This window comes from Empedobacter sp. UBA7248 (assembly GCF_002472945.1).
Lineage (GTDB): Bacteria > Bacteroidota > Bacteroidia > Flavobacteriales > Weeksellaceae > Empedobacter > Empedobacter falsenii_C.
This window is the reverse complement of record NZ_DKSU01000016.1, coordinates 1-197958: the sequence shown is the minus strand read 5'-3', so window position 1 is coordinate 197958 and position 197958 is coordinate 1. Positions and strand designations below refer to the sequence as shown.

The following is a 197958-nucleotide window of genomic DNA, read 5'->3' as shown; positions in this document are numbered from 1 at the left end:
TACACCCCGATTCGGTCATTCAAAAAAAATGCGGAGAGACAGGGACTCGAACCCTGGCATCGGTTTCCCGATGACAGATTAGCAATCTGCTCCATTACCGCTCTGGCACCTCTCCTGGTTTTTAATAAAACGTGTGATCCAGTCAGGATTCGAACCTGAGACCTACTGCTTAGAAGGCAGTTGCTCTATCCAGCTGAGCTACTGGACCGATCCAAAAATTCATTGAATTTTGTCGGGGTGGCAGGANNCGGGCTACGCTACACCCCGATAGATTTCATTATCGTGGGTGCAAATGTAAGGTGATTTTTGAAAATTAACCAAATATTTTTAAGAATATTTTTCGGAAACTTTCATATATGTTTCTAAATCTTTATCTCCTCTTCCTGAAAGGTTCAGAATCACAATGTCTTGCGGTTTAAAATTAATTTTTTCTAAAGCAGCTAAAGCGTGAGAAGATTCTAATGCAGGAATGATTCCTTCCTCTTTTGTCAACATAAAAGCAGCTTCCAAGGCTTCATCATCTGTTGCATTTAAGAATTCAGCACGTCCAGTTTTGAACAAATGCGCATGTAAAGGACCAACGCCAGGATAATCTAATCCAGCCGAAATTGAATAAGGTTCAACAATTTGTCCATCTTTATCTTGCATCAATAATGTTCGGCTTCCATGAATAATTCCTTCCGTTCCTTTGATCGTTGTAGCAGCAGTTTCTCCAGATTCTATGCCCAAACCTGCCGCTTCAACCGCGATTAATTTGACAGAATCATCATCTAAGAAATGATAAAAAGCTCCTGCAGCATTACTTCCGCCACCAACACAAGCAATCACGTAATCAGGATTTTCTTTCCCATATTTCTCTTTCATTTGCGCTTTAATTTCTTCCGAAATAATCGCTTGGAATTTTGTTACCATTGCTGGATAAGGGTGAGGCCCAACTACAGAACCAATGATGTAAAAAGTTTCAGGATTATTAATCCAATAACGAATTGCTTCATTTGTTGCATCTTTCAAAGTTTTACTACCTGATGTTGCTGGAATAACTTCTGCGCCTAACATTTTCATTCGCGCAACATTTGGTGCTTGACGAACAATATCAATTTCTCCCATAAAAACGATACATTCTAATCCCATCAACGCACAAACTGTAGCAGTTGCAACTCCATGTTGTCCAGCTCCTGTTTCGGCAATAATTTTGGTTTTACCCATTCGTTTTGCTAAAAGTGCCTGACCAATCGCATTATTGATTTTATGCGCTCCTGTATGATTCAAATCTTCTCGTTTTAAAAGAATATTGGCGTTATATTTTTTGGAAAGATTTGGTGCAAAATATAATGGACTTGGTCGACCAACGTAATCTTTTAACAACAAATTAAATTCATCTTTGAACTCTTTTGTATCTGCATATAGGGCTAAAGCTTCAGATAATTCTTCACAATTATGATGTAATAATTCTGGAATAAATGCTCCTCCAAATTCACCATAAAAACCTCTTTCGTCAACTTCGTATTTCATTTTGTTTCTTTTTTAATTTTGTTCAATTCGTCCATCAATTGTATTGATAAACTGTTTTACTTCGTCAATTTTTTTAATTCCTGGTACTGACTCAAAACCACTATTGATATCAAATCCAATACATCTCGGATGTTGAAAATTTTTCAAGATAAATGCATCTTCCAATGTTATTCCGCCACTTAATAAAAAGGGTGTTGATAACTGATAGTTTGTTAACAATTGCCACTCAAATTTCTTTCCTGTTCCGCCATAATCACTTGATTTTGTATCGAAAACAAAACTATCAACAACTTGTTGATAAGTGGTTAATTGTTGAAAATCTTCAATCGATTTTATACCAACGGCTTTCCAAATTTTAAAGTCCAAAAAGTTTTCATCAGTTAGTAATCGTTGATGTTTTTGGTTGATTAATTCTTTACAAAAATCTGCTGTTTCATCTCCATGTAATTGGACAACATCTAATTTATATAGTTCAACTTTTTCAAGAATTTTTTCGATGGATTCATTCACGAAAACGCCAACTTTTTCAGCATTTGGAAAAACTTCAAAAATAGATTCATCTTCTACAAATCGTTTTGATTTTGGATAGAAAATAAAGCCAACATAATCAGGTTCGACTGCTGCAATTTCTTTGAAATTTTCGACGTTATTATTTCCGCAAACTTTTACTTGAAAACGTTTCATTTCGATTCTTTTACAAATTGTTCAAAAGCTTTAGTTGGATTTTCAGCTTTCATAAAATTTTCACCAATCAAAAATGCTTGAAACCCAGCTTGTCTTAGTTCTTTCACTGTTTTAGGATCAGAAATTCCGCTTTCTGCAACTTTGATTAAATCGGTTGGTAATTGTTTCAAAATTTGTTTTGATTTTTCAATGTCAACTTCAAAATTTTTCAAATTACGGTTGTTAATTCCAATCAAATCGATGAATTCATTTACTTTTTCCAATTGATCTTCCGAATGTAATTCTAACAAAACTTCCAAACCAATTTCTTTTGCTGTTTTCGCTAAATGATACACTTCATCTTTTGTCAAACATTCTGCAATCAATAACATTAAATCCGCACCAATCGCTTTCGTTTCGTACACTTGAAATTCATCTACAATAAAATCTTTGCGCAAAACTGGAATATTCAAAACTTCTTTTGCTTGTAGTAAATCATCAAAACTTCCGCCAAAAAAATGTTCATCTGTCAAAACAGAAACTACAGAAGCACCAAATTTTTCGTAACCCGAAACGACTTTTTTTACGTTTGCATCTTTATTGATAAAACCTTTCGATGGTGATTTACGTTTAAATTCTGCAATAATTCCAGATTTTGATTCATCTAAAATTGAAGCTTTCGCAGATATTACAGGAAGTAAAAAATTTTCTGAATTCCTAAAGCTTTCGATTGATTGAGTTTTTTGTTTTTCTAAAATTTCAATACGTTTTTGTGCAACAATTTCGTCTAATATCGTTTTCATGGTTTCATTAATTTTTGGAATACATTTAATGCTTTTTTACTATCTAAACTTTCGTTTGCAATCGCTACACATTCTATTAAATCTTTGGTTGGATAAATTGTTTTAAGCGCTAAAGCAGCATTTGCTAACACAACTTCTTTTTGTGCTTGAGTTGAATTTCCTTCTAAAACACTCAAAAATATTTTAGAATTTTCTTCGATTGATTTTCCGCCTTTTATCTCATCTGGTTGAAGAATACTTAAACCAAAATCTTTACTTTCTAAAACAAATTCACCTGAATTATTGTACACTTTTGTAGGCGAAGTCAACGAAATTTCGTCATAACCAGTCAGTGCGGTTGAAATCGAATAGTGTACACCCGAATTTTGCATCACATAATGATATAATCGCGCAGTTTTGACATCGTATGTTCCCAAATTTTGGAATTCTGGTTGAACTGGATTCACCAAAGGTCCCATTAAATTGAAAAATGTTTTTACTGCCAAACCTTTTCTAATCGGAGCAACTTTCGCCAAAGCAGGATGGAAAAGAGGCGCATGTAAAAATGTAATTCCGACCTCTTCAAATTCACGCTTTAATTTATCTTGATTAACAGAAAATTCGTAACCAAAATTATCCAACATATTCGAAGAACCACTCACAGATGACGCTCCATAATTTCCTTGTTTGATAATTTTCTCGCCAGCTCCAGCCAAAACAAAACAGCTCAATGTCGAAATATTAAAGGTGTCTTTTCCATCGCCACCCGTACCGACAACATCAATCGCTTGTTTTGGTAAATCTACTTTGATACATAAATCTAACAAAGCTCGGCGATAACCTTTTAATTCCTCCAACGTAATATTTCGCATATTAAAAATGGTTACAAAAGAAGCTAATTCGACTGCCGAATATTTTTCTTCCGAAATTTCTACCATAATTTGATACGCTTCATCTTCGCTCAAGGTATAATTTTCGAATAATAAATTTAATAATTTTTTCATCGTTTTATGCTTCTAACCAATTCTTAATCATCTCATCTCCAAGTGGCGTCAAAATAGATTCTGGATGAAATTGAACACCGCGAACATCATAGGTTTTATGACGCAAAGCCATGATTTCTCCTTTTGGACCAACTGCTGTAATTTCTAATTCTTCAGGAAAATCTTCGTTAGAAACTACCCAAGAATGGTAACGTCCAACTTCTAATTTTTTTGGTAAATTATGGAATAACACTTCGTCTTTTATCACTTCAATTGTTGATTCTACTCCATGAAAAACTTCTTGCGTATTTAATAATTTTCCTCCAAAAACCTCTCCAATTGCTTGTTGACCTAAACAAACGCCAAAAATTGATTTTGTTGCAGCATATTTTTCGATGATTGGTTTCAATAAATTGGCTTCATCAGGGATTCCTGGACCTGGAGAAAGTAATATTTTATCATAATTATTTACTTCTTCCAAAGCGATTCCATCATTGCGAACAACGGTAATATCATTGGCGAATTTCTTTAATGAATGCACTAAATTATAAGTGAACGAATCGTAATTATCGATAACTAAAATTTTCATAGTTTATAGGTTTTGAGCGATTTCTATTGAGCGACGAAGCGCTCCTAATTTATGATTGACTTCTTGTAATTCATTTTCTTCGACCGATTTGGAAACAACTCCAGCGCCAGCCTGAAAATATAAGGTATTTTGTTTGCTGACGAACGTACGAATCGCAATCGCCATATTGATATCTCCGTTAAAACCTAAATATCCAATTCCACCACCATAAACGCCACGATTTTGATTTTCGTAACCGTCTAACAATTCCATTGCTTTGAATTTTGGTGCACCAGAAAGTGTTCCAGCAGGAAAAGAATCGGCAAAAACTTTCATTGTATTAACGCTAGGATCCAATTGCGCAGTCACTTTCGAAACCATGTGAATCACATGCGAGAAATACTGAATTTCTTTGTATTGCGCGACTTTTACATCAGCAGAATTTCGACTCAAATCATTTCGAGCCAAATCGACTAACATCACATGTTCTTCGTTTTCTTTTGGATCAGCAATTAATTTTTCCGTTAATTCTTTATCCAAAGTTGGACTTCCTGTTCTACGAACTGTTCCTGCAATTGGATGAATTTCTGCATGATTATTATTAATAATAATTTGCGCTTCTGGCGAAGAACCGAAGATTTTATAATTCCCATAATCAAAATAAAACAAATAAGGCGAAGGATTTACCGAACGTAAAATGCGGTAAACATTGAATTCATCACCCGAAAATTTTTGTTTGAATTGACGAGAAGGAACAATCTGAAAAACATCTCCACGGAAACAAGATTGTTTACATTTTGTCACCATTTCTTTGAATTCATCATCTGTTAAATTCGATTGAATTTCAGATTCGACATTAAATGGATATTCAACAATTGATTTGTTATGAACAACACTTTTAATTTCAGAAAATTTAGAAATTGTTTCTTCATTTTGATATTCGATAAATTGAATTTCGTTATGAAAATGATTGAACACCACAATATTTTGATAGAATGAATACGAAAATTCTGGAATCGTTGCTTCATTTCCTTTTGCCGAAAATTTTACTGTTTCGAAATGCGGAATTGCATCCCAAGCAATATATCCAAATAAACCATTTACAAGTAAATCTTCTCCATTTTCAATAGCAAATTTAGAAGTAAATTCTTTGAATTTTTCTGTCAATTCTTGACCATTCAATGCATATTCTTTTGTTTCTCCATTTGCATACGTTTCATTTACCATTCCGTTTGTAACCTTAAAAGTTGCGATCGGATTAAGGCAAATAAAAGAGTTAGCATCTGTCTTCGAATGATAGTCAGAACTCTCTAATAATAAGGCGTTCGGATAAATATCTCGAAGTTTCAAATAAAGCTGAACAGGAGTCGTTAAATCCGCTAAAACAGTTTCTTTCTGTATGTTAAAAGTTAAATTCATTTGTTAAATATTTAGGTTTCGAGCACAAAAAAAGGCTTGTCGGTTACGACAAGCCTTTTCTACATATAACTGCATAGAGGTCTTACGAACCAACGTTTTGTTGTCCGATATTCCACCACCAGTTATTTGTAAATAATGTTTTCATTGTGACAAATTTAGAAAGGATTTTGAAATCAACAAATTATTTTTTGATAAATTTTTTAGTTGAGTGAACAATTGATATTTTTGAGTGAATAATAAAAACACAAACAAAATGGAATATAATTATAACAATCTGATTGTTGAAGTAGAAAATAATATTGCGTTAGTTACTTTAAATCGTCCGCAAGCGTTAAATGCGTTGAATAAAGATTTATTAGATGATATTTCAAACTTTTTTACTGATGCGGATTCTGATCCCGCTATTCGAGTAATTATTTTGACTGGTTCTGGTGAAAAATCTTTCGTTGCTGGAGCGGATATCAAAGAGTTTGCAAGTTTTGATGGTCGTCAAGGTGAGCAATTAGCTGCAAAAGGACAAGAAAATGTTTTTGATAAAATTGAAAACTCTAAGAAACCTGTAATCGCTGCAGTGAATGGTTTCGCTTTAGGAGGAGGTTTAGAATTAGCGATGGCGTCTCATTTTCGTATTGCGTCAACCAATGCAAAATTAGGATTACCAGAGGTTACATTAGGTTTGATTCCTGGTTACGGAGGAACGCAACGTTTGCCAAAATTAATTGGAAAAGGTCGTGCAATGCAGGCAATTATGACAGCAGATATGTTTACAGCTGAACGTGCATATGAGATTGGTTTAGTGAACGAAGTCGTGGAACAAGCTGAATTAATCAACCGTGCGAAAGAAATTGCGACTAAGATCTCTAGAAATTCTTCTGTAGCGATTCGTCATGCGATTAGAGCAATTAATGCGTCGGATAAAGACAATGGTTTTGAGATTGAAATTGAAAGTTTCGGAAATTTATTTGATGAAGAAGATTTCAAAGAAGGAACAACTGCTTTTGTTGAGAAAAGAAAACCTAATTTTAAGTAAATTTTAATTTAAAATAGTTCATATAAAAGCTTCAAGATTACTTGAAGCTTTTTAATTTTACATTATGAAAAAAATAGTTGTTGGATTCATTTTGATGATGAGTTCTGTTGTGTTTTCACAAGAAATTTATCAAGTTATAGCACAAGAAGGATTGACTGTTAGAACAAGTCCGAATGGAAAACGAATTGGTAAAATTCCATATGGTTATCCTGTTAAAATTTCAGAAAAAGGTGAAGCGTTTGCAATCAAAGATAATGGGAAAGCAAAAAGTGGAAATTGGGTAAAATTAGATGTTAGTACTTCTAAATTAATTCTGGATGAAGGTGTTAGTGACTCTTCTGTTCAAGGCGATTTGTATGCATTTAGTGGTTATTTGATTACGCAACAAAATTTTGTCAATCAATTCGAAACAGAAATTTCTACACACCCAGCTTTTAGCGAATTTTATTTGGCTACAGCTTATAAATGTTTCGCAATTAAAGGCGATTTTTTTGGAGATGGCGTGGTGGATTATTTATATAGAATGATTGATACAAAAGGAAATGTACGTTTATTTATAGTAAATAATCTAAAAAAAGGAAGTCAAATTTATGGTTTGGGAGGAGCAAAAGATCCGTTCAAAATTACAAATTATGATTTCGGAACGTTGATGATGATTCCAAAAGGAACGCCACTTTATTCCAATTATAAAGATGGAGTGAAACGAAATTTAAATGGAGTTTCTAAAAATGAAATCGTAACTTTAGATCATGATGCGATTTATGTGCATCAAGATAATGCGAAAGAAGGCGGATTTATTTACCGAAAAGATGGTAAATGGAATTGGTTGAATCAAAAATAAAATTAAAATAATTATGCAAAATATAGAAGGTAAAGTAGCTTATATAACGGGCGGAACAAAAGGAATTGGATTAGGAATTGCAAAATCATTGGTAGAAAACGGTTTGAAAGTAGCAATTTCTGGACGAAATATTGATGATGTTGAAAAGGCACGTCATTATTTAGGAAATCAAAATGTATTGGCTATTCAGTCGGATGTGAGACATTTCGAAGATGAACAAAATGCAATTGAGCAAATTATTTCTGCGTTTGGACGTTTGGATATTGTCATTGCAAATGCTGGTTTAGGGAAGTTTGCTCCAGTTGATAAACTTTCTTTAGAAGATTGGAATGCGATGATTGATACCAATCTGACGGGAGTTTTTCATACGATAAAAGCTTCAGTTGAAGCATTAAAAGTTTCGAAAGGATATTATATTTCGATTGCTTCTTTGGCTGGAACAAATTTCTTTGCGAATGGAGCTGGTTACAATGCTTCGAAATTTGGAGTTGTTGGTTTTACACAGGCTGCGATGCTTGATTTGAGAAATTATGATATCAAATGTACGACAATTATGCCTGGTTCTGTGACTTCAAATTTTAATGATCATGTGCCAAATTCTGAGGATGGATGGAAAATTCAACCCGAAGATTTAGGACAAATGATCGTTGATTTATTGAAAATGAATCCAAATGTTTTGCCAAGTAAAATAGAAGTTCGTCCTACAAAAACAAAATAATTTAAAGATCTCTTATTGAGATCTTTTTTTATGAAGAAAATATTTCGTAATTACCAATAGTTTACATAGTTTCGTGGAAAAATAAGAAATACAATAAAGGTATTTTTTTAATGAACCCTTTTTAATGAGTTTTAAAAAATCAGTCAATCATTTTCGTCGTACAATTATGCGTCGATTAACAGGAGGAATAGGTGATGGTAATTTGCCAAAAGTAGACAAAGAAAAACCTCTTGAACTTAATAGAGTGCTGATAAACAGACCCAATCAACGTCTGGGAAATATTCTATTGATTACACCTTTGATTCAGGAAATTATCCGATATAATCCTGATGTTAAAATTGACTTATTTGTAAAAGGAAAGGTCGCTCCGATTATTTTTGAGAATTATCCTCAAGTTGATCAAATTATTGAATTACCTAAAAAACCTTTCAAAGAATTGATTCAATATGCTAAAGTTTGGCTAAAAATCAAGAAAAAGAATTACGATTTAGTGATTAATGTTGATAAAAATTCATCTTCAGGACGACTTTCAACTTCTTTTGCGAATTCTAAGTATAAAATTTTTGGGAATGAATTTGAAATGAATTCGAATCAAGAAATTCATATTCATCAAGCACAATATCCAGTTTATGTGTTTAGAAAATTCTTAGAATTATTTAAAAATAAAGAAGGAAATTTAGATATTCCAACTCTAAATATTCAGTTAACAGAGCAAGAGTCTACGAAAGGAATAGAAATGTTAAATGATTTGATTCAAGATTCTTCAAAGAAAACACTTGCATTTTTTACGTATGCAACTGGTGCAAAATGTTATGATGAAGAATGGTGGACGGAATTTTACAATTTATTTTATCCAAAATATTCGCAAGAATATAATCTAATTGAAATTTTACCTGTCGAAAATATTTCGATGTTAAATCATAGATTGCCTACTTATTACAGTAAAGATGTGAGAGAAATTGCAGCTGTAATGAAAAGTTGTGAATTTGTGATTGCAGCCGATTCTGGTATGATGCATTTGAGTTGTGCAGCGCCTACAAAAACAATTGGTTTGTTTAAAGATCAAAGCTTCTTAGAGCGTTATAAACCTTATGGAGTAGGAAATGCTGTAGTCTTGATTAATAATGAAGATAAGGGTATTCTTGTTCAGGAAATGGATAAATTATTGGTTTAAAAAAGCTGTTTTTTATCATTAAATAAAGTTTGTATTGATTTGATATGAAATAAATTAGCTTCAACAAAAATATTTTAATTTCGTTTGATTATTTCATAGCTTTGTCCTCTGAAATAATTTAAAAATGTCAACAGAGTTTACAATTATCATCCCAATTTATAATGAGGAAGATAACTTGATAAGATTGGAAGAAACAATGAATCAATATCTGTCAAAGTCAATAAAACAGACTGAAATTTTATTGATTAATGATGGTTCTAAAGACAAAAGTTTGGCTCTTATTAAAGAGATTTGTAATAGAAATCAAGCTTTTCATTATATTTCTTTTGACAAAAACTATGGTTTATCTGCTGCTATAAAAGCTGGTTTTGATACAGTGGAATCAAAATGGGTTGGTTATATCGATGCAGATTTACAGACTGATCCAGAAGATTTCAATAAATTATTAGCGTTAGCAGATCAATATGATTTAGTGACTGGAGTTCGTGCAGATCGCAAAGATTCTTTCGTGAAAAACATGTCATCTAAAATTGCCAATTCTATTCGTAGAGCATTTACTAATGACGGAATGGATGATACGGGTTGTCCATTAAAAGTTATAGATGCTGAAAAAGCGAAAAAAATTCCGATGTTCAAAGGATTGCACCGTTTTTTACCAGCTATGATTTTATTACAAAACGGAACGGTTACTCAAGTTCCTGTCAAACATTTTCCTCGTATCGCAGGCGAATCAAAATTCAATTTATGGAACCGTTTATTAGGGCCGTTAATGGATTGTTTTGCATTTGTTTGGATGAAGAAAAAATACATCAATTATAAAATTCAAGAAGGAGCATAATGCCAAATTGGGTTATCATCAGTATTGGTTTTCTTGCACAAGCACTTTTTTCGAGTCGTCTTATTTTACAATGGATTGTTTCTGAAAAGAATAAGAAAGTTCTTACACCAAAATTATTTTGGGAAGTTAGCTTGTTTGCCTCTGTTTTGCTATTTTTATATGGTTATTTACGTCATGATTTTTCGATTATGTTGGGACAAACATTGACGTATTATATCTATATCAGAAATATTCAACTACAAAATCATTGGAAAGAATTTCCGAAAATAGTGCGTATTTTCTTGTATATTTTTCCTGCATTAATTGTTTTATATGGTTTCAATAACGGAATTTTTGATGTAGATTTATTATTCAAAAACGAAAAAATTCCGATGTGGCTTTTATCTTTAGGAGTCGTATCTCAGGTTCTTTTCACATTTCGTTTCGTCTATCAATGGATTTATTCCGAACGAAAACACGAATCGCAATTACCAATGGGATTTTGGGCAATTAGTTTAACAGGATCATTGTTGATTTTAGTTTACGCGATTATTCGAAAAGATCCCGTTTTATTTGTTGGTCATTTTATGGGATTTATCGTTTATGCTCGAAATATATTAATCAAACGAAAAGAAAAAAATGGTTCAGTGGATTAAGCAAAATTCAGTTTTATTTTTAATCATCGTAACAATTTTGATGTTGTTTGTCAATCTTGGTGTTTTACAAACCAACATTATGGAAGCTCGAAACATTATTTCGGCGAGAGAAATGGTACACGATGGAAATTGGATTTTTACCACGCTTAACGGTTTGCCTCGTTATGAAAAACCACCTTTACCAACTTGGATTACGGCTGTTTTTGGAAGTGTTTTTGGTTTCGAAAACTTTTTTTGGTTACGCATTCCAGTTGTTCTAATTACCATTTTATTGGTCGTTTGGTTCTATAAAACATTAACGCATTTCGATTTAACAAAACAACAAGTTGTTAATTCTTCATTGGTTTTAATTACTTCATTTTACGTGTTTTTCTCTGGAAGAGACAACAATTGGGACATGTACACGCATAGTTTTGTGATGGGAGCGATATTGTTTTTGGTAAAAGAATTTCAATCATCAAAATTTAATTTATTCAACTTTATTGCTGCATTTTTCTTGTTAGGATGTTCGATAATGAGCAAAGGTCCAGTTTCGTTGTATGCGTTATTTTTACCTTTTTTAATTGCTTATTTTATTGTTTATAGAAACAAATTAGGAAGAAATTTAGGCATCACAATTTTAACGATAATATTAGGTTGCGTTGTAGGATTTGCATGGATGATGTATGTTAAATATTTTGATGCAGAACATTTTTTAGCCGCTTCTCAAAAAGAAGTAAACAATTGGCACAGTTACAACACTCGCCCAATTTATTACTATTGGAGTTTCTTTACACAATCGGGTTTATGGACAATTCCAGCTTTGGTTAGCTTGATTTATCCTTATCTAAAAAATAAAGTTGTAAACAAAAAAGCTTATCAATTTGCTTGGTTATGGACAATTTTATCGGTGGTTTTATTATCTGTAATTCCAGAAAAAAAATCAAGATATTTATTACCAGTTTTAATTCCATTAGCGATGAATATTGGCTTTTATATCGAATATTTACGATTAGAATTTAAAAATTTATCAAATAAAACGGAACGATATTTTACCAATTTTACGTTTGGTTTATACGGAATAATAGGAATTGCGATTTCAGTTGGTGTTTTTATTTATACAAAAAATCGTTTGTCAGAATTTTTTGTTTGGTCGGTTCCTTTTGCTGTTGTTGGATTAATTTTAGGAATCTCAATTTTTAAAGGATTAAAGATAAAATCATTTGAACAGATATTTTACTCGACTATTTTATTGATGTGCTCGGTTGTTGCATTTGGATTTCCACTTTCTAAATTAACTTTTTCTGAAGAGTTGTATTCTTCTGCTAAAAATCTAAAGAAATTAGAACAACAAAATCAAATTAAAACATACGAATGGCAAAGTTTTGTTCCAGAAATAGTGTTGGATTATGGGACTTCAATTCCTGCAATTAACGATGGAAAGAAAACTATTTTCCCGAAAGAAGAGAAGTTTGGAATGTTAGCAAGTCCGTCAGATTCTACTTTTTTTGCGGATCATTTCAATAATTATTCAATCAAAAAAATTGGTGTGGTCGATTTGAATCATTCTTCAAAAGATCAAAAAAATTATAACGATCGTATTCAAAGAAACTATTATTTGATTCAAAAAAAGTGATTAAATTTCGAGTAAAATTTTTAGCTTAAATTTTCGTTATTCTAATAAAATCTTTTGCAGTTTCGGATTCTATTTTTTCTATGTTTTTGGTTAGTGAACAGTTTTGTTTTTGCTCAACATTTTGGGTGGAAAAATCCTAATTTTAGACAAGATTCTGTTCAACTTTCTGATACGATAAAACTGCAAAATAAAGGAATTTTATCCGAAAAATTTCAAATTTTAGATTCAACAGGAAATCCAATTTTAAAAGAATTTTATACGATAAATTTCGAACGAAACGAAGTTTATTTCAATTCATCAATCGCCAAACAAATGGTGAAAATTCAGTATTTCGTTAATCCAAAATTAGCCGAATCTGTTTTTTATGCTAAAAATCCGAACATTATTGTCAACGATGCGAAACCAGTTGATATTTTTCATCAAATAGAACCGAATTCTAAACAAGCGAACAAAGATGTTTTTGATGGTTTGAATAGCAAAGGTTCGATGGTTCGTGGAATTCGTTTTGGAAATAATCAAAGTGCGTCTGTGCAATCTTCTTTGGATTTGGAATTGTCTGGAAAATTATCGGACGATATTACAGTAAATGCAGCAATTGCGGATAATAATGTGCCAATAGAATCAGATGGTTACACGCAATATTTGCAAGAATTTGACAAAGTTTACATTGAATTAGCGAGCAAAAATTCGAAAATTCGAGCTGGTCATATTGATATTAATACGAATCAAGAACGAGATTTTTTCAATCCATTCAATCAAAAAGTAACAGGATTACAATTATCAACTCAGTTGAAAGGAGAAAAATCGTCGACCAACATTTTCGCTTCAGGAAGTATTACACGAGGCGAATTTATGCGCGTTAATTTTGTTGGACAAGACGGAAATCAAGGTCCTTATAGGCTTTCTGGAAAAAATAATGAATTGTATGTGATTATTATTTCGGGAAGTGAAAAAGTATATATTGATGGCGTTTTGTTGGAGCGAGGCGAGCAAAATGATTATGTGATTAATTACAATACGGGCGAAATTTCCTTTACTTCAAATCGATTGATTACCGCAAATACGCGCATCAATGTGGAGTATTTGTACAATTCTCGAAATTATTCGCAAGTTTTGCTTTATGGCGGCGCTGAATACGAATCGGAACGATTAAAATTGTCAGGTTTTTTCTTTTCTCAAGGAGATTCGAAAAATAATTCACTTGGAAATGATTTGACAGATACTGAAAAGCAAATTTTAGCAAATGCAGGAAATGATCCAGATAAAATGTACACCGTTTCTGCTGAGAAAACGACTTATGATTCGAATAAAATCTTGTATCGAAAAGTAAATCAAAATGGGTTAGATATTTTCGAATATTCGACGGATCCAAATGATGAATTGTATCAAGTGGCTTTCACGTATGTTGGTGCGAATCAAGGAAATTATCGACAAATAAATGCGAATCAAAACGGAAAAGTTTTTCAGTATAATGAAGCAATTGCTGGCGTTTTACAAGGTGATTATGAACCTATAAAGCAATTAATTTCGCCTAAAAAGTTACAAATTTATACATTGAATGGTCAATATCAATTGAAAAATAATGGAAATATTGGTTTTAATTTAGGTTTGAGTAATTATGATCAAAATTTATTTTCTTCAATTGATGATCAAAACAATTCTGGTTTAGCAACTCGTGTTTATGGTGAAAAAACATTTTCTTTCAAAAATTGGAAAATTACACCTTATGCAGAATGGAATTTTATCAACAAAAATTATAAAAGTGCCGAGCGTTTACGAGCCGTTGAATTTGCACGAGATTTTAATTTGGAACAAGAATTAAGTGGTGTAAATCAGAATTTTATCACAGCGAAAATTAATTCATCTTGGAAAGAAAAATTTAATGCGCAATATAAATTCGATTATCTTGAAAATACTGGTTTGTACAAAGGTTTGAGAAATCAACTTGATGCGAATTACAAAACTGAAAAAGACGAAATCGTTGCGCAAGCAAATATTTTATCAACAAAAGCAATGCTTCAAAATACCAATTTCGCACGTTATATGGTAGATGGAAAACGAAAAATTGGAAATAAATTTTGGGTTGGAGCGAGAGTTTGGGGCGAAAATAATGACATGGATGATTTGACAAAGAATCAAAAATCAGATTTGAGTTTTAAATGGAATGAATTTCAATTGAAAGGAGGTTTTGCAGATTCGATTGGCCATAAAATTGATTTAACAGTTTATCAACGTCAAGATGATTCGGTTCGTTTAGGAACTTGGCAAAATATTCAACAAAGTAAAGGCGCTATTTTTAATTCAACTTTAATTCAAAAACAAAATCATCAATTGAGTTTAAATTTCCATTATCGACGAGTTAATTATCAATTTTTAGATGCGTCGAACGAAGATTTTATGACAGGAAGCGTAAAGTGGTACAAAGCTTTTTTCAATCAAGGTTTACAGTTAAATGTAGATTATGAAGTTGGAAGTGGAGTAGAGCCGCAGCGTGAATTTCAGTATGTAAAAGTTTCGGATGGAATGGGAATTTACAAATGGACAGATTATAACGGTGATGGAATTGAGCAAATTGATGAGTTTGAAGTGGCAGAATTTATTGATCAGGCAAATTATATTCGCGTTTATACGAACACAATCGAGTATTTGAAAACGAATAAAAATCAATTCAATTTTACGTTGCGTTTTCGTCCAAAACAAGTTTTCAATACCGAAAATGAATTCTGGAATCGTTGGATGTTTCAACAAAATATCTCGGCAAGTAATTCGTTACGCAAAGAAAGATCGACGTTAGAATGGAATCCTTTTACGAATTCGGCTCAAATTTTAGGCAAAACAAGAAGTATTCGTTCATCGATTTTCTTTAATCAAGGAACACAATATAAATGGTCGTCGAATTTTATTTATAATCAACAACAATCCCAAACGTATGTTTACACAGGTTCTGAATACCGTGATTCGGACAGTTATTTGTTGCAAACGCGTTACAAGATTTTGCAAGATTTAATCGCAAGTTTCGATACCGAATATATGGTGATTAACAGCGATTCTGAATTATTTTTGAGTAGAAGATACAAGTTAAATAATCTTCGTTTATCACCAAAAATGACGTATCAAACAGAAAAAAATCTTGTTGCGTCATTGTTTTATAATTATCAAAATAAGAAGAATGTTTCGGGTGAAGAGCATTTAAATCAGTCGGATTTGGGAACAGAAATTCAATGGAATAGTTCGGATAAAATGAATTTGTTGGGAAGTTTTAGTTTTATCAACAATAAATTTATTGGAAATCAAGAATCTGTTGTTGGAAACCAAATGATGGAAGGTTTGCGCGCTGGAAATAATTTTGTTTGGCAGTTGCAAATTCAACGACAAATCACAAGTTTTTTGCAATTGAATATTTCATATGATGGACGAAAAACTGAAGAAAATAAACCAATACATACGGGAAGTGTGCAAGTGCAGGCTAGGTTTTAAAATAATAAAAGACGATTTTTAAAATCGTCTTTTATTATTTTTTTTACATTCTATTTACTTCATCTTGATTTCCAGTTTCGCGATTTTTTACTGATAATTTATTACTTCCGAATTTATAATTCAATCCAATTCTTATGCTTTGAATATCCCACACATTCGCAAAAGTTTGTACGATTCCATTATTATTTTGCGATAAATATTCTTGCGCTTTGAAAATATCTGTTGCATTCAAACTCAATTCTAATTTTTTATCTAACATCAAATATTTGAAAGAAAGATTGAAACGTGCATAAGGTTTTAGTTTATAATTTTGGAAAGTTTCTCCAAAATTTTGAAAATAAATCAAATTAATAAACATTGTTTTTTGTTGATTAAGCGTAAAATCATTTGTCGAAAATAATGAACTCGACCAACCCTTGAATCGCTTAGAAGAAATTGCAACATTTGAGCTCGAATAAGAAACTTCAAAAGTAGTAACGCTTGACCACCATTTTGTAGGATTTATTGTCATATTTTGACTCAAACCAAAGCTATCCGAATCTACAAAATTCATCCAAACAAAAGTATTATGTTTTGTGTTCTCATCAATGATTGAAGCTTGATTGACACCATCTCTCAAACTTGAATAATAAAGTCGAGTATCAAACTTTTTGTAAGTAAAAGTAAGTTCTAAATTGTGTGTAAAAGCTGGTTTCAAGAAAGGATTTCCTTCGTTGTAAACATATTCGTTTTGTATCATTCGAAAAGGATTTAAACTTTCGTAATTTGGACGATTGATGCGACGCGAATAATTAATTCCTAAACTTTTGTTTTTATCAAAAGTATGCAACAAATAAAATGACGGAAACAATTTGATATAATCTGTTTTGTTCGTTTGATTATTTTCTCTCGAAAAACCTTCTGTTTGCGTTGCTTCTAATCTCAAACCGGCTTGCATTTGCCATTTTTCTCCAAACTTTTTACTCCCGTTCAAATAAATTGCTTCGTTATTTTCTTTGTATTTGAAAAGATTCGACAAATTTTCATCAAATGTATAGTTGTAATTTTCGTCTGCTTTATATGCTTCAACCAAATTATTTGATTTTGATTGCGAAAATTTAGCACCAAAACTCCAATTGAAATTTGTTAAAGGAAGTTCTACATCAATTTTTGACGAAAAATTCTCAATACGATTGTTTAAATTACTTTTTCCACCAAAAAAAGAATCTTCTATTAACTGATTATTTTTGTAAGAATTGGTTGCATAAGTTCTATTCATTGGAGATGAATAATTGGCGTAATCGGCATCAAACGAAATCTTTTTACCTAATGAATCAAGTGCAAATTCTGAATAAAGATTGACCAAAGATTGATTTGTTTTACCATTTTCGAATGAATTTCCTTTATTTGTTTGATAAATTTCGTTCGCTAAATTCTTGAAAAACATTTCTTGTGGATTTTCTGAATTATATTTAGAATTGTTGAACGAAAATTTAGAGCCAATTGTCCATTTATCGGTTAATTTATAATCAACAGAGAATCGTCCTCCAAGATATTTGTTGATATAATCTGTGTAAGAAATGTTATGTCTGCGCGCATCAGAGAAAAATAATTCGTTGTTCCATGTTCTTAGAAATCTTCTATCTCCAGCATTCAATGAAGTCTGAATTGTCCATTTATCTTTTTGTAAATTATAAGCCGCATTGTAGCGCTCTGTGTTTCTTTTGCTTCGCGTATATGATGCGCCAACAGTGGAATTCCAGCTATTATTTTTTATTTTTTTTGTTACAATATTTACAATTCCACTATTTCCTTCTGCCTCATATTTTGCAGGTGGAGTCGTAATGACTTCAATTTTTGAGATATCAGAAGCGCTCATACTTTCCAAATAATTAATCAAATCTGTTTGCGACATATAAGTTGGTTTGTCATCAATCAAAACCATTACAGAATTTTTTCCAGAAACCGCAATATTGTCATTTGTTACATTCAAACCAGGAGTGACGCGCAAAACATCCATTGCAGTTCCGCCAGCAGCTGAAGTAGAGTTTTCTACATTGAAAACAAACCGATCGATTTTTCGTTCCATGATTTTCTTTTCAGCTCCAACGACAACTTCTTTCAAGTTTGTAGATGTTTTGATTTCAATCTTTCCTAAATCGATAGAATTATTCAATTGAATATCTTTCTGAAAAACAATTTCTTCAAAATAGTTGATTTCAAATTTGTATGTATTTTTCTTTGCTTCAATAGCGAATTTCCCAAGTTCATCTGTTGTTAAATTGATGATTGTGTCTTGGTTAGATAAGATAATGTCAACATAAGGAAGCGCTTTGTTTTGCTCCATAACCTCTCCTGTTAGTGTGTGATTTTGAGCAAATAGAAAACTTGAGCTAAATAAAATGATAAGTTGAATAAATGTTTTCATGTTGAATTAATTTTAAACAAATATTCTCCAAATCGATTCTTTTTGAACTTTAAAATCGACAAACCCTACTATATTATCGACGAATTTGATTAAACCAAAAAACCTCGAGAATCTCTCGAGGTTTTTTGGTTTAATTTATTTTTCCTTCATAATAAACAGGATTTCCTTTTTCGTCGAAACCAATTACGGATAATTGATAATCTTTTGGTTTATCGTTGTTGAAATATTCGATAATTGTTTCTTTATTTGTTTCTGAGATTAAATTTGGATTCCAGTAAAGAGTTTTTCTATTATCATTAGGAATATCTTTATATAAAGTTTCGTAATCGTCATTACTTAGAAAAGAAGCAGTTTTATCATAACCTTTTACAGATAAAACATTAGGTGATTTTGAGGAAGAACTATCCCCCATATAACCTCTTCTAGTATAGATAGCAATAGCATTTCCAAGTAAACCAGATCCTTTGAATATTTTTACCATTGCAATATCATTCATATTAATACTGCTAAGAGTTTCATTAGAAAGTTGCATTTCATCAAGATATACTGTCACTTTTCCATTTCTAATGGTTGGAGTTACAACTCCATTCTCCAATTTTGTTGTTAACCCAGCTACTCTTCCAGCTAAAAAATCAAAAATATTATTATATGCATTTGCGTTTTTATTATCGTTTACAAAATCAATTACTGTTTCATTAATACTTTTGAACATTGAACTACTTAATTCTTTGTTTAATTTTTCTGTTTTTGAAACAATTTGAGCTGTTACAACAGCTTCTTTTAGACGAATACTTTTGTCATTTATAATTTTATTTATTTTAATTTGTTCAGTTTGTGTTTTCTCTTCAGTAAGATTTTCATTTGATTTTATTTCTGTTAAGATATAATCAGTAATTGGAAGATTAGAGTTGAATTTTGTATGATTATATAAAGGTAGAATAGATAAAATTAGTTTATTTTCTTCTTTATTAGATTTTTGAGATTGATTATTTAAATAATAATAAACGTTAAAATTATCATAGGAAATAAGGTTCTTCAATTCGAAATTTCCGTTAGAATCTGTTGAGGTAGGAATTAAAAATTTTTCTGAACCAGGATATTCTATGAAAAGGTTTAAGTCTGAATTTTTTAAATCTAGACCATTTAAATAAGCTTTTCCTTTATATGATAAATATGAACTCGAATTAGTGTTTGGTATTTTTTTAGAATTATTCATAAGGTCTTGCCAATTGTATCTTTTCCATTCTTCTGAAATTAATAAAACATCTAATGCTTCTTGATTATTTTCTTCCTCAAAATATTGATTTGGATTGTAGATAGTATTTATAATATCTTCGGTTAGCCAAAGAGAGGAAAGAAAATTATTACTATGACTAGTCTTATCATTGATGACAGCTGCTAAAATTTGAGGAGTTTCAGATTTTAATGTAATAGTATTTATTGTTCTTGCTTCGTTATTAGTATCAAAATTGAGGATAGGTTTTGATAATGTTTTATTATTGTTGATAAAGGCTAATCGTTGAGCTACCATATTATCATTAGCATCAAAAACGTAAAGTTGTAAAATTCCGCTATTTTCACTAAAGCTTGTATGTGGAATTTTTTGAGAAATAGTTTGAATATTCTTGGTGAATTTTACTGAATATACAATAGTATTATTAATTGTACCTATAACTTTATACCCTAATAATTGTTGGGTAATTCCTATACTTTTTAGTTGATAACCAATTTCATTTCCTTCATTAATTATTTTAAATGAAATGCCATCTTTTTTAGCAATTGGTAAATCAATAATTTGTTGATTTCCATTTTCATCATTTACTTGTAATTGGTAAGTTTTACTTGTTTCTGCACGTAAATAAAACGAAGCAATATTTTCATCAATATTATTGAATTTAATTATTTTGGTTGAAGGATTATTTTTTTCGAAAACAAAACCATTCCATTTTTCTGGTAAACCTCCGATAGATTTAAGTCTCACAGCAAATTTAGTTGTCTGATTTTCTATAAATGTTCCACCTTCAGGATAAACAGAAGCGTTCCATTTTAGATCATTATTTTTAACTAATTTTAATTTAGATTTGGGATTGTAAATTAAAAGCGGTTTTATGTATTGAAATTCTTCAGAAAAATAAGTCATGTAAGTTGTATAGGCTCTTAAGTAGTATACATTTTCTTCTAAATCATCTTTAAGAATAAAGCTTCCATCACTTTGACCACTAATTATTGGCAGTAGTTTTTTATCGATTAAAGTTTTATTCTTGTCATATAATTCGACAAAAAGATTAGTCGAAATATTACTTTGTTTGTATCCATCAAATACAAATGCTTTAAACCAAATATTTTCACCAGCGATATAATCCTCTTTATTAAATAAGATATAAATCTTTTCTTGCGCATAATTTTCTTCGAGATTTTTAATAGCTAAATCAAGTTTGGTTTGTGCTTTTGTAAATAATGAAAATATCGAAATGATAATGAGAAAATAGAATTTCATATAGATTAATTATTTGGTTATGTTAAGATAAGAAAATAATCAATACTTTGAAATAGTAAATTATACAAACCAAAAAACCTCGAGAATCTCTCGAGGTTTTTTGGTTAATTTATTTTTCCTTCATAATAAACAGGATTTCCTTTTTCGTCGAAACCAATTATGGTTAATTGATAATCTTTTGGTTTATCATTGTTGAAATATTCTATATCTGTGTTTTCTCCAGGTTCCGAAAACAAGTTTGCATTCCAAAATAAAGTACTTCTTATATCGTTTGGAACATCGTTGTAAAGCGACTCGTAATCATCATTGCTAAAATATGGCAGCGATTGATTGTAACCACCAATCTGAATTAAATTATTTGGTAACATCGGTGTGTTATCAACTGGCGCATCACTTCCTCGTTTCGAGTAAATTGCAATTGCATTTCCAAGTAAACCAGCGCCTTTGAAAATTTTTACCATTGCAATATCTCTAGGATTAATACTCGTTAAATTATCTGAAGTCATTTTCATTTCGTTCCAATAAATTGCAACTTCAGAATTTCTGATTTTAGGAACTCCGTTAGAAACCGTTAATCCTGCAACTCGTCCAGCTAAAAAGTCCATAATATTTGTATAACCTTCTATTGGTTGAGATTCGTTTACAAAATCTATCACAGTTTCGTTTATGTTTTTGAACATTCCTCCACTCAATTCTTCATTTAGTTTCTCAGTTTTCGATTTTTTATCCGCTTTTACAACAACTTCTTTCAGGCGAATACTTTTATCATTGATAATTTTGATGTTCTGTTTATACGTATTTTGCTTCTCGACTTCCTCTATATTCGTGATTTCTTCTAATAAATAAGGCGTTGCGGGCAATTTAGATTTATAACTTGTGCTTTTATAATTTGGTACAACAGATAAAGTTAAAGTTCCATTATTGGCAGATTTTCCATTTTCCGAATTCAAGAAATAATTCATCGCCATTGGACCATAATAAAACAAATTATTCATCTCGAAGTTTCCTTCATAATCAGTATCAAGCGTTGCAAATTCTTTTCCATTATTTTGCATTTTATAGATAATACTCAAGGATGCATTACTCAATTCTCTTCCATTATTGTACGCTTTTACTTTATACGAAAGATATCTACGCTCATTGTCAATAGTAGGTTTTACAATATTTCCAACCACTAAATCTTCCCAATTAAATCTTTTCCATTTTTCTGTTATTAAAAGCGCATCAAGATTTTCTGAGAATTCATTATTTTTAAAATATTGTGCCGGATGATTAATTTTCGAACTAAAATCTCGCGTCAACAACATCGCAGAAATTAAATTATCGTCATCATTATTTTTTTGATCTTTGATTACAGCCGAAAAATTAATTTCTTCAGGATATTTTACTTTAATTGTATTTAATTCGCGAGGATTTGTTGTTGTTTCGAAAGAAATTTCAGGTTTTTTGTATGTTTCTTTTGGATTGATAAATATCAAACGATTTGCAACTTGAATATCATTTGCATCGAAAATGGCAATGTTCAAAATGCCTTTATCATTGTCTAAAACCTCTTTTGGAACATAAGTCGAAACCGATTCCACACTTTTTACAATCTGAGAACTCATCACAAGTTCGTTGTTAATTGTTCCAATAATTTTATGATTTAATAAAGGGTTTTCTTGATTGATACTTTTCAATTGAATCACAATATCTTTGCTATTTCGAACAACTTTCAACAGAATCCCATCTTTTTTAGCTTCGGGTAAATCAATAATTTGCTGATTTCCTTTTTCATCATTCAATTGTACTTGATAAGATTTGCCCTCTTCTGCTCTTAACGCAAAAGTCGCAACGTTTTCATCTAAATTATTAAATGTTGTAATTTTATTGGCAGGATTATTTTTCTCGAATACAAAACCACTCCATTTTTTTGGTAAATCTCCGTCCGATTTTAATCTTACTGCAAATTTAGTTGTCTGATTTTGAATGAAATTTCCACCTTCCGCAAAAGCTTTCGCATTCCATTTTAAATTTGGATTTGGAACAAGTTTTAGCTTAGAATTTGGATTAAATATTTTAACTTGATTGATGTATTGAAATTCTTCTGAGAAAAACGTCATATAAGTTGTGTAGGCTCTTACAAAGTAAATTCCTTCCTCGTTTTCGTTTTTGGTATTCAGTGTTCCATCACTTTCTCCGTTCACAACAGGAACCAATTTTCGGTCGACTAATTTTTTGTCTTTATCGTATAATTCAACAATAAGATTTGTAGAAATTAAGCTCGGTTTGTAGCCATTTAATGTATAAGCCTTGAACCAAATATTGTCGCCAGCAATGTAATCTTCTTTATCAAATAATAAATAGACTTTTTCTTGAGCGTAATTTGTATTCAGACTTTTTATAGCTGTTTCTAATTTTGATTGCGCAAAAGTTGTAATCGAGCAAAAGTATAATGCGAGTAAATAAATATATTTCATGCGAGAATGATTAATCAAATAGAATGAATTTGAACTCTTAAAATTATCATTATTTAGACGATTTTCATTCATACTTTTTATTAAAGTTTATCATAACTTTTGATTGAATGATGATTTTTCTTCTCGAATAATGTTAATTTTTGTTAATGAATTTTTCCTTCATACTAAAATCCAATAATTATTAAATATTAATTACTTTATTTCACTTATACAATAATTTTTTAATATGTTTAGAGATTTGTTTCTTTTTTTGAAGAGAGAAACTATTTAATTTACGAAATTTTATTTTCTTTTTAACTATCGCATATCATTTTGAATGAGTTATTTAATGTTCAAATTTGTTGTAGAAAAGTTAATCAATCAAAATAAAAAGAAATGAAACAAAGAGTACCAGTATCTCAAATTATGGCGAAAGTTTTAATCGCAGTTCCTACGAATAAAAAAATAAGTGAAGTGAACGAATTATTTAAAGAATACAATATTCGTCATATACCTGTAACTGAAGGAGCTAAATTAGCAGGAGTTATTAGTAAGAATGATGTTACTAAATTAGGATATGGAGCTGGAGAAATGGATCAAAATGCTTTAAATGCAATTTATGATACATACGAATTAAAAGATGTAATGGTAAAAAAACCGTTAACTGTTTCTCCTGATACAAATATTAAAGATGTTGCAGAAATCCTATCAGAACAGAGTTTTCACTCTTTGCCAGTAGTTGATGATGATGAGGTTGTTGGAATTGTAACTACAACTGATTTAGTAAAGTATCTTTTAGAACAATATTAAAAGAAAAAGCCTTGCATTTGCAAGGCTTTTTATGAATAATTATTTCTTAGAAATTAATTAGATTCCGTCAACAATTGCGTTTAATGTTGCAGATGGACGCATTGCAGCAGTTGTTTTAGCAAAATCTGCTTTGTAGTAACCACCAATATCTTGAGGTTTACCTTGCGCTCCGATTAACTCTTCGTTAATTTTTGCTTCGTTTTCTTCCATAGCTTTTGCAACAGGAGCAAATTTAGCAGCTAAATCAGCATCTTTTGTTTGATTTGCTAACGCTTCTGCCCAATACATTGCTAAATAGAAGTGAGATCCACGGTTATCGATAGTTCCTAATTTACGACCTGGAGATTTGTCAGTTGCTAAGAATTTAGCATTTGCTTCATCTAAGGCATCAGCTAAAGTTTGAGCTTTTGCATTTCCTTGTGTTTGAGAAACGTGCTCTAAAGAAGCTTGTAATGCTAAGAATTCACCTAAAGAATCCCAACGTAAGTAACCTTCTTCTACGAATTGTTCGATGTGTTTTGGAGCAGATCCTCCCGCACCAGTTTCGAATAATCCACCTCCGTTCATTAATGGAACGATAGATAACATTTTAGCAGAAGTTCCTAATTCTAAAATTGGGAATAAATCTGTTAAGTAGTCACGTAAAACGTTACCAGAAACAGAAATAGTATCTTTTCCTTCTCTTGCACGGCTTAAAGTTTCTTTCATCGCGTCTTTAACGTCCATGATACGAATATCTAAACCTGTTGTATCGTGATCAGCTAAGTATTTTTCAACTTTTTTGATGATTTGTTGATCGTGAGCTCTTCCTTTATCTAACCAGAAAATTGCTGGAGTATCAGATAAACGAGATCTGTTAACCGCTAATTTAACCCAGTCTTGAATAGGAGCGTCTTTAGTTTGAGACATTCTAAAAATATCAGAAGTTTCAACTTTTTGCTCTAATAATGTGTTTCCGTTTGCGTCTTCAACTTTGATAGTTCCGTTTGCAGGAGCTTGGAAAGTTTTGTCGTGAGAACCATATTCTTCCGCTTTTTGAGCCATTAATCCAACATTAGGAACTGTACCAATTTTAGTTGGATCTAAAGCTCCGTTAGCTTTCATATCGTCTACAACAGCTTCGTAGAAACCAGCGTAAGAACGGTCTGGGATGATCGCTACAGTATCTTCTTCAGCACCATCTTTGTTCCACATTTTACCTCCGTTTCTTACTAATGCAGCCATAGATGCATCAACAATAATATCAGAAGGAACATGGAAGTTAGTAATTCCTTTATCAGAATTAACCATTGCTACACGTGGTCCGTTAGCTAAATCAGCTTCAATTGCAGCTTTAATTTCTGCTTCTTGAGGTTGACCTTTTATTTTTTCGAATAAATCTGCTAAACCATTGTTTGGATTAATATCTAATGCTTTGAAAGTATCAGCATATTTTACGAAAACATCTTTGAAGAAAGTTTCAACGATTGCTCCAAAAATAACAGGATCAGAAACTTTCATCATTGTTGCTTTTAAGTGAGCAGACAACAATACGTTTTTATCTTTTGCTTCTTGAATCGCTTCTTGAACAAATGATCTTAAAGAGTTTAAGTTCATTACAGAAGAATCAATTACTTCACCAGCTTTTAAAGGTGCTGCTGATTTTAATTCTTGAACAGAACCATCTTCTCCGTAAAATTTGATTGTATATTCAGTTGCGTTTTCTAACGTAGTTGAATTTTCAGTACCATAGAAATCACCAGATTTCATGTAAGCAACTTCTGTTTTGCTGTCTGTAGCCCAAGCTCCCATTTTGTGAGGATTAGCTTTTGCATAGTTTTTAACAGCTTTTGGTGCACGACGGTCAGAGTTTCCTTCACGTAAAACTGGGTTTACAGCAGAACCTAAAACTTTTCCGTATCTCGCTTTGATTGCTTTTTCATCTTCATTTTTTGGTTCAGCTGGATAATTTGGTACAGCAAAACCTTTCGCTTGCAATTCAGCAATCGCTTCGTCTAACTGAGGTACAGAAGCCGAAATATTAGGTAACTTAATGATGTTTGCTTCCGGAGTAGTTGCCAAAGCTCCTAATTCTGCTAAAGCATCAGGAATTCTTTGTTCTTCTTTTAAGAATTCTGGGAAGTTAGCTAAAATACGTCCAGCTAAAGAAATATCTGGAACTTCGATTGTAATATCAGCTGTTTTCGTGAATCCTTGTACGATTGGCAAAAATGAGTGAGTTGCCAACATCGGAGCTTCATCCGTAAGTGTGTAATGAATTTTTGACATTATGTTTTAAATTTTTTTGAGACTATTTTAATAATAGTCAATTAAAAATACATTTTTTCAATTTTGAATGCAGAAACTGCAAACTTTGCAAATATACAATATTTAGCAGATTAAGTTGACCATAAATCAATCATTTACACTAATTTTAGTATAATTTTTAACATGATTTTTGATAGGTCGTCAAGTTGATAATTTATTGAAAGAAAATTGTTCAAGTTGATAATTTTTGATTGATTTTTTTTTCAACTTCATGTATAAGTTTACTTTTGAGAAAATCGTCTTTTTAATTCTTCTTAAGAAACCAATTTTTATAAACTTAGTTTCTTTCTTAATTTTGCATAAAACAATTCTTTTGAAACAAAATTTAGCGACAATCGCATTTTATAATGTCGAAAATTTTTATTCTAAATCTTCAGACGAATCTTTTTTGCCTAGTAATTTTATCAAATGGAAAGATAATCGTTACGATACAAAGGTAAATAAGATTGCATTTTGCATCTCTAAAATTGGCAAATTAGAAACAAATGAATTGCCATATTTGGTTGGTTTGGCTGAGGTTGAAAATGAAGAGGTTTTGCAAGATTTGATTCAAAATGATTTTTTGAAAGATGGCGATTATAAAACACTTTTATATGAATCATTAGATGAACGAAAAATAAATGTTGGATTAATTTATCGTCAACAATTTTTTGAAGTTTTAGAAAGAGAACCAATTAGATTTATCTTTAAAGATCAGTATGATACGAAATCTTATACACGTGATATTTTGTATGTAAAAGGAAATTTAGTTGGTGAAATTGTTCATCTTTTTATTGTTCATTTACCTTCTAAAATTGATAAAGAAATCAATCAATTAAAGCGTCAACATATTTTTAAAACGATTCGAAAAAGAATTAACAATTTGTTAACCGAAAATTATTCGGAAAAAATTGTTGTGATGGGAGATTTTAATGATTCTCCAACAAATTCTGACTTAATTGATGAATTGGATACACGTTCTAAACAAGAAGAGATAAACCGAAATGAATTATTCAATCCAATGGTCAGTCTACAATCGTACAAAAGAGGCTCGATGATCTTTAAAAAACAATGGATGTTATTTGATCAACAGCTTTTTTCGAAAGGATTTTTTACTTCTCAATCAAATTTAGAATATATAAAAACAGATATTTTTGATGCTGATTTTTTGAAGAATACAGGCGGAAAATCAACTGGTTTGCCATTCAGAACTTTTGTTGGCGGAAAATATTTCGGTGGATATAGCGACCATTTTCCCGTTTATACCATTTTAAAATATTAAATTTGTAGCGGTATAATTTTAAGAATAGGTGAGAATCCACGAAAATGGTCAGGTTGAGATTGACGGAATCGATAAGTTGATTCTGAATGCCTTTATGGACAATGCTAATATACCTGTTTCGCAATTAGCAAAAGAATTAGGTATATCAAATACGGCAGTTCATCAACGCATTAAGAAATTAGAAGCTTCTGGTGTGATTGATTCAACAAAAGTAATTGTAAATCCTGCAATTTTAGGCTATTCAACGATGTCATTCGTTGGTGTTTTTATGGACAAACCTTCTTCTTATAAATTAGTTGTGAAAGCTTTGGAAGAAATTCCAGAAGTGGTGGAAGCTCATTTTACAACAGGAAATTATGGGATTTTCCTTAAAATTTTGAGTCGTGATAATCTACATTTAATGAATGTATTGAACAAAAAAATTCAGCAAATTGATGGCGTTACACGTACAGAAACTATAATTTCGTTGGAGCAACCAATAGATAGACAAATAAAACTTTAATATACAAAGATGAATATTAATCAATATTTAGACTCGACGTATCTTAAAACACCTGAACAAGCAGGTATTTCGAATTCTGATACATTAGATATGGTGCATAAGTTAGCACAAGAAGCTATTGATAATGATATCTATGCAGTAATGATTCGTCCTGATTATGTAAGATCAGTTCGTGAATTATTGGATGAGAAAAAATCGAATGTTGTTTTGGGGACTGTAATTGGTTTTCCTGAAGGGACTTACGATTTGAATGAAAAGTTGAGAGAAGCGCAAAAAGCAATTGCTGATGGAGCCGATGAATTAGATTTTGTAGTAAACTACGAAGCATTCAAAAAAGGTGATAGCGATAAAGTAAAAGAAGAAGTAGAAGCTGCAACATTAGTCGCATTGCGTGAAGGTAAAGTTGTAAAATGGATTATCGAAACTGCTGCTTTAACAGATGAACAGATTGTTGGTATAACACAATTAATTCGTGATACTGTTTTAGAAAAAGCAGGTGAAGAAAATGCATCAAAAGTTTTTGTAAAATCTTCTACAGGTTTTTATAAAACTGAAAATGGAGAACCAAATGGAGCAAACGAGCATGTTATTAAATTAATGCTTGAAAATTCAGGTTCGCTTCCAGTGAAAGCTTCTGGCGGAGTTCGCACAACAGAAGAAGCTGAAAAAATGATCGCTTTAGGCGTGAAAAGAATTGGAACATCGTCTGCTTTAGCGATTGTAAAAGGAGAACAAGGGGCAGAAGGATATTAGAAAATTTCTACATTAAATACGTTTAAAAGTCTCAATATTTATTGGGACTTTTTTTATTCATTAAAAATAAGCTTCCTTTTTTAGTTAATTTCTAAAAATACTTAAATAGCGTATTGTATTTTATTATTTTTGGAGCCCTAAAATTATAACTTGATTTATATCAAGTGATTTGATTAAAAATGGTCGTAATTTTGCATAGATAACATTGATAAAATAGTATAGACGTATGTTGTTGAATAGTCGTAATGTTTATAATAAGTTGATTTTTGATGTAGGTATAACTGCATTTGAATTGAATGATACTCTACAAATAGAGGAATTGAGAAAAGAGTTATCCGTTGATGAGTATTTTGGAATAATCTGGTCTGGTTCTAAAAAATTTATTCATAAAATAAATGGAAAAGAATATTCGATTCCTAAAAACCATTTTCTTTTTATAGCTCCCAATATCTCTCAAGATTTTGTGAAACAAACTAGTCGTACTGATGCTTATTATATCGTTTTTAAACAAGAATTTTATTCGAAATCAATCGAAGAGAATTTGAAGTTAGAAAATTCTACACTTTTTTCGCGAGATATCATAAATATTGTTGAGAATACAATTTGTTCTGCGCCAATTTTTGAGGCTAATTATTTGCAATATTTCTTTACTGCATTCGAAAATGAATTAGATATGAAGCTTGCTCATAATCTTTTGGAACGTATTATTATCAATGGTCAAATGGAAACATTTGATATGCAGAGCCAATTTATACAAGATGATTTTGATGTAGAGTTGGCAACTAAATTCAAAAAACTTTTGCAAGAAAATGTCAATGAAAACAAACAAGTATCTTTTTACATTGATAAACTTTTTATTACAAAAAGAAGGTTAGATAAAGCAACTCAAATCGTTTTTGGAAAAACAGCAAAAGAAATGATTGTGGAAGAATTGATGAAAAATGCAAAGATTTTATTAGTCAACTCAAAAATGTCAATAAAAGACATTGCGCTGGAACTCAATTTCCTTCAAGAGACCAATTTTACTGCGTTTTTCAAGAAAAACACTGGGATTTCTCCGACTAAATTCAGACAAAGTACTCCGAATTAAATAGTTAGAAATGTCGTTTTTCATCATCTTTTGGTATGATTTAATCTTTTAAGAACAAAAACAACTTCTACATTTGCAATCGCATTTGAGAATAACCAATCTTAAATATATAAACTACCAGATTATTTAACAAATATTTTTTAATAAATTTTTAACAAATTATAAAATGATGAAAAAATTAGCATTTATTTTAACGATTTTCTGTGCATTAGTTTCTGGAATGGCTTTAGCTCAAAAAACAGCTTCAGCAACATTGAATGTAAAATTATACCCAATTCAAACAATTCTTATTGGTACTGATAATACAGTTAACTTAGAATATCAAACAAAAGAAGATTATTCTAACGGTGTTACAAAAACTATGAACGACCACTTAATTGTATATAGTACTGGTGGTTTTGCTGTAAAAGTAAAATCTGAAAATGAAAACTTAGTTTTTACAAAAGGTTCTACAACAGATAACATTGCAGCTAATACAATTAATTTACAAGCGACTTTAGGTACTGGAAATGTATTAAATTCATCTTCTTTCAGTAAAGTTGTTTTAGATAAATCAGACAAAAACTTGATTTCTAGTACAGTTGGTGGTACAGATTTAAAATTCAATGTTGCGTATAACGGAAAAGGAAACAACGATTATGTAAACAAATATTACAATGTTGAGAATCCTAACGTGTATACAACTACTGTAACTTACACAATAGAAGCACAATAATATAAAAAATAGGAAGTGGTATTGAAAAATATCACTTCTGTTTTTGCTTATGAAAGTTCTTCGTTTTTTAACAATCGTTTCTTTTTTAGCATTAATCATTTCAACTAAGATTAGTGCACAATCAGGTATTTCTGTAAGTCCACCAAGGACTTATTTTGCTTTAAATCCTGGTGAGTCTGAGCGTAAAAAGATTTTGGTAACCAATGTAAGCGATGTGCATACATTAGAGTTGTCTGTTTCTTTTAAGGATTGGAAGTATGATGAATTTGGAGCTAATGTAGTTTCTGAAATCAATACTTTGCCAACAAGTAATGCAAACTGGATCACAGTTTTACCAAGTAATACGTTTACACTTTTGCCAAGAGAATCGAAAGAAATAGAAGTTCTTATGCAAGTTCCAGAAAAGATAAATGCAGAGAGCGTACATACTACGATGATGTACATTACGCAAACAAATCCGATTGCTGGACAAAACAAAAGTGGAGAAAATATTAAAATCTCCATTCGTACAGGTGTCAAAATTTATCAACGATTAAATATTGCACGTGATACAAATGTAGAGTTTACAAATTTTGTTTACGATAAAACTGAAAATCGTTTGGTGTTAAATATTTCGAATGAAGGAAATGTTTGGAGCGAAGGAACGATTAGAAATGAAATCATTAATCAAGAAAATGGTCAACAAATAAAATTGCAAGATGCAGTTTTTTATAGTTTACCAAATGATAAAAGAATTGTATATATACCATTGCCAAAGGATTTGCCAAAAGGTTCGTATATTGTTACCTCAACTTTAAGTTTTGAGAAAGATGATCAATTGAAAATTGCTGAATTGACGTTCTCAAATGATAAATAATAATTTGTTTCAGAAAATAGTTTCAACAATTACATTATTGTTGACAATGGCAGTTTCTGCTCAGTTTACGATTAATGCGCACAATAATGGTTGGGTGCAAGTAAATGGAAGTAGTGGAGTTACGGCGACTAATGTTGTGGCTGTAGAAATGCATATGTCTGGTGCTTTAAATTATAAAAATTGGTCTTTAGTTGCGCGTGTTGTTTCGCCTATTGTAAATTCTCAGAAAAAAGAATTTCCTGTCGAAAAACTGAAATTGAAATTCAATAATTATACAACTTCTCAATATTATTCAGAGAATTATCCTACGCTAAATCAATTAGGAGTTATTCAGAATAACATCGCGATGAGTTTTTCTCCAAATTATTTTATTCGAAATTCACCTTTAACTATTGCTACAACTACAGGAAAATATGGTGCAATTATATTGAATTATGATATTGTGATTGATGCAGGAACATATCTAAATCCTCTGAAATCTTGGAACAATTATCCTATTCAATTAGAGTTTTCTTTATTGAATGAATTTGGAACCGTGATTGGAACAAGTCTTTTTTCGATTGAAATGCAAATTAGTCCAAATGGAAATTACGAACCAGTTCAAACGCTTTCTATTGCGGTCGATGGTTCTGCTGTAAATGGAGAATTGGTTTTCAATACGATACAAGATTATAAAAATGGTGTGAAGAAAGAATATCAAAACGGTTTAATAGTTTCTTCTGATACGGCTTACGATATTCAAGTTTCGTCGCTTAATCAATATTTACAATCGAGTGATGCACAGAATTTGGAATTAAATTCAATCAATGTTCAGATAAAAGACACCGAAACAAATAATCTTTCTAAGGTTATAAAACTTTCAAATTACAATCAATCATTGATGACGAATAGTTCTAAAACGGCTTCAAAAAAATATAATATTATTTATTCTACAACTCCGTCGGATAATAAAATTTTGAATAGCAAACCTGGGAATTATTCAACTTCTTTGCTGTACACGATTACACCTTTGTAAAACAATATGTTCTTTTCAATCAATTATTTTCGAAGCGTATTTTTTATTCTGCTTATCCTTGTTAGCGGACAAAATTTGCGTGCTCAAACTATAAATAATGGATTGAAATTTAGCACAATAAAAGAAGTTAAATTAGAAGATGGCAACAACTTTTCTGTTATTCTTCAATTAGAAAATACAACCAATGATACGATAAATGCTCGTCTAGGAATTAAAATTCCTTCAGCGATAAGATCGTATTCGCAAGATAATCTTCAAATAAAAATCAATCCAAACAAGAAGGCTTTTATTCCAATGCAGTTTACGGTGAACAAATCGCAAATGGCTGGAAAATTAGATTTAGAATTCAGTATTATTGATTTTTTAAGCAAAAAAGAAATAGGGAAATCTGTTACTTCAGTTGTTGTTTTGCAGAAGAGAAACATCAAGATTTTTCCTGTTCAGAGTAATATTTTTTATCGTCAAGAAGGAGATTCTATTCATTATGAATTGAAAGTAATGAATATGGGAAATCAAGCAGAAGAAGTTTTGTTAACCAATGTTCTTCCTGACTTCAGAGGTAATTTTACTTCTGAAAACAAGCGAATTATAGTTGAAGCTTTTCAAGAAAAAATTGTTCGATTTTCTAAATATGTAGACCGAGATATGATGAAAATTGAAAGTTTTCAGGCAAATGTTTCGGGTTATACAACGACCAAAGATTTTGCAGGAAATGTGTTTTTTACCATTCAGAATGCAAGTTCCAATCGTGTGTATAGAGATCCAACAATGTTAAATCAGAATTGGACCAATTTTTCTACAAATTATGTTCGATTAACTGCTCGTGATATCAATTCTGCTAATGCGAATTATAATTTAATGGCGCATCAAGAATTTTCGGTGGGGTTGAATGAATTTGCGTATAACATTAATGGGACAACTTGGAATAACGATCAAGACATGGTTTTGACGGATTCTTGGGTGAAATATCAACGCAAAGACAAAGGAATTTTAATCGGATCAATCAATAACAACGATTTTGATATTCCAATTAATGGACGAGGCGTGATGTTGTTTAATAATTATGATAAGAATGATAACCGAATTGTAGTCGGAACGGTCGAAAAAAATTATAATTTATTAGATGATTTGAGTAATGATGTTTTCAAGAATAGCCACACAACTTTTGCGAATGGACGATTTTTGATAAAAGATAAAAACGAATTAGAAACAACCGCTTTATTCGATAGAAATTATTCGACAACGGACTTTGTTTTGACAAATGGTTACAAATGGATTACGCCTAATAAGTGGAATCACTCGGTGAAATTTGGGTATGGTTTGTCAAAATTTAAAGAGACAAATGATGTCGAAAATTCATTATCAGTTTCTGCAAATGTTTCTGGAACAATAGGCAAATTTGATTTTTATAGTTCCAATTATTATAGCTCAGGATATTATCCTGGAACGCGACGTGGAGCTTTGTATCTAAATCAGCGTTTGCAGCGTACGTTTTCTAAATTTTCGTTGTGGTCTTCGTTAACGATTACGAATAACAATCCGAAATCTATCGATCCGTATTTGATTAATTATATGCAAGCAAATGAGTCGAAAACGTTGCGTTTTGAGACGGGAATTTCGTTCAAATTAGCAAATCATTTTAATCTTTCGATTTCTCCAAAATTCAATATAGAAAAATCAAATATTCTGAATTATGAGACGTTTACGTACATGCCGATGGATTTTAAATCGACTTATTTAAACGGAACATTTACTTGGTTGTCTAATTCTCGTGTGCATCAGTTGGTGTTGAATGCTTTGGGAGGGTTTTCTGAGCTAAACGAATTGAGTAAGGTTGATCCAATTGTTTATGGACAATTAACGTGGAATGTGAAAAACTTTCAGTTAAACTCAATTTATCAACGAGGAAGTATGATGATTGCAGAGGTTTATTCGACGAATAATCTAAATCATCAATTAGAGCGTTTTACAACTTCGGCGAGTTTTCGTCAAAGCTTTTTTCAGAAAAAATTGAATACGGCAGTTTCTACTTATTATAATATTGACAAAAATTTTGGAAATACCCTAACTTTTGGAGCTTCTTTAGATTATCAACCAATTGATAATTTTATTGTAAGTACACAAGCGAATTTTAGTCATTACGATTCGAAAACATTGAATAGCAAACAAACTTATTTGCAAGTTGGTGTACAATATAATTTGCCTGCGAAACGTACTGTGACAGATGTAAAAGACGGAACATTAAATTTGTTTGTGTTTTATGATTACAATGCAAATGGTATTTTTGATGAAGGAGATAAAGTGGCTGATAGTCGTAATGTAAAGATAAATGAAACTAACTTTATTACAGATTTAGAAGGAAATATCAAGTATAAAAAAGTTCCTTATGGTAATTATTTAATTAAACTTCCTGGACAAAAATGGTTTGCACAAGATTATGCAGTTAATATTAATTCTAAAACGACTTCTATTTCTATTCCAATGCAACAAACTGGTGTTGTGAGAGGAAAAGTTGAGTATGAATTATCTTCAAATTTGGAGTATCAGGTTTCGGCAAATTTATTCGGATTTACATTGATTTTTAATCACGAAAATGGACAGATTTTTACAGTTAAAACAAATGATAGAGGTGAATATACAGCTTTTTTACCTGTCGGAAATTATACGTTTCATCTTGTTGAAAATAGTTTACCAGAACATGTTTATGCAAAAACATATTTGAATAAAATAACGGTAGAAAAGGAACAAAATACAGAATATGAGCCGCTTATTCTTAAAATTAAGGAAAGAAAAGTTAACATTAAACGTTTTGGAAGTTAATGGATATTTTGATTTACTTTGCATCAAAATAAACTCTAAATGCCACTAACTTTTTGCCATCCAGCAATTGTTCTTCCGCTAAAAAAACTAAAATCGAACTGGTTTTCGATGACGGGATTAATCATTGGTTCGATGTCGCCAGATTTAGAATATTTCTCTCGAATGGAGATTATAGCGACGCACAGTCATTTGTTCTGGGGTGTTTTGTATTTTGACTTACCAATTGCGTTGATTTATTGTTTTGTTTTTCACCTATTTGTCCGAAATATTTTAATTCATCATTTACCTTATTTTTTAGAAGAACGATTTGCTCAATTTCTAAATTTTGATTGGATTGATTATTTCAAAAAACATTGGTTAATTGTTGTTATTTCAATTATAATAGGAGCTTATTCACACCTTTTTTGGGATGCTTTCACACACGAATGGGGGTGTTTTACGAAATTAATTCCAGCTTTAGAGGAAACTTGGTTTCAAATTCCTTTCAATAATTTAGAAGTAAAGGGATATAAATTTCTACAACATTTTAGCACATTTTTAGGTGCGATTTTTATTGCTTTTTGGATTTATAAAATGCCAAAACAAATTCTTCCGAAAACTAAATTTGATTACATTTTTTGGTTAAAAGTAGTTCTATTTACAACAACTATTTCCGCAATACGATTAGTTTTCTTCCCAATAGAAATTGGATTAGGCAACATTATTGTCGTTATCGGAATGAGTGTTTTTTTGAGTTTGGTTATTTTTGGGGTTAAGAAGAAACTATTAATAAAATAAAAAAAGGTCATCAAATAAATTGACAACCTTTTTTGTTTTAGAAGTGATTAAAAACTCACTTTATCTTTTATGTAATTTCCGTTTTGACAGAATTGTTTTAATTCATTTTCGATGAAGATTTCAATAGCTTCCGCATCTTGCTCAGGATATAGTAAATGTACATTTGCACCAGCATCTAAAGTGAAATACAAATGATTTCCTGTTTCACGACGGAATTCCCACAATTTTTCTAAAGCTGCAACTGTGTTTGGTTTCATCAAAATAAATGCAGGATTCGACATCATCATCATCGCGTGTAATGTCAAAGCTTCGTGTTCTACCAATTCTCCAAAAGCTTTGATATCACCAGATTTTAAAATTGGCAATAACGCCTTTAAGTTTTCGTTTGCTTCCACAAAACGACGTTCAGCATACGGATGTCCGTTCATCAAATTGTGACCAACAGTAGAAGAAACCGATTTTTGACCTTCGTGAATCAATAAAATGGTGTCGTGAAAAGTTTTGAAAACATCATGAATTTCGACATCTGGATATTTTGTTCCAAATAAATCGGAACTTCCTTCGATAAAATCATTTTCGCCCCATTCAACCAAACCTTTGTAAACCGAACGACAAGCACTTCCAGAACCTAAACGAGCCAAGAATGAAGCTTTTTTCAAGGCATCTTCTTCTGATAAATTAGCTCCTAAAATATTCTCAATTTGAACTAAACACAAAGCCATTGCCGACATTCCAGAAGCTGAAGAAGCAATTCCAGAACTATGTGGAAATGAATTATGTGTGTGAATTTCAAATTTGAATTGATTCAAAAATGGAATATATGCTGTAATTCTTTTGAAAAAAGTAATGATTTTTGGAGCAAAACTTTCTTTCAATTCACCTTCCAAATAAACTTCAACCTCAAAAGTATCCGACGTTTTTGGTGAAAATTTTAATTCAGTTTCTGTATAGCTATTCGTTAATGTGTAGCTGATAGAGCTATTGGTTGGAATTTGATTTTTCTTTTTTCCCCAATATTTTACCAACGCAATATTTGATGGACTTTTAGCAGAAACGCTTCCTGATTTTAATTCCGAAGCAGTTATTGAAAGTGTTGAAATGAATTGTTGTTCCATAAAACAAAAGTAAACTATTTTGTAGAATTCAGCTTTTGAAAGCGTTTATAATGATAATCAATTGCTTCTTTGATTGGAATAAATTCGTATTGAAGCAAATTTTTAACTTTAGAATTGTCGTATTTGGTATAAGTTGTCAACGAATAATAATTCGCTTTTGTCATATATTTTCCACCAAAAATTCGACTAAAAATAGATAGATTTTTAATGATTTTCAAGGTTGTATTTGAAACATTTTTGACTGAACGTTTGCTATTCATCGAAACAAAATCAAAGATTTCTCGGTAGGTTTTATTTTCAGAAATTACGACAAATTTTTGATTGTAAACTTGTTGATTAATTAATCCTAAAAAAATCTTCACCACATCGCGAACATCCACAAATCCAGTTCCGCCCGAAGGAGCATAATCGCTTTTTGACGAATTTTGTTGAAACAAACTTTCGCTTGCACGTTTTGTATCTAAAGTTCCGATGATTACACCAGGATTAATAATAATAACTTTAATCCCTTCTTGCGAAGCACGCCAAACTTCCATTTCGGCTCTAAATTTAGAAATTGAATAAGAAGAATGTGTCAAGCCATTATTCCAACCAGAACGTTCGTCAATCATTTTAGTTGCGGGATTCAAATCATCCATCGAAGCAATAGAACTAATGAAGAAAAATTCTTTCACGCCAGAATCAATCGCTTCATTTACTAAAGATTCAGTTCCTAAAATATTCGTATTGAAAATTTCTTCTTCTTGACGTTCATCAAATGAAACAAAGGCAGCAGCGTGATAAATTGTCTCGATTCCGTCTAATAAATTCGGAAGTTCAGTTACATCCAACAAATCACCATCAATCCAATGAATAAATTGATAAAATTGCGAAGCATTTTGTTCCGCAAAGAAATTTTGGATGGTTTCTGTGTTCGATGTTTTTCGTTTTAAAGCACGAATAGGTTGTTGCTTTTTTGCCAATTCTACCAACAAATGCGCGCCAACCAAACCTGTTCCTCCCGTTACGAAAATCATACTGAATTATAAATATTTTTTTTTCCTGAACCAAAAGTAAATAAAAATTACCACTAATAACATGACAAGTAAACAAATTGGATAGCCTAATTTGTAATTTAACTCGGGCATGAAATCGAAATTCATTCCATAAATTCCAGCGATAAAAGTTAAGGGTAAGAAAAATGCAGAAAAAACGGTAAGCGTTTGCATAATTTCGTTAGATTTCTGTCCATTTAACGAAAGATAAATTGTTAACAAACTTTGTACGTCATCTACAATTTGTGAATGCAAGTGTAACATTTTTACGTTTTCTTCGTACAAATCCTGTGATGAACTTGTCTTTTTGTTATCCGCGCGATATTCTTTCAGTGCTTCAAGCGTATAATCTAATATTTTTTTGCAAGCTGTGGCTTCTCGTTTGATTTTATATAAGGTAGGAAGTTTAATTTTTCTAAAATCATCCGTAAAAATCAAATGCTCGAGTTGATTGACTTCTTCGTCCATTTGATATGCTGGTTCTTCATACGTTTTGATGGTTTCGGAAATAATACGATACAAAATTCCTTTGATAATGATCTTAGAAGGATCAGTATTCGCTAAATATTTTTTCTGAATTTTTTCGAAAATATCCGTTTCCTTTTGATGAACAGTCACAATAAAATCTGCTCCGATGTAAATACTGATTTTGTGACTAAATTCTCGAACAGTGTTTTTCAACATACGATGTTCTTTATCAAAAAAACGAATTAACAAAAACGAAACTTTTGAATCATCTGATTCATATTTAGGTAAATGTCCAGGCTCCAAACTATCTTCAATCGTTAATTTCTGAAAACAATATTTTGTAGCAATTTCATTCAACTCAATTTTTGTAGGATTTTGTAAATTAATCCATTTGAATTTTTCATTCTCGAAAAGTGTTTGCATCTAGATTGATAGTTTTGTGATATAAGAAGACTTTTTGCTAATTTAAATAAAAATCTAACTAGAAAATAGTTCTTCTAAAAAGATGTAAAATAATTATTTTTAACCCTAACTATATATTGATTTTTGTTTATTGAAATGTATTATTTTGTAATTTAATGTGTTAATTAAATAAAAAATGTCTAATTGAAATTAATCATTTTTTATTTAAAATTAGTCTATTTTATATTTCTTGTTAAAAAGTGAAAAATTTTAAAGTTTGATGTTAAAATGTGTTAATATTGCGCTTTTAAAATTATAAAAATACATGAGAAAGAGAATAACTTCTTTATCATTGTTAGCTTTTATAGGGCTAAGTACAGCAGTATTTGCTCAAACAAAAGGTACAGTGAATGATGCAAATGGTTTTCCTGAGTCTGACGTAGAAGTTTCTGTAAAAGGAACAGAAAAAGTAGCGTACACAGATGAGAATGGAGACTTTAACATTGACGCAAAAGTTGGAGATGTTTTAGTAATTGATGGGAAAGAATTTACTGTAACTAGTAGTAATTTAGGTAGTTTAAAACTATCAAACTCTACAGATGTTGATCTAGAGGAAACTGTTATTACAGTTGCTTATGGTTCTCAAAAAAAGGAAACTGTAGTTGGATCTAATACGGTTATTAAATCTGATGCTTTTGAAAATCGTGCTATTACAAGTGTTGAGAAAGCATTGGATGGTGCAGCACCAGGAGTTTTGGTTTCTACAGGATCTGGACAACCAGGTAGTGGACTAAATATCCAGATTCGTGGTATGTCTTCTTACAATTTATCAAATTCACCATTATATATCGTTGACGGAGCGATTTATACAGGTGCTGTTTCGGATTTAAATCCAAATGATATTGCAACAATCAATATCCTAAAAGATGCAGCTTCTACATCTTTATACGGATCTTCTGCAGCCAATGGTGTTGTAATGATTACTACTAAAAAAGGGTCTAAAATAAAAAGAGGAGCTTTCAACTTTACTGCAAATACAGGAGTTGTGTCAAGAAGTATTCCTCAATATGATCGTATCGGAGCTGATGATTATTATGTAGCTACATGGGAAGCTATGCGTAATGGTCGTTTAGTAACAAATCCTTCAGGAGGTTTAGCAGGTGCAAATACTTATGCAAACAACAACTTAATCTCTGGAGTTTTAAAAAATAACATCTACAATGTAGCAAATGATCAGGTTGTTATCGATGGAAAGTTAAATTCAAATGCACATAAATTATATGATGATTTTAACTGGGAGGATTATTTAATGAGAACTGGAAGCACGCAAAATTATAATTTAAATTTTAGCGACGCGACTGATAAATCTACATTCTATGCTTCTTTTGGGTATAACAAAGAAGAGGGTTATGTTATTAAATCTGACTATGAAAGATATTCAACAAGATTATCTGGAGATAGCCAAGTAACAGATTGGTTGAAATTAGGACTTAATATGAACGGAAGTTTAACTAAGTCTAATCAAGCTGATGATGCAGGAGGATCTTCTTATGTTAATCCATTTTACTTTGGAAGATCAATTGGACCTATCTATTCTCCTTTCCTTTACGATTCAAAAGGACAAAGAGTTTATGATGAATTAGGTAATCCAGTATACGATGGTGTACAATCAAGAGGTAGAGGTGCTTCTGCTAGTGGAGGACGTAATGTTTTAGAGGAGATTCTTAGAAATAGCCAAATACAAAATACAAATGCAATTAACACAAGAGGTTTTGCAGAGGTAAAATTGGCTAAAGGTTTAACTTTTACGACTAATTTAAGTTATGATGTTAGAAACTTCAATTTCAAAGAATATCGTAACAAATATATTGGAGATGCAGCAGGGACAGGATCTTTATCACAAACTGATAGAAAAATTCAATCTGTAACATTCAACCAATTATTAAACTATAACAAATCGTTTGGACAACATAATTTTGATGTATTAGTTGGACATGAGTCTTTTGATCGTCAAGTAGATTATGGGTATCGTTATAAGACAGTTGAGGTTATTGAAGGAATTAAAGAATTCTCAAATTATTTACAAAATGTAAGTAATACAGGATATAGATATTCATTAGCTAAAGAATCTTATTTTGCAAGAGTTAATTATGATTTTGCAAATAAATATATCGTTTCAGGATCTATTCGTCAAGATAAATCGTCTCGTTTTGCTAACGGAAGTAACGAAGGTGTATTCTGGTCAGCTGGTTTAGGATGGAATATCTACAAAGAAAACTTCTTAAAAGATTCTAAAGTAATTAATTTATTAAAATTAAGAGGATCTTATGGAGAAGTAGGTAATGATGGAGGTATTGATTCACAACCAGGTTATCAAGCTGATTTAACTCTATATAATTTAGGAGATTATTTTAATGCTGAAGAAGCAGGAGTTTATTTGTCTCAAACAGGAAACCCTAATTTAACATGGGAAACAAATGTTCAGTTAGATGCAGCTTTAGAATTTGGTTTATTCAATAATAGAATTTCTGGATCTATTGAATATTTCAAGAGAGAAACAGAAAATATGATTTTTGGAGTTCCTCAACCAGGATCTGCAGGAGAGCCAAATAATAGAATTTACAAGAATATTGGAACAATGCGTAATACAGGTTGGGAGTTTGGATTAAACTTCGGTATTGTTCGTTCTGATGATTTTTCTTGGGATTTAGGAGTGACAGCTACAACCTATAAAAATAAAATGGTTGAAATGCCAGAAGGTCAAGAAGCTATTATTAATGGAACAAAACGTTTAGCAAAAGGTCATTCATTGTATGATTTTTGGTTAAGAGAATGGTATGGTGTTGATCCTACAGATGGTGCTCCTTTGTTTGTTCAAGATCCAACGATTGCAGATACTTCTGCTACAAGAACAATTAATGGAGTAAAATATACTACAAATCAAAACAATGCTAATTATGCATATGTTGCTTCAGCGATTCCAGATTTATATGGGTCTATTAATAATACGTTTAGATACAAAAACTTATCGCTTTCAACATTGTTTACTTACCAAATTGGAGGAAAAGTATATGATCAAAACTATGCTATTTTAATGAGTAGTTATCCACAAGGACAATCATTGCATAAAGATATTTTAAATGCTTGGAAAAATCCTGGAGATATTACAGATGTACCAGTTTTAAGTACTCAGAATGTAAATGCTGCAGGAGCTGCTTCATCTAGATGGTTAGAGGATGCTGATTATTTTATGTTAAAAAGTGCAACTTTAGGTTACACATTTAACAAGAATCAGATTGAAAATATGGGGTTATCTAATCTTAAACTTTTCATCAGTGGAGAAAACTTATTTGCTATAACTGCAAGAAAAGGTTTAGAGCCAGTTCAGTCATTTAATGGTACAACAACTTATCGTTACACACCATCAAGAATTGTAAGTGTAGGTGTTAACTTATCATTTTAATTAAAAAAATCATGAAAAAAACAAAAATATTAATAGCTGCTTTATTAATTGGTTCTACATTTTTTACAACATCTTGTAATGATGATTACTTAGATACAACTCCAACTGATGCAGTAGATGAGTCTCAAGTATTGTCAACGGCAGATGGGTTAATGGCTGCAGTTAATGGAATGCATAGAAATATGTATGTTCGTCAAAAAGATTCTCAAGGTCAGAACGGTTATACTTCACAAATGATTATTGCTGATGTATTAGGAGAAGACGTTGTTTACCCATCAACAGGTAATGGTTGGTTTGTAGCTCAAATGAGATGGCAAGATACAAATAATGTAAACTCTGGATCTACAGCTTATACATGGGATTTTTGGTATTCAATGATCAAAAATGCAAATAAAATTATTGTAAAAGGAGCTACAGCAACTGGAGAAGAGAAAACAAAAGAAAAAGCATTTGGTGAAGCGTACGCTTATAAAGCATTTGGATATTTTCAATTAGTACAAATCTATGGAAAAAGATATGTGAAAGGTGGAGATAACACAAGCGATGGAGTTATTATTAGAGATAATCCTGAAGATAATGCTCCAAAAGAAAGAGCTTCTGTAGAAGCTGTATATGCTGAGATTTGGAAAAATTTAGACAAAGCAGAATCTTTATTAAAAGGAAAAGATGCAGCAAATAATTCTCATTTTTCTATTAGTAATATTTATGGTTTAAAAGCACGTGTTGCTTTAGTTCAACAAGATTATGTAAATGCAGCTAAGTATGCAGCATTAGCAAAAGATGGACATCCATTAATGGATGCAAGAGCTTACAAATCTGGATTCAAAGATTACAAAAATGACGAGTGGATGTGGGGTGTAACAATTGTTTCAGATCAAACAGATTACTTTGGTAATTTCATGGCTTATATGTCAAGAAACTATAACTCAACTAATATTCGTCAAAATCCTAAAGCGTTCAACTCTGCTTTATATGCAAAGTTAGCTGATACGGATGTTCGTAAACAATTAGTAGATCCAACAGGTAAGCATGCAAGTTTAGGTTTGCCATCTAACTTCGCATTATTCCCATATACTTCTCAGAAATTCTTATCGGTTTCTACAGGAGATAGTAGAGGAGATGTTGTCTTTATGAGAGCATCAGAAATGTATTTAATTGAAGCAGAAGCTAAATATTTCTTAGGCGATGAAGCAGGTTCTAAAGCTGTATTATCAGAATTAAGTTCAATAAGAGATACTGCTTTTAAAGGATTTACAACTTCTGGACAAGAGTATTTGGATCAATTATATGTTTCTCGTAGAGCAGAACTATGGGGAGAAGGTTTCCGTTGGTTTGATTTAAAACGTCAAGGAAAAGACCTTGATCGTACAGGAGCAAACCACGATGCAACAGTTACAAATGGAGTAATGTCTGTAAAGGCATCAGATAAGAGATGGCAGTGGGTAATTCCTCAGTCAGAAATCAATGCAAATCCATTGTGTAAACAAAACCCATCATAACATTTTTAAAGTATAATTTATATCCTCATATAATTATATATTCAAATCAAGGTTTTCCATTAGGAAAATCTTGATTTTTTATATCCAAAAATCTCTATTATAATCTACTGAAAAATCATAACTTTGTACCTTGTAAAAATTAGATAAAAAATATATTAAAATACTATGAATCCATTAATTGAAGAATTGACTTGGAGAGGACTGGTTCACAATATTATGCCAGGGACAGAAGAACAACTAAATAAAGAAATGACTTCTGGTTATGTAGGTTTCGATCCTACAGCAGATTCTCTTCACGTGGGAAGTTTGGTTCCCATTTTCTTATTGGTTCATTTGCAACGTCACGGTCATCGTCCAATCGCATTGGTTGGTGGTGCAACTGGTTTTATCGGTGATCCTACTGGTAAAGCAGCAGAGAGAAGTTTATTAGACGAAGAAACATTGAATAAATATGTTGCTGGAATTAAAGCACAATTGTCTCGTTTCTTAGATTTTGATACAAATAATGGAAATTCAGCTTTATTGGTGAATAACTATGATTGGATGAAAGATTTTTCATTCATCGATTTTGCGCGTAATGTAGGAAAACACATTACTGTAAATTATATGATGGCGAAAGATTCTGTAAAATCTAGACTTTCTTCTGAATCGAATGTCGGAATGTCTTTCACAGAATTTACATATCAATTGATTCAAGGATACGATTATTTACACTTGTACAAAGAATTAGGTGCAAAATTGCAAATGGGAGGTTCTGATCAATGGGGAAATATCACAACTGGAACAGAATTAATTCGTCGTACAGTACAAGGTGAAGCTTTTGCTTTTACTTGTCCATTAACAACTAAAGCTGACGGAACTAAATTTGGAAAATCAGAAGGTGGTGAAAATATTTGGTTAGATAAAAACCGTACTTCTCCTTATAGATTCTATCAATTTTGGTTAAATCAAGCGGATGCGGATGCAGAACGTTACATCAAAATTTATACTTTCTTAGAAAAAGAAGCGATTGATGATTTAATCGAGCGTCATCGTCAAGAGCCACATTTACGCGAATTACAACGTAAATTAGCAACTGAAATTACAATTTTAGTTCATGGTGTTGAAGAATTACGCAAAGCAGAAAAAGCATCTCAAGTTTTATTCGGAAAATCTACTTCAGAAGATTTGAAAGAATTAGATGGAGATACTTTCTTATCAGTTTTCGAAGGTGTACCTCAAGCAACAATTGCAAAAGTTGATATCGAAGCTGGTTTGGATATTGTAACTGCTTTAGCTGAAAAATCTGGTTTCTTGAAATCAAACTCAGAAGCGCGTCGCGAATTAAAAGCAAACGCAATTTCTGTAAACAAAGAAAAAGTAGCGGAAGAATTTGTATTAACAACAGAAAATTTGATCGCAGATAAATACGTTTTATTACAAAAAGGTAAAAAGAATTATTTCATCTTAATTGTTGAATAATTTTTTAAATAAAACATTTCCAAAATAGAAAGCAAGCTGAATTCAGTTTGCTTTTTTGTTTTGAATATTTTTGCTCGTTTCGTCGTTATTATTTGATAAAACAAGTTTATCTTAGTCATTATCAAAAATTAACACATGAAACATCTTCCGTTTTTCTCTCTATTCGCTGCGTTTGCGGTTTCCACTTTTACTTTTGCTCAAAATAGTTTTATTCCTCAACCTCAACAATTAGAATTGAAGAAAGGAACTTTAGTTTTAGGAAATAAAATTACGATTAATCCAGATCCAAATTTTCCTGAAATAGATTATTTAATGAAACAATTCAAATCAATTACGGGAAAAAATCTAACGAAAACTACTTCTAACAATTTCGATAATACAATTAATATAATTTATTTGGCTGCTCCAGAAAATAGTAGCGAAGAATATTATGAGTTGGATATTAATCAAAATGGAATTTCGATTGCTGCGCCCACAAATCGAGGGATTTTTCTTGGAATACAAACACTTTTACAATTAATCGAAGAACATAAATCGGATATCAAATTACCATACCTCAAAATAAAAGACGAACCAAAATTTGCGTATCGCGGAATGCATTTAGATGTTTGTCGTCATTTTTTTACGGTAGATGAGGTTAAGAATTATTTGGATTATTTGGCGGCTTACAAATACAATAAATTTCATTGGCATTTGACTGATGATCAAGGTTGGCGAATTGAAATCAAGAAATATCCGAAGTTAACAGAAGTTGGTGCTTGGCGAAATGGATCGCAGGTTGGTGCGTATTCGGATATGAAATTTGATGATAAAAAATATGGTGGATTTTACACGCAAGAGCAGATAAAAGAGGTGGTGGCGTATGCGGCGAAATTGCATATAGATGTTATTCCAGAAATCGAAATGCCAGGTCATGCGCAAGCTGCATTGGCGGCTTATCCTAATTTAGGTTGTACAGATGAGAAGTTAGAAGTATGGAAAACGTGGGGAGTTTCGGAAGATATTTTTTGTCCAAAAGAAGAAACGTTTCAGTTTTTGCAAGATGTCATGGATGAGGTAATTCTGCTTTTTCCATACGAATATGTACATATAGGAGGTGATGAGGCACCAAAGAAGCGTTGGAAAGAAAGTGCTTTTGTACAAGATTTGATGAAAAAATTGAACATCAAAGATGAGTTGCATATGCAAAGTTATTTCATCACGCGAATGGAGAAATACATTAATAGTAAAGGGAAGCAAATTATTGGTTGGGATGAAATCCTTGAAGGAGGTTTAGCACCAAATGCAACGGTGATGAGTTGGACAGGAATTGAAGGGGGAATTCATGCAGCGAAAACAAAACACAAGGCAATTATGACGCCAACTTCTACCAATTATTTTGATTATTATCAAGGAAATCCCGAAACCGAACCTTTGTCTATTGGTGGAAATTTACGCTTGCAAAAAGTGTATGCCTATAATCCTATTCCGAAAGAATTGACTGAAGAAGAAGCAAAATATATTTGGGGAACGCAAGGGAATTTGTGGACAGAATATATTTTAGATTTTCCTCATATTCAGCATATGATTTTTCCACGTATGATGGCACTTTCTGAAGTTGCTTGGGGAACATCAAAACCTGATGAATACAAGAATTTTGAGAATCGTGTAATTCGTCATTTTACGATTTTAGATGAAAAAGGAATCAAACATAGTACAGCGATTTATGAGGTGGATGGAAAGGCTTCTGTTGACCAAAATGGAACGATAAAATATGAGTTGAGTTCGGCGAACGAACCTTCACGAATTCGTTTTACAACAGATGGTTCGGAACCAACTATTAATTCGAATGTGTATCAAAAACCTTTAGAAATTACGAAATCTCAAACGGTAAAATCGGCTTATTTTGAAGATGCTAAAAAAGTAAGCGCAACAACTTCTCAGGACTTTGTTATTACGAAATCAACAGCCAAAAAAATCACATTAGAGCATCAACCTGCCGAGGCATATTCGGTTGGTGGAGCGTCTACTTTGGTAGATGGAATAAGAGGAAGTCTAAAAAATCATGGTAAATCGTGGTTAGGTTTTTCTGGAAAAGATGTGATTGCAACAATAGATTTCGGAACTAAAATGGAGTTTTCTACCATTCAATTTTCAACCTTAGACCGCAAAGGAAGTTGGATTTATCTTCCGAAATCTGTCAAAGTTTTGATTTCTGATAATGGAAAAGATTTTAAAGAAATTAAAACTATTTCATCTTCTGAAATCGAAAAATCAAACGGAATAATGAAGATTGATTTACAAAAACAACAAGCGAAATACCTTAAATTGATGATTGAAAATTTAGGAATAATTCCAAATGGACAAGCTGGTGCAGGAAATAAGGCATGGTTATTTATTGATGAAATTTCGGTTGAATAAACACAAAAATAGTCAAAACAAAAAGNNCTTTTTGTTTTGACTATTTTTTTATTTCAATTGAGATAGAAATTTTTTTATGGCTTCTGAAAGATTTCCGTTCGAATTTTCTAAAACACGTAAAAAAGCACTTCCGATAATTGCTCCATTTGCGTAATTCCATGCTTTTTCTACATCAGCTTTTGTCGAAATTCCAAATCCAATTTGATGCGGTTTTGTCAAACCTAAATTTTTAACATTTGACAAAAAATCTTCATTATAATTAGATTGTGTTGCGCCAGTTGTAGCTGAACTCGAAACGATATAAACAAATCCAGAAGTTGCATCATTAATCTCTTTAATGCGTTTTTCTGTTGTTAAAGGTGTAATTAGAAAAGTAATTTTTTGATCGTATTTATCAAATAATTCTTTGTGTTGCGCCAAGTAAATTTCGTACGGCATATCAGGTAAAATCAAGCCTGAAACTCCACTTTCTTGACAATTTTGTAAGAATTTTTCTAATCCAAATGTCATCACTTGGTTATAATAACCCATCAAAACAATTGGTGCAGAAATTTCATTTTGAACCGATTTTAATTGCTCAAACAAAATATCCAATGTCATTCCATTTGCTAACGCTTTTTCACTTGTAGCTTGTATTGTTGGACCATCAGCTAAAGGATCAGAATATGGAATACCGACTTCGATAATGTCAACATTGTTTTGATCTAATTCTTTTAAAATAACAGGGGTATCCGATAAATTCGGATACCCAGCTGTTGTGTATATTGTAATGAGGTTTTTATTTTTTTGACTAAATAATTGCTCTAATTTGTTCATTTTTATTTTGCTTGTTTTAATAAGATTGTATAGACTGGAAAGTGATCAGAATAACCGTTTGCACGATAAGTATCGCCGCTCCACATACGGTTAGGGAATCCTTTATATGCACCTTCTGTCGCTTTTAAATAATCTTTGTTGTAAATTTCAGTTTTGAAGATTTTATACGTTGAATAATCTTTATTTTTTGTAACCAATGATGAAGTCGAGATAAATTGATCAAATAGATTCCAAGCATCACGATAAGCTAAAGTACCAACACCTTTTTTGTATAAAGGTAACATAGGATCATAATAACCGTTATCCGAAACTTTAGCAATTTCTCCAGCCGGATCAAATGTGTTTTTAATACTTGGAGAAATAGGATCATCATTAAAATCACCCATTGCAATTACTTTTGCATTTGGATTTTTAGATTTTAACTCATCAAAAATTCCTTTCATCACCTTTGCTGCTTCCATACGAGCTGGCATCGAAACTTTTTCTCCTCCACTACGAGAAGGCCAGTGATTTACTAAAAAAGTGATTTCTTCACCGTCTAATAAACCTGTAACTTGTAGAATATCACGCGTATATTTTCGTTTACCTTCAGCATCATAATTGAAAATTGGATGAGGTCTTGCATCAATTACTTTGAAACGAGATTTTTGATACAATAAACCTGTATCAACTCCACGTGCATCAAATGAATTGAAATGAACAATACCATAATCGTATTTTTTCAAAGCAGAACTTTTTGCTAAATCTTCTAAAGTTTCTCTTGTCTCAATCTCGCAAATACCAACGATTACTGGAGCAGAACCTGTAACATCTGCACCTAATTCGCTAATAACTTTTGAAATATTATTGACTTTCTGGAAATATTTTTCTGTATTCCATCTTTTATTTCCGTTTGGTAAAAATTCTTCTTGAAGAATTAATGGACGGATAATTTTCTTTCCTTTTATATTTTCGTACGTATAACTTTGTTTGAATTCTTCTGTTTCATACTTCGAAATGTCAGATTCTGCAATCTGAATGTGGTAATTTTTGTCATTAAAAGGTAAAGATCCATTTACATATCCAACTGATTTTATGGTGTCAAAAAGATTTTCAACATTGTAAAAGGCTACGGTTGCACTACTGTATTTTGTCTGACCCTTAACGTTTAATGTTAAAATAAAAGTAAAAATGATGAATAAAGTTAAAGATTTATTAATTTTAAACATATGTTATTAATTATGAATTTATTAAATTTGTTGTCCTATTTTTTCTGATGAAGGAAATAAATAGCTAATTTATAAATAAAAATTCGTTTGAATGAACAAATTATTGTTAAGTCTTTCAGTCTTTGCTGCAACTGTCGCTATGGCGCAGGCGCAAACAAAGGTTACTGGGGTAGCAAAAAATGCTGCTACAGGTGAAGAGGTTTATAACCTCACTGTACGTTTGGACGGAGGAGCAGTAAGCGATGCTGCTATCACCGATCGTATAGGTTATTTTCAGTTTGTAGATATTCCGGATGGAACATACAAATTACAAGTTTATGGCGTGGGCTATGACCCATATGAAAAAGAAATCACTGTAACAGGGCAAAAAGAGCTTGACTTAGGTGATATTAAATTAACATTTAATCCAAATACAGCAGAAGTTGGAATTATTACATTAACAGATGATGAATTATCTGATGATGAAAGTTCGACAGCTTCAAATTCAGGACTTTTACAATCTTCGCGCGATGTTTTTGCTCGCGTTTCTGCTTACGAATTAGGTTCGTATTGGTTTAAACCAAGAGGTTTAGACAACAAATATAATGACGTATTATTCAATGGAGTTCGTATGAACAAAATGGATAATGGTCGTGCAACTTTTAATAACTGGGGAGGTCTGAATGATGTAACTCGTCGTCCAGATGAGTTAACATACGGAATCGAACCTTCTAATTATGCTTTTGGAGATTTAGGTGGAGTTACAAATTTTGATACTCGACCTTCAACAATGCGTAAAGGAGTAAGTTTGGCTTATTCTAGTACAAATCGTTCATATAGAAATCGTGTGATGGCAACATACAATACAGGATTGATGGATAACGGTTGGGCATTTATGGTTTCGGGAAGTAGACGTTGGGCAGATGAAGGTATTATAGAAGGTACTTTTTATGATGCGTATGCTTACTATTTAGGTGTTGAGAAAAAGTTTAATGAAAAACATACTTTAAACTTTACAAGTTTCGGTGCTCCAACTCGTCGTTCTACAGGTTCTCCAAATACGCAAGAAGTTGTGGATTTGAAAGGTATTTACTATAATTCTTATTGGGGATGGCAAGATGGTGAAAAACGTAATGAACGTGTAAAGAAAACTTTCGAACCAATTAATATGTTGACGCATCATTGGAATATTAATAATAAATCTAAATTAACGACAACTATTTCTTACCAATTTGGAAAAGAAAGTGGATCTCGTTTAGATTGGTTTAAAGCAAATAATCCATCACCAACATATTACCGTAATATGCCAAGTTACTTAGCTTTTAATGGAGCGTCTGCTGATGCAATCGCAGAAAGAGAGCAATTATGGAGAAGTGGTCAAATCTCTCAGTTAGATTGGGCAAGTATGTATCGTGCGAATGAAAATAGTACGACAGGAAGAGCGGCTTATTGGTTAACTGCTGATGTTAATGAAGATAAAACGGCTACGGCTTATACTAATTTTCAAACAGAATTAACTTCAAATATAGATTTAACAATTGCAGCATCTTATCAAAATACAAAATCTAAATTGTATCGTGAGATTCAAGATTTATTAGGTGCACAATATGTATTAAATGTAGATGATTTTAATGTGACGACAAATTTACCTGTTAATCATTTTTATAATTTCAACTTATTAGATCCTGATTATGTTGCCAAGAAAGGAGATAAACAAGAGTATTACTACGAAATTAATCGTGATTATGCAGATTTATTCGCGCAGTCTAAAATTAAATCTAAATACTTAGATGTTACTATTGGGATGAAAGCTGCTTTAACGAAGTTTTACCGTGATGGAAAGTTCCAAAATGAAATGTATAAAGACAATTCTTACGGAAAGAGTAAAACATATGATTTTGTAGACTTTGGTGTAAAATCTAACTTTTTAGTAAAATTAGATGGACGTAACTTTATTCAAGCAAATGTAATGTATCAGACAGAAGCGCCAACTTCTGATGAGATTTTTCCAAATGCACGTCTTAATGATGTAACCGTTGATGGAATAGAAAGTGCTAAAATATTCTCAAGTGATTTATCTTATATTTTAAGAGCTCCACGTATCAAAGCTCGTGCGACGGCTTTTTATACTAGAACAAAAGATGAGATAGAGAAGGCTTTTGGATATATTGATGGTGTTTCGGATCAAATTTTTGTTTCTGAGGTGATGACAGGTGTTGGAAAAGAATATTTAGGAACTGAGTTGGCTGTAGAAGCGCAAGTTTTACCAGTTCTTACAGTTTCTGCTGTAGCTGCTATTGGACAATATGTATACAAAGACAATCCTGATTATAACCTATATTCTGATGAATTTGGGATTAATGGAATTCCTTACAAAAATTATGGAACTGCTTATTTAGAAAACTATAAACTTGCTTCTGGACCTCAATCAGGATTTACTTTAGGTGCTGAGTATCGTGATCCTAAATTTTGGTGGGTTGGTGTTTCTGGAAACTATTTAATGAACAATTATGCAGATCCTGCTCCTTTTAGAAGAACAATTAATTTTATTACCCAAAATGGGGTTCCAATTAATGGAGTAACAGAAGAAGGGTTGAAAGAAGTTTTGAAACAAGAGAAGTTTAGTGATGAGTTTATGTTGAATATCAATTTAGGAAAAACGTTCCGTATTGGTAAATATTCAGCAGGGATTTCAGGAACAGTAAACAATGTACTGAATAATAAAAACTATGTTACAGGAGGTTTTGAACAAATGCGTACAGGTAATTATAATAATGCAATTGATAAAAACTACCAACGTATGTTTGGTTCAAAAATGTTCTACGGAATGGGAACAACTTATTTCGCTAACATTTATTTCAGATTTTAATTTTATTAACAACGAACACAATTTAAAATGAATACAATATCAAAATTAACAATAGCTGGTGTTTTAAGCTTAGGTTTATTTACAGCGCAATCTTGTGTGCAAGATGATGATTATGCAACACCTCCAATTGAATGTAATTTACCAAGTCCTAATATTTCTTTGGCTGACTTAGTCTCTAAAGTAACTGCTGGATCTATAAAATTAGATGCTAATAAAGCAATAGCAGAAGATTTAATCGTACAAGCATATGTGATATCTAGTGACGAAACGGGGAATTTTTACAAAACGATTTCTTTACAAGATAAAGTTGAGAACCCTACAACAGGTATCCAAATAGAAATTGACGGAAGTAATTTATATAATTCTTATCCATTAGGAGCGCAAGTGCAAATTAATTTGAAAGGGTTAATAGTTGCGAATGATCGTGGAGTAATGAAAATAGGTTCTGTAGATCCACAATATACTGTTGGTCGTATTCCAAGTGCTGTTATGTCAACTTATATGGTTAAAACATGTGAAGCAATCCAAACGATTAAACCAAAAGTTGTTTCTTCATTAACAGATGCTTTAAAACCTGAAAATCTAAATACATTAGTAACGATAGAGGGAGTTCAATTCAGTGATCCTGATGGAGATAAAACGTATGGGGTTTCAGGGACTACAGTGAATAGAGTGATTGTAGATAAAAAAGGAAAAGAAACAGATTTACGTAACTCTGGCTACGCAACGTGGTATGCAGATGCTTTACCTAAAAAAAGCGGGTCTATTACAGTAGTAGTTTCTCGATACAATTCAACTTATCAAGTATTTATCCGCGATACGAAAGATGTGAAATTTGATCAAGATAGATTTACTACAGGAGGAGGAGGTACAACTCCAGGAGCAGAAGCAGCTAATTTGTTATTTAAAGGTTCTGATTTTAATGTTTGGGCAGACTTTTTAGCTTCTATTAATACATCATTCGGATTAAAAGGTTATGCTACAAGTGGAGTTGGATTAGGAAGAGATAATAGTAATGGATTACAAATAAAAGGAACTCCAGATGCTAATGATTACGTCTTTACAGCGATTAATACGTTAACTCCAGCTTCAACTTCTAAAAAAATTACATTCTATGTGAAAGGTACATCTGCAAAATCATTGTCTTTAAATGTTTATAGAGCTGCAGGAGGTTATGATGTGTACAACGTAGGAGATTTATCTTCTTCTGTAACTTTAACAAAAGCTGCTTTAAATAGTAGTAATAATGGTACAAATAGTTATACAGGAACTATTGACACGAAAGGAGAATGGGTTTTAGTTACACTTGATCTAACAGGAGTTGATTTAATGAAAACATCAGGTCAAGATGTTTTTGCATTAAAAGTAGGATCAAAATCGGCATATGATTTAGTTATCGATAATATCAAAATTGACTAATTAATCAGTTTCAATACTATAATATCTAAGGCAACCAATTGGTTGCCTTTTTTTGTTTTTATTAGGTTAATAAATTCCTAAATATTCTTCATTTTTTAACGTGATTTCACATTCTGAAATGTATAAAATTCAAATAAAAATTAACTATTAATATATATTGATTTTATTTAATTCAAAAAAAATTAACATAAAATCAATTTTAATTTTATTAAAAAAAGTTAAAAAAATGTATTAAAAATGTCAATAATGTATTTAAAATTGAAAAAATGATAAAAAAAAGAGTTTAATGTCTTATTTAGATAAAATGTTAATTATATATCATTTTGTTTTTTTCTCTAAAAAATAATGTTCAGATTTGTTACCCTATTTTATAAAAATAAGACTATGAGGAGAAGAATCACATCTTTGAGTTTGTTGGCTTTCTTAGGTTTAGGAACAGCTGCATTTGCTCAAGTAACAGGTGTTGTAAATGACGCAGATAATTTTCCGGAAGCGGATGTAGAAGTATCTGTAAAAGGTACGGACAAAGTTGTCTATACTGACCAAGACGGAAAATTTGATATTGATGCTAAAATTGGAGATATTTTAGTTGTTAATGGAAAAGAATTTAGTGTTACAAGTAACGCTTTAGGTACATTAAAGTACGCTGCTGCTACAAATTCTACGGTTGATTTAAGTGAAGTTGTTGTAAAATCTATTTTCAACGCTCCATCTAAATCAGGTGTAACAACTGTAAAAGCAAAAGATTTAGAACAGATGAATCCATCTGTGTCTATCGACCAAATGATTGGTGGTAAAGTAGCAGGTTTATCTTCTCAAGCGATGAGTGGTGCTCCTGGTGCAACAGCTAATGTTACTATTCGTGGTGCAATTGGTTTGAATGGTGGTGTAAAATCTCCATTATATGTTGTTGATGGTACATATATGACAGCTGCTGATGTTAATGCTATTAATCCAGCTGATATTGAAGAAGTAAAAGTATTGAAAGATGCTTCTCAATTAGCAATTTTCGGTTCTCGTGGAGCAAATGGTGTAATCATCATGAAAACAAAATCTGCGAAAAAAGGAGAAGCAATTGTTTCTTATTCATCTCGTATTGGAGTGAATCAAATGGTTGATTTGCCAAATATCAACTTGATGAATGCAGAACAATTATTAAACTACCAAAATGGTTTAAGTACTATTGGTAATTTAGGTTTGGGACAAGCTCGTACATCACAAGAGATTGCAACTTTGTCTAAAAATAATCATAAATGGTCTGATGATCTATACAAAAACGGTATTACATCATCTCACTTTATTTCGATTAGTAAAAATGACGGTGAATCATCAAATAACTTTTCTGTAGGTTATGATAAAAACGAAGGTGCTGTTAGATACTATGATGGTTTAGAAAGAATTACAGCAACATTTAATAACACAACAAAAGTAAAAGATTGGTTACGTTACGGAATCAATGTAAACGGATCTTATACAACGTTAGATTCTCCACGTGACCGTGTAAATGCACAATCTCCATTCTATAATACATTGTTAAACCGTCCTTACGAGACTTTTTATTCAATGGACGCGAACGGAAATGTAATTTTAGATGCAGATGGAAATAAAGTTTACAATCCTAATGCTAACTACATGGGATATCCTGTTGCTGATGAAATGGAAAAAACGGATGCTCAAACAAGATATTTACGTATTTATGGAACTGGTTTCGTTGAAGCAGATCTTGCTAAAAATGTAACTGCTCGTACAACTTTAGGTGCTACTTATAACCGTACACAATACGAAAATTTCTTAAAACCATCTTCAGTTTTATCTCAATTATTAGGGGACGGAGGATCTAAAACAGATAGAAGTACAGACCGTTTTGATTACAACTGGCGTAATGAGGTTTCTTACGAAAATACTTTTGGAGGTAAACATCATTTACGTGTTACAGCGGCATCAGAATATATCAACCAAAGTTTATATTCGATGACAATGTACGGAATTGGTTTTCCTAATGATTATTTACAAACACAAGGTTTAGCAACGTTAATCGAACAAGATTCTAAATCAGAAAGATGGAGAGTTTCTAAATTTGGTTATTTAGGAGCAGCTTCTTATGATTTTGCTAATAAATATTTCGTGGATGCTTATGTTCGCCGTGATGGTACTTCATTAGCAGGTTTAGATAACAAATATGGAACTTTCTGGGGTGTTGCTTTAGGATGGAACATTGCGAAAGAAGGTTTTTTACGTGATGTAAAAGCTGTTAATAACTTAACGCTTAAAGCATCTTATGGTGAAGTAGGAGATGACTCTGCAATTTCACGTTACGCAAATTTAACTCTTTTACAATTAGATAAAACTTATAACGGTCAAGCATCTGCATTCCCTGATGGTAATTTATCAAATAGAAATACTACTTGGGAAACAAATAAGAAATTCAATGTAGGTTTAGATTTTGGATTCTTTGGGAATCGTTTAACAGGATCGATGGCTTACTTTAATGAATTGAGATCAGACTTTATTTTTAATCAACAATTAGCTCCAGAAGCTGGTGGGTTTACTACAATAGTAAATGCAGGTGAAATCAAAACTGAAGGATTTGAATTAGAATTAAACTATGATGTAATCCGTTCTAAAAACTTTGATTTATCTGTTTACGGAAATGTAACAAATCTAAAATATAAAATTAATGAATTAGCAGATGGCAATAATTCTTTAATTATGTCTGATTCATACGAAAGTATGATTCATGTTGAAGGAGGTAAACCTTATCAATTCTATTTAGTACGTCATGCAGGTGTTGATGCAAATACTGGTAAAGATTTATACTTAGATAAAGATGGAAACGTAACTGACGTTTATGATGGAGGTGATGCAGTAGCGACTAACAAAACTCCACTTCCAACTTTAATGGGAGGTTTTGGATTGAATGCTAAAATCTATGGATTTGATATTAATGCAGACTTTACTTATTCTGCAGGAGGATATATGTATAACAATACATATGCTTACTTAACAGATCCAACATCTTTAGATAACCACGTTGTAGAAGCTGCTGACTATTGGAAACAAGCTGGAGATAATGCTTCATTTGCTTTACCAAATACAACAGGGCCAGAATATTCAACAAAATATTTAGAAAAATCTGATTATATCGCATTCCGTAGTTTATCATTAGGATATAATTTTACTGATTTAGTAAAAGGAACATTTATCAAAAACTTAAGAATGTTTGCTCAAGTTCAAAACTTAGCATTGTGGACAAATTACCATGGTAACCCAATTGCAGGTACAGGAACAAGTGAAAGTAGTGCAGTAGGTTCGTCAGGATATGTATCAAACTCTTTTACGGCGTTCTCTTATCCATTAGTTCGTTCTTATTCTATCGGATTTAATGTATCATTCTAAAAAATTATAACAAAATGAAAAAAAATATATTAGTATTATCATTGTTAGCTTGTGCATTAAGTTTTACATCTTGTAGTGATGATGATATCGATCAAAAACCTTACGATAAAATTGAATTTGCTGATTATTATAAAACCGAATCTGATTTCACAACGGCATTAAATGGTGTTTATCAAGGATTTTCTCAAGCAGGTTACTATGCAGGTTTAAGTAGTGCAAGTGATATTGTTTCTGTAGGAGATATCTTAGCAGATAATTTAATCTTAGATCCAAATGGACGTCGTGCAGGTCAAAGAGCACACACTTGGTCATATAACTCAAATTCAGTTCCTACGAGTATTTATTCGTCATCTTATAATATTATTTCTAGAGCTAATATTATTTTAGCAAATACAGATAATTTACAAGATGGAGATTTCAAAAATAATGTAATTGCACAAGCAAAAGCAGTTCGTGCATTGGCTCATTTTGAAGTAGCTCGTACATATGCTGAGATTCCAACACAGTCTGCAGAAGCAAGTTCTACTGTTGGTATTGCTTACGTCGACAAATATGATCCTACAGCAATGCCAAAACGTGATGCTACGATTACAGAATCTTATGATAAAATTATAGCAGATTTAGAAGCTGCAATTCCAAATTTAGAAGCTTCTTCAGAAACTTCTGTTATGGGTAAATCTGCAGCGCAGGCTTTATTAGGAAAAGTATATTTATATAAAGGAGATTATAAAAAATCGATTGAATTTTCTAAACCGGCTGTTGATGCAGTTGCCCCAGCAACACAAGCTCAATTAGCAGGGTTATGGACTTCTAATAATAGTAATGGTGTTTTATTCGAAATTCCATTTATCAATTCTGGAGATCCAACAATTGGTACTAACTATAGTCAAGGAGCAACGAACGAAAATATAGTAATTGAATATGCTGTAGATAAAGATTTTTATGCTTTGTATAATCAAAAATCTGAATCTGAGCGTATTAATGCATATTTTAAAGTGTTTAACCCTAAAAACCATGATGGTGAAGCTGTTATTGCAGTTAATAAATACATTAATGGGGCAGTAAAATTAGGATTGAATAACGGACGTTACTTACGTGTAGAAGAAGCAATTCTTAATTTAGCAGAAGCACAATATTTATCAGGAGATCAAGGTTCTGCTTTGTTAACTTTAAATAAATTAAGAGATGTTCGTTACTCTACTTATGCAGGTGGAGAAAATGGAGTAGCAATTTTTGATGCAATTCAATTAGAGCGTCGTAAAGAATTAGCTTTCGAAAACGGAGATCGTTGGTTTACATTAAAACGTTTACAAGGAGTTGCTGGTATATCTTCTGTTTACACAAGCGGTATTCAACGTAGTGGAAATGGTTATTTAGCAAATGGTACAGGAACTGCTTCTTCAGAACAAACATTAAAAGCTGGAGACCACAAATGGCAATTGCCAATACCACAATCAGTTTTAAACTTGAATAAAAATATGACTCAGACTCCTGGGTACTAATATTTAGTTAATATACATAACATTTTATTATATAGGCTACTGTTTTTACAGTAGCCTATTTTATTGTCTTAAAATTTGAGTTTTAATATTTTTTTAACGTTTTTCTTATATCAATACTCTAATATAGTTAATTTGTTGTAAGTTGTATTTGATAAATATTGCATCTATTTTCGGTTATTTGTAAAAAATATAGGTTGTATTATTAATAATATACCTTTATGAGGAAAAAATATTTAAATACTTGATAAATAAAAAAAATACTTAACTTTTTGGAAATCTTAAAAAAAAGTTAGAGTTTTGTCTAAAATGTTATAAAATATTAAAACTATGAGGAGAAGATTAACATCTTTGGGCTTATTAGCTTTCCTAGGATTAGGAACAGTGGCTTTTGCTCAAGTAACGGGTGTAGTTAACGATGCTAACAATTTTCCAGAGTCTGATGTAGAGATTACTGTAAAAGGTACAGATAAAGTTGCATATACAGACGAAAATGGAAATTTTAACATCGATGCTAAAGTTGGTGATACATTAGTAATTAATGGAAAAGAGTTTAAAGTAACATCTACTAAGTTAGGGGCTTTAAAATATTCAACGGAATCTAAAGATATTTCATTAGGAGAAGTAACAATTCTTGGAGGTATTAAGTTAGATGAAGCTCAAAAAATTGGAGCTTTTCAGACTGTGAAAAAAGAAGATTTTGAAAACACACCAGTAGCTTCTGTAGATGAGGTATTAAATGGTCGCGTCGCAGGATTAAATTTTTCTACTGGAGGAGGTCAACCGGGGTCAGCTAATATAATTGCAATTCGTGGAGCTGCTTCTTTTGTAGGAACAACAAATCCTTTGTATGTTATTGATGGTGTAATTGTTGGTAAAGGAGCTGATAATGCAGGGATAATGACTTCATTTAATCCATTGTCTTCTATTGATCCAAATCAAATAGAATCTGTAACAGTTCTTAAAGATGCATCTTCAACAGCTTTGTATGGTGCGCGTGGAGCAAATGGAGTTATTGTTGTTACAACAAAAAGAGGAAAATATAATCAGCCAACTAGATTTAATGTTTCTACAGATATGGCGGTTCAGAAAGTTGCTTATGATAAGGCAAACTATATGGATGCGAATGAATTTGTGAAATGGGGAGGTTTAACAGTTTTTAATAACCCTACTAAAATGGCACAAGAAGGTCTTACTACTATGGAAGACGCTGTTAATTGGTTTAAAGGTCCTAAGTATTTAGAATGGGATGGGGTAACTAATGAAAACTGGAGAAAAGGTATTCAAAGAAATAATTCTACTGTCAAAACATATAACTTCTCTGTTATGGGAGGAGGGGAAAATACTTCTTTTAGAGCAGGGGTATCTTACTATGATAACCTACCTTTGATAATAAATTCTAAGTTTGATCGTTTAAGTACTTCATTAGCTGTTGACCATAAAGCTTCAGAAAAATTTAAAATGGGAGCTAATATTAACTTCACAACGGTTAAAAATAGAACTTATTTAGATGGAGGTGCATTTTCTAATCCGTGGTTGACACAATGGACAACAATTCCAACGACACCAATTTATAATACTGATGGTTCTTATAATACAGATTTAATTGGTGCAGGAGCTCATAATCCAGTAGCTGTCCAAAAAAATAATTTTGTTAAAGGAGCGATTTCTACATTTTTAGCATCAGTATATGGAACTTATAATTTCACTAAAGAGTTAGCATTCGATACGCAATTTGGTACTCAATATCAATTACTAGATGAAAAACAGTGGTATAGCCCTTATTATGGAGATGCGGTTTCTGTTGGTGGTAGATTATATGACTCAAAAAGACAATATTTAGATTGGAACTGGGTAAATACAGCATCTTATAAAAAAGTTTTTGCTGATAGACATGACTTGCAAGTGTACGTAGGAATGGAGTATCAAGAGCACAAAGGTATTTTTAATTTTGCTCATGGAACAACTTTCTTAATTCCTAATCCAATGATGTCTAATGCAGGTAGTATTATTTCTGCAACAGGTTCTAATGTTAAATGGACTCAATATTCATATTTTACACGTTTGAATTATGTATTAGATGGTAAGTATTCATTATCTGGGCAGTTTAGACGAGACTCAAACTCTACGCTTGGAGAAAACGAGAGACATGGAAATTTCTGGTCTGTTGGTGGTTCTTGGAATATAGCAAGAGAATTTGCCATGACAGGAACAACATTAATGTTGAGAGCTAACTATGGACAATTAGGAAATATACCTTATGCTGATTCTTGGGGATATATTTACAATAGCAAGACACTAATAGGAATGGATTCTAGTTTATATGGTGATACAGCTGGTTTTACTTTGGCAACTGTTGGTAATCAAGATTTGAAATGGGAGGTAACAAAACAATGGAATATCGGATTAGATTATGGTTTTGCAAATAATTTAATATCTGGTTCTATTGATGTGTATAATAGAAAAACCTCTGATGCAATTTTTCCGTTAGCTCTTCCTACTGACACTCCTTCAACAGTAGGTTCTATAATGACGAACGTTGGAGAAATTACAAATAAAGGGATTGAATTAACATTAACTGCTCGTCCTATAAATAACGAGTTTAAATGGTCTTTGACAGGTAATTTATCATATAATAAAAGTGAAGTAACAAAGTTGCAAGATCCTGAAGCATTATATATGGTAGGAGCTTTAAAAGCAGTACAGCAAGGTAGACAATTTGGCGAATATTATACATATGGATGGGCAGGAGTAGATCCAACAAATGGTAATGCTTTATGGTACACAGATGAAACTAAAACAGCTACTACGAATGTTAGATCACAAGCTAAACAATTTTTCCAAGGAAAATCTCCATTCCCATCATTTATGGCTGGTTTAAGATCCGATATGTCTTGGAAAGGTATTACTTTATCTGCATTCTTCTCAGGAGCATTTGATTATTCTGTATTTGATGCATGGCAATCATATTCTATTAATGATGGAGCTTATGGTTACTATAATCAGAATGTAAATTCTTTGTATGACTCGTGGACACCTGAAAATCCTAATGCAAGTAATCCGAAACAAGTATGGGGTAATGCTTCAGCATCTAGTAGCCCTTCAACAAGATGGTTAAAAGATGGAGATTTTATTCGCTTAAAAGAATTGAAATTAGCATATAGTTTTGGTGACTTGTTAAAAGAATCGAATATTAAGAATTTAACAGTTTATGTAAAAGGACAAAACTTAGTAACTTGGGTATTTGACAAAACTTTGACATTTGATCCTGAATCAAATTCAAATGGTTATGATTATCCATGGCAAGGGAAAGGTGTATATGATTACACATCTCCTATTATGAAAAGTTACTCTTTAGGTGTTTCAATTGATTTTTAATAGGTAAATTGATATAAAATGAAAAAAATAAAATATATATTATTAGTTGCGTTTGCAATATCTCTTTCATCATGTGGAGAAGATTATTTAAATGAAGAACCTGGGACAGGAATTGAGGTTCCTGCTGGTCAAAATCCAATAAAGGATGAGGCTACGATGAAAAACTTACTTACAGGTATGTACAATCAATTTAAACATACTGAGGCATTTGGTTCAACCATATTAAATGTAGGAAATTTAGTTTCGGACGATGTGTTTGTAAGTGTATCAAATAGTGGTTATTATAGAACTACTGATATGATGACTTGGACACCGTCGGGTTCTGATTTTTTGCAGTATAATAAATTATATGATGCGATAGGATTAAGTAATTTTATTTTAAATGCTAAAATAGAAGAGACAGCAAATGTAAAAAGTTATAAAGCACAAGCTTATACTGCAAGAGCATTAGCTTTATTTTATTTAGTTAACTTTTATTCTGCTAATCCAACATCTGGTTTAAATCAAAATTTAGGTGTTCCAGTTTATACCGGAGAATTCGATCAGTTTGGAAAGTATCCAAGAAAAACTGTTAATGAAGTTTATGATCAGATTATTTCTGATTTAACAGCTGCGACATCTAGTACTTTTGCAGGTGCTAATAAAGGTTATTTCTCAACAACTGCAGCGCAATTAATACTATCTAAAGCTTATTTAACAAGAGGGCAGTCTGGTGATTACCAAAAAGCAATAGAACATGCTGATAAAGCTTTAGCTTCAGGAGGCATGACAAACTTAATAAAGAAAGATAAATTAGTAAATTATTTTTATCCTTCTACAAAGTCAGAAAATGATAATCAAGCAGAGACAGTTTGGGAGCTTAACATGTCAGAAAAATCAAACATAGGTGTTAATACGTCTATGGGAGTTCTATATGACCCAGCAAGTTCTAGAAGATCTGAATATGTAAGAGCTAGTTTATATGATAAGTATGATGCAACAGATGTGCGTAAAACTTTGTTTACCAAAAGTACTGTAACAGCTGATAATCCTCCAGGATATGCTGTTAAAAAGTATAAATGGACTATTTCAGATCAAGGTGTTAATAAACCAAATGTAGCTAACATCAGAATTTTTAGATTAACAGATGCGTTATTTGTAAAATGGGAAGCAATGGCTAAATCAGGTCAAGGTACTGCGGCTTTAGCTGAAGTTAATGCATTTGCTATTGAAAGAGGTGCTACGACAGCATACACTGGAGATGCTCTAACTGCAGTGTTGAATGAAAAACGTAAGGAGTTCGTAGGAGAAGGACAACGTTATTTCGATTTAAAACGTAATAATTTAGATTTAGTAAAAGGAACTAATTGCTCTGGGGCAAATTGTACAGTTTCTGCAACAAATAAATTATTTGTTTTACCAGTTCCAACTTCTTCAACTAATATCAATACAGAAATGGTTCAGTATCCAGGTTGGGAAAATTAATTTAAAAAATTAAATTTATCATATCAACCCCTCGAAGCTTGCTTCGAGGGTTTTTTTTATGTGTAAAATTATTTTTTCTCAATAAACTCCCAAGCTCTAATCTCCGCCCAAGAATGTTTATTGTTTTCTAACGTGAAGCCACAGTGTCCACCATATTTAGGCATTTCAAAGGTGCAGAATTTATGGTTTTTAAAACGTTCGATAGGATAACAATCTTTCCCTAAAAAAGGATCATTTGCAGCGTTAACAATCAAACATGGTGTTTTAATATGGTCTAAAACAGTTGCAGGAGAAGCTTTGTGATAATAATCTTCTTTAGATGAATAACCATGTAAAGCCGCTGTAAAATATTCGTCGACTTCATCAAAAGTCTTTATTTTATCAATCATTTCTTCATTCAAAATACCTGGAAATTGTTTAGCTTTTATTTTAAATTTTGGAACTAAAGTGCGTTTGAAATTTTTAAAATAAACAGTATTCGGAAATATTTTCAATGTATCAGCACATGATTTTAGAGAAATTGGTGCAGAAAAAACAACAGCAGATTTTATCTTGTTCGAAACTTTATAACCTCCAAGATAATTCAAAACCAAAGCTCCACCCATCGAATAACCAATCAAATAAATTTCTTGATAATTTTCTTTCAACGCCTTTTCTACAACTCTGTGTACATCATCAATTGATCCATGATGATACAAACGACAAGTGTCATTCATTTCGCCTCCACAAGTTCTGTGATTCCAAGCCAAAATATTAAATCCTTTGTTGTAAAAATAATCTGAACACGAATTAAGATACGTTCGTTTTGAATCGCCTTCTAATCCGTGAAAAAGAATTATTAATTTGTCTTTATTATTTTGAAATCGCCAATCCAAATTCAGAAAATCACCATCATCAGTTGTGATTTTTTCTCGAGTATAATTTGGAACAGGGTATTTCTTGAATTTCGCCGGAATAATGGTAGAAAGATGTGCATTTCTGTTGATGAAATTAGGTGTAGGGTAAGTAGAATGTTCGATGTAAGGCATTTAAAATATTTTTACGTCAACTAAAAAATCCTTTTTAATTTCTTCATTTATATTAGCTAAAATCTTCGATTTTCCCATCAATAATTCTTGTCTCATTGCAGGAGAATTAATTTTTACATACAAAACCCTTTGTCTTACTTCAACTCGGTCCGTATATTTTTCGAAAAACTTTCCCATCACCGTTTGCCAAGCCTCTTCTGCTTTCACTTCCCAAATCAATTCTTCCTTTCCACTCTGTTTAATGAAATGCTCCAAAGCTTGTCCAAGCGTTTGCTGATTACTTCTTTTTTCGTACTTTTTCATAAACGGAAAACTTTACTTTCAGAATTAATTTGTTTGATGATTTGCTCCGTTCTTTCGGGATGTGTATCAGTAATGAAAATTTGACCAAATCGTTCTTCATTCACTAATTTAATCAATTGTGTTACACGATGTTCGTCTAATTTATCAAAAATATCATCCAATAATAACAAAGGTGTTATGTTTAAGGATGATTTGATGACTTCTAATTGCGCTAATTTCAACGCAATTAAATACGATTTTTGTTGACCTTGCGAACCAAATTTCTTGATTGGATAATTGGTAATCGTAAACAATAAATCATCTTTATGAATTCCGGCTGTTGAATATTGTGCAGAACGATCTTTGTATAAAGCTTCTTTCAGAACCGTTTCAAAAGGTGCGTCATTAAGCTGAGAAACATATTCGATGTTTACTTTTTCTCGACCTTCCGAAATTTCATTATAATATTTCAAGAAAGCATCCAAAAAAGTTTGAATAAATTCTTTTCTAACTTCATGAATTTTTTTTCCTAAATGAATCAATTCTTCATCGTAAATTTCCAAAGAAGTTGAATCAAATGTATTATTTGCAGCAAAGTATTTTAGTAACGCATTTCGTTGAACTAAAACTTTGTTGTATCGCATTAAATCAGCTAAATATTGTTTATTCGACTGCGAAATAATATTGTCCAAAAATTTGCGTCGAACTTCACTTCCTTCTTTGATTAAATCGTTATCATAAGGCGAAATCATCACCAAAGGATATTGTCCGATATGATCAGAGATACGGTCATAAGATTTCGAATTTCGTTTTAATTGTTTGGGCTGACCAGAACGAACCAAGCAGAAAATGACATCATCAGATTCATTTCGATCAAAAGTTCCTTCTAATGTAAAAAAATCACAATCGAACTGAATATTCATCGCATCCGAATGATTCAGATAGGATTTACTTAAAGCCAAATAGTGAATAGCATCCAAAACATTGGTTTTGCCTTTCCCATTTTGTCCTACAAATGCATTAATTTTTGGTGAAAATTCGAAATTATTTTCATCAAAATTCTTGAATTGTCGCGCTTTAAGTTCTTTCAAATACATAAAAGCAAAATTACGATATTAATTAGGATTTATAAGATTGATTTGTGTAGTGATTGTCAAGCTGAATTTATTTCAGCTTCTCATCCTCTTTTTAATTTTGTATAGAATTATCATTCAGAGCTTGTTTCAGAATCTTTCCGCAGCATAATTTATTCTTTTAATAACGTGATGTGAACCTGAAACGAGTTCAGGTTGACTTTGAGTATTTTAATTAAATCCTTTCTAAAACAATGATTTTGAAACAAAATGTCGAGTTAAAAATCAAAATGATGTATTTTTGTGTCTTTAAAAGAAAGAATTAGAAAAATGGCAATTCAAAAACCATCGATTCCAAAAGGAACAAGAGATTTCTCGCCTTTAGAAGTGAATCGTCGTCAATATATTATCAACACGATTAAAAAACAGTTCGTGTTATTCGGATTTTCTCCAATCGAAACTCCATCATTCGAGAATTTATCAACCTTAACAGGTAAATACGGAGAAGAAGGAGATCGATTAATTTTCAAGATTTTGAATTCTGGAGATTATTTAGCAAAAGTTGATGAGCAATTGTTAACAGATAAAAATAGTCAAAAAGTAATTGCTCAAATATCTGAAAAAGCGTTGCGTTATGATTTAACTGTGCCTTTCGCGCGTTATGTTGTACAGCATCAAAATGAAATTACATTTCCTTTCAAACGTTACCAAATTCAACCAGTTTGGCGTGCCGATCGTCCTCAAAAAGGTCGTTTCCGTGAGTTTTTTCAATGTGATGCGGATGTTGTAGGTTCGGATTCGTTGTTACAAGAAGTTGATTTTGTACAATTATATGATTCAGTTTTTACAGAATTAAAAACGCCAGTTGAAATTCATATCAATAATCGTAAAATTTTATCAGGTTTAGCAGAAGTAGCAGATATTTCGGCTCAATTGATTGATTTTACTGTGGCTTTAGATAAGTTGGATAAAATTGGTGAAGAAGCGGTGAAAGAAGAGATGCGTGGAAAAGGAATTTCTGATTCTGCGATTGAAATTTTATCACCTTTGTTCTCAATGAATGGAGATTATAAAACACAATTTGCTCAATTAAAAGAAATTTTAAAATCTTCGGAAACTGGATTAAAAGGGATCGAAGAATTAGAATTTGTTTTTGAAAATACAACAACTATTGGTTTACAATCTGCTGAATTAGTATTAAACTTAACATTAGCACGTGGTTTAGATTATTATACAGGAGCTATTTTCGAAGTGAAAGCGAAAATCGGAGAATTCTCTTCATCTATTGGTGGTGGAGGTCGCTACGATGATTTGACAGGAATTTTCGGATTGAAAGATATTTCTGGAGTTGGAATTTCTTTTGGATTAGATCGTACATATTTAGTTTTAGAAGAAAATAATTTATTCCCAGCTTTAGAAGATTCAACAAATATCCAAGCGTTGTTCATTAATTTCGGAACGAAAGAAGCTGCTGAGGCAATGAAATTGGTGAAACAATTACGTCAAAGTGGAATTAATACAGAGGTTTATCCAGATGATGCAAAAATGAAAAAGCAAATGGGATATGCTGATAAAAAAGGAATTAAGAAAGTAATTCTTTTGGGTGAGAAAGAAATTGCAGAGCAAAAAGCGACGGTAAAAGATATGATTTCGGGAGAACAAACTGAAGTTGCTTTTGTTGATTTAGCGAATGCACTTATTTCTTAAAAGTTCTATATATTTGCAAACTATTTAATTAAGAATATAAAATGAGTTTATTAACAGTTGGTACAGTTGCCTTTGATAAATTAGAATCTCCTTTCGGGAAAACAGATAAAATCTTAGGTGGTGCCGCTACATATATCGGTATGGCGTCTTCTTTATTGGGCGTGGATACTGCAATCGTTTCAGTTGTTGGTGGAGATTTTCCACAAGAATACATCGATTTATTAATTTCAAAAGGAATTAATTTAGATGGTTTAGAAATCGTAAAAGAAGGAAAAACATTCTTTTGGGAAGGTAAATACCATAACGATTTGAACACACGTGATACGTTAGCAACAGAATTGAATGTTTTAGAAACGTTTAATCCAGTTGTTCCTCAAGATCGTAAATCTCCAGACGTTTTGATGTTAGGAAATTTACATCCATTGGTACAAAAAGGAGTGTTGACGCAATTAGAAAAACGTCCAGGTTTGGTTGTTTTAGATACAATGAACTTTTGGATGGACTGTGCTTGGAATGAGTTGATGGATGTGATCAAAGATGTTGATGTAATTTCTATTAATGACGAAGAAGCGCGTCAAATGTCGGGTGAATATAGTTTAGTGAAAGCGGCTAAAAAAATCATGACATTCGGACCAAAAACTGTAATCATCAAAAAAGGTGAACACGGAGCTTTATTATTCCAAGAAGAACAAGTTTTCTTTGCACCAGCTTTACCATTAGAAGATGTATTTGATCCAACAGGAGCAGGAGATACATTTGCAGGTGGTTTCTCTGGATACTTAGCAAAAACAAACGATTTCTCTTTTGATAACATGAAACGAGCAATTGTTTACGGATCTGCATTAGCGTCTGTAACTTGTGAAAAATTTGGTACTGATTCATTAGGAGCTCTAACGCGTGATGGTTTAGCTGAACGTTTGAAAGCATTCAAAAAATTAATGGATTTCTCAATTAATTTATAAGAGAATTATTCATCAAAATATTTAACCTCGAGAGCTTCTCGAGGTTTTTTTTATGGATTAATTTTTGTGTAAATTGAACTAATAAATTTTAATCATGAAAAACAAAATTATACATCTTCTCATATTGGCATTTTCCTCTTTACTTTCTGGAATAATGATCTCGAAAATGTCATTCATCGGTAAAGTAGGAATCACAATTATTTACAACGAATATACGATCCTGAAATCGTGGTGGAAAACAGCCTTGTTATTATTCGCTATACAAGCTGTTATTTTTATCGTATTATCCATTTGGAATGAGAAAACAACGAAGCGTTTTAAACGTTTGTTATTGCCTCTCATTTTCCTTTTTATGGGAATTATTGGATTAATTTATTGCTATTACGATTTTACTGAAACATCACATCGTTTATTGAAAAAGACTTTTCATTTCGGATTTTATATTTTTTGGTTCACGTGGTTTGGGAATTGTATATTCTTTATGACAAAAAAATCTCAAAAAGTAGAAGAAATTCCACAAGAAACAGAAGTGTATTAAAATAAAAAAGCTCATCAAATTTTGATGAGCTTTTGCTTTTGTGACCGAGACAGGATTCAAACCTGTAACCTCTTGAGCCGTAATCAAGTGCGCTATTCAGTTGCGCCACTCGGCCATTCCTGATAAGGAACTATTGTTCTTATTTTGGACTGCAAATATAAAGACTATTTTTGAATCTGCAAATATTTTTAAATAAAATTATCCTCGATCTCTATCGCTTATGAGCATCATCATAAAACTCAAAACAAAAAGTGTATCATTTTCGGATGATTGATATTGATTTAATTTAAATTTTCGTCCAAAGAATGAAGGTTCTTTTGATACTTCCATCATTTCTTTTCCTTGTAAATCAGTTAAAACATATTTTGGATTGAAAATATAACCTGAGAAAAATCCTACAACGGGAATTTCTCCAACCATTCCGTCCATCATACGTGTAAAACCACTACGTTCGTTGATTGTAAATAAATGATTATCGTTTGCGTCGTAAATATGAAAAGTCGCTTTCCAAAAGGATTTGAAAGTTTTTCGTTTTGCTTTACCAACAACATTTCCGTTCGCATCTGTAATGGTAAAAGTTTGTTGAAAATCGATGACTTTATTTGATCGAAGTTGAAAAAGTTCTTCTTTTTTTGATGAATCACGGTAGATTTTAATCACATCTCGCCACGAAAGAATTTTTTCGCGTACATAAAACACAGGTTGATTATTAGCATCTGTTACAGAAAAATCATTGGAAAAAGTTGCAATATGAAACTTTATATCAAGCGGAAATTTTAGGTTGTTTAAATTCATAAGTATTGAGTAATTTTTATCAAAAATAGATTTTTTTCTGACATAAAAAAAGGTTCAGAATTTCTGAACCTTAAGTTTATAAATAATTTCTTACTTCATCTAAATGTGTAATTGTAGGAACATCATCCATCGAAAAATTATCATCTAATCGATCAAAGAAAATAGCCGACATTCCGAAAGCTTTTGCGCCAACAGCGTCCGCAATCCAGTCGTCACCAATGTAAATTGATTCATCTTTTTTAGCACCAGATTTTTCCATTGCCAAAGAAAAAATACGAGGATCAGGTTTCAAGATTTTGATTTCGTCTGCATAAGTTACCGTATCAAAATAACCATTTAATTCTGACGTTTCAATTTTACGTTTCGAGACTTCGAGAAAACCATTTGTGATAATGTGTAGCTTATATTTTGGCTTCAAATAATCCAGCAATTCCATCGCACCATCTACCACTTCATTATAATTGGTAATGGTTTCCATGTATTCTTCTTCAAAAATCTTTGCCAAAGCATCATTATCAATTCCAAGATTATCAAAAGCTTCTTTGAAACGACGAGCACGTAATTCTTCTTTTGTAATTTTTTTGTCACGAATCAAAGCCCAAAGACCTTCGTTGCTATCGTGATAAAATGGATGAAATTCCTCGAATGTAAAACCATATCTATTTTCTACATCATACTTTTTGTAAAGCTCATCTAGCGCGAATTTTGCATTTTTTCTGAAATCCCAAAGTGTGTTATCAAGATCGAAAAAAACGTGTTTTATTGTGTTCATAAATGCAAAGCTAAGGATTTTATGTAGATTTGCTGATGAAGAAAATATCAATTGAAAGCGAAGTTAGAAAAATTTAAAACGAAGAATGCCAAAGGTGTTTTGTCTTTGTTGGCAGGGAACACGATTGCGCAAGTGATTATGTTTATTGGCGGAATTATTTTGGCTCGAATTTATGGTCCAGAAGCGTCGGGAACTTACAATGCTTTTTCAGCTTTTGTGGCGATTCTAGCTATTTTGACAACGTTTCGTTTAGAGAATATTTTCGTGATTTCGAAATCATCAAAAGCGATTCGAAATTTGTTCACAACTTTATTATTAGTGAGTAGCATTGTAACGATTTTATTCTTTTTGGGCTATGCAGTTTTAGAAGGAATTTTCACATTCAAAACGTCTTTATTTATTGTTTTCTTAAGTTGTATTGCAGGATTATTTACAGCTTGGAATAATGTTCAAAATACATTGTTTACGAAGTATAAATTATTCAAAAGTATTTCGACTGGATTTGTGATTAATGCACTGTTTTCGGTTTTTTTTCAATTCATTTTTTATTGGATGGGCTACAAAGAAACAGGATTGATTTATGGAACAATTTTCGGAACAGTTTTGTCTTGTGCATATTATTTTTCAATTACAAAAGGACGATTTTCTTCTATTGATTTTGGTTTGGCTAAACGAACAATTTCTAAGAACAAAGAAATCATAAAATATACATTACCCTCAGAATCGTTGAATGCGATTGCAAACAATTTGCTCCCCATTATGATTGCGATTTATTTTATGAAAGAAGATGTAGCTTTTGTAGGAAATTCTGCTAAAGTTTTGGTTGTTCCTTTGACATTACTTTCCAATTCGATGTCGAAAGTTTTCTTTCAGAAATCTGCTGCAATGATTGATCATCGTTCGCATCAATTATATGATTTATCGAAAAAAGTGGTGCTGTATAACGTTGGAGCAATTGCTGTTTTTCTTTTGTTGATGAATTGTATCGGAATTTTTATTCTCGAGTGGATGCTTGGACCAGAATGGCGAGGTTTACATATTATGACGTGGATTCTTTCTTTCTGGATTTTGTGTCGTTCTGCAATGAATCCTATTCAGCAAATTGTCGTGGTTATCAAGAAAAATCATTACGCACTATACTTCAATATTTATTTAGTTTTCGTTACATTGATTACTTGTGTGATTGGCGGACTAAATAAAAATATACTTTTGACGTTATCCCTATATTCTTTCTTTGCGGGAATGGGCTATTTAGTTCAACTTTACTTTGTAATGAAAGAGCTGAAACGTTATAAAAAGTCAGGTGAATAATTCGAGAAAAAATATTTTAGCTTTAGCATCTTGGTATCCGAGTAGAATTTTTTTAGATAATGGAGATTTTATTCAGCGCCATTTACGTTCTATCTCTACTTTAAATAATGTGACGCTTGTTCATGCAGTAAAAGATGAAAATTTAAAATCTAATTTTGAAATAGATGATTCTATCAACCAAAATATAAGGGAAATAATTGTTTATTTTAAACCATCTTTTTTTCGTCCGTTTAATTTAATCAAACAATTTATAGCTTTTCTGAAAGGAGTTTCTTTGGTTAATAATTTTGATATAATTCATGTCAATGTTATTTATCCAGCTGGTTTAGTTGCTTTATTTTTGAAAAGTAAATACAAAAAATCAATAGTTTTAACAGAGCATTGGACAGGATTTTCCCCAGAACGTTTTATTTCATTTTCATTTTACAAGAAGTTCTTAATTAAGAAAATACTTAGAAAAGTAGATTTTTTAACGCCTGTTTCGAATGATTTAGCACAAAAAATACTTGAAATTTATCCTATAACAAATGTAAAAATTATTCCAAATGTTGTGGATGTAGAATTGTTTTCAGTAAAAGAAGAATGTAAAGTTGAAAAAATAATATTTTTACATCTTTCGCATTTAGGAAACGAGCATAAAAATGTTTTGGGAATGTTGAATGTTGCTAAAAAGTTAGTTGATAATGGTTATAATTTTGAATTTCAGATTGGAGGAAATGGAGATTTAACTTTGATTAATAATTTTATTGTAGAAAATAATTTACATGATTTTGTAAAATCTTTTGGGCGATTACAACATTTTGAAGTGAATCAAAAGATGAAGAACGCAAATTGTTTTGTACTTTTTAGTCACTACGAAAATCAACCTTGTGTTCAAATAGAAGCTTTTGCTTCAGGAATTCCTGTTATCGCAAGCGATGTAGGCGGAATTAAAGAATTTATGCCAAATAATTTTGGATTTATTGTGAATAAAAATGATGAATTAGCACTTTATAAAGCAATGGTTGAGGTGATAGAAGGTTATGAATTTGCAACGTCAAATGAATTAAATACGTATGCTTTGAATAATTTTTCTAAGGAAGAAATTGCTTACCAATTTGATGAAGTTTATGTGAAAATTTTACAATGAAAGATTTAATCAAATTCATACAATCTTTTTTACAAAACAATGGTTTTTACGTTTTTTTATCTTTTGTGGTAGAAAAATTAGTGATGCTGATTAATACCATTTTCATTGTAAAAATGATTCCGCAAGATGAATTTGGTCGTATAACACTTATCGCATCTATTATTGGGTTTGTTGCGCCATGGAATGGATTAGGTTCATTACAGGTTTTGATGAAGTTTGGTGCTGGCGAAGAAAATGAACAAACACGTAAAGACCTAAGTCGAAAATTATTTAGAAATGGCGTTATTAATCAGCTTATTTTATGTAGTATTTTCATTGTAATTGCTAATTTTTATGCCATAAAATTTGATCATTTATTATGGATTATTCTCTTGTTTTCTGTTCGTCTTTTCGGGATGTTTTTTCAGTCTCATCTTACAATCGATTATCGAATAAATGGTTTCAATAAGAAGTTTGCTTCATTAAATATGTTGATTAATTGTTTGGGATTGATTTTTACATTTTTCTTAACCATCAATTTTGGAGCAATTGGTTATATGACTTCGTTGGCGATTACACCTTTTATTAGTTTATTTTTCTATTCTAAAACAATTTTACAACAATCAATAAATGATTTAAGTGAAATGAATTGGAAAATGATGTGGAAATATGGAAGAATGGAATCTTTGGCTTATTTCGCTTCAGAGTTATTGTTTTCGATTGATATTGCAATGATTGCGATTTTTATGACAGATAAAGATATTGCTTTGTATAAAGTTGCGATTCTTCTGCCTATGAATTTATTATTTATTCCGACTATATTATTTCAAACCGATTTTCCTCGAATTATTAAAAATAGTCAGAACAAGGATTTTCTAAAATTTTATATAAAAAATTATTATAAGCTATTCATTCTTATAGGAATTAGTATTCTTTTAGGAAGTTATTTTCTTAGAGATTTTATAATCGAGTTATTTTTCAATAAAAGTTATTTAGCTGGTGATACAGTTTTTTTTATTGCAACAATAGCAGTTGTTTTAGCAATGTTGTTTAGAGTTCTTTTTCTTAATTTATTTAGTGCAGTTGGTTTGTTTACATATAGTGTACGAGTTTCAATTGTTTCAATTATCACACTTATTATTGCAGATTCTATACTTATTCCTTTTTATCAACTAAATGGAGCAGCTTTCGGTTTTTTAATTATGTATATAGTTTCTGGATTATATGCTACTTTTATATTTAGAAATTATTTAAAAAAATTATAACTTTTTTATTTCTTCTTTTGTCATTGTTTTAGATTTAAGATCAATTAATTTTTGACCTGTTTCTTTCATCCATTCAATATCTTCATTTGTTTCTTCATTATTTAGAATAACTTCCAAAATACCTTTGTTGTTATTCATCCAAGGAAGCAAATAATAATTTAATCCGTCTTTGTATGCTTTTTGTTGATGAAATTCTTTCCCTTTTGTTGTTTGCATAGCAAGTTGTTTGGCCGAATAATAATAAAGCGGTGTTGAGAAAATAAGGATAGAAATTAATGAAGTGTACTTCGGAAATTTTGTAATGAAATTGTTTAAACCAATACTTAAAATAATCAAATAAGCTAAATTAAAATTTAAGAAAAAGACATAATTATCGCTAACAGCATAAATAGTAGCAAAACAAAAAACAGGTAAACCGAAAATAATAAAAAAAAGTAATGATTTGTCTTTGATAAAATTTCTAATTGGAATAAAGAATATGGCAAAATTAAGAAACCAAAAATTATAAATAATATAACCTAATGCTTTCATTAAATCTTTTGAATAGCTTACTAAATCTTTCTTCAAAGAATCAGACACCCATGATTTTTCTGAAGATGATAAAACATTTTTCAGAGATTCGTTATTAATAATTGGATAAATATAGAGCAATGCCAAAAATAGAAAAGGAATGAAAAAATAGCTAAAAATCAATCTATTTTTAATATTATTTCTAAAAGCCAAGTAGCATAAATAAAAATAAGAAGGAATTAATAGAACGCCTTGTACATGAGAAAATAAGCTAATTCCAAGCATTATTCCTGCAAATAAAAGCGTTTTAGATTGTTTATTTTGAACAAATTTTATCGCAAATAAAACGTAAAGTGAAATCCAAATTAAACAAAAAGTGTAAACTTCTATATTTTCGGTATTTTTCCAAAAAGTAAAACTAAATCCAAACGCAACTGTACCTAAAAGAGAAATCCAAAGTTTTTTATTTAAGAGTTGAAGAATAGAAAATAAAATATTCAAAACTATTACAGCAGAAATAATATTTACCCAACGTCCAATCTCAATGGTATCTATAAAAGGAAATAATTTGTGAATTAGAATATTGAAGTTGAAATACAAAAAATGAGTTAATGAGTAGGTTTCAAACGTAAATTGATTTGCTTCAATATCCAAAATTTTTCCAGCAGAATCACCAAAAGTTATTTTACTAAAACTTCCTAAACGATAAATGATTAAGAAAAATAAGGTAATAAATAAATGATAAAATTTTTTCACTCTTTTTGTATTAATGAGATACAATATGCTTTTGTAGTAACTTTTGAATATAAAATTTATAACGATTTTTTTTGATAAAAATTGCAGGATCAGTAATACAATTATCCATCGGAAGTCGCTGAATATTTGTTGAAACTTCATCATCTTTTATTCCTGCCGTACCAAATGTAAGATTTGATTTTATAGTATTAAAAAAGTTTTTAGAAACTCCGTCATCTGTAAAAGGAAAAGAAAAAACTCGATAATCTAAATTAAACTTTTGTTGGATAAAATCTAAGCTTTCGTTCGTTTCTAAAAGTTGTTGTTCGAAAGAAATATCGCGATAATAAGGATGATTCATCGAATGTGCACCTATTGTATATCCTTGATTAATTAATGCTTTTATTTCATTTTCATTCAAATAAATTTCAAAATCATTTAGTTTTATTTCTTGTTTTAAAATTAATTCATCAATTTTTTTAAGATCATGAATAGAATAATTTAAAAGTTCTTTTTTAAAGTTGTTGTCTGTAATGTTTTCTAAAATGAAAGCAACTTTATATCGATAAAAAATTTCTTGATTGTCAATAAAATTTGGATTGATAAAAAAAGTTGCATCTAAATTTCGTTCTTTTAATATTGGAACAATTAAGGAGTAACATTCTTTCAAACCATCGTCAAAACTAAGATGAAAGTAATTTTCTTGAGGAATAAAACCATTTTTTTTGTATAAATCAATTAATTCAATCATAGAAATATTGACATAATTTTTCTGAAAAAAATCTAATTCACGCTGAAATTGATCAATTGATTTTAATGGATATAATTGATCAATATGAACTAATCGTTTATCTGAAACTGTGTGGTAAAAAGGAAATATATTTTTTTTGAATAAATTTAATATCATAAAATAGCAGTCTTAACGTTTGTAAGTAATGAATGCAATTAAAACATTTTATAAAAAATTATTTTCCGAAAAGATAAGAATTAATAATAGAAAAAATTTGAAGAAATTGAATGGATTATTTCTGAAAGGAAATAATTTTTATTGCAATTGTTGCGAACAATCTTTTTCTAAGTTTTTAGATAAATCTAATGGTATAGATAACCGAGAAAATGCTGAATGTCCAAATTGTGGTTCATTAGAAAGGACAAGAGTTTTGTTAGAGTTTATAAAAAATGAAACAGATTTATTAGCTAAACCTAATAAATTATTGCATATTGCTCCGGAAGACGCATTGAAAAATATTTTTAAACAGACCGATAATTTAGGCTATATCAATGCTGACATTAATATCAATCTTGCTGATGAAGAAATGGATATTACTTCAATAAATTATCCTGACAACACATTTGATTATGTAATTTGTTGTCATGTTTTAGGGCATATTCCTGATGAAAAAAAAGCAATTGATGAATTGTTTCGAGTTCTAAAAAAAAGAGGAAAAGCATTGATTCAAACTCCTATTCATCCAATAAATAATACGTTTGAAAATTCTGAATTTAAGACAGAAGAAGAAAGATTAAAAAATTATGGAGAAAAAGATTTATTGCGATTGCATGGACAGGATTTTCAAGAAAGATTAAAACGTGAAAATATGCTAATCAAAAAAATAGATTATCGAAATAAAATTGATCATAATTTAGCAAAGAAACTTTCTGTTGGAAATGGCTATCGTGAATTAATTTTTCTTTGTCAAAAAGTCTAAATTAGAATAGTTTGTATAATGTTTTTCTATAGCGCCAAAACCTTGCATAAATTTAGCTATAGAAGGAACCATAGAACCTTCGAAATCAAATGCTAATTCTGAATTAGAAAAGGTTTTGATAATGTAATCTATTATGTAAGCTGATCCAAAATTACTTTTTGAATTCTTATTTCTTGCAAAAGCAAAGTTATAAACTCGATTTTTAGAAATCATGATTAGTTGACAACCAAGTAAATTTTCTTCTTGATCAAAAATTTCATAAATATTAATAATTTTTTGATTAAATAAACTTTGAATTTTTTCTTGCGAATAATTTATTAAATTGTTTGTAATTAAATATTCATATGATGAGTTTAATTCGAAAAATCGATTTAATTGAGTAACATTTTCAATTTTATAATTAAATTTTCCTACTTTCCGAATTTCATTTCTTCGGTTTCTACTATAAATTGAAAATAAATTTTCATAATCTTGATTTAAATCCAAAATATAGTTGACCTTTTTCTGTCCCTTCGGCTCAAACATCTCTGTATTTTCTTCATTAAAAGCATAAGCTCTAACTAAATTTCGATGCAGTTTTTTCTCAAAAAGTAAGAAAGTTTCTTTTGAAAAATTTTCTTGATGAAAAACACCTAATTGTTGACAATAAATTGGCTGAACAATGAACTTAAACCCAAATTTCTTAACAAAAGGCAATGGCATTATGGCTTCATAATCGTTTAAAACGTAACAATCCCAATTGTTATCAACTAAAGCATCCAAATAAAAAACTTCTGCATAAATGCGATAATTCACCGATTTGTTAAGACATTCGGTGTATTTGTTAACATCTAATTTTTTTCGAGAAACTCTTTTTATCATTCAAAAATACTTTCGTAAACTTTTCGCCATTCAACCCAATCTTCGTTCAAGTTTGATTGGTGGAATAATGTTATAAACGTTCCGTTTGTGGCTTTAATTGTTTGTTTTAATTTTTTTATTTCTTCTAAAGCCTGTTGCGGTGTTAATTTTAAATAATTTTTCAATGTAACATCCATTGTGACAAAAGGATATATTGTTAACAATGTTTGTTGATTTGTTGATAAGTCAAACCATTTGAATGGAGTAGAAGTTCCAGCTCTAAAGCCTAATTGATGTGGAAATCCCATGGTGTAATCTTCTAAAATTTCATTTATTAACAATTGTTGATAAGTGTGAGGAATGCTCAATTTAATGAAATGTTGACGTGATTTTTTTATCGGTTGATTGATGATTTTTTCTAATCGATTAATTTCAATTGTTAATTTATTTCCTTCGAAATTAGATTGATAAGAAGGGTGGATTCCAATTTTTGCCCAAGTTGAAATGTTATTTATTAAATCTTTTTGAGTATTATTTTTCCAATGATGATTTTTATCGAAAGTAGAATAATCGCCCAATAACCAAAAGAAAATTGTTTCAATTTGATGTTTTTCAGCTAAATCTTTCAAATAATCAAATGTATCATAAGGATCTTTTTCTTTCTGATTCAAAACCTTGATTTGCTGTTTTGTTTCTGAGAAATTTCCTTTAATAATTTTCTTAAAAAGTGAACCAAATTTTACTTTAGGTGAATGATAAAGATATTTCCAAGAATAATCAACATCGTGAGTATTAATTTGTTTGAAAACTCTCTGTTTAAAAGATATTTTAGGAAATTTAGACTTTATCTTTTTTTGAATTTCAATACAAATTTCATCTACAATTGGTTTCGAATAATCTAAATCCGAACCTAAAAAACGATTGTGTTGATCAAATTGTCCTGGTTTTGCAATGTATTCTTCATAACGAGAAAGCCAATAAAAACATTTACCAAATTCATTTAAAATTGAATAATCAACATCTTTTCGAATAGTTGTTTCTAATAAAATATCATCAACTTTATAGTTGATTTCATTTTCTAAAAATTGATTCGAAAAGTTGATTTTTGGTAAAATTGATTGTGAAAACTCATCAAAATCTGTAGTCGTTTTGTAGTCAATTCCAAAAAAATCATGAAAAATAAAATCGAAAATATATTCAATTCTATTTGTAATTTTTTCTGTAAATATGATAATTTCTTGACTCAAAATATTTTTCAATAAGGCTTAAAGATATCAAATTAGACCATCATCCGCAAACGAATAAAAATCTTTTTGAGAAACAATAATGTGATCTAAAACTTGAATATCTAAAAGAGTAGCACCTTCTTTAATTTTTCGAGTAATATGTATATCAGACTGACTTGGAGTAAGATTTCCAGAAGGATGGTTGTGGGAAAGTATCATTCCTGTTGCCATTAATTCCAAGGCGCGTTTAAAAATTACTCGAATATCGACGGCGGTTTGATTAATTCCACCTCGCGAAATTTGCTCGGTTTTTATAATTCGATTTCCTTGATTGAGAAACATCACCCAAAATTCTTCGTTTGGTAAATCGCCAATTTGTTGTTGTAAAATGATCGCAGCATCCTTGCTCGAAGTAATTTTGTCACGTTCCAGAACCTCTTGCGAATTTCTTCTTCTTCCAATTTCCATTGCAGTGATTATCGAAATTGCTTTTGCTTCTCCAACTCCTTTGAATTTGCATAAATCTACAATTGAATATTTAGCTAATTCATTCCAATTATTATTAGCAGAGTTTAAGATTCGTTTTGCCAACTCTACAGCGGATTCTTCGCGATTTCCGCTTCCCATAATAATCGCTAACAATTCGGCATCAGAAAGCGACGAACGTCCTTTTAAAGCTAATTTTTCGCGTGGACGATCATCTTCATTCCAGTTTTTTATCGAATTTTTATTCTCTAAGTAATCCGTCATCGTCGCTCGCAATTTTTACATAAGTATAATAAAAACCATCGTGAAATTCGTCGCTAATTCCAAGTGTATTTTGTTTAACCTCAAAACTCTTTCCCATCGAAGTATTTCCATTGGTGTAAATCATTGGAACAAGCCCTGTTTTGTGAATACTTTTCCCTTTTGCTATATTATAAGTTACTCGATTTGTTTCCTTACCATTGATAATTGTAATCATCTCAGTAGGTGTAAATTCTACAACTGTAACACGATCTGCAGGAGGTAGTTGTTCACGTCCTACGATTCCTCCTGAAAGTTTTACCAATTTCCATCTCCCTATAAGTGTTGGTTCTTGCGTTCTTTCGATTTTGTCAGTAGAATCATTCGACTTTTTTTCTGTTGTAGCTTTTGTGGATTGACAACTTGATAAAGCAATAAAAATGGTAAATATGATATAAGTGATTTTATTTTTCATGTTAAAAATTTAGATTAAATATAATAAAAAAAGCTCGAACAAATTTGTTCGAGCTTGATATTTAATAAAATAGATTTTTTATTTATTCACTTTTGCCCAAGTATCTTTAAGCGTAACAGTTCTATTGAAAATTAATTTTTCTGTAGAAGAATCACGGTCTAAAGCAAAATATCCAATGCGTTGAAATTGGAATTTATCCTCGACTTTAGCTTCTTTCAAAGCAGGCTCAGCAAAACCTTCTTTTACAGTTAAAGAATTTGGATTGACAAATTGTAAAAAGTCAACATCTTTCTCTGCATCTGGCGATTCAACTGTAAATAAACGATCATATTCGCGCACTTCGATTGGAATATTCTCTGTTGCAGAAACCCAATGTAATGTACCTTTTACTTTACGTTTAGAAGCTTCAGTTCCGCTTCCAGATTTCGTTTCAGGATCGTAAGTTGCATAAATTGTTGTGATATTCCCTTCAGCATCTTTTTCTACTCTTTCAGCTTTAATGAAATATGCACCTTTCAAACGAACTTCATTTCCTAAAGATAAACGGAAGAATTTTTTAGGCGCTTCTTCCATAAAATCTTCACGTTCAATATAGATTTCACGAGTAAAAGGAACGATACGAGTTCCAGCAGTTTCATCTTCTGGGTTATTCTCAATTTCTAATTCCTCCACTTGTCCTTCTGGATAATTCTCGATAATCACTTTTACTGGATCAATCACAGCAAAAACACGTGGCGCAATTTTATTTAAATGATCACGAACAGAAAATTCTAATAATGAAATATCTAAGACGTTATCACGTTTTGCAACACCGGCTGTATTCCAGAAATTCTTGATAGATTCTGGCGTATAACCGCGACGACGCAAACCTGAAATTGTAGGCATACGTGGATCGTCCCAACCTGTTACAACTCCTTCTTGAACCAATTTCATCAACTTACGTTTACTTGTAATCATGTACGAAACATTACCACGAGCAAATTCGCGTTGTTTTGGTTTTTGAGGTTGATTTGGCAACTCAACATTATTCGCATACCATTCATATAAATCACGGTGATTTTTGAATTCTAACGAACACAATGAGTGAGAAATTCCTTCGATATAATCAGATTCTCCATGCGTCCAATCGTACATTGGGTACATTTTCCATGTATCTCCAGTACGGTGATGAGGACGTTTCAAAATACGATACATAACAGGGTCGCGCATGTTCATATTAGGAGAAGTCATGTCAATTTTTGCGCGTAAAACATGTGTACCTTCTTCAAATTCTCCCGCTTTCATTCGTTCGAAAAGATCTAAATTTTCTTCAACAGAACGATTTCTATAAGGAGACTCGATTCCTGGTTCAAAAGGTGTTTTACGTTGTTCATTAATCACTTCCGAAGATTGGTCGTCGATGTACGCTTTTCCTTCTTTAATTAATTGAACAGCCCAATCGTAAAGCTGCTGGAAATAATCAGAAGCATAGCGTTCTTCTGCCCACTCGAAACCTAACCATTTCACATCTTCGCGGATAGAATCTACGAATTCTTGCTCTTCTTTGTCAGGATTAGTGTCATCAAAACGTAAGTTTACAGGCGCGTTGTAACGCTGTCCTAAACCGAAGTTTAAGCAGATTGCTTTTGCATGCCCGATATGCAAATAACCATTTGGTTCTGGTGGGAAACGAAAACGTAAATTTTCTTTTGGCATCCCGTTGGCTAAATCATCTTCAATGATTTGCTCAATAAAATTCAATGATTTTTTTTCTTCTTCCATTTTTTAATTACGATTGAGTTTGCAAAGGTACGAAATTGACAATAAATATAATGTCGAAAATTTCGGATTTTACAATTAGAAAAATTCAATCAAAAAATAGAAGTAAATAAGTGATTTATAATGGATAAGTTATCCCAAATAAATTTCTAATAATCCGTCAGGAATTTGGATAAGCATTGCTTTTTCTTCGCGATTAACTTCAAGAATCCATTCGTCAATCATCGGAATTAAGATTTCTTTTCCATTCGCATCTACTTCGAAATAAGCTTGCGCTGCAGAATCATTTACAGATTTTATTGTACCAACTTCTGTATTTGTTTGATCATAAATAGTGAAACCAACTATTTCGTGATAATAAAAATCTGTTCCAGAAAGTTCTGGTAATGATTTTAGAGGTAAATAAAGTTCGCGATTGATTAATTTGTCGACATCTTCGTCTTCAACATCTTCAAACTTTACTAATAATTTTGTGCCTTGATAAGGCTGAGAAGTTTCGAAAAAAAATGGAACCAGTGTACCATCTTGCTCGATGAACACTGCTTCCAAAGTATCGTATAATTCTGGTTCGTCTGTATCCAAGTGAATGATTAAATTACCTTTGAAACCATGTCTCTTTGTAACTTTACCTAAATAGTAGCAATCATTTTTTGTCATTTGGAACGTCTCTGAACTTAAAAATTATTCTTCTGTAGCAACTTCTTCAGTTGTACCTTCTGCTTCTTCAGCAGGAGTTTCTTCAACTTGTGCAGCAGCTTCAGCTTCCTGAGCAGCTTTTACACGAGCTTCATTAACAGCTTTTTCAGCTTCTAAGGCAGCAGCTTTAGCAGCAGCAGCACCTGAAGTTAAACCGTCTTTTTTAGCTTGAACTTTTTCACCTTTAGCTTCTAACCAAGCGTCGAAACGTTTGTCAGCTTCTTCTTGAGAAAACGCACCTTTAGCAACACCACCTAATAAGTGTTTTTTCATAAAAGCACCTTTGTAAGATAATAAAGCTTTAGCAGTATTTGTAGGCTCAGCACCAGTTTGTAACCATTTTACAGCAGAATCAACATTTAATTCTACAGTTGCAGGGTTAGTAATTGGGTTGTAAGTACCTAATTTTTCGATGAAACGACCGTCACGTTTTGCTCTTGAGTCAGCAACTACGATGTGAAAGAATGGTTTTCCTTTACGACCATGTCTTTGTAATCTAATTCTTGTAGCCATAGTATAACTAATTATTTTGGGAACTCGTCCCGTTTTACAAATTTGAGGTGCAAATATACAATATTTTTATTAAAAACACATTGTTTTGTATATTGATGACTTTTATTATTTTAGTAAGATATTTTTATAATTGATATGAGTATGAATCTATTTATTAAAAGTCTAGCCATCTTGGTTGTGATCGTTTTTTTTTCACAATGTAAGAACAGAGAGGTTAGTAAGTCTTCAAATTTGGTAACTAAAGATACATTAAATATGTCTAAGAAAGAGTTGTCAAAATATTTTGATGAACAACAAAAGAAATTGGAAAAAAAATATGATAGTCTAAATATAAAAGGAGATTCAACTAAAAATAAATCAACTATTACAGACATCTTTGATACAGCACCAATATATAATGAAACGACTAATAAGAAAAAATAACAACAAATATGAATATAAAACTACTTTTTACAGGATTACTGTCTTTAGCATATATTAATACGTATGCGCAATCTAAAAAAGAATTATCTACTTTTTTTAAAGAACAAAATGAAGTTAAGACAAATAAGTTTAAACAAAGATTAAGTAAGAGTCATTCTAATCATTCATTTAACATCTCAAACTTAGCTGAAATTACAGATTATTCTGCAGTGTTTTATCAAACGGATGATTATAGAGCAAACAATGCTTCTAATATTGATTATTTACAAAGTGGTCAAGTAGGAGGGTTCGCGTTAAATGGTGACAATATGGATATTGCTATCTTTGATGGAGGCGCAACCTTTGCTCCTCATAAAGAGTTTGGAGATAAATCTTCTACAGGACTTACAAGGGTTTCTGATCTAGAGAATAAAGTTCTTGCAATGTCTACACATGCAACGTCAGTAGCTGGTTTTATTGCTGCAGGAGGTTATTATAATGTTACATTTACTTATACAGATGGTTCTAAAGTTACTTTTAATCAAGCTGCAAAAGGAGTATTACCAAATGCAAAGATAAAATCAGCAGGTTTTTCTACTACAACGAATGGAAATATTTTTAGTAAAATATTAAATTATAATTATTATATATCGAACCATTCTTATGGAGTTAATTATGGATGGTCATATGATGCTAATGGTAGTTTGGGAAAAGGTTGGTATTATCCAGTTAATACAACGATATTTACGAAATCAAGTGATACTTTTTTCGGAACTTATTTAACTAATGATGAAAATTATGATAAAATAGTTTATGCGGATCCTAAATTTACAATAATTAAATCAGCGGGTAATTATTATGGAGATGGACCAGCCGCGAATGATACTGTTCCTAAATATAGATGGGGAAGTGGAGCTTATCAAGCTTTTGATGCAAAAGATATTATGCCCGATATAAATTGTAAATCAGGAGCATATTGCATAGGTACAGGATCTTTGGCTAAAAATATTATTGTAGTAGGAGCTGTAAATGTACCAAATACTTCAAATAACAGAATCACATCTAAAAATGAAATAATAAGATCTAGTTATAGTAGTGTTGGGCCAAGAAAAGATGGAGCTATAAAACCAGATTTAGTTGCAGTAGGAACAAATGTAATTGCACCGACAGCTATTGCGACTGATTCAACTTCGGTAACAAGATTTACAATGGGTAGTGGGACTTCATATTCTGCACCAAAAGTGACAGGTGCGATAGGAGCGATAACACAATTAAAAAGATTATTAAGTGGAGATAATCAGTATTATTTTTATGCAGACGAAATAAAAGCTTTATTATTACATACAACAATGGAAGCTGGTGATTTCGAAGGTCCTGATAATTGGTTTGGTTGGGGTATGTTAGATGCTAAAAAAGCTGCAGAAACTGTAGTAGATATACATAATAAAACAGGAAGTATATTAGAAAGAAATGATAAAAAATCTGGTGTAGATTACAATAAAGAAATTATAGCAACATCTAATACAGATAATGAATTAAAGGTAACACTAACCTGGATTGATCCTGCTGGTACTCCTGCTACTACTAATGATGGAGCAATAAATGATAAAACTTCAGAGATTGTAAATGATTTTGATCTAAGAGTTATTGATACTCAAACTAATGAAGTGTTTATGCCTTGGAAATTAGATTTATCAAATCCTACTGGAGCAGCAATAAAAGGAGATAATTTAGTAGATAATGTTGAACAAATTTCAATAAAATCTCCAGTTGTTGGAAGAAAGTATAAAATAGTTGTTTCGAATAAAGGAACTTTAGTTAATGAGAACAAAGTAGCTTCAGATCAAAAATATACATTACTCATTACAGGTGGTAATCCAGCAAATTTGGACACAAGTGAACTAGATAAATTAAATTCTATTTCAGTTTATCCAACAGTTACAAAAGATATTGTAAATGTACAGACGAATGAAAAAATGATAGTTGTAGATATTTTTGATATGACTGGAAAAAAAGTTTCGTCTTCGGATAAGAAGCAAATTAATGTTTCGAATTTACCAACAGGTGTTTACATTCTTAATATTAAAACAGATAAACAATCGGTTTCTAAAAAAATCGTAAAACAATAAAATCATATTTTTTTCTATTAACTTAAAACTTCAATAACATTGTTATTGAAGTTTTTTATTTTAGCGTGAAATAGATTATCAAAAAATGAATAAACAAGAAATACTTACTCAGACACAAGCATATATCAAAAAAACGTTTTTAGATGAAGGAACTGGACACGATTATTTTCATATAGAACGTGTGGTAACAAATGCGAAGAAGATTTTGGAAACGGAGAATGCAGATTCTTTTTTGGTCGAATTAGCTGCTTGGACACACGATATTGGTGATTATAAATTACATAATGGAGTTGATAAATCGGAGGAATTAATTAGAGAATTTTTAGAATCAATTTATGTAGAAGAAACATCTATTCAGAAAGTATTGGAAATAGTTTCGCAAGTTTCATTTAGTAAAGGAAATAAACCAACAACTATCGAGGCGGAGATTGTGCAAGATGCTGATCGTTTAGATGCGATTGGAGCGGTTGGTATTGCGCGTTGTTTTGCATATGGCGGAAGTGTTGGTAATATTTTGTATAATCCTTATGATAATTCCAAAGACGCATCGAGTGTGCAACATTTTTACGATAAATTATTCAAATTAAAAGAGTTGATGAATACCAAAACAGCAAAAGAAATCGCTTTAAAACGTCATCAATATATGGAAAATTTTATCGAAGAATTTTATCAAGAAGTAAAATAATATTGTAACTTATTATTCATTTAATTATCCTCAATGCAATTAAAATCTACTCTAATTTATTTGTCATTTTTGTTGATATGCAGCTGTGTTTCTGTAGAGAAATACAATGCACATATTGATAAAGAGATTCCTGCAAATAAATTGAAAAAAGATGTAGATTTTGTTTATAAAAAACTAAAAAGATATCATCCAAAATTAGATTTATACACTTCTCAAGAACAAATTGATTATAAGTTTGATAGCTTAAAAAAAACAATTCATCAACCTCTGAAACCAAATGATTTTTATGTCAAGTTTTTTCCGATTTTCGAAAGTTTAAAACATGGTCATACAGATATCTATCCGTTATTCAAACGATTAGATAAAAAACGGACAAAGAAGTACAAAGAGTCAAAATCAGCGTTTAGTGATTATAGTTTTTTTTGGCAAAATGATTCAGTTTTTTTAGTGACAGATTACAGTAAAATCAATCCAATTAATCAAGGTTCGGCTTTGTTTTATATAGATAGTGTTTCTACAAAGTATTTATACGATAAATATAAGAAAAGTATATATGGTGATGGTGAGAATCAAACTTTTTCGGATAATGTGTTTAACCGAACTTTTCTCAATTATTTTACTTTAGAAAATGGAATTAAAGATTCGGTTGAGTTAACTTTTAAAATGGGAAATTCAATCATCCGAAAAAAAACATTTCGTACCTATCCTAAACCCAAAAATGATAAGGCTACAGAAACCCCAAAAATTACAAAAGAGCAAAAAGAAGTTGAGCGAAAAGTTAGGATAAAACAAAAGAAATACGGTTATTCTAAAAGTTCCAAAACTTATTCCAAAGATTTGACTTTTCCTACGAACGACAGCACGATTGCGGTGTTAAAAGTAACTGATTTCAGAAAAGGAAAAATACGTGAACTTTATAAAGAAGTTTTTACGGATATCAAGAATCATAAAGTTCAAAATTTAGTTCTCGATCTTCGCAACAATGGTGGTGGTTATCTAAAAGATTCGCACTATTTATACGCTTATTTGGTCGATGATTCCAAGGCATTTTTAGGTGAAAAAATCGTCGCGAACAAAACCTCTTTTGGTAAGTCGCTGTACAATCTTTTTCCCGCTTATTCCTATCCGTTGCTTTGGTTAGGTTCGGGGTATACTTATTTTTCGACGTCCAAAAATGCTAAAAATGAATACGAATTGCATATACCTTTTTCCCATGTTAAAGTAGATAAAGAACTTGTGTATCATCACAATTTGTATGTGATCATAAACGGTGGTTCTTACTCTGCTTCGGCGCTGATTTCGGCTAATCTTCAACTAAAAAATAGAGCATTTTTTGTAGGTGAAGAAACGGGAGGAGATTTTAATGGAACGGTTGCTGGATTGATGCCAAAATTTACGTTACCCAATTCCAAACTCAAAATTTCGGTTGGTACAGTTTATCTTTCTCCTACTGAAAAGCGAGATGAACAGGCACATGGAGTTTATCCAAATCAACTTATTCAACCTAATTTGCAAGATAAAATTAAACGTACGGATGCTGAATTGAAATGGATTTTAGATGATATCAAAAAAGGAAATATTGAATTCAATAAAGTTTTAAAAAAAGAAAATCATCTCCCTAATTAAGGAGATGATTTTTATATTTTTAGCGTTCGAGCGGGCTATTCGTGACAATCTTTTTTGTTGACACAGCGTTTACAAAAAAGGATTTTCACTGCTATCCCTAACGCATTTTATTTTTTATTGAAACTACAAAAAATAAAATTTTGTATTGTTTCAAACGGCGTTTTATGATCAATTGTAAAACATTCTATTTTTTCAAAATTAGTTTCAAAAGTAGAAGTTAAAGAAGTTTCATCATTTTGTTTAATTTCTAAACCACTACATTTTAATGGTCCGTTTGTGGAAAAAGTTCCAATAACCATTTTTTCTTTTACAGCTTTCGCGACCAAATTTTGGTATTTTTTGATATCATTTTCTTCGGTCAAGAAATGAAAAACTGCTCTATCGTGCCAAATATCGTATTGTTCTATAGGTTCAAATTCGGTGATGTCAGCAACAATCCACGTTACTTTTTCTGCCTTATTTCCTAAACGATTTTTTGCTCTTTCCAACGCATTTGCAGAAATATCCAAAACCGAAATATTTTCGTATCCCTCTTCTAATAAGAAATCAACCAATTTACTATCTCCACCTCCAATATCGATAATTTTAGCTGTTTTATCAGTTCCAAAAGAATGAATAAAATTTAAAGAAGTTTCAGGCTTTTCTTGTGTCCAACTCACTTCTTCTGGAGTTTTTACATCGTATATATGTTCCCAATGAGTTTTTTTATTGTCGTTCATTGTATTTGATTTTGATGCAATTTCGCCTTTTAATTTAAAATGAAGTGTAACAAAAAATACAAAAGGATTGTTTTATGTAAATTTTCTAAGTTGAGAGAGAAATTAACATAATTGTGTATAAAACAAAAAGTTATTAGATATTAAGTATAATAAAGAAAATAAAAAAAAGGTTAGTAGAAAGTTTACAGCTCTTACTTAAGAGTTAGGGTCTACTTTATTTCCAAATAGTATTTCCCTGTAATCTATTCCCCATTGTGCTATTGCATCAATAGTAGGTTCTAATGTTCTTCCTAACTCAGTTAAATTATACTCAACTGTAATAGGTTTTGTATTTAGAACAGTACGAGTAACTAACTGATTAAGTTCTAAATCCTGTAATTCTTTAGATAACATTTTTGATCCTATTCCTGTTATTTCATTTTGTAAATCTGTATAGCATAACTTTCCACCATATAGCAATGTTCCAATAATATGTATTTTCCATTTACCAGTTAATAGCGTCATACTGTCTTTAACTGCGTTTGTTCTGTACCTACAAAATTTAGGCGCGTCATATTTTACCATATTTTAAATTTTAATTCAAATATAATGATATTTTGATATCAAAATACCATTTTGTATATCAACTTCTCTATTGGGAAGTCATGATAATTATTAAATCTTTAATATATATTTTTGGTGCAAATATTTATTGATAATTATATAAATAGTTATATGCCAACTCAAACCAGACAAATTGTTGATCAAATGCTAGAAGCATTCAACACAAAAGATGTAGATGCAGTAGTAAGTACTTTTTCTGATGATGCTATTCTTATTTATCATGGAACTCAAGTGATGCCTGCAGCCAAATTTCAAGGAAAAGAAGGAGCACGTATGTTCTTCGAATTTAATATAAATGCTTTAGATGTTGTGTTTTTTAAAGCTAATCAATTCGTAGAACAAGATAATACAGTTGTCATTCTAGGAAATGAACATTTTATTTCTAAAGAAGACGGAACTCATCTCAAGAATTCTTGGGTACAAGTTTATACAATTTCTAATGGTTTAATTTATAAGATGGAAGAATTTGCAACTTCTGCACAACCAAATCAATATGGAGGTAATGCAGGCGGTGTTTAAATTTTACAGATATAAGATTTGCAATAAAAAGTGGATTAACCTACACTAACTTAAAGGATACAATGTATTTGGACATAACAAATCTTATTGAGTTCACAGCTTAAATTAAAACAAAACTATGTAGGTAATTGATAATTTATTCTTCTAGAATTTTTTGTCAACCTACATAGGAAATTGTTTATCAAACAAACAATTAAGAAATAATAAAAACAAAATTTTAAAGAAACGATAAGATTAGTAACTCTATCTAAAAGTTTTAACCATAAACCAACCAAATAACTATGAAAAACTTTGTCCTATTATTAAGAGTAAACACAAATATGGATCCAGGAGCTTTCTCAGATCCAAAAGAAGTCGCTGACCGTAAAAAATGGTTAGATGATATTCAAGAAAAAGGAATAGTAAAATATTTAGGAGGAACTATGCCTCCCATAGAACCAATGGCATGTACAATATTTGCTGATGGTTCTATAAAAGAAGGACCTTTTAAGGAAGTAGATCATTTCTTAACTGGATTTTTAGTTATAGAAGTCGAAGACTTAGAATCTGCTAAGAAAATAGCAAAAACAAATCCTATACTAATTGCAGGAGGAAGTGTTGAGGTAAGAGAGGTTTTGTTACGATAAACGAGATATCACCTATTAAAAATTTGAGATTAATTTTAATCAAAAAGGACCATAAAACTAATTAAAGTCTTTTTTGACAGAAGGATTTTTTTATTTCATTTAAAAATAATTTCAATATAATTAACTGATTTTTAAATATTTATTGATTTAATGTGTCTAATGTTATTTTATTAATTCTAAAAATAATAAAATATGAAATCTATCTCCATCAGTCAAATTATTGACATTATTTTATTAATTCTGTTACTTCTATTTATAGGACAGAATTTAGAAAGTATAAAGGTCAAATTATTCATGTTTGGATTTGATATGCCTATTGTAGTTTTAATAGCTATAGGTTTTTTTATAGGATTTTTTACAGCAAAGGTTTTTAAAAAATAATAATTCAAAATACATCACCTATGTCACTGAGAGAGCTTATGAAGGGTTAACATAAAGAATAATATATGTTGCTTTTATCCAGATATTTTGATGGATAAATTAAACTAAAAATTATTTCAAAAAAACTAAACGTTTTAATTCAAGAGAAGAAATATATAATTTTTAAAATACTAACTAACTAACCTATGTACCTATTTTCTCTACTACCTTTTATGATTAACCAACAAAGTCTTTTAGAATCATGAATAATTTAAATTATAAAATCTGAATTTATGAAAAAAAAATTAACAAGTTTAACGATATTATTGTTTAATACCGCTGTTTTTTCTCAGGTTGGTATTAATACAGATAACCCAAAATCAACATTAGATATTTCTGTAAAAAATACAGGAGGGGTTATTGATAATACACAATCATATGGTTTACAAGCGCCAAGGTTATCACGCGCCGACCTATCAGCAATCCCAGAAACTAATTATGGTACAGACCAAAAAGGTGCAATGATTTACATTACTGATATATCTGGAGGGATAACTACTGGACAAAAAATTAATGTAACTGCAATCGGTTATTACTATTTCGACGGATCTGTTTGGGTTAAAGTTACAGATGGTAATACAACTAACACAGGTACATCAACAGAACCTTGGAATGAATCGGGAAAAACCACGCCAGCTACGGCTAACAACCAAAACATTTACCAAACAGGAAATATTGGTATCAGATCTATAAGTCCAGCGACAGCATTAGATATAACTGGTTCTACTGGCACAACGGATGACGATGTCTCGATACGTTCTATTGGTACAGGTAGCCAAGCAGGCGCTATAGGTTTTGAAAGAAGTGAGGGTACACTTACTGCTCCTACTGCAGTTGCTACTGGAGATAATTTAGGATCATTAACCTTTTCTGGAAACGATGGAAGCGCCCAAAATGTAAGAGCCCGTATAGATGGGGTTGTTAATGGAGCTGTTTCCACAGGTGTTGTTCCTACAGATTTGACCTTTACGACAGGTGCAAATACAAATGCTACAGCCGATGCCTCAACTGTTGCAGAAAGAATGAGAATTACATCTACTGGTAGGATAGGTATTGGTATGGCAACTCCTCGTCAGACATTAGAGGTTGCGGGATTTGTACGAGCAAATGGCTTTACCAATGCAGTAGCAACCTTAAGTACAACCACAGGTGTGCAAGATTTTGGTATCTTCAACGCTCGTACCACTCCATTAAGAATAACTACTCCTGAAAATGCTAGAATCCAATTCCATACAGATGGTCTTTCAGGAGGAGCTGGAAATAGTAACTTCAGCAGAGGAGGTACTGATCCTTTATTAATGTTAACTAAGAAAGTTGTCGGTATTGGAGTTCCTGCAAGTAGAGATCCAAACAATACTTTAGAAATTGTAAGTGCTACTACTGGTACATCTGGGGTTAGATTAACAAACTTACCATCGGCCAATTTTTTAGCTACAGACAGTAATGGAGATGTTATTAATGCAACATTGCCAGCTGGCACCGAACCTTGGTTTCAAGCTGGTTCAACTAACCAGGCTACTGCTAACAATCAAAACATCTACCAATCGGGAAATATCGGTATTAGATCCATGAGCCCAGCGACAGCATTAGATATAACAGGTGCTATGGGTACTACTGATGATAATGTATCAATACGCTCTATTGGCGCATCAGGTTCGCAAGCAGGTGGTATAGGATTTGAAAGAAGTAGGGGTACACTTACAGCTCCTGCTACAGTTGCTACTGGAGATAATTTAGGATCATTAACCTTCTCTGGAAATGATGGAACTAACCAAAATATAGGAGCCCGTATAGATGGGGTTGTTAATGGAGCTGTTTCCACAGGTGTTGTCCCTACAGATTTGACTTTTACAACAGGAACTGCTACAAATGCAATACGTGAAAGAATGAGAATAACATCCAATGGCAGGGTGGGTATTGGTACGACTACACCCTCTCAATCGTTAGATGTTGCAGCTGGTGACATGAGAGTTAATAGTATTACTAATGGAACTTTTCCTGCATATGTAGCCAATAGCAGCATGTACATCATGAATCAATTTGTAGGAGGAGAAACTACTATTGCAGTGAGACCAGGTACTATATTTAAGGTCAATACTGATGCAGATGTAAGTAACCGTTTTCAGGGAGGAGAAACAACCTTACATGCTTACAATGGTAAAGTTGGTGTTGGACTACTTCAAGATGTAGCGAGAAATACGCTGGAGGTTCTTAGTGAAGCACCTGGCACATCTGGTGTTAGGTTAACCAATTTACCAGGTGCTAGTTTCCTTGGTACTGATGGTAATGGGGATATTATTAGTGTAACTTTGCCTACTCCTACTCCTACTCCTGTTCGTATCAACATCTATGGAAATATAAATACTGGTTCAAAATCTGTAGCTTCTCTTATTTCAACAGGTTCATCCATCACTTTACCTGCAGGATCTTGGTTGGTAAAAGTAGGACAAATGATAAACAGTACTTTACCCGGAAGTAGTGTAGATAATATGTGGATGAATCTTACATTATCTTCTGAAAATGTAGATGGTGCTAATGCTACCGCTAATGGATTTGGTTTCTTTACTAATAATACGGTCTCAGGTTGGTTGGCTCCAGCAGCAACAGCATCGGGAGCAAATTCATTTTTAGAAGGCTCTTTTTCTATATTTGTTCAAAGTGGTACTTCTGCAACGATTTACCCAAAATTTAGTACAGTAGAAAAAACTACAAGCTACAGCGCTAGTCAAAGTGTTACAACGCAGAATAGTACAAGTAATTACCTTTATGCAGTGCCATTAAATTAATGTAAAAACAATTAAAACCTCATAAATGTTATCAAGTAATAGATGTTATATGCTCTGTTTATAACATCTAACATACACTAACCAAATCTTAAATTATGAAAAGAGAATTAACTTTTTTTATTTCAGTACTTTCTACCTCTTATGCCTTTTCTCAGGTGGGAGTAAATACTGATAATCCAATGTCAACATTGGATGTCTCTGTGAAAATGAATGGATCAACTATTGATAATTCACAAATCTATGGTTTGCAGGCACCAAGATTAACGAGAGCTGATTTAATATCAACTTCAGGAACAACATCTAAATACGGTGCAAACCAAAAAGGTGCTATTGTATATATTACAGATGTTTCTGGTACAGATACAGGAGGAAGTTCTACACAACGTCTTAACATAACAACTGCAGGGTATTATTATTTTGACGGAAGTGTTTGGGTGAAAATTACAGATTCTAGTACTGTAACAACATCAACAGAACCTTGGTATGATAATCAAACAAAATTACCTGCGACAACTAATGTTCAGAATATTTACCAAAAAGGATACGTTGGTATAGGATATTTTGATGCTACAAAAGGTACTAGTAACGAAACTATAAATAGAGGCTCTCTTACGAATGCCTTTACAATTGCTGGTACAGGTGCAGCTAATGATGATATGCTTATAGAATCAGTTTCTACTGATGCGAGCTCGGGTCAATTAAACTTTAAAAAATCTAGAGGAACATATGCTGCTAAAATTGACGTTGTCGCAGAGGATAAAATAGGTGAAATTCTTTTTAATGGTCCTAGTAATTCCTTTGGAAATCTAACCGTTAGATCAGAAACTCCCACGACAGGTTATCTTTCAATGGGCACAAATGGTACTGAGAGAATGAGGATTACAGGTACTGGTAATGTCGGGATTGGGACCAACGCCCCAGCTCAAAAATTAGATGTTTCTGGTAATATACGAGCGAATAGCTTAACAAATGGCGGAAACCCAATTTCTGGCGATTTTGGTATTTACAACCAAAATAGTAGTTGGCTAAGAATTGCTACACAAGGTTCTGATAATGGTGCATCTGGTGCTTCAAAAATTGCATTTTATACAAATGCTACATCTGCTTCACCTACAGGAGTTGGTACTACTCCTGCAATGGTTGTAGACGGAGGAAAGGTAGGTATCGGTACTGCTTCACCTTCTAACAAATTACAAATTACTTCCGGTACGACAGACGCGTCAGGTCTCACCCTTACCAATGTACAAAATGCTAAGTTTTTAGCTACTGATGGATCGGGTGTAGTCGTTAAGAAACAGATTACCGAAAATGGAGGTGGATATCCTCTATCATATGATGAGTCTACAGGCAACATGTATTACAACAAGTTATGGCAATATACGGGTGAATTTGCTCTTGTTGCGGGTAACGCTATATCTCCAAGCCCTGTTTACCCTCTTCCAAATAAATATGATGGCGTATATGAGATAACTATTAAAAGAACGAACATTTGTGGTTTCACAGGTTATGGAAAAGTGAGACTTGTAGGAGGTCAGCTGAATAATACTTGGAGAGTATATGGTTTGGAAGGTAGTTTGGCTACTAACAATACTGCTACTTATCAAATGAGTAGTGGAGAGGAGGTTCTAAATAATACTGGTACTCTAAGAATAATTTATTTTAAGGCTAATGTCACTGGTTGTGCTAGTGGCGAGGGTACAGATGGCATGGATATGGCAGTTGGAGTTGATACTTCTAATGGAAACATTTATATATATAACATTTCGGGGTCAGCTGGTCCTGCAACCAAAACTTATTACTATAACATAAAACAAGTATTATAATAAATATTTTTTATCACTTGTTATTTACTGAAAAAAATAATGTAAGCACCGTAAAATAACAGATGTGTTATAAAAACTTATTCAAATTGTTGAAGCAAAAATATAATAGAACTAGGCCTTTTACTTATAAATTTTTAAAATATGAATTACAAAACGATTTATATAGGAGAGCTTATAAAAGAACTTACTCTTGAGAAAGAAATTACGATATCGCGTATATGTAATTTTATGGGTTGTACAGAAAAAGAAGTAATTCAAATGTATACAATGAAAAGTATGGATACTGATATTCTTTTGAAATGGAGTAAGTTATTAGAGTATGATTTTTTTAGATTGTATTCTCAACATCTCATTTTATACGCTCCTGTAGGAAACATTAATTATAATAAAAATACCAAAAGTAATCAATCGGTATTACCTAGTTTTCGCAAAAATATATATACAAAAGAAGTGATAGATTATATTTTGAATAAAATAGAAAAAGGTAATATGACAAAAAAAGAAGTTATAGAACGATATCGTATTCCGAAAACAACTCTATACAAATGGCTTCATAAATATAACAAATAACATTTTAATTTTTCTACTAATCATTTTTCAAAATGATTAGTAGATTTTAAATTCCAAAAAAATGAATAATAGCATAAATTATAAGGCACTCTATACGGATATAATTAATGATCTTTATCCAGATGAGTTATCGTTATATCAAGATATTTTGAATAAAGAACAATTATCTTTTTTTGATATATCGAAGCTTAATAGATTAATTTTTCTTGACAAGAATCGTAATAATAGTAAGGTTAATCAAAAATTTAAATCATATCAAGAAAAGGATATTTTATTTATTTTAGATTATCAGAAGACAAATAAATTAAACAATACGCAACTAGCTATACATTTCAAATTAAGTAGAAATACTGTAGCAAAATGGAAAAAGAATTACATCTAGTTAGCAAAGAATATACACTTTATATAATCATTTTTTAGTTAAAGAACTTAGTTGTTTTTCAATGTTTGCTTTAATTTTTTATAGTTTTTTGAACGAATAATTTTTCCTTTGTCTGTAATCAAAAGAGCTGCGTAATCTTTTTGTTGATTGATCAAATTCAATCCTTTTTCTTTTCCTAAAACCATGATAGAAGTACTAAAACCATTACACATTTCAGCATTTTCTCCGATTACTGTAACACCAGTTAAACCCGTTGCAGGAATCCCAGTTTTGGGATTAATAATGTGTGAATAACGGACTCCATCAATCAAAACAAATTTTTCGTAATCACCAGAAGTCGTAACAGCAGCATTTTTCATTGAGAGAATATCCAACATTTTATGTCGATTAAATGGATTTGTAATTCCAATTTTCCAAAGTTCTCCATTCGGTTGATTTCCCCAAGTTGTCATATCACCAGAAGCATCTATTATACCAGCATTAATTCCTAAACTTTGCATAAAAGTTCGCGCTTTTTGTGCTGCATAACCTTTTCCTGTTGATCCAAAACCGATTTTCATTCCAACTTTTTTTAAGAATATTGTTGAATTTTCTTCATCCAAAATAATGTTTTGATAACCAATTTTTTCAATGGCTTTTGAGATTTCTTCCTGAGTTGGAATTTTGTCCATAGAACCATCAAATTTCCATATTTTTTCCATTGCTGCAAAGCTAATGTCAAAAGCACCATCGGTTAGTTCCGAAAAATAAATCGAACGTTTTGTTAAGTCAAAAACTTCTCGATCTACTTTTATGGGTTTTATTCCAGCATTTTGATTGACAAGAGAAACTTGTGAAGTAGGTTTCCAATCAGAAATCAAATTCTCGATTCTAATCATTTCATCAATTGCTTTATTGATGTTTTTTTCAACAGAAATAGAATCGGTGTCAACCAACGTAATTTTGAATTTACTTCCCATCAAAATTGTATCTCTAACTCCAACCGTTTGAGCATTCATCGGAGTTAGAACATACAATAGTATAAAAGTGAATATATTTTTTAGAATGAATTGCATGATGTTTTATTCATTTGTTATTGTGAGTTTATCGAAGAGTCTGAAAACTTAAAGATACCTCGACAGGCTCGGTATGACAAGAAATTAGAGAATAAATAATAATGAGAAGCTGAAATGAATTCAGCGTGACAAGATTTTGTAATTCTTAACTCGTTTCAGGATTGCTTCAACAATTTTTAACGAAATTTTTAATAGCAGTCCGTCAAAAATTGTCCATTTGTTTTAAATTCTTCGAATGATTTCTTCAAATGTTGTTGACAAATTTGTTCCAAAACTTTCTCTACATCATGTTGCATTATTAGAGCGCCACAAATCATAAGAATTCCACCATTTTGTAATGTTTCAGCAAAGAATCTAGCATCACGATTGACTAAATCCATCACATACTGTTTATTTTCTTCACGAGAAAATGCAATGTGAAATTGACTCAAATGATTCGTAGAAATTTGTTTCGTTGCAAATTCTTGATAAGATTTTGTTGTTTCATTATCATATCTGAAACCGCAATATAAATGCGTTTCAACCTTTTTCGAATTCTCATCAATCATTCCAAGAAAAGGCGCAATTCCTGTTCCGTTTGCAATCATCACAACTTTTGAAGCTTTCGGAAATCTAAAGGCTTTATTTTTTACAATTCGAGCTTTAATTGTTGAATCATGAACTAAATTATATAAATATTGAGAACCTAATCCAAACTCATGCAATTTTACAATTAACTGTAATTTATTATCAACTTTTCCAACCGAATATAAGCGTTCTTTGTGATCGCTTTCGGGATAAATTGCTAATAAATCTCCAGATTTGAATTTCTCTTTTACATCTAAAATAACTTTAAATGTGGCATCTTCTTCTGTTACTTTTGTGGTAGAAATTACCTTAACATTTTTCAGTTTTGGCGCTTTTCCAACATACATCGCAGGCGTTGTTGCTAAAGGAATATCAGTTGTTTCCTTGTAAGCAGTTACCCAATTTGTGAATTCCTCTGGCGACTTATCATTTACCGTTTTCAAATCCAATAATCGAGTAGCCCATTTTTGATCATTCAACCATTTGTCAACTTTGATCGCATATCCACAATAATCTGAATAGGCTCTTGAGCCAAATCCTATAACCGAAAACTCGATGGATTGTTGTTGAGGAAATTGAGTGATTAATTGTTCAAATTTCTTTGCATTTGCAGGCGCATCACCAATTCCATAAGTTGAAGTAAAAATGATGAGTTGTTTTGCCTTTGGATAAATTTGATATTGATTCATCTGAGCGATGAATGATTTTTTTCCATTTGCTAAAAATTGCTCTTGAATTTTTGAGGCAAATCCAACAGTTGCACCATTTTCTGAACCAACTAAAAGGATAATTTCAGCTTCGTTGGCTTTATATTTATTTTTACCAATTTTCGTTTTTGTACGTTTGAACGTAATTACAAATCCTGACCAAATAAAGAATAAAATATTAAGTGAAGCAATTCCTAAAATCGCTGCCCAAAACACATTGGTGCGACCTGTATGTAAATCGATATTGAATTTTTCTACAATTGCTGAATAAGGATTTAACGATTCTGAAATAATCGCTCCATTTACTTGATTAACCGAAACCGATTTTTTTCTTAAATGGACGATAAATGGTTCTGCTTCATCATCTGGAATAAAAGGAAATTCAATCTTTTCAACACTACTTAATTTTGTGTTTTTGAAAAATTCAATGTCTTTTAAATCTTTTGGTTGTAAATTTTCTTTAGCTTGATGCTCGATTTCTTTTGGTTGACCAACTAAAGGCTCTAATCGTGCTAAGAAAATCAATGTTCCTGTTAATGCAATGATTAAAACTGGAATTAATAACCAACGTCCAGTTACAACGTGGAAATATTGTGAAAAAGAATCTTTGTTAACTTTGGTGAAGAAATTTAGGATTCCTTGTTGACGTTTTATGATTAAGATTAATCCACTTATTGAAATTAACATTAATAAAAAAGAGACAACGCCAACGATTGCTCGTCCTGTTTCTTTTAGAAATAATGAACGGTGCAAGGCTGTGACCCAATTGATGAAATCACTTTTTGGAACAATTTCACCAATCTTTTTTCCTGTTGTAGGATCAATGTAAGATTTGATCGAATTTCCATCTTCGTCCATAGCATCAATCGTCACAAAATCATTGTGATCAACTTTAACTTCTATTATTTCAAAATAATGCTCGCGCAAAGTTGGTAAAACTTGCGCGAGTGTTATGTTATCGAAATTTTCTACTTTGTATGCTGGCGATTTTTCGTTTATTGCATCAACAGCCAAAATTACTCCTGTGATAGATAGAATAACTAAAAATGCTGAAGATAAAATTGCAAGACTCAAATGCGCATATCTCCAAATAGATAATGTCATTTTTATTGAACTTTTATAAAACGTACGGCTTTAATATAAACTGAACCTTTGATACCTGCTTTGTTGTCTAAATCCGCAGAATTTAACGCGACTTCGGCGTCTTTTGCGACGTATTTTTGAGTTTCAACAGCAGATTCAAAACGTAATTTGTATCCTTTATTCAATTTTGCAGTATCAAACTCGATGACACGTGTCGCTCTCGCTCCTCCAGCAACTGAAGCACCTGTGATTCCGTTTAATTTTTCTTTCTTTTTACTATTGAATTTGTGCCATTCTTTTAACGTGTTATACCACTCGTTATCTGTTCCTAAAACCCCTAAAGTTTTTTCGTATTGTCCTTTTGGATTGATTAATGAAATCACTACATAGGCTTCTTTTCCTGTGTAATTATTCATCTGAATCATTGTTTTGTATTTCGTTGTTTGCGCAAAAGTGGCAGTTGCCATTAAGATTACAACTAATCCAACTAATTTTTTGATTAAGTTAAATTTCATCTCCTTCATTATTTTAAAAAGTCAATAGACACATTATTTTTCTTTAAGAATTCGTTTTCTCCAGCCAAATCATAAGCCGTTTCGTCAAATTCTGTTTTAATATCTTTTTTCGCTCCAGCAGCAACCAAAGTTTTCAAGATTGCATCATCTTTCGCAATTAAAGCTGCTTTGTGTAACGCAGTATTTCCGTCTTCATCTTGTGCATTAATATTTACACCTAATTCAATGGCTTTCTTCACCAAATTTACATTTCCTTTATCAACAGCGATGTGTAACAAAGTTGCACCTTTGCTTTGAGTGGCTTTAAAATCAACTTTTGCATTTGTTAATAAAGCTTGTTTTTCAGTGAATGATTCATCATTTGGTTTGAAAGAATTGAACCAATAATAAGCCAAATTATTTCCATCTTTATCAACAATATTAGCTTTAGCGCCTTTTTCTAATAATAAAGAAACGATTTGAGATGTTCCAGAAGCAACGGCTTTTGTTAAAGCTGATTCACCATTTTTATTAACCGCATTTACATTATTTGCTTTTGATAAAAATGTATTGATTAAATTTGTGTTTTTTCCTCCAGCAGCAACCATTAATGCAGTGTTTCCTTCTTTATCAGCAATTTTAGCATCAACACCTTTTGATAAGATAAAGTTGATTGTTTCTGAGTTTCCTCTGCGAGATAATGCGTGTAATAATGTTTGTCCGTCAGGATTTAACGCTTTCGGATTTAATTTATATTTTGTAATTAATTCTTGGAAAACTTCTACACCATTTTCTTTTGTTCTCGAACCTTGAGTGGCAAAAAATAAAGCTTGATCTGTAGGTTTTACACCTTTCGCGATTAATTTATCTATGATTGATAAGTTTCCTAATTTAGCTGCATAATCTGCTACAGTACGTCCGTTAGCGTCTTTTTCGCTTAATGATAAACCTTTCGAAATAAAATATTCAGTAACTTTTAAATCATCATCATTTGCAATCGCTTCCATAATTAAGTTAGTCCCATTTTCTCCTTTCACTTTTGGATTGGCACCAGCTTTAATTAACGCATCGTAAACCGCTATATTTTGATTTCCAGCACTCGCAGCATACGTAATTACATCGTAACCGTGGCTATCTTTGTAGTGAACATCAGAACCTTTGGCTAATAAATAGTTTACCAATTCTAAGTTCCCTGCAGCCGCAGCCCATTGAAGATAAATTCTTGAGTGATGCGTTTTTTTGTCAACAGAGTTTCCTTCTTGTTCAATTAAAAATTTAATCACATTAAAATCTGCTTTGTTGTTAATCGCTATCACAACTGGATCAAAGAAACCACCATTTTGAAAAGAAGGACTATTTCCTTTCGAAATTTCAGTTTTTACAGTTTCTATTGTTGGATTATTTTTCCAAAAACCAGCGTCCATCAACGTATTCGTTTGAGCTTGAATAAATGAAGCGACAAGGATAGCAGCAGAAATGAATAATTTTTTCATATGAATAGAATATATTGTAATGATTATTTAGACTAATTTTAATTTGATTTCAAAAGTATTATTTTTATTTATATTAATTCTAATTAAATTAAATAAATTTGGCTAATTCTGCTAAACATCAGTTTTTTGAAAACAAAAAAAGATTGCTAATCTGCAATCTTTTATATTTCTAAACTACTTTATTCAGCTCGTCTTGGACCATTTTCTCTTGATTTCAAAACATTTTCTACATCTTCTAATTTGAAACCTTTGGCTTTTAATAAAATTAAATAATGATACATTAAATCCGCGGCTTCATTAATAAATAAATCATCGTTGTTGTCTTTGGATTCAATTACTAATTCAACCGCTTCTTCACCCACTTTTTGCGCAACTTTGTTGATTCCTCTTTTGAATAATTTGTTGGTATACGAATCTGGATCATTGTCCAAATCAATTCTATCGTTAATTGTTTGTTCTAATTCATATACAAATCCGTGGTTGGTTTCTTCTTTAAAACAAGTCGTAGAACCCGTATGACAAGTTGGTCCAAAAGGTTTTGCTTTGATTAAAACTGTATCGTTATCGCAATCAACCGCGATAGATTTTACTTCTAAAAAGTTTCCTGATTCTTCACCTTTTGTCCATAATCTATTTTTTGAACGAGAGTAAAAGGTCACTTTTCCAATTTCTTGGGTTTTGTTAAAAGCTTCTTCGTTCATATAACCTAACATCAAAACTTTGTTGTTAAGATAATTTTGAATAATAACAGGAACTAATCCGTCATTACTTTTATTGAAATCGATGTTCATCGTATCGGAATATTTTGTTCTTTTAAATAATTTTTAAGCGTCGGAATTGGAATTTCACCAAAGTGAAAAATACTTGCAGCCAATCCACCACTTGCTTTTGTTTGGGTAAAAACTTCTGTAAAATGCTCCATTTTTCCAGCTCCTCCAGAAGCAATTACTGGAAGATTTACAGCATCAGCAACCGCTTTCGTGATATCAATTTTGAAACCAGCTTTTGTTCCATCGCCATCCATAGATGTTAACAGAATTTCGCCAGCGCCTAATTCTTCTGCTTTTTTAACCCAATCTAAAGTTTCCCATTCGGTTTCAATTTTTCCACCGCTTACGAAAACTTTTTGTGTTCCGTTTACATCTCGAGTATCTACAGCAACCACTACACATTGCGATCCAAATCGAGCCGCTAAATCAGCTATTAACTGAGGGTTTTTAACAGCAGAAGAATTCACTGAAACTTTATCCGCTCCAGCTTTGATGACTGCCGAAGCATCTTCCACCGAATTGATTCCGCCACCAACCGTAAACGGAATATTAATCGCTGAAGCAATTTTTTCCACCATTTCGGCTAAGGTTTTACGCTTTTCTAATGTGGCTGTAATATCCAAAAACACCAATTCATCAGCGCCTTCTTCTACATATTTTTTTGCCAATTCCACTGGATCTCCCGCATCGCGTAATCCAACGAAATTTATACCTTTTACTGTTCGTCCATCTTTGATATCAAGACACGGAATGATTCTTTTTTTTAACATTTTAGTTCTAAGTTCTAAGTTCTAAGACTTAAGGTTAGAATCCTATATCCTAAATTTAGAACTGTTTTTTTTATATTAATTTAAATACCTTTAAAATTACAACTTAAGTCTTAGAACTAAAGTTGTCGTTCTTTATAAATTTTTCGTAACCATTTAAAAGTCTTCCTACTTCTTCAGTTAATGGAAAAATAGTATCATAAATTTCTTGATTTAAATAGCCTAAATCTTTAGATAATAGTAGAAAATATTTAACTTCTTCTAAGGATCCTATTGAATGAGATAAGAAACTTAATCTGTGCGGAATTGTACTTTTCTTTCGACCTTCTACAATATTTGAAGGTACAGAATATGCGGCACGTCTAATTTGACTTGTGATACCAAATATTTCTTCTTTTGGAAAATTTTTGGTAATCTCGTAAATTTTCAATGTTAATTCGTGAGATTTTTGCCATACTAACAAAGATTCAAATGTATTCATAGCTATAAGTTTAGTACGTAAAATTTACGAAATATTTTCCTTAGAACTTAGAACATACGACTAAGAACTTTTAAATCAATTCTCCCTTCATAAATCGCTTTCCCTAAAATAGCTCCTTCGCAGCCTAATTCTTTTACTTTGATTAGATCATCAATTGAGGATACTCCGCCAGAAGCAATTAACTTGACATCCGAAGCTGCTAAAATTTCTGTATACAATTCGTTTGAAGTTCCTTGTAACATCCCATCTTTCGCAATGTCTGTGCAAATCACATAATCAATTCCTTTGGTTTTATATTCTTGAATAAAATCTATCACATCTAATTCTGAAGTTTCTAACCAACCATGTGTTGCAATTTTTCGATCTTTAGCATCTGCACCTAAAATGATTTTATTGCTTCCATACTGTGAAATCCATTCTTGAAATAATGTTGGATTTTGAACTGCAATACTTCCGCCTGTAATTTGGTTTGCACCACATTCAAAAGCAATTCTGATATCATCATTTGCCTTAATTCCACCTCCAAAATCAACTTTTAAATTGGTTTTAGAAGCAATTAATTCTAACGTTTTATAATTAATGATTTGCTTTGATTTAGCGCCATCCAAATCCACCAAGTGCAAATATTCGATACCGTAATCCTCGAATTCTTTTGCTACTTCCAACGGATTTTCGTTGTATATTTTTTTTGTATCGTAATCGCCTTGCGATAATCGAACGCATTTTCCGTCGATAATATCTATAGCTGGGATTATTCTCATTATTCTTTAGTTTTAAGGTGTAAGACATAAGATCTAAGGTGTAACTTCTTACGCCTTACAACTTAAGTCTTAAATTTATTTTAATTCTTTCATGACCTCTTGAATTGCACGTTCCAATTGTGGGTCTTTATTTTCTAGTCGATCTAAGAATGTATTTTTAATATAAATGTCAGGTTTAACACCAGTTTTTTCTAAATTTTGTCCATCCAAAGTATAAGTTCCCCAACTTGGTAAACGATAAAATGAACCATCAACTAATCCTTTTCCAGAAGTAAAAATGATCCAACGATACGTTTCTTGACCGATGATTTTTCCTAATTTTAAGGCTTTGAATCCTGCGGCTGTCATTTCTGCATCGCTTAATGAGTATTCGTTAATTAATAAAACAATTGGTTTTCCTGACGGTGCAAAGTTCGGTTGAACAGTTAATTGTCCTTCACGATATTTCCATTTCAAATAAGGTCTTTGCGATAAAAAGTTCAAGACTTTATCATGTACATTTCCACCTGTATTGAAACGCAAATCTAAAATGACACCATCTTTTCTATTCTCTTGCTCTACCATGTCCAATAAAAACACATCCAATTCAGAAGTAGACATATTTTTCATGTACGAATAAGCGATTCTATCGTTGCTTAATTTTTTTACACGCTGACGATTTTCATAAATCCATTCATCATATAAAAGCGATTTCAATTCGTTATTTGAAATTGGATGAATCTTCGTCGAAATTGTTTTTCCTTTTCGGTCAAATTCAAGAGTTAATTCTTCTAATTTTTTAGGCGTTGTAAAATAAGTTTCACGATTTTGGTTTTGATCGATTTTTTGTCCATTTACACTTACTAAAATATCACCTTCTTGAACATCAACATTTTTAAGGAAAGCAGGAGATTTTCGTAAGATTTTTTCAACTGTAAAAGGTTGATCTTTTTTGAAAATAATTCCTGTTTCGTTGGTGAAATAATTCAATCTTCGACTTTCTTCTTTTCCGAAAGATGAAAAACCTAAATGCGAAGAATTCAATTCACCTAATAGATCATTTAACAAAATTCTTAAATCATTTCGATTGTTTACATAAGGTAAAAAGGTTGCGTATTGCTCTTTTTTCGCTTTCCAATCGATTCCGTGAAAATTCTCATCATAGAAATTTTCTTCTACTCCAGCCCAAGCTTCCTCGTACATTTGATTGAATTCTGAAGCCAAGTTTTTATTGAAATTATATTTAATATTAACTTTTTCAGGATTTGTAGAACTAATGCCAAATTTGTAAACAGAATTATCGATTAAAGCATAAAGATTTTTCTCATTTTTTACGATAAAATCAGCGCCTTTGTTGAATATTTTATCTGTTTTATCTTCTTCAAAATCAGTGGTTGTTTTTCTGTATAACTGAAATTTACCATTTTCTTGATTGGTGTTATAGAATAAAAATTGCTTTTTATCATCCGCAAAAACAAAAGGATTTGTTTGATATCCAAAACGGTCTGTTGCCAATTCGATTCGTTCCAAAAATCCTTCAGGATTAATAGTTAATGCTTTAAAATCGTTCTTTTCTTCTTTTTTCTCTTTCTTCTCAACCTTTTTTTCTTCGACAAATAAATTATCAAATTTCTCTGATTTATAAGCTTGATCAAACCAATCTAAAGAAGCGCGATAAATACTTGATTCTTGCATTCCTAAAGGATAGGATGGGTTTTTTCTATCGCTTGAAAAATAAATGTATTTTCCGTCTGGAGACCAAGTAGGATCAGCTTCAGAAACACCAGTATTCGTTAAATTAAAAGTTGTATTTTTTTTGATGTTGTGAATAAAGATATCTAATTCGAAATTGCGTTTTGCAGAAAATAACACATATTCATCATTTGGAGAAAAAGATGGTTTCGAATTTTGGAAAGCCCAAATTTCATCTTTAACAATTGTTGATGATTTAAGTGATTTCAAATCTAATAACCTTACTTCATCGCGTCCACTTAAATAAACAGCTTGTGATAAATCATTGTTGAATGTAATGTCTCGATTATTTCTTAAATCAGAAGTTAATTGTTCAACTTTTCCTTTTCCGTCAGCCGAAATTTTAAACCAATTTTGGTAACCTTTATAGGTTTGGTTGAAGATTAAGTTTTTATTGTCTTTTAACCATTTTACTTCTAAAACACGTTCTTTTCCATCAGAAATTTGATTGACAAACTTTCCTTCATTATCCGAAACAAAAATAATTCCTCTGCTTACAAAAGCCATTTTCTTTCCGTCAGGAGAAATATCAAAATAGTCAATATTATTTTCAACTTCAAAATTTTGCTCTTTTTCTAAAGATTTATTCGAATTGACATTAATTGTAAGTGGTTTTGATGTTTTAGTTTTTACATCGTAAACAAATAATTGATAATCTTTTTCGAAAACAACTTTTGAACCATCAGCCGAAACAAAAGGTTTTTTGATCGAAGTTTCAAATTTTGTTAATGCTTCTTTTTTACCATTTGCCAATTGATATAAGTTGTATTCGCCATTATTTTCATCCGAAATAAAATAGATAATTCCGTTTTTATCTACCGTTGGATTAAAATCTTTTCCGTTATAATCGGTATATTGTTTATAACTTTTTGTAGTTGGATTATATCCTAATAAATCTGGATTATTTTCTCCTTTGTATCTTTTTCGTGTGACTTGACTTGCACTTTCAGACGAGTTGGTGAAAATATATTCGCCTTGAGGAGTTTCTACTAAACCATTTGTTGTGTTGAAATAATTTGTAAAAAGCGCTTCTGGTGTTTTTCCATCTAAATCAATTTTAAAACTTCCAAATCCATTATTTTGGTTTGATGTAAAATAGATCGATTTACTATCCCAGCTCCAACTTTCGACTTCGTCTTTGGCTTGATGAAATGTTAATTGCTTGATTTGTCCACCATTTATTGGCATCACATAAATATCGTAATTCCCATATTGATTAGAGCTAAACGCCAACCATTTGCCGTCTGGTGAAACACGAGGATTAATTTCTTCGCCTTCTAAAGCTGTGATTCTTGACGCATTTCCACCATTAATATCAGTTGACCAAATGTCGCCATCATAACTAAAATAAACCGTTTTAGCATCTGGACCTAAAGAAGGAGTAGAAGTGAAATACACTTTTTCCTGAGCAGAAACCTGCGAAATGGCGAAAGCACTAAGTAAAGTAAAAACTATTTTTTTCATGTGTGTGAATTTATAATTACTATAAACTTAGAAAGTTTTTTAGTATTTGTTCTCCTATTCCTGCAGATTTCTCTGGGTGAAATTGAGTTGCGTAAAAATTATCTTTATTTAAAGCAGCTGAATATTCTAAAATATAGTCTGTTTTCGCGATCGTATATTTTGAATTTTCGCAATAAAAACTGTGTACATAATAAATGTCGGAGTTTTCTTGAACATTATTAAATAAAGGTGTTTTTAAATCATAAATCGTATTCCAGCCCATATGAGGAACAATTTCTGTTGAAGGAAATAATTTCACTTGAATAGGGAAAATTCCTAAACAATCGGTATTTCCTTCTTCCGAATAAGCGCACATTAATTGTTGTCCTAAACATATTCCTAAAGTTGGTTGTTTTAAGTTCTTAATGACTTTATCTAATCCTTTTTCTTTTAAATAATTCATCGCAGAACTTGCTTCACCAACTCCAGGGAAAATTACTTTATATGCATTTTGCAAGATTTCAAAATCGTCTGTAATTATTGCTTCGTATCCCAAACGAGTTACTGCATTGTACACCGATTTTACATTTCCTGCATTGTATTTTACTATTGCTATCATTTTTTAGTTCTAAATTCTAAGTCGTAAGGCATAAGGAAAAGAAAATCCTTAGAACTTATACCTTAAGACTTAAGTCTACAAAAGTCCTTTTGTTGATGGTAAAATCATTTTTTCTAGATCGCGCTTAACCGCTACTTTTATAGCTTTGGCAAAGGCTTTGAAAATCGCTTCAATTTTGTGATGTTCGTTTGTGCCTTCCGCTTTGATATTTAAGTTTGCTTTTGCGCCGTCTGTAAATGATTTGAAAAAGTGATAAAACATTTCTGTTGGCATTTGACCAATCATCTCGCGTTTAAAATCAGCTTCCCAAACCAACCAATTTCTTCCTCCAAAATCAATCGCTGCTTGTGCTAGACAATCGTCCATAGGTAAAGTAAATCCATAACGTTCGATGCCTAATTTATTTCCTAAAGCTTGTGCAAAAACTTCGCCCAAAGCAATTGCTGTATCTTCGATTGTGTGGTGTTCGTCAACTTCTAAATCACCATCGACTTTAATCACTAAATCCATTTGTCCATGACGCGCAATTTGATCTAGCATATGATCGAAAAAATGAATTCCTGTCGATATGTCCGATTTTCCAGTTCCATCAAGATTTAAATCGATCTTAATCTTTGTTTCATTTGTGTTTCGAACAATTGAAGCCGTGCGATTTTGAAGTTTTAAGAACTCGTAAATTTCTTTCCATGATGTTGTTTTTAAAGCAATCGTTTCATTTAAACCTTCGTTATCGTTGATCTCGTCAGCGCCTAAAGCTTCATCATTCGCGATAAAAATTCCTTTTCCACCCAGATTTTGAGCTAATTTCACATCCGTTATTCGATCACCAATCACAAACGAATTTACTAAATCATATTCAGGATTGTCGATGTATTTCGTCAATAGAGCAGTACCAGGTTTACGCGTTGGTGCATTTTCGTGGGCAAAAGTTTTATCAATGTAAATATCCTCGAATTTCACGCCTTCGTTTTCAAAAGCTTTTACCACGAAATTTTGAATCGGCCAGAATAATTCTTCTGGATTAGCGGGCGTTCCCAAACCGTCTTGGTTCGTAACCATTGCTAATTCGTAATCCAATTCTTTCGCAATTTTACCTAAATAAGTAAATGCTTCAGGATAGAATTCTAGTTTCGAAAAGCTGTCAACTTGGTAATCGGCTGGCTCCAAGATCATTGTTCCATCTCTATCTATAAAAAGTACGCGTTTCAAAGTTATATTATTTTAAGTGTTTGTATTAATTTCTGATTTTCAAGTTCCGTTCCAACTGTGATTCTCAAACAGTTTTGACATAAATCATCGTTGTTTCGATTACGAATAACAATTCCTTTTTCAACCAATTGATTGTAACGTTCGTTCGCATTATCTACTTTAATTAAAATGAAATTAGCATCGCTTGCATAGATTTTTTCTACAAATGAAATCTCAGTTAAAGCATTTTCTAAAACTTCTTTTTGTTGAATAATTGTGTTCGTAGCAGTTATAATTTTATCGTAATCGCTTAAAATTTCAATCGCTTTTAATTGCGTTAATTGGTTAATATTATAAGGTGGTTTGATTTTATTTAAAACATCCACAATTTCTTGTGAAGCATACAAAATTCCTAAACGGATTCCGGCTAAACCAAAGGCTTTCGATAAGGTTTGTGTTACAATTACGTTTGGATAATTTTTGATTTTATTTATCCAAGAAGGTTCAGTTGTGAAATCAATATACGCTTCGTCGATAATGACTAAACCATTGAAACGATTCACAATTTCTAAAATAGATTCTCTTTTGATAATCTCTCCTGTTGGATTGTTCGGAGAACACAAGAAAATAATTTTCGTTTTATCATCCACTTTTGAAAAAATATCTTCGATATTTGGTTGAAAATCTTCTTCATTTAATAAAGATTTTCGGTATTCAATTGCATTCAGATTAGCTAAAACTCCGTACATCCCATAAGAAGGAGAAATCGCAATAACATTATCTTGATTCGGTTCGCAAAATGCACGGAAAATTAAATCCAAAACTTCATCACTTCCATTTCCTAACAAAATCTGATTTGCAGGAAAGTTTTTGATTTCACTTAAAATCAATTTTACATTACGTTGTAAAGGATCGGGATAACGATTTAATCCATTATTGAACGGATTTTCGTTCGCATCTAAGAAAACGAAATCGTCATTTATTTCTTGAAATTCGTCACGCGCCGATGAATAGGCTTTCATTGCTTTTACGTTGGGACGAATGATGTTATTTATGTTGAATGAATTCATTTTAGTTATAAGGTTTAAGTTCTAAGACTTAAGATTTTGTTTATTTAATACTTTTGAATTATTCCTTGTGAATTACGCCTTAGATCTTAAGTCTAACAAACGCAGCGTTACCGCATTTTTGTGTGCAAATAATTCTTCGGCTTCGGCCATTAATTCGATTGCTGGACCAATATTTTTAATTCCCTCAGCAGTTAATTTCTGAAACGTGATTTTCTTGATAAAACTATCAAAGGAAACTCCAGAATAATTCTTTGCATAACCATTGGTTGGTAAAGTGTGATTAGTTCCTGATGCATAATCTCCAGCGGATTCGCACGAATAATTTCCTAAGAAAACAGAGCCTGCATTAATAATTTTTTCGATATAACTTTCAGCCGTTTTGCAAGCAAAAATTAGATGTTCTGGTGCATAAATATTAGAAAAATTCACACATTCTTCGATAGAATTTAACACGATTCCTCTCGAATTTTCTAAAGCTTTAGCCGCTAATTCTTTTCTCGGTAAAGTTTCTAATTGAGTATTAATTTCAAAAATTGTTTCGTTTAACGTTTGCTCGTTAGTTGTTAATAAAATCACTTGTGAATCTATTCCGTGTTCGGCTTGCGATAATAAATCAGCTGCGACATATTTAGGAACTGAGGTTCCATCTGCAATGACTAAAACTTCACTTGGACCAGCAGGCATATCAATAGCAACTCCAAAATTTTGAGCCACTTGTTTGGCAGCGGTTACATATTGATTTCCCGGTCCAAAAATTTTATCAACTTTTTGTATTGTTTCTGTACCAAAAGTTAACGCACCAATCGCTTGGATTCCGCCAACTTTATAAATCTTCTTAATTCCAATTAAATTTGCTGTATATAAAATCGCTGGGTGAATTTTTCCTTCTTTATTTGGAGGAGTACACAAAATAATATTTTGGCAACCAGCTAATTTAGCAGGAGTTCCTAACATTAATGTTGTAGAAAATAAGGGAGCTGTTCCGCCTGGAATATAAATTCCTACATTTTCTATACCGCGAGATTCTCTCCAACAATTTACACCTTTTGTTGTTTCAATAACTTTTATTTCTTCGCGTTGTTCATCGTGAAACTTCTCAATATTAGAAGCTGCTAATTGAATTGCTTGTTTTAAATCTTCAGGAATTAAAGTTTTTGCTTCTTCAATTTCTTGAGTAGAAACTTCTAAAGAAGTTAACTTAACTTGATCAAATTTTTCTGTAAAATCAATTAAAGCTTGATCTTTTTCGATTTTAATTTTTTCAAAAACATCTAAAACGATTTTTTGTAAATCTTGTGCTTCTTTCGTTGGTCGAGCTGTTAACGTTGACCAATCTGAAAGTTGAGGTTTTATATATGTTTGCATTTTTTTAGTTTTAAGTTCTAGGACCTAAGATCTAAGGTTTTTGTTGTCATCTTTATGACTTATACCTTAAGACTTATATCTTATAAAATCATTTTCTCAATTTCTAATACTAAAATTCCTTCCGCACCCAAAGCTTTCAATTGCTCGATGATGTCCCAAAAAGTATCTTCTTTAATGACGGTGTGGATTGATGACCAACCTTTTTCGGCCAATGGTAAGACTGTTGGAGATTTCATTCCGGGCAACAAAGCAATGATTTCTTCTAACTTTTCATTTGGTGCGTTTAATAAAATATATTTGTTTTCAGAAGATTGTTTAACTGCTTCGATTCTAAATAAAAGACGATCTACAATAGCTTGTTTTTCAGCATCAAGATTTTTATTAGAAATTAAAACAGCTTGCGATTCAACCACCGTTTCCACTTGTTTTAAACCGTTTGTTAATAGAGTAGAACCTGTAGAAACGATATCAAAAATAGCATTTGCCAAACCGATACTTGGAGCAATTTCTACGCTTCCACCGATTTCTTCAATCTTAACATTAATTCCTTTTTCTTGGAAGAATTTTCCTAAAATACGTGGATAAGAAGTAGCAATTTTTTTATCTTGAAAATAACTTAAATCTGTATAAATTTCATCTTTCGGGATCGCTAAACAAAGTTTGCAGCCAGCGAATCCTAATTGACGAATTTGTGTGACATTTTTATCTTTTTCCCAAACTTCATTTTCGCCTAAAATGCCTATATCAGCAACCCCTTGTTCTACATATTGCGGAATATCGTCGTCACGCAAGAATAAAACTTCGATAGGGAAATTTGGAGATTCGGTTCTTAATTTTCGATTACTTGTAGAGATTTTAATTCCGCAATCTTTCAATAATTCGAGTGATTTTTCACTTAATCGACCGCTTTTCTGAATGGCTATTTTTAATTTACTCATTTTTAATATTTTATATTTTTAAGTTTGAGTAAATCGATGATTAAATCTTGAAGTAACAAAAAATCCCGTTCGATTTACTCAAACGGGACTTAGATATTGTGATAAAATCATTACATACCACTATCTGCTCGCTTGAGTGCAAGTATGATGGTGATGATGATGTAATTGATTTGTGTACATTTTTATTTTTTTGTTGGAACAAATGTAGAAAGGAAATTTTAATTGACAATGAATTTTTTTAAAATTAGTAAATAAACTTGTTATTAATTATGAAAACCTTATTTTTTTCTATTTTTATTAAAAAGAACTCAAATATTTATTGAGTTTTATTGATTTGATTAATTCTCAATATTTTATAGAAAGTTCGGTTACATCCAAAACTTTCTTTTATTTTTGCAGTAATATATGTTAGAAAAACAAGAAGCACAATACGAAAAAGTAGTTTTAGTTGGATTGATTACACGTGAACAATCCGAAGAAAAACTGACGGAATATATGGACGAATTGGAGTTCTTAGCTTATACAGCAGGAGCGACAGTTGGAGAACGTTTTACGCAAAGAATGGACAAACCTGATTCTAAATTCTTTGTAGGAAGTGGGAAATTAGATGAAATCACAGCTTTTGTCGAAGAATATGATATTGATACAGTTATTTTTGATGATGAATTAACGCCTTCTCAATTGAAAAATATTGAGAAAGTTGTCAACAAAAAAATCATCGACCGTACACAATTGATTTTAGATATTTTTGCTCAACGAGCGCAAACTTCTTATGCGCGTACGCAAGTAGAATTGGCACAATACCAATATTTATTACCGCGATTAACACGAATGTGGACTCACTTAGAGCGTCAGCGTGGTGGAATTGGTATGCGTGGTCCTGGTGAAACTGAAATTGAAACGGATAGACGTATTATTCGTGATCGAATTACCTTATTGAAAGAAAAACTGAAAGGAATCGATAAGCAAATGGCAACTCAACGTAAAAATCGTGGTGCATTGGTACGCGTTGCGTTGGTTGGATATACAAATGTTGGGAAATCAACGTTGATGAATGTCTTATCGAAATCTGAAGTTTTTGCCGAAAATAAATTATTTGCAACATTAGATACAACGGTTCGTAAAGTGGTGATTGGTAATTTGCCTTTCTTATTAACGGATACGGTTGGGTTTATTCGTAAATTGCCTACACAATTAGTGGAATCGTTCAAATCTACGTTAGATGAGGTTCGCGAAGCAGATTTGTTAGTGCATGTTGTGGATATTTCGCATGCAAGTTTTGAGGATCATGTAAATTCTGTGAATCAAATTTTAGCTGAAATTGAGTCGAAAGAGAAACCAACGATTATGGTTTTCAATAAAATTGATAATTTTTCTTATATCAAACAAGATGAAGATGATTTGTCTGAAAAGAAATTTGAAAATTATTCATTAGAAGATTGGAAACGTACGTGGATGGCGAAAACAGATTATCCGACATTGTTTATTTCGGCAACGGAAAAAGATAATTTAGAAGATTTGCGCAAAACAGTTTATGAAGAAGTGAAAGAAATTCACATGAAACGTTTTCCTTATAATAACTTCCTTTTTCAGTATTATGATGAAGAAGAAGAAAATGATACGGAAGAATAATAGGTTTAATTTTTAGATTTTTTAAGATTAAAAATTAGAATTAATATAACCATAAGCAATAATCCAATTTGAATATAAAGACTTGTCGAGTTTTCAGAGGGATTATTGTACAGCTTTATAAGACCATTGATTATTATAATCAGGAAGAAAAATAATATTAGAGGCTTGTGTTTAAAATTCATAACTATAAGTTTGTATTAAAGTTAGGAAATTTATATTTAATATTTTAAAATAAATAAGAGTTCAGTTTTTGGACTCTTTTTTTGTTAACTTCAACATCTAATTGATAAAATATGATAGAGCAATTAAAATCAACTTTGCAAGATTTAGCGGATGAAGGAAAAGCAAAAATTATGATGCGTTTTTTCAAAACTGGAAAAGGAGAATATGGCGAAGGAGATATTTTTTTGGGGATTTCTGTTCCGAATCAACGTTTGATTGCGAAAGAATTTTATCAACAAGTTTCGTTAAATGACATCGAAAATTTATTGAATTCCGATATTCACGAATATAGATTAACTGCTTTGTTGATGTTGGTTTTGAAGTACGAAAAATCAAAAGACGAACTTGTAAGAAAAGAAATTATCGATTTTTATCTTGCTCAAACTTCTCAAATCAACAATTGGGATTTGGTTGACACAAGTTGTTATAAAATTTTGGGACATTATTGTTTTCATCAAAAGCGAGAAGAATTGCTTTTTGAATTGGCGAATTCTGAAGATTTGTGGGAAAAACGAATCGCAATTGTATCAACGATGTATTTTATCAAACAAAAATCATTTTCAATTGTTCCAGAAATTGTGTTGAAAAATCTTAATCATTCACACGATTTAATGCACAAGGCAAATGGTTGGATGTTGCGTGAAATGGGAAAAATGAACGAAGAAAAGTTGATTGAATTTTTGGACGAATATACGTTGCAAATGCCAAGAACAACGTTGAGATATGCGCTCGAAAAAATTGATCCAATTCTCAAAGATTATTATATGAAATTGAAATAGTTTGCATAAAAAAAGTCGCTCACAGAGCGACTTTTGATTTTATATCAAGAATAAATTCTTACAAAATAACATGACCTAATTTAGTCAATTTTTGATGATCTAAAACTTTGATTTTTCTTCCTTCAACTTCGATTAATTCATCAGTTTTGAATTCGGAAATCAAACGAATTGCAGATTCTGTTGCTGTTCCAATCAAATTTGCCATTTCTTCGCGTGTCAACGAAATGTTGATAAATCCGTCTTTGTCTGTTCCTAATTTTCCTTCTAATAAAATTAAAACTTCAGCCAAACGTTCGCGAACTGTTTTTTGCGCTAAATAAGTAATTGTTCTTGCATATTCTCCCAAATCTTTTGCAATTCTTTGTAAAATATTGAAAGCTAATTTTGGATTAACTTCTAATAATTTTAAGAAGAATTTTTCTGGAATATAATATATTTCAACTGGCGTCATTGCAGTTGCAGATGCACCAAAAACTTCTTGACTTAAAATTGAGCGATAACCGATAATGTCACCTTCGTTGATAAAACGTAGAATTTGCTCTTTTCCATTAAAACCAATTTTGAACAACTTAGCAGTTCCTTTCATGACGCAATATATACCTTTTGGTGTATGACCTTCTTGTATAATTTCGTCTCCTTTTTTTAGGTTGATGATTTTCTTTTCTTGCTCAAACTCCAATAATTCTTCCTTACTAAAAACCCCGAAAGACTCTGGGTTATCAAACATCGCTTTAATCGATACTACATTCTCATTAAACTCTGACATATCTTGTTGTTATGACTTAATTCATACAAAGTTAACGTTAATTCTGATAAAAGGAAAGTAATTTTGTAAAATAGTATGGAAGAGAATTGTTTTCACTGTGGTCAACGGATTGAAGAAGAGGTTATTCAGTTCGATGAAAAGGATTTTTGTTGTCAGGGTTGTAAAACGGTTTACGAGATTTTAAACGTAAATAATCTAAAAGATTATTACGACCTTAATCGTAATGCAGGTTTGCGTCCTGATGGAAAAAGTAATCATCAATTTGATTTCTTAAACACAAAAGAAATCTTTGATAAAGTTGTCGATTTTTCAGATGACGGCGTTACAGTTGTCTCCTTTTACGTGCCTGTAATGCACTGTACTTCGTGTGTTTGGTTGCTAGAAAGTTTGGATACGATTAATCCAAATATTATATCTTCTAATGTCAATTTTACGCAAAAAACTGTTCAGATTACGTATCGTGATGCGGATTTGAAATTAGGTGATTTGGCAAGATTTATTACAAATTTAGGCTATAAACCTTCGATTAATCTAAAAACATTAGACAAAAAGAAAAAAAGTAAAGTCGATCGTTCTTTGGTGAGCAAATTGGTAATTGCAGGATTCTGTTTTGGGAATATTATGCTTTTATCGTTTCCAGAATATGTCGAAGTTTTTGGTAATGTAAAAGAACAATGGTTAGATCAAAACAAAGGATATTTCCGTTGGACAATGTTCGCGTTATCGTTGCCTGTTTTCTTTTATTCATCTACCGATTATTTTGTTTCGGCTTGGCAAGGTCTGAAAAATAAATATATCAATATCGATGTACCTATTGCGTTAGGAATTATTGTGATTATGTTCAAATCGACCTATGATATCATTTTCGATATTTCGCCAGGTTACTTTGATACATTAGCGATGCTTTTATTTTTGATGTTGACAGGTAAATGGTTTCAGCAACAAACAATGCAAGCGTTGGCATTTGACCGAGATTACAAATCGTTTTATCCAATTGCAGTTGCGAAACTAGAAAATGGTTATGAACAACCAATTTTGTTGGCTGATTTGAAAAAAGGTGATCGAATTTTAATTAGAAATGAAGAAATTATTCCAGCCGATGCTATTTTGATGAAAGGTGAAGCGATGATTGATAACTCGTTTGTGACGGGAGAATCTCGCTTGATTCAGAAAAAAGCTGGAGATAAAATATTTGCTGGCGGAAAACAATCTGGTCATGCAATTGAGTTAGAAATTATTTCGGATGTTAATCAAAGTTATTTAACCCAATTATGGAACAATGATGCTTTCCAGAAAGAAGAATCTGAGTTGAATGCTTTGACGAATAAAATCAGTCATTATTTTACATTAATCATCCTTATTATTACAGCAATTTCTGCTGTTTATTGGTATTTCCACGATTCTTCAAAAATATTAGAAGTTGTTACATCAATCTTAATTATCGCTTGTCCTTGTGCGTTAGGTTTATCGTCTCCGTTTATTTTGGGACACATGATGCGTATTTTCGGTAACAAGAAATTCTATGTAAAAAATACATCGACAGTCGAAAGAATGGAAAAAATTACAGATGTAGTTTTTGATAAAACTGGTACAATTACGGAAAGTGATGAAGCGCAAGTGCAATATGAAGGGAAAGAACTTTCTGAGTATCAAAAGCAATTGGTGAAAGCATTGATTAGAAACTCTAATCACCCGTTAAGTCGTACATTATATAAGAAGTTGACAGTTGATGATCATTTACCGATTTCTAATTACGAAGAGATTGTAGGAAAAGGTCAGCAAGCTGATGTAGATGGACATCAAATAAAAGTTGGTTCGAGAAGTTTTACGAATGCTATTTTTAATGAAAATACTTTAAATCAATCTCAAGTATTTATATCAATTAATGAAGAAGTTTTTGGTAAATTTGTTTACACCAATCGATATAGAAAAGGTTTAGATCGTTTATTGAAAGAATTGGATGCTTATCAGTTACACGTTTTGTCTGGGGATAATGATTCTGAAAAAGAATATTTAGAAACTATTTTTCCAACCAATGCAAAATTGATTTTTAATCAATCGCCAACTGATAAGTTAGAATACATCAAACAATTGGAACAAGATGGGAAGAAAGTGATGATGCTTGGAGATGGATTGAATGATGCTGGAGCTTTGAAACAAAGTACAGTTGGAATCTCTATTTCTGAGGATATTAACAGTTTTTCACCTTCGTGTGATGGAATTTTGGATGCAAAAAGTTTTTCTGCAATTCCAAATTTCTTAAAGTTATCGAAGACCACGATGAAATTTGTAAAAATTGCTTTTTTCATCAGTTTCTTGTATAATATTGTTGGACTTAGTTTTGCTGTTTCTGGTTATTTACAGCCAGTTGTAGCGGCTATATTAATGCCAATAAGTTCTATTTCAGTGTTAATTTTTGCAACGGCAAGTACCCGAATTGCGGATAAATTAACAAAATGGAATTTAGATTGATTTTAAATTAGAGTTATACATACTGCTCTGACCAAAATCATTGTGATAAGAACTTAGGGCTTTGTAATTTTGTGGAGCTATGGGGATATTATTATTAATGATATTAGTTAGTGTCTCTTTGGGGGCAATTTTCCTTCTTTTATTCTTTTTAGGGTACAAGAAAGGGCAGTTTGACGAAGACGAATCTCCAGCGGTGAGAATGTTAAAAGATGATAAAAAAACACAAGATAAAATCGACTCATAATGCAAATGCAGACTTTTAGTTACGACAATAAGATCGTAAAGTATTTCCTTTATGCCACATTGTTTTGGGCAGTTATGGCATTTTTCTTTGGAGTATTGGTTGCAACTTTGTTGTTTTTTCCTACGTTACCAGAATACATCTTCGGATCGGATGATGGAACAATTGGAGGAAACATTCAAGGATTAATCAATTCGCAAGGAAAACTTGGTTTTGGTAGATTAAGAATGATTCACACAACATTTGCGGTATTCGCCTTTGTTGGGAACTCTTTCTTTACTGGAGCTTATTATTCAATGCAAAGGTTGTTGAAAACCAGAATGTACAGCGATGTTTTAAGCTGGATCGTTTTCTGGGGATGGCAATTATTTATTGTATTATCATTTGTAACATTTATCTTAGGATACAACACTTCTAAAGAGTATGCTGAGCATGAATGGCCAATTGATATTTTAATCGCGTTAGTTTGGGTATTGTTTGGAGCACAAATGTTCTTAACGATTGCTAAGCGTCGTGTACGTCACTTGTACGTTGCAATTTGGTTCTATATCGGAACTTGGGCAGCAATTACAATGTTACACGTGTTTAACAATTTAGAAATCCCAGTAACATTTAGTTTAACAGCTCCAAAATCGTACTCTTTATATTCTGGAGTTCAAGATGCGTTAGTACAATGGTGGTACGGGCACAACGCCGTAGCATTCTTCTTAACGACACCTATCTTAGGATTAATGTATTACTTTGTACCAAAAGCAGCTAATAGACCTGTATTCTCATACAAATTATCTATTATCCACTTCTGGTCATTAATCTTCATTTATATTTGGGCTGGTCCTCACCACTTGCTTTATACAGCATTACCAGGTTGGGCGCAAGCTTTAGGAACAGGTTTCTCTATCATGTTAATCGCTCCATCTTGGGGAGGTATGTTAAATGGTTTATTAACATTACGTGGTGCATGGGATAAAGTAAGAGAAAATCCTATTTTGAAATTCTTCGTAGTTGCCTTAACTTGTTATGGTATGGCTACTTTTGAAGGTCCAATGTTAGCAACAAAAACATTGAATAAAATTGGTCACTTTACAGACTGGGTTCCTGCTCACGTACACGTAGGTACTTTAGGATGGAATGGATTTATCGCATTTGGTATGATCTATTACTTAGCACCAAAATTATTCAATACAAAATTAGCATCTGTTAAGATGGCTAATGCTCACTTCTGGATTGGTACTTTCGGTATCTTATTCTGGGTAATTCCTATGTATGTTGCAGGATGGACACAAGGTTTAATGTGGAAACAATTCGCAGCAGATGGAACATTAGAATATGGTAACTTCTTACAAACAGTTACTATTCTTAAAAAATGGTTATATCCATTACGTGCATTTGGTGGAACATTATATTTATTAGGATCAATCTTAATGATTATCAATGTTTGGAAAACTGTAAAATCTGGACACTTTGTTGCAAACGAGGAAGCAGAGGCACCAGCTTTAGCACCAAAAGCTTCTACACGTGCACAAGGAGAAGGTGTTCACTCTTGGATTGAGAGAACTCCATTGGTAATGACAATTGGAGCTGTATTAACTTTAGCAGTTGGTGGTTTAGTAGAGATTGTTCCTACAATCGTAGTAAAATCAAACGTACCTACAATCGCAAGTATCAAACCTTATACTCCGTTAGAATTAGAAGGACGTGATTTATATATTCGTGAAGGATGTAATGCTTGTCATACGCAAATGGTTCGTCCATTCCGTGACGAAGTAAAACGTTATGGTGAATACTCTAAAGCAGGAGAATTTGTTTACGATCACCCATTCTTATGGGGTTCTAAAAGAACTGGTCCAGACTTACACCGCGAAGGAGGTAAAAACCCAGACGCTTGGCATTACAAACACATGTGGAATCCACGTTCTACATCAGATGGTTCTATCATGCCACGTTACCCTTGGTTAATTGATAATAAATTAGACCGTGAATTAACGCGTGATAAAATGAAATCAATGGTTGCATTAGGTGTTCCTTATCAACAAGAAGATTTTGACAGTATGCAAGTTTCTATGAACAAACAAGCTTTAGCAATAGAGCAAACTATCTTTAAAGATGCGTCTGACTTGAAAGAGTTATATGCGAAAAAAGAAGCAGAAGCTAAACAACAAGGTAAAGAGTTTGTTCCGTTAAGAGATCGTGAGATTACAGCGTTAATCGCATATTTACAACGTTTAGGAACAGATATCAAAGCTGAACAAGTAGAGACAGCAAGTAACTAATGTTAAAATATTATAAAGAATTCCTTTCTCAGTATGAGTATGCATCTTTATTGCAGACATTAATCCTAATAGGATTTATAGTAGTCTTTGTGACGATTTTTGTTAAGGTTATGAAAAAACCAAAAGAGTTTTACAAAGACAGCGAGTCAGCAGCTTTAGATTTAGAACCAGAAGAGAACGAAAAAAATAATACAAAATGAGACAACGTACCCCGGCTTATATATTTATCCCATTAACGCTATTAGCAGTAATCTTAGCGTTTACAATGGTGACGCCAGTAGATGTGGTGCCAGAACCAGGTTTTCAAGGAATGATGCACAATTTATTGGAGCACTTGAAACATGTGTTTGCACAAGGAATTTTCTGGGCAGTATTAGCAGTTGCAATCGTGATGCTTTTAATCATCAATGCTTTAAACAAAGTTGTTGAAGCAGAGAAATTTAAAAGATTATCTGAAGAAGAACAAGCTAAATATTTAGAAGATGGTAAAATAGGTTACTTCAAAAGATTGTTCAGTAGTGCTGGTAAAAAACAATCAGACGAAGAAGAAGAATCTATTATCTTAGATCACGGTTTTGACGGAATCAAAGAGTTAGACAACGCTTTACCACAATGGTGGTTATCATTATTCTACTTTGGTGTAGTATTTATGGTAGTTTACGTAATGGCATATAGCTTCACAGACTTTGCTCACATGGACAAAGAATACGAAGAAGAAATGGTTTACAAAGATGCGCAAGATAGTATTTGGGCAGTTGCAAATGATATTGATATCACAGGAGCTGTAAACAAATCTAACGATCCTGCAATCGTAGAACAAGGTAAAAAAATCTTTGAGCAAAACTGTACTCAATGTCACATGGAAGGTGGTAAAGGAGGTATTGGACCAAACTTAACTGATGATTACTGGGTGAATCATGTAGAAGATAGTTTGTTCAAAAATATCTATCACATTGTTTACAATGGATCTCCTCACAATCCTCAAATGCGTGCATTTGGTCAACGTAAAGAGTTATCTGGATTAGCAATTGAGAAAGTAGCTTCTTATGTTTATTACATCAACCAAAAAGAACCTACGAAAACAGTTGCAGAAGGTGCAGCTGCTCCTCAAGGTGACTTAATGGAAGCATGGAAACAAAAGTAATTCATTAAATAATTACAACAAATATCATATTGAAAGAGAGCTTATTTATAAGCTCTCTTTTCTTTTTTAGTCGTAAATTTGTATACATTTAAAATTCACTAAAATGAGTGTTCAAAATTCTGACCCAAAAGATGAATTTAATTTAGACGATTATTTGGATGATAACAACCAAATGAAAGAAGATGTTCGTAGTTCCATTGGAACCATGGAGCGAACTGGAGAACGTAAATGGGTTTATCCTAAAAAGCCAAAAGGTAAGTTTACAAACTATAGGACGTATGTAAGTTATGTATTGTTAGCAATATTAATCTTAACGCCTTTCTTTAAATTACCTAATGGAAATCCATTGTTCAAATTTGATGTTTTGCACAGCCAATTCATCTTATTCGGATTTCCGTTCTTTACATCCGATTTCTTCCTTTTAGCTTTAGGAATGATTACGACAATTATTTTCATCGTATTATTCACCATGGCTTATGGTCGTTTGTTCTGCGGATGGGTATGTCCGCAAACAATTTTCTTGGAAATGGTTTTCCGAAAAATAGAATACGCCATAGAAGGAGATAGAGCAAAACAAATTAGATTAGATAAGCAAGATTGGGACGAAGAAAAAATTCGTAAAAAATTATTGAAATGGACCATCTTCGCTATCATTTCATTTATTATTGCTAATGTTTTCTTAGCATATATTATTGGTGCTGACGCTTTATACGCAGTTATAAAAGAAGGACCAGCCGAAAATGTAGGAACATTGGTTGGATTAGTTTTCTTCTCAGCGATGTTTTATTTCGTATTCGCATGGTTTCGCGAACAAGCGTGTACATTGGTTTGTCCTTACGGGCGTTTCCAAGGAGTATTAATTGATTCGCATACAATCAATGTAACATACGATTTCAAACGTGGTGAAGGAACAGCTGGTCGAGCAAAATTCAAAAAGAATGAAGATCGTAAAGCAGAAGGAAAAGGAGATTGTATTGACTGTGGTCAATGTGTTGTTGTTTGTCCTACTGGAATTGATATTCGTAACGGAATCCAATTAGAATGTGTTAACTGTACAGCTTGTATTGATGCATGTGACGAAGTAATGGAAAAAGTCGGTTTACCAACAGGATTGATTCGTTATGCTTCGGAAGATGATATCAAACGTGGCGAAAAATTCAAATTCACAAAACGATTAGCTGCTTATACATTTGCTTTATTATTATTAATTGGAGCAATGACAGCTTTCTTGTTCTCTCGTTCTGATGTAGAATCTAAATACCTTAAAGTTCCTGGAACAGATTACAAAGTAGAAGGTAAATATTACGTTAATCAATTCGAGTATACATTGTACAATAAAACAAATGCAGACCAAATTGTAACAGTTCAATTGCTATCACACAAAAACTCAAAAGTAGAAATGTACGAAGGCGAAAATAAATTGAACATGGAAAAAGGTCAAATCATCCAAGGGAAATTCTTCTTGAAAATTCCAATGGATGAAGTAAAATCTTACAAAGAAAAAGTAGTGATTGGATTAGTCAATCAAAAAGGAAAAGTAATCGATAAATACGAAACGAGCTTCTCAGCTCCATTCAAATATTAATCATATGAAGTTAAATTGGGGACATTATGTAGCAATTGCTTTGGGGTGTTTTATGATATTCATTCTATCGTTGTTATATTTTGCAGGAGATACAGGCGGAATGGTAACCGAGGATTATTACGAAAAAGAAATTCATTTTCAGGATGAAATAAATGCTGAAAAACGTGCAAATGCTTTGGCAGAAAAGCCAGAAGTTATTGTACAAGCAAATGGATTTTTATTTCAATTTCCAGCAACTACTGCTGCCGATTTTAAAGGAGATATTTTTTTGATGCGTAATGATGACGAAACAAAAGATGTTAAAATGCCGATTAAATTATCTGATAAAAAGAATTTTTTAGTACCATCTGTTAAGTTAATTGACGGAGAATACGAATTAACTTTAAGCTGGAAAGAAAATAATCAAACTTATTTGATTAAAAAGTCCATTCGATGGATTTCACAATAGTTATCATAGCATTATCCATAGGTCTTACATCGTCCCTGCATTGCGTGGGGATGTGCGGACCTATTGCTTTATCTTTGGGATTAGAATCTCAAAACAAACTAAAATTTACACTTCGTAATTTGACTTATCAATTAGGACGTGTAACCACTTATACAATTTTAGGTGCAATTTTAGGATTGATTGGTGAATCATTTTCATTTGTTGGATTACAAAATTATCTAAGTATTTTGATTGGAGTTTTGATGATTATTATGGTCATGATTCCAAAATTTTACGAAAATGGTGCTACGCAACTTCGTCCTGTAAACGCCTTGATGGTAAAAGTAAAACTCTCTCTTGGTAAATTCTTAATCAAGAAAGATTCTTCCTCTCTTTATATAGTTGGTGTATTAAACGGACTTTTACCTTGCGGAATGGTTTACGCTTCACTTACAGCAGCCATTGGTTTAGGATCTGTTTACAAAAGTGCGATGTTTATGTTCTTCTTCGGACTTGGAACTTTGCCTTTGATGTTTGCAACCGTTTTATTTGGTAATTTTTTATCAGTGAAACAGCGTCAAACGATCTTAAAAATCTTACCAATTATCACACTTATTTTGGGTGTATTATTTATCCTTCGCGGATTAGAATTAAACATACCTTTTATCTCACCAGCCAAAGAAGCTCTTCAGCTAAATGGGATGGATGAGCATTGTATGTAGATTTTATTGAATAAATGTATTTTCTCAAAGATGTGAAAAAATATTACATTTGATTTTGTATTCAAAACAAAAATGGACAACTTCACATTTAAAGAAATAGCTGCTTTTATAGGGATTTTCCTTGTACTTGTCCTTGCCTTATTTTTGGTTACGGTGAAAACCAAGCATAAATTTTCCAACTGTTTACTTGCGTTTTTTCTTTTTACGACTGCTGCAGATGGTTTGAAGTTTTTGATGCGCGATTTCCCCGTCAATTATATGAACCTTGAAGCTTTCCGCTGGAGTTTTAACTATATCTTTCCCGCATCATTTTATTTCTATGTTTTGTCGGTTTGTTACACCAAATTCCGATTAAAACCGAAGCATTTATGGCATTGTATTCCTTTTGTTGCGTTCAATTTGTATATGGCTTATGGAATATATTTTCAAGACAGAGCTGGAAAAATTAGTTTTATCAATGAATTGAGCGAATCACCGATGATGCGATTTTTCTACATTCTTTTTGAAGTTCTGTTTCAAGTTTATTTTATTGCTTCATTTTTAGTCATTAGAAAGTCAAAAAAGGTCTATCTCGAGAATTATACCAATCCCAATATTTCAATACTTAATACTCTTTATAAAATCAACATTTTATTTTATGTTGTTCATTTTTTAGTATTGATAAGATGGCTGGTTACTTTTACGTATGGGAATGGAGAATTGAAGGAATGGATTGTGATGCTTGATGGTATTTCTTTTTTTGTTTGTACTTGTTGGTATTTGTTTGTCGCATTAAATAATCCCGATTTTTTTCGAGGTGTGAATTCTAGTTTAAAACCGATTAAAAAAGACGTTTCCGAAGAAAAACCAAGTCCCGAAATTAATGCGGAGAAAAATGCAGCAATCGAATCTTTAAAAGATTTTATGCTTAAAAATGAGCCTTACTTGGATTCATCCTTAACGATTCAGAATTTGGCGGAGCAAGTCAAGATGCCTGTGAAAGATTTATCGGCTTTGATTAATTTGTATATGGACAAACATTTTTTTGATTTTATTAATGAATATCGAATCGAAAAAGCCAAAGAAATTTTACGAGATCCATCCAAAAAAGACCTGACAATTTTAGAAATTCTTTATGAAGTAGGTTTCAATTCCAAGTCATCATTTAGTACTTCATTCAAAAAATACACAGGTACAACGCCGACAGATTTTAGGAAAAATCCGAATTAATTGGTAGTATTTCTCGGAAAATGAGTTCGACTTTTTTTAGTCGGTCGTGTATTAAAGCATTTTGACGCAGTTTTGCAGAAAAATAATTATTATTGAATATGAATCACAATCAAATGGTTTCGCATATGAAAAATACAATCCTTTTCTTTTTTCTGATTTTTTCAAGTTTCACTTATGCTCAAAATATCAACGAAAAAATCAAATCTTTAGAGAATAATTTAAATGCTTGGGACAAGACTAAAACCAAAAAAACGACTTTAAAAGAGAGAATGGATTTTTACGAAGTCAATGAAGTAAGTATTGCTGTCGTTAAAAATTACAAAATTGAATGGACAAAAGCTTACGGTTTTGCAGATGTCACTGAGAAAAGACCAGCAACCACAGCAACACTTTTTCAGGCGGCATCAATTAGTAAATCGTTTAACAGTTTGGGCGTTCTAAAGTTGGTTGAAGCTAAAAAATTAAATCTGGATCAGGATATTAATACCTTTTTAAAAACTTGGAAATTTCCTTACGATTCGATTTCAAAAGGAAAAAAAATCAACATCGCGCAATTGTTAAGTCATACGGCAGGACTTTCTGTCAGCGGTTTTGGTGGTTATGAAAAAGGACAAGCTTTACCGACGATTACCCAAATTTTGGATGGCGAAAAACCTGCAAATTCTAATGCCGTTCGTTCTATTTTTGAGCCTGGTCTCAAGTTTCAATATTCAGGAGGCGGCACGACTGTTTCTCAATTAATTGTTGAAAATGTAACTAGCGAAAAATATGCAGATTATATGCTAAAAAATGTTTTGCAACCTTTGGGAATGAAGCAAAGTTCCTTCAATCAACCGCCATCGTCGGACAAGCAAAATCTTTTAGCGACGGGTTACAATGGAAAGGTAGAAGTTATTGGTAAATACCATATTTATCCCGAACAAGCTGCTGCTGGTTTGTGGACAAATCCGACAGATTTGGCAAAATACATCATCGAAACTCAACTGTCTTTACAAGGGAAATCCAATAAAATTCTTTCAAAAGAAATGTCAATTAAAAGGCTTGATAACAATTTAGGTGTATTTGTTCAAGATTATAATGGTACAAAATACTTTGGTCACAGCGGTGGAAATGATGGATTTGTTTGTCACTACATTGGAAGTTTGGAAGATGGAAACGGCGTTGTTGTGATGACCAACGGTAGAAACATGCAGCTAATCAATGAAATTGTTTCAAATATTGCTTATCAAAATCATTGGAAAAATTATCCATTTGAACCCATAAAGGAATCTATTTCGTTAACAATTAAAAAAATCGCCAATCAAGACATTGATAAAGGCATCGAACTTTACAAAAAATTGAAGTTAACCAATCCAAACGATTACAATTTTTCGAATGCAAGCGAACTGAATACTTTGGGTTACGAATTTTTAAGAAATAACAAAATTGATGAAGCTATCAAGATTTTCAGTTTGAATATTAATCAATTTCCTGATTTAGCAAATGCGTACGATAGCCGTGCTGAAGCTTATTTTGATAAAAAAGATTTCGCAGCATCAAAAGCTGATTATCAAAAAGTATTGCAGTTGGAACCGGCCAATCAAAACGCAAAAGAAATGCTTTCAAAAATTGAAAAAGAATCGAAGAAATAGACAATTATGATAGTACATAATCTAGCAAAAAATTTCGGTTTCCTTTTCTTGATTTTTTCAAGTTTCACTTTCGCTCAAAATGTCACCGAAAAAATCGATTCCTTAATGAGTAAATCTTACGAAAGAGATTTGTTCAATGGAAATGTTTTGGTTGCTAAAAAAGGAAAAATCATCTATCAAAAATCTTTTGGTTTTACCAACGAAACAAAGAAAACTCAATTAACTAATAGCTCAATTTTAAATTTTGGTTCTATTGCAAAGGAGTTTAATGCAGTTGGGATTATGATGTTGGTAGAACGTGGTCAACTTAATCTTGACGACCCGATTTCGAAATACAATTTGGATTTGCCAAAATGGTCGGAAAAAGTAACAACCAGACATTTGATTAATTATTCCAGCGGAATTCCCAGAATAGAAAACGGGTTAATCGTCCAGAAAAACGATGAAGAAGCTTGGAAGATTTTAAGAAAAACGGATACGTTGTTATTCGAACCTGGAAAGGATTACCGATACGATAATGTCAATGTTTTTTTACAAAGAAGAATTATTGAAAAAATAACAGGAATGACTTTTCAAGATTTTGTAACGAAAAACATTATCAAACCTTTGAAAATGACTAATTCTGTGTTTGATGCAAAAGCAGGCTATAAAAACCGAACATCTTGTTATGATATGGACAATGTTCGATGCCCAGAAATGGAATTTATCAGTGGATGGCTTTGGTTGGATACTAGTGACATGTACAAATGGATTGATGCGATGAATCACAATCGTTTAATTTCCAGAAAATCCTTTGAAACATTATTGAATAATCCTTACACAAAAGACCATCAAGGTGGATCGTTTGGAGATTATTTTGCAGAAGAAGAATTGCAACGCCACAATGGTGTTTCGTACAAATTTGAATCGCTGGTATTAAATGATATGAAAAACGATGTCGTTATCATTTTAGCATCCAACAATCGGAATAAAGTTTGGGATTTAGGACATATCATTCGTGATATTATGTTGGGAAAACCTTTTGAAATTCCCAAAAAATCGGTTTATCAAGCTTTAAGAAAAGAAGCGCAAATGGACGTCAATAAAGCGATTGAAAGTTATTATCAATTGAAAAATACTTCCGAAAAAGAGTATAGTTTTGAAAATCCAACCGAACTTAACACTTTGGGTTACGAATTATTAAGAGCGGGCAAAATTAACGAGTCTATCAAGATATTTCAATTGGTTGTAAAAGAGTTCCCGAACAACGCCAGTGTTGCCGACAGCTTGGGCGAAGCTTACCTTACTAACAAGCAGTACGACTTGGCTTTAGAATGGTACAACAAAGCCATCAGCCTTGGCGGAACCAACGGAAATGCCGAAAGAATGATTGAGAAAATTATAGCGTTAAAAAACTAAAAATTGATTTCTCAAAATATTTAATTCAAATCACTCGAAGCCTTATCGAGGGTTCTAAATCTTGACAAGGCTTTCATTCAAATCAATACTTTCATCCTTACAAAATAAATTGTACTTTTAATTTAATGAAATGTAATTAACGCGATGAAGTTCAAATCAGAATATATAGGAATTATTTTAGGAGCATTATATGGTTTGCTTTTTCGGTTGGTAATTGGTGATAGTTCATATAGTATATTTGATAGAGGTCTATTAACTTATACCTTTCTTTTCGGAATTCCAATTATTATTGGAGTAGTTCCGATTTTGTATTCTTCTACAGAAATTTATAAATCAAAATTGAAACAATTTTTTTATCCAATAATTACAGTTGTAATTTATATTATGACGTGCTTAATGACAGGGATTGAAGATTTGGTTTGTGGATTAATATTGGGATTTCCAGCATTAATAGTTGCAGGAATTGCAGGATTAATTTGTGGGAGCAGAACAGCAGAAAGAGAAAATGATAAAAAACTATACTCAATTTTATTATTGCCGTTGTTTTTATTTCCAATTGAAAATGTTTTTCCTGATAAAAGCGAATTGTTTACCACAGAAAGTTCTATTGTTGTGAATAATCAACCTGAAAATATTTTTCCTAATTTGATTGAAGTCAAAGAAATAAAGCAAGATGAATATAAAGATGGATTTTATCAATTTATTGGTGTTCCGCGCCCAATAAAATCGACATCGTTTATAGAAAATAATCAATTGGTTCGTATCGGAAAATTTACAGATGATTTGGAGTTATTTGAATATGTTACTGAATTGGAAGAAAACAAATATGTAAATTTCAAAATAGATATTTCAAAGTCTAAACTTCGCCAAAAACCAACGGATCAACATGTGTTGAAAGGAAATTATTTTAAGTTTGAAAATATAAATTATCGTTTAGAAAAAATAAATTCAACGCAAACAAAAATTACTCTTTCCTGCGAATATCAAATAAATTCTAAATTAAATTGGTACGGAAATTTTTGGGCAGAAAGTATTATTCATGATTTCGAAAAACGATTATTACAATCTCTAAAATTCAAATTAGATTCTCATCAATAAATCCAACTTTCATCCTTACAAAATAAATCGTATTTTTGACGTTATCACTATATGTAGTGTAACTAAATAAACGTCAAAATGATAACACAATTAAGAGGTAAATTAATCGAGATTTATCCAACAAATGCTGTAATAGATTGCAATGGTGTCGGATATTGGGTCAATATTTCATTGAATACGTATTCTACTTTAGAACACGAAGAGTTGGTTACAATTTTTACACATTTAATTGTTCGAGAAGATGCGCATATACTTTATGGATTTGCAACAAAATTAGAACGAGAAATTTTTCAGAAATTAATTAGTGTTAACGGTGTTGGTCCAGCTTCTGGAATGATGATTATTTCTACACTTTCTTCCAAAGAAATTGCAACCGCAATCGCTCAAGAAGATGCCAAATTATTGCAAAGTGTAAAAGGAATTGGAGCTAAAACGGCCCAAAGAATCATCATTGATTTGAAAGATAAATTGGATCAAAATTTAATATTAGATGTTAATTCTACTTCGGTTAAAAATAAATCTAAGAATGAAGCGTTATCTGCTTTAGAAGTTTTAGGAATTCCTAAAAAATCTGCAGAAAAAATTATGGACAAAATCCTACAAGATCAGCCAGATGCAGACGTGGAATTCTTAGTAAAAGAAACCTTGAAGAAAATTTAATGAAGATTCATAACGAACCAAAAACTATTCGTAAAGGCTCTACTATAGCGGCTTTGTGTTTCCTTTTTGCAATGGGAACTATGAGCGATGTTATGGCTCAGGAAAGTGATACACTTAAGTTTCCTATCCGAGATCAAAAAGGTGGATTGTTTTTAGATAATCAAATAAAATACGATGTACAATATGATGCGATAAAGCGTCAGTATATTTTATATCCTCAAATTGGAACAAGTTTAGTTTCCGAACCTATCTATTTGACACGTCAAGAATACCTGACTTTGGTTCAGAATCAAGACATGAAAAATTATTTCCGTACAAAATCTCAAACCAATGATCAATTTTATCGTGAAGAACGTTTTGGAGATAAAGAAGGAAAAAAAGAAGGAAGCATTTTACCAAGTTTTAAAGTGAAATCCAAAGTTTTCGAAACTATTTTTGGCGGATCAGAAATCTCATTAATTCCGCAAGGTTATGCAAATTTAGAATTGGGTGTTTTCTTACAAAAGATAGACAACCCAATGTTATTACCACAAAACCGTCAAACGCTTACAATGGATCTTAACCAACGTATGCAATTGAGTATTTTGGGTAGAGTTGGAGAAAATCTTCAGATGAAAGTGAATTATGATACGCAAGCTGGTTTTGGCTTTGAAAATCAAATGAAACTTCAGTGGAGAAAGGCTTTGGGGAATAAATTAGATCCATTTGGTGGAGATGATGATATCCTACAAAATATTGAGGTTGGTAATATTTCGATGCCGCTTAGTACTTCATTGATTACGGGTGCGCAGTCACTTTTTGGAGTTAGAACAGATCTTAAATTCGGTCGTACGAATGTATCGGCTGTCTTTTCAGAGCAACGTTCAGAATCTAAAAATATCGTGGTTCAAGGTGGTGGTGTGATGACTGATTTTAAAGTCGCTGCCGAAAAATATGAATACAATAGACACTTTTTCTTAGGTCAATTTTTTAGAAATAGTTACGATAAAGCATTAGCAAATTATCCTGCGGTTAATAGTAATATCAATATTAGTAATATTGAGGTTTGGAAAGTTGATAAATCCGGAGGAAATCAGCAAAATAGACGTTCTATTATTGCTTTGCGAGATATAGCTGAAGGTGGTACAGCGCCTCAAAATAGTAGTAATACCTTATTTAATGAGATTAATTCTCAGGGTTTTACTAAGATTAGTGATGCAAGAAGTTATTTGAACGGATATTCTTTCAATGGAGAACAATTTCAGGATGGAGAAAACTTTATTGTAAATGAAAATGTTCGAAAACTTGATGCTTCCGAATTCACTTTCTATCCAAAATTAGGATACATTTCCTTGAATACACCTTTGGTTGATGGGGAAGATTTATTAGCGGTTTCGTTTCAATATTCGTTAAGCTCTGATCCGACAAAATTATACAAAGTTGGACAAATGTCGAGCGAGACAGATAAACCAATTATTGCGAAATTAATCAAACCAAATTCTACAGTTAATGTGGCTTCGCCAATGTGGGATTTGATGATGAAAAATATTTATTCGTTAAATGCTTATGGTGTTTCGAGTGAAGATTTTTTGATGAATATTAATTTCAAGGATAATGGAGAACAATCTTCTGGAAAATTAAATTACTTACCAAATTCTGCTGTTTCAGAACAATCTTTAATTCAGGTTCTGAACATGGATAGATTAAATTCGAACGGACAATTACAACAAAATCCTGACGGAAGTAAAGGTGATGGTTTATTCGATTTTCAATCAGGATTGACAATTGATACAGAAAGAGGAAACATTATCTTTACTTCTGTAGAGCCTTTTGGTAAATATTTGAGCAATAAATTAAAAGGTCAAAATGAAGAATACGTTTTCAATCAAATTTATCGTCAATTACCAAATACTCTTTCTGGCGAAAAATTAGCTAATCGTTATACATTAGAAGGTCGTTACAAAGGAACGGTGACAGATGGTATTCCGTTAGGAGCTTTTAATGTGCCACAAGGTTCTGTTAAGGTGACTTCTGGTGGAGCAACGTTGACGGAAGGCGTAGATTATACGGTAGATTATCAGTTGGGTCGTGTAAAAATCATCAATGAACAATTGAAAAATTCTGGAGCACCAATTAATGTATCTTTAGAAAATCAATCAACATTTAATTTACAGAAAAAACGTTTCATGGGAATTAATGTCGAGCATAAATTTAGTGATAAATTGATGTTAGGCGGAACTTTAATTAATTACCAAGAACGTCCAGTTACGCAAAAAACACAATTTGGTTCAGAACCTGTGAACAACACAATTTTTGGACTTAATACACAATATAACTCAGAAGCTGAGTGGTTAACTCGTTTAACAAATAAAATTCCAGGAATCAAAACTGATCAAATGTCGAACATTAGCGTTCAGGCAGAGGCAGCTTATTTGATGCCTGGAATGAACAAAGTGACAGGAGGTTATTCTTATATAGACGATTTCGAAGATGCACAATCTCGCATTAGTTTATTAGATGTTGGTTCATGGAAATTTGGATCAACACCAGGAAAACCTGCTGGATATTCTGCTTCTGGTTATCACCCGTTCTTCCCGAATGGAATGAAAAATGACGATTTATCATTTAATAATGGTCGTCGTATGTTATCGTGGTATTCTATCGATCCTCGTTTTTATGGGATGGGTGGAAGCTCGCCTTTAACAGATCAACAAATGTCAACGCATATGGCGCGTCGCATTAAGCTGAAAGAGCTTTTCGATCAACGTGATGTAATGGCTGGTACAAATTCGTACATCAGCACATTAGATATGACATTCTATCCGCAAGAACGTGGACCTTATAACGTTAATCCAAATGCAGTAGACACGAAAAATTGGGGAGCAATTATGCGTCCTATTTCAGTTTCTAACTTCAAAGATTCGAATGTGGAATACATCGAGTTTTGGATGATGGATCCTTATGCAGATGGAAAAGGAGGCGATGGAGAGTTATTGGTACATTTAGGAAATGTTTCGGAAGATGTCTTAAAAGACGGCGAAATGATGTATGAAAATGGATTGCCTCATTCTGGAAATGGTGCGGCAACTGTTGCTTCTAAATGGGGATTAACGCCTCAGTTAAATCCAATTTTATATGCTTTTGATACAGATGGAGCTGCCCGAAAACAACAAGATTTGGGTTATAATGGATTAACAGATGAGGAAGAAGCACAACGTTATGGAATTACGAGTAATAATTTAGTGACAGGAGAATTAGATCCTGCGAATGATAATTATTTATTTTTCTTAGATGATCGTTTTAGAGGAGCATCAATTGGGAATACAGTTCAAGATCGTTACCGCTATTTCAGAAATCCGCAAGGAAACAATTCAACCGATAATCCTTTACATGCGTCATCTTTAACACCAGATACAGAAGATATCAATGGTGATTTCAATTTAGATCAAACAGAAAACTATAATCAGTATACGTTAAAAATTAACCGTCAAACGTTAGAAGATCCAAACAATAAATTTATTGTTGCAAGAAAAACAGTTCAAGGAGAATTTCCAGACAAAACGAAACATGATGTTAAATGGTATCAAGTTCGTATTCCTGTTGATAACTTTGATTTAGATCTTGACGGAGATGGAGTAGAAGAGTTAAACAATGATGCGTCTATTGCGCAAGCAGAAAGCGTATTAACAGCTGCTCGTTTTATGCGTATGGTGATGCGAGGTTTCGAGGAAGAAACAACTCTTCGTTTTGGTACGTTTGATTTAGTTCGTTCTGAATGGCGTCGTTATACCAAAAACATTTATCCTTATATCATTAGTAATCAAGAAGGTTATGAGGAGGATAAGAATATTGATGATTTAGAAGTTGGTGAGGTTAGTATCGAACGAAATGGTACAGATCGCCCTCGTTATATGATTCCTCCTGGAGTTTATCGTGAACAAACACAAGGAACAACGGGATATCAATCTCAGAATGAAGCTTCGATGACATTGAAAGCGAAGTTTAAACCAGGAAGTACTTCAAAAGCTATTTTTAAGAATACAAATTTAGATTTGCGTCGATACAAAAAATTACAAATGTTTGTATCTGCTCAAAACTTATTAGATAGAACGTCAAATGCCATTGATAATGGTACAAAATTATTTATTCGTGTAGGTAGTGATTATACAGATAACTACTACGAATATGAAATGCCGTTAAAATATACACCACAAAGTTCTGCAACAGAAAGCACAGTTTGGCCAGATGAAAACTTTATCGATCTGAATACAGATTTGTTTACAGATGCCAAAAAACAAAGGGATGCTGATGGTTTCAGTACATTGCAACGTTTCAATTTTGCTTTTGATCAAGAGAATCCAAACAAAACGGTTTATGTAAAAGGACGTCCAACATTGGGGAATGTATCTTCGATTATGATTGGGGTTCGTAATACTTCTGGACCGTCTGATAAAGAAGTTTTACTTTGGGTAAATGAACTTCGTCTGAGCGAAATCGATAACCAAGGAGGTTATGCAGCTTCCGCAAATGTGCAGTTCAATTTAGGTGACTTCGCAAATGTACAAGTCTCGGGAAGCACAAGTTCTGTAGGTTTTGGTGCGATAGACCAAGGTCCTGCAAATCGTAATCAGGACGAATCATTACAATACGCGTTGAATGCGCAAGTAAAGCTAGACAAATTCTTACCAAAGAAATGGGGAATGGAAATTCCATTTGATTTTACAATTCAGGAAAGTTTTGTCGATCCAAAATATAATCCATTAGACAACGATATTATTTTTGATGAAGCGCCTAATAAAGCCGAACTAGAAAAAGTTGTTCGTACTTATACGCAGTTTAAAAGTTTTGCCTTTAACAATATTCGAAAAGTTAGATCAACAAATAACAACAATCCTGTTCGTTTTTATGATCCTTCTAACTTCTCAGTTTCGATGATGTATTCGGATAATTATTATCGTGATATTTATACGCAATATAATGTCAATCAGCAATTAAGAGCGTCAATTAATTATAATTTCGGATTTAGAGGAAAATCGTACGAACCTTTCAAAAAATGGCGTGCGGTTCAACCAAAAGAGGAATCAGGAAAATATTTACAATTTATTCGTGAATTTAATGTGAATCCTTTGCCAACACGTTTCTCTTTCCGTACAGAGATTGCGCGAACGTATAGCGAAAGACAATATCGTGATATCAGTCAATATTTAGGAGGAGGAAGTTCTTCGAGCTTAATTCGTCCTACATATAGTAACAATTTCTTGTTCAATTGGCAATATAATTTAGGTTTTGATTTGACGAAATCGTTGCGTTTAGATTTAACATCTTCGACAATGACGTTGAATGATGGAACAACTTTCCAGCGTGCGGATCAAGATATGATTTGGCAAAATATGTTTACAATTGGACGCCCAGTTCAGTATGATCAACAATTTCAGGTGAATTATAAATTACCTTTAAAATTCTTCCCGTATCTAAATTGGATGAATGTTGAAGCTGGATTTACTTCGAATTATAACTGGATTGCAACTTCTACAGCTTACAGAAATTTTGAGACAGAAGTTACAAATCCTGATGGTTCTACATCAACACGAATTGCAAATTTAGGTAGAGGTACAGCTCAAAACTCGAATTCGATCAACTTGATGGGAGATTTGGATTTTGCAAAATTCTATCCAGAATTTAAAGGATACAAACGTTACGATTCGATCTTAAAAGGACGTCGAGCAGAAATAGATTCGTTGAATACAGTTTATACAAATTTATTCGCTAAAAAACGTCGAACAAATAAGAAATCAGCTTATAAATTCAAACATAAATTTACAGCAAAAGATTATGGTTGGATGGTTTTATCATCACTAAAACGTGCTAATTTTACATATAATCAACGGAATGGAGCCGTAATTCCAGGATTATTATACGAGCCAGGATTTTTTGGTGTTGATGGTAAAAATGGACCAAGTTTAGGTTTCGTTTATGGAACACAATTCGATATTAAACGACAATTAGTTGAAAGAGGATTGATTGTTGGTGATGAATTGATGACGGATGCGTATCAAATTACAAAAGGTTCTGATTTTAATGGAACTGCTTTAATTGAGCCTATTCCTGATTTACGAATTGATTTGAATGCAAAACGTACAAAAGATCGTCGTATTTATCATTCAGGATTCAATTTAGCAGTCGAAAATCCTTACATCGATGAATTAGCAAATCTTAATATTTCGACTGTAAATATCAAAACAGCTTTCAAAGATGGAGATGCAATTTTTGAGCAATTCCTAACAAATACTAAAACTATTTCTGGACGTTTAGCACAAAAAAGAGGTAGCGGAAATGTAGATGGACTTGGTTATTACGAAGGATTTAATGCAAGAAGTTCTGATGTACTTTTACCAGCCTTTTTAGCAGCGGTGCAAGGAAAAGATGCAGGTTCGTCTAAGTTAGGATACAATCGTTCTATTCCGGTTCCGAACTGGCGCGTAACGTACACAGGATTGAAATCTGTTCCAATTATCAATAAATATTTTGATAATGTTGAGGTTTCGAGTTCATATAATTCGACGTACACAACAACTGGTATTCAGTCTAATCCAAACTTCATGTTAGATACAGGAATTATGGGGGGTGGACAAGTGACTGGTAAAGATGAAAACGGAAACTTCTATACCCAGAATTTATATGGAGCGGTTACGATGATCGAATCATTCTCGCCATTATTAGGAGTGGATTTAACATTCCGTAACAGTATGCAATTACGTGCACAATATAACAGAGATCGTTTATTATCATTAAGTACAACAAATTATACGTATACAGAAGATTATGGATCTGAATATATTGTTGGATTTGGGTATATTTTCAAAGATTTCAAAATGAAAATTCGTTACCAAGGAAATCAGAAAACAATCAAAGGTGACTTAAATATTCGTGGAGATTTCTCATTAAGAGATAATCAAACAACAATTCGAAAAGTAATTTATAACTTTGATGACGTACAAAATCCAAACGTACCAACAAGTATTTATGGAGATTCGCAAATAACAGGTGGACAACGAATTATGACATTTAAGTTAACGGCAGATTATAACGTAAGTAAGAATTTGAACTTGAGATTCTATTGGGATCAGATGATGAGTAAATATAAAATTTCAACAGCTTTTCCAATTTCTCAAATTCGTGCCGGATTTAGTGCTACCTTTACATTCGGAAATTAAAAAAACAATAAAACAAACATTATGAGCATTCCAAACAATTTAAAGTACAGTAAAGATCACGAGTGGATTTCTGTAGAAGGAGACGTAGCAACAATCGGTATTACAGCTTTCGCACAAGGAGAGTTAGGAGATATTGTTTATGTTGACGTAGAAACAGAAGGAGAAACTTTAGGTCAAGAAGAAGTATTTGGAACAGTAGAAGCAGTAAAAACAGTTTCTGACTTATTTATGCCAATTAGCGGTGAAGTTGTAGAATTTAACACTGAATTAGAAGGTGAGCCAGAATTAATCAACACTGATCCTTACGGAAAAGGATGGATTATCAAAGTAAAAATTGAAGACGCTTCTCAATTAGATGCTTTATTAGACGCAGCTGCTTACGGAGAGTTAATCGGTGCATAAGACAAAAAAAATAATATTCTTTGCGTATGTAGCGTTAGTGTTTTATCTGACGCTACTTCCACAAGAAAATTTCTCGAAATTAAGTACAATCAAAGAATTAGAAATCTTTTTGGAGATTGATAATTTAGATAAACTTGTACATTGTGGAATGTTTGGAATGATGACGATTTTGTTATTTATCGCATACAAAATAACAAATCTACGTTTGATGATAATTCCGTTTTTGGTAAGTTTTCTTATTGAAATTTTACAAGGCGTTTTAACATCACTTCATCGTAGTTTTGATTTTGTCGATTTAATGGCAAACTTATCTGGAATCGCCCTCGCATATATCGCAATAACTTATTATTTACAACATAAAAAAACTCAGTAGTATTACTGAGTTTTTTGTTTTTAGTATATTTTTTTGATTTCTCAAATGTAAACTAAGAAAATGTCATTCCGCTAGCGCTACATTCAGAATGACATTTATAGATAAGTCATGTTGAACTCGTTTCAACATCGCATCAAAATAAAAAAGCAAACTTTCGCTTGCTTTTAAATTGTATTCTAGTTATAAGTTTTATCGAAGTTCGAATTTCGAAACTCGGAATATGTTTTACCTATTCACTTACTTCATCAATTCCTCTGGAATATCACAAATCGGAATTGGAACCATCTTGTGTTGGTTAATACGATTTAATCTCGAATAAATCTCGAAAACTTCTTTTTCTCTTCCTTCAAATTCATCTGCAGTTTTTCCAGCTTCTTTCGCTTTCATCGCCCATTCCAATTCATCGTAATTTGCTCCTAATTGATCTTCATCCGAACGATCATCGCCAAACAAACCATCGGTTGGTTTTGCCTTTTGAATATCGGTATTGATTCCTAAAAACTCAGCAATTTTATATACTTCCGATTTCATTAAATCAGCAATTGGACTAAGATCTACACCGCCATCACCGTATTTCGTATAAAAACCAACGCCAAAATCTTCGACTTTATTTCCTGTTCCTGCAACCAAATAATTGTGTAAACCAGCAAAATAATAAAGTGTTGTCATACGCAAACGAGAGCGTGTATTGGCCAACGCTAAATTCACTTTATCCGTTGTTTCCGTTTCTGGTAAAGCAGAAACCATTGCATCAAAAGTAGAGGTCAAATCAACTTCTATTGAATCGATTGGTGACGAAAATTTATTATTTAACCATTCGATATGACGTTTTGCTCTATCCGCTTGATTTTTCTCTTGATGAATAGGCATTTCTAAGTTTAATAAAGGATAACCTGTCATCGCGCAAAGTGTTGAGGTTACAGCCGAATCAATTCCGCCCGAAATTCCAATCACAAAGCCTTTTTGGTGAGCTGTTTCCAAGTAATCTTTCAACCAAGAAACAATATATTCTACAACTTTTTCAGTTTGCATAGTTTAATAATTTATTTCAAAGATAGCAGATTATGAAAAAAATTAGGGTTGAAAATACTACCGATTATTTTACTATTTTTGTTAGCTAAATAACCAAGCAATGAAATTTGTATATGGCTTAGCTTTTGCGAGTTTAATTTTATTTACTGCGTGCAAAAAAGAAAAATCGTGGGAAGTGGATGTCAAAGAACAAAATGTTCAGTTGAATATTCATGATATTAGCCAAGATTTTTTTAACGATTCGATTCCTTTAGCGACTTTACGAAAAGATTATCCATTCTTTTTTGATGCAAAAACTGCGGACGATGTATGGGAAAGTCAACGTCGTAATAAAGAAGAATTGAGTATTTATGGACAATCTCGAAAGGTTTTTGGAGATTTTAAAAACTTAAATCAATCGTTAACACCGATGTTTCAACGTTACCAATTTTATTTTCCTGAATATAAAATTCCGACGGTTTATACTTATTCATCAGGTTTGCAAAATATAGATTATCCTGTGATGTTTAGTCAGCAATCTGGCTTGATGTTTATTGCGATGGATGCGTATTTGGGACCAAAGAACAAATTGTATGACAGCATTGGTGTAGAACGTTATTTGCGCACAAATTTAGATCTTAATCGTTTACCATCTCAAGCAGTTGATGCGATTGCGAATGATGTGGTAACATTTAGCCCAAGAAATCAATTATTTATTGATAAAATGATTTACGAAGGAAAGAAATTGATTTTGCAAGATGCATTGTTAACAGATACGCCAGACGAATATAAAGTTGGTTATACGCCAGAACAAATTCAGTGGTGTATTGAGAATGAAGGTCAAATTTGGAACTTTTTTGTGGAGCAAAATTATGTATTCAGTTCAGATGCTTCTTTAGATAAACGATTTTTAGCAATTAGCCCTTTTTCAAAATTTAATAATGAAATTGAGCAAGATTCTCCAGGAAGAATTGCAGCTTGGATTGGTTTGCAAATTATTCGTCAATACATGAAAGAGAATCCGAAGGTAGAATTGAAAGCTTTATTAGATGATATGGATGGTCAAAAAATATTCAAAGATTCTAAATATAAGCCAGCTTTAGAAAGTAATAATTCAACAAATTATACAACAAAAACAATTGATGGTAAAGTTTACCATTTTGTGAAATAAACTAATAATTAGAAGTTATGAGAACAACAAATATTACAGTAGAGATTGAATTGGACGAAAATCACGTGCCAGAAAAAATGACTTGGAATGCACCGGACGGTGGAATTAGTCACGAAGAAACAAAAGCAATGTTACTTTCTGTTTGGGATGATAAAGCAAAAGAGGCTTTGCGTATCGATTTGTGGACAAAAGAAATGACACAAGATGATATGAAACGTTTCTTTCACCAAATTTTAATCTCGATGTCTAGTTCTTACGAAAGAGCAACAGAGGAAAAAGAAGTTGCAGAAAGAATCGCTGCTTTTGCAGAAGAATTCGCAATTGCTTCAAAAATTAAAGGTTAATTTACTGACCGAATAAAACTTTAAGTCGAATTTCGTAACATTTTGGTTAGAAATTCGACTTATTTTATATCTTTAATTTTCTGACAAGAATAGTCTATGAAACAATTATTTTTTACTTTACTATTTATTACTTCTCTTTCTTCGTTTGCCCAAGAAGAATGGACAATTGAAAAGTGTATTGAGTATGCTTCGAAAAATAATTTGACTGTTCAGCAGAATACCATCAACCAAGAAATTTTCAATAAAAATTTAGAGTTAACCTACAATGCATGGTTGCCAACAGTTTCGGGTTATGTAGATACTAATTTTACAATCGGAACGTATAATCCAACAATAGAAAAGGGATATTATCAATTTGCGCATTCATTTGGTGTACAATCGAGCATTAATATTTATAGTGGTGGAGTTGTTCAATTGAATAAAGACAAAGCTGCTTTGGAATTAGAAGCGTCGAAAGTGCAAACTGCGATGACGATAAATGATATTTCGTTACAAGTCGCGAATTATTATTTGGCGGTTTTATTGAACAAAGAATTGAAACAAGTTGCAGTTGGAAATCTAACTATTTCGAAGCAATTATTGGATCAAAATCAAAAGAAGTTCAAAGCTGGAACTGTAGCTCAATCTGTTGTCGCACAATCTGAATCTGAAGTCGCGACAAATACACGTGAAGTGGTAAATGCACAAATCGAAATAGAGCGTGCATTGTTCAATTTAGCGATGTTGTTGCAATTAAATGATTACCGAAATTTTGCTGTAACCGATGTCAAAATTCCAGATAATGTTACGTCTCAATTGTATAATTTGGATGATGTGGTGGAAACGGCTTATCAAAATCAGCCTTCTGTAAAACATGCCGAATTGCAAATTGATGTTGCTGCGAAAGAAACTCAAATCGCAAGAACTTCATTATTCCCAAAAGTGACAGGAAGTTTCAATTTCGGGACAAATTATCTACAATATTTTAACAAGAGATTACGTCAAGATGCATTATTAGAGCAATTAGGGCATAATGTAACGGGTGTTTTTGGAGTTGGTGTGTCTATTCCAATTTGGAATCAATATTCCTATAAAATTAATATTCAGAAAGCATTAATCAACGAGGATTTAGCAAAAGTTGATCTTTTACAATCGAAACAAGAGGTGTTGAAAAACGTTCAGTCTGCATATTTCGAAGTAAATAGTTCTTATGCGTCATACGATTCGTCGAAAGAAGCAGTAAAATATGCGAAAATTTCATACGATTTTGCGCAAAAATCTTACAATGCTGGAGTTATTAATCAATATGATTTTAACCGTTCGCGTAATGACATGATGGTTGCAGAATCGCAAATGTTGCAAGCAAAATATAACTACATTTTCAAACAAAAAGTATTAGATTTTTATGCTGGCGTTCCAATTACGTTGGAAGAGAAATAAAAGTTAAATAAAGCTTATGAAAAATATATTTTTATTGTTCTTATTCAGTTTTTTATCGTGTTCAAAAATAGATGAGGTTAAAGATAATACTATTCAGAAAGTAAAAGATAAAGCATCAACTACGACTGAAGTTGTGTGGAAAAAAAGTGTTGATAAACTATTTCAAAATACTACAGCGATTAATTCTATTAAATTAGGAGAAGTTTATGATAAAGGTTTAATATTTGAAATTAAAAATCAAAAAGGGGTTAAAATAGATTTTTTAGGAGGTTTTTATCAATGCTTTTTTAAATATCAATCAGATAAAAATGATTTATTCAAATTTTTAAATGATTTGAAAACAGATAAAGCTGACATTTCGGATAATGAATTAATGAAAACAAATGAAGTTACAATTTTAGAGAAAATAAATTTTATCAAGAGTAAATTTCCTGAAATATATAATAAACTTGATTTTTTTACAGAATTTAATAATATAGGAGAATTAGAATATTATCAAATTGCGAAATATCCTCATTATAATATCCTTATATATGATAAATCAAATAATACTTTTTATCATTTCGTAGAAAATTATCAGGATTAACTCCATTTCCGATAGAAAATCATCTTATCAAACATAAATCATCTAACTTTCGTGATGTATCTTTGCAGCATGGCAACAATCTTAAATTTAGAAACTTCAACAAAAAATTGTTCGGTTTCGATTGCTAAAGATGGCGTTCAACTATGTTTGGTTGAAGAAAGTGATGAAAACTATGCACATGGCGAAAAACTGAATCAGTTTGTGGATTGGTGTGTGGAAGGTGCGCAAATAAATTGGAAAGATATCGAGGCGGTTTGTGTTTCAAAAGGTCCAGGTTCTTACACAGGTTTGCGTATTGGCGTTTCGTCTGCCAAAGGTTTTGCGTATGGTTCTGATATTCCGTTGATGGCAATTAATTCGTTGCAAATTTTGGCGGAATCACAATTAAATCAAGAGGTAGATTATATCATTCCGATGATTGATGCAAGACGAATGGAAGTCTATACAGCTTTATTCGATAAGCAAGGAAATCAGTTGACAGAAACTGAAGCGAAAGTAATTGACGAAACTTCTTTTGAAGAATTGAAAGGAAAGAAAATTATTTTTGTGGGTGATGGAGCAGAAAAATGTCAAGAAGTTTTAGCGCATTTGGATGCTACGTTTATACAAACTTTTCCATCGGCAAAGGATATGATTCGTGTTGCGGAAGAAAAATTTAATCAAAAATCATTTGAAGATGTTGCGTATTTCGAGCCATATTATTTGAAAGATTTTGTAGCTGGAAAAAAGAAATCTGAATAAAATAAAAAGAGATAATTTATGAAAAATCTTGTGTTGACAATCGCTTCATTATACGGAATGACGGCGGTTATATTAGGTGCTTTCGGAGCTCATGCGTTCAAGAAAATTTTACCTGCCGAAAAATTAGCAAGTTTTGAAGTAGGGGTACGTTACCAAATGTATCACGCGATTGTTTTGTTAGCTGTTGGAATGTATTTTCAATTTAATAATGGATTAGAACGTTCTGCTGCTTGGTGTTTAATTGCCGGAACATTTGTTTTTTCTGTAAGTATCTATTTGTTGTCATTCGCAGAACATTGGAATGCAAACCTTAAATTTTTAGGACCAATTACGCCACTTGGAGGATTATTCATGATTATCGGTTGGGGTTTATTGGCTTGGATTTTTATGAAAGGAAAATAATTTTCTTTAAATTTATATAATTGTTAATCAGTTATATGAATTTGTGGAATAAATTATTGGTTGGATTATTATTTTTACTTGCAATTAATACAAAAGCGCAAGATAAATTAGTGTTGACGACTCCTTTAATCTTTAAACATAGCGACTTTGAATTGAAATTGTTTAATAACCAACAATTCAAATACAAGTCGGTTTTTCTTAGCTGTATTGTAGAGTTAGATAAAAACGGTAAAGAAATCAATAATGCTAATTATGGTTTTGCTGAAGGAACTTATCAAGTAAAGGATAATAAATTAATCTTAACTGTAAAATCGTCAAGCAACTATTATTCTTTAGAAAAAGAATATTACTTTTTGATTCTTGATAAAAAGACTTTTTTGATATCGAACAAGGATCGAAAAAATCTCAAAGAAGCAAGAATGAGAAGACCAAATAAATCTTTTCCGAATTATATTATAGATACAGATAATCGTAAAGAATATACGTTTTATAGTACTGATCAAAAAGTAACCATCGAAGGTTACGAAAAAGATAAAATATATCAAATGTTTAAATAAAAAAGACACTTTATAAAGTGTCTTTTTTTATTTTTAATCTTTACCATTTATCATTTTAGAAACAATTCCAGAATTTTTATTGACTTCATCGATAATAACTCCAATTAGATGAATGAGAAAGAAGATAGGAAACCAATAAATTGCAGTTTTATGCAGTTCTTCCATAGGGTCTTTGTAAGTTCCATTTCCCCACATTAAATAAAATCCTGTCACAATATTAATTAGCATTAACAAATAGAAAATCATATAAATTATTCCCTGAAATTTTTCGGATGTTGAATGACTTTTCAAAGGATTAGGAAATCGGATTCCCTTTACCAGCATATAAACAATTCGGACAGCAAAAAGACCTAAAGCGATATAAGCAAATATTTCGTGCCATTGCCACATTGGTTCTAAAGAACTTCTCCCAATTGTTTTTAAAGTAGCGTCAGAAATGTTTAAACCTTCTTTTGAAACTTCATTAGTAATCAAAGCAGAAAGATTTTTCTTACTCATCCATTCCATTCTCAAAAAACCAGTTAAGAAAAGCATTATCATCGATATTCCGATTGTCCAATGTAATAATCGATGAGTTAAAGTAAACTTTTTCATAATTTATAGTGATTAAAAAAACCTCTCAAAATTGAGAGGTTTTTGTTGTATTTTTTTATTCAAAATCGTCTTCTGTGAATTCGAATTCTTCAAATGTACATTCTATTTCGAAAGGAATATCTTTTTCAGATTCTTCTACAAAATCTTGCACTTCACCTTTCCAATTCAAGGTCAAAATTCCTTTGTCATTTACACTAAAAGTTAATTCGTTGTTTACCGTTTCGTAATCTTCTTCCGAAACATTCAACGTTGTGTAATATACTTCCACAGTTTCACCTTCTTCGTCTTCTTCCTCGGCAAAACCGTAAGGAATAGAAACTTTTTTACCGTTTAATTCTTCTACAGATTCTACATCCAAAGGAAAATCATCAATAAATAAAGAAAGTTGAGGAAAATCGTTTTGTAACGAATCGCCTTCTACGTGTTCTAAGTCATCAGTCGAATGTATTTCGACCAACAAACATTTTTTATTTCCTTGAAAAACGACTTTGCATAACGATTTTTCAATATTATAATTAAATGTTTCATCCGGATGGAAGAACTTAATTGTTTTCATTGTTTTGTTAATGTATGTTATTAATTATGAGTACGAATATAATTAAGTTCAATTAATTATCACAAAAAAAATGAGAGAAATTATATTTTTTCGCCTCTAAACCAAAAAAGCCATCTATCTAAGATAAATGGCTTCTATTATTTTATGAATATTCAATTCGATTATTTTGCAGCTTCTTCAGTTGCAGCAGCTGGTTTAGCTGATAAATCTACTTGTAATAAAACTTCGTCTTTTACAATAGATCCTCCACCACCTGTGAAAACAATTCCGAAATCTTTACGGTTAATTCCGAATTCTTCAGATTTGATTGTAACACCATTCGCATCAACAGTTACATTAGCTTTGAAAGTAACATTTTTAGGAACTCCGCGGAAATCTAAGTTTCCAGAAATTTCTGAATTGTAATCTCCTCCTTCTAAAGCTTTAACTCCTGTAATTTCGAAAGTTGCAGTTGGGAATTTTTCAACGTCTAAGAAATCAGCAGATTTTAAGTGTCCGTCTAATTTTCCTTTGCTTTCAGCATCAGCATCTAAATCTTTAGATTCGAAAGAAGCAAAATCAGCAACAAATTTCCCTGATTCTAAAACTCCGTCGTGTACTTTTACAGAACCTTCTTTTAATTTTACAACTCCGTAGTGACCTTCTTCTGGTTTGTTGATATCGTCAAAAGTTTTTCCACCTTTCCAATTTACAACAGATGTAGTTGTATCAACAGCATATTCTGCCGCTCCTTCAGTTGATGTTGCTCCTTCTTGAGCTTCAGTTGCAGCTTTAGTTTCAGTTTTTCCTCCACAAGAAGTTAATGCAACAGCAGAAACAACAGCCAATCCTAAGAATAATTTTTTCATATTGCTTTTTTTAATTTTTTCTTTTACAAAACTATAATATAAATTAATAGTTGATATTGATTTATATCAATAAATGAAATAATTAAACAATTATTTCATATTGAATAAATCTAATACCTTAGCCAAACATAAGAAAAATTATTCAATCGTGCTAAACGTAAAACAACTCAGTTATAATTATCCAGATTTCGAAGAAAAAGTACTCGATAACATCAATTTTGCAGTTAACAAAGGCGAAGTGATAAGTATTATCGGAGAAAGTGGAAGTGGAAAATCAACTTTACTGAAATTGATTTATGGTTTGCTAGATTTTAAAGAAGGAGAAATTTACTATCATACTAAGAAATTACGTGGTCCTGCTTATAATTTGATTCCAGGTCATAAAATGATGAAATACGTAGCGCAAGATTATGATTTGTTAGATTTTGTGACTGTTGGCGAAAATGTCGGAAAATTCTTAAGCAATTTTGATTTAGAGCTTAAGCAACAACAAATTGACGAAGCGTTAACGGTGGTTGAAATGTTAGACTTTAAACATATTTTTCCAAATAAACTGAGTGGAGGTCAACGACAGCGTGTGTCTATTGCACGAGCTTTGGCACAACAACCCGAAATTTTGTTGTTGGATGAACCTTTTTCTAATTTAGATCAAACATTAAAATTAACCATTCGAGAAAAAATTATGGATTGGTGCAAGGCGCATCAAATTACAGTGATTTTTACAACGCATGATTTGAATGATGCTTTTTATACTTCGGATAAAATTTTAGTTTTGCAAAACGGAAAAATGATTCAGTTTGATGAGGTCGAGAATGTGCGAAATTCTCCTGCGACAGCTTATGTGGCCAAACTTTTTGGTTATGTAAATGTGTTGGATGATTCGCAAGATTTAGGAATCGACTCTTCTAAAATTGTCATTTATCCAGAAGAAATTACAATTTCTGAAAATGGAAAATTCGAAGGAAAAGTAATTTCATCAAAATTTCAGGGAAGAGATTATTTGGTAAGATTTACATTCAAAAACATTGAATTGTTGACTTATTCTTCTCAAAAATTAATGAAAGATGAGTTGATACATTTTGAAGTTATAAAATTTCATCAATTATGCATTTAGAAAGTTTACAAGTAACGGAATTGTGTAGCGAACGATTAATTTTGATGCCGTTCACGATTTCCATTTGCGAAAATATATTACAAAATAATTATACCGATTTAGAGCAATTAAATTTAGTTAGAGGAAAAGGTTGGCCTGATGCAGATGTAATCGAAACATTGCCTCGAATTATTGTAAACTTGTCTAAAGTTGACGCACCAACAGGTTTCGAATCGTGGATGATTATCAAGAAATCAACACGAGAAATAATTGGTGACATTGGTTTTAAAGGTTATAATTTTGTTGGAAGAAGTTGTGATATTGGTTACGGAATTATCGAAGCCGAAAGAAAGCAAGGTTTTGCCGTTGAAGCAGCTGCGGAATTGATAAACTGGGTATTTACGAAAGAAACTTTAGAGGAAGTTACCGCTTGTTGTTTGATAGAAAATATTGGCTCAACCAAGCTTTTGAAAAAACTAAATTTCACTGAATTGAGTCGAGATTCAACTATGATTTATTGGTCGTTGTTGAGAGAAAATAAATTGAGTTAAAACACCTTGACAAGGATTAAAACCTTGTCAAGGTGTTTTAAAAATTAGATTCTTCTAAAATATCAATCAAGAAAATGTCATTCTCAATGTAGCGTTAGCGAAATGAAGAATCTCAAAATTTTTATTTTGAATTTATTTTTTTATTAAATCAATCGTGAAATTTAATTGTGTATCTCTTTGATTTAAGAAATCATCTAAGGTCTGTGAAATTTGATAATCAGGAAGAATTCCTCTTCCGTATTTTTGTTTATCTTTTTTAGGAACATCTTGTTCTAAATTAACGATAGAAAAAGATGTGATTATTTTTGAATATGGTAATTTATATTCAAAAGGTGTATGACCATTATGACCATAATATCCACCCATCGACTCTTCTCCAATAACTATACAATTCGAGTTTCCAGCTACCATAGAAGCAAATAAACTTCCAGCAGAAGCAACAGCAGGACTAATGAGTAAGTATATTTTTCCTTGAAAGGCATTTGAATTTGGAGTCCAAATTTTATGATCATTGCTCTTTTCGTTTTCATAGAATGCATCATTTCTATTCTCTGGAAAAATTGCTTGTAATTCTTTATTATATTTTCCTACAAATAAAGGACGTATAAATTTTGGAGCGTTTAAATTATAATATTTTAAAAGTGGAATTTTTTTAAAGCTAATCCAAGCTTGTTTATTTTCTTGAAAATTTCGAGAAGTTAAATAAGAGTAAGTTAAAATATCATTAGGGTCTGTTCCTCCTCCATTGTTTCGTACATCAAGAATAAGATTTGTAATGTTTTTATTTTTAATTTCAGTAAATGTGTTATTTAGAAACTCGTTATAAATTTTATGTTCTTCTGATTTTTCATCACCCATAGAAAATGTATGAATTGTCAAAATAGCAGTCGAAGCATCTATTATCTTAAAGGAATACTTTTCATTTTCTTTCAAATTAGCATAATAAACCTGATCATAGGGTTTTGAAAATCGGTTTCTAAAATTTTTATAATAATCAGCATAACCAATACTTTCTATTGTATTTTTTAAAATTTGATTGGAAAAAGGTAATTTGTATTCAACAATAAAATTATTCTTTAGACCATAATTTAATCTATAAAATTTAGAAAAATGAGTGCTTAAACCAATATTTTTTCCAGTTGTATTATAACCATCTGTTGTGTAGTATTTGAATAAATTTTTCTCAACATTCTCAATTTTTTCATTATTGATAGAAATTATCTCAGAACCCAATGGAATAGCATTGTTTTCGAAGTTGATAATCCATTTGTTATCTATCTTTTTTAAGGGAAAAGGAAAATATCCAGATAATTCTGTTTTTAATATTTTTAAATTATTTTTAGATAATTCAGTGTCATTGTGCAAACTACCTTCATAGTCAGTTAAAGTACAAATGATATTGTAAAAATCTCGGTAAGTAGAAGATTTACTAATTTCTTTTTCTGCCCAATTATAAATGCTGTCAATTTCTGATTTTGTTCTGTATTTGTATAAACCTGAATTAGTTTTAATCCTTATATCTTTAAAAATCTTTAAATCCTTTTGCATTTTTGTCTGCGAAAAAGAATCATCAATAGATTGGGAATAAGTAATATTCCAAAATAATAGAAAAATTATTAAAAATTTAGCTTTAGACATTCATAATCAGTTTAATTGAATAATGATGTAATTTAATAAAAAAAGCGAAATTCTCAATTTGAATTTCGCTTTTTTGTTTTTATTTATTCAACAAGAAATCTAAAACTTCTGCTGTAAAATCTTTTGGGTTTTCGGCATGTAACCAATGTCCTGCATTTGCAATTTTTTTGATTTCTGCATTTGGAAAACGTTCTTTGATAATCATTTCATCTTCTGGCATAATGTAATTAGAATTTGCGCCACCCAAAAATAAAGTTGGACCATCAAATTCTCCTTTTAACAATTCAGAACCAATCATTTCTTGATAAAATTTATCCAAAACATCTAAATTGAATCGAAAAGCATATTTTCCATTATCGGCGTGGTAAACGTTTTTCAACAAAAATTGTCGCACACCAATTTCAGGAATATATTGTTCTAAAGTCGTTTCTACATCTTTTCGAGTTTCAACTTGATCAAAATTAACAGATTTCAACGCTTTGAAAATCGCATTATGATGAGGTTGATAAGCTTTTGGTGCCATATCCGCCACAATCAAATGATCTAATCTATTTTGATGAATCATTGCAAAATCAATCACAATTCTTCCACCAAGAGAATGCCCCAACAAATGTGCTTTTTCGATAGAATTTGCATCCATATAATTCACAATATCTTGTGTCATTGCTGCTAAAGAAGAATCTTCGCTATGAAAGCTACGTCCATGATTGCGCAAATCAATCAAATGTGTCGTAAAATATTCACCAAAATGTTTTCCTAATGTGCTCCAATTATCCAATTGTCCAAACAATCCATGAAAAACCAATAAATGTTTTTCACCAGAACCGACAATTTTACTATGTAAGATTTCTGCCATTTTTTACAAATTTGCTAATTCAATTTTACGTAAATAAGCCTGTATTGTATTTTCTAAACCTAAATATAGAGCTTCAGAAATCAATGCATGACCAATAGAAACTTCTGCAATTGTTGGAATTTCGCGAATAAAATATTCAATATTGTCCAAACTCAAATCGTGTCCGGCATTTACAGCCAAGCCATTTTCGATTGCCAATTTAGCTGTTTCTTTATAAGGGTTGATCGCTTCAAGATTTCCTAAACCATATTGCGTTGCAAATTCTTCTGTGTACAACTCGATTCGATCTGCACCAGTTTTTGCAGCACTTTCAATTAAAGCAGGATTTGGATCTAAGAAAATAGATGTTCTGATTCCAGCATCTTTAAAGGTTTTAATCACATCAGTTAAATAATCAAAATGTTTGATTGTATCCCAACCAGCATTTGATGTAATCGCATCTTCTGCATCAGGAACCAAGGTAACTTGTTCTGGTTTTGAGTTTAAAACCAATTCCATAAAACTATCAATCGGTTTTCCTTCAATATTAAATTCAGTTGTTACAACAGGTTTCAAATCGTACACATCTTGGTAACGAATATGGCGTTCGTCTGGACGTGGATGAATCGTAATTCCTTGTCCTCCGAATTCCTGAATTTTGATTGCCGCTTCTACAAGATTTGGCGTATTTCCGCCACGCGCATTACGAATTGTGGCAATTTTATTTATATTAACACTTAATTTAGTCATGATTTTATATTATAATTTTTTTATATCAGAAAGCGAAATGCTTTGCATAATTTCTAAGTCAAATTTACGACAAGCTGTCAACAAATGATCGAAAATATCGGACTGAATTCTTTCAAATTCCAAATTACTTGCCGAAGTTGTAAAACAACCAATTTCTAACGGCATTCCAAGTGGAGAAACAGGTAATTGTTTCACAATAATTGGATCATTTTGCGAAACAGTTTTCAAACTTTTTAAATAATGTTCAACATAAATTCTAAAAACACCAATATTGGTTAAATTTTTACCATTAATATCTAAATCAGAATTTTCAATGTTTTGATTATAGATGGAAATTTCGTGACGTTTTTGTTGAATATAATGATGAATTAAAGTAATATTTTCGAAACGATTTAACATTTCTTCGTTACAAAACTGAAACGAATTGACGTTAAAAGAAACCGAACGTTTTATTTGACGTGTTCCGGTCGCCAACATAGCCATATGATTGGTTACTTGCGACGAAACCAAATCCACAGTAGGAACCGTTGCAATAGATTTATCAAACTTCTCAATTTTTACCAAATTGATGTTAATTTCTTTTACTGTTCCTTCAATATCGCCCTTTGAAACGGTAATCCAATCGCCAACTTTTACAATTTTAGAATAGGAGATTTGCAAACCAGAAACAAATCCGAAAATTGCATCACGAAAAATCAATAAAACAGCTGCGGTTAAAGCTCCGAGAACAGTAATAATTGTGTTTTTATCAACCGTAAACAAAATCATTATTCCAGAAATAATCGCAAAAAACGTGATGATAAACTTCAACATCTGCCCAAAAGTTCGTACTCCAACTGTTGTATAACTATTTTCTTCGTTGTACACATCAATAATTGTATTGATAACTCGGAAAATAAGTTGCGTAAAAACGATTAATGAAATAAGTTGCGTAATGCGTTGAACAACATGAAAAATATTTCCTTCATTCTTGAACAAAATAACATTCATGCTTAATGCAAAACTGATTGGAATAAGATGAATAGCTGAAACAAAGACTTTGTTTTTGTACAAAAACTTCAACCAATCGTTTTCGGTAAAATTCTTTAATTTTTTTAGAAGCGGAAGAATAATAGCTCTTAGCACAAAATCTAACACAAAAAGAATAGCTATCCAAGTGACAATTTCTAAGAAATTAAAAAGATTTTCAGACAAATCAATTTTGAAATATTGATTGAAAAAAAATTTTACACCATCAGAAAATTCTTCATAAAAAGATTTATCTTGCATAAGCTGTTAATTGAGTTTAAATAGATTTGTTTGTGCAAAGTTACAGTTTTAAAAATACTAAAATAATGGATAACGATAGTATACTAAATCTTATTAGTGGAATTTTATTGGTTGTTGGTTTGGTCGGAACTGTTTTGCCAGTTTTACCAGGAGCACCTTTAGCATTGGTAGGATTATTGGTTTTTAAATTCAGTGGTGATTGTAGTTACAATTGGGGAACGATAATTATTGCAGGACTTTTTGTGTTATTAGGCGCGATTTTAGATTATTTATTGCCTGCATATATGACCAAAAAATTAGGTGGAACCAAATACGGAATTTGGGGATCTATTGTCGGATTAATCTTCGGATTATTTTTTCCACCAATCGGTTTTATCGTAGGACCTTTTTTGGGAGCATTATTAGGCGAATTAATTTTTACTGCGGCTTCGCCAAAAGTTGCTTTAAAATCTGCTTTCGGATCTTTTGTAGGATTTATTTTAACAACAGGTTACGACATTATATTAACGTTAATATTTATCGGAATATTTGTATATCAACTGATGAATTAATCAGATTAAATGGTTGAAATTAGGTCAATAAAAAAAAATGACCTATATTTGCAAAGAATTTAAAGGAATAAATGGAGGAGGGCTGGTTATAGCTCTCTTTTTCGTTGTATATGGATTCAAGTAAAGTAAAACAGCTGATAGACGAAGCAATTGCGGAAAATCCGTCATTGTTTCTTATCGATTGGAAAATCACTCCAGATGATAAAATTGTTATTTTAGCAGATGGAGACGAAGGTCTTTCAGTCGAAGAAATTGTAAGAATAAGTCGACATGTAGAGCACAATCTTGATAGAGAAGAATGTGATTTTGCATTAGAGGTTTCCTCTCCTGGTGTAGGAAGTAACCTAACCATGCCACGCCAATTTGCCAAAAATGTAGGAAGAACTTTAGAAGCTACATTAAGCGACAAAGTGATGGAAGGCGAAATTGTAGAAGCCGATGAAGAAGGTGTTACAATTTTTTGGGAAGCGCGCGAACCAAAACCTGTAGGAAAAGGAAAAATTACAGTAGAACACGAAGAAAAAATAAATTACGCTGACATCAAGAAAGCGATTATAAAAGTCACCTTTTAAAAAAATTAAAGTTTAATGGACAATCTTGCATTAATTGAATCTTTTGGAGATTTTAAAGACGATAAGAACATCGACCGTATTACGCTGATGGCAATCTTAGAAGAAACCCTGAAAAGTGTTTTGAAAAAGAAATATGGTACAGATGATAACTTTGATATTATTGTAAATCCTGATAAAGGAGACTTAGAGATTTGGCATAACCGTATCGTTGTAGAAGACGGTTTTTCAGAAGACGACGCAACAGATATCGAATTATCTGAAGCACGTAAAATTGAGCCAGATTTTGAAGTAGGTGAAGAAGTATCGGAAAAAATTCCGATCGAAGCATTAGGTCGTCGTGCGATTTTAACATTACGCCAAACATTGGTTTCTAAAGTAATGGAGCATGATAACTCTAATTTATACGAGAAATTTAAAGGTTTAATTGGAGAAGTAGTTTCGGGAGAAATCCACTATGTACGTCACAAGCAAGTGATTATTATGGATGACGAACAAAACGAAATGATTTTACCAAAAGAAAATCAAATACCATCAGATTTTTTCAGAAAAGGAGATACATTACGTGCAGTTGTAGATGACGTAAAATTAAGAGGAGCAAAACCTCAAATTATTTTATCTAGAACATCACCAAAATTCTTAGAGAAATTATTTGAACAAGAAATTCCAGAAATTTTAGACGGATTAATTACAATCAAAAATGTAGTTCGTATCCCTGGAGATAAAGCAAAAGTTGCAGTAGAATCTTACGACGATCGTATCGATCCAGTAGGAGCTTGTGTCGGAATGAAAGGGTCTCGTATCCATTCAATTGTACGCGAATTACGTAACGAGAATATCGACGTAATCAATTATACAAACAACATGAGTTTGTTTATTCAACGTGCTTTAAGCCCAGCTAAAATTTCGAATATCGAAATTAATGAAGAAGAAAACAAAGCCTTAGTTTACGTAAATGCAGACGAAGTTTCGAAAGCAATTGGTAAGGGAGGTTACAATGTTCGTTTAGCTTCTAAATTAGTTGGAATGGAAATTGATATTTTCAGAGAAGGAGCCCAAGACGAAGACGTAGAATTATCAGAATTCTCAGACGAAATCGATGCATGGGTAATCGAAGCATTTAGTGCTATCGGGTTAGATACTGCCAAAAGTATTTTAGAACAAGATGTTGATGATTTAATTAAACGTACGGATTTAGAAGAAGAGACGATCTTAGACGTTATCCGTGTGTTAAAAGAAGAGTTTGAAGATTAATTCATACTCAAGTCATAAACAATTCATACATTTGCAAACATTAAAATAAGAGATTAGCTTCATATGTCGGAAACAATAAGATTAAGTAAAGTATTAAAAGAATTAAATATATCAATAGATAGAGCTGTTGATTTTTTAGAAGGGAAGGGTACAACAGTAGAAAAAAATCCGAACTCTAAAATCGATGTGCCAACTTACGATATTTTAGTTAATGAGTTCCGATCTGATGCTAAACAAAAGCAAGCTTCCGGTGAAGTAGTCATTAACAAAATTTCAGATATCAAAGCCGCTGAGAAAAAAGAAGCAGAAGCAAAAGCTGCAACTGAAAAACCAGTAGAAAAGAAACCTGAAATCATTGAAACGACGAAAGTTGAATTGGAAGGACCAAAGACTGTTGGAAAAATAGACTTAGATGCTTTGAAACCTAAAGCCAAAGTAGAAAAAACTGCGGCAAAAGAAGAGGTGAAGAAAGAAGAAATCAAGAAAGAGGAAGCTCCAAAAGCTGAACCTAAAACTGAATCAAAAGAGGAAACGAAAGGACCAAAAGTGATTAAAGTGATTGATCTTGATAAAATAAATAATACAGGTAAACCTAAAAAGCAAGATTCTCCAGCTCCTAAAAAAGAGCAAGCAGAACCTAAAAAGGCGGAAGCACCGAAGGCGGAAGTTAAAAAAGAGGTGAAGAAAGAAGAACCTAAAAAGGTGGAAGAGGTTAAAAAGCCTGAAATAAAAACGGAAGCGAAGCCTGAAGTGAAGAAAGAAGAAATTGAAGAAGTAGCAGCAGTTGAACCTCAAAAAATTGAAACTGTCTACACAAAATTAGATGGACCTAATTTTACAGGTGCAAAGATTGACTTATCTAAATTTGATAAGAAAAAAACTGACGATAAAAAAGGGAATCAAAAAGGTGCTAATAACGCTGCTGACAAGAAAAAGCGCAAACGTATCCAGAAAAACGTTAAACCAGAAGATGTAGCAAAAGCTGGAGAAAACGGAGGAAACAATAATAATCGTCAAGGTGGTAACAACAACCACGGAGGAGGAAACAACAATAACCGTCAAGGTGGTAATAACAACCACGGAGGAGGAAATAATAACAACCGTCAAGGAGGTCAAGGACAAGGTGGAAATCGCCCAGGAGGTCAAGGCGGAAATCGTCAAGGTGGACAAGGTGGTAATCGTCAAGGTGGTGGAAACTTTAGAGGTGGAAACAACCGTGGACCAAGAGTTCCTCAAGTAGAACTTTCTGACGAAGATGTTAAAAAACAAATTAAAGACACTTTAGATAAACTTACTAATAAAGGAAAAGGATCTAAAGGGGCTAAACACAGAAGAGACAAACGTAAAGAACGTCGTGAGTTTGCTGAGCAAGAGCAAGAAGCAATGGACATGGACAAAACTTTACATGTAACAGAATTTGTAACGGTTAACGAATTAGCTTCGTTAATGGATGTTTCTGTTACAGAAGTTATCTCTGCATGTATGTCATTGGGAATCATGGTTACTATGAACCAACGTCTTGAAGCGGATACAATTCAATTAGTTGCAGATGATTTTGGATTCGAAGCAGTATTTGCTAATGCTGAAGAAGAAATCTCAACTGAAGAAGAAGAAATCGATAACGAAGAAGATTTAGTAACTCGTGCGCCAATCGTAACTGTAATGGGACACGTTGACCACGGTAAAACATCTTTATTAGATTATGTTCGTAAAGCAAACGTAATTGCTGGTGAGTCTGGAGGTATTACACAACATATTGGTGCGTACAACGTAACATTGCCAAGTGGTAAACGTGTAGCGTTCTTAGATACACCAGGTCACGAGGCCTTTACAGCGATGCGTGCTCGTGGTGCTCAGGTAACGGATATTGCAATTATTGTGATTGCGGCCGATGACCAAATCATGCCACAAACGCGTGAAGCAATTTCTCACGCTCAAGCAGCTGGAGTACCAATGGTATTCGCAATCAACAAAGTTGATAAACCAGCAGCTAATCCAGAAAAAGTAAAAGAGCAATTAGCTCAAATGAACTTATTAGTTGAAGACTGGGGTGGTACTTACCAATCTCAAGAAATTTCGGCTAAATCTGGTTTAGGAGTAGAAGATTTATTAGAAAAAGTATTATTAGAAGCTGAGGTATTAGACCTTAAAGCGAATCCAAAACGTAAAGCATCTGGTACAGTTGTAGAAGCTGCATTAGACAAAGGACGTGGATATGTTTCGACAATTATCGTACAAACAGGTACATTACACATCGGAGATTATGTATTAGCAGGATCTCACCATGGTAAAGTTCGTGCAATGTTAGATGAGCGTGGTAACAATATCAAAGTTGCTGGACCATCAACACCAGTTACAATATTAGGATTAGCAGGTGCGCCAACCGCAGGTGATAAGTTCAAAGTTTACGAAGACGAACGCGAAGCGAAACAAATTGCAACTCGTAGAGATCAATTACAACGTGAACAAACTATTCGTACACAAAAACACATCACACTTGATGAGATTGGACGTCGTATCGCTTTAGGAGATTTCAAAGAGTTGAATATTATCTTGAAAGGGGACGTGGATGGTTCTGTAGAAGCATTAACAGACTCTTTACAAAAACTTTCGACAGAAGAAATTATTGTTAACATCTTACACAAAGGAGTTGGACAAATTACAGAATCTGACGTATTATTAGCTTCTGCTTCAGATGCGATTATTATCGGATTTAATGTTCGTCCTGGTGGATCTGCTCGTGATATTGCAGAAAAAGAAGAAGTTGAAATTAGAACTTACTCAATTATCTATGCTGCGATCGAAGAGATCAAAGAAGCGATGGAAGGTATGTTATCTCCAGAGTTGAAAGAGCAAGTAACAGGTAATATTGAAGTTCGTGAAACATTCAAAGTAACGAAAGTTGGTACTATTGCTGGATGTATGGTCTTAGACGGTAAAGTTTACAGAAACTCTAGTATTCGTATCATTCGTGACGGAGTTGTGATCCACGATGGTGAATTAGCTTCATTGAAACGTTTCAAAGATGACGTGAAAGAAGTTAGTAAAGGTTACGAATGTGGTCTTAACATCAAAAACTTCAATGATATTCAAGTAGGTGACATTATCGAAGCTTACGAAACTGTAGAGGTTAAAAAGAAATTGAAATAATCAATTCTCAACAAATATTTTGAAAGGAGCTCAATTTGAGCTCCTTTTTTTATGAAATTTTATTTAATAAAAATCAATACTCTACTTATTGTATAGAATTATATTCTGTTATTAATCTTATTTTTAGAATAGAATCTCTATTTAACATTAATTTAAAGTTTTCTTTTATTTTATTTAAAAACGACTTGTTTTATATTCTATAAAGTCTATAAATTTGCTAGACTTTTAAAATTGTAAATATGAACAAGAAATTATACTCACTCAAAAAAATATTTTTTCTAACTGCTCTTTTCGGCGGAACATTTTTATTCGCCCAAACTAAAGTCACAGGTACGGTTGAAGATGTAAATGGACCAATCGATCAAGCAACGGTTAATGTAAAAGGAACAAATATTACGACGACAACAGATGCAGATGGTTTATATCAATTAACGTTAGAGCCTGGAAAGTATGAAATTATTGTTTCAAAAATAGGTGAGCCAACAACGACGCAAACGATTAATGTGCTTGATGAAAATGAAGTTTCTTTAGATTTCTTTTTACAATCAATCAATTCGGATACTGATCTTAGCGAAGTCGTTTTGATTGGTTCGCGAGCAGTTGGACGTACACAATTAGATTCTTCAACACCAGTTGATGTGATAGATATTAAAGAGGTAACAAAAGATGTAGGACAAGTTTCGTTGAATCAAATCTTAAATTATGTTGCGCCATCTTTTAGCTCGAATACGCAAGTTATTTCTGACGGAACAGATCATATAGATCCTGCTTCTTTGCGCGGTTTAGGACCAGATCAAGTATTGGTTTTGATTAACGGAAAGCGTCGTCATACAACATCATTGGTTAATATTAATGGTTCGTTTGGTAAAGGTTCTGTCGGTACTGATTTGAATGCAATTCCAACTTCTGCGATCAAAAGAATTGAAATTCTTCGAGATGGAGCCGCTGCTCAATATGGTTCTGATGCGATTGCAGGTGTGATTAATATTGTCTTGGAAGATTCGACAGATAAACTACGTGCGTCAATTTCGTATGGAGGAAATCTTTCGAAAAATGCAGAAGATAATTTTGATGGTGAAACTTTTCAAGCGAATGTAAATTATGGTGTAAAAGTGGGTGAAAAAGGAGGATTTGTAAATGTTGCAGGTTCTTACGACAAGCGTCAACCATTCAATCGTCAAAAAGAATTTACAGGAACAATTTTCTCTGATTATAATCGACCAGATTTATATCCAAATCCAACTGGAAAAGATATTACAGAGGAGGAGTTAGCCCGTCGAGGAGAAACGCGTGCTGATTATGTTTCGCGCATTGGACAATCAAAAAATGAAGGAGGAGCGATTTTTATCAATTCACTTTTTCCAGTTTCAGATAAAACCGAAATTTATGCATTTGGAGGATTAAATTATCGTTTGGGTGAATCGGCAGCTTTTCGCCGTCAGCCTGCTCAGTTGCATCAAACAGTAGCGTCAATTTATCCAAATGGATTTTTACCATTGATTCAAACTAATAATTACGATCGCTCTTTAGCAGCGGGAATTCGTAGTGAAATTAACGGTTGGAAAGTTGATTTTTCGAACACATACGGAAATAATACTATCGATTTTGGAGTCAAAAATACAGTTAACGCATCAATGAAAGAATCTTCGCCAACATCTTTTGAAGCTGGTGGATATCGTTTTACGCAGAATACAACCAACCTAGATTTTACGCGTTTTTTTGATGATGTTTTAGCTGGAATTAATGTCGCGTTTGGTGCAGAATTTCGTTATGAAAATTATCAAATTGTAGGCGGTGAAGAAGCATCTTATGCGAATTATGGTAAAGTTCGTCAAATTGGTGTAGACGGAAATGGAAAGCCAATTTATGTACAAGATTTTAATGGAAATATCAATACTTTATTTGCTGCAAATGGTACTGCTTTAGCAGGCGGAGCGCAAGCTTTTCCTGGTTTTTTACCAGCGAATGAAGTCAATGCGAATCGTCATTCTGTTGCGGCGTATTTAGATACTGAATTTAATTTTACGAAAGATTTCTTAGTAGCTGCTGCGTTACGTTACGAAGATTATTCAGATTTTGGATCAACGTTAAATGGAAAAATTTCGACTCGATACAAATTAGGAAACTATGTATTGAGAGCCGCTGCAAGTACAGGATTTAGAGCACCATCTTTACATCAATTATACTTTAGCGCAACTTCAAGTTTATTCTTAGATGGAGCAATTTCTAATTCAGGAACTTTTACAAATGATAGTCGCGCTGCGAAATTATTAGGAATTCCACAATTGAACGAAGAAAAATCGAAATCAGTTTCGGCTGGAGCAACTGCAAATTGGGGAAAATTCAAATTGAGTGTTGATGGATATTTCATCAGAATTGATGACCGAATCATTTACACAGGATCTTTCACGGGAAGCAATGCAGCAAATGCATCAGCTCAAGACAAAGAGATTTACGAATTATTGCAACAAGCAAATGCAACTTCGGCTCGTTTCTTCGCAAATGCAATTGATACTGAAACCAAAGGAATAGATGTTGTTTTGACGTATCAAGATCGTTTGGGAGCCGGGAAATTACGTGGAGATTTATCGGCGACTTTTAGTAAAACAAATGTTGTGGGCGACGTTCATGCTTCGGATTTATTAAAAGGAAAAGAGTCTACTTATTTTGATCGTTCAAGTCGTATTTATTTAGAATCAGCTATTCCTCGTACAAAAATCAATTTATCACTGAATTATTCATTGGATAAATGGAATGTTTACTTAAGAAATGTGTATTTCGGAGAGGTTGATGCAGCGACAAATACGGTGGCAGATTCGCAAACTTTTAGCGGAAAAGTTGTAACAGATTTGAGTTTTGGTTATGCGTTCAACAAAAATATTTCGTTAACAATCGGAGCAAATAATTTGTTTGATATTTATCCTGATGAAACGAAAATTGGAGGAAATAGAGGAGCAGGATATTTCGTGTATTCACGTACTGGACAACAATTCGGAACTGGAGGACGTTTTGCTTTTGCTCGTTTATCATTAAGTTTATAATTTAAATAGTTTATATGTTTTACCAAATCTTTGTCGTAATTGATAGAGGTTTGGTATTTTTGTTTAAATCGATTTTATGAAGAAAATATCATTTATTATAGTTTCATTCTTCGCGATTATTCAGTTGAATGCGCAAGAATCTTACAAAAATGGAGTTGTTGTAACGGCTCATCCCGAAGCTTCAAAAGTTGGAGTTGAAATTCTGAAAAAAGGTGGAAATGCGATTGACGCTTCTATTGCAGTTCAGTTTGCGTTGGCGGTTGTTTATCCAAATGCAGGAAATATTGGTGGCGGTGGATTTTTGGTTTATCGTGATTCAAAAGGTAAGACCGATGCGTTAGATTATCGTGAAAAAGCACCTTTGAAAGCGAGTGAAGATATGTATTGGGACAAAAATGGAAATGCAATTACTGATCTTAGTTTGTATGGACAATTTGCTGCAGGTGTTCCCGGAACAGTCGATGGAATGGTGAAAGCGCATGAAAAGTATGGTAAATTAAATTGGAAAGAATTAGTTCAGCCAGCTATTAATTTAGCTCAAAAAGGATTTAAAATTACAAAGCAACAAGCGAGCGAATTGACAAATAAGCACAATGATTTTGTAAAATATAATTCAAAAACGAATGCTTTAACCTCTAAATCATCTTGGAAAGAAGGGGATTTACTAATTCAGAAAGATTTAGCTAATACGTTAAAATTAATTCAGCAAAAAGGTCGAGCTGGTTTTTATGAAGGAAAAACAGCTGATTTAATTGTAAAAGAAATGAAACGTGGGAATGGAATTATTTCGCGCGAAGATTTAAAAGAATATCAATCGGTTTGGAGAACGCCAGTTTCTGGAAATTATAAAGGTCTTAAAGTGATTTCGATGCCGCCGCCTTCAAGTGGAGGAATTGCGTTGGTTTCGTTATTTCAATCAATCGAAGATTATCCAATTAATAAATGGGGATTTCAGGCAGATTCTACAATTCAAGTGATGGTCGAAGCAGAGCGTCGCGTTTATGCAGATCGCGCAGAGCATTTAGGTGATCCAGATTTTATAAAAGTTCCGCAAAAACAATTGTTGGAAAAAAGTTATAATGTGAATCGAATGAAAGACTTTTCGTTTGATAAAGCAACACCAAGTTCAGCAATCAAAGCGGGAGAAATAATTGGTAAAGAATCGATGGAAACGACGCATTATGTAATTGTTGATAAAGATGGAAATGCAGCTTCTGTAACCACAACGTTGAATAATTCGTACGGATCTTTGGTTGTTGTAGAAGGTGCAGGTTTTTTGTTGAATGATGAAATGGATGATTTTTCTGTAAAACCAGGTACACCAAATTTGTATGGTTTGGTTGGAGGAAAAGCTAATGCAATTGAACCTTCGAAAAGAATGTTAAGTTCGATGACGCCTTCGATTTTAGAGAAAGATGGTAAATTGTTTATGGTTGTGGGAACACCAGGTGGTTCTACAATTATTACGTCTGTTTTTCAAACAATTTTGAATGTTGTTGATTTCGGAATGACGATGCAAGAAGCTGTTGCAGCACCAAGATTTCATCATCAATGGTTACCAGATCAAATCGATTATGAGCCAAATGCAATTTCAGAAAACGTTCGCGAATCGTTAAAACATAAAGGTTATATATTGAAAGAACGTAAACCTTATGGACGTGTAGAAGGAATTTTAGTCAATACTGACGGAACATACCAAGCTGGAGCAGACCCAAGAGGAGATGACAAAGCGGTGGGATATTAAGAAATAAAAAAGGAACTCAATTTGAGTTCCTTTTCCATTTCTAAGAGAAAATTTTAAGACAAAACGTCTCTAATTTCTGGATTTTTATCAAACTGTGCCTTTGCGAAAGGACATAAAGGAATTACTTTGATATTATCTTTTCTCACCCAATCTACTAAGGCTAATAAAGCTTTTTTACCAACACCTTGTCCACCATATGCTTCGTCAACCTCTGTATGATCGATAATAATTTTATCATTACCAGCCCAAACGTAAGCCATTTCTCCAGCTTTTTTATCGCCATCTAAAACGACAAAAGCACCATTTTTCTTATCATCAATTTGTTTAATTTCCATCAGTTTTATTTTTTAAGTTGTTTATTAATCTTCTAAAGTACCAAATTTTCCGTTATTAAAATCCTCAAAAGCTTCGCGAATTTGCTCTTGTGTATTCATCACAAAAGGACCATAAGAAGCGATTGGCTCATTAAGAGGTTCACCACTCAAAATTAATACCACACTATTTTCTGTTGCTTCAATTGAGAAATCTTCGCCTTCGTTTGTAAACAATAATAAGTGATCCGTTGGAACAATTTCTTGGTTGTTCACTTTTACTTCTCCATCAATAACTAATAAAACGGTATTGTAATTTGCAGGAAAATTAAAATTAGCTTTTCCTCCTTCATTCAATTTTGCATTCAGCATATTAACAGGAGAAAATGTTGATGCAGCACCTTTTGTTTGGTTATATTCACCAGAAATAACTTCGATAAAACCATTTTCAACTTCTACAGTTGGAATATCTTTATGTTCAATCGCTTGATATTTTGGAGTGCTCATTTTTTCTTTTGCAGGAAGATTTACCCACAATTGAACCATTTGAAAAATTCCACCTTGTTTATAAAATTCTTCTGCATGATATTCTTTGTGTAAAACACCAGAAGCTGCTGTCATCCATTGTACATCTCCTTGATGAATTGTTCCACCTCCACCAGAACTATCGTGATGCGAAACGCTTCCTTCATAAGCAATAGTTACAGTTTCGAAACCACGGTGTGGATGCACGCCAACACCTTTTGGTTTGTCTGTTGCTGGAAAATGAAATTTTGAATTGTAATCTAACATAATAAATGGATCCGTTCTTCTCATATCTAAATGATATCCACTTGGAATGAAGTTATGAACTCTAAAACCGTCTCCTACAAAATGTGGTTCTCTTGGTGCAATTACTGCTTCTATATTTTTTGTATTCATAATGATTTTTTTCTATGTTTTATATTTTTGTTATACAAATTTACGAAGCTAAATAGTTGATTATATTGATGTAGGTTAAGAAGCGTTTTACTTGATATAAATGTATTAAACCATAAAACCACCTCTTTTGAGGTGGTTTTTTAGTCTAAATATTTTAAAATATCTTTCTCGCTAATATTATACGGAATTTTATCCCATCCGTTATAGGGTTCATTAATACAATCATTAATAACATACGGGAGTAAAAATTTTTCATTTGTTTCAGGACTAAAAATAATTAATCTTCTTTCTCCAATTTTGTCAGGATCTAAACTACCAGATACTTGACCTTCATATGTTTTACCTTTATATGTATAAATATAATGAGTATAGCTGCCAGACTTTGATTTACTTGACCTTGATAGAATACCAACGTTATATTTTTTGTTATTTTTCATAGAAGCTTTAGCATGGTTTGTATTATATAAACTGATTAAAAGCATCATTATAAAAAAACCTATTATCACTAACCATTGAATAATATTTTCTTTGTTGTCAACTAAATATTTTAGAATTGATTTCACTACAATAATTTTTCATCAACCATATTAGGTAAAGTAACTTTTAATAATGGTTCTTCTTCCATTGCACGTTTGATCGCAAAAATAGCTTCTTCGTTTCTTGCCCAAGAACGGCGAGCAATTCCATTGTTCACATCCCAATGTAACATCGATTTTAAACGTTGTTCAGCATCTGAAGAACCGTCTAGCAACATTCCGAAACCTCCATTGATTACTTCTCCCCAACCAACGCCTCCGCCGTTGTGAATAGAAACCCAAGTTGCACCTCGGAAACTGTCGCCAATGACATTGTGAATCGCCATATCAGCTGTGAATTTTGAACCATCATAAATATTAGATGTTTCACGGAAAGGAGAATCTGTTCCAGAAACATCATGGTGATCACGACCTAAAACAACTGCTCCGATTTCACCTTTTGCAATCGCACCGTTAAAGGCTTTCGCAATTTTAATTCGTCCTTCTGCATCTGCATATAAAATACGGGCTTGCGAACCTACAACCAATTTGTTTTCTTGTGCACCTTTTATCCAGGTGATATTATCTTGCATTTGTTGCTGAATTTCCTTCGGAGAATGTTGCATGATTTCTTCTAAAACTTGACAAGCAATTTCATCTGTTTTTTGTAAATCTTCTGGTTTTCCAGATGTACAAACCCAACGGAATGGCCCGAATCCGAAATCGAAACACATTGGTCCCATAATATCTTGAACATAAGAAGGGTATTTAAAATCGATATTATTTTCAGCCATTACATCTGCTCCAGCACGAGAAGCTTCTAATAAAAAGGCATTTCCATAATCGAAGAAATAGGTTCCTTTCGCAGTATGTTTGTTGACAGAATCTGCATGACGACGCAACGATTCTTGTACTTTCTCTTTGAATAACTCAGGATTATTTGCCATCATATCGTTTGCTTCATCAAATGATAATCCAACTGGATAATAACCACCCGCCCAAGGATTATGTAATGAAGTTTGATCTGAACCTAAATCGATGTATAGATTTTCTTGGTCAAATTTTTCCCAAACATCAACCACATTTCCATCATAAGCAATCGAAACAACTTCTTTATTTTCTTTGGCTTCGCGAACACGAGCAACTAATTCATCCAAATCAGTAATCACTTCGTCCACCCAACCTTGTTCATGACGTTTGTATGTCGCAGCAGGGTTTACTTCGGCAGTTACAGAAACAACACCTGCGATATTTCCCGCTTTCGGTTGCGCACCTGACATTCCACCAAGTCCTGCCGTTACAAATAATTTCCCTGCTGTACCTTCATTATCGATTTTGCGACAACCATTCAAAACAGTAATCGTAGTTCCATGAACAATTCCTTGCGGACCAATGTACATATAACTTCCTGCGGTCATTTGCCCGTATTGAGAAACACCTAACGCATTCATCTTTTCCCAATCATCCGGTTTCGAATAATTAGGAATCACCATTCCATTCGTAACGACAACGCGAGGAGCATTTTTGTGTGAAGGAAATAAACCCATTGGATGTCCAGAATACATCACCAAGGTTTGCTCTTCTGTCATTTCAGACAAATATTTCATCGTTAATAGATATTGCGCCCAGTTTTGGAAAACGGCACCATTTCCTCCATAAGTAATCAATTCTTCAGGATGTTGAGCAACTGCGTGATCCAAATTATTTTGAATCATTAATTGAATTGCTTTTGCTTGTTCTGAATTTCCTGGATAATCTGTAATTGGACGAGCAAAAATTTTGTAATCAGGCATCAAACGATACATATAAATACGTCCGAAATCTTCTAATTCTTGCTTAAATTCTGGAATTAATTCTGCATGATCTTTTGGTTCGAAATAACGTAACGCATTTTTTAACGCTAATTTTTTTTCGTCTTCCGATAATATTTCTTTACGCTTTGGTGCGTGACTTACGTTAGGATTTCTGTCTTTTTTTTGAGGTAAAACAGAAGGAATGCCTTGTTTTATTTGTTCTTGAAAAGTCATTTTTTTGTGTTTTTATGTTTTGCGTTAAACATTATAAGTTTTACGATTTTTTGTTGTTATTCTGAGCTTGTTGAGGAATCTCGTTCAAATTACATTTTTTTTCTTCAAATCTTTATCAATAAAAAATAATAGAATAAACCCTATGAAATAACACAGTAAATCAATCCACGAAAAAGATGTTCCGATAATTATTCGAGCCGCTTTGTTATGTCCTAAACCAATCATTTCTACAAAATTGAAATATTGTAAAATCTCTACAATAAATGAAAAAAACAATGTAAAAATTGCAATGTTAATCGCTTTTGTGTTGATAAATGCTTTGATAAAATAGTAAATGAAAATCACGACTAAAATATCGCCAACAAAAGGACGAATGATCTTGTCTTTGATGTACAACGCAATAATTACTTCAATCAAAAAGATAATAACTGCTATGCTGAATGATTTTTTATCGAATTTGAACATTAGATTTTTAATTAATAATTTTAAAATAATCAATAAAAAATAAAGTTGAACTTCCAATAAATAATATTAAACCAACGAGATATAATATAAAATTACTAAAGTTTGTTGGTTGAATTATTTTTAATTTGATTAAACTAAGAATAATTAAAATACTTAATATTAAACTGAAAATAATCAATAAAACTATGATTAGTAAAATATTATTTTTATCATAAATTGAGTTTACAGAAAATAAAAGAGCAATAGATAAAAAAGTAGAAATCATTAAAAAAAGTACTGCTTTGTCTTTTTTAGAATTATCACTTTTATAACTTGTAACACTAAAAAAATCTAATATAGCTTGTAAAATATCCATTCTTTTTATTTCTAATTTTTAAAAGATTCCTCCATTCGTCGGAATGACATTTACTTGACTGTCGTTGTTGTAATTGTCACTCTGAGCTTGTCGAAGAGTTTTTCTAATTATAGTAAATTATCTACATTATAATAGCTTATCCTTTGACAGGCTCTGGATGACAAGGATAATTTAAAAACTTAAAATTAATTTCTTGAAATCTTCTGTTTGTAATAAATCAATAATATTGTTGATATCATCTCCAATCAAACGATCATCTTCTAATTTAGGACAAACTGAACGAACTTTTGTAAAAACTTCTTCTAAGAAAGCACTTGTTTTACGAGGTCTTCTAAATTCTAAACCTTGACAAGCGTACATTAATTCGATTGCTAAAATACGTTCTACATTATCTAAAACTTGGTTGAATTTTCGTCCAGAAATACTTCCCATCGAAACATGATCTTCTTGTCCCAAAGAAGTCGGAATACTATCTGCCGATGCAGGGAAACACAAGGTTTTGTTTTCTGTACAAAGTGCGGCTGAGGTATATTGAGGAATCATGAAACCAGAATTTAAACCAGAGCTTTCTGTTAATAATTTTGGTAAACCATATTTTCCTTCGATTAATAAATATTGACGACGATCCGAAATATTTCCTAATTCAGATGCAGCAATTGTAGCGTAATCTAATACCATAGCTAATGGTTGTCCGTGGAAGTTTCCACCAGAAATGGCTTCTTCGTCCGAAACAACGATTGGATTATCGGTAACAGAATTTAATTCGATTTCTGCTAATTCTTGTAAATGAAAAAATGCATTTCGTGATGCGCCATGAACTTGAGGCATACAACGCAATGAATATGGATCTTGTACACGACCACATTCTGCATGAGAGAAAGCAATTTCAGAACCTTTCAATAAATTTCGCATACGTTTTGCAACCAATAAAGTTCCTTTGAATGGACGGACTTGATGCAATTCTTCTTCGAATGGACGAGGCGAACCTTCGTATGCTTCCAGTGATAAAGCACCCGCAACGTCAGCTAAATTCAATAAATATTCGAATTTTTCTAAACCATTTAATGCATGAGATAAAATAAATTGTGTTCCGTTGATTAACCCTAAACCTTCTTTTGCAGAAAGATGTAAAGGTTGTAAATTATGTTTAGCCAAAGCTTCTTTTGTCGAAACAATTGTATCGCCATCCCAAACTTTTCCTTCACCAATTAATGGTAAAAATAAATGTGATAATGGCGCTAAATCTCCAGATGCTCCAACAGATCCTTTTTCAGGAACGACCGGAATAATATCTTTTTCGACCATTAGTAAAATTCGTTCCACAACATCTAAAGTCACACCAGAATATCCTTTTGATAAAGCATGTGCTTTTGCAATTAACATGGTTTTAGAAATTTCTTTCTTGATTGGATTTCCAACACCAACCGCATGACTGATTAATAAATTATGTTGAAGTTGACGCGTTTCTTCTTCCGAGATTTTAGTGTCGCAAAGTGGTCCAAAACCAGTGTTAATTCCATAAACTGTTTGACCAGAAGCAACTATTTTAGCAACGTTTTGTTGCGATTTTAAGATTTGTTGTTTACTCGCTTCATTAAGTTCAATTTCGATGTTTCCTTCTTTGATTCCTTTGTAATTCTCGAACGAAAGAAAATCGATACCGTAAGTTTTCTTGATCATTTTTTCGAATTTGTGATACTTCAAAGATAATCTTTTCATTGATTTGATAAAAGATAGAAATCATTTCAGATGTAATAAATTGAGATTTGATAAGGTTTTATAACACTATCTTTTATAAATTTGCTAAAATTTTTATGTAATGTGTGATAAACATCTTCATGACGAAATGGGGGACGACCATATTTCAGCAAACTTAGAAACGCCTTTGAGAGCTGATGCCTTTGAGTTGTCTGCTGAAGAAAAAGTGGAAAAGATAGAAGCGGATTTCCGTAACATCATGGAAACTTTAGGCTTAGATTTAACAGATGATAGTTTGAAAGGAACGCCAAAACGTGTTGCGAAAATGTTCGTAAAAGAGATTTTTGGTGGTTTATTGCCAGAGCGTAAGCCTGGAATGTCAACTTTCGAAAATAAATATAACTACAATCAAATGTTGGTTGAAAAGGATATCGTGGTTTATTCGACTTGCGAACACCACTTTTTACCAATCGTTGGACGTGCACATGTTGGTTACATCTCGAAAGGGAAAGTAATCGGACTGTCTAAAATGAATCGTATTGTAGAATATTATGCAAAACGTCCGCAAGTACAAGAGCGTTTGACAATGCAAATTGTGAAAGCAATGCAAGAAGCGCTAGGTACAGATGATGTAGCGTGTATTATTGATGCGAAACATTTGTGTGTAAATTCGCGCGGAATCAAAGATATCGAATCAAGTACAGTTACTGCCGAGTATGGTGGAGCATTTAAAGATAATGAGCAATTAAGAAAAGAGTTTATTTCGTACATCGGAATGAAAACTACTTTCAATGTTTAAAATATAAATCCTATAAAATGGTAAAAGAAAATCAATTAAAATTACATAATTCCTTAACGGGACAGAAAGAAACGTTCGAACCAATTAATCAAGATAATGTTGGAATGTATGTTTGTGGACCTACCGTTTACAGTAATGTGCATCTTGGGAATGTGCGTACGTTTATGTCATTTGATATGATTTATCGTTACCTAAAATTTTTGGGTTACAAAGTTCGTTATGTTCGTAATATTACTGATGCTGGGCATTTAACAGATGATGGAAATGTAGAAAATGATCGTTTTGTAAAACAATCTAAATTAGAGAAATTAGAACCAATGGAAATCGTACAGAAATATACAGTTGATTTTCATAAAGTTTTAGAGAAATTTAATTTATTACCTCCAACAATCGAGCCTACAGCAACGGGTCATATTTTAGAACAAATTGCTTTAGCGGAGAAATTAATTGATTTAGGATTTGCTTATGAAGTAAACGGATCAGTTTATTTTGATGTAGAAGCATATAACAAAAAAGGACTTGATTATGGTGAATTGAGTAACCGTAACATCGAAGAATTAATCAATAACACAAGAGATTTAGACGGGCAAGGAGAGAAGAAAAATCCAGTGGATTTTGCGCTTTGGAAAAATGCTTCGCCTGCTCACATTATGCGTTGGGCTTCACCTTGGGGAGATGGTTTCCCTGGTTGGCACTTAGAATGTACAGTGATGAGCACAAAATATCTTGGAGATTATTTCGATATTCACGGAGGTGGAATGGATCTTAAATTCCCTCACCACGAATGTGAAATTGCGCAAGCAAAAGGTTCTAACGGTCACGAACCAGTAAAATATTGGATGCATGCCAATATGTTGACGATGAATGGTCAGCGTATGAGTAAATCGACAGGGAATTACATTTTGCCAATGCAATTAGTGAATGGTGAAAATGATTTCTTCGAAAAACCATTTCATCCTGCTGTTGTACGTTTTTGTTTCTTACAAGCGCATTATCGCAGTGTTTTAGATATTTCGAATGATGCAATGTTAGCTTCAGAAAAAGGATATAATCGTTTGGTTGAAGCATTAAAAACATTAGAAACAATTACACCAAAGAAAACTTCTACCGTTAATATTGATGAATTAGAAGCAAAATTATACACAGCAATGGATGATGATTTCAATACGCCAATATTGATTGCACATTTATTTGATGCAGTGAAAATGATTAACTCAATCAAAGATAGTTTCGAGAATATTACAGCAGAAGATTTAGAGCGCTTAAAGGTGATTATGAATGGTTTTGTTCATGATGTTTTAGGTTTAGATACAGAGGCTGCAAACGAAAGTTCTGATAAATTAGATGGTGTTGTAAAAATGCTAATCGAAATGCGTAATCAGGCACGTGTGGATAAAAATTGGGCTTTATCAGATCAGATTCGTGATCAATTAAGCGCATTAGGTATCCAACTAAAAGACGGTGCTGACGGAACAACTTTCACTTTTTAAGAAAGATTTATAAAATATTTAACCCACTTAGAAATAAGTGGGTTTTTTTGTATCTCTCAATTTTAGATTACTTTTGTAAGGATTTATTCAACAGGATGAAAAAAACAATCATTGGTTTATTTTTATTAGGAGCTATTGTAGCGCAGGCTCAAGAGGATTCGATAAAAGTTTTAAAACCATTAAAAGGATCATCAACAAATGATTCGGTTACATATTATAAAACCAAAATTGACGATTATAAGTTTTGGACAAATGGTAGAAAACCAGAAGTATTGGATACGACATTAAGTATCAAAAACTATTATAATCAAAATTTTATACGCAAAGATGCGTTCGGAAAATTATTTTTCCCAAATGTTGGTGGTGTAGTGGTGGATTTGGAGTATCAAAATACACCATTCAATCCGTCGATGTTACCAACTGGTAAAAAATACAACTATTATTACGCAAATGATATCAAATATTATGATGTCAAAACGCCATATACCGAGTTTATTTACGAGAATGGAGTAAAAGAAGGTAACTTTTTGTCTTCAACATTTTCGCATAACATCAACAAACAATTCAATTATACGTTTCATTATCGCGGATTAATTTCCGAAGGTCGTTACAAGAACGAAAAAGCACAGAATAATACCTTTGTTTTCTCATCAAATTATAAAACAAAGTCAGAACGTTTTAAATTGTGGTGGAATTATGCGGCGCAAAATCTGAAAAATAATGAAAACGGTGGAATTGAAGATATCAATGATTTTATTTTGCAAGATGAGCGCAGAATGACAAATGTTCGTAACATTCCGGTGAATTCGCAAACAGCAAAATCTGAGTTTGATGCGCGTAGAATAGAATTGAATGCTTCGTACGGAATCTTAAAAAAGATGAATGAAAAAGATTCGACTTTTTATAATCCAATCGAATTGAAGAATAAATTTTCGTACGAAAAACAAAAATATCGCTACGAGGATACGTCACCAAATGGAACTTTATATTCTACACCGATTATTACTGGAATGGATTATAGAAGTAAAAAGAGTTTTACAGATTTATCTAATACGACAACTGCTGGTTTTCAGTGGACAGATCGTGTGAAGATAGAGGCTGGTGTTAAATTCCAAAATTTACGTGTTTTTGCTGATCAAGCCATGACGATTGTTGCAGTTCCAAAGCAAATAGAGGAAAATCTTTTTGGAGTTGTTGGAAAGGTGGATTTTGATTGGAATGAAAAATTGAAACTTTACGGAAATGTTGAGTATTTGCAATCTGATAATTACAAAAGTGTTTATAATGTAGATGCTGTTTTAGATGTAACGCCGATAGAAGGTTATACATTGAGTGCTGGAGCAGTTATTCAGTCAAAACTTCCTTCGTTGAATGCGGTTTATAACCAAAGTTTCTTTAATAATTTTAATTACGTTAATAAATTTCAAACTGAAAATGTTCAAAATATTTTTGCAAAATTAAAGTTAGATAAAGTCAACACGACCTTAGAAGCTTCAATTTATAATATTGACAATAAAGTGTATTTGAATAATATTTTGAATTATGAGCAATTGGCGGATAATATCAATTATTTCAAGATAAAAGGTGAAAATCATTTACGTTTCGGAAAGATTAATTTAGTTTCGACAGCGCAATATCAAAAAGTAACGAAAAACGAAGAATATATGCCTTTGCCAGATTTCTTGATTCGTGAAACATTGTATTGGCAAGGAGAATTATTCAACAAGAATGCTCAACTGCAAGCTGGTATTAATGCAACATATTTTACGAAATACAATGGTTTGCGTTATATCCCAATTCTGAACGAATTTGCATTGCAAGATCCAGCAAGTATACAAGAGATTGGAGGTTATCCTATTTTGGATGTTTTTATCAATTTCAAGGTTCGTAATATGCGTTTTTACATTCGTGGTGAACATATCAATGCATCGTTTACAAAACAACCTGATTATTTTGCAGCGCCAAATGTTCCGTACCGAGATTTCAAATTTCAACTTGGTTTGAAATGGAATATTTTTAGTTAAAAAAAAATACAAATTATATAGAAAAACGACTTCTTGATGAGGTCGTTTTTTCTGTCCAAAATCATTTGTATAGAATAATTCTAAATAGCTATTTTTAGGAAAATTTTATACATGAAAAAATTCCTACTTTTATTTTGTTTGATTTTCTCTCAAATCGGTTTTTCGCAAGAAAAATTATCAATTGCAGAAATTCGAAAAATAAATTCTAAAATCTTAAATTCAGAAAGAGAAATTTGGGTGAATCTTCCCGAATCTTATACCAATAATAAACATCAAAAAGTAAATTATCCTGTGATTTATGTGTTAGATGCCGAATCTAATTTTACGTTTTTAACAGGAGTAGTTTCCAAGTTTCAATCGGGTTTTTATCCAGAAATGCCCGAATCGATCATTGTCGGAATTACGAATAAAAATGGTGATCGAACAAAAGATTTTACACATGTAAACGATGTTAATTTCCTCAATTTTATTCAAACTGAATTGTTTCCTTTTATGCAGAAAAATTATCGTGTGAATGATTTTCGTTTGTTAATAGGACATTCTTTGGGTGGTTATTTTGCGTTGAAAACTTTATACAATCATCCCAAAACTTTCAATGGATTTGTTGCGCATGATCCAAGTATTTGGTTTAATGACAAAGAGTTATTGAATCTTTATCAGAATTTAGAAAATCATTCTTTCGAGAATCGATTTTTAATGATAACACAAGTTGGTGAAAGCCAAAATGCAGATCATTTACGTGATCATTATCAAAGTATAAAAAAGGTGGACGAACGTTTGAAATCATCAAAAAATAAATCGTTGAATTATCATTACAAACAATATGTTGACGAAGAACATGTTTCGGTTCCGATGATTGGCTCGATTGATTATTTGCGTTGGCAGTTTGATGGTTATCGTGTGAATATTAAAGAGATTCCGAATCAACCAAATTTGGTAAAAGATTCTTTTGAAGCGATTTCTAGAAAATTGAATTATTCTTTTCAACCAACGGAAACGTATATTAACAATGTTGCAAATTATCTGGTAAAACAAAAGAAAAATGATTTAGCAAAACAGTTTTTTGAACAAAATGTGAAAAATTTTCCTGAAAGTTTACAAGCAAAAGAAGAATTGAAAAAATTCTTGGACTCGAATAAAAATTAGTAATTTGGTAAAAACATTTTGATGAAAAAAATACTCTATTTAACAACTTTATTGACGACGACTGCTTTTGCCCAAGAATTACAATTAGATCAAGCTAAAAAGATTTTTGAATTACCAACGCATTGTATCACGACTGAGTATCCGAATAAACTAGGAAATGTTTTGGGAAGTGATCAGGATTTGAAAACGCCAAAGCAATTGCGCCCAATTTTTTATGGTTGTTTTGATTGGCATTCGTCTGTGCATGGATTTTGGTCGATTGTGAAATTGATGAAAGATTTTCCTGAATTGGATCAAAATAATCTGGTTAGAAATGAGTTAAATCAATTGATTACAGCGGAAAATGTTGCGGTTGAAATGGCCTTTTTCAATGATAAAAATAACAAGAATTTCGAGCGTACTTATGGTTGGGCTTGGTTGTTACAATTGCAAATGGAATTGAATAATTGGCAAGATAAAGATGCGCAAGTTTGGGCAAAAAATCTGAAACCCTTGAGTGATTTGATTATTGTTAGATACAAAGAGTATTTACCGAAATTAGTTTATCCAATTCGTACAGGAACACATGATAATACGGCTTTTGGGTTGAGTTTAGCGATAGATTATGCACGTTCTGTGAATGATAAAACATTCGAAAAAGTGATTATTGATAATGCAAATCGTCTTTATTTGAAAGATAAAAGTTGCAATATTGCTTTCGAACCAAGTGGATCAGATTTTCTTTCGGCTTGTTTGGAAGAAGCTTTGTTGATGTCTAAAATTCATCCGCATGATGAATATAAAAAATGGTTGAAATCATTTTTACCACAATTGTTTGACAAAAAACATGAGCTAAAACCTGGAATTGTTTCGGATCGTACGGATGGGCAATTGGTACATTTGGATGGTTTAAATTTTAGTCGTGCAACGGCTTTGTATCAAATTTCTGCAAAATTACCAGAGTTAAATTATTTGAATGATTGGGCAAATCATCATTTCAATTACTCGTTCAATAATATTTCGAACGATGATTATATGGGTAGTCATTGGTTGGGAACTTTTGCACTTTATGCACTGAAAACCAAACACGAAACTAAAAATTAGCTAATAATAGGGATTTTATAACGATAGAATTGAATCTAAATTTGTTTCAAACAAAACTAATACGAAACATTAAATTTTAATTCTATGAAAAAATATTTTTATATCGTCATCGCAATTTTAGGTCTTGCAGCATTCGGATTTAGTCAATATTCGAAAAGTCAATTAGAAGATCAATTGGCTAAAACAGGGAAATGCGTAGAAGGTGTTGTTGTGGAAACTAGCGGAACATTTAAACGTCCGAAAGCAACGATACAATATCCTGTAAATGATGAAGTTTATGAAGTTACTTTACGATCTAGAGCAGATGTGGACGAAGTTGTATTAATGAAATATGATACGCTGAATCCAGAAGAAGTGTTGCTTGTAGATAATTGTAATTAATTATAGTCTCAAGTTTAAATGAAAAATCCACCAAGTTTTTTGGTGGATTTTTTTATATTAATGAATTATTTCTAACGATTAAATTTCTTCTAATGTTGGAATAAATTCTTTTTCGATTTCTTCGAAAGTTTGCATCAAATCAACAAGATTATCTTGTGTGACTAATTTTGTACGATAAGGTTTGAAATTCGGAATTCCTTTGAAATAATTGGTATAATGCATTCGCGTTTCCAAAATTCCAGTTCGTTCTCCTTTCCAATCAATCGCCCAATTTAAGTGATTTTTAGCCGCTTCCATTCGTTCTACAATTGTTGGTTCTGGTAACAATTCTCCTGTCTCTCGATAATGTTTAATTTGCTCGAAAATCCAAGGATAACCAATCGCCGCACGACCAATCATCACACCATCTACACCGTATTTTTCTTTGTATTCGATTGCTTTTTGTGGCGAATCAATATCTCCATTTCCAAAAATCGGAATCTCAATATTTGGGTTCGCTTTTACTTTTGCAATCGGTTCCCAATTTGCTTGTCCTTTATACATCTGCGTACGCGTACGTCCGTGAATTGACAATGCTTTGATACCTGTTTCTTGCAAACGTTCGGCAACTTCATAAATGTTAATCGAGTCAGAATCCCAACCCAAACGCGTTTTTACAGTAACTGGTAAATGCGTACTTTCAACAACAGATTTTGTTAAACGTACCATCAAATCTATATCTTTTAAAACACCAGCTCCTGCGCCTTTACAAACTACTTTTTTTACGGGACATCCAAAGTTAATATCAACAATATCTGGTTGAACAGTTTCAACAATTTTAGCTGACATCGCCATTGCCTCTTCATCTCCACCAAAAATCTGAATACCAATTGGACGTTCGTAATCAAAAATATCTAATTTTTGACGACTTTTTATTGCATCACGAATCAATCCTTCAGAAGAAATAAACTCTGTATACATCAAGTCTGCACCATGCATTTTGCATAGGCGACGAAATGGCGGATCACTCACATCTTCCATTGGTGCAAGCAATAAAGGGAAGTCTGGTAATTCTATGTTTCCTATCTTTACCACGAAATAATTTTTTGCAAAATTACATAAAACTTATGAAAGAAGAACGAAAGTCCGAAGGTGTAAATCAATATTTAAAGTTTTCTGGCATGGGAATACAGATGGCGGTAACGATTGCGTTATTTGCTTGGCTAGGAACTTTTTTGGATAAAAAAATGGAAACAGACAAGCCATTATGGACGGCTGGCTTATCTTTGCTGGGAGTTTTTGCAGGATTATATTTGATGTTGAAGCAATTACCAAAAAAATAATTTTAATGATTAAGAAATTTATTCTTTTAGCACTTTCTTTTATTGCAATGGTTGCAATTTTTTGTGGTATTCATTACGCAATTGTTGCGCATTATAATTTTAGCGAAAATCCGCTAATTGTTCCAAAAATGTATTTAATAATTGGTTTAATTACATTAATGATTTTGCAAGTTGGATGTTTTGTGAAGATAAAATTTCCAGAATATGTTGGTTTTGCCTTTATGGGAGGTATGATTGCGAAGATGGCAATTGTATTAGCATTGATTGTTGTGAATGAGCAAATTAAATCAAATGTTGTGCAATTAATTATAAGTTATTTTGTAATTTTGCTAGCAGAAGTTTTAGTGTTTATTCGCTTAATTAATTTAAAGTTAAAAAAAGTTTAATGATTTTTAGCATTTGACTTTGGTAAGTGGTTAATTTACTATAATTTTGCACGCAATTTAGAAACAAAGGAATTATACATGAAATTTTCAGCGTTATTAGCGTTTTTATTACTTTTCAATTTCGGATTCGCCTCTACAGCGGTTCCGCACGAAAGTCTTCCAAAAACGTTTGAGGAGTTAATTAAAAGTGAGCAAGTAAAAAGTCAAGAGGAAGCTGCTAAAGTGAAATCTGGCGAATCTACATTTAACCCAGTGCCAGGTATCATGCACCACATTGCAGATGCGCACGATTGGCATTTATGGGGAGAAGGAGAAAAAAGTGTAGGAGTTGCATTACCTGTTATTTTATGGGATAATGGTTTACAGGTTTTTATGTCTTCTAAATTTCACCACAACGAAGCGGTTGTTGAGAGTAACGGAAACTACTACATCAACTACCACGAAAAAATCTACAAAACAGATGCGCAAGGTACAATCAAACCTCACGTAGACGAAAAAGGAGCTATTCATTTAGAAAATGAAAAACCATTAGATTTTTCTATTACGAAAAACGTAACATCAATGTTAATCTCTTTCGTGATTTTAATCTTAGTTTTCTCTGCAGTTGCATCTAACTACAAAAAAGGAAATATGGTACCAAAAGGTATTGCAGGATTTATCGAACCAATTATTATTTTTGTTCGTGATGAAGTAGCAATTCCAAATATTGGTGAGAAAAAATATGCGAAATTTATGCCTTATTTATTAACGTTATTTTTCTTCATTTGGATCAACAATTTATTAGGATTGTTACCAGGTGCAGCAAACGTTACAGGTAATATCGCAGTTACATTTGTATTAGCATTAATCGCATTAATCGTAATTAATTTCTCAGGAAACAAAGGTTACTGGGGACATATGTTATGGATGCCAGGTGTACCGGTTCCAGTAAAATTGATCTTAGCTCCAATTGAGTTAATCGGGATTATTACAAAACCTTTCGCCTTAATGATTCGTTTATTTGCGAACATTACAGCAGGTCACATCATTATTATGTCGTTAATTTCGTTAATCTTTATTTTCCAAACAGAAGCTATGGCAGGTGGATCTATTCCATTAGCGTTATTTATCTACTGTTTAGAGTTATTAGTAGCGGCATTACAAGCGTTCGTATTCACAATGTTAGTTTCGTTATTCATCGGAACAGCAGTAGCAGAACACGATCATCATTAAGAATAGAATATAAAAAACAATAAAATAATTTTTTAATAATTAAATACAATTATCATGACAGGAAGTATTGCAGCAATCGGAGCTGGTTTAGCAGTTTTAGGAGTTGGTTTAGGTATCGGTAAAATCGGTGGATCAGCTATGGAAGGAATCGCTAGACAACCAGAAGCGGCTTCAAAAATTCAAACAGCTATGATTATCGCAGCAGCCTTAATCGAGGGTGCAGGTTTATTCGGTATCGTAGTTGCGTTATTAGGTAACGGATAATATTTGAATTAAAAATTAGCTTCAATAACGGTTGGTTGTTGAAGCTAATTCATTAAAAAATTAATTAGTAAAAAATAAAATTTAATACATACACACAATGGATTTAATTACACCTTCAGTTGGTCTTATTTTTTGGACTGCGGTCGTATTTATCATCTTATTAGTATTGTTAAGATCATTAGCTTGGAAACCAATTTTATCTGCAGTTAAAGAAAGAGAACAATCTATCGAGGATGCATTAAACGCAGCTAAAAAAGCGAAAGAAGAGATGGCTTTATTAAACGCTCAAAACGAGAAAATCATGAAAGAAGCTCGTGCTGAACGTGATGCTATCTTGAAAGAAGCGCGTGAAATGAAAGAAAATATCATCAACGAGGCGAAAAATTCTGCAACTGTAGAAGCAAACAAATTAATTGAAAATGCTAAGTCAGCTATCCAAAATGAAAAGGCATCAGCTATGGCTGATATCAAAAATCAAGTTGGACAGTTGTCAATTGAAATTGCTGAAAAAATCTTAACTAAAGAATTGTCAGACAAATCTGCACAAGAAGCTTTAGTGAATGATGTTATTGATCAAGTTAAATTCAATTAATCATGGCAGGATTCAGAGCAGCACATAGATATGCTAAAGGTTTGATGGAGTTTGCGAATGAAGCAAACCAAACAGACGTAGTGTATGCTGAAATGAATGATGTTCGCAAAGTCATTAAAGAGAATGATGATTTAAGAGTTTTCTTAAATTCTCCAGTGATTGATGCAAAGAAAAAAGAAGCTGTTTTGAGTGAGATTTTCAAATCTTTATCAAAAACTTCTCAAACATTCATTTCGTTAGTCGTAAGACATGGTAGAGAAAATATTTTGTCTAAAATTGCAGATCAGTTTATATCATTATACGATTTAGCAAATAATATTGTAACAGCAGAAATTACTTCGGCAGTGCAATTAGATCAAAATACAATTGATAATATTGTAGCAAAAGCAAAACAAACTTTAGCTGCAAATAGTCAAGTAAAAGTAGAGAACAAAATTGATGCATCTTTAATTGGAGGTTTCGTTTTAAAAATTGGAAACAATCAAGTTGATTCGTCAATCAAAACTAAGTTAGCTACATTAAAAAAAGATTTTTTAAAAAACGAATACATTCCTAAATTTTAAATATTTCAGAAATGCCAGAAATAAATCCAGCTGAAGTTTCAGCTATATTAAAACAACAACTTACAAGCTTTGATTCATCAGTTGAATTAGCAGAAGTAGGAACCGTTCTAACTGTTGGGGATGGTATTGCTCGTGTTTACGGGTTAGACAATGCTCAATACGGAGAATTAGTAGAATTCTCAAACGGGTTAGAAGGAATGGTACAAAACCTTGAAGAAGACAACGTAGGTATTGTACTTTTCGGACCTTCAAAAGGTATTAAAGAAGGTGACACTGTAAAACGTACAAACAAAATTGCATCTATTAACGTAGGTGAAGGAATGTTAGGACGTGTTGTAGATATGTTAGGAAATCCTATCGATGGTAAAGGACCAATCGAAGGACAATTATATGAAATGCCTATCGAGCGTAAAGCTCCTGGGGTTATCTATCGTCAACCAGTAAACGAACCATTACAAACAGGTATCGTTTCTATTGACTCGATGATTCCAATTGGACGTGGACAACGTGAGTTAATCATTGGTGACCGTCAAACAGGTAAAACTTCTGTTGCTTTAGATGCAATCTTAAATCAAAAAGAGTTTTACGATAGAGGTGAAACAGTTTTCTGTATCTATGTTGCAGTAGGACAAAAAGGTTCTACAGTTGCAGGAATCATGAAAACATTACAAGACCACGGTGCAGATAAATATACAGTAGTAGTTGCTGCTAATGCATCTGATCCAGCTCCAATGCAAGTATATGCTCCAATGGCAGGTGCTGCAATCGGTGAGTATTTCCGTGACTCTGGTCGTCCAGCGTTAATTGTTTATGATGATTTATCTAAACAAGCCGTTGCATACCGTGAGGTGTCTTTATTATTACGTCGCCCACCAGGACGTGAAGCATATCCTGGAGACGTTTTCTACTTACACTCTCGTTTATTAGAGCGTGCTGCAAAAGTAATCAAAGATGATGCAATTGCATCTCAAATGAATGATTTACCAGAATCTATGAAAGGTATCGTAAAAGGTGGTGGTTCTTTAACTGCTTTACCAATTATCGAAACTCAAGCTGGTGACGTTTCTGCATATATCCCAACAAACGTAATTTCGATTACAGATGGACAAATCTTCTTAGAGTCTGATTTATTCAACTCAGGTGTTCGTCCAGCGATCAACGTAGGTATCTCTGTATCTCGTGTTGGTGGTTCTGCACAAACAAAACCAATGAAAAAAGTATCTGGTACATTAAAATTAGACCAAGCACAATACCGTGAGTTAGAAGCTTTCGCAAAATTTGGTTCTGATTTAGATGCAGCTACAATGAACGTAATTGGTAAAGGTGAACGTAACGTTGAGTTATTAAAACAAGGTGTTAACGCTCCAATTCCAGTAGAAGAACAAGTAGCAGTTATTTATGCGGGTACTAACGGTATGTTGAAAAATGTTCCAGTTAACCAAGTGAAAGAGTGGCAAGCTGATTTTGTTGAGTTAATGCGCAACAAATATGCAGACACTTTAACATCTATCCGTTTAGGTAAATGGACTGATGAAATTATGGATGTATTGAAGAAAGTTATCACAGAAACTACTTCTAAATACTAATAAAATATAAATGAAACTTAGAGGTTTCCGAATCTCTAAGTTCCTTTTAATCCTTCATCTCAAATAGAATTATGCCAAATTTAAAAGATATACGTAACCGTATTACTTCTGTAGGTTCTACAATGCAGATTACAAGTGCTATGAAATTAGTTTCTGCTGCAAAACTAAAACGTGCTACAGATTCTATCGTACAGTTACGTCCTTATGCAGATAAATTACGTGAACTTTTACAAAATGTAAGTTCTACTTTAGAAGCTGAAGTAGGAGGTGCATTAACAGAAGAGCGCGAAGTTAATAAAGTACTTTTAGTCGTTATTAACTCAAATAGAGGTTTATGTGGAGGATACAACTCAAGCATCATCAAAAAAGTAAATGCGTTATTAGCTAACGAATTAGTTGGTAAGCACGTAGAAATTTTAGCAATTGGTAAAAAAGCTAATGATACTTTTAGTAAAACACAAACTATCTATAAAAATGCATCAAGCATTTGGGATAATTTAAATTTTGCAGATGTGGCTGAAATTGCAGACGATTTAGTAGAGAAATTTACTGCAGGTGACTTTGATCAAATCAGAATTATCTACAATCAATTTCAAAATGCAGCCGTTCAAATTGTACAAGACGAACAATTTTTACCAGTCGTTTTAGAGAAAACTGAAGAAGAAGCAAACAATTCAGCAGAGTTAGATTATATCTTCAACCCTTCAAAAGAAGAGATTTTAAAAGACTTAATCCCTCAAACGTTGAAAACGCAATTATTCAAAGCCGTATTAGATGCTAACGCTTCTGAGCACGGAGCACGTATGACTGCAATGCATAAAGCAACAGACAACGCAAGCGAACTACAAAAAGGATTGAAAATTCAATACAACAAAGCTCGTCAAGCTGCTATTACAAACGAGATCTTAGAGATCGTTGGTGGTGCAGAAGCATTGAATGCGTAAAAACAAAGACTTATCTTATTTTAAATAGAAAAGCAACTTCATCTCGAAGTTGCTTTTTTTATGATGTTTATTTTAGATTATAAACAAGTCATAAAACTTTTAATAGATTCTAACAATTATATTTATCATTCAGAATAAAATAATTAAAAGTATTATTGTTTAATAGTCATTCAATAAATATTGATTACAGATATTTCGGCTTCGCTATCGCTTCCCTCAGTATAACAATTTAGATAATTACTTATCTAATTAGAATTCCTATTAGTTTAATCTTATTATAAGTTAGAATGGAATAAATCATTTCCTCAAGACATTTCAATATAAACGTCAAGTGATTTTATATAAAACCTAAGGAGGTTTTAATCAAAACATCTCGACGTTTTATATCAAACAAAAAGTCCTAAGCAATGCTCAGGACTTTTTTATTATTATAATTGAAACTAAGTTTCTACTTATTTCATTTGAAATAATGGACGAGAAGACATAAACTCATTTACACGATCTGCAACTCCATCAATGATTTCTTCGTTATCAATGTTCATTAATACTTCGTCAATCAAGTCAGCAACAGTTTGCATATCTGCCTCAACCAACCCACGAGTTGTTACAGCAGCCGTCCCCAAACGAATCCCCGATGTAACGAAAGGAGATTTATCATCGAAAGGAACCATGTTTTTATTACAAGTGATTTCTGCCAAAACTAAAGCGTTTTCGGCTTGTTTCCCAGAAATACCTTTGTTACGTAAGTCGATCAACATACAGTGATTATCTGTACCTCCAGAAACAATGTCATAACCTTTTGCAACCAATGCCGCAGCCAAAGCCTTCGCATTCTTCACAACTTGTACAATATAGTCCATATAACCATCAGATAATGCCTCTTCAAAAGCAACAGCTTTAGACGCGATTACATGCTCTAAAGGACCACCTTGTGTACCAGGGAATACTGCTCCGTTCAAGATTTGAGACATCATTTTCACTTCACCTTTAGGAGTTTTCGCTCCCCAAGGGTTCTCAAAATCTTTCCCCATCATAATAACTCCACCACGAGGACCACGTAAAGTCTTGTGAGTTGTCGTCGTTACGATATGACAATGAGGCATAGGATCGTTTAAGATTCCGCGGGCAATTAATCCAGCAGGATGCGAGATATCAGCCAATAACAAAGCACCAACTTCATCAGCTACCTCACGAAATTTAGCATAATCTATATCTCTTGAGTAAGCCGAAGCACCACAAATTATCATCTGAGGCTTCTCTTTACGAGCAGTTTCTGCCATAGCTTCGTAGTCAATTCTCCCCGTCTCTTTATCCACTCCATAAAAAGAAGTTTGATAAGTTAACCCAGAAAAGTTAACAGGAGAACCATGTGTTAAGTGACCTCCGTGCGATAAATCGAATCCTAAGATCTTGTCTCCTGGTTTCAAACAAGCTAAGTAAACAGCCGCATTTGCCTGAGAACCTGAGTGAGGTTGCACGTTTGCATACTCTGCATTAAACAATGCTTTCAAACGATCAATTGCAATAGTTTCCACTTCGTCTACAACTTCGCAACCACCGTAGTAGCGCTTTCCAGGATAACCTTCTGCATATTTATTTGTCAAAACAGAACCCATCGCGCGCATTACGTTGTCCGAAACAAAGTTTTCTGACGCGATTAATTCAATTCCATTCAGTTGTCTTTCTTTTTCTTCTTCAATCAAATCGAAGATTACATCTTGTGCCATGTTTTGTTTGTATTAATTGTGTTTCAAATATAAGCTTTTATCATTAGAATTTCTAACTGATATATTCGCAATAACCTAAGAATTATCAAAACAATTTTTCTTATCATTTGGGCGTTCCCTTCGGGCGGGCTATCCGTTGCAATCTTTACTTTGCAACTCCGCTATCGCTTTGTTTCACACAAAGGATTTCCACTACTATCCCTAACGCATCTCGAGTTGTGAGTAATAAGTCTTGAGTTTTGAGTTTATGATATAGGTTAAATTTTCTAAATTTCTGTATTCTTTAACCATAATCATCTTGTCTTGCTGAACTTGTTTCAGCATCACATCCAAATAAGAACTAAAGATTTGTCATTTGAAATCAAGGAAAAAATGAAAGATAGTTTCTTAGTTTTTTAAAATTTCTAATTTCTAAACCAATAAACTATCAATTTCTCTCATTAAATTTACAGCATGAAAAACCCTACTTTTTGCATTGGTTTGATGTCTGGAACTTCGTTAGATGGTTTGGATATTTGCTATGTCCAATTTGATGATAACCAACTTTTCGAAATTTTACATGCCGAAACTATAGATTATTCATCCGATTGGCGAACAAAACTAACAGAAGCTTTTCAATATTCGGCTATGGATTTATGTCAATTGGATGTAGAGTTTGGTTATTTTCTTGGAGAACAAGTAAAAAAATTTATTCATAAAAATAAGATTGAAAAAGTAGATTTTGTTGCATCTCACGGGCAAACTATTTTTCATCAACCGCAAAAATCATTCACTTTGCAAATAGGAAACGGTGCAGCAATTGCGTCGCGTTGTCAACAAAAAGTGGTGTGTGATTTTAGAACACAAGATGTTATTTTAGGAGGACAAGGAGCGCCTTTAGTTCCGATTGGAGACGAATTATTATTTTCTGACTACGATGCATGTTTAAATCTTGGAGGTTTTTCTAACATTTCGATGAATAGAAATGGAAAACGAATTGCTTTTGACATCTGTCCAATCAATATTGTCTTGAATCATTATGCAAAACAACTCGGGTTTGAATATGATAAAAATGGAGAATTAGCAGAACAAGGACATATTAATAGTGCATTAGTTGAAGAATTGAACCTTTTGAATTTTTATCATCAACCTTTCCCAAAATCATTAGGTTTTGAATGGGTAACGAATGAGTTTTTAACAATTGTTGATAAGTACGATATTTATATCGAAGATAAGCTGAGAAGTTGTGTGGAGCATTTCGTAATTCAAATTAAGAATACCTTTGCTTTATATGATATCAACAATGTGTTGATAACTGGAGGAGGAGTTCGAAATTCATTTTTTATCAATGGTTTACGAGAATTATCAGCTGTTGAAATCATCATTCCAACTGATAATTTAATCGATTTTAAAGAAGCTTTAATCTTTGCATTCCTTGGTTATCGTCGTGTTCATAACGAAATAAATTGTTTGGCATCTGTAACAGGAGCGAGCAAAGACCATTCGTCTGGAATTATATATAATCTATAAAATCTATATAATTAATAGAGTTTAAAAATATTTTATTTACATTTGTTCGATAACCAAGAATAAATGCGATATGAAATATTCGAAAAATAAAGATGTTATTTTACTTCATGGCTTATTTGGAAGCCTTAGTAATTGGGGAAATGTTATCAAGAATCTTGAAATAAATTATAATGTTTATACGCCAACATTTCCTTTATTTTCTACACATTTCAAAAGAAATTCACTTCAAAATTTAGTTCAATTTCTAGAAAATTATATTCATTCTAATAAAATTGATAATCCAATATTAATAGGAAATTCTTTGGGCGGGCATGTTGCATTGCTGTATGCGTTGGCACATCCAAATTTGGTTGATAAATTGATTTTAGCTGGAAGTTCTGGTTTGTATGAAAGTAATTTACAGGCTTCTTTTGTGCGTGTGCGAGATTACGAGTATATCAAAAATAAGGTAGAAGAAGTTTTTGAAACAAAAAATGTTGTAACAAAAGAGTTGGTAGATGATGTTTTTTCGACCGCTAATACGCCTACAAAAGCTTTGTCTATAATTTCGATTGCGCGAGATGCAAAGCGACAAAACTTGAAACATCTTTTACATAAAATAGATCAGCCGGTTTTATTGGTTTGGGGAAAACAAGATATTGTGACACCACCAGATGTTGCTGAAGAGTTTTTTGCACATTTACCTAATGCAAAATTAGCTTATATCGATCATTGTGGTCATGTACCGATGATGGAACAGCCATTACTTTTTAATCAACATATCAATCAATTTTTAAGTGCTTAAAAATGAATCATCCCGAGTATTTAGCTTTTGCTTTACCAGCTTTTTTTCTTTTTTTATGGCTTGAATATGTAGTTGTTAAAAAGAAGAAATTAAAGAATATCTATAAATATGAAAGTTCAGTTTCTAATATTTCAATAGGAATTGCAGAACGATTATTGAATCTTTTTATTACGGTAAGTTTTTACAATTTGTATGTTTGGATTTACGAAAATTATCGTCTTTTAAATATTTCAAATGCTTGGTGGATTTGGGTTGTGATGCTTTTAGCGACAGATTTTGTTTGGTATTGGTATCATCGTTTGGGACATGAAGTCAATATTTTTTGGGGAGCCCATATTGTGCATCATCAATCCGAAGAATTCAATTTCACGGTTGCGGCTCGTATCACGACTTTGCAAGCAATTGTTCGCAATGTTTTTTGGTGTATTTTGCCTTTTATTGGTTTTCATCCAAACTTAGTAATGACCATTTTAGTTGTTCATGGCGTGTATTCTTTTTTTACGCATACGCAGATTTTGGAGAAACAAAAATGGCTTGAATATATTTTTATAACACCTTCTCTTCATGGTGTTCATCATGCTTCTGACGAAAAATATTTGGACAAAAATTATGGAGATGTATTTGTTTTTTGGGACAAATTGTTTGGTACTTTTCAGAAAGAAGAAGAAAAACCAAGGTATGGATTAACTCATCCTATCAATAGTTACAGTTTTTTGTGGCAACATTTTCATTATTATTTAGAGTTGTATGAAGCTGCTCGAAGAAAATCCTCTATTAAAGAAAAATTGAGGATATATTTTGGTAGTCCAGCAGTGATGGATCAGGAAATAAGACCAATTATTGAAAAGAAATGGATGTCTAAAAATAAAGTGAATAGTTATCATTTCAAATACAAAGGTTATATCAATTTACAATTGATTTTATCGTTTGTGGCGATGAGTATTCTAACATATTATTTTGATCAATTTGATAATTTAACTAAAGGTTTCTTCGTTGTATTTGTCTTGATAACATTAATAAATATTGGTGCACAATTAGAACAAAAAAGATGGGTACCTTATTTAGAACATATTAGATTTTTAGTGTTTTGCAGCTTTTTTATCATTCAATCTCACAATTATTTCTTGCTGATTTTACCTTTCATATTCGTTTTTATCATTGAAAAGATGTTTAATTTTAGCAATTGGTATCAAAAAAGTATTTTAAAGATTATATAAATGATAATTTAGGTCTTATTGTTTGGTTTTGATTAGGCGGTTAAAAACGAGTTCATTATTTTTACCAAACTAAAAAAAATAAAATGATTGTTTCTAAACTTTTTAACCAATTTTTTCATAGCCAAACTTCGGGCGGTATTGTCCTTATTTTTTGTACAGCTTTATCTTTGATTTTAGCCAATTCATCAATTGCAGAATCCTATGATTCTATTTGGATGACAGATATGTTTGGTCATTCATTTGCACATTGGATTAATGATGGTTTGATGGCAATTTTCTTTTTCTTAATTGGTTTAGAACTGAAACGCGAAATCTTTGTAGGAGAATTGTCTAATACAAAAAAAGCAATTTTACCTGTTTTTGCAGCTTTGGGAGGAATGTTAATTCCAGCTTTTATATTCTTTTTAACAAACAAAGGAACAGATACCATACATGGCTTTGGTATTCCAATGGCGACTGATATTGCGTTTGCTGTAGCAATTATTACAATGTTAGGGAATAGAGTTCCATTGTCTCTTAAAGTTTTTTTAACGGCATTAGCTGTGATTGACGATTTAGGAGCAATTGTTGTTATTGCATTATTTTATCCAAATCCAGAATTACCTTTAGATTTTACACAATTCGGAATTGCAATAGCCATTTTATTAGGTCTTTTCGCTTTGAATAAATTGAAAGTAAAATCAATGATTCCTTATATTATTGGAGGAATTGCCGTTTGGTGGTTTATGTTGCATTCGGGTATTCATGCTACAATTGCGGGAGTTTTGGTTGCGTTTACAATTCCTTTCGATAAAATTGATTCAAAATCTTTATCAGCTAAAATGGAACATGCTTTACATTTACCAGTCGCATTTATTATTTTGCCTTTGTTTGCCTTAGCAAATACAGCAATTACGATTGATGGTGGAGGATTAGCGCATTTTAGTATTCCATTAGCTTCAGGAATTTTCTTAGGATTGGTTATAGGAAAACCAATAGGAATTACATTATTTACATGGATTGCAGTAAAACTTGGTTTATGTGAATTACCTACAGCGGTAAATTTTAAACGAGTTTTTGGTGTCGGAATTTTAGGAGGAATTGGATTTACAATGTCCATTTTCGTTTCGATGTTAGCTTTCAAAGACCCAAGCTATATAAATGAAGCGAAATTGATGATTTTAGTAGCTTCGTTGACAGCTGCTATAGTTGGATTTATTGTTTTGAAAATATTATTAACTACAAAACAAGATTATTCAGATTAAGAATAGTCAATTCATAAATAATAGAATCGAATTTTTCTTCGGAGAAATTCGATTTTTTTTGAAGATGATTCCGTAACTTCGTGTAAAATTTTTGAATAAATGAGAACGTATCAAGAAACAATCGATTGGTTGTTTACAAATTTACCAATGTTTCAACGTGTTGGAGCATCAGCAATGAAAGCAGATCTAACAAATATTACAGCTTTATGTGAATATTTGGGAAATCCTCAAACTAAGTTTAAAACGGTTCATATTGCAGGGACAAATGGTAAAGGAAGTACGTCTCATATGTTGGCTTCTATTTTTCAGGAAGCAGGTTACAAAACAGGTTTAACAACTTCTCCACATCTCAAAGATTTTCGTGAACGAATTCGTGTAAATGGAGCAATGGCTGATGAAGAATTTGTGATTGACTTTGTGAATAAACATGAGCAAAAAATCATCGATCAAAAAGCATCTTTTTTCGAAATTGCAATTGCAATGGCTTTTGAATATTTTGCACAACAAAAAGTTGATATCGCGATTATAGAAACTGGTTTGGGCGGACGATTAGATTCAACGAATATTATTTTACCAGAACTTTCTGTTATTACGAACATTGGTTTAGATCATACACAATTTTTGGGTGATACGTTGGATAAAATTGCATTCGAAAAAGCTGGAATTATTAAACCAAATACAGCGGTTATAATTGGAGAAACAACTGCAGAAACAAAACCAGTTTTTGAACAAGTAGCGAAAGATAGAAATGCTGAAATTATTTTTGCAGAAGAAAAACATTTTCAAGATTTGCCTTCAGATTTGAAAGGATCTTATCAAATCAAAAATAAACGAACAGTTTTAACCGCTATTGAACAATTGCAAAAACAAGGTTGGACAATTTCTCCTGAAAATATTACAAATGGCTTATTGAATGTTGTAAAGAATACTAATTTACGCGGACGTTGGGATATTTTAGGACAACATCCATTAATTGTTGCTGATACAGCGCACAATCCGCACGGTTTAGCAGAAGTTTCGAAACAAATAAATGAACAAGCGTACAATCAATTACATTTAGTTTTAGGATTTGTGAATGATAAAGATGTTTTATCTATTTTAAATTTATTTCCTAAAAAAGCAACCTATTATTTCTGTCAACCAGATGTTCCTCGAAAATATGATATTGACGACTTGTATAAAATCATACCAGAAGATATTACCGATAAACACTTTTTTGATACTGTAGAAAAGGCATTAATTGCTGCAAAATCAAATGCAACAGAAAATGACATGATTTATGTTGGAGGTAGTACATTTATTGTTGCAGAAGTAATCTAATTTTAAAATAATAATATGAAATAAATCATGGTAGACTCCGCTTGAATAGCGGAGTTTATATTTTTTATAACTTATAACAATTATTGTTTCATGTGTTAAATGTGTGCAATTCAGAATTTTGAAAGTATTTTTTCACTAAATTTAAAATGGTTTAGTTAACACAAAAAATATGAAAAAAGTTTTATTAGTTTTTACACTTATGGCAACTGCGACATTTGTAAAATCACAGGTAGGTATTGGGACGGATAACCCCAAAGCAACATTGGAAGTAGTTGGGGCAAACACAGCTACATCAATTGATGGTATTGTTATACCTCGTATTTCACGAAAGAAGGCAATAGATATGGTAGGTGATATTAATTCAACTATTGTTGAAAACTCTACTCTAGTGTATATAGATGATATAACCGGCTATGTAAGTACTGATACAGGAGTAGCAAGTGAAGTAGATGTTGTAGGGTTTTATTTATATAAAAAATCTGCTTCTAAATGGAAAAAACTACCTGATTATGATCAAGTAAAAGATTTGGTTTCTGATAATACGTATTGGAAAGCTCAAGCATCAACGTCTTCACCTAAGAATGGGCAAACTTTTAATAAGAGCAATAATTCTACGGAATTGGTCGATGTTAATATTTATCAAAAAGGTAAAGTAGGGATTGGGTATAATAAAAGTGCAGATATTGATTTTGGTACAAAAAATACTCAAAAGCAACTAGAAGTAGGAGGTGATTTAAGAGCTGTTTATACAGATACAGATACAATTACAAACGTGAGTAGATTCTATGGAATGGAGACAAATACGAATGGGTTACCAAATTCATTGAAAGGTTCTGGAAACGTAATATTTAACGCAAAGACAAAAAATGCAGGTGAGTTTGATGATTTTACAAAGGATTTTGATGGAACTGGTATTTTTCAAAATCATCAATTTACTTTTATTGGATCACGTACTGGTACTTCAGTAGATAAGAATGTTCAATTTGCAACAACATTAGTGAGCCCTTTGGGAATAACTAGTTCTATTTCGAATGATTTATTTGCAACTGAATCTTATGTAAGTCAAGGTGTAACTTCTTTTTCTGTTTCTAATAAGGCTCTTAATTCTGACGTGAGTTTTGGAATTAATTTTCCAATTACATTAGGAGGGGTAATTATGGGTCCTACAACTCATAATTTTTATATAGGAAATACATCTGGGAATGGTTACTATTTTCCAAATACAAAAGGAACAAAAGATCAGATATTAAAACTAGATGATAAAGGTAATTTACAATGGTCTAATTCTTCAGGAGGAACTTCTTCTTCACAGTTTTTCTATATGCCATCTATCGTTATTAACACTTCTAAAAACGGAACAGGTCTGAAACGTAATTTACACGCAGAATATGTTGCACAATTTACAGGAAAAGAGTTTGTCCCTGATTCTACAACAGGAGGAGCTTTAGGAACAGCTGTAAGTACTAAATTTGTGAAAAGTACTGGAGCTCCAGTAGCAATACCTAATATACCTACTGCTAATCAACTTTATTATTATATCACAGATTATGATGAATCTGCTTTGAAGATTATAGATATTGATGAAAATGGTATTATGACATATGATGTTATTGGAACAGGGACAGATTATTCTTTTGTGAACATTGTTTTCGTAGTGAAATAGTTGTTGAACTTTTAAACGTAGAAAATGATAAAAAAAATAAGCATATTAAAAAGTTTGTTGTTGCTGTTTTTTATGGTAATAGTAACAACTGCGTTGGCGCAGACAAAAAATTTAGCGAACTCTGTTACTAGTAATACAAGTTCAAATGTGTTAAGTCCTAACTACAATATAGTAGAAGGTCAAAATGAAGTTTTGAATACAAATAATACCTTTGCAACTGTAAAATCAAAAGCTGGATTAGTAGCAGGTTTGTTTGGTGCTAGTGGAGAATTAACTTTAAATCATACTACTCAAATTCCTGCAAATACAGATTATTATTTAAAATTAGAATCTGATGGAGGTACTCTAGATGGTTTGGTAGGAGGAGGTTTAGGCCAATTGGTTACAGGTTTGCTTAATAATCTTTTGTTGGGCGATCACTACTTTAGTGTTACAGTTTCTGGAGGTAGTAATACTTTTACTGCTTATACTAATACAAAATATAATGAAACTTTAGATAAAGCCAGAATAGTAATGGACAAAAATGGCAAGCATTACATGAAGATTACTCCAGATTTTCAATTTAATTCCATTAAATTGACAGATTATAATGCCGGTTTAATAGGCATATTAACTGCTGTAAAATCTACGAGAATTTATGAAGGATTTTACTATACAGGAAATTCTGATTGCGCAGAAATGATGACCTATTATGATTCTAGTCCAGGTTTACTTTCTCTCGATTTAGCTGGATTAGGAGCCACGGGTGTAAAAAGTCCACAGTTTGCTATTGACAATGATACTACAACTGCCTCTAATATCGGTATGGGAGTTTTGTCTGTAGCAGGTAGTATTTCGCAATCTTTTATTTTACCAACAACAACTGATAATACTAAAGATATTCAGGTGATGCTGCATATGGCAAACCCAGCTCTATTAAGCGTTGGTGTTGCTGAAGGTGTTTTTATTGAAGCTTATAACAATGGAGTTTTGGTTTCATCACAACAAGTAAACAGTGCTTTTTTAGGAGCTGATTTGTTGGGATTGGTAAATCAGGGACAGAAAATACTCGTACGCTATAAACCAACCGGATCTTATGATGAAGTGAAAGTTACTGTTAAAGGTTTAGCAAATGTAGGTATAGCTAAAACAGTAGATGTATATGATGTAGCTGTTGTAAATTCTCATCCAGATGTAAATCAGACAGTCTGCACAGTGAATGGTACTTTTAATTTAAATACTATTGTACCGGGTTATTCAGCTTCAAATACTTATAAGTATTATACTTACCAAGGAGTGGAAGTTACAAATCCGACAGCAGTAAAACCAGGTTCTTACTTAGTGAAGGGTGTTACTGCAGCAGGATATTGTGCAAATCAATATGTATATATAACTGCTACTCAAACAGAGCAGTACTTTGTAACAGGAAAATCTAATTACAGTGTAGCTCAGGGAGCAAGTTTAACGTTTACACAATACACAACAAACTTACCTAATGTTAGCGCTGCTAATATCAAAATTTATGATATTAATGGAAATGTGGTAAATGGACCTGTTTCATTTCCACAGCTTGGAACTTATTATTATACAGTAAAAGCAATTAATAATGCAGGAACCTGTGAAGTAATAAAAAGGCTAACGGTATATGTTTACGATCAGGCAACTTGTGGTTTCAGATATGAAAAATACCACGCAACGAATACAACAGATTGGGGTACTGTTACCTTATTAGGAATTCCTCTAGGGGCTATAAATGATCGATCGAAAGCAGGAGACGGTGATCTATCTAGCTTTGCTACGATTTCTAATATAGTGTCTTTAGTTGGAATTGGTACTACTTATCAGGATTTGAAATTTGCAGCACCTGTAACAGGAGGAACACCAGTTACGATAAAAATAGGACAAAACTTTAGCCTTACTCAAGTAATAGGAGGTATTACAGTGATTGGTTTAGATGCCAGTGGAAATCCGATAGGTAATTTACAATCAGTAGGCGATGCTGCTTTACTAGATTTATTAGTAGGTGATAATGTTTTTGAGTATACTTTCACGCCTACTGCTACAAATGGTTCGCAACCAGCTTATCAAGGGGTAAGAGTATTATTAGGAAGTGTTTTAGGTGTTGCTAATAATATGAATGTTTACGGAGCATATATCAACAGAAATGTTCCTGTACAGGATAATGGAAGCTGTACAATTGATCCGAATGTAGTAGTAAAAGGAGCTGTTATTCCTGGAAATACTGAGGCTACCTTAACTTTAAACAATACGGCTCAGGATGTATTATGGGGTGTTGAAGATCCTGGATTAGGGGTGGCAACTTCTTTGTCTTCTGTCTTATATCCATATCAGGCAGTAGATAATAATCTTGATACATATGCGGTATTCAATACAGCTGTTTCCGTATTAAATAAACAAACACTTACAGCAAAATTCAAACAAGTAGCTCGACCAGGAGATGAGGTTCGTATCATTATAGGTAGTCAGAATATCGGAGTATTGAATCTGAACTTGCTTGCTGATTTTAAAATTCAGCGCTATATGGGAAATGCTCCTGTAGGAGATTTGTTAACGAATCAGAATTTTAGCCTTGTTGACTTAAATGTATTAGGTCTTTTGGGAAGTAATCCTTCTAGAAAAGCAATTATTATATCTGCAATAGATGTTCCTTTTGACCGTGTGGAAATTAGCCATACCAAACTGGCAGCTGTAGAATTGCTTGGAGAGTATACTTATATCTATGACGTGGCTGTAGTACCTAATTTAGAGTTTGACAATATCATTAATACAGACGGTAGCGCAGCAAAAATTTGCGTATCTCAACCATTATCTATAGAAAAGTTAGATAGTTGTACTGGTTATATTGTGTCATTCGCGCATAAAGTGACAACTGCAGGAGTGGATAGTTATGTAGATATACCAGGATCTGCCTTAACAATTATTTCTGATCAAAATGGAATCATTAAATATGCCTTGACAGAAACTTATTCTAGTTATGGAGATGCTTTATATCTAAAAATTCAGTCAACACGTAGCGAATGTACGTTTGGAGATGCACAGTATCTAAAAGTTAAAATAGCTGCTTGTAATATGATTGCAAACCCAATGATAAGAACTCGTTTAAAGTAAAATTTTAGATAAAAGTATTTTCAATCGATTTGATTAAAAAATTATAATGACACATTATATTAATAGAGACTATCCATTTTTGGATGGTCTTTATTATATAGAATAGATTCTACTTCGTAGAATTTCTCTCGAGTAGTTCCTTCAAAAGTATCCATTTTGCTTTTCTTTTGTTCAAGAAAA

The 197958-nt window shown here is 32.1% G+C and carries 159 protein-coding genes, 3 tRNA genes and 1 pseudogene; 97 read left to right on the top strand and 66 right to left on the bottom strand.

Annotation, left to right across the window (positions count from 1 at the left end):
* Positions 1-31: 31 nt before the first annotated feature.
* The 8 genes from B4A23_RS15435 to B4A23_RS15400 form a co-directional block, all read right to left on the bottom strand.
* Positions 32-115 (bottom strand) — tRNA-Ser (locus B4A23_RS15435).
* Between the two features lie 19 nt (positions 116-134).
* Positions 135-208: transfer RNA gene (locus tag B4A23_RS15430), tRNA-Arg, on the bottom strand.
* A 119-nt stretch (positions 209-327) separates the two neighbouring features.
* Complete coding sequence (gene trpB, locus B4A23_RS15425; protein WP_291121242.1) at positions 328-1512, bottom strand: tryptophan synthase subunit beta; 1185 nt, start codon at positions 1510-1512, stop codon at positions 328-330.
* Between the two features lie 12 nt (positions 1513-1524).
* Positions 1525-2196 (bottom strand): phosphoribosylanthranilate isomerase, encoded by a 672-nt coding sequence (locus tag B4A23_RS15420; RefSeq protein WP_291121240.1) that lies wholly within the window; start codon positions 2194-2196, stop codon positions 1525-1527.
* Positions 2193-2978 (bottom strand): indole-3-glycerol phosphate synthase TrpC, encoded by a 786-nt coding sequence (gene trpC, locus B4A23_RS15415; RefSeq protein WP_291121238.1) that lies wholly within the window; start codon positions 2976-2978, stop codon positions 2193-2195. Before trpC ends, B4A23_RS15420 begins: the two co-directional genes overlap by 4 nt.
* The gene (trpD, locus tag B4A23_RS15410; RefSeq protein ID WP_291121236.1) at positions 2975-3961 is read right to left on the bottom strand and encodes an anthranilate phosphoribosyltransferase; all 987 of its coding nucleotides are present in this window, start codon (positions 3959-3961) and stop codon (positions 2975-2977) included. Before trpD ends, trpC begins: the two co-directional genes overlap by 4 nt.
* Before the next feature lie 4 nt (positions 3962-3965).
* Positions 3966-4529: an anthranilate synthase component II gene (locus B4A23_RS15405; protein ID WP_291121234.1), complete on the bottom strand. Its 564-nt coding sequence runs from the start codon at positions 4527-4529 to the stop codon at positions 3966-3968.
* 3 nt (positions 4530-4532) lie between these two features.
* Positions 4533-5927 carry an anthranilate synthase component I family protein gene (locus B4A23_RS15400; protein ID WP_291121232.1) on the bottom strand — a complete coding sequence of 465 codons (1395 nt, stop codon included), beginning with the start codon at positions 5925-5927 and terminating at the stop codon, positions 4533-4535.
* 253 nt (positions 5928-6180) lie between these two features.
* On the opposite strand from B4A23_RS15400, the gene B4A23_RS15395 reads away from it, so the two are divergent.
* From B4A23_RS15395 to B4A23_RS15360, 8 genes are all read left to right on the top strand, one after another.
* On the top strand, positions 6181-6957 hold the full coding sequence (locus B4A23_RS15395; protein WP_291121230.1) for an enoyl-CoA hydratase/isomerase family protein: 777 nt from the start codon (positions 6181-6183) through the stop codon (positions 6955-6957).
* A gap of 64 nt (positions 6958-7021) precedes the next feature.
* The gene (locus B4A23_RS15390; RefSeq protein ID WP_291121228.1) at positions 7022-7798 is read left to right on the top strand and encodes a hypothetical protein; all 777 of its coding nucleotides are present in this window, start codon (positions 7022-7024) and stop codon (positions 7796-7798) included.
* A gap of 13 nt (positions 7799-7811) precedes the next feature.
* Complete coding sequence (locus tag B4A23_RS15385) at positions 7812-8516, top strand: SDR family oxidoreductase (protein WP_291121226.1); 705 nt, start codon at positions 7812-7814, stop codon at positions 8514-8516.
* A gap of 124 nt (positions 8517-8640) precedes the next feature.
* The gene (locus B4A23_RS15380; protein WP_291121224.1) at positions 8641-9690 is read left to right on the top strand and encodes a glycosyltransferase family 9 protein; all 1050 of its coding nucleotides are present in this window, start codon (positions 8641-8643) and stop codon (positions 9688-9690) included.
* A 124-nt stretch (positions 9691-9814) separates the two neighbouring features.
* Complete coding sequence (locus B4A23_RS15375; RefSeq protein WP_286487021.1) at positions 9815-10528, top strand: glycosyltransferase family 2 protein; 714 nt, start codon at positions 9815-9817, stop codon at positions 10526-10528.
* Entirely contained in the window at positions 10528-11163 is a 636-nt protein-coding gene (locus B4A23_RS15370) for a lipid-A-disaccharide synthase N-terminal domain-containing protein (protein ID WP_291121221.1), read from the top strand. Before B4A23_RS15375 ends, B4A23_RS15370 begins: the two co-directional genes overlap by 1 nt.
* Positions 11147-12778: an ArnT family glycosyltransferase gene (locus B4A23_RS15365; RefSeq protein WP_291121219.1), complete on the top strand. Its 1632-nt coding sequence runs from the start codon at positions 11147-11149 to the stop codon at positions 12776-12778. The genes B4A23_RS15370 and B4A23_RS15365 overlap by 17 nt, the downstream gene beginning before the upstream one ends.
* A 93-nt stretch (positions 12779-12871) precedes the next feature.
* Positions 12872-16255: a hypothetical protein gene (locus B4A23_RS15360; RefSeq protein WP_291121217.1), complete on the top strand. Its 3384-nt coding sequence runs from the start codon at positions 12872-12874 to the stop codon at positions 16253-16255.
* A 43-nt stretch (positions 16256-16298) separates the two neighbouring features.
* Here B4A23_RS15360 and B4A23_RS15355 read toward each other — a convergent pair whose 3' ends face one another.
* The 3 genes from B4A23_RS15355 to B4A23_RS15345 form a co-directional block, all read right to left on the bottom strand.
* Complete coding sequence (locus tag B4A23_RS15355; protein WP_291121215.1) at positions 16299-18662, bottom strand: TonB-dependent receptor domain-containing protein; 2364 nt, start codon at positions 18660-18662, stop codon at positions 16299-16301.
* A 130-nt stretch (positions 18663-18792) separates the two neighbouring features.
* Positions 18793-21159, bottom strand: coding sequence for a hypothetical protein (locus tag B4A23_RS15350; RefSeq protein ID WP_291121213.1), 2367 nt, complete (start codon positions 21157-21159; stop codon positions 18793-18795).
* A 104-nt stretch (positions 21160-21263) separates the two neighbouring features.
* The gene (locus tag B4A23_RS15345; RefSeq protein WP_291121211.1) at positions 21264-23690 is read right to left on the bottom strand and encodes a hypothetical protein; all 2427 of its coding nucleotides are present in this window, start codon (positions 23688-23690) and stop codon (positions 21264-21266) included.
* A 303-nt stretch (positions 23691-23993) separates the two neighbouring features.
* On the opposite strand from B4A23_RS15345, the gene B4A23_RS15340 reads away from it, so the two are divergent.
* Entirely contained in the window at positions 23994-24407 is a 414-nt protein-coding gene (locus tag B4A23_RS15340; protein ID WP_180905760.1) for a CBS domain-containing protein, read from the top strand.
* A gap of 57 nt (positions 24408-24464) precedes the next feature.
* Here the strand turns inward: B4A23_RS15340 and B4A23_RS15335 are convergent, their stop codons facing one another.
* Entirely contained in the window at positions 24465-26675 is a 2211-nt protein-coding gene (locus B4A23_RS15335; RefSeq protein ID WP_286512756.1) for an NADP-dependent isocitrate dehydrogenase, read from the bottom strand.
* 352 nt (positions 26676-27027) lie between these two features.
* Between B4A23_RS15335 and B4A23_RS15330 the strand changes: the two genes are divergently transcribed.
* From B4A23_RS15330 to B4A23_RS15290, 9 genes are all read left to right on the top strand, one after another.
* On the top strand, positions 27028-27975 hold the full coding sequence (locus B4A23_RS15330; RefSeq protein ID WP_291121208.1) for an endonuclease: 948 nt from the start codon (positions 27028-27030) through the stop codon (positions 27973-27975).
* A gap of 28 nt (positions 27976-28003) precedes the next feature.
* Positions 28004-28477 carry an Lrp/AsnC ligand binding domain-containing protein gene (locus B4A23_RS15325; protein WP_125350002.1) on the top strand — a complete coding sequence of 158 codons (474 nt, stop codon included), beginning with the start codon at positions 28004-28006 and terminating at the stop codon, positions 28475-28477.
* A 9-nt stretch (positions 28478-28486) separates the two neighbouring features.
* On the top strand, positions 28487-29230 hold the full coding sequence (deoC, locus tag B4A23_RS15320) for a deoxyribose-phosphate aldolase (RefSeq protein WP_286477198.1): 744 nt from the start codon (positions 28487-28489) through the stop codon (positions 29228-29230).
* Between the two features lie 226 nt (positions 29231-29456).
* On the top strand, positions 29457-30320 hold the full coding sequence (locus B4A23_RS15315; protein ID WP_286487031.1) for a helix-turn-helix domain-containing protein: 864 nt from the start codon (positions 29457-29459) through the stop codon (positions 30318-30320).
* Positions 30321-30489: 169 nt separating this feature from the next.
* Positions 30490-31035: a hypothetical protein gene (locus tag B4A23_RS15310; protein ID WP_280050052.1), complete on the top strand. Its 546-nt coding sequence runs from the start codon at positions 30490-30492 to the stop codon at positions 31033-31035.
* 49 nt (positions 31036-31084) lie between these two features.
* On the top strand, positions 31085-31891 hold the full coding sequence (locus B4A23_RS15305; RefSeq protein ID WP_286487032.1) for a molecular chaperone: 807 nt from the start codon (positions 31085-31087) through the stop codon (positions 31889-31891).
* Positions 31881-32906: a hypothetical protein gene (locus B4A23_RS15300; protein WP_291121206.1), complete on the top strand. Its 1026-nt coding sequence runs from the start codon at positions 31881-31883 to the stop codon at positions 32904-32906. Before B4A23_RS15305 ends, B4A23_RS15300 begins: the two co-directional genes overlap by 11 nt.
* Positions 32907-33008: 102 nt before the next feature.
* On the top strand, positions 33009-35726 hold the full coding sequence (locus B4A23_RS15295; RefSeq protein ID WP_291121204.1) for a hypothetical protein: 2718 nt from the start codon (positions 33009-33011) through the stop codon (positions 35724-35726).
* Between the two features lie 39 nt (positions 35727-35765).
* Positions 35766-36503, top strand: a complete 738-nt coding sequence (locus B4A23_RS15290; RefSeq protein ID WP_291121202.1) for a DUF4184 family protein — start codon at positions 35766-35768, stop codon at positions 36501-36503.
* A 47-nt stretch (positions 36504-36550) separates the two neighbouring features.
* On the opposite strand, the gene mvaD is transcribed toward B4A23_RS15290, so the two are convergent.
* Genes mvaD through B4A23_RS15275 form a run of 3 tightly spaced genes read right to left on the bottom strand, consistent with a single transcriptional unit; the run spans position 36551 to position 39543 of the window.
* The gene (gene mvaD / locus B4A23_RS15285; protein WP_291121200.1) at positions 36551-37618 is read right to left on the bottom strand and encodes a diphosphomevalonate decarboxylase; all 1068 of its coding nucleotides are present in this window, start codon (positions 37616-37618) and stop codon (positions 36551-36553) included.
* A gap of 14 nt (positions 37619-37632) precedes the next feature.
* Complete coding sequence (locus tag B4A23_RS15280) at positions 37633-38634, bottom strand: NAD-dependent epimerase/dehydratase family protein (protein ID WP_291121198.1); 1002 nt, start codon at positions 38632-38634, stop codon at positions 37633-37635.
* Positions 38635-38640: 6 nt separating this feature from the next.
* On the bottom strand, positions 38641-39543 hold the full coding sequence (locus B4A23_RS15275; RefSeq protein ID WP_280050043.1) for a CorA family divalent cation transporter: 903 nt from the start codon (positions 39541-39543) through the stop codon (positions 38641-38643).
* A 304-nt stretch (positions 39544-39847) separates the two neighbouring features.
* On the opposite strand from B4A23_RS15275, the gene B4A23_RS15270 reads away from it, so the two are divergent.
* From B4A23_RS15270 to B4A23_RS15255, 4 genes are all read left to right on the top strand, one after another.
* Complete coding sequence (locus tag B4A23_RS15270; RefSeq protein WP_291121196.1) at positions 39848-42985, top strand: SusC/RagA family TonB-linked outer membrane protein; 3138 nt, start codon at positions 39848-39850, stop codon at positions 42983-42985.
* An 11-nt stretch (positions 42986-42996) separates the two neighbouring features.
* Complete coding sequence (locus B4A23_RS15265) at positions 42997-44484, top strand: RagB/SusD family nutrient uptake outer membrane protein (protein WP_291121193.1); 1488 nt, start codon at positions 42997-42999, stop codon at positions 44482-44484.
* Between the two features lie 165 nt (positions 44485-44649).
* Positions 44650-45945 carry a tyrosine--tRNA ligase gene (gene tyrS, locus B4A23_RS15260; protein ID WP_291121191.1) on the top strand — a complete coding sequence of 432 codons (1296 nt, stop codon included), beginning with the start codon at positions 44650-44652 and terminating at the stop codon, positions 45943-45945.
* 135 nt (positions 45946-46080) lie between these two features.
* Positions 46081-48345, top strand: coding sequence for a family 20 glycosylhydrolase (locus tag B4A23_RS15255; RefSeq protein ID WP_291121189.1), 2265 nt, complete (start codon positions 46081-46083; stop codon positions 48343-48345).
* Between the two features lie 48 nt (positions 48346-48393).
* On the opposite strand, the gene trpA is transcribed toward B4A23_RS15255, so the two are convergent.
* Together trpA and B4A23_RS15245 are read right to left on the bottom strand one after the other, a co-directional pair.
* Positions 48394-49161, bottom strand: a complete 768-nt coding sequence (trpA, locus tag B4A23_RS15250) for a tryptophan synthase subunit alpha (protein WP_291121187.1) — start codon at positions 49159-49161, stop codon at positions 48394-48396.
* Between the two features lie 2 nt (positions 49162-49163).
* Entirely contained in the window at positions 49164-50369 is a 1206-nt protein-coding gene (locus tag B4A23_RS15245) for an endonuclease (RefSeq protein WP_291121185.1), read from the bottom strand.
* A gap of 91 nt (positions 50370-50460) precedes the next feature.
* Between B4A23_RS15245 and B4A23_RS15240 the strand changes: the two genes are divergently transcribed.
* The 6 genes from B4A23_RS15240 to B4A23_RS15215 all read left to right on the top strand — a co-directional run bounded on the left by B4A23_RS15240 (position 50461) and on the right by B4A23_RS15215 (position 64373).
* A complete protein-coding gene (locus B4A23_RS15240) occupies positions 50461-53217 on the top strand; it encodes a carboxypeptidase regulatory-like domain-containing protein (protein ID WP_291121183.1) in 2757 nt (918 codons plus the stop codon).
* 27 nt (positions 53218-53244) lie between these two features.
* Positions 53245-54636: a DUF5689 domain-containing protein gene (locus B4A23_RS15235; RefSeq protein ID WP_291121181.1), complete on the top strand. Its 1392-nt coding sequence runs from the start codon at positions 53245-53247 to the stop codon at positions 54634-54636.
* Between the two features lie 384 nt (positions 54637-55020).
* On the top strand, positions 55021-58032 hold the full coding sequence (locus B4A23_RS15230) for a SusC/RagA family TonB-linked outer membrane protein (RefSeq protein WP_286487139.1): 3012 nt from the start codon (positions 55021-55023) through the stop codon (positions 58030-58032).
* Between the two features lie 14 nt (positions 58033-58046).
* On the top strand, positions 58047-59534 hold the full coding sequence (locus B4A23_RS15225) for a RagB/SusD family nutrient uptake outer membrane protein (protein WP_291121178.1): 1488 nt from the start codon (positions 58047-58049) through the stop codon (positions 59532-59534).
* A 327-nt stretch (positions 59535-59861) separates the two neighbouring features.
* A complete protein-coding gene (locus tag B4A23_RS15220) occupies positions 59862-62909 on the top strand; it encodes a SusC/RagA family TonB-linked outer membrane protein (protein WP_291121176.1) in 3048 nt (1015 codons plus the stop codon).
* Positions 62910-62927: 18 nt separating this feature from the next.
* On the top strand, positions 62928-64373 hold the full coding sequence (locus B4A23_RS15215; RefSeq protein ID WP_291121174.1) for a RagB/SusD family nutrient uptake outer membrane protein: 1446 nt from the start codon (positions 62928-62930) through the stop codon (positions 64371-64373).
* A gap of 68 nt (positions 64374-64441) precedes the next feature.
* On the opposite strand, the gene B4A23_RS15210 is transcribed toward B4A23_RS15215, so the two are convergent.
* From B4A23_RS15210 to recF, 3 genes are read right to left on the bottom strand one after another with little or no spacing between them, the layout of a single operon-like run.
* The gene (locus B4A23_RS15210) at positions 64442-65401 is read right to left on the bottom strand and encodes a YheT family hydrolase (protein WP_291121172.1); all 960 of its coding nucleotides are present in this window, start codon (positions 65399-65401) and stop codon (positions 64442-64444) included.
* Positions 65402-65704: a DUF721 domain-containing protein gene (locus B4A23_RS15205; RefSeq protein WP_180905351.1), complete on the bottom strand. Its 303-nt coding sequence runs from the start codon at positions 65702-65704 to the stop codon at positions 65402-65404. It lies immediately after the preceding gene.
* Positions 65701-66780 (bottom strand): DNA replication/repair protein RecF, encoded by a 1080-nt coding sequence (gene recF, locus B4A23_RS15200; protein ID WP_125350783.1) that lies wholly within the window; start codon positions 66778-66780, stop codon positions 65701-65703. The genes B4A23_RS15205 and recF overlap by 4 nt, the downstream gene beginning before the upstream one ends.
* Positions 66781-67086: 306 nt before the next feature.
* Here recF and hisS point away from each other — a divergent pair, with 306 nt between their 5' ends.
* The 3 genes from hisS (at position 67087) to B4A23_RS15185 (ending at position 69963) form a co-directional block, all read left to right on the top strand.
* Positions 67087-68463 (top strand): histidine--tRNA ligase, encoded by a 1377-nt coding sequence (gene hisS / locus B4A23_RS15195; protein ID WP_291121170.1) that lies wholly within the window; start codon positions 67087-67089, stop codon positions 68461-68463.
* Positions 68464-68504: 41 nt separating this feature from the next.
* Positions 68505-69425, top strand: coding sequence for a PfkB family carbohydrate kinase (locus tag B4A23_RS15190; RefSeq protein ID WP_291121168.1), 921 nt, complete (start codon positions 68505-68507; stop codon positions 69423-69425).
* A 94-nt stretch (positions 69426-69519) separates the two neighbouring features.
* The gene (locus tag B4A23_RS15185) at positions 69520-69963 is read left to right on the top strand and encodes a hypothetical protein (RefSeq protein WP_038336496.1); all 444 of its coding nucleotides are present in this window, start codon (positions 69520-69522) and stop codon (positions 69961-69963) included.
* A gap of 41 nt (positions 69964-70004) precedes the next feature.
* On the opposite strand, the gene B4A23_RS15180 is transcribed toward B4A23_RS15185, so the two are convergent.
* From B4A23_RS15180 to B4A23_RS15170, 3 genes and pseudogenes are all read right to left on the bottom strand, one after another.
* Positions 70005-70078 (bottom strand) — tRNA-Arg (locus B4A23_RS15180).
* An 83-nt stretch (positions 70079-70161) separates the two neighbouring features.
* Positions 70162-70788, bottom strand: a pseudogene (locus tag B4A23_RS15175) (LURP-one-related family protein); the annotation flags it as partial.
* Between the two features lie 46 nt (positions 70789-70834).
* Positions 70835-71530, bottom strand: coding sequence for a YjjG family noncanonical pyrimidine nucleotidase (locus B4A23_RS15170; RefSeq protein WP_291121166.1), 696 nt, complete (start codon positions 71528-71530; stop codon positions 70835-70837).
* Between the two features lie 51 nt (positions 71531-71581).
* On the opposite strand from B4A23_RS15170, the gene B4A23_RS15165 reads away from it, so the two are divergent.
* From B4A23_RS15165 to B4A23_RS15155, 3 genes are read left to right on the top strand one after another with little or no spacing between them, the layout of a single operon-like run.
* Positions 71582-72841 (top strand): lipopolysaccharide biosynthesis protein, encoded by a 1260-nt coding sequence (locus B4A23_RS15165; protein ID WP_180905344.1) that lies wholly within the window; start codon positions 71582-71584, stop codon positions 72839-72841.
* A complete protein-coding gene (locus B4A23_RS15160; RefSeq protein ID WP_291121163.1) occupies positions 72834-73970 on the top strand; it encodes a glycosyltransferase family 4 protein in 1137 nt (378 codons plus the stop codon). The genes B4A23_RS15165 and B4A23_RS15160 overlap by 8 nt, the downstream gene beginning before the upstream one ends.
* On the top strand, positions 73967-75214 hold the full coding sequence (locus B4A23_RS15155) for an oligosaccharide flippase family protein (RefSeq protein WP_180905342.1): 1248 nt from the start codon (positions 73967-73969) through the stop codon (positions 75212-75214). The genes B4A23_RS15160 and B4A23_RS15155 overlap by 4 nt, the downstream gene beginning before the upstream one ends.
* On the opposite strand, the gene B4A23_RS15150 is transcribed toward B4A23_RS15155, so the two are convergent.
* Positions 75209-76480 carry a protein O-mannosyl-transferase family gene (locus B4A23_RS15150; RefSeq protein ID WP_291121162.1) on the bottom strand — a complete coding sequence of 424 codons (1272 nt, stop codon included), beginning with the start codon at positions 76478-76480 and terminating at the stop codon, positions 75209-75211. The genes B4A23_RS15155 and B4A23_RS15150 overlap by 6 nt on opposite strands.
* A gap of 10 nt (positions 76481-76490) precedes the next feature.
* A complete protein-coding gene (locus B4A23_RS15145; RefSeq protein WP_291121160.1) occupies positions 76491-77366 on the bottom strand; it encodes a polysaccharide deacetylase family protein in 876 nt (291 codons plus the stop codon).
* A gap of 28 nt (positions 77367-77394) precedes the next feature.
* Here B4A23_RS15145 and B4A23_RS15140 point away from each other — a divergent pair, with 28 nt between their 5' ends.
* Positions 77395-78168: a class I SAM-dependent methyltransferase gene (locus B4A23_RS15140; RefSeq protein WP_291121158.1), complete on the top strand. Its 774-nt coding sequence runs from the start codon at positions 77395-77397 to the stop codon at positions 78166-78168.
* On the opposite strand, the gene B4A23_RS15135 is transcribed toward B4A23_RS15140, so the two are convergent.
* The 7 genes from B4A23_RS15135 to B4A23_RS15105 form a co-directional block, all read right to left on the bottom strand.
* Positions 78142-79029 carry a hypothetical protein gene (locus B4A23_RS15135; RefSeq protein WP_291121156.1) on the bottom strand — a complete coding sequence of 296 codons (888 nt, stop codon included), beginning with the start codon at positions 79027-79029 and terminating at the stop codon, positions 78142-78144. The two genes, B4A23_RS15140 and B4A23_RS15135, sit on opposite strands and share 27 nt — an antisense overlap.
* Positions 79026-80255: a polysaccharide deacetylase family protein gene (locus tag B4A23_RS15130; RefSeq protein ID WP_291121154.1), complete on the bottom strand. Its 1230-nt coding sequence runs from the start codon at positions 80253-80255 to the stop codon at positions 79026-79028. Before B4A23_RS15130 ends, B4A23_RS15135 begins: the two co-directional genes overlap by 4 nt.
* Positions 80256-80282: 27 nt before the next feature.
* Positions 80283-80984, bottom strand: coding sequence for a RadC family protein (gene radC, locus B4A23_RS15125; protein ID WP_286512688.1), 702 nt, complete (start codon positions 80982-80984; stop codon positions 80283-80285).
* A complete protein-coding gene (locus tag B4A23_RS15120; protein WP_291121153.1) occupies positions 80962-81435 on the bottom strand; it encodes a hypothetical protein in 474 nt (157 codons plus the stop codon). Before B4A23_RS15120 ends, radC begins: the two co-directional genes overlap by 23 nt.
* 78 nt (positions 81436-81513) lie before the next feature.
* A complete protein-coding gene (locus tag B4A23_RS15115) occupies positions 81514-83196 on the bottom strand; it encodes a glutamine--tRNA ligase/YqeY domain fusion protein (RefSeq protein ID WP_286487116.1) in 1683 nt (560 codons plus the stop codon).
* 129 nt (positions 83197-83325) lie between these two features.
* Entirely contained in the window at positions 83326-83850 is a 525-nt protein-coding gene (gene rimM / locus B4A23_RS15110; RefSeq protein WP_125349534.1) for a ribosome maturation factor RimM, read from the bottom strand.
* A 24-nt stretch (positions 83851-83874) separates the two neighbouring features.
* On the bottom strand, positions 83875-84402 hold the full coding sequence (locus B4A23_RS15105; protein ID WP_180905332.1) for a 30S ribosomal protein S16: 528 nt from the start codon (positions 84400-84402) through the stop codon (positions 83875-83877).
* 255 nt (positions 84403-84657) lie between these two features.
* On the opposite strand from B4A23_RS15105, the gene B4A23_RS15100 reads away from it, so the two are divergent.
* The 4 genes from B4A23_RS15100 to B4A23_RS15085 all read left to right on the top strand — a co-directional run bounded on the left by B4A23_RS15100 (position 84658) and on the right by B4A23_RS15085 (position 89244).
* Positions 84658-84825 (top strand): hypothetical protein, encoded by a 168-nt coding sequence (locus B4A23_RS15100; protein WP_291121150.1) that lies wholly within the window; start codon positions 84658-84660, stop codon positions 84823-84825.
* Between the two features lie 8 nt (positions 84826-84833).
* Positions 84834-86933, top strand: coding sequence for a S8/S53 family peptidase (locus tag B4A23_RS15095; protein WP_291121149.1), 2100 nt, complete (start codon positions 84834-84836; stop codon positions 86931-86933).
* Between the two features lie 85 nt (positions 86934-87018).
* Positions 87019-87618 carry an HD domain-containing protein gene (locus tag B4A23_RS15090; RefSeq protein ID WP_291121148.1) on the top strand — a complete coding sequence of 200 codons (600 nt, stop codon included), beginning with the start codon at positions 87019-87021 and terminating at the stop codon, positions 87616-87618.
* A gap of 33 nt (positions 87619-87651) precedes the next feature.
* Positions 87652-89244 carry a S41 family peptidase gene (locus tag B4A23_RS15085; protein ID WP_291121146.1) on the top strand — a complete coding sequence of 531 codons (1593 nt, stop codon included), beginning with the start codon at positions 87652-87654 and terminating at the stop codon, positions 89242-89244.
* Positions 89245-89351: 107 nt separating this feature from the next.
* Here the strand turns inward: B4A23_RS15085 and B4A23_RS15080 are convergent, their stop codons facing one another.
* Together B4A23_RS15080 and B4A23_RS15075 are read right to left on the bottom strand one after the other, a co-directional pair.
* The gene (locus B4A23_RS15080) at positions 89352-89963 is read right to left on the bottom strand and encodes a class I SAM-dependent methyltransferase (RefSeq protein ID WP_291121144.1); all 612 of its coding nucleotides are present in this window, start codon (positions 89961-89963) and stop codon (positions 89352-89354) included.
* A gap of 195 nt (positions 89964-90158) precedes the next feature.
* Positions 90159-90527 carry a winged helix-turn-helix transcriptional regulator gene (locus tag B4A23_RS15075; RefSeq protein WP_244957978.1) on the bottom strand — a complete coding sequence of 123 codons (369 nt, stop codon included), beginning with the start codon at positions 90525-90527 and terminating at the stop codon, positions 90159-90161.
* Between the two features lie 150 nt (positions 90528-90677).
* Here B4A23_RS15075 and B4A23_RS15070 point away from each other — a divergent pair, with 150 nt between their 5' ends.
* The 5 genes from B4A23_RS15070 to B4A23_RS15050 all read left to right on the top strand — a co-directional run bounded on the left by B4A23_RS15070 (position 90678) and on the right by B4A23_RS15050 (position 97310).
* On the top strand, positions 90678-91085 hold the full coding sequence (locus B4A23_RS15070) for a nuclear transport factor 2 family protein (protein WP_291121142.1): 408 nt from the start codon (positions 90678-90680) through the stop codon (positions 91083-91085).
* Positions 91086-91366: 281 nt separating this feature from the next.
* The gene (locus B4A23_RS15065; RefSeq protein ID WP_180905327.1) at positions 91367-91711 is read left to right on the top strand and encodes a YciI family protein; all 345 of its coding nucleotides are present in this window, start codon (positions 91367-91369) and stop codon (positions 91709-91711) included.
* Between the two features lie 653 nt (positions 91712-92364).
* Complete coding sequence (locus B4A23_RS15060; protein ID WP_291121140.1) at positions 92365-94917, top strand: beta strand repeat-containing protein; 2553 nt, start codon at positions 92365-92367, stop codon at positions 94915-94917.
* Between the two features lie 95 nt (positions 94918-95012).
* Positions 95013-96740, top strand: a complete 1728-nt coding sequence (locus B4A23_RS15055; RefSeq protein ID WP_291121138.1) for a hypothetical protein — start codon at positions 95013-95015, stop codon at positions 96738-96740.
* 141 nt (positions 96741-96881) lie between these two features.
* On the top strand, positions 96882-97310 hold the full coding sequence (locus B4A23_RS15050; RefSeq protein ID WP_286501390.1) for a transposase: 429 nt from the start codon (positions 96882-96884) through the stop codon (positions 97308-97310).
* 429 nt (positions 97311-97739) lie between these two features.
* Here the strand turns inward: B4A23_RS15050 and B4A23_RS15040 are convergent, their stop codons facing one another.
* The 14 genes from B4A23_RS15040 to hisG all read right to left on the bottom strand — a co-directional run bounded on the left by B4A23_RS15040 (position 97740) and on the right by hisG (position 114224).
* Entirely contained in the window at positions 97740-98690 is a 951-nt protein-coding gene (locus B4A23_RS15040) for an FAD:protein FMN transferase (protein ID WP_291121135.1), read from the bottom strand.
* A gap of 245 nt (positions 98691-98935) precedes the next feature.
* The gene (locus tag B4A23_RS15035) at positions 98936-101125 is read right to left on the bottom strand and encodes a PepSY domain-containing protein (RefSeq protein ID WP_291121133.1); all 2190 of its coding nucleotides are present in this window, start codon (positions 101123-101125) and stop codon (positions 98936-98938) included.
* 2 nt (positions 101126-101127) lie between these two features.
* Entirely contained in the window at positions 101128-101619 is a 492-nt protein-coding gene (locus tag B4A23_RS15030) for a DUF2271 domain-containing protein (RefSeq protein ID WP_180905318.1), read from the bottom strand.
* An 8-nt stretch (positions 101620-101627) separates the two neighbouring features.
* A complete protein-coding gene (locus tag B4A23_RS15025) occupies positions 101628-103091 on the bottom strand; it encodes an ankyrin repeat domain-containing protein (protein ID WP_291121131.1) in 1464 nt (487 codons plus the stop codon).
* A 179-nt stretch (positions 103092-103270) separates the two neighbouring features.
* The gene (gene hisIE / locus B4A23_RS15020; RefSeq protein WP_286512671.1) at positions 103271-103882 is read right to left on the bottom strand and encodes a bifunctional phosphoribosyl-AMP cyclohydrolase/phosphoribosyl-ATP diphosphatase HisIE; all 612 of its coding nucleotides are present in this window, start codon (positions 103880-103882) and stop codon (positions 103271-103273) included.
* On the bottom strand, positions 103879-104631 hold the full coding sequence (gene hisF, locus B4A23_RS15015; RefSeq protein WP_291121129.1) for an imidazole glycerol phosphate synthase subunit HisF: 753 nt from the start codon (positions 104629-104631) through the stop codon (positions 103879-103881). The genes hisIE and hisF overlap by 4 nt, the downstream gene beginning before the upstream one ends.
* A 103-nt stretch (positions 104632-104734) precedes the next feature.
* On the bottom strand, positions 104735-105109 hold the full coding sequence (locus B4A23_RS15010) for a four helix bundle protein (RefSeq protein WP_291121127.1): 375 nt from the start codon (positions 105107-105109) through the stop codon (positions 104735-104737).
* A gap of 47 nt (positions 105110-105156) precedes the next feature.
* On the bottom strand, positions 105157-105870 hold the full coding sequence (hisA, locus tag B4A23_RS15005; RefSeq protein WP_286487095.1) for a 1-(5-phosphoribosyl)-5-[(5-phosphoribosylamino)methylideneamino]imidazole-4-carboxamide isomerase: 714 nt from the start codon (positions 105868-105870) through the stop codon (positions 105157-105159).
* 75 nt (positions 105871-105945) lie between these two features.
* Entirely contained in the window at positions 105946-109065 is a 3120-nt protein-coding gene (locus B4A23_RS15000; protein ID WP_291121124.1) for a S41 family peptidase, read from the bottom strand.
* Positions 109066-109084: 19 nt separating this feature from the next.
* Positions 109085-109663, bottom strand: a complete 579-nt coding sequence (gene hisH / locus B4A23_RS14995) for an imidazole glycerol phosphate synthase subunit HisH (RefSeq protein WP_286501401.1) — start codon at positions 109661-109663, stop codon at positions 109085-109087.
* A 75-nt stretch (positions 109664-109738) separates the two neighbouring features.
* Entirely contained in the window at positions 109739-110872 is a 1134-nt protein-coding gene (gene hisB, locus B4A23_RS14990) for a bifunctional histidinol-phosphatase/imidazoleglycerol-phosphate dehydratase HisB (protein ID WP_291121122.1), read from the bottom strand.
* A 2-nt stretch (positions 110873-110874) separates the two neighbouring features.
* Entirely contained in the window at positions 110875-111921 is a 1047-nt protein-coding gene (gene hisC / locus B4A23_RS14985; protein ID WP_291121120.1) for a histidinol-phosphate transaminase, read from the bottom strand.
* 72 nt (positions 111922-111993) lie between these two features.
* On the bottom strand, positions 111994-113286 hold the full coding sequence (hisD, locus tag B4A23_RS14980) for a histidinol dehydrogenase (protein ID WP_291121118.1): 1293 nt from the start codon (positions 113284-113286) through the stop codon (positions 111994-111996).
* 80 nt (positions 113287-113366) lie between these two features.
* Positions 113367-114224, bottom strand: a complete 858-nt coding sequence (hisG, locus tag B4A23_RS14975) for an ATP phosphoribosyltransferase (protein WP_291053121.1) — start codon at positions 114222-114224, stop codon at positions 113367-113369.
* A 405-nt stretch (positions 114225-114629) separates the two neighbouring features.
* Between hisG and hflX the strand changes: the two genes are divergently transcribed.
* Together hflX and B4A23_RS14965 are read left to right on the top strand one after the other, a co-directional pair.
* Positions 114630-115856: a GTPase HflX gene (gene hflX, locus B4A23_RS14970; RefSeq protein ID WP_180905305.1), complete on the top strand. Its 1227-nt coding sequence runs from the start codon at positions 114630-114632 to the stop codon at positions 115854-115856.
* A gap of 293 nt (positions 115857-116149) precedes the next feature.
* Entirely contained in the window at positions 116150-116857 is a 708-nt protein-coding gene (locus B4A23_RS14965; protein WP_291121116.1) for a DNA alkylation repair protein, read from the top strand.
* Between the two features lie 58 nt (positions 116858-116915).
* Here B4A23_RS14965 and B4A23_RS14960 read toward each other — a convergent pair whose 3' ends face one another.
* Positions 116916-117623 (bottom strand): Crp/Fnr family transcriptional regulator, encoded by a 708-nt coding sequence (locus tag B4A23_RS14960; protein ID WP_125349884.1) that lies wholly within the window; start codon positions 117621-117623, stop codon positions 116916-116918.
* 75 nt (positions 117624-117698) lie between these two features.
* Here B4A23_RS14960 and B4A23_RS14955 point away from each other — a divergent pair, with 75 nt between their 5' ends.
* The 15 genes from B4A23_RS14955 to B4A23_RS14885 all read left to right on the top strand — a co-directional run bounded on the left by B4A23_RS14955 (position 117699) and on the right by B4A23_RS14885 (position 140448).
* Positions 117699-120095 (top strand): heavy metal translocating P-type ATPase, encoded by a 2397-nt coding sequence (locus B4A23_RS14955; RefSeq protein WP_286487084.1) that lies wholly within the window; start codon positions 117699-117701, stop codon positions 120093-120095.
* Between the two features lie 79 nt (positions 120096-120174).
* Complete coding sequence (gene ccoS / locus B4A23_RS14950) at positions 120175-120339, top strand: cbb3-type cytochrome oxidase assembly protein CcoS (protein ID WP_019974626.1); 165 nt, start codon at positions 120175-120177, stop codon at positions 120337-120339.
* Positions 120339-122606, top strand: coding sequence for a cytochrome-c oxidase, cbb3-type subunit II (gene ccoO / locus B4A23_RS14945; protein ID WP_180905302.1), 2268 nt, complete (start codon positions 120339-120341; stop codon positions 122604-122606). The genes ccoS and ccoO overlap by 1 nt, the downstream gene beginning before the upstream one ends.
* Positions 122607-122802: 196 nt before the next feature.
* Positions 122803-123750 carry a cbb3-type cytochrome c oxidase N-terminal domain-containing protein gene (locus B4A23_RS14940; protein WP_180905300.1) on the top strand — a complete coding sequence of 316 codons (948 nt, stop codon included), beginning with the start codon at positions 122803-122805 and terminating at the stop codon, positions 123748-123750.
* A gap of 103 nt (positions 123751-123853) precedes the next feature.
* Positions 123854-125335, top strand: coding sequence for a cytochrome c oxidase accessory protein CcoG (gene ccoG, locus B4A23_RS14935; protein WP_180905299.1), 1482 nt, complete (start codon positions 123854-123856; stop codon positions 125333-125335).
* 4 nt (positions 125336-125339) lie between these two features.
* On the top strand, positions 125340-125783 hold the full coding sequence (locus tag B4A23_RS14930; RefSeq protein WP_038335014.1) for a FixH family protein: 444 nt from the start codon (positions 125340-125342) through the stop codon (positions 125781-125783).
* Positions 125768-126484, top strand: coding sequence for a sulfite exporter TauE/SafE family protein (locus tag B4A23_RS14925; protein ID WP_286487080.1), 717 nt, complete (start codon positions 125768-125770; stop codon positions 126482-126484). Before B4A23_RS14930 ends, B4A23_RS14925 begins: the two co-directional genes overlap by 16 nt.
* Positions 126485-126556: 72 nt before the next feature.
* Complete coding sequence (locus B4A23_RS14920; RefSeq protein WP_291121114.1) at positions 126557-127693, top strand: helix-turn-helix domain-containing protein; 1137 nt, start codon at positions 126557-126559, stop codon at positions 127691-127693.
* 125 nt (positions 127694-127818) lie between these two features.
* Positions 127819-129324 (top strand): serine hydrolase, encoded by a 1506-nt coding sequence (locus B4A23_RS14915; RefSeq protein ID WP_291121112.1) that lies wholly within the window; start codon positions 127819-127821, stop codon positions 129322-129324.
* 105 nt (positions 129325-129429) lie between these two features.
* On the top strand, positions 129430-130722 hold the full coding sequence (locus B4A23_RS14910; RefSeq protein ID WP_291121110.1) for a serine hydrolase: 1293 nt from the start codon (positions 129430-129432) through the stop codon (positions 130720-130722).
* A gap of 144 nt (positions 130723-130866) precedes the next feature.
* Positions 130867-131820, top strand: a complete 954-nt coding sequence (locus tag B4A23_RS14905) for a hypothetical protein (RefSeq protein ID WP_291121108.1) — start codon at positions 130867-130869, stop codon at positions 131818-131820.
* A 78-nt stretch (positions 131821-131898) separates the two neighbouring features.
* Positions 131899-132480 (top strand): Holliday junction branch migration protein RuvA, encoded by a 582-nt coding sequence (ruvA, locus tag B4A23_RS14900; protein WP_180905294.1) that lies wholly within the window; start codon positions 131899-131901, stop codon positions 132478-132480.
* Positions 132480-139673: a cell surface protein SprA gene (gene sprA / locus B4A23_RS14895; RefSeq protein WP_291121106.1), complete on the top strand. Its 7194-nt coding sequence runs from the start codon at positions 132480-132482 to the stop codon at positions 139671-139673. Before ruvA ends, sprA begins: the two co-directional genes overlap by 1 nt.
* 21 nt (positions 139674-139694) lie before the next feature.
* Positions 139695-140075, top strand: a complete 381-nt coding sequence (gene gcvH / locus B4A23_RS14890) for a glycine cleavage system protein GcvH (protein WP_038335019.1) — start codon at positions 139695-139697, stop codon at positions 140073-140075.
* Positions 140068-140448, top strand: coding sequence for a VanZ family protein (locus B4A23_RS14885; RefSeq protein ID WP_291121104.1), 381 nt, complete (start codon positions 140068-140070; stop codon positions 140446-140448). Before gcvH ends, B4A23_RS14885 begins: the two co-directional genes overlap by 8 nt.
* Before the next feature lie 237 nt (positions 140449-140685).
* On the opposite strand, the gene nadE is transcribed toward B4A23_RS14885, so the two are convergent.
* Complete coding sequence (nadE, locus tag B4A23_RS14880) at positions 140686-141480, bottom strand: NAD(+) synthase (protein ID WP_038335023.1); 795 nt, start codon at positions 141478-141480, stop codon at positions 140686-140688.
* A gap of 100 nt (positions 141481-141580) precedes the next feature.
* On the opposite strand from nadE, the gene B4A23_RS14875 reads away from it, so the two are divergent.
* The 7 genes from B4A23_RS14875 (at position 141581) to B4A23_RS14845 (ending at position 146679) form a co-directional block, all read left to right on the top strand.
* A complete protein-coding gene (locus B4A23_RS14875; protein ID WP_286501421.1) occupies positions 141581-142630 on the top strand; it encodes a gliding motility protein, GldB in 1050 nt (349 codons plus the stop codon).
* Between the two features lie 17 nt (positions 142631-142647).
* Positions 142648-142974: a gliding motility protein GldC gene (gene gldC / locus B4A23_RS14870; RefSeq protein WP_038335027.1), complete on the top strand. Its 327-nt coding sequence runs from the start codon at positions 142648-142650 to the stop codon at positions 142972-142974.
* A gap of 96 nt (positions 142975-143070) precedes the next feature.
* The gene (locus B4A23_RS14865; RefSeq protein ID WP_280062404.1) at positions 143071-144393 is read left to right on the top strand and encodes a TolC family protein; all 1323 of its coding nucleotides are present in this window, start codon (positions 143071-143073) and stop codon (positions 144391-144393) included.
* 16 nt (positions 144394-144409) lie between these two features.
* Positions 144410-144979, top strand: coding sequence for a hypothetical protein (locus tag B4A23_RS14860; RefSeq protein ID WP_291121101.1), 570 nt, complete (start codon positions 144410-144412; stop codon positions 144977-144979).
* A gap of 69 nt (positions 144980-145048) precedes the next feature.
* Complete coding sequence (gene tsaB / locus B4A23_RS14855; protein WP_038335034.1) at positions 145049-145720, top strand: tRNA (adenosine(37)-N6)-threonylcarbamoyltransferase complex dimerization subunit type 1 TsaB; 672 nt, start codon at positions 145049-145051, stop codon at positions 145718-145720.
* A gap of 18 nt (positions 145721-145738) precedes the next feature.
* On the top strand, positions 145739-146122 hold the full coding sequence (locus B4A23_RS14850; protein ID WP_280049058.1) for a DUF423 domain-containing protein: 384 nt from the start codon (positions 145739-145741) through the stop codon (positions 146120-146122).
* 35 nt (positions 146123-146157) lie between these two features.
* Positions 146158-146679, top strand: a complete 522-nt coding sequence (locus B4A23_RS14845) for a hypothetical protein (RefSeq protein WP_291091516.1) — start codon at positions 146158-146160, stop codon at positions 146677-146679.
* 33 nt (positions 146680-146712) lie between these two features.
* Here the strand turns inward: B4A23_RS14845 and B4A23_RS14840 are convergent, their stop codons facing one another.
* From B4A23_RS14840 to B4A23_RS14830, 3 genes are all read right to left on the bottom strand, one after another.
* Positions 146713-147273, bottom strand: coding sequence for a cytochrome b/b6 domain-containing protein (locus B4A23_RS14840; RefSeq protein WP_280037289.1), 561 nt, complete (start codon positions 147271-147273; stop codon positions 146713-146715).
* A 55-nt stretch (positions 147274-147328) separates the two neighbouring features.
* Positions 147329-147829, bottom strand: a complete 501-nt coding sequence (locus B4A23_RS14835; protein ID WP_038335039.1) for a hypothetical protein — start codon at positions 147827-147829, stop codon at positions 147329-147331.
* Positions 147830-147990: 161 nt separating this feature from the next.
* The gene (locus B4A23_RS14830) at positions 147991-148677 is read right to left on the bottom strand and encodes a YceI family protein (protein ID WP_291121099.1); all 687 of its coding nucleotides are present in this window, start codon (positions 148675-148677) and stop codon (positions 147991-147993) included.
* Positions 148678-148825: 148 nt separating this feature from the next.
* On the opposite strand from B4A23_RS14830, the gene B4A23_RS14825 reads away from it, so the two are divergent.
* A complete protein-coding gene (locus tag B4A23_RS14825; protein WP_291121097.1) occupies positions 148826-149791 on the top strand; it encodes an ABC transporter ATP-binding protein in 966 nt (321 codons plus the stop codon).
* On the top strand, positions 149782-150321 hold the full coding sequence (locus B4A23_RS14820) for a GNAT family N-acetyltransferase (RefSeq protein ID WP_291091508.1): 540 nt from the start codon (positions 149782-149784) through the stop codon (positions 150319-150321). The genes B4A23_RS14825 and B4A23_RS14820 overlap by 10 nt, the downstream gene beginning before the upstream one ends.
* Before the next feature lie 132 nt (positions 150322-150453).
* Here the strand turns inward: B4A23_RS14820 and B4A23_RS14815 are convergent, their stop codons facing one another.
* The 4 genes from B4A23_RS14815 to B4A23_RS14800 form a co-directional block, all read right to left on the bottom strand.
* Positions 150454-151869 carry a S41 family peptidase gene (locus B4A23_RS14815; RefSeq protein ID WP_291091506.1) on the bottom strand — a complete coding sequence of 472 codons (1416 nt, stop codon included), beginning with the start codon at positions 151867-151869 and terminating at the stop codon, positions 150454-150456.
* Positions 151870-152038: 169 nt separating this feature from the next.
* Complete coding sequence (locus B4A23_RS14810) at positions 152039-152815, bottom strand: alpha/beta fold hydrolase (RefSeq protein WP_291121095.1); 777 nt, start codon at positions 152813-152815, stop codon at positions 152039-152041.
* Positions 152816-152818: 3 nt separating this feature from the next.
* Positions 152819-153544 (bottom strand): pyridoxine 5'-phosphate synthase, encoded by a 726-nt coding sequence (locus B4A23_RS14805; protein ID WP_038335044.1) that lies wholly within the window; start codon positions 153542-153544, stop codon positions 152819-152821.
* Between the two features lie 9 nt (positions 153545-153553).
* Positions 153554-154813 carry a mechanosensitive ion channel family protein gene (locus B4A23_RS14800; RefSeq protein ID WP_180905284.1) on the bottom strand — a complete coding sequence of 420 codons (1260 nt, stop codon included), beginning with the start codon at positions 154811-154813 and terminating at the stop codon, positions 153554-153556.
* 65 nt (positions 154814-154878) lie between these two features.
* On the opposite strand from B4A23_RS14800, the gene B4A23_RS14795 reads away from it, so the two are divergent.
* The 6 genes from B4A23_RS14795 (at position 154879) to ggt (ending at position 165122) form a co-directional block, all read left to right on the top strand.
* Positions 154879-155364, top strand: a complete 486-nt coding sequence (locus B4A23_RS14795) for a DUF456 domain-containing protein (RefSeq protein ID WP_291121092.1) — start codon at positions 154879-154881, stop codon at positions 155362-155364.
* Positions 155365-155474: 110 nt separating this feature from the next.
* Positions 155475-155936: a ribosome assembly cofactor RimP gene (gene rimP, locus B4A23_RS14790; protein ID WP_219033837.1), complete on the top strand. Its 462-nt coding sequence runs from the start codon at positions 155475-155477 to the stop codon at positions 155934-155936.
* A 15-nt stretch (positions 155937-155951) separates the two neighbouring features.
* Positions 155952-157187: a transcription termination factor NusA gene (nusA, locus tag B4A23_RS14785; RefSeq protein WP_038335048.1), complete on the top strand. Its 1236-nt coding sequence runs from the start codon at positions 155952-155954 to the stop codon at positions 157185-157187.
* Between the two features lie 63 nt (positions 157188-157250).
* On the top strand, positions 157251-160337 hold the full coding sequence (infB, locus tag B4A23_RS14780) for a translation initiation factor IF-2 (RefSeq protein WP_291121090.1): 3087 nt from the start codon (positions 157251-157253) through the stop codon (positions 160335-160337).
* 239 nt (positions 160338-160576) lie between these two features.
* Positions 160577-163378, top strand: coding sequence for a TonB-dependent receptor (locus B4A23_RS14775; RefSeq protein WP_291121088.1), 2802 nt, complete (start codon positions 160577-160579; stop codon positions 163376-163378).
* Positions 163379-163454: 76 nt separating this feature from the next.
* Positions 163455-165122, top strand: coding sequence for a gamma-glutamyltransferase (gene ggt / locus B4A23_RS14770; protein WP_291121086.1), 1668 nt, complete (start codon positions 163455-163457; stop codon positions 165120-165122).
* 53 nt (positions 165123-165175) lie between these two features.
* Here the strand turns inward: ggt and B4A23_RS14765 are convergent, their stop codons facing one another.
* From B4A23_RS14765 to hutH, 7 genes are all read right to left on the bottom strand, one after another.
* Positions 165176-165457 (bottom strand): GNAT family N-acetyltransferase, encoded by a 282-nt coding sequence (locus B4A23_RS14765; protein ID WP_180905279.1) that lies wholly within the window; start codon positions 165455-165457, stop codon positions 165176-165178.
* Between the two features lie 24 nt (positions 165458-165481).
* Positions 165482-166354 (bottom strand): pirin family protein, encoded by an 873-nt coding sequence (locus B4A23_RS14760; protein ID WP_291121084.1) that lies wholly within the window; start codon positions 166352-166354, stop codon positions 165482-165484.
* Positions 166355-166494: 140 nt separating this feature from the next.
* The gene (locus B4A23_RS14755; protein WP_286487058.1) at positions 166495-166917 is read right to left on the bottom strand and encodes a hypothetical protein; all 423 of its coding nucleotides are present in this window, start codon (positions 166915-166917) and stop codon (positions 166495-166497) included.
* Positions 166917-168896, bottom strand: coding sequence for a urocanate hydratase (locus B4A23_RS14750; RefSeq protein WP_291121081.1), 1980 nt, complete (start codon positions 168894-168896; stop codon positions 166917-166919). Before B4A23_RS14750 ends, B4A23_RS14755 begins: the two co-directional genes overlap by 1 nt.
* Before the next feature lie 84 nt (positions 168897-168980).
* Positions 168981-169361, bottom strand: coding sequence for a DUF2809 domain-containing protein (locus tag B4A23_RS14745; protein ID WP_291121079.1), 381 nt, complete (start codon positions 169359-169361; stop codon positions 168981-168983).
* A gap of 7 nt (positions 169362-169368) precedes the next feature.
* Complete coding sequence (locus B4A23_RS14740) at positions 169369-169716, bottom strand: hypothetical protein (RefSeq protein WP_291121077.1); 348 nt, start codon at positions 169714-169716, stop codon at positions 169369-169371.
* A gap of 171 nt (positions 169717-169887) precedes the next feature.
* Positions 169888-171396, bottom strand: coding sequence for a histidine ammonia-lyase (gene hutH, locus B4A23_RS14735; RefSeq protein WP_291121074.1), 1509 nt, complete (start codon positions 171394-171396; stop codon positions 169888-169890).
* A gap of 139 nt (positions 171397-171535) precedes the next feature.
* On the opposite strand from hutH, the gene folE reads away from it, so the two are divergent.
* From folE to B4A23_RS14705, 6 genes are all read left to right on the top strand, one after another.
* Positions 171536-172213, top strand: a complete 678-nt coding sequence (gene folE, locus B4A23_RS14730) for a GTP cyclohydrolase I FolE (RefSeq protein ID WP_114997904.1) — start codon at positions 171536-171538, stop codon at positions 172211-172213.
* A gap of 17 nt (positions 172214-172230) precedes the next feature.
* Entirely contained in the window at positions 172231-173703 is a 1473-nt protein-coding gene (cysS, locus tag B4A23_RS14725; RefSeq protein ID WP_291121072.1) for a cysteine--tRNA ligase, read from the top strand.
* A 95-nt stretch (positions 173704-173798) separates the two neighbouring features.
* Positions 173799-175727: a putative porin gene (locus tag B4A23_RS14720; protein WP_291121070.1), complete on the top strand. Its 1929-nt coding sequence runs from the start codon at positions 173799-173801 to the stop codon at positions 175725-175727.
* Positions 175728-175838: 111 nt separating this feature from the next.
* Positions 175839-176873 (top strand): alpha/beta hydrolase, encoded by a 1035-nt coding sequence (locus B4A23_RS14715; RefSeq protein ID WP_291121068.1) that lies wholly within the window; start codon positions 175839-175841, stop codon positions 176871-176873.
* A 21-nt stretch (positions 176874-176894) separates the two neighbouring features.
* Positions 176895-177956, top strand: coding sequence for a DUF2891 domain-containing protein (locus B4A23_RS14710; protein ID WP_291121066.1), 1062 nt, complete (start codon positions 176895-176897; stop codon positions 177954-177956).
* A gap of 84 nt (positions 177957-178040) precedes the next feature.
* A complete protein-coding gene (locus B4A23_RS14705; RefSeq protein ID WP_038335098.1) occupies positions 178041-178337 on the top strand; it encodes a hypothetical protein in 297 nt (98 codons plus the stop codon).
* A gap of 78 nt (positions 178338-178415) precedes the next feature.
* Here the strand turns inward: B4A23_RS14705 and dusB are convergent, their stop codons facing one another.
* Positions 178416-179411 (bottom strand): tRNA dihydrouridine synthase DusB, encoded by a 996-nt coding sequence (gene dusB, locus B4A23_RS14700; protein WP_280037247.1) that lies wholly within the window; start codon positions 179409-179411, stop codon positions 178416-178418.
* Positions 179412-179443: 32 nt separating this feature from the next.
* On the opposite strand from dusB, the gene B4A23_RS14695 reads away from it, so the two are divergent.
* The 8 genes from B4A23_RS14695 (at position 179444) to atpG (ending at position 185206) form a co-directional block, all read left to right on the top strand.
* Complete coding sequence (locus B4A23_RS14695; protein WP_291121064.1) at positions 179444-179659, top strand: AtpZ/AtpI family protein; 216 nt, start codon at positions 179444-179446, stop codon at positions 179657-179659.
* A gap of 5 nt (positions 179660-179664) precedes the next feature.
* Positions 179665-180045, top strand: coding sequence for a hypothetical protein (locus B4A23_RS14690; protein ID WP_180905270.1), 381 nt, complete (start codon positions 179665-179667; stop codon positions 180043-180045).
* 78 nt (positions 180046-180123) lie between these two features.
* Entirely contained in the window at positions 180124-181257 is a 1134-nt protein-coding gene (atpB, locus tag B4A23_RS14685) for a F0F1 ATP synthase subunit A (RefSeq protein ID WP_084106903.1), read from the top strand.
* A 54-nt stretch (positions 181258-181311) separates the two neighbouring features.
* On the top strand, positions 181312-181521 hold the full coding sequence (gene atpE, locus B4A23_RS14680) for an ATP synthase F0 subunit C (RefSeq protein WP_013598300.1): 210 nt from the start codon (positions 181312-181314) through the stop codon (positions 181519-181521).
* Between the two features lie 97 nt (positions 181522-181618).
* On the top strand, positions 181619-182113 hold the full coding sequence (locus B4A23_RS14675) for a F0F1 ATP synthase subunit B (protein ID WP_038335122.1): 495 nt from the start codon (positions 181619-181621) through the stop codon (positions 182111-182113).
* A 2-nt stretch (positions 182114-182115) separates the two neighbouring features.
* Complete coding sequence (atpH, locus tag B4A23_RS14670; RefSeq protein ID WP_286477080.1) at positions 182116-182676, top strand: ATP synthase F1 subunit delta; 561 nt, start codon at positions 182116-182118, stop codon at positions 182674-182676.
* Between the two features lie 11 nt (positions 182677-182687).
* Entirely contained in the window at positions 182688-184262 is a 1575-nt protein-coding gene (gene atpA, locus B4A23_RS14665) for a F0F1 ATP synthase subunit alpha (protein WP_038335134.1), read from the top strand.
* Between the two features lie 71 nt (positions 184263-184333).
* On the top strand, positions 184334-185206 hold the full coding sequence (gene atpG / locus B4A23_RS14660) for an ATP synthase F1 subunit gamma (protein WP_286477079.1): 873 nt from the start codon (positions 184334-184336) through the stop codon (positions 185204-185206).
* A gap of 452 nt (positions 185207-185658) precedes the next feature.
* Here the strand turns inward: atpG and glyA are convergent, their stop codons facing one another.
* Positions 185659-186933, bottom strand: coding sequence for a serine hydroxymethyltransferase (gene glyA / locus B4A23_RS14655; protein ID WP_135834919.1), 1275 nt, complete (start codon positions 186931-186933; stop codon positions 185659-185661).
* A 453-nt stretch (positions 186934-187386) separates the two neighbouring features.
* Between glyA and B4A23_RS14650 the strand changes: the two genes are divergently transcribed.
* The 7 genes from B4A23_RS14650 (at position 187387) to B4A23_RS14620 (ending at position 197778) form a co-directional block, all read left to right on the top strand.
* Complete coding sequence (locus tag B4A23_RS14650; RefSeq protein ID WP_291121061.1) at positions 187387-188442, top strand: anhydro-N-acetylmuramic acid kinase; 1056 nt, start codon at positions 187387-187389, stop codon at positions 188440-188442.
* Between the two features lie 70 nt (positions 188443-188512).
* Positions 188513-189226 (top strand): alpha/beta fold hydrolase, encoded by a 714-nt coding sequence (locus B4A23_RS14645; RefSeq protein ID WP_291121059.1) that lies wholly within the window; start codon positions 188513-188515, stop codon positions 189224-189226.
* Positions 189227-189228: 2 nt separating this feature from the next.
* Positions 189229-190443: a sterol desaturase family protein gene (locus B4A23_RS14640; RefSeq protein WP_291121057.1), complete on the top strand. Its 1215-nt coding sequence runs from the start codon at positions 189229-189231 to the stop codon at positions 190441-190443.
* Between the two features lie 83 nt (positions 190444-190526).
* A complete protein-coding gene (gene nhaA, locus B4A23_RS14635) occupies positions 190527-191687 on the top strand; it encodes a Na+/H+ antiporter NhaA (protein WP_291121055.1) in 1161 nt (386 codons plus the stop codon).
* Positions 191688-191786: 99 nt separating this feature from the next.
* Complete coding sequence (locus B4A23_RS14630) at positions 191787-193007, top strand: bifunctional folylpolyglutamate synthase/dihydrofolate synthase (protein ID WP_291121053.1); 1221 nt, start codon at positions 191787-191789, stop codon at positions 193005-193007.
* Between the two features lie 169 nt (positions 193008-193176).
* Positions 193177-194670 carry a hypothetical protein gene (locus tag B4A23_RS14625; RefSeq protein WP_286487045.1) on the top strand — a complete coding sequence of 498 codons (1494 nt, stop codon included), beginning with the start codon at positions 193177-193179 and terminating at the stop codon, positions 194668-194670.
* A gap of 72 nt (positions 194671-194742) precedes the next feature.
* The gene (locus tag B4A23_RS14620; RefSeq protein ID WP_291121051.1) at positions 194743-197778 is read left to right on the top strand and encodes a hypothetical protein; all 3036 of its coding nucleotides are present in this window, start codon (positions 194743-194745) and stop codon (positions 197776-197778) included.
* Positions 197779-197958: the final 180 nt, after the last annotated feature.

Excerpts from the sequence above, each read along its gene's own strand:
- B4A23_RS15280 (WP_291121198.1), bottom strand. The coding sequence starts at position 38,634 with ATGATTTTCGTAACGGGAGGAACAGGTTTGGTTGGCGCGCATTTGTTG.
- B4A23_RS14640 (WP_291121057.1), top strand. The coding sequence starts at position 189,229 with ATGAATCATCCCGAGTATTTAGCTTTTGCTTTACCAGCTTTTTTTCTT.
- B4A23_RS14925 (WP_286487080.1), top strand. The coding sequence starts at position 125,768 with ATGGATTTCACAATAGTTATCATAGCATTATCCATAGGTCTTACATCG.
- nadE (WP_038335023.1), bottom strand. The coding sequence starts at position 141,480 with ATGCAAACTGAAAAAGTTGTAGAATATATTGTTTCTTGGTTGAAAGAT.
- B4A23_RS15060 (WP_291121140.1), top strand. The coding sequence starts at position 92,365 with ATGAAAAAAAAATTAACAAGTTTAACGATATTATTGTTTAATACCGCT.
- B4A23_RS15070 (WP_291121142.1), top strand. The coding sequence starts at position 90,678 with ATGCCAACTCAAACCAGACAAATTGTTGATCAAATGCTAGAAGCATTC.
- B4A23_RS15255 (WP_291121189.1), top strand. The coding sequence starts at position 46,081 with ATGAAACATCTTCCGTTTTTCTCTCTATTCGCTGCGTTTGCGGTTTCC.
- B4A23_RS15035 (WP_291121133.1), bottom strand. The coding sequence starts at position 101,125 with ATGACATTATCTATTTGGAGATATGCGCATTTGAGTCTTGCAATTTTA.
- nhaA (WP_291121055.1), top strand. The coding sequence starts at position 190,527 with ATGATTGTTTCTAAACTTTTTAACCAATTTTTTCATAGCCAAACTTCG.
- B4A23_RS15405 (WP_291121234.1), bottom strand. The coding sequence starts at position 4,529 with ATGAAAATTTTAGTTATCGATAATTACGATTCGTTCACTTATAATTTA.
- B4A23_RS14715 (WP_291121068.1), top strand. The coding sequence starts at position 175,839 with ATGAAAAAATTCCTACTTTTATTTTGTTTGATTTTCTCTCAAATCGGT.
- B4A23_RS15215 (WP_291121174.1), top strand. The coding sequence starts at position 62,928 with ATGAAAAAAATAAAATATATATTATTAGTTGCGTTTGCAATATCTCTT.
- B4A23_RS15365 (WP_291121219.1), top strand. The coding sequence starts at position 11,147 with ATGGTTCAGTGGATTAAGCAAAATTCAGTTTTATTTTTAATCATCGTA.
- B4A23_RS14820 (WP_291091508.1), top strand. The coding sequence starts at position 149,782 with ATGCATTTAGAAAGTTTACAAGTAACGGAATTGTGTAGCGAACGATTA.
- B4A23_RS15145 (WP_291121160.1), bottom strand. The coding sequence starts at position 77,366 with ATGATATTAAATTTATTCAAAAAAAATATATTTCCTTTTTACCACACA.
- trpD (WP_291121236.1), bottom strand. The coding sequence starts at position 3,961 with ATGAAAAAATTATTAAATTTATTATTCGAAAATTATACCTTGAGCGAA.
- recF (WP_125350783.1), bottom strand. The coding sequence starts at position 66,780 with ATGTATTTGAAAGAACTTAAAGCGCGACAATTCAAGAATTTTGATGAA.
- B4A23_RS15265 (WP_291121193.1), top strand. The coding sequence starts at position 42,997 with ATGAAAAAAACAAAAATATTAATAGCTGCTTTATTAATTGGTTCTACA.
- tsaB (WP_038335034.1), top strand. The coding sequence starts at position 145,049 with ATGGCAACAATCTTAAATTTAGAAACTTCAACAAAAAATTGTTCGGTT.
- B4A23_RS15315 (WP_286487031.1), top strand. The coding sequence starts at position 29,457 with ATGTTGTTGAATAGTCGTAATGTTTATAATAAGTTGATTTTTGATGTA.
- B4A23_RS15080 (WP_291121144.1), bottom strand. The coding sequence starts at position 89,963 with ATGAACGACAATAAAAAAACTCATTGGGAACATATATACGATGTAAAA.
- B4A23_RS15025 (WP_291121131.1), bottom strand. The coding sequence starts at position 103,091 with ATGAAAAAATTATTCATTTCTGCTGCTATCCTTGTCGCTTCATTTATT.
- B4A23_RS15270 (WP_291121196.1), top strand. The coding sequence starts at position 39,848 with ATGAGAAAGAGAATAACTTCTTTATCATTGTTAGCTTTTATAGGGCTA.
- hisD (WP_291121118.1), bottom strand. The coding sequence starts at position 113,286 with ATGCAAACATATATAAAACCTCAACTTTCAGATTGGTCAACGTTAACA.
- hisA (WP_286487095.1), bottom strand. The coding sequence starts at position 105,870 with ATGAGAATAATCCCAGCTATAGATATTATCGACGGAAAATGCGTTCGA.
- B4A23_RS14860 (WP_291121101.1), top strand. The coding sequence starts at position 144,410 with ATGAAAAATATATTTTTATTGTTCTTATTCAGTTTTTTATCGTGTTCA.
- mvaD (WP_291121200.1), bottom strand. The coding sequence starts at position 37,618 with ATGGAACAACAATTCATTTCAACACTTTCAATAACTGCTTCGGAATTA.
- B4A23_RS15055 (WP_291121138.1), top strand. The coding sequence starts at position 95,013 with ATGAAAAGAGAATTAACTTTTTTTATTTCAGTACTTTCTACCTCTTAT.
- B4A23_RS14740 (WP_291121077.1), bottom strand. The coding sequence starts at position 169,716 with ATGGATATTTTACAAGCTATATTAGATTTTTTTAGTGTTACAAGTTAT.
- B4A23_RS14650 (WP_291121061.1), top strand. The coding sequence starts at position 187,387 with ATGAAAAACCCTACTTTTTGCATTGGTTTGATGTCTGGAACTTCGTTA.
- B4A23_RS15100 (WP_291121150.1), top strand. The coding sequence starts at position 84,658 with ATGTCTAAGAAAGAGTTGTCAAAATATTTTGATGAACAACAAAAGAAA.
- infB (WP_291121090.1), top strand. The coding sequence starts at position 157,251 with ATGTCGGAAACAATAAGATTAAGTAAAGTATTAAAAGAATTAAATATA.
- B4A23_RS15420 (WP_291121240.1), bottom strand. The coding sequence starts at position 2,196 with ATGAAACGTTTTCAAGTAAAAGTTTGCGGAAATAATAACGTCGAAAAT.
- B4A23_RS14865 (WP_280062404.1), top strand. The coding sequence starts at position 143,071 with ATGAAACAATTATTTTTTACTTTACTATTTATTACTTCTCTTTCTTCG.
- B4A23_RS15310 (WP_280050052.1), top strand. The coding sequence starts at position 30,490 with ATGAAAAAATTAGCATTTATTTTAACGATTTTCTGTGCATTAGTTTCT.
- B4A23_RS15290 (WP_291121202.1), top strand. The coding sequence starts at position 35,766 with ATGCCACTAACTTTTTGCCATCCAGCAATTGTTCTTCCGCTAAAAAAA.
- trpC (WP_291121238.1), bottom strand. The coding sequence starts at position 2,978 with ATGAAAACGATATTAGACGAAATTGTTGCACAAAAACGTATTGAAATT.
- B4A23_RS15190 (WP_291121168.1), top strand. The coding sequence starts at position 68,505 with ATGAGTTTATTAACAGTTGGTACAGTTGCCTTTGATAAATTAGAATCT.
- gcvH (WP_038335019.1), top strand. The coding sequence starts at position 139,695 with ATGAGCATTCCAAACAATTTAAAGTACAGTAAAGATCACGAGTGGATT.
- B4A23_RS15050 (WP_286501390.1), top strand. The coding sequence starts at position 96,882 with ATGAATTACAAAACGATTTATATAGGAGAGCTTATAAAAGAACTTACT.
- B4A23_RS15305 (WP_286487032.1), top strand. The coding sequence starts at position 31,085 with ATGAAAGTTCTTCGTTTTTTAACAATCGTTTCTTTTTTAGCATTAATC.
- B4A23_RS14695 (WP_291121064.1), top strand. The coding sequence starts at position 179,444 with ATGAAAGAAGAACGAAAGTCCGAAGGTGTAAATCAATATTTAAAGTTT.
- B4A23_RS15235 (WP_291121181.1), top strand. The coding sequence starts at position 53,245 with ATGAATACAATATCAAAATTAACAATAGCTGGTGTTTTAAGCTTAGGT.
- B4A23_RS14750 (WP_291121081.1), bottom strand. The coding sequence starts at position 168,896 with ATGACTTTTCAAGAACAAATAAAACAAGGCATTCCTTCTGTTTTACCT.
- B4A23_RS14630 (WP_291121053.1), top strand. The coding sequence starts at position 191,787 with ATGAGAACGTATCAAGAAACAATCGATTGGTTGTTTACAAATTTACCA.
- B4A23_RS15000 (WP_291121124.1), bottom strand. The coding sequence starts at position 109,065 with ATGAAAAAAATAGTTTTTACTTTACTTAGTGCTTTCGCCATTTCGCAG.
- atpG (WP_286477079.1), top strand. The coding sequence starts at position 184,334 with ATGCCAAATTTAAAAGATATACGTAACCGTATTACTTCTGTAGGTTCT.
- deoC (WP_286477198.1), top strand. The coding sequence starts at position 28,487 with ATGAATATTAATCAATATTTAGACTCGACGTATCTTAAAACACCTGAA.
- cysS (WP_291121072.1), top strand. The coding sequence starts at position 172,231 with ATGGTAAAAGAAAATCAATTAAAATTACATAATTCCTTAACGGGACAG.
- B4A23_RS15370 (WP_291121221.1), top strand. The coding sequence starts at position 10,528 with ATGCCAAATTGGGTTATCATCAGTATTGGTTTTCTTGCACAAGCACTT.
- atpA (WP_038335134.1), top strand. The coding sequence starts at position 182,688 with ATGCCAGAAATAAATCCAGCTGAAGTTTCAGCTATATTAAAACAACAA.
- tyrS (WP_291121191.1), top strand. The coding sequence starts at position 44,650 with ATGAATCCATTAATTGAAGAATTGACTTGGAGAGGACTGGTTCACAAT.
- B4A23_RS14795 (WP_291121092.1), top strand. The coding sequence starts at position 154,879 with ATGGATAACGATAGTATACTAAATCTTATTAGTGGAATTTTATTGGTT.
- B4A23_RS15390 (WP_291121228.1), top strand. The coding sequence starts at position 7,022 with ATGAAAAAAATAGTTGTTGGATTCATTTTGATGATGAGTTCTGTTGTG.
- B4A23_RS15210 (WP_291121172.1), bottom strand. The coding sequence starts at position 65,401 with ATGCCTTACATCGAACATTCTACTTACCCTACACCTAATTTCATCAAC.
- B4A23_RS14940 (WP_180905300.1), top strand. The coding sequence starts at position 122,803 with ATGAGACAACGTACCCCGGCTTATATATTTATCCCATTAACGCTATTA.
- B4A23_RS14720 (WP_291121070.1), top strand. The coding sequence starts at position 173,799 with ATGAAAAAAACAATCATTGGTTTATTTTTATTAGGAGCTATTGTAGCG.
- hflX (WP_180905305.1), top strand. The coding sequence starts at position 114,630 with ATGTTAGAAAAACAAGAAGCACAATACGAAAAAGTAGTTTTAGTTGGA.
- B4A23_RS15090 (WP_291121148.1), top strand. The coding sequence starts at position 87,019 with ATGAATAAACAAGAAATACTTACTCAGACACAAGCATATATCAAAAAA.
- folE (WP_114997904.1), top strand. The coding sequence starts at position 171,536 with ATGTGTGATAAACATCTTCATGACGAAATGGGGGACGACCATATTTCA.
- B4A23_RS15040 (WP_291121135.1), bottom strand. The coding sequence starts at position 98,690 with ATGAATGCTCAAACGGTTGGAGTTAGAGATACAATTTTGATGGGAAGT.
- B4A23_RS14840 (WP_280037289.1), bottom strand. The coding sequence starts at position 147,273 with ATGAAAAAGTTTACTTTAACTCATCGATTATTACATTGGACAATCGGA.
- ccoS (WP_019974626.1), top strand. The coding sequence starts at position 120,175 with ATGGGGATATTATTATTAATGATATTAGTTAGTGTCTCTTTGGGGGCA.
- B4A23_RS14645 (WP_291121059.1), top strand. The coding sequence starts at position 188,513 with ATGAAATATTCGAAAAATAAAGATGTTATTTTACTTCATGGCTTATTT.
- B4A23_RS15115 (WP_286487116.1), bottom strand. The coding sequence starts at position 83,196 with ATGGAAGAAGAAAAAAAATCATTGAATTTTATTGAGCAAATCATTGAA.
- B4A23_RS14745 (WP_291121079.1), bottom strand. The coding sequence starts at position 169,361 with ATGTTCAAATTCGATAAAAAATCATTCAGCATAGCAGTTATTATCTTT.
- B4A23_RS14830 (WP_291121099.1), bottom strand. The coding sequence starts at position 148,677 with ATGAAAAAATTATTCTTAGGATTGGCTGTTGTTTCTGCTGTTGCATTA.
- B4A23_RS14805 (WP_038335044.1), bottom strand. The coding sequence starts at position 153,544 with ATGACTAAATTAAGTGTTAATATAAATAAAATTGCCACAATTCGTAAT.
- hisF (WP_291121129.1), bottom strand. The coding sequence starts at position 104,631 with ATGTTAAAAAAAAGAATCATTCCGTGTCTTGATATCAAAGATGGACGA.
- B4A23_RS15380 (WP_291121224.1), top strand. The coding sequence starts at position 8,641 with ATGAGTTTTAAAAAATCAGTCAATCATTTTCGTCGTACAATTATGCGT.
- rimM (WP_125349534.1), bottom strand. The coding sequence starts at position 83,850 with ATGACAAAAAATGATTGCTACTATTTAGGTAAAGTTACAAAGAGACAT.
- hisC (WP_291121120.1), bottom strand. The coding sequence starts at position 111,921 with ATGAATTCATTCAACATAAATAACATCATTCGTCCCAACGTAAAAGCA.
- B4A23_RS15385 (WP_291121226.1), top strand. The coding sequence starts at position 7,812 with ATGCAAAATATAGAAGGTAAAGTAGCTTATATAACGGGCGGAACAAAA.
- B4A23_RS14765 (WP_180905279.1), bottom strand. The coding sequence starts at position 165,457 with ATGGAAATTAAACAAATTGATGATAAGAAAAATGGTGCTTTTGTCGTT.
- B4A23_RS15205 (WP_180905351.1), bottom strand. The coding sequence starts at position 65,704 with ATGAAAAAGTACGAAAAAAGAAGTAATCAGCAAACGCTTGGACAAGCT.
- B4A23_RS15230 (WP_286487139.1), top strand. The coding sequence starts at position 55,021 with ATGAGGAGAAGAATCACATCTTTGAGTTTGTTGGCTTTCTTAGGTTTA.
- ggt (WP_291121086.1), top strand. The coding sequence starts at position 163,455 with ATGAAGAAAATATCATTTATTATAGTTTCATTCTTCGCGATTATTCAG.
- ccoG (WP_180905299.1), top strand. The coding sequence starts at position 123,854 with ATGAGTGTTCAAAATTCTGACCCAAAAGATGAATTTAATTTAGACGAT.
- ccoO (WP_180905302.1), top strand. The coding sequence starts at position 120,339 with ATGCAAATGCAGACTTTTAGTTACGACAATAAGATCGTAAAGTATTTC.
- B4A23_RS15400 (WP_291121232.1), bottom strand. The coding sequence starts at position 5,927 with ATGAATTTAACTTTTAACATACAGAAAGAAACTGTTTTAGCGGATTTA.
- B4A23_RS15335 (WP_286512756.1), bottom strand. The coding sequence starts at position 26,675 with ATGTCAAAAATTCATTACACACTTACGGATGAAGCTCCGATGTTGGCA.
- hutH (WP_291121074.1), bottom strand. The coding sequence starts at position 171,396 with ATGATCAAGAAAACTTACGGTATCGATTTTCTTTCGTTCGAGAATTAC.
- B4A23_RS15120 (WP_291121153.1), bottom strand. The coding sequence starts at position 81,435 with ATGAAAAATAAAATCACTTATATCATATTTACCATTTTTATTGCTTTA.
- sprA (WP_291121106.1), top strand. The coding sequence starts at position 132,480 with ATGAAGATTCATAACGAACCAAAAACTATTCGTAAAGGCTCTACTATA.
- gldC (WP_038335027.1), top strand. The coding sequence starts at position 142,648 with ATGAGAACAACAAATATTACAGTAGAGATTGAATTGGACGAAAATCAC.
- B4A23_RS14690 (WP_180905270.1), top strand. The coding sequence starts at position 179,665 with ATGATTAAGAAATTTATTCTTTTAGCACTTTCTTTTATTGCAATGGTT.
- trpB (WP_291121242.1), bottom strand. The coding sequence starts at position 1,512 with ATGAAATACGAAGTTGACGAAAGAGGTTTTTATGGTGAATTTGGAGGA.
- radC (WP_286512688.1), bottom strand. The coding sequence starts at position 80,984 with ATGACGGATTACTTAGAGAATAAAAATTCGATAAAAAACTGGAATGAA.
- B4A23_RS15065 (WP_180905327.1), top strand. The coding sequence starts at position 91,367 with ATGAAAAACTTTGTCCTATTATTAAGAGTAAACACAAATATGGATCCA.
- hisIE (WP_286512671.1), bottom strand. The coding sequence starts at position 103,882 with ATGAACATCGATTTCAATAAAAGTAATGACGGATTAGTTCCTGTTATT.
- B4A23_RS14850 (WP_280049058.1), top strand. The coding sequence starts at position 145,739 with ATGAAAAATCTTGTGTTGACAATCGCTTCATTATACGGAATGACGGCG.
- B4A23_RS15010 (WP_291121127.1), bottom strand. The coding sequence starts at position 105,109 with ATGAATACATTTGAATCTTTGTTAGTATGGCAAAAATCTCACGAATTA.
- hisG (WP_291053121.1), bottom strand. The coding sequence starts at position 114,224 with ATGAGTAAATTAAAAATAGCCATTCAGAAAAGCGGTCGATTAAGTGAA.
- B4A23_RS15350 (WP_291121213.1), bottom strand. The coding sequence starts at position 21,159 with ATGAAATTCTATTTTCTCATTATCATTTCGATATTTTCATTATTTACA.
- glyA (WP_135834919.1), bottom strand. The coding sequence starts at position 186,933 with ATGGCACAAGATGTAATCTTCGATTTGATTGAAGAAGAAAAAGAAAGA.
- B4A23_RS14835 (WP_038335039.1), bottom strand. The coding sequence starts at position 147,829 with ATGAAAACAATTAAGTTCTTCCATCCGGATGAAACATTTAATTATAAT.
- B4A23_RS15140 (WP_291121158.1), top strand. The coding sequence starts at position 77,395 with ATGAATGCAATTAAAACATTTTATAAAAAATTATTTTCCGAAAAGATA.
- B4A23_RS15240 (WP_291121183.1), top strand. The coding sequence starts at position 50,461 with ATGAACAAATTATTGTTAAGTCTTTCAGTCTTTGCTGCAACTGTCGCT.
- B4A23_RS15030 (WP_180905318.1), bottom strand. The coding sequence starts at position 101,619 with ATGAAATTTAACTTAATCAAAAAATTAGTTGGATTAGTTGTAATCTTA.
- rimP (WP_219033837.1), top strand. The coding sequence starts at position 155,475 with ATGGATTCAAGTAAAGTAAAACAGCTGATAGACGAAGCAATTGCGGAA.
- B4A23_RS15085 (WP_291121146.1), top strand. The coding sequence starts at position 87,652 with ATGCAATTAAAATCTACTCTAATTTATTTGTCATTTTTGTTGATATGC.
- B4A23_RS14760 (WP_291121084.1), bottom strand. The coding sequence starts at position 166,354 with ATGAATACAAAAAATATAGAAGCAGTAATTGCACCAAGAGAACCACAT.
- B4A23_RS15355 (WP_291121215.1), bottom strand. The coding sequence starts at position 18,662 with ATGAAAACATTTATTCAACTTATCATTTTATTTAGCTCAAGTTTTCTA.
- B4A23_RS14960 (WP_125349884.1), bottom strand. The coding sequence starts at position 117,623 with ATGTCAGAGTTTAATGAGAATGTAGTATCGATTAAAGCGATGTTTGAT.
- B4A23_RS15135 (WP_291121156.1), bottom strand. The coding sequence starts at position 79,029 with ATGATAAAAAGAGTTTCTCGAAAAAAATTAGATGTTAACAAATACACC.
- B4A23_RS14930 (WP_038335014.1), top strand. The coding sequence starts at position 125,340 with ATGAAGTTAAATTGGGGACATTATGTAGCAATTGCTTTGGGGTGTTTT.
- B4A23_RS15375 (WP_286487021.1), top strand. The coding sequence starts at position 9,815 with ATGTCAACAGAGTTTACAATTATCATCCCAATTTATAATGAGGAAGAT.
- B4A23_RS14845 (WP_291091516.1), top strand. The coding sequence starts at position 146,158 with ATGAATTTGTGGAATAAATTATTGGTTGGATTATTATTTTTACTTGCA.
- B4A23_RS15245 (WP_291121185.1), bottom strand. The coding sequence starts at position 50,369 with ATGTTTAAAATTAATAAATCTTTAACTTTATTCATCATTTTTACTTTT.
- B4A23_RS15300 (WP_291121206.1), top strand. The coding sequence starts at position 31,881 with ATGATAAATAATAATTTGTTTCAGAAAATAGTTTCAACAATTACATTA.
- B4A23_RS15185 (WP_038336496.1), top strand. The coding sequence starts at position 69,520 with ATGAAAAACAAAATTATACATCTTCTCATATTGGCATTTTCCTCTTTA.
- B4A23_RS15225 (WP_291121178.1), top strand. The coding sequence starts at position 58,047 with ATGAAAAAAAATATATTAGTATTATCATTGTTAGCTTGTGCATTAAGT.
- B4A23_RS14625 (WP_286487045.1), top strand. The coding sequence starts at position 193,177 with ATGAAAAAAGTTTTATTAGTTTTTACACTTATGGCAACTGCGACATTT.
- B4A23_RS14875 (WP_286501421.1), top strand. The coding sequence starts at position 141,581 with ATGAAATTTGTATATGGCTTAGCTTTTGCGAGTTTAATTTTATTTACT.
- atpH (WP_286477080.1), top strand. The coding sequence starts at position 182,116 with ATGGCAGGATTCAGAGCAGCACATAGATATGCTAAAGGTTTGATGGAG.
- B4A23_RS14815 (WP_291091506.1), bottom strand. The coding sequence starts at position 151,869 with ATGCAAAAGGATTTAAAGATTTTTAAAGATATAAGGATTAAAACTAAT.
- B4A23_RS15220 (WP_291121176.1), top strand. The coding sequence starts at position 59,862 with ATGAGGAGAAGATTAACATCTTTGGGCTTATTAGCTTTCCTAGGATTA.
- B4A23_RS14800 (WP_180905284.1), bottom strand. The coding sequence starts at position 154,813 with ATGCAAGATAAATCTTTTTATGAAGAATTTTCTGATGGTGTAAAATTT.
- B4A23_RS14965 (WP_291121116.1), top strand. The coding sequence starts at position 116,150 with ATGATAGAGCAATTAAAATCAACTTTGCAAGATTTAGCGGATGAAGGA.
- trpA (WP_291121187.1), bottom strand. The coding sequence starts at position 49,161 with ATGAACAAATTAGAGCAATTATTTAGTCAAAAAAATAAAAACCTCATT.
- B4A23_RS15075 (WP_244957978.1), bottom strand. The coding sequence starts at position 90,527 with ATGGTAAAATATGACGCGCCTAAATTTTGTAGGTACAGAACAAACGCA.
- B4A23_RS14710 (WP_291121066.1), top strand. The coding sequence starts at position 176,895 with ATGAAAAAAATACTCTATTTAACAACTTTATTGACGACGACTGCTTTT.
- B4A23_RS14620 (WP_291121051.1), top strand. The coding sequence starts at position 194,743 with ATGGTAATAGTAACAACTGCGTTGGCGCAGACAAAAAATTTAGCGAAC.
- B4A23_RS15170 (WP_291121166.1), bottom strand. The coding sequence starts at position 71,530 with ATGAACACAATAAAACACGTTTTTTTCGATCTTGATAACACACTTTGG.
- hisH (WP_286501401.1), bottom strand. The coding sequence starts at position 109,663 with ATGATAGCAATAGTAAAATACAATGCAGGAAATGTAAAATCGGTGTAC.
- atpE (WP_013598300.1), top strand. The coding sequence starts at position 181,312 with ATGACAGGAAGTATTGCAGCAATCGGAGCTGGTTTAGCAGTTTTAGGA.
- B4A23_RS15340 (WP_180905760.1), top strand. The coding sequence starts at position 23,994 with ATGAAACAAAGAGTACCAGTATCTCAAATTATGGCGAAAGTTTTAATC.
- B4A23_RS14810 (WP_291121095.1), bottom strand. The coding sequence starts at position 152,815 with ATGGCAGAAATCTTACATAGTAAAATTGTCGGTTCTGGTGAAAAACAT.
- B4A23_RS14905 (WP_291121108.1), top strand. The coding sequence starts at position 130,867 with ATGAAGTTCAAATCAGAATATATAGGAATTATTTTAGGAGCATTATAT.
- B4A23_RS15275 (WP_280050043.1), bottom strand. The coding sequence starts at position 39,543 with ATGCAAACACTTTTCGAGAATGAAAAATTCAAATGGATTAATTTACAA.
- B4A23_RS14705 (WP_038335098.1), top strand. The coding sequence starts at position 178,041 with ATGAAAAAATATTTTTATATCGTCATCGCAATTTTAGGTCTTGCAGCA.
- B4A23_RS15345 (WP_291121211.1), bottom strand. The coding sequence starts at position 23,690 with ATGAATGAAAATCGTCTAAATAATGATAATTTTAAGAGTTCAAATTCA.
- ruvA (WP_180905294.1), top strand. The coding sequence starts at position 131,899 with ATGATAACACAATTAAGAGGTAAATTAATCGAGATTTATCCAACAAAT.
- hisS (WP_291121170.1), top strand. The coding sequence starts at position 67,087 with ATGGCAATTCAAAAACCATCGATTCCAAAAGGAACAAGAGATTTCTCG.
- B4A23_RS14920 (WP_291121114.1), top strand. The coding sequence starts at position 126,557 with ATGGACAACTTCACATTTAAAGAAATAGCTGCTTTTATAGGGATTTTC.
- B4A23_RS15155 (WP_180905342.1), top strand. The coding sequence starts at position 73,967 with ATGAAAGATTTAATCAAATTCATACAATCTTTTTTACAAAACAATGGT.
- B4A23_RS14675 (WP_038335122.1), top strand. The coding sequence starts at position 181,619 with ATGGATTTAATTACACCTTCAGTTGGTCTTATTTTTTGGACTGCGGTC.
- B4A23_RS15395 (WP_291121230.1), top strand. The coding sequence starts at position 6,181 with ATGGAATATAATTATAACAATCTGATTGTTGAAGTAGAAAATAATATT.
- B4A23_RS15095 (WP_291121149.1), top strand. The coding sequence starts at position 84,834 with ATGAATATAAAACTACTTTTTACAGGATTACTGTCTTTAGCATATATT.
- B4A23_RS14775 (WP_291121088.1), top strand. The coding sequence starts at position 160,577 with ATGAACAAGAAATTATACTCACTCAAAAAAATATTTTTTCTAACTGCT.
- B4A23_RS14915 (WP_291121112.1), top strand. The coding sequence starts at position 127,819 with ATGAAAAATACAATCCTTTTCTTTTTTCTGATTTTTTCAAGTTTCACT.
- B4A23_RS14910 (WP_291121110.1), top strand. The coding sequence starts at position 129,430 with ATGAGTAAATCTTACGAAAGAGATTTGTTCAATGGAAATGTTTTGGTT.
- atpB (WP_084106903.1), top strand. The coding sequence starts at position 180,124 with ATGAAATTTTCAGCGTTATTAGCGTTTTTATTACTTTTCAATTTCGGA.
- B4A23_RS15105 (WP_180905332.1), bottom strand. The coding sequence starts at position 84,402 with ATGGCTACAAGAATTAGATTACAAAGACATGGTCGTAAAGGAAAACCA.
- B4A23_RS14955 (WP_286487084.1), top strand. The coding sequence starts at position 117,699 with ATGGAAGAGAATTGTTTTCACTGTGGTCAACGGATTGAAGAAGAGGTT.
- nusA (WP_038335048.1), top strand. The coding sequence starts at position 155,952 with ATGGACAATCTTGCATTAATTGAATCTTTTGGAGATTTTAAAGACGAT.